This window comes from Neisseria sp. P0006.S009 (assembly GCF_051962915.1).
Taxonomy (GTDB): domain Bacteria; phylum Pseudomonadota; class Gammaproteobacteria; order Burkholderiales; family Neisseriaceae; genus Neisseria; species Neisseria subflava_E.
Genome location: NZ_JBQCUV010000001.1, coordinates 469,640 through 700,325, shown reverse-complemented (window position 1 = coordinate 700,325; position 230,686 = coordinate 469,640). Strand labels below are relative to the sequence as shown.

Annotated in this window: 204 protein-coding genes, 8 tRNA genes and 3 pseudogenes; 123 read left to right on the top strand and 92 right to left on the bottom strand. The window is 49.2% G+C overall.

Annotated features, from left to right (window positions below; translation table 11 throughout):
• Positions 1 to 159: 159 nt before the first annotated feature.
• The 7 genes from ACTHTK_RS03310 (at position 160) to ACTHTK_RS03280 (ending at position 6,816) form a co-directional block, all read left to right on the top strand.
• Positions 160 to 1,680, top strand: a complete 1,521-nt coding sequence (locus ACTHTK_RS03310; protein ID WP_440378344.1) for a DUF4178 domain-containing protein — start codon at positions 160 to 162, stop codon at positions 1,678 to 1,680.
• Position 1,681: 1 nt separating this feature from the next.
• Complete coding sequence (locus ACTHTK_RS03305) at positions 1,682 to 1,828, top strand: hypothetical protein (protein ID WP_162837292.1); 147 nt, start codon at positions 1,682 to 1,684, stop codon at positions 1,826 to 1,828.
• Positions 1,825 to 2,208: an adenosylmethionine decarboxylase gene (speD, locus tag ACTHTK_RS03300; protein WP_107723595.1), complete on the top strand. Its 384-nt coding sequence runs from the start codon at positions 1,825 to 1,827 to the stop codon at positions 2,206 to 2,208. The genes ACTHTK_RS03305 and speD overlap by 4 nt, the downstream gene beginning before the upstream one ends.
• A gap of 78 nt (positions 2,209 to 2,286) precedes the next feature.
• A complete protein-coding gene (locus ACTHTK_RS03295) occupies positions 2,287 to 2,814 on the top strand; it encodes a hypothetical protein (protein ID WP_440378343.1) in 528 nt (175 codons plus the stop codon).
• Between the two features lie 170 nt (positions 2,815 to 2,984).
• Positions 2,985 to 4,700: a DUF4178 domain-containing protein gene (locus tag ACTHTK_RS03290; RefSeq protein ID WP_107723593.1), complete on the top strand. Its 1,716-nt coding sequence runs from the start codon at positions 2,985 to 2,987 to the stop codon at positions 4,698 to 4,700.
• 68 nt (positions 4,701 to 4,768) lie between these two features.
• Positions 4,769 to 6,379, top strand: coding sequence for an NAD(P)-binding protein (locus tag ACTHTK_RS03285; RefSeq protein WP_107723592.1), 1,611 nt, complete (start codon positions 4,769 to 4,771; stop codon positions 6,377 to 6,379).
• A 68-nt stretch (positions 6,380 to 6,447) separates the two neighbouring features.
• Positions 6,448 to 6,816, top strand: coding sequence for a hypothetical protein (locus ACTHTK_RS03280; RefSeq protein ID WP_107723591.1), 369 nt, complete (start codon positions 6,448 to 6,450; stop codon positions 6,814 to 6,816).
• Positions 6,817 to 6,920: 104 nt separating this feature from the next.
• Here ACTHTK_RS03280 and ACTHTK_RS03275 read toward each other — a convergent pair whose 3' ends face one another.
• Positions 6,921 to 7,559: a bifunctional 4-hydroxy-2-oxoglutarate aldolase/2-dehydro-3-deoxy-phosphogluconate aldolase gene (locus ACTHTK_RS03275; protein WP_003745733.1), complete on the bottom strand. Its 639-nt coding sequence runs from the start codon at positions 7,557 to 7,559 to the stop codon at positions 6,921 to 6,923.
• Positions 7,560 to 7,649: 90 nt separating this feature from the next.
• Positions 7,650 to 9,485, bottom strand: a complete 1,836-nt coding sequence (gene edd, locus ACTHTK_RS03270) for a phosphogluconate dehydratase (RefSeq protein ID WP_107723590.1) — start codon at positions 9,483 to 9,485, stop codon at positions 7,650 to 7,652.
• 481 nt (positions 9,486 to 9,966) lie between these two features.
• Between edd and zwf the strand changes: the two genes are divergently transcribed.
• From zwf to pgi, 5 genes are all read left to right on the top strand, one after another.
• Complete coding sequence (gene zwf / locus ACTHTK_RS03265; protein ID WP_107723589.1) at positions 9,967 to 11,412, top strand: glucose-6-phosphate dehydrogenase; 1,446 nt, start codon at positions 9,967 to 9,969, stop codon at positions 11,410 to 11,412.
• Between the two features lie 63 nt (positions 11,413 to 11,475).
• On the top strand, positions 11,476 to 12,171 hold the full coding sequence (pgl, locus tag ACTHTK_RS03260) for a 6-phosphogluconolactonase (RefSeq protein WP_107723588.1): 696 nt from the start codon (positions 11,476 to 11,478) through the stop codon (positions 12,169 to 12,171).
• Complete coding sequence (locus tag ACTHTK_RS03255; protein ID WP_039861966.1) at positions 12,152 to 13,132, top strand: glucokinase; 981 nt, start codon at positions 12,152 to 12,154, stop codon at positions 13,130 to 13,132. The genes pgl and ACTHTK_RS03255 overlap by 20 nt, the downstream gene beginning before the upstream one ends.
• A 76-nt stretch (positions 13,133 to 13,208) precedes the next feature.
• Positions 13,209 to 14,057, top strand: coding sequence for a DNA-binding transcriptional regulator HexR (gene hexR / locus ACTHTK_RS03250; protein ID WP_004519348.1), 849 nt, complete (start codon positions 13,209 to 13,211; stop codon positions 14,055 to 14,057).
• A gap of 143 nt (positions 14,058 to 14,200) precedes the next feature.
• Complete coding sequence (gene pgi / locus ACTHTK_RS03245; RefSeq protein WP_107723587.1) at positions 14,201 to 15,844, top strand: glucose-6-phosphate isomerase; 1,644 nt, start codon at positions 14,201 to 14,203, stop codon at positions 15,842 to 15,844.
• Positions 15,845 to 15,895: 51 nt separating this feature from the next.
• Here pgi and ACTHTK_RS03240 read toward each other — a convergent pair whose 3' ends face one another.
• The 9 genes and pseudogenes from ACTHTK_RS03240 to ACTHTK_RS03200 all read right to left on the bottom strand — a co-directional run bounded on the left by ACTHTK_RS03240 (position 15,896) and on the right by ACTHTK_RS03200 (position 25,197).
• Entirely contained in the window at positions 15,896 to 16,993 is a 1,098-nt protein-coding gene (locus tag ACTHTK_RS03240; protein WP_440378342.1) for an NnrS family protein, read from the bottom strand.
• Positions 16,994 to 17,277: 284 nt separating this feature from the next.
• Positions 17,278 to 17,892, bottom strand: a complete 615-nt coding sequence (locus ACTHTK_RS03235) for a CadD family cadmium resistance transporter (protein WP_004519352.1) — start codon at positions 17,890 to 17,892, stop codon at positions 17,278 to 17,280.
• Between the two features lie 309 nt (positions 17,893 to 18,201).
• Entirely contained in the window at positions 18,202 to 18,894 is a 693-nt protein-coding gene (locus ACTHTK_RS03230) for an ATP-binding cassette domain-containing protein (RefSeq protein WP_440378383.1), read from the bottom strand.
• A complete protein-coding gene (locus tag ACTHTK_RS03225) occupies positions 18,894 to 19,691 on the bottom strand; it encodes an ABC transporter permease (RefSeq protein ID WP_440378382.1) in 798 nt (265 codons plus the stop codon). Before ACTHTK_RS03225 ends, ACTHTK_RS03230 begins: the two co-directional genes overlap by 1 nt.
• A gap of 96 nt (positions 19,692 to 19,787) precedes the next feature.
• Positions 19,788 to 19,865 (bottom strand): annotated as a pseudogene (locus ACTHTK_RS03220) (CRISPR-associated endonuclease Cas1); the annotation flags it as partial.
• 44 nt (positions 19,866 to 19,909) lie between these two features.
• On the bottom strand, positions 19,910 to 21,856 hold the full coding sequence (locus ACTHTK_RS03215) for a DUF2075 domain-containing protein (RefSeq protein WP_440378341.1): 1,947 nt from the start codon (positions 21,854 to 21,856) through the stop codon (positions 19,910 to 19,912).
• A gap of 60 nt (positions 21,857 to 21,916) precedes the next feature.
• A pseudogene (locus ACTHTK_RS03210) lies at positions 21,917 to 22,094 on the bottom strand (CRISPR-associated protein Cas4); the annotation flags it as partial.
• A gap of 148 nt (positions 22,095 to 22,242) precedes the next feature.
• Entirely contained in the window at positions 22,243 to 23,220 is a 978-nt protein-coding gene (locus ACTHTK_RS03205) for an ABC transporter substrate-binding protein (protein WP_049335420.1), read from the bottom strand.
• Positions 23,221 to 23,277: 57 nt separating this feature from the next.
• Positions 23,278 to 25,197 (bottom strand): TonB-dependent receptor, encoded by a 1,920-nt coding sequence (locus tag ACTHTK_RS03200; RefSeq protein WP_440378340.1) that lies wholly within the window; start codon positions 25,195 to 25,197, stop codon positions 23,278 to 23,280.
• Between the two features lie 308 nt (positions 25,198 to 25,505).
• On the opposite strand from ACTHTK_RS03200, the gene fumC reads away from it, so the two are divergent.
• Positions 25,506 to 26,894, top strand: coding sequence for a class II fumarate hydratase (gene fumC / locus ACTHTK_RS03195; RefSeq protein WP_440378339.1), 1,389 nt, complete (start codon positions 25,506 to 25,508; stop codon positions 26,892 to 26,894).
• A gap of 50 nt (positions 26,895 to 26,944) precedes the next feature.
• Here the strand turns inward: fumC and ACTHTK_RS03190 are convergent, their stop codons facing one another.
• Positions 26,945 to 27,469 (bottom strand): hypothetical protein, encoded by a 525-nt coding sequence (locus tag ACTHTK_RS03190; protein WP_440378338.1) that lies wholly within the window; start codon positions 27,467 to 27,469, stop codon positions 26,945 to 26,947.
• A 169-nt stretch (positions 27,470 to 27,638) separates the two neighbouring features.
• Entirely contained in the window at positions 27,639 to 29,018 is a 1,380-nt protein-coding gene (argH, locus tag ACTHTK_RS03185; RefSeq protein WP_440378337.1) for an argininosuccinate lyase, read from the bottom strand.
• 93 nt (positions 29,019 to 29,111) lie between these two features.
• On the opposite strand from argH, the gene ACTHTK_RS03180 reads away from it, so the two are divergent.
• The gene (locus ACTHTK_RS03180; protein ID WP_107723579.1) at positions 29,112 to 30,149 is read left to right on the top strand and encodes a sensor histidine kinase; all 1,038 of its coding nucleotides are present in this window, start codon (positions 29,112 to 29,114) and stop codon (positions 30,147 to 30,149) included.
• Positions 30,150 to 30,349: 200 nt separating this feature from the next.
• Positions 30,350 to 32,935 (top strand): bifunctional aconitate hydratase 2/2-methylisocitrate dehydratase, encoded by a 2,586-nt coding sequence (acnB, locus tag ACTHTK_RS03175; protein ID WP_107723578.1) that lies wholly within the window; start codon positions 30,350 to 30,352, stop codon positions 32,933 to 32,935.
• 182 nt (positions 32,936 to 33,117) lie between these two features.
• Here the strand turns inward: acnB and ACTHTK_RS03170 are convergent, their stop codons facing one another.
• Positions 33,118 to 34,512: a DEAD/DEAH box helicase gene (locus tag ACTHTK_RS03170; RefSeq protein ID WP_107723577.1), complete on the bottom strand. Its 1,395-nt coding sequence runs from the start codon at positions 34,510 to 34,512 to the stop codon at positions 33,118 to 33,120.
• Between the two features lie 427 nt (positions 34,513 to 34,939).
• Here ACTHTK_RS03170 and ACTHTK_RS03165 point away from each other — a divergent pair, with 427 nt between their 5' ends.
• Complete coding sequence (locus ACTHTK_RS03165; protein WP_107723576.1) at positions 34,940 to 35,290, top strand: hypothetical protein; 351 nt, start codon at positions 34,940 to 34,942, stop codon at positions 35,288 to 35,290.
• A gap of 189 nt (positions 35,291 to 35,479) precedes the next feature.
• On the opposite strand, the gene clpX is transcribed toward ACTHTK_RS03165, so the two are convergent.
• The gene (gene clpX, locus ACTHTK_RS03160; RefSeq protein ID WP_107723575.1) at positions 35,480 to 36,745 is read right to left on the bottom strand and encodes an ATP-dependent Clp protease ATP-binding subunit ClpX; all 1,266 of its coding nucleotides are present in this window, start codon (positions 36,743 to 36,745) and stop codon (positions 35,480 to 35,482) included.
• 313 nt (positions 36,746 to 37,058) lie between these two features.
• Between clpX and ACTHTK_RS03155 the strand changes: the two genes are divergently transcribed.
• Positions 37,059 to 37,967, top strand: a complete 909-nt coding sequence (locus ACTHTK_RS03155) for a serine hydrolase (protein ID WP_371459479.1) — start codon at positions 37,059 to 37,061, stop codon at positions 37,965 to 37,967.
• A 108-nt stretch (positions 37,968 to 38,075) separates the two neighbouring features.
• The gene (locus ACTHTK_RS03150) at positions 38,076 to 38,849 is read left to right on the top strand and encodes a M48 family metallopeptidase (RefSeq protein ID WP_107723574.1); all 774 of its coding nucleotides are present in this window, start codon (positions 38,076 to 38,078) and stop codon (positions 38,847 to 38,849) included.
• Between the two features lie 63 nt (positions 38,850 to 38,912).
• Here the strand turns inward: ACTHTK_RS03150 and ACTHTK_RS03145 are convergent, their stop codons facing one another.
• Positions 38,913 to 39,407, bottom strand: a complete 495-nt coding sequence (locus ACTHTK_RS03145) for a DMP19 family protein (protein ID WP_199903864.1) — start codon at positions 39,405 to 39,407, stop codon at positions 38,913 to 38,915.
• Positions 39,408 to 39,519: 112 nt separating this feature from the next.
• Between ACTHTK_RS03145 and ACTHTK_RS03140 the strand changes: the two genes are divergently transcribed.
• Together ACTHTK_RS03140 and ACTHTK_RS03135 are read left to right on the top strand one after the other, a co-directional pair.
• Complete coding sequence (locus ACTHTK_RS03140; protein WP_003745781.1) at positions 39,520 to 39,717, top strand: zinc-finger domain-containing protein; 198 nt, start codon at positions 39,520 to 39,522, stop codon at positions 39,715 to 39,717.
• A 3-nt stretch (positions 39,718 to 39,720) separates the two neighbouring features.
• A complete protein-coding gene (locus ACTHTK_RS03135) occupies positions 39,721 to 40,077 on the top strand; it encodes a hypothetical protein (protein WP_107723572.1) in 357 nt (118 codons plus the stop codon).
• A gap of 6 nt (positions 40,078 to 40,083) precedes the next feature.
• Here ACTHTK_RS03135 and mutY read toward each other — a convergent pair whose 3' ends face one another.
• Positions 40,084 to 41,118, bottom strand: coding sequence for an A/G-specific adenine glycosylase (mutY, locus tag ACTHTK_RS03130; RefSeq protein ID WP_107723571.1), 1,035 nt, complete (start codon positions 41,116 to 41,118; stop codon positions 40,084 to 40,086).
• A gap of 162 nt (positions 41,119 to 41,280) precedes the next feature.
• Here mutY and ACTHTK_RS03125 point away from each other — a divergent pair, with 162 nt between their 5' ends.
• On the top strand, positions 41,281 to 42,321 hold the full coding sequence (locus ACTHTK_RS03125; RefSeq protein ID WP_107723570.1) for a zinc-dependent alcohol dehydrogenase family protein: 1,041 nt from the start codon (positions 41,281 to 41,283) through the stop codon (positions 42,319 to 42,321).
• A 69-nt stretch (positions 42,322 to 42,390) separates the two neighbouring features.
• On the opposite strand, the gene trmA is transcribed toward ACTHTK_RS03125, so the two are convergent.
• The 7 genes from trmA to ACTHTK_RS03090 form a co-directional block, all read right to left on the bottom strand.
• Positions 42,391 to 43,473: a tRNA (uridine(54)-C5)-methyltransferase TrmA gene (trmA, locus tag ACTHTK_RS03120; RefSeq protein ID WP_440378336.1), complete on the bottom strand. Its 1,083-nt coding sequence runs from the start codon at positions 43,471 to 43,473 to the stop codon at positions 42,391 to 42,393.
• 117 nt (positions 43,474 to 43,590) lie between these two features.
• Complete coding sequence (pta, locus tag ACTHTK_RS03115) at positions 43,591 to 45,093, bottom strand: phosphate acetyltransferase (RefSeq protein WP_440378335.1); 1,503 nt, start codon at positions 45,091 to 45,093, stop codon at positions 43,591 to 43,593.
• Between the two features lie 161 nt (positions 45,094 to 45,254).
• The gene (prfA, locus tag ACTHTK_RS03110) at positions 45,255 to 46,331 is read right to left on the bottom strand and encodes a peptide chain release factor 1 (RefSeq protein ID WP_295848489.1); all 1,077 of its coding nucleotides are present in this window, start codon (positions 46,329 to 46,331) and stop codon (positions 45,255 to 45,257) included.
• 155 nt (positions 46,332 to 46,486) lie between these two features.
• A complete protein-coding gene (locus ACTHTK_RS03105) occupies positions 46,487 to 47,755 on the bottom strand; it encodes an NRAMP family divalent metal transporter (protein ID WP_440378334.1) in 1,269 nt (422 codons plus the stop codon).
• Between the two features lie 288 nt (positions 47,756 to 48,043).
• A complete protein-coding gene (locus ACTHTK_RS03100; protein WP_440378333.1) occupies positions 48,044 to 48,811 on the bottom strand; it encodes a TatD family hydrolase in 768 nt (255 codons plus the stop codon).
• 13 nt (positions 48,812 to 48,824) lie between these two features.
• On the bottom strand, positions 48,825 to 49,808 hold the full coding sequence (locus ACTHTK_RS03095) for an asparaginase (protein ID WP_440378332.1): 984 nt from the start codon (positions 49,806 to 49,808) through the stop codon (positions 48,825 to 48,827).
• 66 nt (positions 49,809 to 49,874) lie between these two features.
• Positions 49,875 to 50,537, bottom strand: a complete 663-nt coding sequence (locus ACTHTK_RS03090; RefSeq protein WP_107723564.1) for a DedA family protein — start codon at positions 50,535 to 50,537, stop codon at positions 49,875 to 49,877.
• Positions 50,538 to 50,786: 249 nt separating this feature from the next.
• On the opposite strand from ACTHTK_RS03090, the gene ubiD reads away from it, so the two are divergent.
• Positions 50,787 to 52,265 carry a 4-hydroxy-3-polyprenylbenzoate decarboxylase gene (ubiD, locus tag ACTHTK_RS03085; protein ID WP_107723563.1) on the top strand — a complete coding sequence of 493 codons (1,479 nt, stop codon included), beginning with the start codon at positions 50,787 to 50,789 and terminating at the stop codon, positions 52,263 to 52,265.
• 267 nt (positions 52,266 to 52,532) lie between these two features.
• Here ubiD and ACTHTK_RS03080 read toward each other — a convergent pair whose 3' ends face one another.
• The 4 genes from ACTHTK_RS03080 to nirK form a co-directional block, all read right to left on the bottom strand.
• On the bottom strand, positions 52,533 to 54,626 hold the full coding sequence (locus ACTHTK_RS03080; RefSeq protein WP_440378381.1) for an AsmA family protein: 2,094 nt from the start codon (positions 54,624 to 54,626) through the stop codon (positions 52,533 to 52,535).
• A gap of 178 nt (positions 54,627 to 54,804) precedes the next feature.
• A complete protein-coding gene (gene rpsO, locus ACTHTK_RS03075; RefSeq protein WP_036491726.1) occupies positions 54,805 to 55,074 on the bottom strand; it encodes a 30S ribosomal protein S15 in 270 nt (89 codons plus the stop codon).
• Between the two features lie 209 nt (positions 55,075 to 55,283).
• The gene (locus tag ACTHTK_RS03070) at positions 55,284 to 56,039 is read right to left on the bottom strand and encodes a formylglycine-generating enzyme family protein (RefSeq protein WP_003745813.1); all 756 of its coding nucleotides are present in this window, start codon (positions 56,037 to 56,039) and stop codon (positions 55,284 to 55,286) included.
• A 173-nt stretch (positions 56,040 to 56,212) separates the two neighbouring features.
• Entirely contained in the window at positions 56,213 to 57,382 is a 1,170-nt protein-coding gene (nirK, locus tag ACTHTK_RS03065; RefSeq protein ID WP_004519389.1) for a copper-containing nitrite reductase, read from the bottom strand.
• A 399-nt stretch (positions 57,383 to 57,781) separates the two neighbouring features.
• Between nirK and ACTHTK_RS03060 the strand changes: the two genes are divergently transcribed.
• The 3 genes from ACTHTK_RS03060 (at position 57,782) to ACTHTK_RS03050 (ending at position 61,997) form a co-directional block, all read left to right on the top strand.
• Entirely contained in the window at positions 57,782 to 60,037 is a 2,256-nt protein-coding gene (locus ACTHTK_RS03060; protein WP_070504431.1) for a nitric-oxide reductase large subunit, read from the top strand.
• Between the two features lie 95 nt (positions 60,038 to 60,132).
• Positions 60,133 to 61,032 (top strand): 50S ribosomal protein L3 N(5)-glutamine methyltransferase, encoded by a 900-nt coding sequence (gene prmB / locus ACTHTK_RS03055; protein ID WP_308881473.1) that lies wholly within the window; start codon positions 60,133 to 60,135, stop codon positions 61,030 to 61,032.
• 275 nt (positions 61,033 to 61,307) lie between these two features.
• Positions 61,308 to 61,997, top strand: coding sequence for a toxin-antitoxin system YwqK family antitoxin (locus ACTHTK_RS03050; RefSeq protein WP_308881590.1), 690 nt, complete (start codon positions 61,308 to 61,310; stop codon positions 61,995 to 61,997).
• 45 nt (positions 61,998 to 62,042) lie between these two features.
• Here the strand turns inward: ACTHTK_RS03050 and ACTHTK_RS03045 are convergent, their stop codons facing one another.
• A complete protein-coding gene (locus ACTHTK_RS03045) occupies positions 62,043 to 62,603 on the bottom strand; it encodes an adenine phosphoribosyltransferase (RefSeq protein WP_003682296.1) in 561 nt (186 codons plus the stop codon).
• A gap of 168 nt (positions 62,604 to 62,771) precedes the next feature.
• Between ACTHTK_RS03045 and gmk the strand changes: the two genes are divergently transcribed.
• From gmk to ACTHTK_RS03030, 3 genes are all read left to right on the top strand, one after another.
• On the top strand, positions 62,772 to 63,389 hold the full coding sequence (gmk, locus tag ACTHTK_RS03040; protein WP_070584275.1) for a guanylate kinase: 618 nt from the start codon (positions 62,772 to 62,774) through the stop codon (positions 63,387 to 63,389).
• 52 nt (positions 63,390 to 63,441) lie between these two features.
• Entirely contained in the window at positions 63,442 to 63,648 is a 207-nt protein-coding gene (gene rpoZ / locus ACTHTK_RS03035) for a DNA-directed RNA polymerase subunit omega (protein ID WP_003682294.1), read from the top strand.
• A 105-nt stretch (positions 63,649 to 63,753) separates the two neighbouring features.
• Entirely contained in the window at positions 63,754 to 65,910 is a 2,157-nt protein-coding gene (locus ACTHTK_RS03030) for a RelA/SpoT family protein (RefSeq protein WP_049335451.1), read from the top strand.
• A gap of 117 nt (positions 65,911 to 66,027) precedes the next feature.
• Here the strand turns inward: ACTHTK_RS03030 and ACTHTK_RS03025 are convergent, their stop codons facing one another.
• From ACTHTK_RS03025 to ACTHTK_RS03015, 3 genes are all read right to left on the bottom strand, one after another.
• Positions 66,028 to 66,189 (bottom strand): hypothetical protein, encoded by a 162-nt coding sequence (locus ACTHTK_RS03025; protein ID WP_039861975.1) that lies wholly within the window; start codon positions 66,187 to 66,189, stop codon positions 66,028 to 66,030.
• Positions 66,190 to 66,264: 75 nt separating this feature from the next.
• Positions 66,265 to 66,726 carry a recombination regulator RecX gene (recX, locus tag ACTHTK_RS03020; protein ID WP_070765110.1) on the bottom strand — a complete coding sequence of 154 codons (462 nt, stop codon included), beginning with the start codon at positions 66,724 to 66,726 and terminating at the stop codon, positions 66,265 to 66,267.
• A gap of 97 nt (positions 66,727 to 66,823) precedes the next feature.
• Positions 66,824 to 67,537 carry a phosphoglycolate phosphatase gene (locus ACTHTK_RS03015; RefSeq protein WP_063067945.1) on the bottom strand — a complete coding sequence of 238 codons (714 nt, stop codon included), beginning with the start codon at positions 67,535 to 67,537 and terminating at the stop codon, positions 66,824 to 66,826.
• Positions 67,538 to 67,958: 421 nt separating this feature from the next.
• Here ACTHTK_RS03015 and ACTHTK_RS03010 point away from each other — a divergent pair, with 421 nt between their 5' ends.
• The 4 genes from ACTHTK_RS03010 (at position 67,959) to ACTHTK_RS02995 (ending at position 71,622) form a co-directional block, all read left to right on the top strand.
• On the top strand, positions 67,959 to 69,224 hold the full coding sequence (locus ACTHTK_RS03010) for a Glu/Leu/Phe/Val family dehydrogenase (RefSeq protein ID WP_049331560.1): 1,266 nt from the start codon (positions 67,959 to 67,961) through the stop codon (positions 69,222 to 69,224).
• Positions 69,225 to 69,384: 160 nt separating this feature from the next.
• Positions 69,385 to 70,200: an FKBP-type peptidyl-prolyl cis-trans isomerase gene (locus ACTHTK_RS03005; protein WP_049331558.1), complete on the top strand. Its 816-nt coding sequence runs from the start codon at positions 69,385 to 69,387 to the stop codon at positions 70,198 to 70,200.
• A gap of 96 nt (positions 70,201 to 70,296) precedes the next feature.
• Entirely contained in the window at positions 70,297 to 70,923 is a 627-nt protein-coding gene (gene purN / locus ACTHTK_RS03000) for a phosphoribosylglycinamide formyltransferase (protein WP_049331556.1), read from the top strand.
• Positions 70,924 to 70,953: 30 nt separating this feature from the next.
• Positions 70,954 to 71,622, top strand: coding sequence for a membrane protein (locus tag ACTHTK_RS02995; protein ID WP_049331554.1), 669 nt, complete (start codon positions 70,954 to 70,956; stop codon positions 71,620 to 71,622).
• A gap of 57 nt (positions 71,623 to 71,679) precedes the next feature.
• Here ACTHTK_RS02995 and rng read toward each other — a convergent pair whose 3' ends face one another.
• Positions 71,680 to 73,173 carry a ribonuclease G gene (gene rng, locus ACTHTK_RS02990; protein WP_049331553.1) on the bottom strand — a complete coding sequence of 498 codons (1,494 nt, stop codon included), beginning with the start codon at positions 73,171 to 73,173 and terminating at the stop codon, positions 71,680 to 71,682.
• 237 nt (positions 73,174 to 73,410) lie between these two features.
• Between rng and grxC the strand changes: the two genes are divergently transcribed.
• The 4 genes from grxC (at position 73,411) to recG (ending at position 79,719) form a co-directional block, all read left to right on the top strand.
• Positions 73,411 to 73,668 (top strand): glutaredoxin 3, encoded by a 258-nt coding sequence (gene grxC / locus ACTHTK_RS02985; RefSeq protein WP_003684090.1) that lies wholly within the window; start codon positions 73,411 to 73,413, stop codon positions 73,666 to 73,668.
• A gap of 21 nt (positions 73,669 to 73,689) precedes the next feature.
• Positions 73,690 to 74,124, top strand: a complete 435-nt coding sequence (gene secB, locus ACTHTK_RS02980) for a protein-export chaperone SecB (RefSeq protein WP_003745844.1) — start codon at positions 73,690 to 73,692, stop codon at positions 74,122 to 74,124.
• A 262-nt stretch (positions 74,125 to 74,386) separates the two neighbouring features.
• A complete protein-coding gene (locus ACTHTK_RS02975; RefSeq protein ID WP_440378380.1) occupies positions 74,387 to 77,431 on the top strand; it encodes a TonB-dependent siderophore receptor in 3,045 nt (1,014 codons plus the stop codon).
• A gap of 248 nt (positions 77,432 to 77,679) precedes the next feature.
• Positions 77,680 to 79,719, top strand: coding sequence for an ATP-dependent DNA helicase RecG (recG, locus tag ACTHTK_RS02970; protein WP_440378331.1), 2,040 nt, complete (start codon positions 77,680 to 77,682; stop codon positions 79,717 to 79,719).
• Positions 79,720 to 79,785: 66 nt separating this feature from the next.
• On the opposite strand, the gene gdhA is transcribed toward recG, so the two are convergent.
• Positions 79,786 to 81,120: an NADP-specific glutamate dehydrogenase gene (gene gdhA / locus ACTHTK_RS02965; RefSeq protein WP_003745850.1), complete on the bottom strand. Its 1,335-nt coding sequence runs from the start codon at positions 81,118 to 81,120 to the stop codon at positions 79,786 to 79,788.
• Between the two features lie 414 nt (positions 81,121 to 81,534).
• Here gdhA and ACTHTK_RS02960 point away from each other — a divergent pair, with 414 nt between their 5' ends.
• Positions 81,535 to 82,329, top strand: a complete 795-nt coding sequence (locus ACTHTK_RS02960; RefSeq protein ID WP_049331396.1) for a thymidylate synthase — start codon at positions 81,535 to 81,537, stop codon at positions 82,327 to 82,329.
• A gap of 59 nt (positions 82,330 to 82,388) precedes the next feature.
• Here ACTHTK_RS02960 and ACTHTK_RS02955 read toward each other — a convergent pair whose 3' ends face one another.
• Entirely contained in the window at positions 82,389 to 83,825 is a 1,437-nt protein-coding gene (locus tag ACTHTK_RS02955) for a transferrin-binding protein-like solute binding protein (RefSeq protein WP_440378330.1), read from the bottom strand.
• Positions 83,826 to 84,187: 362 nt separating this feature from the next.
• Here ACTHTK_RS02955 and smc point away from each other — a divergent pair, with 362 nt between their 5' ends.
• Positions 84,188 to 87,673, top strand: coding sequence for a chromosome segregation protein SMC (gene smc / locus ACTHTK_RS02950; RefSeq protein WP_440378329.1), 3,486 nt, complete (start codon positions 84,188 to 84,190; stop codon positions 87,671 to 87,673).
• A 93-nt stretch (positions 87,674 to 87,766) separates the two neighbouring features.
• Here the strand turns inward: smc and ACTHTK_RS02945 are convergent, their stop codons facing one another.
• The 3 genes from ACTHTK_RS02945 to pmbA all read right to left on the bottom strand — a co-directional run bounded on the left by ACTHTK_RS02945 (position 87,767) and on the right by pmbA (position 91,019).
• Positions 87,767 to 88,276: a cold-shock protein gene (locus ACTHTK_RS02945; RefSeq protein WP_440378328.1), complete on the bottom strand. Its 510-nt coding sequence runs from the start codon at positions 88,274 to 88,276 to the stop codon at positions 87,767 to 87,769.
• A gap of 154 nt (positions 88,277 to 88,430) precedes the next feature.
• Positions 88,431 to 89,600 (bottom strand): glycosyltransferase, encoded by a 1,170-nt coding sequence (locus tag ACTHTK_RS02940; RefSeq protein ID WP_371459385.1) that lies wholly within the window; start codon positions 89,598 to 89,600, stop codon positions 88,431 to 88,433.
• Positions 89,601 to 89,687: 87 nt separating this feature from the next.
• Complete coding sequence (gene pmbA, locus ACTHTK_RS02935) at positions 89,688 to 91,019, bottom strand: metalloprotease PmbA (protein WP_440378327.1); 1,332 nt, start codon at positions 91,017 to 91,019, stop codon at positions 89,688 to 89,690.
• Positions 91,020 to 91,143: 124 nt separating this feature from the next.
• Here pmbA and yjgA point away from each other — a divergent pair, with 124 nt between their 5' ends.
• From yjgA to ACTHTK_RS02915, 4 genes are all read left to right on the top strand, one after another.
• Positions 91,144 to 91,677: a ribosome biogenesis factor YjgA gene (gene yjgA / locus ACTHTK_RS02930; protein ID WP_107723543.1), complete on the top strand. Its 534-nt coding sequence runs from the start codon at positions 91,144 to 91,146 to the stop codon at positions 91,675 to 91,677.
• Between the two features lie 72 nt (positions 91,678 to 91,749).
• Positions 91,750 to 92,460 carry a hypothetical protein gene (locus ACTHTK_RS02925; protein WP_371459383.1) on the top strand — a complete coding sequence of 237 codons (711 nt, stop codon included), beginning with the start codon at positions 91,750 to 91,752 and terminating at the stop codon, positions 92,458 to 92,460.
• A gap of 103 nt (positions 92,461 to 92,563) precedes the next feature.
• Positions 92,564 to 94,264, top strand: coding sequence for a single-stranded-DNA-specific exonuclease RecJ (gene recJ, locus ACTHTK_RS02920; RefSeq protein WP_371459382.1), 1,701 nt, complete (start codon positions 92,564 to 92,566; stop codon positions 94,262 to 94,264).
• Positions 94,265 to 94,282: 18 nt separating this feature from the next.
• Positions 94,283 to 95,218 (top strand): DMT family transporter, encoded by a 936-nt coding sequence (locus ACTHTK_RS02915; RefSeq protein ID WP_107723540.1) that lies wholly within the window; start codon positions 94,283 to 94,285, stop codon positions 95,216 to 95,218.
• Between the two features lie 95 nt (positions 95,219 to 95,313).
• Here ACTHTK_RS02915 and ACTHTK_RS02910 read toward each other — a convergent pair whose 3' ends face one another.
• Positions 95,314 to 96,792 (bottom strand): aldehyde dehydrogenase family protein, encoded by a 1,479-nt coding sequence (locus ACTHTK_RS02910; protein WP_070584307.1) that lies wholly within the window; start codon positions 96,790 to 96,792, stop codon positions 95,314 to 95,316.
• A gap of 340 nt (positions 96,793 to 97,132) precedes the next feature.
• Here ACTHTK_RS02910 and adhP point away from each other — a divergent pair, with 340 nt between their 5' ends.
• On the top strand, positions 97,133 to 98,176 hold the full coding sequence (gene adhP / locus ACTHTK_RS02905; RefSeq protein WP_003681279.1) for an alcohol dehydrogenase AdhP: 1,044 nt from the start codon (positions 97,133 to 97,135) through the stop codon (positions 98,174 to 98,176).
• A gap of 69 nt (positions 98,177 to 98,245) precedes the next feature.
• Here the strand turns inward: adhP and ACTHTK_RS02900 are convergent, their stop codons facing one another.
• Positions 98,246 to 99,169 (bottom strand): pseudouridine synthase, encoded by a 924-nt coding sequence (locus ACTHTK_RS02900; protein ID WP_107723538.1) that lies wholly within the window; start codon positions 99,167 to 99,169, stop codon positions 98,246 to 98,248.
• 239 nt (positions 99,170 to 99,408) lie between these two features.
• Between ACTHTK_RS02900 and ACTHTK_RS02895 the strand changes: the two genes are divergently transcribed.
• The 23 genes from ACTHTK_RS02895 to ACTHTK_RS02785 all read left to right on the top strand — a co-directional run bounded on the left by ACTHTK_RS02895 (position 99,409) and on the right by ACTHTK_RS02785 (position 121,839).
• Positions 99,409 to 100,062, top strand: a complete 654-nt coding sequence (locus tag ACTHTK_RS02895; RefSeq protein WP_107723537.1) for a hypothetical protein — start codon at positions 99,409 to 99,411, stop codon at positions 100,060 to 100,062.
• Positions 100,059 to 101,339, top strand: a complete 1,281-nt coding sequence (locus ACTHTK_RS02890) for a lipase (protein ID WP_107723536.1) — start codon at positions 100,059 to 100,061, stop codon at positions 101,337 to 101,339. Before ACTHTK_RS02895 ends, ACTHTK_RS02890 begins: the two co-directional genes overlap by 4 nt.
• A 142-nt stretch (positions 101,340 to 101,481) precedes the next feature.
• Positions 101,482 to 102,777, top strand: a complete 1,296-nt coding sequence (hisS, locus tag ACTHTK_RS02885; RefSeq protein ID WP_107723535.1) for a histidine--tRNA ligase — start codon at positions 101,482 to 101,484, stop codon at positions 102,775 to 102,777.
• Entirely contained in the window at positions 102,778 to 103,407 is a 630-nt protein-coding gene (locus ACTHTK_RS02880) for a YfgM family protein (RefSeq protein WP_004519433.1), read from the top strand.
• A gap of 141 nt (positions 103,408 to 103,548) precedes the next feature.
• Positions 103,549 to 105,006 (top strand): ribosome biogenesis GTPase Der, encoded by a 1,458-nt coding sequence (der, locus tag ACTHTK_RS02875; RefSeq protein WP_070765104.1) that lies wholly within the window; start codon positions 103,549 to 103,551, stop codon positions 105,004 to 105,006.
• A gap of 296 nt (positions 105,007 to 105,302) precedes the next feature.
• A complete protein-coding gene (gene hfq / locus ACTHTK_RS02870; RefSeq protein ID WP_036493792.1) occupies positions 105,303 to 105,599 on the top strand; it encodes an RNA chaperone Hfq in 297 nt (98 codons plus the stop codon).
• A 78-nt stretch (positions 105,600 to 105,677) separates the two neighbouring features.
• Complete coding sequence (locus tag ACTHTK_RS02865; protein WP_107723534.1) at positions 105,678 to 106,247, top strand: tRNA (mnm(5)s(2)U34)-methyltransferase; 570 nt, start codon at positions 105,678 to 105,680, stop codon at positions 106,245 to 106,247.
• Between the two features lie 55 nt (positions 106,248 to 106,302).
• Positions 106,303 to 106,677: a SirB2 family protein gene (locus tag ACTHTK_RS02860; protein WP_003681989.1), complete on the top strand. Its 375-nt coding sequence runs from the start codon at positions 106,303 to 106,305 to the stop codon at positions 106,675 to 106,677.
• Positions 106,678 to 106,692: 15 nt separating this feature from the next.
• Positions 106,693 to 107,181, top strand: coding sequence for a 2-amino-4-hydroxy-6-hydroxymethyldihydropteridine diphosphokinase (gene folK / locus ACTHTK_RS02855; protein WP_107723533.1), 489 nt, complete (start codon positions 106,693 to 106,695; stop codon positions 107,179 to 107,181).
• A 97-nt stretch (positions 107,182 to 107,278) separates the two neighbouring features.
• Positions 107,279 to 107,914, top strand: a complete 636-nt coding sequence (locus tag ACTHTK_RS02850; RefSeq protein WP_107723532.1) for a deoxynucleoside kinase — start codon at positions 107,279 to 107,281, stop codon at positions 107,912 to 107,914.
• Positions 107,915 to 107,950: 36 nt separating this feature from the next.
• Positions 107,951 to 108,394 carry a peroxiredoxin gene (locus ACTHTK_RS02845; RefSeq protein WP_004519440.1) on the top strand — a complete coding sequence of 148 codons (444 nt, stop codon included), beginning with the start codon at positions 107,951 to 107,953 and terminating at the stop codon, positions 108,392 to 108,394.
• A gap of 76 nt (positions 108,395 to 108,470) precedes the next feature.
• Entirely contained in the window at positions 108,471 to 109,349 is an 879-nt protein-coding gene (xerD, locus tag ACTHTK_RS02840; protein WP_293203099.1) for a site-specific tyrosine recombinase XerD, read from the top strand.
• 227 nt (positions 109,350 to 109,576) lie between these two features.
• Positions 109,577 to 109,777 (top strand): (2Fe-2S)-binding protein, encoded by a 201-nt coding sequence (locus ACTHTK_RS02835; RefSeq protein WP_003681978.1) that lies wholly within the window; start codon positions 109,577 to 109,579, stop codon positions 109,775 to 109,777.
• 149 nt (positions 109,778 to 109,926) lie between these two features.
• Positions 109,927 to 110,160 (top strand): glutaredoxin family protein, encoded by a 234-nt coding sequence (locus tag ACTHTK_RS02830; protein ID WP_107723673.1) that lies wholly within the window; start codon positions 109,927 to 109,929, stop codon positions 110,158 to 110,160.
• A gap of 70 nt (positions 110,161 to 110,230) precedes the next feature.
• Entirely contained in the window at positions 110,231 to 110,836 is a 606-nt protein-coding gene (gene scpB / locus ACTHTK_RS02825; protein ID WP_107723530.1) for an SMC-Scp complex subunit ScpB, read from the top strand.
• A gap of 250 nt (positions 110,837 to 111,086) precedes the next feature.
• Positions 111,087 to 113,102 carry a BCCT family transporter gene (locus ACTHTK_RS02820; RefSeq protein WP_107723529.1) on the top strand — a complete coding sequence of 672 codons (2,016 nt, stop codon included), beginning with the start codon at positions 111,087 to 111,089 and terminating at the stop codon, positions 113,100 to 113,102.
• A gap of 199 nt (positions 113,103 to 113,301) precedes the next feature.
• Positions 113,302 to 114,963, top strand: a complete 1,662-nt coding sequence (gene recN / locus ACTHTK_RS02815) for a DNA repair protein RecN (RefSeq protein ID WP_107723528.1) — start codon at positions 113,302 to 113,304, stop codon at positions 114,961 to 114,963.
• Positions 114,964 to 115,078: 115 nt separating this feature from the next.
• Positions 115,079 to 116,035 carry a glutathione synthase gene (gshB, locus tag ACTHTK_RS02810; protein ID WP_107723527.1) on the top strand — a complete coding sequence of 319 codons (957 nt, stop codon included), beginning with the start codon at positions 115,079 to 115,081 and terminating at the stop codon, positions 116,033 to 116,035.
• A gap of 68 nt (positions 116,036 to 116,103) precedes the next feature.
• A complete protein-coding gene (locus tag ACTHTK_RS02805) occupies positions 116,104 to 116,487 on the top strand; it encodes a diacylglycerol kinase (protein ID WP_107723526.1) in 384 nt (127 codons plus the stop codon).
• Between the two features lie 131 nt (positions 116,488 to 116,618).
• The gene (locus ACTHTK_RS02800) at positions 116,619 to 117,101 is read left to right on the top strand and encodes a copper chaperone PCu(A)C (protein ID WP_049348010.1); all 483 of its coding nucleotides are present in this window, start codon (positions 116,619 to 116,621) and stop codon (positions 117,099 to 117,101) included.
• 126 nt (positions 117,102 to 117,227) lie between these two features.
• Positions 117,228 to 118,331 carry a tRNA 2-thiouridine(34) synthase MnmA gene (mnmA, locus tag ACTHTK_RS02795; protein WP_107723525.1) on the top strand — a complete coding sequence of 368 codons (1,104 nt, stop codon included), beginning with the start codon at positions 117,228 to 117,230 and terminating at the stop codon, positions 118,329 to 118,331.
• Positions 118,332 to 118,424: 93 nt separating this feature from the next.
• Positions 118,425 to 120,080 carry an AMP-binding protein gene (locus ACTHTK_RS02790; protein ID WP_107723524.1) on the top strand — a complete coding sequence of 552 codons (1,656 nt, stop codon included), beginning with the start codon at positions 118,425 to 118,427 and terminating at the stop codon, positions 120,078 to 120,080.
• A gap of 124 nt (positions 120,081 to 120,204) precedes the next feature.
• Positions 120,205 to 121,839 carry a CTP synthase gene (locus ACTHTK_RS02785; protein ID WP_107723523.1) on the top strand — a complete coding sequence of 545 codons (1,635 nt, stop codon included), beginning with the start codon at positions 120,205 to 120,207 and terminating at the stop codon, positions 121,837 to 121,839.
• A gap of 63 nt (positions 121,840 to 121,902) precedes the next feature.
• Here ACTHTK_RS02785 and ACTHTK_RS02780 read toward each other — a convergent pair whose 3' ends face one another.
• Entirely contained in the window at positions 121,903 to 122,649 is a 747-nt protein-coding gene (locus tag ACTHTK_RS02780) for a carbonic anhydrase (RefSeq protein WP_070607861.1), read from the bottom strand.
• A 388-nt stretch (positions 122,650 to 123,037) separates the two neighbouring features.
• Here ACTHTK_RS02780 and ACTHTK_RS02775 point away from each other — a divergent pair, with 388 nt between their 5' ends.
• Positions 123,038 to 124,153, top strand: coding sequence for a porin (locus ACTHTK_RS02775; protein ID WP_107723521.1), 1,116 nt, complete (start codon positions 123,038 to 123,040; stop codon positions 124,151 to 124,153).
• A gap of 63 nt (positions 124,154 to 124,216) precedes the next feature.
• Here the strand turns inward: ACTHTK_RS02775 and ACTHTK_RS02770 are convergent, their stop codons facing one another.
• Complete coding sequence (locus tag ACTHTK_RS02770) at positions 124,217 to 124,828, bottom strand: CNP1-like family protein (RefSeq protein ID WP_063067910.1); 612 nt, start codon at positions 124,826 to 124,828, stop codon at positions 124,217 to 124,219.
• A gap of 109 nt (positions 124,829 to 124,937) precedes the next feature.
• Here ACTHTK_RS02770 and ACTHTK_RS02765 point away from each other — a divergent pair, with 109 nt between their 5' ends.
• From ACTHTK_RS02765 to pyrC, 3 genes are all read left to right on the top strand, one after another.
• A complete protein-coding gene (locus ACTHTK_RS02765; RefSeq protein ID WP_003681929.1) occupies positions 124,938 to 125,162 on the top strand; it encodes a sulfurtransferase TusA family protein in 225 nt (74 codons plus the stop codon).
• A gap of 12 nt (positions 125,163 to 125,174) precedes the next feature.
• Positions 125,175 to 125,768 carry an NMCC_0638 family (lipo)protein gene (locus tag ACTHTK_RS02760; protein WP_107723520.1) on the top strand — a complete coding sequence of 198 codons (594 nt, stop codon included), beginning with the start codon at positions 125,175 to 125,177 and terminating at the stop codon, positions 125,766 to 125,768.
• A 97-nt stretch (positions 125,769 to 125,865) separates the two neighbouring features.
• A complete protein-coding gene (gene pyrC, locus ACTHTK_RS02755; protein WP_107723519.1) occupies positions 125,866 to 126,900 on the top strand; it encodes a dihydroorotase in 1,035 nt (344 codons plus the stop codon).
• Between the two features lie 131 nt (positions 126,901 to 127,031).
• Here pyrC and ACTHTK_RS02750 read toward each other — a convergent pair whose 3' ends face one another.
• Positions 127,032 to 127,595, bottom strand: a complete 564-nt coding sequence (locus tag ACTHTK_RS02750) for an RBBP9/YdeN family alpha/beta hydrolase (RefSeq protein ID WP_003681918.1) — start codon at positions 127,593 to 127,595, stop codon at positions 127,032 to 127,034.
• Between the two features lie 232 nt (positions 127,596 to 127,827).
• Positions 127,828 to 128,760 carry a sulfate adenylyltransferase subunit CysD gene (cysD, locus tag ACTHTK_RS02745; RefSeq protein WP_107723672.1) on the bottom strand — a complete coding sequence of 311 codons (933 nt, stop codon included), beginning with the start codon at positions 128,758 to 128,760 and terminating at the stop codon, positions 127,828 to 127,830.
• A 198-nt stretch (positions 128,761 to 128,958) separates the two neighbouring features.
• Between cysD and trhA the strand changes: the two genes are divergently transcribed.
• Entirely contained in the window at positions 128,959 to 129,585 is a 627-nt protein-coding gene (gene trhA, locus ACTHTK_RS02740; protein ID WP_107723518.1) for a PAQR family membrane homeostasis protein TrhA, read from the top strand.
• 59 nt (positions 129,586 to 129,644) lie between these two features.
• Here the strand turns inward: trhA and ACTHTK_RS02735 are convergent, their stop codons facing one another.
• Positions 129,645 to 131,075, bottom strand: a complete 1,431-nt coding sequence (locus ACTHTK_RS02735) for an alanine/glycine:cation symporter family protein (protein WP_107723517.1) — start codon at positions 131,073 to 131,075, stop codon at positions 129,645 to 129,647.
• A 364-nt stretch (positions 131,076 to 131,439) separates the two neighbouring features.
• Between ACTHTK_RS02735 and ACTHTK_RS02730 the strand changes: the two genes are divergently transcribed.
• Positions 131,440 to 132,168, top strand: coding sequence for a YebC/PmpR family DNA-binding transcriptional regulator (locus tag ACTHTK_RS02730; RefSeq protein WP_049329917.1), 729 nt, complete (start codon positions 131,440 to 131,442; stop codon positions 132,166 to 132,168).
• 60 nt (positions 132,169 to 132,228) lie between these two features.
• Here ACTHTK_RS02730 and ACTHTK_RS02725 read toward each other — a convergent pair whose 3' ends face one another.
• From ACTHTK_RS02725 to tgt, 4 genes are all read right to left on the bottom strand, one after another.
• Positions 132,229 to 132,720, bottom strand: a complete 492-nt coding sequence (locus ACTHTK_RS02725; protein WP_039864291.1) for a disulfide bond formation protein B — start codon at positions 132,718 to 132,720, stop codon at positions 132,229 to 132,231.
• 205 nt (positions 132,721 to 132,925) lie between these two features.
• Positions 132,926 to 133,324, bottom strand: a complete 399-nt coding sequence (locus ACTHTK_RS02720; RefSeq protein ID WP_070843112.1) for a c-type cytochrome — start codon at positions 133,322 to 133,324, stop codon at positions 132,926 to 132,928.
• Between the two features lie 120 nt (positions 133,325 to 133,444).
• Positions 133,445 to 134,455 (bottom strand): ferrochelatase, encoded by a 1,011-nt coding sequence (hemH, locus tag ACTHTK_RS02715; RefSeq protein WP_107723516.1) that lies wholly within the window; start codon positions 134,453 to 134,455, stop codon positions 133,445 to 133,447.
• Positions 134,456 to 134,540: 85 nt separating this feature from the next.
• Positions 134,541 to 135,656, bottom strand: a complete 1,116-nt coding sequence (tgt, locus tag ACTHTK_RS02710; RefSeq protein WP_107723515.1) for a tRNA guanosine(34) transglycosylase Tgt — start codon at positions 135,654 to 135,656, stop codon at positions 134,541 to 134,543.
• A 237-nt stretch (positions 135,657 to 135,893) separates the two neighbouring features.
• Here tgt and ACTHTK_RS02705 point away from each other — a divergent pair.
• The 12 genes from ACTHTK_RS02705 to accD all read left to right on the top strand — a co-directional run bounded on the left by ACTHTK_RS02705 (position 135,894) and on the right by accD (position 146,057).
• Positions 135,894 to 135,970 (top strand) — tRNA-Val (locus ACTHTK_RS02705).
• Positions 135,971 to 136,022: 52 nt separating this feature from the next.
• Positions 136,023 to 137,936, top strand: a complete 1,914-nt coding sequence (gene thrS / locus ACTHTK_RS02700; RefSeq protein ID WP_440378326.1) for a threonine--tRNA ligase — start codon at positions 136,023 to 136,025, stop codon at positions 137,934 to 137,936.
• 17 nt (positions 137,937 to 137,953) lie between these two features.
• The gene (gene infC, locus ACTHTK_RS02695) at positions 137,954 to 138,475 is read left to right on the top strand and encodes a translation initiation factor IF-3 (protein ID WP_079453755.1); all 522 of its coding nucleotides are present in this window, start codon (positions 137,954 to 137,956) and stop codon (positions 138,473 to 138,475) included.
• Between the two features lie 143 nt (positions 138,476 to 138,618).
• Entirely contained in the window at positions 138,619 to 138,816 is a 198-nt protein-coding gene (gene rpmI / locus ACTHTK_RS02690; RefSeq protein ID WP_003675505.1) for a 50S ribosomal protein L35, read from the top strand.
• A gap of 12 nt (positions 138,817 to 138,828) precedes the next feature.
• On the top strand, positions 138,829 to 139,188 hold the full coding sequence (gene rplT / locus ACTHTK_RS02685; RefSeq protein WP_003675502.1) for a 50S ribosomal protein L20: 360 nt from the start codon (positions 138,829 to 138,831) through the stop codon (positions 139,186 to 139,188).
• Between the two features lie 248 nt (positions 139,189 to 139,436).
• Positions 139,437 to 140,429, top strand: coding sequence for a phenylalanine--tRNA ligase subunit alpha (pheS, locus tag ACTHTK_RS02680; RefSeq protein ID WP_440378325.1), 993 nt, complete (start codon positions 139,437 to 139,439; stop codon positions 140,427 to 140,429).
• Between the two features lie 54 nt (positions 140,430 to 140,483).
• Complete coding sequence (locus tag ACTHTK_RS02675) at positions 140,484 to 140,798, top strand: hypothetical protein (RefSeq protein ID WP_440378324.1); 315 nt, start codon at positions 140,484 to 140,486, stop codon at positions 140,796 to 140,798.
• Positions 140,799 to 140,925: 127 nt separating this feature from the next.
• Positions 140,926 to 143,289 carry a phenylalanine--tRNA ligase subunit beta gene (gene pheT, locus ACTHTK_RS02670; RefSeq protein WP_440378323.1) on the top strand — a complete coding sequence of 788 codons (2,364 nt, stop codon included), beginning with the start codon at positions 140,926 to 140,928 and terminating at the stop codon, positions 143,287 to 143,289.
• A gap of 114 nt (positions 143,290 to 143,403) precedes the next feature.
• Positions 143,404 to 143,706 (top strand): integration host factor subunit alpha, encoded by a 303-nt coding sequence (locus ACTHTK_RS02665; RefSeq protein WP_003680933.1) that lies wholly within the window; start codon positions 143,404 to 143,406, stop codon positions 143,704 to 143,706.
• Positions 143,690 to 144,037 carry a hypothetical protein gene (locus ACTHTK_RS02660; protein WP_296115825.1) on the top strand — a complete coding sequence of 116 codons (348 nt, stop codon included), beginning with the start codon at positions 143,690 to 143,692 and terminating at the stop codon, positions 144,035 to 144,037. The genes ACTHTK_RS02665 and ACTHTK_RS02660 overlap by 17 nt, the downstream gene beginning before the upstream one ends.
• Before the next feature lie 292 nt (positions 144,038 to 144,329).
• On the top strand, positions 144,330 to 145,115 hold the full coding sequence (gene trpA / locus ACTHTK_RS02655; protein WP_440378322.1) for a tryptophan synthase subunit alpha: 786 nt from the start codon (positions 144,330 to 144,332) through the stop codon (positions 145,113 to 145,115).
• A gap of 75 nt (positions 145,116 to 145,190) precedes the next feature.
• On the top strand, positions 145,191 to 146,057 hold the full coding sequence (accD, locus tag ACTHTK_RS02650) for an acetyl-CoA carboxylase, carboxyltransferase subunit beta (RefSeq protein WP_440378321.1): 867 nt from the start codon (positions 145,191 to 145,193) through the stop codon (positions 146,055 to 146,057).
• A 63-nt stretch (positions 146,058 to 146,120) separates the two neighbouring features.
• On the opposite strand, the gene ACTHTK_RS02645 is transcribed toward accD, so the two are convergent.
• From ACTHTK_RS02645 to ACTHTK_RS02620, 6 genes are all read right to left on the bottom strand, one after another.
• Positions 146,121 to 146,567, bottom strand: a complete 447-nt coding sequence (locus ACTHTK_RS02645) for a GatB/YqeY domain-containing protein (protein ID WP_063067897.1) — start codon at positions 146,565 to 146,567, stop codon at positions 146,121 to 146,123.
• A gap of 98 nt (positions 146,568 to 146,665) precedes the next feature.
• Complete coding sequence (rpsU, locus tag ACTHTK_RS02640; protein ID WP_003680926.1) at positions 146,666 to 146,878, bottom strand: 30S ribosomal protein S21; 213 nt, start codon at positions 146,876 to 146,878, stop codon at positions 146,666 to 146,668.
• Between the two features lie 277 nt (positions 146,879 to 147,155).
• Positions 147,156 to 149,003, bottom strand: a complete 1,848-nt coding sequence (locus tag ACTHTK_RS02635) for a transglycosylase SLT domain-containing protein (RefSeq protein WP_440378320.1) — start codon at positions 149,001 to 149,003, stop codon at positions 147,156 to 147,158.
• A 178-nt stretch (positions 149,004 to 149,181) separates the two neighbouring features.
• On the bottom strand, positions 149,182 to 149,649 hold the full coding sequence (locus tag ACTHTK_RS02630) for an FxsA family protein (RefSeq protein ID WP_199903851.1): 468 nt from the start codon (positions 149,647 to 149,649) through the stop codon (positions 149,182 to 149,184).
• 167 nt (positions 149,650 to 149,816) lie between these two features.
• A complete protein-coding gene (locus ACTHTK_RS02625) occupies positions 149,817 to 151,334 on the bottom strand; it encodes a polyamine aminopropyltransferase (RefSeq protein ID WP_308881585.1) in 1,518 nt (505 codons plus the stop codon).
• A 124-nt stretch (positions 151,335 to 151,458) separates the two neighbouring features.
• Complete coding sequence (locus tag ACTHTK_RS02620) at positions 151,459 to 152,529, bottom strand: porin (protein ID WP_070826500.1); 1,071 nt, start codon at positions 152,527 to 152,529, stop codon at positions 151,459 to 151,461.
• A 327-nt stretch (positions 152,530 to 152,856) separates the two neighbouring features.
• Here ACTHTK_RS02620 and ACTHTK_RS02615 point away from each other — a divergent pair, with 327 nt between their 5' ends.
• The 5 genes from ACTHTK_RS02615 (at position 152,857) to ACTHTK_RS02595 (ending at position 160,111) form a co-directional block, all read left to right on the top strand.
• Positions 152,857 to 154,476 (top strand): ABC transporter substrate-binding protein, encoded by a 1,620-nt coding sequence (locus tag ACTHTK_RS02615; RefSeq protein WP_107723502.1) that lies wholly within the window; start codon positions 152,857 to 152,859, stop codon positions 154,474 to 154,476.
• A gap of 75 nt (positions 154,477 to 154,551) precedes the next feature.
• Positions 154,552 to 156,348, top strand: coding sequence for an aminopeptidase P family protein (locus ACTHTK_RS02610; RefSeq protein WP_440378319.1), 1,797 nt, complete (start codon positions 154,552 to 154,554; stop codon positions 156,346 to 156,348).
• Between the two features lie 232 nt (positions 156,349 to 156,580).
• Positions 156,581 to 157,501: an oligopeptide ABC transporter permease OppB gene (oppB, locus tag ACTHTK_RS02605; RefSeq protein ID WP_314588557.1), complete on the top strand. Its 921-nt coding sequence runs from the start codon at positions 156,581 to 156,583 to the stop codon at positions 157,499 to 157,501.
• Positions 157,502 to 157,573: 72 nt separating this feature from the next.
• Positions 157,574 to 158,482 (top strand): oligopeptide ABC transporter permease OppC, encoded by a 909-nt coding sequence (oppC, locus tag ACTHTK_RS02600; protein ID WP_003683112.1) that lies wholly within the window; start codon positions 157,574 to 157,576, stop codon positions 158,480 to 158,482.
• 24 nt (positions 158,483 to 158,506) lie between these two features.
• On the top strand, positions 158,507 to 160,111 hold the full coding sequence (locus ACTHTK_RS02595) for an ABC transporter ATP-binding protein (protein ID WP_107723500.1): 1,605 nt from the start codon (positions 158,507 to 158,509) through the stop codon (positions 160,109 to 160,111).
• Positions 160,112 to 160,195: 84 nt separating this feature from the next.
• On the opposite strand, the gene ACTHTK_RS02590 is transcribed toward ACTHTK_RS02595, so the two are convergent.
• The 3 genes from ACTHTK_RS02590 to yaaA all read right to left on the bottom strand — a co-directional run bounded on the left by ACTHTK_RS02590 (position 160,196) and on the right by yaaA (position 163,077).
• The gene (locus tag ACTHTK_RS02590) at positions 160,196 to 161,473 is read right to left on the bottom strand and encodes an O-acetylhomoserine aminocarboxypropyltransferase/cysteine synthase family protein (RefSeq protein WP_107723499.1); all 1,278 of its coding nucleotides are present in this window, start codon (positions 161,471 to 161,473) and stop codon (positions 160,196 to 160,198) included.
• Between the two features lie 654 nt (positions 161,474 to 162,127).
• Positions 162,128 to 162,218 (bottom strand) — tRNA-Ser (locus ACTHTK_RS02585).
• Between the two features lie 79 nt (positions 162,219 to 162,297).
• The gene (yaaA, locus tag ACTHTK_RS02580; RefSeq protein WP_063068245.1) at positions 162,298 to 163,077 is read right to left on the bottom strand and encodes a peroxide stress protein YaaA; all 780 of its coding nucleotides are present in this window, start codon (positions 163,075 to 163,077) and stop codon (positions 162,298 to 162,300) included.
• A 170-nt stretch (positions 163,078 to 163,247) separates the two neighbouring features.
• Here yaaA and ACTHTK_RS02575 point away from each other — a divergent pair, with 170 nt between their 5' ends.
• Together ACTHTK_RS02575 and ACTHTK_RS02570 are read left to right on the top strand one after the other, a co-directional pair.
• Complete coding sequence (locus tag ACTHTK_RS02575; protein WP_003746001.1) at positions 163,248 to 163,637, top strand: RidA family protein; 390 nt, start codon at positions 163,248 to 163,250, stop codon at positions 163,635 to 163,637.
• A 70-nt stretch (positions 163,638 to 163,707) separates the two neighbouring features.
• Entirely contained in the window at positions 163,708 to 164,538 is an 831-nt protein-coding gene (locus ACTHTK_RS02570; protein ID WP_049331278.1) for a symmetrical bis(5'-nucleosyl)-tetraphosphatase, read from the top strand.
• Between the two features lie 54 nt (positions 164,539 to 164,592).
• On the opposite strand, the gene ACTHTK_RS02565 is transcribed toward ACTHTK_RS02570, so the two are convergent.
• Together ACTHTK_RS02565 and ACTHTK_RS02560 are read right to left on the bottom strand one after the other, a co-directional pair.
• Positions 164,593 to 165,966: an FAD-binding oxidoreductase gene (locus ACTHTK_RS02565; RefSeq protein WP_107723498.1), complete on the bottom strand. Its 1,374-nt coding sequence runs from the start codon at positions 165,964 to 165,966 to the stop codon at positions 164,593 to 164,595.
• Positions 165,967 to 166,062: 96 nt separating this feature from the next.
• On the bottom strand, positions 166,063 to 166,308 hold the full coding sequence (locus ACTHTK_RS02560) for a hypothetical protein (RefSeq protein ID WP_107723497.1): 246 nt from the start codon (positions 166,306 to 166,308) through the stop codon (positions 166,063 to 166,065).
• 509 nt (positions 166,309 to 166,817) lie between these two features.
• On the opposite strand from ACTHTK_RS02560, the gene ACTHTK_RS02555 reads away from it, so the two are divergent.
• From ACTHTK_RS02555 to ACTHTK_RS02540, 4 genes are all read left to right on the top strand, one after another.
• Positions 166,818 to 167,300: an FKBP-type peptidyl-prolyl cis-trans isomerase gene (locus tag ACTHTK_RS02555; protein ID WP_003683125.1), complete on the top strand. Its 483-nt coding sequence runs from the start codon at positions 166,818 to 166,820 to the stop codon at positions 167,298 to 167,300.
• A gap of 217 nt (positions 167,301 to 167,517) precedes the next feature.
• Complete coding sequence (gene glgB / locus ACTHTK_RS02550; RefSeq protein WP_107723496.1) at positions 167,518 to 171,804, top strand: 1,4-alpha-glucan branching protein GlgB; 4,287 nt, start codon at positions 167,518 to 167,520, stop codon at positions 171,802 to 171,804.
• 145 nt (positions 171,805 to 171,949) lie between these two features.
• Positions 171,950 to 173,935 carry a glycogen debranching protein GlgX gene (gene glgX / locus ACTHTK_RS02545; RefSeq protein ID WP_107723495.1) on the top strand — a complete coding sequence of 662 codons (1,986 nt, stop codon included), beginning with the start codon at positions 171,950 to 171,952 and terminating at the stop codon, positions 173,933 to 173,935.
• A 314-nt stretch (positions 173,936 to 174,249) separates the two neighbouring features.
• Positions 174,250 to 176,730 (top strand): glycogen/starch/alpha-glucan phosphorylase, encoded by a 2,481-nt coding sequence (locus tag ACTHTK_RS02540; RefSeq protein WP_107723494.1) that lies wholly within the window; start codon positions 174,250 to 174,252, stop codon positions 176,728 to 176,730.
• 153 nt (positions 176,731 to 176,883) lie between these two features.
• Here the strand turns inward: ACTHTK_RS02540 and ribBA are convergent, their stop codons facing one another.
• On the bottom strand, positions 176,884 to 178,224 hold the full coding sequence (gene ribBA / locus ACTHTK_RS02535; protein WP_107723493.1) for a bifunctional 3,4-dihydroxy-2-butanone-4-phosphate synthase/GTP cyclohydrolase II: 1,341 nt from the start codon (positions 178,222 to 178,224) through the stop codon (positions 176,884 to 176,886).
• Positions 178,225 to 178,413: 189 nt separating this feature from the next.
• Between ribBA and ACTHTK_RS02530 the strand changes: the two genes are divergently transcribed.
• Entirely contained in the window at positions 178,414 to 179,025 is a 612-nt protein-coding gene (locus ACTHTK_RS02530; RefSeq protein ID WP_107723492.1) for a DUF4230 domain-containing protein, read from the top strand.
• Between the two features lies 1 nt (position 179,026).
• Complete coding sequence (locus tag ACTHTK_RS02525) at positions 179,027 to 179,485, top strand: hypothetical protein (RefSeq protein WP_070607785.1); 459 nt, start codon at positions 179,027 to 179,029, stop codon at positions 179,483 to 179,485.
• 166 nt (positions 179,486 to 179,651) lie between these two features.
• Here ACTHTK_RS02525 and ACTHTK_RS02520 read toward each other — a convergent pair whose 3' ends face one another.
• Both ACTHTK_RS02520 and tsaE read right to left on the bottom strand, forming a co-directional pair.
• On the bottom strand, positions 179,652 to 180,899 hold the full coding sequence (locus tag ACTHTK_RS02520) for an N-acetylmuramoyl-L-alanine amidase (RefSeq protein WP_440378318.1): 1,248 nt from the start codon (positions 180,897 to 180,899) through the stop codon (positions 179,652 to 179,654).
• Positions 180,887 to 181,357, bottom strand: coding sequence for a tRNA (adenosine(37)-N6)-threonylcarbamoyltransferase complex ATPase subunit type 1 TsaE (tsaE, locus tag ACTHTK_RS02515; RefSeq protein ID WP_107723490.1), 471 nt, complete (start codon positions 181,355 to 181,357; stop codon positions 180,887 to 180,889). Before tsaE ends, ACTHTK_RS02520 begins: the two co-directional genes overlap by 13 nt.
• Positions 181,358 to 181,528: 171 nt before the next feature.
• Here tsaE and pheA point away from each other — a divergent pair, with 171 nt between their 5' ends.
• The 3 genes from pheA (at position 181,529) to prfH (ending at position 184,789) form a co-directional block, all read left to right on the top strand.
• Positions 181,529 to 182,617, top strand: a complete 1,089-nt coding sequence (pheA, locus tag ACTHTK_RS02510; RefSeq protein ID WP_107723489.1) for a prephenate dehydratase — start codon at positions 181,529 to 181,531, stop codon at positions 182,615 to 182,617.
• A gap of 397 nt (positions 182,618 to 183,014) precedes the next feature.
• Positions 183,015 to 184,148 (top strand): RNA ligase RtcB family protein, encoded by a 1,134-nt coding sequence (locus ACTHTK_RS02505; RefSeq protein ID WP_440378317.1) that lies wholly within the window; start codon positions 183,015 to 183,017, stop codon positions 184,146 to 184,148.
• 2 nt (positions 184,149 to 184,150) lie between these two features.
• On the top strand, positions 184,151 to 184,789 hold the full coding sequence (gene prfH / locus ACTHTK_RS02500) for a peptide chain release factor H (RefSeq protein ID WP_440378316.1): 639 nt from the start codon (positions 184,151 to 184,153) through the stop codon (positions 184,787 to 184,789).
• An 84-nt stretch (positions 184,790 to 184,873) separates the two neighbouring features.
• Here the strand turns inward: prfH and ACTHTK_RS02495 are convergent, their stop codons facing one another.
• From ACTHTK_RS02495 to ACTHTK_RS02470, 6 genes are all read right to left on the bottom strand, one after another.
• Positions 184,874 to 186,103 carry an HlyD family type I secretion periplasmic adaptor subunit gene (locus tag ACTHTK_RS02495; RefSeq protein WP_107723486.1) on the bottom strand — a complete coding sequence of 410 codons (1,230 nt, stop codon included), beginning with the start codon at positions 186,101 to 186,103 and terminating at the stop codon, positions 184,874 to 184,876.
• Positions 186,104 to 186,192: 89 nt separating this feature from the next.
• Entirely contained in the window at positions 186,193 to 188,400 is a 2,208-nt protein-coding gene (locus ACTHTK_RS02490) for a type I secretion system permease/ATPase (RefSeq protein WP_107723485.1), read from the bottom strand.
• Positions 188,401 to 188,442: 42 nt separating this feature from the next.
• The gene (locus ACTHTK_RS02485; protein WP_049333291.1) at positions 188,443 to 189,672 is read right to left on the bottom strand and encodes a TolC family protein; all 1,230 of its coding nucleotides are present in this window, start codon (positions 189,670 to 189,672) and stop codon (positions 188,443 to 188,445) included.
• Between the two features lie 303 nt (positions 189,673 to 189,975).
• The gene (locus ACTHTK_RS02480; protein WP_440378315.1) at positions 189,976 to 191,235 is read right to left on the bottom strand and encodes an RsmB/NOP family class I SAM-dependent RNA methyltransferase; all 1,260 of its coding nucleotides are present in this window, start codon (positions 191,233 to 191,235) and stop codon (positions 189,976 to 189,978) included.
• A 35-nt stretch (positions 191,236 to 191,270) separates the two neighbouring features.
• Positions 191,271 to 192,140, bottom strand: coding sequence for a DUF1853 family protein (locus ACTHTK_RS02475; RefSeq protein WP_440378314.1), 870 nt, complete (start codon positions 192,138 to 192,140; stop codon positions 191,271 to 191,273).
• A 39-nt stretch (positions 192,141 to 192,179) separates the two neighbouring features.
• Entirely contained in the window at positions 192,180 to 192,995 is an 816-nt protein-coding gene (locus ACTHTK_RS02470; protein ID WP_440378313.1) for an RNA methyltransferase, read from the bottom strand.
• A 175-nt stretch (positions 192,996 to 193,170) separates the two neighbouring features.
• Here ACTHTK_RS02470 and ACTHTK_RS02465 point away from each other — a divergent pair, with 175 nt between their 5' ends.
• From ACTHTK_RS02465 to ACTHTK_RS02440, 6 genes are all read left to right on the top strand, one after another.
• Positions 193,171 to 193,956, top strand: coding sequence for an inositol monophosphatase family protein (locus ACTHTK_RS02465; protein ID WP_107867667.1), 786 nt, complete (start codon positions 193,171 to 193,173; stop codon positions 193,954 to 193,956).
• A 264-nt stretch (positions 193,957 to 194,220) separates the two neighbouring features.
• The gene (gene proB / locus ACTHTK_RS02460) at positions 194,221 to 195,024 is read left to right on the top strand and encodes a glutamate 5-kinase (RefSeq protein WP_440378312.1); all 804 of its coding nucleotides are present in this window, start codon (positions 194,221 to 194,223) and stop codon (positions 195,022 to 195,024) included.
• Between the two features lie 9 nt (positions 195,025 to 195,033).
• Positions 195,034 to 196,284 (top strand): glutamate-5-semialdehyde dehydrogenase, encoded by a 1,251-nt coding sequence (locus tag ACTHTK_RS02455; protein WP_440378311.1) that lies wholly within the window; start codon positions 195,034 to 195,036, stop codon positions 196,282 to 196,284.
• 86 nt (positions 196,285 to 196,370) lie between these two features.
• On the top strand, positions 196,371 to 196,682 hold the full coding sequence (gene grxD / locus ACTHTK_RS02450; protein WP_003681608.1) for a Grx4 family monothiol glutaredoxin: 312 nt from the start codon (positions 196,371 to 196,373) through the stop codon (positions 196,680 to 196,682).
• A gap of 146 nt (positions 196,683 to 196,828) precedes the next feature.
• Positions 196,829 to 197,455 carry a uracil phosphoribosyltransferase gene (gene upp, locus ACTHTK_RS02445; RefSeq protein WP_004519527.1) on the top strand — a complete coding sequence of 209 codons (627 nt, stop codon included), beginning with the start codon at positions 196,829 to 196,831 and terminating at the stop codon, positions 197,453 to 197,455.
• Between the two features lie 97 nt (positions 197,456 to 197,552).
• Complete coding sequence (locus tag ACTHTK_RS02440) at positions 197,553 to 197,870, top strand: DUF2322 family protein (RefSeq protein ID WP_440378310.1); 318 nt, start codon at positions 197,553 to 197,555, stop codon at positions 197,868 to 197,870.
• A gap of 62 nt (positions 197,871 to 197,932) precedes the next feature.
• Here the strand turns inward: ACTHTK_RS02440 and trxA are convergent, their stop codons facing one another.
• From trxA to ACTHTK_RS02395, 9 genes are all read right to left on the bottom strand, one after another.
• Entirely contained in the window at positions 197,933 to 198,265 is a 333-nt protein-coding gene (gene trxA / locus ACTHTK_RS02435) for a thioredoxin TrxA (protein WP_440378309.1), read from the bottom strand.
• Between the two features lie 126 nt (positions 198,266 to 198,391).
• Positions 198,392 to 199,957, bottom strand: coding sequence for an ABC transporter ATP-binding protein (locus ACTHTK_RS02430; protein ID WP_440378308.1), 1,566 nt, complete (start codon positions 199,955 to 199,957; stop codon positions 198,392 to 198,394).
• A gap of 81 nt (positions 199,958 to 200,038) precedes the next feature.
• Positions 200,039 to 201,592 (bottom strand): fatty acid--CoA ligase, encoded by a 1,554-nt coding sequence (locus ACTHTK_RS02425; RefSeq protein ID WP_199903850.1) that lies wholly within the window; start codon positions 201,590 to 201,592, stop codon positions 200,039 to 200,041.
• Between the two features lie 319 nt (positions 201,593 to 201,911).
• Positions 201,912 to 202,697 (bottom strand): TatD family hydrolase, encoded by a 786-nt coding sequence (locus ACTHTK_RS02420; protein ID WP_128580906.1) that lies wholly within the window; start codon positions 202,695 to 202,697, stop codon positions 201,912 to 201,914.
• Positions 202,698 to 202,701: 4 nt separating this feature from the next.
• Positions 202,702 to 203,055: a PilZ domain-containing protein gene (locus ACTHTK_RS02415; RefSeq protein WP_003682949.1), complete on the bottom strand. Its 354-nt coding sequence runs from the start codon at positions 203,053 to 203,055 to the stop codon at positions 202,702 to 202,704.
• Between the two features lie 10 nt (positions 203,056 to 203,065).
• Positions 203,066 to 204,046, bottom strand: a complete 981-nt coding sequence (locus ACTHTK_RS02410) for a DNA polymerase III subunit delta' (RefSeq protein WP_440378307.1) — start codon at positions 204,044 to 204,046, stop codon at positions 203,066 to 203,068.
• Between the two features lie 322 nt (positions 204,047 to 204,368).
• Positions 204,369 to 205,685 (bottom strand): MFS transporter, encoded by a 1,317-nt coding sequence (locus tag ACTHTK_RS02405; protein WP_263341452.1) that lies wholly within the window; start codon positions 205,683 to 205,685, stop codon positions 204,369 to 204,371.
• Positions 205,682 to 205,870 carry a cbb3-type cytochrome oxidase assembly protein CcoS gene (ccoS, locus tag ACTHTK_RS02400; protein WP_049333240.1) on the bottom strand — a complete coding sequence of 63 codons (189 nt, stop codon included), beginning with the start codon at positions 205,868 to 205,870 and terminating at the stop codon, positions 205,682 to 205,684. Before ccoS ends, ACTHTK_RS02405 begins: the two co-directional genes overlap by 4 nt.
• Complete coding sequence (locus tag ACTHTK_RS02395; protein WP_003681461.1) at positions 205,870 to 206,175, bottom strand: HLGFF motif protein; 306 nt, start codon at positions 206,173 to 206,175, stop codon at positions 205,870 to 205,872. Before ACTHTK_RS02395 ends, ccoS begins: the two co-directional genes overlap by 1 nt.
• A gap of 235 nt (positions 206,176 to 206,410) precedes the next feature.
• Between ACTHTK_RS02395 and ACTHTK_RS02390 the strand changes: the two genes are divergently transcribed.
• Positions 206,411 to 207,607, top strand: coding sequence for an acetate kinase (locus tag ACTHTK_RS02390; protein ID WP_107723474.1), 1,197 nt, complete (start codon positions 206,411 to 206,413; stop codon positions 207,605 to 207,607).
• A gap of 179 nt (positions 207,608 to 207,786) precedes the next feature.
• On the opposite strand, the gene ACTHTK_RS02385 is transcribed toward ACTHTK_RS02390, so the two are convergent.
• The 3 genes from ACTHTK_RS02385 to ACTHTK_RS02375 all read right to left on the bottom strand — a co-directional run bounded on the left by ACTHTK_RS02385 (position 207,787) and on the right by ACTHTK_RS02375 (position 212,803).
• The gene (locus ACTHTK_RS02385) at positions 207,787 to 209,052 is read right to left on the bottom strand and encodes a histidine-type phosphatase (RefSeq protein ID WP_036490205.1); all 1,266 of its coding nucleotides are present in this window, start codon (positions 209,050 to 209,052) and stop codon (positions 207,787 to 207,789) included.
• Between the two features lie 141 nt (positions 209,053 to 209,193).
• Positions 209,194 to 211,956, bottom strand: a complete 2,763-nt coding sequence (locus tag ACTHTK_RS02380) for a TonB-dependent receptor domain-containing protein (protein ID WP_107723473.1) — start codon at positions 211,954 to 211,956, stop codon at positions 209,194 to 209,196.
• Between the two features lie 385 nt (positions 211,957 to 212,341).
• The gene (locus ACTHTK_RS02375) at positions 212,342 to 212,803 is read right to left on the bottom strand and encodes a c-type cytochrome (protein ID WP_107723472.1); all 462 of its coding nucleotides are present in this window, start codon (positions 212,801 to 212,803) and stop codon (positions 212,342 to 212,344) included.
• 132 nt (positions 212,804 to 212,935) lie between these two features.
• Between ACTHTK_RS02375 and ACTHTK_RS02370 the strand changes: the two genes are divergently transcribed.
• The 6 genes from ACTHTK_RS02370 (at position 212,936) to ACTHTK_RS02345 (ending at position 218,287) form a co-directional block, all read left to right on the top strand.
• The gene (locus tag ACTHTK_RS02370; RefSeq protein ID WP_107723471.1) at positions 212,936 to 213,760 is read left to right on the top strand and encodes an SDR family oxidoreductase; all 825 of its coding nucleotides are present in this window, start codon (positions 212,936 to 212,938) and stop codon (positions 213,758 to 213,760) included.
• A 113-nt stretch (positions 213,761 to 213,873) separates the two neighbouring features.
• Entirely contained in the window at positions 213,874 to 214,347 is a 474-nt protein-coding gene (locus ACTHTK_RS02365) for a Fur family transcriptional regulator (protein WP_003746077.1), read from the top strand.
• Positions 214,335 to 215,264: a CobW family GTP-binding protein gene (locus tag ACTHTK_RS02360; protein ID WP_107723470.1), complete on the top strand. Its 930-nt coding sequence runs from the start codon at positions 214,335 to 214,337 to the stop codon at positions 215,262 to 215,264. The genes ACTHTK_RS02365 and ACTHTK_RS02360 overlap by 13 nt, the downstream gene beginning before the upstream one ends.
• A 99-nt stretch (positions 215,265 to 215,363) precedes the next feature.
• Positions 215,364 to 216,419 (top strand): ABC transporter permease subunit, encoded by a 1,056-nt coding sequence (locus tag ACTHTK_RS02355; protein WP_003746080.1) that lies wholly within the window; start codon positions 215,364 to 215,366, stop codon positions 216,417 to 216,419.
• A 36-nt stretch (positions 216,420 to 216,455) separates the two neighbouring features.
• Positions 216,456 to 217,496: an ABC transporter permease gene (locus ACTHTK_RS02350; RefSeq protein ID WP_107723469.1), complete on the top strand. Its 1,041-nt coding sequence runs from the start codon at positions 216,456 to 216,458 to the stop codon at positions 217,494 to 217,496.
• Between the two features lie 110 nt (positions 217,497 to 217,606).
• The gene (locus ACTHTK_RS02345) at positions 217,607 to 218,287 is read left to right on the top strand and encodes a sulfite exporter TauE/SafE family protein (protein ID WP_003680951.1); all 681 of its coding nucleotides are present in this window, start codon (positions 217,607 to 217,609) and stop codon (positions 218,285 to 218,287) included.
• Positions 218,288 to 218,372: 85 nt separating this feature from the next.
• Here ACTHTK_RS02345 and ACTHTK_RS02340 read toward each other — a convergent pair whose 3' ends face one another.
• The 3 genes from ACTHTK_RS02340 to xseA form a co-directional block, all read right to left on the bottom strand.
• On the bottom strand, positions 218,373 to 219,182 hold the full coding sequence (locus ACTHTK_RS02340) for a sulfite exporter TauE/SafE family protein (protein ID WP_107723468.1): 810 nt from the start codon (positions 219,180 to 219,182) through the stop codon (positions 218,373 to 218,375).
• Position 219,183: 1 nt separating this feature from the next.
• Entirely contained in the window at positions 219,184 to 219,963 is a 780-nt protein-coding gene (gene pssA, locus ACTHTK_RS02335; protein ID WP_107723467.1) for a CDP-diacylglycerol--serine O-phosphatidyltransferase, read from the bottom strand.
• A 123-nt stretch (positions 219,964 to 220,086) separates the two neighbouring features.
• Positions 220,087 to 221,436: an exodeoxyribonuclease VII large subunit gene (gene xseA / locus ACTHTK_RS02330; RefSeq protein WP_440378306.1), complete on the bottom strand. Its 1,350-nt coding sequence runs from the start codon at positions 221,434 to 221,436 to the stop codon at positions 220,087 to 220,089.
• A 181-nt stretch (positions 221,437 to 221,617) separates the two neighbouring features.
• Here xseA and lpxK point away from each other — a divergent pair, with 181 nt between their 5' ends.
• The 6 genes from lpxK (at position 221,618) to adk (ending at position 225,626) form a co-directional block, all read left to right on the top strand.
• Positions 221,618 to 222,631: a tetraacyldisaccharide 4'-kinase gene (gene lpxK / locus ACTHTK_RS02325; RefSeq protein ID WP_107723465.1), complete on the top strand. Its 1,014-nt coding sequence runs from the start codon at positions 221,618 to 221,620 to the stop codon at positions 222,629 to 222,631.
• Between the two features lie 126 nt (positions 222,632 to 222,757).
• A complete protein-coding gene (locus tag ACTHTK_RS02320; protein ID WP_107723464.1) occupies positions 222,758 to 223,324 on the top strand; it encodes a DUF2059 domain-containing protein in 567 nt (188 codons plus the stop codon).
• A 105-nt stretch (positions 223,325 to 223,429) separates the two neighbouring features.
• Positions 223,430 to 223,612 carry a Trm112 family protein gene (locus tag ACTHTK_RS02315; RefSeq protein WP_440378305.1) on the top strand — a complete coding sequence of 61 codons (183 nt, stop codon included), beginning with the start codon at positions 223,430 to 223,432 and terminating at the stop codon, positions 223,610 to 223,612.
• The gene (gene kdsB, locus ACTHTK_RS02310; protein ID WP_440378304.1) at positions 223,609 to 224,367 is read left to right on the top strand and encodes a 3-deoxy-manno-octulosonate cytidylyltransferase; all 759 of its coding nucleotides are present in this window, start codon (positions 223,609 to 223,611) and stop codon (positions 224,365 to 224,367) included. Before ACTHTK_RS02315 ends, kdsB begins: the two co-directional genes overlap by 4 nt.
• Positions 224,368 to 224,388: 21 nt before the next feature.
• Positions 224,389 to 224,907, top strand: a complete 519-nt coding sequence (locus tag ACTHTK_RS02305) for a 3-deoxy-manno-octulosonate cytidylyltransferase (protein WP_296186879.1) — start codon at positions 224,389 to 224,391, stop codon at positions 224,905 to 224,907.
• Positions 224,908 to 224,978: 71 nt separating this feature from the next.
• Positions 224,979 to 225,626 carry an adenylate kinase gene (adk, locus tag ACTHTK_RS02300; RefSeq protein WP_003746105.1) on the top strand — a complete coding sequence of 216 codons (648 nt, stop codon included), beginning with the start codon at positions 224,979 to 224,981 and terminating at the stop codon, positions 225,624 to 225,626.
• Positions 225,627 to 225,700: 74 nt separating this feature from the next.
• Here adk and ACTHTK_RS02295 read toward each other — a convergent pair whose 3' ends face one another.
• Positions 225,701 to 226,063, bottom strand: coding sequence for a hypothetical protein (locus tag ACTHTK_RS02295; protein ID WP_063076449.1), 363 nt, complete (start codon positions 226,061 to 226,063; stop codon positions 225,701 to 225,703).
• A gap of 110 nt (positions 226,064 to 226,173) precedes the next feature.
• On the opposite strand from ACTHTK_RS02295, the gene ACTHTK_RS02290 reads away from it, so the two are divergent.
• The 4 genes from ACTHTK_RS02290 (at position 226,174) to rfaD (ending at position 229,439) form a co-directional block, all read left to right on the top strand.
• A complete protein-coding gene (locus ACTHTK_RS02290; RefSeq protein ID WP_070644922.1) occupies positions 226,174 to 226,434 on the top strand; it encodes a helix-turn-helix domain-containing protein in 261 nt (86 codons plus the stop codon).
• 101 nt (positions 226,435 to 226,535) lie between these two features.
• Positions 226,536 to 227,276, top strand: a complete 741-nt coding sequence (pyrF, locus tag ACTHTK_RS02285) for an orotidine-5'-phosphate decarboxylase (RefSeq protein WP_107867646.1) — start codon at positions 226,536 to 226,538, stop codon at positions 227,274 to 227,276.
• A gap of 55 nt (positions 227,277 to 227,331) precedes the next feature.
• Positions 227,332 to 228,294 carry a D-glycero-beta-D-manno-heptose-7-phosphate kinase gene (rfaE1, locus tag ACTHTK_RS02280; RefSeq protein ID WP_107723460.1) on the top strand — a complete coding sequence of 321 codons (963 nt, stop codon included), beginning with the start codon at positions 227,332 to 227,334 and terminating at the stop codon, positions 228,292 to 228,294.
• Positions 228,295 to 228,434: 140 nt separating this feature from the next.
• Positions 228,435 to 229,439, top strand: a complete 1,005-nt coding sequence (gene rfaD, locus ACTHTK_RS02275; RefSeq protein ID WP_150540510.1) for an ADP-glyceromanno-heptose 6-epimerase — start codon at positions 228,435 to 228,437, stop codon at positions 229,437 to 229,439.
• Positions 229,440 to 229,665: 226 nt separating this feature from the next.
• Here rfaD and ACTHTK_RS02270 read toward each other — a convergent pair.
• The 7 genes and pseudogenes from ACTHTK_RS02270 to ACTHTK_RS02240 all read right to left on the bottom strand — a co-directional run.
• Positions 229,666 to 229,959, bottom strand: a pseudogene (locus ACTHTK_RS02270) (transposase); the annotation flags it as partial.
• A 149-nt stretch (positions 229,960 to 230,108) separates the two neighbouring features.
• Positions 230,109 to 230,198, bottom strand: a tRNA-Leu gene (locus ACTHTK_RS02265).
• Between the two features lie 21 nt (positions 230,199 to 230,219).
• A tRNA-Cys gene (locus ACTHTK_RS02260) sits at positions 230,220 to 230,297 on the bottom strand.
• Between the two features lie 10 nt (positions 230,298 to 230,307).
• Positions 230,308 to 230,381, bottom strand: a tRNA-Cys gene (locus tag ACTHTK_RS02255).
• A 31-nt stretch (positions 230,382 to 230,412) separates the two neighbouring features.
• Positions 230,413 to 230,488: transfer RNA gene (locus ACTHTK_RS02250), tRNA-Gly, on the bottom strand.
• Between the two features lie 21 nt (positions 230,489 to 230,509).
• Positions 230,510 to 230,585 (bottom strand) — tRNA-Gly (locus tag ACTHTK_RS02245).
• Positions 230,586 to 230,609: 24 nt separating this feature from the next.
• Positions 230,610 to 230,685 (bottom strand) — tRNA-Gly (locus ACTHTK_RS02240).
• Position 230,686 lies beyond the last annotated feature (1 nt).

Here is a 230,686-nt window from a genome sequence, read left to right as displayed (position 1 = left end):
GCTACTTCTGTGAAAAGGTTTCAGACGGCCTTTTGAATCATTTGATTGAGTCTGTTCGGCGATTTGGTTTGTTTCTAATCTGAAATCATTGATAAAACCAGTTGATATAAACATTAAGGCCGTCTGAAACATCCCAACCCATTCTGAAAAAGCAAACCCATGTCTCAAACTCCTTTCTTCAAAACCGACTGCCCAAGCTGCGGCGCACCTGTCGAAGCGCATTCTGCTTCTTCCGTGACGCTGGTGTGCGGTTATTGCAACAGCATGCTGGTGCGGCAAGATAACGGTGTTGTCGACTCCGGCCGCGATTCCGCATTGCTGGAAGATTTTAGTCCGCTGCAAATCGGAACCAGCGGCACATTTGTCGCTCAACGCTTTACCTTGGTCGGACGGCTTCAGGTGCAATACGACGATGGCGCGTGGAATGAATGGTATGCGCTGTTTGACGACGGCAGGGCCGGTTGGCTTTCTGAGGCGGGTGATTTGTATGTGATGACCATGCCGGTCGAAATCGATAATCTGCCGAAATTTGAAGACACGCGAGCCGGATTTAGCGAGCTGACTTTTCAAGATAAGCACTATATTGCCTCCGATGTCCGCAAAATCAGCTTGAAACGCGCGGCCGCGCAGGGCGAATTGCCGTTTGTTTTGAAAGAGGATACAGAAAATCGGGTTTCTGACTGGCGTTGTGAAAACCTTTTCATCACGCTTGATTACAGCAGCAAAACACCCGAAGCCTTCTTCGGGCGGATGGTAAACCTAGATGATTTGAAGCTGGAAAACACGCGCCACGAAGACGAAATTAAAGAAAGCGCAGGCCGTCTGAAAGGCAGTATTACTTCAGAAAACTGTCCTAACTGCGGCTCGTCCATTCATTGGGTGAACGGCCTGACCTCTCATCTGAACTGTCAAAGCTGCGGCAGCGAATTGGCAGTCGGCAAGGATAAGGCGGAGCTTATTACCGCCAATGATCTGCGTTTGTCACAAAATACGATGTTTACTTTGTCTGTCGGCTCGACAGGCCGTCTGAAAAATAAAGAGTTTCATGTTATCGGCGCAATTAGATATTTAGAAACAGATGCGCAGGAAACATTTGATAACTTGTTCAAAGGTGCCAAGCATACATTGGCACCAGAAGGGCAGTGGACAGAGTATCTGCTTTACAACCCTACACAGGGTTTCTTATGGCTGGTTGAAGCTGATGAAGGTTGGAATATTTCTGAAACCTTGAATGATTGGCCGCGCCTCGACCGCAACCGCCAACCGCAAGGCTATGGCAAACTTTATGACTATGGCGGACGGGTCAGGATTGCCAGCGGCGCGTTTTATTGGCGTGTTCGAAGCGGTGATTTGAACTATTACAGCGATTACCGAGACGGGCAAAGCCGTAAGATTGGCTCCGAACTAAACAGTCACGAAATGGCATGGACTAGAAGTGCCCCAATTGCTTATCGGGAAATTGCAGACGCGTTTAATCTGACCAGCCAAGCTCCGCATTACACTGCAAACATGGCGGCAGACGGTATTGATAAATCATTAAGAATTATAATGACTGCTATCTTGGTTGTTGTTAATCTCCCTGCACTTCTGGCCAGCGACAGCTCTGCTGCACTTACCGTCATCTTTATAGGATGCTGGTTGTTGTGGACCATGGGCAAAAAAGACGAGGACGAGGATTAACATGTCGAGAATCACTTACATCATTTTCAGCACCATCATCATCGTCATCTCCATGATCATCAGCTACGGCTCTTCCGACTCCGACGGCTCGCGTATGCACTCCGGCGGCTATTACGGCGGCAGCGGTTATTCCGGAGGCCATAAATGACCCACATGCCCGGTAATCATGGCCTATTGGACTTATATAGCTGCGATGAAGCCATCTTAAAAGATGAAGGCCGTCTGAAAACCGCTTTGATGGCTGCTGCACAGGCCGCAGAAGCCACCATATTGACCGAACACTTCCACACCTTCGGCGGCGCAGGCGGCGTAACCGGCGTTTTACTACTTGCCGAGTCTCATATCAGTATCCACACTTGGCCGGAACACCATTTCGCCGCCATTGACGCATTTATTTGCGGCGGTATGAAATTGGAAAAAGTGAAGGAAATCTTGTGCAGGGAGTTGGCGGCTGAAAGAGCTGTTTGGACGGTTGTGCAACGTGGCGAAGGTATACTGGACGATATACAACCATCGGTTGAACAATAAAATCTGTCAGGCCGTCTGAAAAAAATGGCTGATAGCAAATTAGATAACAAATTTTGTATAGAAAGGTTTTAAAACAAAATGCTTAAAATAAGAGATTTGAATAGCAATAGAAGCTTACCGTTGGTTATTTCTTTGCTTACAGGTTTGTTTTTGCTAGGAGTGGGAAGTGCCGAAGCAAAAAAATTAACACATGATCGTACCGAGTATTGCCGTAATCAAGTTTATGTCAGTAATAACCAAGGCGCATCCCTGCAAGCCCAACCGGACGATAAAGCATCTTCAATCGCTCAATTGCACCATATGCAATACCTTTGTGTTATCGGTAATGACAGCAAAAATACCGAAGAAGGATACTCTTGGATAAAAGTAAAAAAAGTACCTTTGGCAATCAAAGAAAACCAAATCAGTTGTCATGATATGGGCCTACCTGACAACTGCACCAAACCTACCGATTTTCCGACTGAATGGAAAATCAAACCACCCAAAGGCAAAAAATGTCGTCTTTCTACTCATGTTGATGATGAAGGCCAGTTGCTTATTGGCGCAAAAGGCGTTTGCCCGACCGGATGGGTAAAAGAGAGAGATGTACAATTTTTTGCCGATTAGTAAACTTGGCTTTAGTTAAAGAAAAAAACAAAGGTCATCATATGGCAGAACAATCAAGAAAAAAGATTTAACGTATTCTTTATTAAAAGACAGGCCGTCTGAAAGCATATTCGATCCGTTTTCAGACGGCCTTAAACCTTGTTCTGCTTAAACTGAAATATTGACGTTATATGGAAAAAACGCCTTTTTTTAAAACCGATTGCCCAAGCTGTGGTGCGCCTGTTGAGGCGTATTCCGCTACTGCCGTGACGTTGGTGTGTGGCCATTGCCACAGTATGCTGGTAGTTAGAAAAGGAAAGAAAAAAAGCGGGAGCATTGTCTCATATTCGGAGCGGGATTCTGCGCTCTTGGAGGATTTCAGTCCATTGCAAATCGGCACGAGGGGTGTTTTTGCGCATCGGAATTTTACGCTGATCGGAAGATTGCAGGTGCATTACGATGTCGGCGTATGGAACGAATGGTATGCTTTGTTCGATGATGATCTGACCGGTTGGCTGTCTGAAGTTGGTGATTTATATGCTATGACCTGTGAGGCTTCAGGCAAGGCAAAAGGGTTGCCGACAACTTTTGAGTCAGTTCGCCTTGGGCAGAGCTCTTTCGAGTTGGACGGTAAAACTTTTGTCGTTTCAGACGCACGCACCATCCATTACCGCAACACTGATGCACAAGGAGAGTTACCGTTTAACCTGACCGCAAAAAAGGCGACAGGTAAGGTTTGTGATTTTCGTTGTGGCAAGCTGTTTCTGACCATAGATTTTACAGTATCGCCACTCACCATTTATCTTGGCCGCGTTGTCAGTTTGAATAGCCTGAAGCTGGAAAACTTACGCAGCGATGATGAGATCCAGGCAAGTGCAGGTCGTCTGAAAGGAGAAATTCACGCCGAAGCCTGCCCTAATTGTGGCGCATCGGTTCATTGGCCAAGTGGCGTAACTTCTTTTCTTCTTTGTTCCTCTTGCGGCAGCAGTCTGAATACGACGAAAGATACTGTCGAATTGATGAAGGAAAATACAGCACGGCAGGCACAGCAAAACCTGTTTACGCTGAATATTGGCACAGTAGGCCGTCTGAACGATACGGAATATCGGGTGATTGGCGCCGTACAATATGCCGAAATCCCTTTCGGCAGTATTACCCGTAACTATGTTGTCAAGGAAGAGCGGTTTGGGAAGTGGACGGAATACCTGCTTTACAATGCGCAGCAGGGCTTTGCTTGGTTGGTAGAATCGGGAAATAGCTGGCGGTTTTCGGAAACTTTGCAAGCATGGCCGGAGTTTGATGTCAACGGCAACCCTATCGATGAGAAGGTGGTTGATCGTTACGGCGGGCGGGTTGAAACAGCAGCGGGAGCGTTTTATTGGTGTGTCAAAAGCGGGGATTTGATTGACTATACCGAATACCGTTCAGCAACAGATTATTCTGACAATTCCAGATTGTGTGCCGAACAGGGCAAGGATGAAACGGTTTGGAGCAGAAGCAAACCTATTCCTTACAGCCAAATGAGAAAGGCATTCGACCTGCCGCGTGATTCGGTAGGTGCGTTTGGCTTATGGCTGACAAACGAAGAGAGGCGTCCTGAAGATCGTGATGACAGAATCCGTGCTTTTGCTACGTTGATTCTCATCGTTATCAATCTTCCGGCGTGGTTGTCTCCAGATTTGTTGAGCTTTGAAGGCATTGGGGTTAGTTTGTTTGCATTGGTGTGGATATGGATAGCGGAGAGATTTAAAGATGACGACGATTACGAAGAAGAGAGGGGGGTTATGGTTTTCGGTTTCTTCTTTATGATTTTTATTGCTACCTTATTCAACTATGTTAGCGTAGATGAAGGTGATTCGTCTTATTCGGGCAGCGGCTACAGTGGTTATTCTGGTGGACATAAATAGTACGAGGTGCACTCAAACTAAAGCAACCGCTATCTCATTTTTTTTTTCAGACGACCTTTTTATAAAACATGCTAACCCGCCGTCAATTTCTCAGTTATACTGCCGCGCTTGGCGCTGCCTCTGCTTTCTCTTGGCAGACTTATAAGTACCTCAACCACAAACCGCCGGTTTCTATTAACCGTGTCGGCTTGCCGTTGGGGCATTTGTTGCGCGACGGGGAATTGTTGCAAGCACCGGCTCGTCGTTATGAATGCAATACGCTGATACTCGGCGGCGGTGCGGCGGGTTTGGGGGCGTTGTGGTATTTGGCGAAGCATAATCACTGCGATGTATTGTTGGCAGAAGGGTTTGAACGCAATGGCAACAATGCCGCCTATACGTCTTCAGACGGCCTGAAAGCGCCGAGCGGTGCGCATTATTTGGCTTTGCCGTCGAAAGAAAGCGTGTATGTGCGCGAGATGTTGGCGGATTTTGGTATCTTGCAATCGGACGGCAGCTTTAGGGAAACCGATTTGGTTTATGCGCCCGAATCGCGCCTCTTATATCAGGATAAATGGGTGGAACATTTATTGCCGAAAGAAGATGCGGATTCCAAAAAGTTTTTTGATTTGATAGGCCGTCTGAAACAGGCTTACGGCAATGACGGTAAGAAAATTTTTGCCATTCCGATTGCGCTGTCATCGGCAGATGAGACATGGCGCAAACTCGATAATCTGACGTTCAAACAATGGCTTGAGCAAGAAGGTTACCACTCGCCCGAGCTTTTATGGTATCTCGATTATTGTTGCCGCGACGATTACGGACAAGGCATCGGGCAAGTGTCTGCCTTTGCCGGACTGCATTATTTTGCCGCCCGCAACAATGCAGAAACCGTCCTCACTTGGCCTGAAGGTTTGGCACATCTTTCTGAAAACTTGCGCCGTCATGCCGATTTGCAGGAAGGCTGGCAATGGCCGTCTGAAAACCGTATCCGTTTGGAGAAACCTGCTTCGGTTAATGCTTCAGCCGTCAAAATCAAACCGCTTTCAGACGGCCAGATTGAAGTGTGGCTGCGTGATAATGCAAAAGGGGAAACCGTTGCCGTCACCGCGCAACACGTTATCTCCGCCATGCCGCTGATGGTTGCCGCCCGCGTTATTGAATCTCCTGAACAATTTGGTCTGGACATCCCAGAATACGCGCCATGGCTGGTTTCCAATTTTGAACTGCACAGTTTCCCGAAAGAAAAAAACAACAGCGAACTTGCGTGGGACAATGTGGTTTACGGCAGCCAAGGGCTGGGCTATGTTGTTGCGACCAATCAGCTTATCCGGGTTGCCCGTCCTGAACGCACGATTTTTACCGCCTACGCCGCACTCAACCACGATACGCCACAAGCCGTCCGCCGCCAGCTGCTTGAAGCAAGCGACGAAGAGCTGCTCCAGCTTGCCGCCCAAGATCTGCTTACCGCTTACGGTGAAGGCTTTTGGCGGCACGTTTCCCATGTTGACATTACTGTTCGCGGGCATGGCATGAGCGTGCCGAAACCCGGCTATTTAAGCGATGAGGCTTTATTAAAAATCAGAAACCAAAATGCCGGATTGTTATTTGCACACAGTGATTTAAGCAGCTATTCGGTATTTGAAGAGGCTTTGTATTGGGGTGTGGAAGCGGCACGGAAAGTGTTGGGAAAAGGATAATTAGAATGAGGCGGATATTCGGCTAAATTTCTGTTTACATTCAAATTTCAATTTTAAAAGAAAACTATATGAAATATTTGAGCTTTTCTCTGATTGTTGCCTTAGGATTAGGGAGCGCGGCATTTGCCTCTGCTGAAAAAATGCTGCCTCTGAACGAAACAGGCTGCATTGACCAACCCTTACAGGTTAAACGTGGCCAAGTGTATGGTTTTAATAGTTCGGCAGATGCCGGTTTAGTGCTTTCATTCGCGCCTGTCAGTCCCGGTGTCGTTGTGAAAGACCCGAAAGGTAAACGGATTGCTTTGGAAGTAGGGGCTGATGGTGATGCGCCTGAAAACCGCTTCAGCTTTGCCGAAATCGATCAAAAAGGACGTTACACCATCCGCTTCCCGAGAGCAGGTAAGATTGAATCTTTGTGTGTTAATGCCGCCAGTTAGGATAAATATTAAGCCGAATAATGCTTGATTCGTATGCTTGCAGTAAAAAAAGGCCGTCTGAAATCATATTCAGACGGCCTTTTCTTTTTTAACCTATAACCTGATTAGGCTTTTGGTTTCAAAGCGGCAGCTTCGCGAGCCAGACGGGTGATGGTATCCCAGTCTTTGTTTTTGATGGCTTCTTTTGGAGTCAGCCATGAGCCGCCGACGCACAAGACATTAGGCAGCGCCAAGTACTCGGGAGCGGTTGCCAGGCTGATGCCGCCGGTCGGGCAGAAGCGCACGTCGGCATAAGGGCCGTAGAGTGCCTTGAGCATGGCTTTGCCGCCAACGACTTCAGCAGGGAAGAGTTTGAGGGTGTCGATGCCGTGTTCCAAAGCCAGTTGGACTTCACCCGGAGTGGCAACGCCGGGAATCAGGGGAATGCCGCTGTTGTGGCTGGCTTTGGCGAGGGATTCGTGCAAACCCGGGCTGATGGCGAAAACCGCACCTGCGTCTTCGACGGCTTTGAGCTGTTCGGGATTGGTTACCGTACCCGCGCCGACGATGGCATTGGGCACTTCTTTGGCAATCAGGCGGATGGCGTCGAGGCCGACAGGGGTGCGCAGGGTGATTTCGAGGGTGGGAATGCCGCCTTCGACAAGGGCATGGGATAAATCGACGGCAGTGCTCAAGTCGTCAATCGCCATTACCGGTACAACTGCGCCGGCAGTCAGAATTTCACGAGGGGTCAGTTTAGACATTTTAGGTCTCCGTTGGGGACTGTATCGTAATAGGGTCGATAACATGGTTTCAGACGGCCTGTTTGTTTTAAGAGGCCGTCTGAAAAGGGTTTAGGCAAATTCGCCGCCGAAGCTCATGGCACCGGTTTCTGCGCTGCTGGTCATGCTGCGGAAGTTGGCGAAGAGTTCGCGGCCGCAACCTTGTTGGTTCGCGCTCAAATCGATACGTTCGACTTCGCGAGAGCTCCATTCGGCTTCGTTGATCAGGACGTTGAGTTCGCCGGTAACGGAGTCGAAGCGGATCAGGTCGCCGGTACGGATTTTGGCGATATTGCCGCCCATCAAGGCTTCAGGCGTCATGTGGATGGACGCAGGCACTTTGCCGGATGCACCGGACATACGGCCGTCAGTCAGCAGCGCCACTTTGAAGCCGCGGTCTTGCAGGATGCCCAAAGGCGGGGTCAGTTTGTGCAACTCGGGCATACCGTTGGCGCGCGGGCCTTGGTAGCGGACGACACAGACGAAATCGCGTTCCAACTCGCCGCGTTCAAATGCGGCCAATACTTCGCGCTGGTCGTTGAACACGATGGCGGGTGCTTCGATGATGCGGCAGCCTTCGCGCACGGCAGATACTTTAATTACGCCGCGACCGATGTTGCCTTTCATTAGGCGCAGACCGCCGTCTGGGGAGAACGGGTTGTCGGCTTTGCGCAGGATATCTTCATTGCCGCTGGTTTCAGGGGCTTCACGCCATTCGAGTTTGCCGTCGATGAGGAAAGGTTCTTTAGTGTAGTGGCGCATACCGTGTCCGACGACGGTATCGACATCGTCATGCAACAGGCCTGCGTCCAGCAATTCGCGGATAACGAAAGGCAGGCCGCCGGCTGCGGTAAAGTGGTTCACGTCGGCTTTGCCGTTGGGGTATACGCGGATGAGCAGCGGGATGATGGAAGAAATTTCATCAAAGTCGTCCCAATTCAAAATCACGCCTGCGGCGCGCGCCATGGCGACGAGGTGCATGGTGTGGTTGGTCGAGCCGCCGGTCGCCATCAGACCAATCAGGGCATTGATGAAGGATTTTTCGGTCAACATTTCGCCCAATGGTTTGATGGTGCCGTTTTTAATGCCGCGTGCAAGGTGTCCGGCTGCGTAGCGGGTCAGAGCTTCGCGCAAATCGGTATAAGGATGAACGAAAGCGGCGGCGGGCAGGTGTACGCCCATCATTTCCATCATCATTTGGTTGGAGTTTGCCGTGCCGTAGAAAGTGCAGGTACCGGGGCTGTGGTAGGAACCCATTTCGCTTTCGAGCAAGGCATCGCGGCCGACTTTACCTTCGGCGAAAAGCTGGCGGGTACGGGCTTTTTCTTTATTACCGATACCGCTGGACATCGGGCCTGCCGGAACGAAGATGCCCGGAATATGGCCGAAAGACAAAGCGCCGATCATCAGGCCGGGAACGATTTTGTCGCATACGCCCATAAACAGGCCGCCGTCAAACATTTGATGCGACAGACCGATGGCGGTACTCATGGCAATCACGTCGCGGGAAAACAGCGACAATTCCATGCCGGCGTAGCCTTGCGTGATGCCGTCGCACATGGCGGGCGTGCCGCCGGCGACTTGGGCGGTCGCGCCGTTTTTTTGTGCTTCGTCTTTGATTTGGTCAGGGAAGTCTTTAAACGGCTGGTGTGCGGAAACCATGTCGTTGTAGGCAGTGATGATGCCTAAGTTGGGGACGGTTTCCTGAAGCATTTCGATTTTGATGCTCTTAGGCATGGAGGCATAGCCGTGCGCCAAATTGCTGCAGCCGAGTTGGTTGCGCTCTAAGCGTCCCATCTGTTTGGCGCTGCGGATTTTCGCCAGATACTTTTCACGCGTCGGGCGGCTGCGCTCGATGATGCGCTCGGTAATTTCGGCGAGTTTCGGGTGAATAGGAGTGGGGTTCATGTGCGGTCTCCTGGCTAAACGATATGATAGGGATTTTGTTTGCGCGTTTCTGATTTTTGTATTGGGTATGTTTCAGACGGCCTTGAGCTGTGGGAATGAATAATATGGGCCGTCTGAATATTTGAAGATTTCTCTTCGAAGCGTCTGCGTATTATAGTACAAAATCTGTAATTTTGTTACAAAATAATTTACTAAGTGGAAGAAATTTGATTTAAATCGAGGTATGGTCAATTCGTAAAACGATGGGCTGTAAAAGTCATCAAACTTTTATGTTAAATCAAACAATTTGTAAAAATGAGAATAGACAAAATGTGTAGCCATGTGTAGTATTACTACTCATTAGCCCGCTTGTTTGAAATTTTGGTGCAGGCGATTGGTTTTTTACTGCTTATTGCTTAAAGGCTTTTGATTTTAATCGATTTTTATAGATGACGACAGTCCAAAAGTTTTGAAGCAAGCTTCCTCAACGAGAGATGAAACAATGAGTACACAGACAAATTTTGATTTGGTGTTGTTTGGCGCGACCGGCGATTTGGCAATGCGTAAACTTTTGCCTTGCCTGTATCAGGCGCATGTAGCCGGTTTGCTTCATCCCGAAGGTCGTATTTTGGGCGTAAGCCGCAGCGAATTGGATACCGCCGGCTTTTTGGCCAAAGTGGAAACGAATTCTAAAATCCATGTCAAACAAAACTTCTCAGAAGAAGCGTGGGCATCGTTTATCCAACGTCTTGAGTATTTGAAAGTCGATGTGACAAAGAAAGAGGACTTCATTGCTTTGGGCGACTTGGTAAAAGCGCGCAAGAATACTGAAAATGTCGTGATCTACCTCTCAACTGCACCGAAATTTTTTGCGCAAGCCTGTGAAAACCTTGCTGAAATCGGTTTGAATGCCGATAACGTGCGCGTGGTTTTGGAAAAACCGTTGGGTACGGACTTGGCTTCTTCCCAACAAATCAATACCGATGTGGCCCGTTATTTCAAAGAAGAGCAAATCTACCGTATTGACCATTATTTAGGTAAAGAAAGCCTGCAAAACCTGCTGGCCTTGCGTTTTGCCAATGTGATGTTCGAGCCTTTGTGGAACAACAAATATATTGAAAGTGTACAGCTGACCATCGCCGAGCAGTTGGGCGTGGAAGAACGCGGCGAGTTTTACGACATTACCGGCGCATTGCGCGATATGGTGCAAAACCACTTGATGCAAATGCTTTGTATGACTGCGATGGAAGCGCCGGCAAGCTTGGATGCCGATGCCGTACGCGACGAGAAAGTGAAAGTCATCAAATCGCTGAAACCCCTGACCATCGAATCCGTCAACGAAAATGTTATTCGCGGCCAATATGTTGCAGCAAAAGGCATGAACGGCTATCTAGAAGAAGTCGATGTACCGAAAGACAGTTTCACTGAAACCTATGTCGCCATCAAAGCCGAAATCGAAAACGAACGTTGGAAAGGCGTACCTTTCTACCTGCGTACCGGCAAACGCATGGCAGGCAAAGTGGCGGAAATCGTGTTGAACTTCCGTCCGCTGCAAAACCATATTTTCGACAACAGCCAAGCCGCGCCGAATCGTTTGGTTATTGAACTACAACCGACCGAATCCGTCCGCCTTTACACTCAAGTAAAAACCCCGGGTGCAGGCAACAAAGTCGAAGTGACACCGATTGGCGTGGACTTGGGCACAGCAGTAGAGGGCCGCCGCGCTGAGGCTTATGAGCGCCTGCTGCTGGATGTGATTAACGGCAAACTCGCTTTGTTCAACCGCCGCGACGAACTCGAAGCCGCTTGGGAATATGTGATGCCTATCCTGGAAAACTGGGCGAACAATACAACGCCTCCGCATGCTTACGAAGCCCATTCTTGGGGTCCTGAAGCTGCGCGCGCGCTGTTGGCGCGTGACGGCAACAAGTGGCACGAAGAGCAATAATATTTCTTTCAGACGGCCTTGTTTTCCAACAAAAGGCCGTCTGAAACCATGAAAGGACGAAACATGTTTGTTTGGCACGAACAAGAAAACGCTGCAACTGCCGCGCAGGCTCTCGCTGATGCCGTTGCCGCTGCATTACAAACCGCGTTGAATGAGAAAGGCCATGCGGTTTTGGCTGTTTCCGGCGGTCGTTCGCCGATTGCGTTTTTCGAGGCTTTGTCGCAAAAAGATTTAAATTGGCAAAATGTCGGCATTACTTTGGTGGACGAGCGTATTGTCCCGACCACGCATGCCGACAGCAATACAGGCTTGGTACGTGAATATCTGCTCAAAAATAACGCGGCCGTTGCCACATGGATTCCTGTTGTTGAAGACGGAAAGTCTGAAACTGAATTACAACCTGAAGTTGTCGTTGCTTATGCATTGAAACATTACAAGCAACCTGACGTGCTGGTGTTGGGCATGGGAGGAGACGGGCATACAGCGTCGTTGTTCCCTCAAGCGCCTCAATTACAGGCCGCAATCAATGAAGCTGATGACCCGACATTGATTCATACTACGCCGGTTACCGCGCCGCATGAGCGTGTGAGCATGACTTTGGGTGCGATTGCCAAAACGCCGAATGTATTTTTGGCCATTCAAGGCGCAGAGAAAAAAGCGGTATTCGACAAAGCTGCTGCAAGGGCCGATACCGAATATCCGACCAGTCTGATTCTCAATCACCAAGGAATTAACTGCCATGTCTACTATGCACACTGAAGCTTATCCTCGTTTGGTTGCCGATATCGGCGGTACGAATGCCCGTTTTGCACTTGAAACTGCACCACAGGTCATTGAAAAGGCTGAAGTCTTACCTTGCCAGGATTACGACACCATTGTCGATGCCGCTAAAACTTATTTGGAACGCGCAGGCAGTCCGAAAGTCTTGCACGCCGCCTTTGCGATTGCCAATCCGATTTTGGGCGACTGGGTGCAGATGACCAACCACCACTGGGCATTCTCCATCGAAACCACTCGCCAGGCTTTGGGTTTTGAAACGTTGATTCTGTTGAACGACTTTACCGCCCAGGCTTTGGCGGTAACAAAAACCGATAAGAAAGACTTGATACAAATCGGCGGTCAAAAACCCATCGAATTTGCGCCTAAAGCCGTTATCGGTCCGGGTACCGGTTTGGGTGTCAGCGGTTTGGTGCACAGCGCTGCCGGCTGGGTGGCGTTGGCAGGCGAGGGCGGCCATACCAGCTTCCCGCCGTTTGACGATATGGAAGTATTGATTTGGCAATACGCTAAAAACAAATACGGCCATGTTTCTGCCGAGCGTTTCTTGAGCGGCGCAGGTTTGAGCCTGATTTACGAAGCATTGGCCAAACGCGACAACATCAAACAATGCCGTCTGAAGCCTTCTGAAATCACCGATAAGACATTGAGCGGAACATCGCCGATTTGCCGTCAGACTTTGGATATTTTCTGCGCCATGCTGGGTACGGTTGCTTCCAATTTGGCTTTGTCATTGGGTGCGCGCGGCGGCGTGTATTTGTGCGGCGGGATTATCCCGCGCGTGTTGGATTACTTTAAAACATCCCCGTTCCGCAGCCGCTTTGAAAATAAAGGCCGCTTTGAGGCTTATCTTGCCGCTATTCCCGTGTATGTCGTATTGAGCGAGTTTCCGGGCATCGTCGGCGCGGCGGTCGCATTAGACAATCATTTAAATAACGTTTAAACACACAAACGGCGGTGCAGGGCAGGGGGTGAAAAAAACCTTGTCCTGAACGTCAAAGAATCAAAGGGTAGAGTATATGTTAAGCAAAATCAGCGAATCATTGTCCAACCTCTCCGGCGCAGAACGCAAAGTTGCCGAATCTGCGCTGGCCGAGCCGAAATGGTTCGTTCATGCCGCTGTGGCGGAAATTGCCGAGCGTGCATCCGTCAGTCAGCCGACTGTAATCCGTTTCTGCCGCAGCTTGGGTTACAAAGGCTTGCCTGAGTTTAAACTCGCTTTGTCTGCCAGCATCGGCCACGAAGGCATGCCTTACGTTCATGAAGAATTAAACGCCGATGACAACATGGGCAGCGTGGTCGAAAAAGTGTTGGGCAATGCCGCAGCCTCCCTCTTGGGCGAGCGCCGCTTCCTGAAAGAATCCGAGCTTGAAAACGCGATTGCCATTCTGATGCACGCGCGACGCGTTGAGTTTTATGGTGTCGGCAACTCCGGCATCGTTGCCCAAGATGCGCAACACAAATTCTTCCGCTTCGGTATGTCCACCGTTGCCTATGTTGATACGCATACCCAGCTGATGGCGGCTTCCGTATTGACCGAGCAGGATGTGTTGGTGGCGATTTCCAATACCGGCTCATCTATCGAATTGTTAGACGCGGCCAGTATCGCCAAAGAAAACGGCGCAGCCGTTATCGCGCTCACCCGTAATGATTCGCCGTTGGCTCAAATGGCCGACTGCGTATTGAGCATTGCCACTCAGGAAAATGCCGAGCTTTATACGCCTATGGTGTCCCGTCTTCTGCAGCTAGCCGTTATTGACATTCTTGCCATCGGCTTGGCCTTGCGTTTGGGCGACACTGCCAGCACGCAACTGCAAAAAAGTAAAAAAAGCATACATAACAAGCACATCGAATACGATAAAGATTGATTCTTCACTGACATTTTCAGACGGCCTCGTCCCATATCAAGGCCGTCTGAAACCTCAAAAAACGGAAACCACCCCGTTCCCGTTTCAGACGACCTCACGGCCGTTTTCTCAACAAAACTGTCCACTATCCAGGAGAGCATCCGATGAAACACCTTCACGATTTACCAGCTTGGTCAAAATTATGGATACATTTTGACGAAACCAAAGAACAACACATGCGCGAAATGTTCGAGCAAGATCCCGAACGTGCCGAGCGCTACTGGCTGCAGGTTGGCGGCCTGACTTTGGATTATTCTAAAAACCGTATCAACGACGAAACCATGGCACTGTTGTTCGAGCTGGCGCGTGAAGCAGGCGTACCGGAGCGGATGCAGCAAATGTTCCACGGCGAAAAAATCAATACGACAGAAAACCGTGCCGTACTCCACGTTGCCCTGCGCAACCGTACCAACGCCCCTATCGTCGTGGATGGCGAAGATGTCATGCCTAAGGTCAACCATGTCCTGCAACGCATGGGCGAGTTCGCGCATGAAGTCCGCAGCGGCAGCTGGTTGGGCTATACCAATCAAGTCATTACCGACGTCGTCAACATCGGTATCGGCGGCTCTGACCTCGGCCCTCTGATGATGTGTACCGCGCTCAAGCCTTTCGGCCATCCGCGTTTGAACATGCACTTCGTCTCCAATGTGGACGGCTCCCAACTGCGCGACGTATTGTCCAAAGTCCACCCCGAGACCACCCTCTTCATCATCGCCTCCAAAACCTTTACCACCCAAGAAACCCTGACCAACGCCCTGACCGCGCGTAAATGGTTCTTGGATCATGCAGGCGATGAAAGCGCCGTGGCCAAACACTTCGTTGCCGTCTCCACCAACCAAAAAGCCGTTGCCGAATTCGGTATCGATACCGCCAATATGTTTGAATTTTGGGACTGGGTAGGCGGACGATACAGCCTGTGGTCGGCCATCGGCCTGCCGATTATGCTGTATCTCGGTGAAGAAAACTTCATCGAAATGCTCAACGGCGCACACCTGATGGACCAACACTTCATCAACACGCCGCTGGAGCGCAACCTGCCGGTTATCCTTGCCCTTATCGGCATTTGGTACATCAACTACTACGGCGGCGGCAGCCACGTTATCGCGCCTTACGACCAACATCTCCACCGCCTGCCTAAATTTATCCAGCAGCTCGATATGGAGAGCAACGGCAAACAAGTGACCCTTGACGGCAAAGCTGTCGGTTACGAAACTTCGCCGATTATTTGGGGCGAAACCGGTATCAACGGCCAGCACGCCTTCTTCCAACTGCTGCACCAAGGTACGCACATCACGCCGATTGATCTCATCGCCTCGCTTGAAAAACGCAGCAATTTGCAAGGCCATCACGAAATCCTGTTGGCGAACGTTTTTGCCCAAGCCGAAGCCTTTATGCGCGGTAAAACCCCAGACGAAGTCCGTGCCGAACTCAAAGCCCAAGGCATGGAAGCAGAGCGCATCGAAGAGCTGGTTCCGCACAAAACCTTCTCAGGCAACCGCCCGACCAACCTCATTCTCATGGACAAAATCAACCCGCGCAATATGGGCAGTCTGATTGCCATGTATGAACACAAAACCTTCGTCCAAGGCATTATTTGGGGCATCAACAGCTTTGACCAATGGGGCGTAGAACTCGGCAAACAGTTGGCCAAAACCATTCTTGCTGAATTGACCGGCGAGACCGAAGTGCAAAAACACGACAGCTCGACTACACGCCTGATTAATCTTTATTTGAATGCCAACAAATAAAGCATTTATTTAAAGCTAAGGCCGTCTGAAATTTTCAGACGGCCTTTTGTTTTATTCCGGATCATCCGTAAACGCATTTTCCCGAAATATCGGTACAAACGTGAAAAGATACAGTACGAACACGGCGATAGTCAGAATCGCAGGAACGGTGATGAAAAATATCGGGTTCACGTTCATTAAGAAAGCGCGTGAGACGGCAGCCATAAAGAGTAGGGGAACGGCAATGCGGCAGAGCTTGGGGTAGTCGAGTTTGGTAAAGCCGCTGTGCCACAGACCGGCGGTCAGCCACACCATCATCACGCCACCTATCATGCCGCCGAGGGTAATCAGGTGCAGGGGCGCGGAGGCAGGCAGGTTTTGCAGTTTCGCTGTGCCTGTCCACAAATAGCCTGCAGCGGCAAAGAGTTGGAGCAGGTAATAAGTGCAGACGTAGTGTTTGCGCAGGAGTTCGTGATGGTGGAGCTCACGCAGCTTGGCAAGCAGGATAAAGCCGACGGCAAGCGCGGTAAAACCGGCGGTTTGCGCGGGCAGCCAAAGTTCGGCGGCGGCGTGCAGCAGCAGGAAGGTGATGGCGATGTTTTTATAGACGATGTTGGGGATGAATACGGGGTCTTTCAGACGGCATTCTTTCAGGGCTTCCGCGCCCAAAAGAATGCTGACGCGGACGGATACAAACATGACAGCTGCCATGTTCAGATGTACTTGCGCGCGCAGTAAGTTCAAATCGCCAGTTGCGGCGTAGGCCGTCTGAAAAATAGTAAACGCGGCAAGCAGCATTAAGAGGGCGAAGTTATCAGTGTTACGGTCGAGCCAAATCAGCCAGGCGCAAAACAGCAGCAATACCAGCCAATAGGCGGCAACGAAAAACGAGGCAGTTTGCGGCGAAAAGGGCAGTATGGCAGATGCGGCGAGCAGTAATGCCGCCATCAAAGTAGAGACAGGTTTCAGACGACCTTTATAACCCGTCCATTCGAGCATGGCTGCAGTCAGGAAGCCGCCGTATGCCGCAGGCAGCATGAGTTCTAAGAAGATTTGGCGGTGCAAAATGACGGCACCGGGGCTGATGAAAAATACCAACGCGCCGAGTATAGCAAGCACCGCCGCACCGACGAAAAACGGCCGCATGGGGTGGGTGAAAAATTTATTCATGGCTTGGCTTGATTCTGGATAGAAGATGCTTTCGGATATGGATTTATTGGGTGGACAGGGCTGTATCTTTTGTTGAAGAGGCAAGCCTGCGGCTTGCTTGCCCTCTCCCACGGGGAGAGGGGATTAGGCTGTCGAGTCCGATCATTCTCAGGTTTACCTTCCATCTGATTCCCAATCCTGCGCCCGCTGATTTTCAGAAACCTGATTCCCTCTCCCCGTGGGAGAGGGTTAGGGAGAGGGCAACGAACCGCAAGGTTTGTCAGATACTCAAATGCCCGTATCATTCATATTATTGATATTATTGTTTGAATTGTATTATTTTCAATAATAATAAATAATCCTAAACCAATATAAATAACAGCCATTATCCAACGACTAAACTTCTCTACAATTTCACCAATACCTGAAATATTAGCCAATCTTTGTGCTGTATATACTAAAACAAAAATCAATATTAAAAATACAAGAAGAGTAACTAATAAGTCGACAAGATCTAAAGTCACAAAGTAAGGAACAAAAAGTCCAATATTATCTGCACCACAACTAGCAACTGTAACCAAAGCAACAATACCGACTAATTTTGACAACCCTTTTTCATCCAATTCTTTTTTAGCTCTTTTTTCGCCCTCACAATCGTCGTAAATAGCAACTTTAATACCTAAGTAAATCGGTATTAAACCTAATAAACCCAACACCCATTTTTCCGGAACATAATGCAAAACAAAAGCTAGAAATAAACTAACTAATATTAAAATTACAGAACCTAAATATTGTCCGATATAAATATCTCGATATTCTTTTCTAGTATTTGCTCTAGCAAAAAATATTAATAGTATTACCAACAAATCTACTGCTGTAGCAATATATAAAACAGCAGCAGTAATCACAGTCGAAAACATAAAGCACCTCATAATGAATCCCCTGCCCCCTTGGCACCACGGCTTTTTCAAAAACCGAATCGCGTTCGGATAACAGATTCGTATCTTTCGCTAAAGAGGCAAGCCTGCGGCTTGCTTACCCTCTCCCTAGCCATCTCCCACGGGGAGAGGGAATTGGGCTGTCGAGCCTGAACATTTTCAGGTTTACCTGACATCTGATTCCCAATTCTACGGCTCTCTGATTTTGAGAAACCTGATCCCCTTTCCCCGTGGGAGAGGGTTAGGGAGAGGGCAACGAACCGCAAGGTTTGTCAGAAATTTAAATTCCTATCACTCATAATAATGAATCCCCTGAAACTCTCTTGCCACCACGGCTTCTTCAAAAGCCGAATCGCGTTCGGACAGCGGCGTAGGCAGGGTAATCACGTTTTGCACGTTCATGCCCTTAGTGGAAAGCAGCATGATTTCATGGCTCAGGCGTGCGGCTTCGAAGCGGTCGTGCGTTACCAGCATACACGCCATGCCCTGCCGCTCGATTTTTTCCACCAGTATGGCGACCAAAATATCGCGCAAATCGCGGTCCAAACCGACGAACGGCTCGTCCAGCAAGGCAAGGTCGCAGCCGCACAGCAGCAGGCGCAAAAATGCTACCCGTTTCGCCATGCCGCCGGACAATTCGGTCGGATATTTGTTCAAATCGCCCGCAGTCAGCCCGACTTTCGCCGCCAGCGCGATGATTTCGCCTTCATCGGGTTTGTCCATAAAAATAGCGATATTCTGCATCGCGGTCAAGTTTCCCGGCAGGCGGTTTTCCTGAAACAGAAAACCCGTTTTGCGGAAAGTATTGCGTATCGTGCCCGATTTCGGCGTTTCCAAGCCCGCAATCAAACGCAAAACCGTCGTCTTGCCACAGCCGCTCGGCCCGAACAAAGCTTTCACTTCGCCATGTTGCAGGTTCAAACTGAAATCGCGCACGATGGGGTCGCGGAGAATTTCAAAACGCACGTTTTCAAGACAGAGCATCATCTCCTCCACGGCATAAACAAAATTTCCAAAGGTTTGGTAATCAGGTATTCAATCAGTGACACAAACACGATAACCAACACCACATAAGCCATCACCGTCGAAGTCTCCAGCATCGCCCTCGCGTCTGCAATCCGCGCGCCTACGCCTTCGCTCGCGCCCAAGAGTTCCGCCATAATCACCACCTTCACCCCCATCGCCACCGCCACGCCGATGCTGGAAATCACATAACCCGTCAGATGCGGGATATACAGATAACGGATTTTTTTCAGACGGCCTAATTTATAAGCGTCAAACAATTCCTCATGCTGCTTGTTCACGCTCGCCATCCCGACCGCCGCACTCGCAAACGTCAGCGGCGCAACCAACACAATGATGGTAAACAGCACGCTCGGATTGCCGAACCCGAACCAAAACAGAGCCATCACCACCCAAATAATCGGCGGCATCGCCAACAAAGTCGTAATCACAGGTTTAAGCAATGCCATCGCCGTCTTAAAACTGCCCGCCACCAGTCCCGCCGCCAATCCCGCTACCAGCGCAACCGAAATCCCCACCACCGACCGCCACAGCGAAATCCCGATTTCGTTTTCCTGAAAATGTTTCAATAAAGCCAAAGATTTTTGAAACACCTCCACCGGCGCAGGCAGCATAAACTCGCCGAACACGGCACTGCCCCACGCCCACAACGCCACCACTACCATCGCCACGCCTAGACCGGCAAAGCCGCTCCAAAGGTAGTCGATGATGTAAAACAGCGCAGGCTGCGGTTTGCGGATTTTGTCGGTTTTAATCATGGTTTGAGTGTTGGTTGATGGGGATGGTTTGGGGATGATAGGCTGTCTGAAAAGTTGGGTGGACAATCGGATAAACACCATAAGTTCTTTTCAGACGACTTTCTTACGCTCCTGCTCCTTATGCAGATAACTGCCTTTGGTGGTGATATAGAACATGTTTTGCAGTTTGCGTATGGTGAAATTCTTTAGGTTTTAATTTAAACACACTGTATTTACAGTTAAACCAATTCATCTATACCGATAGATTTTAAGTATTGATATGTCCCATCATAAAACTTTTTTTGACGAGTGTTATCACTTTCACTACCTTCCGGAATCCAGATTACCATGCCCTGCCTTGCTCTTGTTAATAAAACTCGATAAGCATTTTGGGTAAACTGTTTATCCTCTTCTTTATTGATATTTTGCCATTTGTACCCTTTAAAGGATTGGTAGCACCACTGGTTATCCTGATAATAGAAATTTTCTCCCCAAGCTAGACATACCCAATCAAGCTCAAGTCCTTGAACATCAAACTCTGTTGCCACATCTTCTAAAAAATAAGAGGAACGCACATCATCTTTGGGATTTAAAAACCAATTGGCCACGTCGATTTCATTTTTGACATGCACTCCTAATGCTTTCAGACGACGCGCCCCAGATGAAGCCACCAAGCCATAACGCTCACTTCCTTTGGCTTGTGCCTTTACCCATGCTTTAGCCTTTTGCAAATTTCTTGTAAGTACAATAGGATAATTGCTTTTAATTTCTTTCCAAAGTGACTTGGCTTGCTCATCTATGTCTAATAACGCGTGTACCCATGTCGAAACTTTTTCTGACCGAAACGAACGCACTGAAGTAGCCAGATGTAAATGGTTTTGCTTAACGCCTGTCGTAGATAACCAGTTTTTTATTGCAGTATCTTGTAAATAATTGTCTTGATTGACAATTAAATTAGAATAATGCACCTGCCAATCTATGTAAGAAGATTTCAAAGCTTGCATCCAGGCAACAAGACCTGCTTCCCCTGTGTTGATTTCTTGACCTCCCCCAATCAAGCAAACTATCACACACCAATCTTGATGGCGATTCATTACCTCAATCAAAAATTCTGGTTCAGACTTATTAAAATCTGGCCGTCCGCGTTTTTGACGCATAAATTTACAAGTTTGATGTTGATTCCACGCTCGTTGTGCTTCATCAAATACCACAACTTTTTCAGTTGGTGCCTGTGAATTTTCCAAATATTCATCTCTAAAATGATGAATATTTTGAATGAATGCTTTGGTTGCCTTTAATGCATTTTCTTTTTTGATTTTATTTTTAATGACACTATCTCTTGCCAAAGCCTCTTGCAAAACTTGTACCAACGGGCCATTTCCTGATAAGAAAACAGCGTGCTCATCTTCTGCTACTTTTAAACGCTGATTAGCAATATTGAGCCCAGCCAATGTCTTCCCTGCACCTGGAACACCAGTAACAAAACAAATAGCTTTTTTATTCCCTTGTTTGGCTTGCTCAATAATGTTACTAATGCAATTAGCCGTAGCTGACAAATTTTTTGCACCAGCATCTGAACGCGTGATTTCTGCAACATCATGATTTTGATAAAGTGCTTGTGCCGCTTCAATAATGGTAGGCGTTGGTTTGTATGGAGATTGCTCCCAAGCTAAAACATCCATTAGACTAGTTGAATTATAAGGCTTGAAAAACTCACGCAAATTCTGTGCATTCAATAAAATTGCCTGATTTAGATTTTGAGCTTCCTGAAAATTATTTTTGAATTTTTTTGATGCTTTTTCTGCGATTAATACAGGTATTAAATTTGCATGATGGCTACCTTCATGGAAATTTCGTAAATCAAGCGCATAGTCAATCACTTGGTCAATGGCATGCCTATCATATTGTTCGCTGCCAATTTTAAACTCTAGCAAAAAAATCTTATCTCCAAGAATTACAATATTATCAACGCGCTTCCCCATTCTTGGAATTAAAAATTCAAAATAAATATAACCATTTAATCCTGATAATTGGGACTTTAAAATGGTAATTTGCTGTTTCCATGCATTTTTTTGCAAAATTTCTAGTTTATTATTTTGATGTTTTTCACTTAATTCACCTAAAATTCTTTGGTTATCTTCCTGGATAAAATCAGCAATACTTTTACCGTAATAAGCTCTTAACATAATTTATCTACCTAATATTAATTGTATTTCTTATAAAAATAGTTCTTCAATATAATGCTTCTACCTATCCCGTTTTCCCAATAACTCCGGCTGGTAAATTTCCACCAGCGAGCAGGCTTTGCAGCGTTTGCCGTAGTTGGACGGCGGGGTTTGGCTGCTATTTTAGAAGTTCGCGCACGGCAGCGATGGTGGCGTGTGTTTGGGTGTGTAGGTCATCTGAAAAGAGTAGATCGGATCTTGTATCCGACAGCCCCGTTTAGCCGAAATGTCGGATTCAAGAATCCGACCTACGCTGCTGATAATGTCCTTATAGGCATAGGCCGTCTGAAAATAACAAGGCAGATTTCATGGCTACTCCATTATTTTCAGACGGCCTCCCTCCTCGTTTAAGCCAAGAAGAACCCATTATCAGGCAGCTTGCCGCCCAAGAGTTTCGGGTTGAACTGCATCAGGATTTCATAAAACTTCAGAATCTCGTTCTTGACTTCGCTGCCTTTGGTTACCGTCAGCCGCGCGCCGTCCAAGCCCATGACTAGGGCGGGTTCGGGGGCGGGGAGGTAGTTTTTACCAATTTTTGCTGCGCTTTGGCGGTTGGCAAGTATCCAGTTGAGCGCGTTTTTCAAATCCTGATGGAAGATGTCGAACTGCGCTTTGTGCGCGTGGAAATATTCTTCGTTGGCGATGATGCCCGCCATCGGAATCAGCGGTTTGGTGTCAAACGCCTGCCCCCATGCTTTCACCAAATCAAAGCCGCGCACGACATTTACGCCCATGGTTTTGCCTTTAAGTAGGCTGGCGGTTGCCATCGGTTCGGGCAGGATGGCGGCGTGGTAGTCCTTGCTTAAAAACAGCCCCACCGCTTCGGGTGGCGTGGCGGTGTAGGTGATGCCGACTTTGTGTGCGTCGATTTTCAGTTTTTTCAACAAGGCTTGCAGCACGATGTCGGGCATGTCGTTTTTAAACGGCACAAGGATTTTTTTGCCGACCAAATCCTGCGGCGAGGCAATCGCGCTGCCTTTGCACATCAGCTGCGTGATGCCGTTGGTCAAAATATTGACCATGCCGACTTTCTGCCCTTGGTTGCGCAGGTTTACGCCGACATTGCTCGGACTCATCATTACTTTAAATTGTCCGCTCGCTACGCCTGCGCGCAGTTGGTCGGGCGAACGCCAGATTTTCAGCGATACATCCGCCTGCTTCGCCAGCTTGCCTTGCAACGCCGCTACGGCAATGGTAACGCTGGGCATTGCCGGTGCGCCGTACACGGTAAATTGCTCTTTACCGGCTGCCAACAATGAAGGCGAAACGCCTGCGGCTGCCAGCGCGGCAGTCATTTTTAAGAAATCGCGTCTTTTCATATCCATTTTTTATCTCCTAATTCTTGATAAGCCAATGCAGGCATTCTTTCAGACGGCCTGATTTTAAAACGCCGCATGCAAACTCAACCAATATGTCCTGCCCGGTGCATACACCACACTGGGCGACAGGGCGAGAACGTGGTCGCCGCTGATGTGTTCGGCGTATTTTTTGTTGAACACGTTGTTCACGCCCAAGCGCAAGCCGTATTTGTCTTTAATGTTTACGCCTGCGTAAAGGTCGGCAACGGTAAAGCCTTTGGCGGCTTCGCGTTTGTCTATGCCCAAACCGCTTGCGGCATCAAAATCGCCGCGCGTTTGTTTGGCGACAAAGCGTGTTGCTGCGCCGATGTTGTAGCTGCCGTGGGCAAAGTAGTTTTTGTAGTCGGCTTGGACGGCGGCTTCAAACGGACGGATTTGATAGAGCGGTCTGCCGTCGGTTTCGTTGTGTCCGTAGTTGTAGGCGGCTTTGATGCCTGCCGCCCAATGCGGATTGAAGTTGTAACGCGCGTAGGCCTGCGCGGTAAACAATCGTGCGTCCACATTGCGTGTGATGATGCCGCCGCCTTTGGAAGCAGTGCCGCTTTGTCCGCGTGCGCGGTCGAAAATAATCAGGTCTTTGACTTTATCCGCCACAAGCGTGCCACCCACGTTCCAGCCCGCGCCTGCCAGCGAGTTCATATAGCCGTTGTAGTAGTCGTTGCGGCTGTCGGCGGTGAGCTTGATGCGGTTGTGTTTTTCGGTTTTCAGCAGGGGATTGCCTGCGATGGCGGCGGCTGGATTTTGGTTCATCAGCGAGCCGTTCATGCGGTTTTGCACGATGGCGGCAAGCGAGTTGAAGCGTTCGGTGTTGTCGCCGATGCGTTCTAAGTGAGCAAGGGAAACGCCGTATTTTTGCGTTTCAGACGGCGTGAAATCGTATTTGAGTTCGCCTGAGAAGGCATGACGGCGCACTTTGCCGTTGAAGTCGTAGCCGTAATGGGTTTTCCAGATTTGTTGTGATGAGGCGAAGGCAAGGTTGCGGTTCATCGGATGGGCGGGCTGCGCCGTATTTTTGCGAACGTCCGCTTCGTTGATTTCGTAGCTCAAACCCAAGCCCAGTTTGTGTTGGTCGTCAAATTTGTAGGACAGGGTATCGGCGATGCGCCAGCGATCGAGGTGTACATCGGCGAAACGGTAGCCGTTGAGGAAATCGCGCATGGCGGTGTGGGCGTTGCGTTCGCCGTTTTGGCTGTCGTTGCGGTAGCTGACGGCGGCGGTGTTGTGGAACTTGCCGAAGTCCGCATCGTGTTTGAGCGAGAAGTCGTACACTTTGCGGTCAAGCTCTACGAATACTTGCTGCGGCGTGTTGTTTGGGCGCAGGGAGTAATTGTCGGCATGGCGTTTGAGTTTGATGATGCCTGCTTCTGCGCTGACCGTATTGCTTAAATCGGCATTGCCCCAACGCGCGTTGAGTTTAGCGATGTGGCGTTCGGTGTCCAATGCGTCGTTGACGAACTGCGGTTGGCGGTCGTTGTTGATGTCGTCGTGTAGGTAGGTGAGGCGGTATTCCTGGTTTTCAGACGGCACGAAACCGAGTACCAATGCTTGATTGAAACGGCTGTATTTCCAGTCGGTCTGATTGCCGTCGCCGTCTTTATAGCCGTTGGCCTTGGTGTGATTGAGGTTGGCCACGCCGTACACCTTTGCACCACGTGCTTGCGCGGTAACGGAATTGTAAAAACTTTTGCCGTAGAAGCCACTGTTTGCTTTCAGCGGACGGAAGGCTTGGTCTATGTTTTCAGTAACAAAGTAATGATCGCTGCGGTCGGTGCGGTCGAATTGGTTTTCGGGGAAATAGCCTTGTGCGGCGGTTGGTGCAATCGGTTTGGGAGGGGAGAAGGTTTTGACAGGCTGGATTTCATCAGGGTCTGCCAAGGTTTCGGCAAAGCCGTTTGCGGCGGCAAAACTGCTCATTAACAAGCAAATCAAATGTTTTCGTTTCATCTTCATCTCCTGATAATCATTTTTATTCATTATGCTCTTGGAGAGAAGCAAAGTAAAGAAACGATAGGGTATTTATTGTCGATAAACACCTAGCGCAAAATACAAATCGGCAAGGAGGAAAATTTTTAGAAGAGGGGAGCGGCGGCGCAGGTTGTATTTGCCCCGAAATCGGGTTTTATCTTCTATTAGTATTTCAGGTTAATAAAGCAAAAGGCCGTCTGAAAACCTCTCTCTTTTCAGACGGCCTTTTGCTGGGTATAATAAATTTACGAATCATTATTATTTCTGTTTAAATGTAGGAGAAACGCATGAGTACCCGTACCGAACACGACACCATGGGCAATGTCGAAGTCCCGTCCGAAGCTTATTGGGGCGCGCAGACCCAGCGTAGCCGTAACAATTTCAAAATCGGCGGTGAAACCCTGCCGCAGCCGTTGATTTATGCTTTGGCGCTGGTAAAAAAAGCCGCAGCCGCCACCAATGTTTCCCTCGGCAGGATTAAGCCCGAACAGGCGGATTTGATTACGCAGGCGGCGGACGATGTGTTGAACGGCAAGCTCGACGGGCAGTTCCCATTGGTAGTGTGGCAGACCGGCTCCGGCACGCAATCCAATATGAACATGAACGAAGTGCTGGCGAACCGCGCCAACGAAATCGCTGGTACGGGTTTGGCGGCGTATCAGCCCGTCCATCCCAACGACCATGTGAACCACGCGCAATCGACCAACGACGCGTTCCCGACTGCCATCCACGTTGCTGCCGCGATTGAAATCAACCGCCACCTTATTCCGGCGGTAAAAGCCTTGCGCGACACGTTGGACAAAAAAGCCCAAGCTTTTGCCCCTATCGTCAAAATCGGCCGTACCCATTTGCAAGACGCAACGCCGCTAACTTTGGGACAAGAATTTTCCGGCTACGTTTCCCAGCTCGATCACGGTTTAGGCCGTCTGAACGATGCACTTAAAGATTTGTATGAACTCGCCTTGGGCGGTACGGCGGTCGGTACGGGCTTAAACAGCCATCCCGAATACGCCGAAAAAGCCGCCGCCAAACTCGCCGAATTGTCCGGCCTGCCGTTTGTCAGCGCGCCGAACAAATTTGAAGCCTTGGGCGGACGCGATGCTGCCGTTGCCGCTTCGGGCGCATTGAAAACGCTTGCGGCAAGCCTGAACAAAATCGCCAACGACATCCGCTGGCTGGCAAGCGGCCCGCGTTGCGGTTTGGGCGAAATAAAAATCCCTGAAAACGAGCCGGGTTCGTCCATCATGCCGGGCAAAGTCAACCCAACCCAATGCGAAGCGATGACCATGGTGTGCTGCCAAGTGTTCGGCAACGACGTCACCATCGGCATGGCAGGCGCATCGGGCAATTTCGAGCTGAACGTCTATATGCCCGTTATCGCTTACAATCTCTTGCAATCCATCCGCCTGTTGGGCGATGCGTGCAACAGCTTCAACGAGAACTGCGCCGTCGGCATTGAACCCGTACCGGAAAAAATCGATTATTTCTTGCACCATTCTCTGATGTTGGTTACTGCGTTAAACCGCAAAATCGGCTACGAAAACGCCGCCAAAGTCGCCAAAACCGCCTATAAAAACGACAAATCGTTGCGCGAAACCGCCATCGAATTGGGCTTGTTGACGGGAGAAGAGTTTGATGAATTGGTCGTTCCTGCCGATATGGTTCATCCGCGTTAAGCTTTAATAATGAAACATGCCGTCTGAAAATGTTTTCAGACGGCATGTTTTTATGCTGCGCTTGTCTTTTCTTCGAATAGGGCAAAAATCATTGGCGTCAGATTGATGCCCATTAGAAACATTATTGAGCTCAGAAATGTACGCCAGGCGTAATGCCATGCCTCCGTTCTGTCTGCTTGGGGTAGGAGCGATGCAGTATAGCGGTTGTGTAGGGTTTTTGCGGTGTCATTGTTTTCCAAATAGTCCAACGAAAGTACCAATAATTTGCCCGTGTCTTTGTGTTGCAAGAATTTTGCATGTTCAACCCAGATGCCCGGCTTGGCATGTTCGCATAAAGATTCAATGCCGACGCAAGAGGCCAAGCTATTTTGGTTGTTTTGCAAAATCGACAGCTCGTTTTTTTCAGCCTGCATGGTGGCGGCGGAGGTTTGATGAAGGTATGCGCTCATGCCGTTGCTCTCTATTGCTTGAAAATCATGGAGCTGGCTGAATCCGCCATTTTCCCAGGCAACGAATACGGCATAGCATCCGCAGCATAGGCAGATCATGATCAATTTTAAGACAATGTTTTTCATCCTTGCTCCTTTTGTATGAAGATGGCGGCAAAGTCAGGAGGCGTGTTTTCTCGTTTGAAGGTAAGTTTAGGTTTTATCTGTTTTTATTGTGAAGTTGAGTGTAACACGGGCAATCAAAAGGCCGTCTGAAAATTTTCAGACGGCCTTTTACTTATGTGTTTAGATGGGTTTAAGCCAATAATTCACGCCAGCGTTTGACTTGGAAACGGACTTGTTCAGGCGCGGTGCCGCCCAAGTGGTTGCGTGCGTTTAAGCTGCCTTCGGGTGTCAGTACGCTGTACACGTCGTCGGCAATCAAACCGCTGAAACCTTGCAAGATTTCAAGTGGCAATTCGCTCAAATCAACGCCTGCTTCATCGGCATGGCGCACGGCTTGGGCAACGACTTCGTGGCTGTCGCGGAAAGGCATGCCTTTTTTCACCAAGTAATCCGCCAAGTCGGTAGCCGTTGCAAAACCCTGCATTACGGCGGCGCGCATATTGTCGGGTTTGACGGTCACGCCGCGCATCATGTCGGCGTAAATGCGCAGGGTGTCGATAAGCGTGTCGGCAGTGTCAAACAAAGGCTCTTTGTCTTCCTGATTGTCTTTGTTGTATGCCAAAGGTTGTGATTTCATTAGGGTAACCAGGCCGATCAGGTGGCCAATCACGCGACCGGATTTACCGCGCACAAGTTCGGGTACGTCGGGGTTTTTCTTTTGCGGCATGATGGACGAGCCGGTGCAGAAACGGTCGGCAATATCGATAAAGCCGAAACGCGGGCTCATCCACAAAATCAATTCTTCGGAAAGACGACTCAGGTGAACCATAATCAGAGAAGCAGCAGCTGTGAACTCAATGGCAAAATCGCGGTCAGATACGGCATCAAGCGAGTTCTGGCAGATTTGCTCAAAGCCCAACAGCTCGGCGGTAATTTCGCGTTGAATCGGGTAGGTGGTACCGGCCAGTGCGGCGGCACCGAGCGGCATACGGTTGACGCGTTTGCGGCAGTCGGCCATGCGCTCGAAATCGCGGCCGAGCATTTCAACGTAGGCGAGCATGTGATGCCCGAAGCTGACCGGCTGGGCAACTTGCAGGTGGGTAAAGCCGGGCATGACGGTTTCGGCGTTTTGTTCTGCCAAATCGACCAAGGCCGTCTGAAGGTTTTGAATCAGGCTTTGAATAACGGTAATTTGATCACGCAGCCACAGGCGGATGTCGGTAGCGACTTGATCGTTGCGGCTGCGGCCGGTGTGCAGGCGTTTGCCGGCATCGCCGATTTTGTCGGTAAGGCGGCGTTCGATGTTCATGTGGACATCTTCCAAATCCAGCGACCAGGGAATCGTTCCTTCTTTGATTTCTGCTATAATCTCGGCCATGCCCTGACGGATGGCGGAGAGGTCGTCTTCGCTCAAAACGCCCGACTGTGTCAGCATTTGCGCGTGTGCCAGCGAGCCTTGGATGTCCCATTCTGCCAGTCGTTTGTCAAAATCAATCGAGCCGGTATATTTTTTGACCAGCTCGGAAACAGGTTCGTTAAAACGGCCTGACCAGGTTTTGTCCTTGCTCATATCAGCATCCTTAAAATATAAATAAAAAAACAGGGTCTACGTCTTCAATATAGCAGACCCGTCTATACATTATGAAAGAAAACGGTTGAAATCATGTCTATTATACGTCAAATAAACCAGAATTTCGCAGTGCCGGATTTGCGCAATTCCGCAACTCTGGTGCGCCTGCTCATTGTTTTGTTAATCAGTTTGTTTATCTTTCCGTTGATGACGGTATCGGGCGTGCCTTATCCGGAACAGATTTTCCAACATTTTTCATGGGCTTGCCCCGTCATCCTCTTAATTTTACTCAAGGTCTATTTCTTACAGGCATTTGCGCCGTCCCTGCTTCGCTCGCAGTACAGCGTTGTGGTTTCCTACGTCTCCAACCTGCTGATTTTCTTGTTTGTCGATCTAGTGATTTTGAAGACGGAAATTTGGCCGCTGATTCAACACTTCTTCTTGCTGACCTTTTTTTGTTTCAGTTTCATGTACATCGAAGCATCCCGTCGCAACAGCCTTGCACCTTCCATTTCCGAAGCTAGACTGAGCGCATTGACGGCGCGTATCCGTCCGCATTTCTTGTTTAACAGCCTGAATGCCGCCATCAGCTTAATCCGTCTGCGTCCGTATGATGCGGAAACTTTGCTGGAGAATCTGGCCAACCTGTTCCGCGCACAACTGCGCGACGGTAGTCAAAACAGCACCTTGGGGCAGGAAATCGAGTGGGCGCAGGAATATATTGCCATCGAGCAAATCCGCATGGGACATATGCGCGTACAGGTTATGTGGCAGCACCATGCGCCCGATGATGCAGAAACGCCGCATCTGCTGTTGCAACCGCTTTTGGAAAATGCCGTATTTCATGGTGTCGAATCTATCCACCGTCCAGGGATAATTACGGTATTAACAAAATTGGAAAAATCATCTATTTTTATCAGTATCGAAAATCCGTGCGGAACGGAACCTAATGAAAATACCAAGCCGCATAAAGGTAATTCTATGGCTCTGCGCAATCTGAAAGAGCGCCTGACTCTGATGTATGACACCGACGCGAAAATCAGATATATCCAATCAGACGGCCTGTTCCGCGTTGAAATCATATTGCCGTACCGTAAAAAATCAGCCGAAGTTTCCCGTCTGTTTGGCTAAAAAGCCTAGAAGAGGGCGGCTTTAGATAGGTTGAACTATTAACACATTAAACAAAATAGTTTAAATTTATTACATTCAGCAACATAACTGTTCCCATTTTTTGAAAACTGGTCTATGATGCTTAAAAGGATTGTTTACAATCCTTAATTGCAAATCATTTGCAACTGCCCAGAAGAAAAAACAGAAAAAGGAACAAAGAGATGTTAGAAGCCTATCGTAAAGCCGCCGCCGAGCGCGCCGCCCTTGGTATTCCCCCCCTTCCTCTGACTGCTCAGCAGACTGCTGATTTGGTTGAGCTGCTGAAAAATCCACCTGCCGGTGAAGGTGAGTTCTTGGTTGAGCTGTTGGCTCACCGCGTACCGCCCGGTGTGGACGATGCCGCCAAAGTTAAAGCCTCATTTTTGGCTGCCGTTGCCGAAGGCAGCGCATCCAGTCCGCTGATTTCCCCTGAGTATGCTACCGAGCTGTTGGGTACCATGCTTGGCGGTTACAACATTCATGCACTCATCGAACTCTTGGACAATGACAAACTTGCACCTATCGCTGCAAATGGTCTGAAACATACTCTGTTGATGTTTGACTCTTTCCACGATGTTCAAGAAAAAGCCGAAAAAGGCAATAAATACGCGCAAGAAGTATTGCAATCTTGGGCAGATGCCGAATGGTTCACTTCCCGCGCCAAAGTTCCAGAAAAAATCACTGTTACCGTCTTCAAAGTCGACGGCGAAACCAATACAGACGACCTCTCTCCAGCGCCTGACGCATGGAGCCGTCCTGATATCCCTCTGCACGCGCTGGCTATGTTGAAAAACCCGCGCGACGGCATCAACCCTGACAAACCGGGCGAAGTCGGTCCGATTAAATTGTTGGAAGAACTCAAAGCCAAAGGTCATCCTGTTGCTTACGTTGGCGACGTGGTCGGTACCGGTTCTTCACGTAAATCTGCTACCAACTCCGTGATTTGGCATACAGGCGAAGATATTCCGTTCGTACCGAACAAACGTTTCGGCGGCGTATGCCTGGGTGGCAAAATTGCTCCTATTTTCTTCAATACTCAAGAAGACTCCGGCGCATTGCCGATTGAAGTTGATGTGTCTGCTCTGAAAATGGGCGATGTCGTCGATATCCTGCCTTATGAAGGCAAAATCGTGAAAAACGGCGAAACCGTTGCCGATTTTGAATTGAAATCACAAGTATTGCTGGACGAAGTCCAAGCAGGTGGCCGTATCAACCTGATTATCGGTCGCGGTCTGACTGCCAAAGCGCGCGAAGCACTGAAATTGCCTGCTTCTACCGAGTTCCGTCTGCCTCAAGCGCCAGCTGAAAGCAAAGCCGGTTTCACATTGGCTCAAAAAATGGTTGGTCGCGCCTGCGGTTTGCCGGAAGGCAAAGGCGTGCGTCCGGGTACTTACTGCGAACCACGCATGACTACTGTCGGCTCGCAAGATACTACTGGTCCGATGACTCGTGACGAATTGAAAGACCTGGCTTGCTTGGGCTTCTCAGCAGATATGGTGATGCAGTCTTTCTGTCACACCGCGGCTTATCCAAAGCCTGTCGATGTGAGAACTCATAAAGAATTGCCTGCTTTTATCTCTACCCGTGGCGGTGTATCCCTGCGTCCGGGTGATGGCGTGATTCACTCATGGCTCAACCGTCTGCTGTTGCCTGATACAGTTGGTACCGGCGGCGACAGCCACACCCGTTTCCCTATCGGTATTTCTTTCCCTGCCGGCTCCGGCTTGGTTGCTTTCGCAGCAGCTACTGGTGTGATGCCGCTCGATATGCCTGAGTCCGTATTGGTACGCTTCAGCGGCAAACTGCAACCGGGTGTAACCCTGCGTGACTTGGTGAACGCCATTCCGTTGTACGCGATTAAACAAGGTTTGCTGACTGTTGCTAAAGCTGGTAAGAAAAACATCTTCTCCGGCCGCATCCTCGAAATCGAAGGCCTGCCTGATTTGAAAGTGGAACAAGCTTTTGAATTGACTGACGCATCTGCCGAACGCTCCGCCGCAGGCTGTACTGTGAAGCTCAACAAAGAGCCGATTATCGAGTACATGAAATCCAACATTGTGTTGATGAAAAACATGATTGCCAACGGCTATCAAGATTCGCGCACTTTGGAACGCCGTATCAAAGCCATGGAAGCATGGTTGGCAAATCCTGAATTGCTCGAAGCGGATAAAGATGCCGAATACGCTGCCGTGATTGAAATCAACATGGACGACATTAAAGAGCCGATTATTGCTTGCCCGAACGACCCAGACGACGTGTGCTTCATGTCTGAACGCTCCGGCACCAAAATTGACGAAGTGTTCATCGGTTCTTGTATGACCAACATCGGCCACTTCCGCGCAGCCTCCAAACTCTTGGAAGGTAAAACCGACATCCCGGTACGTCTGTGGATGGCACCTCCAACCAAAATGGATGCGAAAGAGTTGTCTGACGAAGGTCACTACGGCGTACTCGGCCGTGCAGGTGCGCGTATGGAAATGCCGGGTTGCTCATTGTGTATGGGTAACCAAGCACAAGTACACGAAGGCGCGACTGTAATGTCCACTTCTACCCGTAACTTCCCGAACCGCTTGGGTAAAAACACCTTTGTTTACCTCGGCTCAGCTGAGTTGGCGGCGATCTGCTCTAAACTGGGTAAAATCCCGACTGTTGAAGAATACCAAGCCAATATCGGTATCATCAACGAGCAGGGCGACCAAATCTACCGTTACATGAATTTCAACGAAATCGACAGCTACAATGAAGTAGCCGAAACCGTGAATGTTTAATGTAACAAGGTAAACCGATTTTCAGACGACCTTAAATAATAAAGGCCGTCTGAAACGGAAAAATAAAGGGCGTGTTCATCACGTCCTTTTTATTTTTAGTTTAATAAAAGGCCGTCTGAAAGATAAGTTTCAGACGGCCTTTGCTTAGGATAAATAATCAGAAACCGATTAATCAGCGTTGTTTACTTTACGCCAAAACCAGGTTGGAGCAGGGCGCAAGGCTGACGCTCGTGACGGCTGCGGCGTGTTCTGCCGGCAATTTTGCCGCAGACAATACCCGGATCGTTTTTCTCTTCTGCTTTTTTCGAGCTTTTGTCTGATTTATTCGCGTATTCGTTGCGTTTGTTTCTATCATCGCGGCGAGAGCGGCTGTCGTTGTGTTGAACCGGTTGCGCTTTGGCTTCATCTTGATTGTCGTTGCCCCACCAATGCGGCTCAAAGCCTTCGATGCGTTCCACATTCAAATCGCTGCCGATCAGCTCTTTAATGGATTCAAACATTTTCTGTTCGGTTTTATCCATCAAGGAAATGGCAACGCCGTCGGCACCGGCCCGGCCGGTACGTCCGATGCGGTGAACGTAGTCTTCAGGTTGGGTTGGCAGCTCGTAGTTGATGACGAAAGGCAACTCGGCAATATCCAAGCCGCGCGCTGCAACGTCGGTGGCAACCAAAACGCGTAATGTGCCTTCTTTAAAGGCATTGAGGGTTTCCAGTCGGCTTTGTTGGGATTTGTCGCCGTGGATGGATTGGGCGGCAATGTTGCGGCGGACGAGGTCGCGGGTAACTTGATCGACGCTTTGTTTGGTTTTGCAGAATACAATGACTTGATTCATATGCAAATCAACAATCAGACGTTCGAGCAGGTTGCGCTTTTTGAGTGCATCAACGGCAATGATGTGTTGCTCGACATTGGCGTTGGTGGTGTTTTGCGCGGCCACCTCGACCATTTCAGGCGTGTGCATAAAATCTTGTGCAAGCTTGCGGATAGGCGGTGAGAAAGTGGCGGAAAAAAGCAGGGTTTGTCGCTGTTTGGGCAACATCTGCATGATTTTGCGGATATCGTCGATGAAACCCATATCAAGCATACGGTCGGCTTCATCGAGTACAACGATTTCAACTTTGTTTAAATTGATGTTTTTTTGTTTAACGTGGTCGAGCAGTCGGCCAACCGTAGCGACAACGATTTCGCAACCGGCGCGCAAGTCGGCAGTTTGTTTGTCCATGTTGACGCCGCCGAAGAGGACGGTATGGCGCAAAGGAAGATTTTTAATATAGGCCTGTACGTTTTGGTCAATTTGATCAGCCAGTTCGCGGGTCGGGGTCAATACCAACATGCGGACGGGGTGCATGGCAGGGGAGGTGCTGGATGTGGCGTAGCGTTTCAGGCGTTCGAGGCTGGGCAGCATAAAGGCGGCGGTTTTACCTGTGCCGGTTTGTGCTGCGGCCAAAAGGTCGTGTCCTGCCAAGGCTTTAGGAATCGCTGCGGCTTGGATAGGCGTCGGGTTTTCATAACCCTGATCGGTCAGGGCAGAGACTAATTCGCTGCCTAAACCGAGTGAAGAGAAAGGATTCATGATGGTGGCTTTCTGTTCAGACGGCCTTTTGAATGGTGAGGCCGTCTGAAAAATCTGATTCTGAAATGGATAAACCGCAGTATGATTTTGATTCTGCGGTTTGAAAAAAGGGGTACGGAACTATCCGGTAAGTAGTCCATTATGCCATAAAAAGAGGGACTCCCCAAATGATGGTTGCAGCTAAAATCGTCTAAGTTTTGATATTTTTACAGTTCAAAAACAGAAAAAGTTACTGGCCTGCAAGGTTTTGAGTTTATTGGGAATTAAGCATTTGTCTTAACATCAATAGGATTAATTTATCAAAAACTTACAGGATGAAATGAAACTAAATTGGAATTGGGTACTCAATATTGAGGTGCAGGGCTGTTTGACAGCCTGTATCTCCCGTTTAACGGTAAACCATAAAATTAAAATTTAGGAATATACAATTATGAAAACTTTATTGATCGCTCTTGCAACCGGTAGCCTGATGTTGGCAGCTTGTTCTTCTTCCAAACCCGCTGAAGAAGCGGCAGCACCACGCGTCACTGTTGAAGAAGCAATGACCCAATGCCAACAGGCATCTGGTGAAAATGCTGACCGTGCTGTGTTTGATGCCTGCATGAAAGACAAAGGCTATCAACGTACGGCTGAGTCAGCTGCTTCCGAGCCCGCTGCCTCTGAACCGGTAGCAGCGCCTGAGGATGTTGCTCCTGAAGCTGCCGCATCCGAGCCTGCTGCTAAAGCTGCTCCTGCTAAAGCCGCTCCTGCAAAAAAAGCTGCTAAAAAAGCAAAAAAATAAGCTTCATAAAATTCAAGGAAGTCACTCTCATCAATACTCCGGATGAAGACAGACTTAGAGCAACTTGAAAACAAAGGCCGTCTGAATATGTTTCAGACGGCCTTTGTTTCGTATATAGAATTGTTCGGCAATATAGTTTAATTCAAAAAAAGACGTGTACGGTTACACGTCTTTTTCAAAGAATCAGTTTTACTGTTTGTATTCGCTGCCGTCTTTGCGGAAAAGTTTTGGCTGCTCGCCTTTTTCTACCACCTCTTTATTGATGACGACTTTGGCGACGTCTTTCAAATCTGGCAGGGCATACATGGTGTCCAAGAGGCAGCGTTCGACGATAGAGCGCAGGCCGCGCGCACCGGTTTTGCGTTCCATTGCCAGTTTGGCGATGCTGCGCAAAGCGTCTTCTTCAAACTCAAGGCTGACATCTTCCATTTCAAACAAGGTTTGATATTGTTTGACCAAGGCGTTTTTCGGTTCGGTCAAAATGTTGACCAAAGCGTCTTCGTCCAATTCCTCCAATGTGGCAATCACGGGCAGACGGCCGATCAACTCAGGAATCAAACCGAATTTAATCAAGTCTTCAGGCTCGACGGTTTCAAACAGGGCTGAAATATCGGCGTTTTCATCTTTGCTGTGTACCGCTGCACCAAAGCCGATACCTCCTTTTTCAGTACGTTGGCGGATGACTTTTTCCAAGCCGGCAAATGCGCCGCCGCAGATAAAGAGGATGTTGGTGGTATCAACATTGATGAATTCTTGGTTCGGATGTTTGCGTCCGCCTTGAGGAGGAACGCTGGCTACAGTGCCTTCAATCAGTTTCAGCAAGGCTTGTTGCACACCTTCGCCGGATACGTCACGCGTGATGGACGGGTTGTCGCTTTTGCGTGAGATTTTATCGATTTCATCGATATAGACGATGCCGCGCTGGGCTTTTTCAACGTCAAAATCACATTTGCCCAAAAGTTTGGTGATGATTTGTTCGACGTCTTCACCGACATAACCGGCTTCGGTCAAAGTTGTGGCATCTGCCATGACAAAAGGGACATCCAGTTTGCGCGCCAAAGATTGCGCCAACAGGGTTTTACCTGAGCCGGTCGGACCGATAAGCAGGATGTTGGATTTGGACAATTCGACTTTGCCCTCTGCTTTCGGGTGGTGCAGGCGTTTGTAGTGGTTGTAAACCGATACTGCCAACGCTTTTTTTGCGTGTTCCTGACCGATAACGTGGTCGTTGAGGTTGGCAACGATTTCGGCCGGGGTAGGCAGTTTTTTCTCGGCGTTTTCTTCTTTCGCTTTGACAAGCTCGTTTTCAATTTCGCCGGATTCGTTGTCTTGCAGCATTATGCCGCAAGTTTCTACACATTCGTTGCAGATGAAGGCGTGTTCGCCTTCGATCAGGTTTTTAACGTCGTTTTCAGACTTCCCGCAGAATGAACAGGTGCGTTTTTCTTCAGACATAATAATTTCTTCGTATGGTTGTATGGAGGCTGTGTTGTAAAGGGGGAACAGATATTTCGGGCGTATTGCCGGATTGAGGGAATGCCTCTGACAAAGGAGCCTAAGTATAATGACTATCTTGTGTTTTTTCAAATCAGAGCAGGCATTGCGCCGTATCGTCTAAGAAACAGATGAGGGCGTGGGATTTGAATATCTTGCTAACAAACGCAAAGTTTTCTCAACTCGCTTTACAATTGTCGAAAAATTTAACAGAATGTTGAATTAAATGTATTTTTTTGAATTGGCAGATATGAAAATCTATAAAACTTTAGGAATGGTATGGACAGGTGTGGCATTGGCCTTTGCTTCTGCGCCTGCCGTTGCCAATGATATGGATGTATTGGGACAATTTTTGGAGCAAAATTTCCCAGTGCAAAATGACCCGCTGGAAGCTTTTGCATTGAGTCATGCCGACCAAGTCGAAGCTCAAGCCGCTTTGGCAGGTCCTCTGCTGTCTTCGCAATCTGCTTTGATTTTCAATAATAAAACCGGTGAAGTGCTGTATCAGAAAAACCCTGATCGTGTCATGCCGATTGCCTCTATTTCCAAATTGATGAGCGCGATGGTGGTTTTGGATGCGCATCTGGATATGAACGAGCCGATTACGATTACCGAGGCTGAAATCGACCGTTTGAAAGGTACGGGCAGCCGTTTGAGCATCGGCACGACGCTGACACGCGGCGAACTGTTGCACCTGAGCCTGATGAGCAGTGAAAACCGTGCTACTCATGCATTGGGCCGTACGTATCCGGGCGGTATGAGCGCATTTGTTGCGGCTATGAATGCCAAAGCGCAAAGCCTGGGTATGACCAGCAGTCGTTTCTATGAGCCTACCGGTTTGAATTTCCAAAACGTTTCCACTGCACGCGATTTGAACCGCATGGTTGCGGCAGCCAGTAAGTATCCGCTGATTCGCAAAAATTCGACTTCAAATTACGGCTCGGTTTGGACGGCAAATGGTCGTCAAAACTACAAAAACTCCAATGCCTTGGTGCGTGAGGGCAGCTGGAATATCGAATTGCAGAAAACCGGCTATATTCGTGAAGCAGGACGTTCTATGGTGGTTAAGGCCAATGTACAGAATCAGCCGATTACCATTGTATTGCTCAACTCTCCGTCTTCCACAACCCGCGTGAACGATGCGCGTAAGATTGAGTCTTGGATGCTGCAGCGCCGTTCTTAAATATTACGCTTAAAGGCCGTCTGAAACCGTTCAGACGGCCTTTTGTGTAAAGGATATTAAATTTGGGTACAATGTCGTTACATTAATTTTAAAACACAGAGAGAAAACATGTTGAAAAAATGGAATAAAAAATATTGGGCCGGCATGGGTGTGATTTTGGCGTTGACCGGCTGTACTTCTGTAGCGGATATGGTTGGCTACGATACTGCGACTTTGAATGAAGATGCTGCCAAAAGTTACTCACAAGTCATTCAAAACGCGCGTGGTCAAAAAGCTTTGGATGTTTCATCTCCAACTGCTCAACGCGTTCAACGCGTGTTTGCACGTCTGCGTCCTCATGCTGAGCGCGCCAACAAAACCGGCGTGCCTTTCAACTGGCAGATGAACGTTATCCGCAGTGATGAAATGAACGCATGGGCAATGCCGGGCGGTAAAATGGCCGTGTACACCGGTATAGTAGAGAAATTGAAGCTGACTGATGATGAAATTGCCGCCGTTGTCGGCCATGAAATGACCCATGCTTTGTTGGAACACAGTAAAAAAGCTTTGGGCGGACAAGTATTGACCGGCTTGGGCGGTTCGATTTTGGCCAGCTCAACCGGTGTGGATGGTGATTTGGTCGGTTTGGGTGCAGATTTGTTGGCGACCAAACCGTTCTCACGTTATCAGGAAAGCGAAGCGGATGCCGGCGGTGTGCGTTTGATGGCTGAAGCAGGCTACAATCCTGAGGCTGCGGTAAGTGTGTGGGAAAAAATGAACAAAGTACAGGGCGGCAGCTCATTGGCTATTTTGTCGACCCATCCGACCAATCAGGCGCGTATCAATGCGATCCGCAAAATGTTGCCTGAAGTGATGCCGATTTATCAGAAAAACAAACGTTAATTTGACGTATTGATGATTTTGCCGGTTTGAACAGATGATTCAAACCGGCAAAGTTTTATGGTTTCAGTCTGACAGTTTGGCAAATTTATCCCAATTTGCCTGAACGTACGCTGCCGCAGTTTCCAAGTCTTCATCGGCAACGTCATAATAATCGCCGTCAAGCTCTTCAAAATCGGGAAAAGCTTTGCGGATTTCGTCGAAATCCCTTTGCTCGTCTGCCATTTTTTCAATGGATTCGCCGTGTTTTTCGTACAGAGCCTTGGCTTTGTCTAAGATTTTTGGTATCGGCTTGATGCGCCAGCGGCGCAGGCTGTCAGCAACCGGATTGCCGAAGATGTATTCTCCGTATCCTGAAGCGATAAGCTGTACAAAGCCGCCTTCTTGAACCTGGCTGTCGAGGTAACAAAGTGCGATTAATGTATGCTGTTCGTCGTTGAGGCTGGACATGTCTTCATCGCCTGTCTGTTCAGTGTGATCCAAATAGGCTGCACTGAGTGTATAAAGAAATGAAGCGGAATCGGAAGTATCGAAATCTTGAAGGCGGAGCAGGGTAGTCATCATCATCAAAGGCCGTCTGAAAAAAGTGATTATATAATGTTTTCAGTCGAACCTAGCGGCCGTTTTGCTTTACAATATCGGAAGATAAGAAAACATAGTGAGGAACCAAACCATGAGTACACAATCTGAAAAAAACGTTGTAGTCATCAAGCCGCAGGATTTGCCGCTGCATTGCTCCGGCCCTAATCATGAAACATGGAACGGCCATCCGCGTGTGTTCTTGCCGATTCAGTCCAACAGTGAGATTGAATGCCCGTATTGCGGCACTTATTACCGGCTTGATGGCGAGATTCCGCATCACCATTACTAATCTATGCCTATGTTGAATAAAATTATCTGCGCTTTGTGCGTGAGTTTGTGCGTTTCGTGCGGCTCGTATAAAGCCGTGCGTCCAGACGCGCCGTTACCGGTCATTGCACAGGCGCAGACGTATTCTGTCCGTTATCAATCCGTACAAGGTCGGACGATTACTGCAATTTATATCAACAGCCACAGCCCGATGATGGTTGAGTTGCGTGAAGGCAATACGGTTGAGAAACTGGCGCAAGTCCGCTTGCAGAGTCAGGGTGTCGAGTACGCCAATCCAAGCTCGCGTTGGCAAATTGGCGATGGTTTTGCCGTATTGATTCGCGGTGGGAAAGAAGTTGTATTTAAAGAGATTGTGGAATAGGGCGGTTTAGCCTTTCGCCAAATATTTGATTAAAGGTTTGGGTAAACCATAATCCGCCAACTGTTCCGCTGATATCCAAAGGCCGTCTGAAAGATGTTCAGACGGCCTTTGTTGCGTCTGAAAAGGGGTAATCATCAATAAGCGGTGGGTCAGGCGGTGGGTAAATGTGGTTTGTTCTTCAAGGCCGTCTGAAACAATACCGAAGCGTTCGGCGTAAGCATACAAATCGTCTAATTTTTCAAAACAGGGGACGCAATACAGACCGCCCCAAATGCCTTTGGCAGGGCGTTTTTCAAGCAATAATGCGCCGTCAGTGTGGTGAATAATCAGCCAATAAAGCGGTAGGGTTTGCACTTCGGGGGCAGTTTTTTTGCGGGGCAGCTCGTCAATGCGGTTTTGTTTTTTTGCTTCGCAGATGTCTGCCATCGGGCATTGATGGCACAAAGGTTTTGTTCGTTTGCAGACGGTTGCGCCCAAGTCCATCAAGCCTTGCGTGTAGGCAGGCATATCAGTGTTTTCAGACGGCAGTAGGCTTTCGGCAAGCGTCCAAAGCGAGTTTTCAAATTTCTTATCTTGCGGATTGCCGTCTTGGGCAAAGACACGGCAGAGAACGCGTTTGACGTTGCCGTCCAAGATGGTTTCTCGTCGGTTAAAAGCAAAGGCAGAAATAGCGGCGGCGGTACTTCTGCCTACGCCGCAGAGCGTTTCTAAGTCTTTGCGTTCGGATGGAAAGATACCGCCGAATTGTCTGACGACTTGTTGCGCTGCTTTGTGCAGATTGCGTGCGCGGCTGTAATAGCCCAAGCCTGCCCACAAGGATAAAACCTCGTCTTGCTGCGCAGCGGCAAGCGATTGCACGGTTGGGAATTTGGCTAAGAAACGCGGATAGTAGTCCAATACGGTAGCAACCTGCGTTTGTTGGAGCATGATTTCTGAAAGCCAGACGGAATAGGGGTCTTTGATCTGCCAAGGCAAGTCGTGACGGCCATGCTGCCGTTGCCAATCGATGAGTCGTTGTGCAAAGGATGTGTGTGTGTTCATTAATATTTACTTTTTAATTATTTATTTTTAAAACAGCATGTTACACTATAACATGCAAAATAATAATCAGGATTGACTTATCTGGTAGAGGGGTATATAAATATAGTTAACGTGGATTTACGCTGTATTGTTAAAGTTTATTAACTGCTCAAGGAGATTCACATGAAAGCAATGGTTTATCATGGCGCAAACGACATCCGTTTCGAAGAAAAACCCCGCCCTCAAATTATCGATCCGACCGATGCAGTCGTCAAAATCGTTAAAACCACAATTTGCGGTACTGACTTGGGTATTTGGAAAGGTAAAAACCCTGAAGTTGCCGACGGTCGTATTCTCGGTCATGAGGGTATCGGTATTGTAGAAGAAGTCGGCGATGCTGTAAAAAACATCAAAGTCGATGATAAAGTCATTATTTCATGTGTTAGCAAATGCTGTACTTGCGACAACTGTAAAATCCAACTTTATTCACACTGCCGCAACGGCGGTTGGATCTTGGGCTATATGATTGACGGTACTCAGGCCGAATACGTCCGTACGCCTTATGCAGACAACAGCTTGGTTCCGCTGCCTGACAACGTCAACGAAGAAGTTGCCCTGCTGTTGAGCGATGCTTTGCCGACCGCCCACGAAATCGGCGTGCAATATGGCGATGTGAAACCTGGCGATACCGTATTCATCGCCGGTGCCGGCCCTGTCGGTATGTCTGCATTGCTGACTGCGCAACTGTATAGCCCTGCTGCCATCATCGTTTGCGATATGGACGAAAACCGCTTGAAACTGGCGAAAGAATTGGGCGCGACCCATACCATCAACCCTGCTTCCGGCGATGTAAGCAAACAAGTTGCCGCTATCGTCGGCGAAGACGGCGTAGATTGCGCCATCGAAGCGGTCGGTATCCCTGCAACTTGGAATATGTGCCAAGACATCGTGAAACCCGGCGGCCATATTGCTGTGGTCGGTGTGCATGGTCAATCCGTTGATTTCAAACTGGAAAAACTTTGGATTAAAAACCTTGCCATCACAACAGGCCTGGTTAACGCGAATACCACCGAAATGCTGATGAAAGCCATTTCCAGCAGCTCAGTGGATTACACCAAAATGATGACCCACCATTTCAAATTCAGCGAATTGGAAAAAGCTTACGATGTATTCAAACACGCTGCTGAAAACCAAGCCATGAAAGTGGTTTTGGAAGCGGATTGATTTGAAAATCGCTTAATATGCCGTTAATTAAAGGCCGTCTGAACATTCAGACGGCCTTTTTGTATGATTTTATTTCTTCTTCAACCAAACGCCGCTTTCGATATGGTGGGTAAATGGGAATTGGTCGAATAGGGCGGCGCGTTCGATGGTATGGGTTTGACAGAGCGTGTCTAGGTTGGCGCGAAGGGTCTCAGGATTGCAGGAAATATAGAGGACGTTGTCGAATCGGGCAACCAATTTGAGCGTTTCATCATCAATACCGGCGCGTGGAGGATCGACAAAAATAGTTGAAAAATCATAGTTTTTCAAGTCAATGCCTTGTTCTTGCAGGCGGCGGAATTCACGGTTTTGCGTGTAGGCCTCGGTAAACTCTTCCGCAGACAGGCGGGCGATTTTAAGATTGGTAATTTGGTTGGCTTCAATATTCCATTGGGCGGCGTTGACGGAAGTTTTGGAAACTTCGGTCGCCAGCACCTGATTGAAATGTTGCGAAAGCGGCAGGGTGAAATTGCCGTTGCCGCAGTACAGCTCAAGCAGGTCTTTGCCTAAGTTTTGCGCAGCATCACACGCCCAAGTCAGCATTTTTTGGCACACTTGGGCATTGGGTTGGGTAAAGCCGCCCTCGATTTGACGATAGCGGAAGGTCTTGCCGTTGACTTCCAACGCTTCAGTCACAAAATCTTGGCTCAATACGATTTTTTGTCCGCGGCTGCGGCCGATGATGTGGATGCCTAAATTGTGCGCCAGCTCTTGCGCGGCTTGTTGCCATGCGTCGTTCAGCTTCTTGTGGTAAATCATGGTAACCAGTATTTCGCCGCTTAAAGTGGACAAAAATTCGACGGCGTACCAGCGGTTTTTCAGCTCGGGATGATTGGACGCGGCTTCAATCAATTTCGGCATCAAGGTATTGATGGATTTGGACGCGGCAGGAAATTGGTCGCAACGGATCAGGCTTGCCCCGCTTGCCTTTTGCCCGCGCTCAAACATGGCGTAAAACATTTCGCCGCCTTCATGCCAGATGCGGAACTCGGCACGCATCCTGTAATGCTGTTCCGGAGATTCAAAGATCTCGATTTCAGGGAAATCCAGTCCTTGGAAAAGTTGCTGAAGATATTGCTTTTTGTCGGCTAGTTGTTGCTGGTAGGCAGTCATTGGGGCAGTCTTTCAGAAAATAATGGCGAATTATAATATAGTTGGCGCAAAGATACGAAAGGCCGTCTGAAACATCGGTTTCAGACGGCCTTTGATTTCAAAGCATCAGCTTGTCAATCAGCCTTGCATTTGTTTGGCTTGAACGGCAGTCAGGGCGATGGTGAAGACGATGTCTTCAATCAATGCACCGCGGGACAAGTCGTTAACCGGTTTGCGCAAACCTTGCAATAACGGGCCTACGCTCAGGACGTTGGCGCTGCGTTGTACGGCTTTGTAAGTACAGTTGCCGGTATTGAGGTCTGGGAAAATCAGGACAGTTGCTTGACCAGCGACAGCGCTGCCCGGAGCTTTGGATTTGCCGATAGATGGAACGGTAGCCGCATCGTATTGCAACGGACCTTCGATGGCCAAATCAGGGCGTTTTTCATTAGCCAGTTTGGTTGCTTCGATTACTGCATCGACATCAGGGCCGCTGCCTGAGTTGATGGTAGAGTAGGAAATCATGGCCACTTTGGGATCGATACCGAAAGCTTTGGCGCTGTCGGCAGATTGAATGGCGATGTCGGCCAGTTGTTCAGGCGTTGGGTTCGGGTTAACCGCACAGTCGCCGAATGCCAAAACTTGGTTAGGCAGCAACATGAAGAATACGCTGGATACGAGGCTTGCACCCGGAGCGGTTTTAATCAGTTGCAGGGCAGGACGGATGGTGTTGGCAGTAGTGTGGACTGCGCCGGAAACCAAACCGTCTACGTCGTTTTGAGCCATCATCATGGTACCCAGTACGACGGTGTCTTGCAGCTGTTTACGTGCATCTTCAGGAGTCAGGCCTTTGGATTTGCGTAATTCGCACATCGGCTCGACGTATTGCTCAACCAAAGAAGCAGGATCGATGATCTCCAAAGAATCGGGCAGGGAAATGCCGCGTTCTTTCGCTACGGCTTCAACTTCTTCGCGGGTAGCCAATAGTACGCAACGGGCGATGCCTTTTTCGTGACAGATAGCGGCAGCGGCGACGGTGCGTGGTTCTGCGCCTTCAGGCAGGACGATGCGCATATCGGCTTTGCGTGCGAAATCGATCAGGTTGTAACGGAATTGGGCTGGAGACAGGCGTTTGGCTTCGCGTTTGGCCAAAGCGGATACGTCTTGTAGTTTGTCGCTGGAGCCGAAGAAAGTCAGGCCGGTTTGCTCGGCAACTTGTGCGCCTAAAGCAGCGGCTGCGCCGTCAATGATAAAGCCTTCCAATAAGCCTGGGGAGTTGGTGTAGAGCTGTTTGGTGAGGTTTAATTGTTGGGCGATGGCGGCCGCGTCAGTATTGTCGGATTTCAGCGCCAATACAACGCCTGCGTCCAAAGACAACGCCAATTCGACGTTTTTGCCTGCCAAGAACAATTTGTCTGCATCAGGAGTGATGCCTTCGATAACGAGGTTATCTGCATTCAATGCTGCAACTTTACCGACAAGCGCGTCAAACCAGTCGTCGCTCTTGCCTTGAGCCAACAGGGCTTCTGTAGTGGAGTCAACGGTCTGGAAAACTTGTGCATTCAATGCCGCTGCAAATGCTTTTGCCGCTGCATCGGCGCTCAGGCCGGTAGATACCGGTGCGATCAGGATTTTTGCCATTTTGTGTCCTCTCTTTCGTTAATTGTAGAAGGGTGTTGCTGGGGCGCAGCTGGTGCTGCATTTTAACACTTCAGGATTGAAGTTTCTTTAATATATTCACGGTCATATTGACATATGTCATCAGGCCGTCTGAAAAGTATAAACGCAATGGGCTAAATTCATCAATCCCCCATTGCCGCCAAAAGCTCGGCTTGATGCTCGGCAATCAGGGCATTGGTGATTTCTTCCAAATCGCCGTCCATCACAAAATCCAGTTTGTGCAGGGTAAGGTTGATGCGGTGGTCGGTCACGCGGCCTTGTGGGTAGTTGTAGGTACGGATGCGCTCGCTGCGGTCGCCGCTGCCGATCAGGGATTTGCGTTCGGCGGCTTCTTTGGCTTGTGCTTCGCGTTTTTGCGCATCGTTTAAGCGGGCGGCGAGGACTTTCATCGCCTGCGCTTTGTTGGCGTGTTGGCTGCGGCCGTCTTGGCATTCGACCACCATGCCTGTCGGCAAGTGGGTAATGCGGACGGCGGAGTCGGTTTTGTTGATGTGCTGACCGCCCGCACCGGATGCGCGGAAGGTATCGATGCGCAGGTCGGCGGGGTTCAACTCGATGTCTTCGAGTTCGTCCGCTTCGGGCATGACGGCAACGGTGCAGGCAGAGGTATGGATACGGCCTTGGCTTTCGGTGGCAGGGACGCGCTGCACGCGGTGGCCGCCGGATTCAAATTTCAGACGGCTGTACGCGCCTAAGCCGATAATGCGGGCGATGACTTCTTTATAGCCGCCCAATTCGCTTTCGTTGGCGGAAACGATTTCGACCTGCCAGCGGTTGCGCTCGGCGTAGCGGCTGTACATACGCAGCAAATCGCCTGCAAACAGCGCGGCTTCGTCGCCGCCGGTACCGGCGCGTACTTCGATAAAGATATTTTTATCGTCGTCGGCATCTTTGGGCAGCAAGAGTTTTTGCAATTCGGTATCGAGTTCGTCGATTTTGGTTTTCGCCGCTTCGATTTCTTCGGCGGCAAAGTCTTTCATTTCGGGGTCGGACAGCATTTCTTCGGCATCAGCCAAGTCGCTTTGCGCCAGCTGATAGTTTTGGAAGACTTCGACGACGGGGGTCAGTTCGGCGTGTTCGCGTGTGAGTTTGCGGTAGTTGTCCATGTCGGACGTGGCTTCAGGCTGACCGAGCAGGTGCGTGACTTCTTCCAGTCGGTCGCTGAGTTGTTGTAGTTTTTCTAGGATAGACGGCTTCATAAATTTTCCAAAATACGGATGCCGTCGAGTGGTCTGCAACGGCGAAATAAGGAGTCATTATAATGGGTTTGAATGAAAATTCAAAAAGATATGATGGATTGGAAAGGCCGTCTGAAACCTGTTTTTAAGTTTCAGACGGCCTTTTTTATATGGGCTTATTTAGGCGCAGCCAAAATGCCTGTTTGGTTCAGCAGGAACAAAACGGTAAAGCCGGTCAAATAAATCAAACCGATAATGGCGAGGAAGTTCATGCCCATGGTCAGTTTGTGGCGTTTGTCACCTTTTACGAGGCGGTAGTTCAACCAAGCGAACACTGGGGCGGCAACGAAGGCGGTAATCATAGCGAACTTGAGCAGTTCCGCCATCGCGCTGTTGAACCAGAAAATTACAGCCAAGCCTGAGCCTGCAACCCAGACGTTCCAAGCAAACAATTCGGCATTGCCGGTTTTGTCTTTGCCGCGCAGCAGGCGTACCGGTTCGGCAATCGCGCGGGCGTAGCCGTCCACTACGGTAATGGTGGTGCCGTACATGCAGGCGAAAGCAATAAATGCCACTAATGGACGAGACCAGTCGCCGATGGTCACAGCGTACATATTAATCAGCTGGCCGACATATTTGCCGCCCGCCATTTGCACTTCCTCGCCGTTGCCGTATTGTACATATGCACCCAAGGCGAGGAAAACGACCGCCAAAATCGCGCTGGTAATGTAGCCGACGTTGAAGTCAAAAATGCCGTCGCGGTAGCTGGAAGGGTTGATGCGTTGTTTTTCGGTAACCCACAAAGAGTTGATGGCGGAAATTTCAATCGGTGCAGGCATCCAGCCCATCAGCGCGATGAGGAAGCCCAAGCCGGTCAGCGTCCATGGGGTAGGCTCGATAAAGTCAGGCTTCATCTGCATACCGCGGGACATGGCCACGGCTGCTGCGGCGACGGTGGCGATGGTCAGGCTGACGATGATGATTTTGGAAACGTTGTCCAATGCTTTATAGCGGCCGCTTGCCAAAATCAGCAGGCAGGAAGCCATAATCATGGCGGACACTATGCCGGTATCGAGAGTCAGTGATGGAATGGCCATTTTGACGATGGCGGCGGTAACGATGGCGACCGCGCCGGCATTAATCGTTGCCGATGCAATACATAAAATCAAAAATACCCACAAATAAACGCGACTTTTTTCGGCATAGCCCTCAATCAGGCTTTTGCCCGTGTCCAGCGTGTAATGTGCGCTGAAGCGGAAAAACGGGTATTTGAACAGGTTGGTCAGAATGATAATCAGCGCAAGCTGCCAGCCGTAAAGTGCGCCTGCCTGCGTGGAGGCAATCAGGTGCGAGCCGCCGACTGCCGCCGAAGCCATCATGATACCCGGGCCGAGAGCATTGATTTTGCTCTTCCAGGTGGAAGCGTGTGTATGTTGTTCAGCCATAATTAGTTTCCGCCTTTTTCAGACGGCCTTATTATCAAAAAAAAGCATATTTTAACGTAAATAAAAAGTTTGCCCAATAATATGCGTAATACTTTTTATCAATCAAAGGGAAAATACGGTGTTAAAAAGCCGAGATGACGGAGTGAACGATAATTTTGTGCCAAAAACATTTTTTCAGACGGCCTTGTATCGCTTTTTATTCATGAATATGGGGTAGGGAGGGCAGGGTGTGTCGGTTTGGAAACGAAATGGCCAGGCGAGGCTTTTTGATGCCTTGAGGTCGGCATATTAAGGGGAAGTATGGAGCAGGGAATCCACGTTTTGCTCGGTTATTTCAGCCAGTTGTGTCAGCGGTATGCCGCGCAATTCGGCGGCAATTTCGGCGATACGGCGGATGTTGGCTGGTGTATTGGTTTCGTGGCCGAGCATAAAAGGGCTGTCGGTTTCGAGAACAAAATCCGTGTCGTTTAAAGCTTGTAAGGCGGCACGGACTTTTTTTGCATTGGGATTGAGCAGCAGCGAGCCTATGCCGATTTTGAAGCCGAGTTTTACCAAAATCCGCGCTTCTTCTACGCTGCCGGAGAAGGCGTGAACGATACCGCCTTGTGTGAAACCGGCGGTTTTGACGGCGGCGGCAATGGCGGCAGAGGCTTTCAGATTATGGATGATGACGCGGCGGTTGAGGTTTTGGGCAAGGATGAGTTGGCGGATAAAGACGTCGGTTTGCGTGTCGCGTTGCGCTTTGGTTTGCTCTTTGCCATAAAAATCCAAGCCGATTTCGCCAACCCATGCTTGCGGATGCCGGATTAATTCGGACTCTAATTCTTGGAATGCCGCCTCGTTGAGGCCGTCTGAAAACCACGGATGAATGCCCAAAGCGATATGGATGTTTTCAGACGGCCTTTCCAACTGCGCAACTGCCTGCCAATCATTGGGAGATGTAGCCGGTACGATAAAACGCACCACGCCGGCGGCTTGCGCTTCGGTAAGCACGGCAGGCAGCGTATCGGCAAGTTTGGGATCGGCAAGATGGCAGTGGGTGTCGGTGAAAGTCATATTTAATGGTGGTTTACAGCAGATTTAATTGTCGCAATTCTTGTTGCACCTTATCTGCATTCCAGTCATGAGATACGGCGAGGGTCATCAGCGCAGTGGTGGTTTCGAGATTGCATTTGCCGCCGTTGATAATACCTGCCTGACGCAAAGCATCGCCTTGGGCATAGACGGCAGCGGCGCAACCTTGCGGCACTTGGCTGATGTTGAGCAGCAACTTGCCTTGTTGCGTAAAGGCTTGAACGGCTCGGACAAACGCATCGTTGTTCGGCGCATTGCCGTGGCCATAGCTTTGCAGAATCAGGGCTTGGGCGGAAAGGTGGGGCAGGCTGTCTGAAAGTTCTTGCGCAGCATAACCGGGAATCAGCGTGCGGACAGAAACTTTGGCTTCAGGATTTGGAAGACGCGGTTTGAGGCCGTCTGAATGTTGGGTCGGGGCGGTACGGATATTGTGCCAACCTTTGTTTTCCTCCCATTCGGCGAGCGCACCAAAATGCAGGTTGTCAAAACCTGCGGCGGTCTCGGTGCTGACCTTGCTGCTGCCGACGGCGGGGAAGAGTTTGCCGTCAAAGGCAATGACCACTTGTTTGAGTTTGAGCGAGAAAGCGGAAACGGCGGTAGCAAGGTTGCGCGGCGCATCGCTGTTGGCGGCATCGTAAGGCCATTGCGAGCCTGTCAGGATAACGGGTTTGTCCAAACCTTGCAGCGAAAGGGCGAAGAGGTTGGCGGTGTATGCCATGGTATCCGTGCCGTGCAGCACCAAAATGCCGTCATAGTCAGGCAGTTTGGCGATAATAAGCTCCAGCCAGTCGCGTTGGTTTTGCAGCGTTACCGCGGAAGAATCGATGAGCGGCTGGCAAACGTGCCATTCGAAATCAAGGCCGTCTGAAAAGGGGGCAAGGGCTTTATCGACGAGGGCAGTGTCGGGACGCAGGCCTGCGCTGCTTTGGGTCATGCCGATGGTGCCGCCGGTGTAGAGGACGAAGATTTTTTGTTTCATGGTGTTTCTGATGAATGATTGAGGCCGTCTGAAAGCGGGGAAGTGTTTCAGACGGCCTGGAATGGTTTATTGATTGGCTTGTTTTTTGGCTTTTGCAGCGCGTTTTTCGTGCAGTTTTTCACGGAAGAAGGTATGGCGGCGGTGTTTTCTCCACCAAATCCAGCCGACAATGACTGCGCCGATGCCCAGTACGATAAAGATACCGGATTGCAGGCTGTGCATTTTTTTCATCAGCCAGTCGGTATTGCGTGCGCCGTATTCGCCCAAATAAATCCAAACCGGAACGGAAATCAGCGCGGCCAGACCGTCCATCAGGATAAAGCGCAGGTAGGAAACTTTGCGGCTGATGCCTGCGGTCACGAAAACGGCGGTACGCAGGCCAGGCAGGAAACGGGCGACGAATAAAACCCAGTTGCCGTATTTGTCGAATTTTTCCTGTACTTGGGCATAGCGTTTGGGCGTCATCACACGGGCAATCGGTTTGAATTTAAGGATTTTTTGTCCCCAAATCCGGCCGGCCGCAAACATAAAGCCGTCACCTACCAATACGCCGAGCATGCCGACGGCAAACATAATATGCGAGTTGGTATAACCCAGGCCGGAAATCACGCCGCCTGTAACCAGTGTCAAATCTTCAGGAATCGGCACGCCGAAGCCGCAAATAACCAAAACGAAAAACACGGCCGCATAGCCGTATTCAACGAAAAAAGATTCTAAAAATGCAAACATGGCCGCTGTCCCACGATAGATATTGATTGATGACTGGATTAAGTCGGAATTTTACCAAAGATAAGGCCGTCTGAAAGCAATCACAAGCAGATATTGTTTAAATTTGACGGTAGTTTGCAAAAAATCTCAAAATTCGGACGTAGAAAGTTGGGATTTGAACAGATTTGGCAGGTACAATAGCCGCTGGTTTATCTTTCAAACCCGAAATGGCAGTTTGTTTTCAGACGGCCTGTTCAGGAAAATGAAATCATGAAATACAGAGATTTGCGAGAATTTATCGCCGGATTGGAAGCTGATGGCAAACTCAAGCGCATTCAGCATCCGGTGTTGCCGCATTTGGAAATGACCGAAATCGCCGACCGCGTGCTGCGTGCCGAAGGGCCGGCGTTGCTGTTTGAAAACCCGATCAAACCCGACGGTACGCGCTACGACTATCCCGTGTTGGCAAACCTGTTCGGCACGCCCGAACGCGTGGCGATGGGCATGGGGGCGGACAGCGTATCCAAGCTGCGCGAAATCGGGCAGACGCTGGCGTATCTGAAAGAACCCGAACCGCCCAAAGGCATCAAAGACGCGTTTTCCAAACTGCCGCTATTGAAAGACATTTGGAGCATGGCGCCGAACGTGGTGAAAAACGCGCCGTGTCAGGAAATTGTATGGGAAGGTGAAGACGTTGATTTGTATAAACTGCCGATTCAGCATTGCTGGCCAGAAGATGTTGCGCCGCTGGTAACATGGGGTTTGACCGTCACGCGCGGTCCACACAAAAAACGCCAAAATCTCGGCATTTACCGCCAACAATTAATCGGCAAAAACAAGCTGATTATGCGCTGGCTGTCGCATCGTGGCGGCGCGTTGGATTATCAGGAGTTCCGCAAACTCAATCCCGATACGCCGTATTCCGTCGCCGTCGTGCTTGGCTGCGACCCCGCCACCATTTTGGGCGCGGTAACGCCCGTTCCCGATACCTTGAGCGAATACCAGTTTGCCGGACTGCTGCGCGGCTCGCGGACGGAACTGGTGAAATGTATCGGCAACGATTTACAAGTGCCTGCCCGTGCCGAAATCGTACTGGAAGGCGTCATCCATCCGAACGAAACCGCGTTGGAAGGCCCATACGGCGACCACACGGGCTATTACAACGAGCAGGATCATTTCCCCGTGTTCACGGTCGAGCGCATCACCATGCGTGAAAACCCGATTTACCATTCCACCTACACAGGTAAACCGCCCGATGAGCCCGCCGTTTTGGGCGTGGCGTTGAACGAAGTGTTCGTACCGCTCTTGCAAAAGCAGTTCCCCGAAATCACTGACTTCTACCTGCCGCCCGAAGGCTGCTCCTACCGCATGGCGGTGGTCAGCATGAAAAAACAGTACGCCGGACACGCCAAGCGCGTGATGATGGGCTGCTGGTCGTTCCTGCGCCAGTTTATGTACACCAAATTCATCATCGTGGTTGATGACGATGTGAACGTGCGCGACTGGAAAGAAGTTATCTGGGCGGTAACCACGCGCATGGATCCCGTACGCGACACTGTTTTGGTAGAAAACACGCCCATCGATTATCTCGACTTCGCCAGCCCCGTCAGCGGACTCGGCGGCAAAATGGGTTTGGATGCGACCAACAAATGGCCGGGTGAAACCGACCGCGAATGGGGTCGTGTGATCAAAAAAGACCCTGCCGTTACAGCCAAAATCGATCAGATTTGGGAGAGTTTGGGTTTGTAGATGTCGGATTTATTGGAATTTCTACTTCAAATATTGATGGAAATGATTGGGTCTATGTTTGAGGGTACGGTAGAAATATTGAGGCTCGATTGGAGAGAAAGAAAACTCTCAAAAAAAGGCTTGATAATGTTGGCTATATGGTTTGCCATCATTGTTGCACTGATTGTGTATATGGTTATTCCCCAATAAACATCTTATTCTGACAATGTATCTGTTAAAAGGCCGTCTGAAACTTTTTGGGTTTCAGACGGCCTTTGATTTGAACACTTAGCGTGGTTTGAGCCACTTCCATTGTTCTTGTATGGTTTCTTGCAGGGCTTTTTGTTTTTCTGCAGACGTGTTCATGCCATTGGTCAAGCGGCTGTAATCAAGGGTAATAGAAGGGTTTTGTACGGTTCCGCCGATTTTTAGGGGAATCGGTTTGTTTTTAGGTTGCAGTACATTGCTGATAAGCAGGTTTTCGGACAGCTTTTGGGTATTCAAATCGGTATAGCCACTGCTGACAACGTGCAGGCTGTCGGAAAACAGTTCGGTGTTGATATGATGGCTGATGCCTTTTTCAATTTCGCTATTGAGGATGAAATGATGGAAAGGGGTTTTGAGGTTGCTGTTGTCGATTTTTTCCGAAGAGATGCCGTTTTTCAGAATGCTGTCCATATCGATGCCGTGCCATGCGCCGTTGGTAATATCGAGGAGCAGGCTGCCGTTTAGGGCTTGTATCATTTGGGCGCGGTCGTTGCCGGTGGTTTTAATGTCGATAACGGCGTCGCCGCTGCCGCTGAAGCTGTGGAAACCGAACAGGTCTTGCAGCAGCGGCTGAATTTGTATGCCTTTTGCGTTTTGCTGAAGGTGGTAGGAGGCAGGTTGGGTCGCCGCAATACTTAGGCCACCCTCGGTTTTACCGCCATAAAGCCCGGCTTTGAAACGGTGCAGGGCGATATGTTCTTTATCGGCGGTGAGCAGGGATTCGATGTTTTCTAATTGCAGGCCGGCAGTTTGAATGCTGCCGATTTGGAGGTTGGCCTCAATGTCGGGCAACCAGGATTTGGTCAGCAGGGAAGGAAGATTCAGTGATGGCTGGGTTTTCAGATCTTCCAAGTAAGGGGTCAGATTGAGTTTTTGTAAGGCAATACCGGCGTCAAGGTGCGGACGCGGTTGGGCATCGCGTTGGTATTTAAAGGCCAAGGCGAGGGCTTGTCTGTCAAATGCACCTTTCAGACGGCCTTCCCATGTATTGAGGCTGAAATTAGCCTGCCCTTCGAGTGTGCTGATGAATCGGGGACGGGGAAGGCGGTTGATGGTGTCTTGCAGGGTGCTGAGGTGCAGTTTGGGCGCATCGATGCCTTTGTCTTTTTGCCAAACCAACGGGCTGGAAAAGGTAAAGTTGGTTTGGAGGCGGTCGTTTTTATGGCTGCCTTTGAGTTCAAAATTGGCGGCGGTCAAAACGGTTGGATAGAGGTTGGTTTTGTCCAGTTTGAATGAACCGTCCCATTGGTTGTTTTCACTGCCGGCGGTCAATGCGCCGTTGAGTGTGTTGAGGTGTAAATAGCCGTTTTTAAACTGCAAGAGGGGAGAACGTGCATTGATATGCAAGTTTTGGTAGCCGCTTTCGGCTTGCAGATTGAAGTCGCGCAAAAGGGCGGTTTGGTTTTGCCAATTAAGGCTGCCTGCGATTTGGGCATCCAGTTTGTTTTTGAGTAATACGGTTTGCAGGTTTAATTTGAGGGCGGGAACGCTCCAGCCGGTATCATCTTGTACAAGATGGCCGATGCCTTGCCAATTGATGGGGTTGCCGATGTTTTGCAGTGTGCCGCTGATATCGAATGGACGGCCGTCTGAATCGGCTCTGCGCAGGGAAAATTGCAGATCGTTTAAGGCAATATCTTGCTCTTTATTGTGATAGCGGATGCTGCCGTTATTGATGATGACGCGGTTGAGCTGGAAGCTTTCTTTTGATGCATGGTTTTGTTGCAGGCAGGCAGGCAGGTGGTTTTTGGGACCCAGCGTCAGAGAAGGATTGGAAAGAATCCATTTTTCAAGAATGGGGGCGTCTGACCATAGGCTGCTCCAGCCAAAGCCCATTTTAGACTCGGCAATATTCAGCGTCGGCGTATCAGGTTCGGAAGAGGAAAGGCTGAGGTCTTTTAAAATAAGTGTAGGGCGCGGCAGCCATTTTCTGCTGATATTGGCATTGTATTTGACTTGGCAGCCATGGGCGGAAAAGTTTTTTTGTATGAATGCGTCGATGTTTTCTGTGTTGAATATGCGGAACATTAAGGCACTCAATACCGCCGCGAGGCATAAAAGCGCGGTAATGCTGAAAACCAGGGTTTTCAGCCAAAATTTTCCTGAGTGCAACATGGAATGAACAGACAATTCAGATTCTCGCTTTAATGGGAGCTTTAAGGAGTGATTGGGAGTTTAAGCCTTGCTGCTTAAGTGTGTGGAAGTATAACACAGAGCGTGGGCCTGTGTTTCAGACGGCATGGGTATATGAATAAAAACACCGCCCAAAGGCGGTGTTGATTTTAAGCATAAATTATTTACGCAGACCCAGGCGGGTAATCAGTGAACGGTAAGTATCAGGCTGAGTACGACGCAGGTAAGACAGCAGGCGACGACGTTGGCTAACCATTTTCAACAGGCCGCGACGGCTGTGGTGGTCTTTAGGGTTGGCTTTGAAGTGAGGAGTCAGGTCGTTGATGCGGAAAGTCAACAGAGCGACTTGTACTTCAGAAGAACCAGTATCGCCTTCTTTGCGTTGGAAATCTTTAACAATTTGTGCTTTTTGTTCTACGGTCAATGCCATGATGGATAACTCCGAAAATAAAAGAACCTTTTCAGGTTCGGACAAGTTTGTCAAGCCGAACGACCTAAGCAAACTCCTAAGTGCCTTTTTATAAAGACGGGCGGATTATGCCACAATTTGTCTTTGTGCGCCATATCTTTTCAGACGGCCAAAAAAAGCGGCGATACCTTTCAGTACCGCCAAAGCTGCTTTGGTGATAAAACTAAACTTTATTTGCTTGCGCAGCGGAAGCCTAAGTTATTTAAAACATATTTGGATTGCAGGCTGGTACGGATGCCGTAGCGCAAGAAAGCAGCATAGTTGGATGGGTCGCTTGAGCCTACGGATGCGCCGCTACAGAACATTTGGGTGTTGGACGAGCCGGCTGAGAGTTGGCTGCTGTTGAAGTCTTCAGTCCATTCCCAAATCAGGCCGTGCATATCGTATACGCCCCAGTAGTTGGGTTTGTTTTTACCGATGTCGTGCAGGCCGTTGCGGCCGCCGTCTGCATACCAATCTAAGATGGTGCGGTTGTAGCCGGGTTCGGCAGAGCCGTCTTTTTGAGTGGCAGAGGCCAAGCCTGCAAATTCCCACTCGTCAATAGTCGGCAGGCGTTTGCCTTTGGAAACGCAGTAGGCATTGGCGGCAAACCATGAAACATTGGTTACCGGATGTTTGAGTTCGCTGGCTTTAGGCGCATAACTGTTGCTGCCGTTTTTTACCCAATGTTTCAGGTAAGCTTTTTCAGCTTGTTTGGAGCTGATTTTGTCTTTTTGCCATTGTGGATGTGTTTTCAAAAATTCGGCAAATTCGGCATTGGTTACAGGATATTTGTCAAGTTGGAAGGGTTTGACTTTAATAAGGGAAGTCTCTTTTTTGAGATAGAGAGGGCGATAGCTGCCTCCTTCGATTTTTACCATTTCGGCTGCAAATGTATTGCCGCAGATTAAGGCACTGCCTAAGAGGAGGAGTCGTATGAGTTTCATGGTACGCCCTTATTATCGTTTGAAAACAGAAAATTTATTTTTAAGATAGCCTAATCATAACAAGGCCGTCTGAAAAATTAATCTGTCTGATTGAATAGGAAGATTAATTGTGATGGAAGCCACTGCGACTCTAAGAGAAGAGTAGCAGTGGCTTGGCGTATTAAACCGAGGGATTATTTAGCGGCTTCAGAAGCAGCAGGTGCGGCAGACGCAGCGGCTGGGGCAGAAGCGGCAGCACCGGCAGGTTGGTAAACGGTGTCGCTCAGTTTTTTGGTCATGATTTCAGGGTTTTCGTTACCCTCAACTTTCAATTGACCCAAAGCACCTTTGTTGAACGCACGGAAGATAGAGTGGTCAACTATAGTGTAGCTGCCTGGAATATCGACTTTGAATTCGATCATGGCGGCGCCACCGGCAGGAATCACAGTGCTTTGTACGTTTTCGTTAATCAGTTTACCACCTTCAACATATACTTTGTCGAAGATTTCGCCGATAACGTGGAAAGAAGATACCAAGTTAGGACCACCGTTACCAACGTACATACGAACAGTTTCACCAGCTTTGGCTTTCAGGGCGTTGTCACCGGCGATAGAGCCTACGTGACCGTTGAATACAACGTATTCAGGTTGTTCGGCAATTGCTTTGTCCATATCGAAAGGTTGCAGGCCTTGAGCGCCTTTTTTACCTTTAGTATAGAAGTCGCCTTGTACGATGTAGAACTCTTTATCTACTTTAGGCAGGCCTTCTTTAGGTTCAACCAAGATCAAACCGTACATACCGTTGGCGATGTGCATACCTACAGGAGCAACGGCACAGTGGTAAATGTACAAACCGGCTTGCAGAGCTTTAAAGCTGAAAGTAGAAGTGTGGCCTGGGGCAGTGAAAGAAGCTTCTGCACCACCGCCTTGACCGGTAGCAGCGTGGAAGTCAACGTTGTGAGGAACAGTAGAAGAAGGATTGTTAGAGAATTCTACTTCTACGGTATCGCCTTCGCGTACACGAATCATTTGGCCCGGAACGTCGCCGTTGAATGTCCAGTAGTGGTATTCAACACCGTCTTCCATAGTCATGGTTTTTTCGACGGTTTCCATTTTAACGCGTACTTTAGCCGGATGATCGCGATCGATTGCAGGTGGAACTTCCGGAGCGTGAGTCATGATGGCATCGACTACAGGCAATTCTGAAGAAGGAGTCTCGGCAGCAGCTTGTGAGTCAGAAGCAGCAGCAGGAGCTTCGGCAGAAGCGGTGGCAGCCGGAGTTTCAGCTGGTTTAGCAGCTTGTTCGCCGCATGCGGCCAGTGCAAATACAGAAGCGATAAGTGCAGCTAAGGTTTGGCGTTTCATGTTTAAAGTTTCCTTATTGTAAGAAAAGTTAAGTATCCTGATAGGATGGTTTGAAATTTTGTATGATTATGTAGGCGCTTGTTTGGGTGTATTTTGACATAAATCAAATTGTTCAATGAATATGAATCTTTTAATCCTTAAATACTCCTTTAGTAGTATAAAAAACTAAACCGAAAAGTTTATTTTTGTGTGAAAATGTTAGTGTGGGCTTAACACAAAATATAACAAAGGAGGAGTTATACAAGATAATAGGAATCAATATCATGTAAGTTAATGGTTTTAAAGGAATATTATTGACAAAATATTTCTTTACTTTTAAAACCGTGATACAATCTTTAACATTCATATTTGATGAATTAATACCCAACCACTTTTTACCAAAATCAAGGAGTACTCAAAATGGGACAGTACAAGAAGCTTTGGTACTTGCTGTTTGCCGTACTGGCAGTATGCTTTACCATTCTTGGTTATATGGGTAGCGAGGTCTATAAAAAGGCTCCGCCATACCCTGAACAAGTCGTTTCTGCATCCGGCAAAGTCCTGATGACCAAAGACGATATTTTGGCAGGTCAATCTGCATGGCAAACTACCGGCGGTATGGAAGTTGGCTCTGTATTGGGTCACGGTGCATACCAAGCTCCGGACTGGACTGCCGACTGGCTGCACCGCGAGCTGGTTGCATGGTTGGATCTGACTGCGCAAGAAACTTACGGCAAAAAATTTGACGAAGTTTCTCCTGAGGAACAAGCTGTTCTGAAAACCCGTTTGGCTGACGAATACCGCAACCAAAGCCGTATTAAGGAAGACGGTTCTGTCGTTATCAGCGATACCCGCGTGAAAGCGATCGAAAGCATTCTGCCTTACTACCACGGTGTGTACAGCGACGATCCTAAGTTCCAAACCACTCGCGAACACTTTGCAATGAAAAACAACACATTGCCAAGCCAAGAAGCGCGTGAAAAACTGTTCAACTTCTTCTTCTGGACTTCTTGGTCTGCTTCGACCAACCGTCCTGACGAGAACTTCACTTACACCAACAACTGGCCGCACGAGCCTTTGATCAACAACGTACCGACTACTGAAAACTACATGTGGTCCTTCACCAGCGTGGTATTGTTGCTGATGGGTATCGGCTTGCTGATGTGGGGTTACTCTTTCTTGACCAAACACGAAGAGGTTGAAGTACCTACTGAGGATCCTATTTCCAAAGTACAACTGACTCCTTCTCAAAAAGCGTTGGGCAAATATGTATTCCTGACTGTTGCGCTGTTTGTCGTACAAGTACTGTTGGGTGGTTTGACTGCTCACTATACTGTCGAAGGTCAAGGCTTCTACGGTATCGATACCGCACTGGGCTTTGAAATGGCCGACTGGTTCCCATATGCGTTGACCCGTACTTGGCACATCCAATCCGCTATTTTCTGGATTGCAACCGGCTTCCTGACAGCAGGTCTGTTCTTGGCTCCGATTGTGAACGGCGGTAAAGATCCTAAATTCCAACGTGCCGGTGTGAACTTCCTGTACATCGCCCTGTTCATCGTAGTCGGCGGTTCTTACGCAGGTAACTTCTTTGCTTTGACTCACATCATTCCGCCTGAGCTGAACTTCTGGTTCGGTCACCAAGGTTACGAATACTTGGATTTGGGTCGCTTCTGGCAACTTCTGCTGATGGTCGGCTTGCTGTTGTGGCTGTTCCTGATGCTGCGTTGCACCATTTCTGCCTTTAAAGAAAAAGGTACAGACAAAAACCTGTTGGCTATCTTCGTAGCTTCTATGGTTGGTGTGGGTGTGTTCTATGCTCCTGGTCTGTTCTACGGTGAAAAATCTCCAATCGCTGTGATGGAATACTGGCGTTGGTGGGTGGTTCACTTGTGGGTAGAAGGTTTCTTCGAAGTGTTCGCTACTGCCGCTTTCGCATTCATCTTCTATAACATGGGCTTTGTCCGCCGTAGTACTGCCACTGCTTCTACTTTGGCTGCTGCTGCCATCTTCATGTTGGGTGGTATTCCAGGTACATTGCACCACTTGTACTTCTCCGGCTCTACCTCTGCCTCTATGGCAATCGGTGCATGTTTCTCCGCTTTGGAAGTTGTACCTTTGATTCTGCTGGGCCGTGAAGCTTACGAACACTGGTCTTACCAACACCTGTCCGACTGGGCGAAACGTCTGCGTTGGCCTTTGATGTGCTTCGTAGCAGTTGCCTTCTGGAACATGATCGGTGCCGGCGTATTCGGCTTCCTGATTAACCCGCCGATTTCCCTGTTCTACATCCAAGGTCTGAACACTACTGCAGTTCACGCTCACGCGGCTCTGTTCGGTGTGTACGGTTTCTTGGCTCTGGGCTTCGTATTGCTGGTTGCACGTTACCTGAAACCTAATGCTCAATTTGACGACAAACTGATGACTTGGGCATTCTGGCTGTTGAACGGCGGCCTGGTGGGTATGATTGCTATCAGCCTGTTGCCGGTCGGCGTGATTCAAGCTTACGCTTCTATCACTCATGGTCTGTGGTATGCACGTAGCGAAGAATTCCTGCAAATGGAAATTCTGGATACCCTGCGTTGGGTTCGTACCGCTGCTGACTTGATCTTTATCGGTGGTGCTGTCTGCGTTGCTATCCAAGCTACTAAAATCGTATTCAGCCGCGATAAATAATCTTAAGCTGAATTAAATCGAAGGCCGTCTGAAAAGTTTTCAGACGGCCTTTCTGTTATAATTTCAATATTCTTAAATCGACAAGACAAAACATTATGTTCAACCAAGCTGCTCAAGAGCTGACCACTGTTCGCGATTTGCTGCGTTTCGCCGTCAGCCGTTTTAATGATGCCGGACTGTTTTTCGGACACGGAAGCGATAATGCCCATGATGAGGCAGCCTATCTGATTTTGCACACTTTGAACCTGCCTTTGGATACGTTGGAGCCTTATTTGGATGCCAAATTGTTGCAAAGTGAGAAGGAGGAAGTGTTGTCCATTATCGAACGCCGTGCGGTTGAGCATATTCCTGCCGCGTATCTGACACATCAAGCATGGCAGGGCGAGTTTGATTTTTATGTCGATGAGCGCGTTATTGTGCCTCGTTCTTTTATTTACGAATTGCTTGGTGACGGTATCCGTCCTTGGATTGAACATGATGAGTTGGTGCATCGAGCTTTGGATTTGTGTACCGGTAGCGGCTGTTTGGCCATTCAAATGGCGCACCACTATCCCGATGCACAAATCGATGCCGTTGATTTAAGCTTGGATGCGCTGGAAGTGGCCGCGATCAATATTGAAGATTATGGCTTGGAAGACCGCATCAGCTTGGTGCATACCGATTTGTTTGAAGGTTTGGATGAAACCTACGACTTAATTGTTTCCAATCCGCCTTATGTTGATGCAGAATCTGTGGAAGCGTTGCCTGATGAATACCTACATGAGCCGGAATTGGCTTTGGGTAGCGGAGAAGATGGTTTGGATGCTACACGCCAAATCATTTTGCAAGCGGCGAAATATTTGAATCCAAAAGGTGTATTGTTGGTTGAAATCGGTCATAACCGTGAAGTATTGGAAGCGGTTTATCCCGAATTGCCGTTTACTTGGTTGGAAACCAGCGGTGGCGATGGGTTTGTATTCCTGTTGACCCGAGAGCAATTATTGGGTGAAGAGTAGTTTATTTTGATATAAATAAAACAAAGGCCGTCTGAAAAAAAGTTTCAGACGGCCTTTGTTTTATAAAATTTTTAATATTTTAAGAAAATACAAATGTCTATGGTATGCCGAATATGAAATCCAAGCAGGCTTTGAAACTATGGCTTATAATATTCGTCATAGTTTCTAATGTCAGTGGATTTTTATTACTGATTTTTTGTAGAACATATACTGCCAAACTCCATATTATGAATAATTATTTAAAATCAGGCCTGTTGGTTGCTGCCTTGTTCAGTATGCCCATTGCCGCCTTTGCCCAGCAACATACCGTTTATTTCAATCAAAACGGTAAACTGACGGCAACCATGCCTTCGGTTGCTTATGTCCGCCAATACAAAATTGAGGCAGGCAAGGCGCAGGTACAGGATTTTTACTATCCATCGATGAAAAAATATTCTGATCCTTATGAAGTACCTGCCGGTCAGATTAAGGTTTTTGTGCCGGCGTTGGATAATGGCACATTAACCCTGTGGCATTTCAACGGTCAGAAAAAGATGGTTGGCAGCTATCGCAACGGCAAACCGCATGGCGAATGGGTCAACTGGTATCCAAACGGCAAAAAATCTGCGGTAATGCCTTATCAAAATGGCCTGAGTGAGGGCGTGGGTTCCCGCTATTACCGAAATGGCGTGAAAGAAAGCGAAATTCAGTTTAAGCACGATAAAGCCAATGGCCATTGGAAACAATGGTATTCAGACGGCAGCCCGAAAACCGAAATGATGATGAGCAATGACAAACCGACGGAGATCATCAGTTGGGATGAAAATGGTCGCATCGTGTCTGAATTGAGTATTCGCAACGGTAAACGCAGCGGCATCATTTTGGATTGGTATGATGATGGTGCGAAGAAATCTGAGCTGGTTTATAAAGACGACCAGTTGGTGAAAAAAACTTTTTGGGATACGGACGGATACGTTCTCGAATAATTTTGATTATAAAAAACCGCAAGCTGATTAGCTTGCGGTTTTTTATTACATACAGCCTTTGTTTTGGCATAGGGTAAATAATGGTGCGCCACTTTCACGGATTTTTTTGCCACCGTCCAAGTCGGTAAATTCTAAAATGGCAGCTGCTTCGATTACTTCGCCGCCCAGTTTGCGGATAAGCTCGACACCTGCCAGCATTGTGCCGCCGGTTGCTACCAAATCATCTACCAACAAAACGCGTGCGCCCGGCTTGATGGCGTCAGTATGGATTTCTACCGTTGCTTCGCCATATTCCAAAGCGTAACTCTGAGAAACCGTATCAAACGGCAGTTTGCCTTTTTTGCGGATGGGGACAAAGCCGACGTTCAGTTGATAGGCCAAAGCTGCACCAATGATGAAGCCGCGCGCATCCAAGCCCGCAACAACATCAACTTTTTGCCCCATATAGCGGTAAACCAGTAAATCGACCAGCAGGCGGAAATATTCTGCGCTTTGCAAAACGGGAGTAATGTCATGAAACAAAATCCCTTTTTGAGGCCAGTTTTCAATTTTACGGATTTTGTCCGCCAAAGCCTCTACGCCCATTACTTCAGGATGAATCAACATCTCGACATTCCGAAATCAAAAAGTTTTTAACACGATATTGTAGCGGTCATATGCGGACTTGCCAAATTAATCGATACAATAGCCAAATTTTGCAACATGCCGTCTGAAATTCCGAGAAACATTGTGTTGTGTTATAATTTACAGATACATACCATCGGCTGAACCACCATGCAAAATCATAAAAAAGGCAATATTTACATCATTTCTGCCGCTTCCGGCACAGGTAAAACGACCTTGGTGTCACGCCTGTTGAAAAATCATGACGACATCCGTGTTTCCATTTCTCATACCACGCGCCAGCCACGTGAGGGTGAAACACATGGCGTGCATTACCACTTTGTTCTCAAAGAAGAATTTGAATCACTGATTGATCAAAGAGCCTTTTTGGAACACGCCAATGTGTTCGGTAATTATTACGGCACCAGCATTGCCGGCGTGAATTCGCTGAGTGAAGAGGGCTATGACGTGATTTTGGAAATTGATGTGCAAGGTGCGGCGCAAGTGCGTAAATCGTTGCCTGAAGCCAGCAGCATTTTCATCCTGCCGCCTTCCTTTGAAGTTTTGGCGCAACGTTTGATCGGCCGTGGTACAGACAGCGAAGAAGTTATTCAAACACGCCTGTCTAAAGCCCGTCATGAGATTGAACAATCCGTTTTGTTCGATTACGTCGTCGTGAATGACGATTTGGATCGTGCCGAAGCCGATTTGTTCCACATTATTAAAGCAGGCCGTCTGAAAAAATCCGCCCAGCAGGGATTTATCTCAAACCTGTTGGAAAATTCGTAAAAAACAGCGAAAATAACCGTTTATTTGAAACATAGAAAGAAAGCAAGCAAACATGGCACGTATTACTACTGAAGACTGCACAGGTAAAATCCCTAACCACTTCGACCTTACCCTAGTTGCCGCCCGTCGCGCACGCCAGCTCGAAAACGGCAACACGCCTTTGGTTGACGACATTCGCAACAACAAACCAACCGTAACCGCCCTGCGCGAAATCGCAGCCGGACAAATCGGAACCGAGTTGCTGACCCGCAACAAATAAACCAACCGGCAAACCGATAAAACCGCCGCGCGGACTGTATCGGTGCGATATCACAACCGATACAGTCTGACGGCTTAAAAAATAGCCATAAAAGGCCGTCTGAAAATGCCAGCCCCACTGCCTACCGCCCCCTATGACCCGCTGACAGCAGAAGCGCGCGAGCTTCTGTTTCGCACCGCATCCTATCTCAATACCAATGAGCAGGCCGAGCTTGAAAGAGCCGTTGCCTACGCTTTCCACGCCCATGACGGACAAACCCGTAAAAGCGGCGAACCTTACATCACCCATCCCCTTGCCGTTGCCACGCAGCTTGCGATTTGGCACATGGATGTTCAAGGCCTCTGCGCGGGCGTTATGCATGATGTATTGGAAGATACGGGCGTAACCAAAGTCGAAATGGCGGCAGAATTCGGCGATACCATTGCCGAAATGGTAGACGGCCTCTCCAAACTGGAAAAACTCAAATTTGAAGATCATGCCGAGCATCAGGCGGAAAGTTTCCGCAAACTTATCCTCGCCATGACTAAAGACGTGCGTGTCATCGTCGTCAAACTTGCCGACCGATTACACAATATGCGCACCCTTGGCTCTATGCGTCCAGAAAAACGCCGCCGCATCGCCAAAGAAACCCTCGAAATCTATGCTCAAATCGCCAACCGCATTGGTCTGAACAATGCGTATCAAGAGCTTCAAGACTTATCGTTCCAAAACCTCCACCCAAGACGCTACGAAACCCTGAAAAAAGCCATGGACAACAGCCGCAAAAATCGCCGCGATGTTGTCGGCAAAGTGTTGCGTGCATTCGGTCAGCGTTTGGTCGGTGTCAATATTGAAGCCAAAATCAAAGGCCGCGAGAAAAACTTATACAGCATCCATCAAAAAATGCTGGCTAAAAAGCTGCGTTTTGCCGAAGTAATGGATATCTACGGCTTTCGGGTCATTGTAAACAATATTCCTGCCTGTTATGCCGCGTTGGGTGCATTGCATAATTTATACCACCCCAAGCCCGGCCGTTTCAAAGACTATATTGCCATCCCGAAAAGCAACGGTTATCAAAGTTTGCACACGACTTTGGTCGGCCCTTACGGTTTGCCGATCGAAGTGCAAATCCGTACGCGTGAAATGGATGCAGTGGCTGAGGGCGGTATTGCCGGTCATTGGATTTATAAATCCGGTGAAAACACTCCGGACCAAGCCGTCCTCCATATGAACCGATGGATGAAAAATATTCTTGACCTGCAAGCCAGCAGCTCAAATGCCATCGAGTTTCTGGAGCATGTCAAAGTCGATTTGTTCCCTAACGAAGTCTATATCGTTACCCCGAAAGGCGATATCCTTACCTTGCCTAAGGGTGCGACGCCGATTGACTTTGCCTATGCCGTTCACACCAATATCGGTCATAAAACCGTTGCCGCGCGTATCAATAACGTCATGATGCCGTTGCGCACCAAGCTGAAAACCGGCGATACGGTAGAAATCATTACTTCCGAGCATGCCAAGCCTAATGTGGCATGGTTGAACTTTACCGTTTCCAGCCGTGCGCGCAGCGCCATCCGCCAATACATTAAAAATCTGAATCGTCACGATGCCGTTGTTTTGGGTGAGAACCTGCTGCAAAAAGCTTTATCCAGCCTGTTGCCTAAAGATATCCTGCTTTCAGACGACCTCAAAGAAAAATACCTTGCCGATTTGAATACCAAACAAACCTCGTTTGAAGAGGTCCTCTACAATGTCGGTATGGGGCATACTTTGCCGGTACACGTTGCCATGCACATTGCCGAGTTGGCAGGCCAACATTTTGGCAGTGCGGTCAAACTCAGCCCGATCAAAGTCAACGATCAAGAAACCGGCCGGATTCATTTTGCCGAATGTTGCCATCCGATTCCAGGCGATGCGATCCGCGCCTTATTGGTTAAAGACAAGGGTATGATTATCCACCGTGATACCTGCCAAACTTTGGTTAAAGCCGATCCGGAAGAGCAACTTGATGCGGGCTGGGACAGTTTGCGCAATCAAACGTACCGCACCATCCTCAACGTCAAATCCGAAGATGCGCATGGTTTGTTGGCTTCAATGGCGCAAGCGATTTCCAATTCCGGTGCGGATATCGAATCTGTTGATACGCCGACCAAAGCGCAAGCAGGAACGGAAGGTTTTGTAGAATTTAAATTCACGATTAAAGTCAAAGATTTGGATCAGGTTAATCAGATTATTCATGCAATGCATGCCAATCCGAATATCCGCAAAGTAATCCGAGGATAATCTGTGATCAGCATGATAAGAAAAGGCCGTCTGAAAGTGTGTTCAGACGGCCTTTTGAGTATGTACAAACAAACTCTGTTAGTTTGTTTTGAAGAAAAATAATGCTTCAGGTTGGATTTAACTTAACCAAAAACGGAAAACCAAGAAGAAAACCAAGGCCAAAACGCCGGCCCAAACCAGCAACATGAATCCGGCTACTGCCTGACCCAAGCGGTAAACAGGATTTTTGCGTTCGTCTTCGAGTAGGGGATTAGGTGTATCGTGCGGTTTGTCGGACATAATGAAGCTCTGATTGAATTATTGAATAAAAGTGTAAGGGTACGCCGATAGAAGCAAAGATTCAAGTGGGAATGATTATTGATAGAAGTCTTCGTCTTCATTCCACGCGGTTTTTAAGGCCGTCTGAATGGTGTCGGCACCAAAGCCGCGATAGGCAAGGAAACGCGCTTGTTTTTGTTTTTCTTTCAAATCTTGGGCTTCTTGCTTGAATTTTTTACGCAAGACGGAAATGGCGGTTTGCAGCTCGTCCTCCCTATCGGGTAGGAACTCCCGACAGTTGTCTGCATCGATGCCTTGTTGCGCCAAAGCTTGCTTGAGGCGGAGCGTGCCGTAACGGTTGCTCTTGCTGTGAATATAGGCTTCTGCGTAACGTTGGTCGGATTGCCAATTCCGTTCGGCAAATTCATCCAAAACCTTTTCCAATTCTTCTTCGCTTTCAGCGTGGGGAGCCAGTTTGCGTTTCAAGCCGACACGGCTGACTTCCTGACGGGAAAGAATATCCAAGGCACGGGCGCGTAAGGTTTTAGGGGGTCTCATGGGATATGGTGGGAGTGAAGTGACTACATTGAATTACATTTTCAGACGGCCTAATTGGGGAAAATAGCCGAAAAGGCCGTCTGAAAATAAAGCCGAATTATTCTTCGTCTTTGTTTTTTTGTGGTTGTAGATTTTCGTAGATTTCAGGCAGGGCGCGAATCAACAAATCAGGTTTGGTCGCTTTGTCTTGAGAGAGCAAGGTCATGTCGCCGTAGCCGAATGTTACGCCGACGCTGAAGCAACCGGCCGCTTTAGCAGCAATAATGTCATTTTTAGAATCGCCTACCATCAGCATATTGGCAACGTCGATGCCCAGAACTTCGGCTGCATGTTGAAGCGGCAATGGGCTGGGTTTTTTCTCAGTCAGGCTGTCGCCGCCGAGAACCAGGCTGAAGTAGCCGTCGAGATTAAGCTGTTTCAGCAGCTCGGCTGCCAGAATTTCATTTTTGTTGGTAATGACAACCAATGGAATACCCAAGGACTTGAGCAGGCCGAGACCGGCTTCGGTTTCAGGGTAGGGGCGGGTAAAGTCGCTCAAGTGCTCACGATAATATTTCATAAAGAACACAAAGCCTTTTTCCCAGATTTCAGGATCGGCTTCTTTTTCACGATCATTGGTAATGACGCGATGAACCAACTTGCTGATGCCGTCGCCGACATAACTTTCAACCGTTTGGGTGGGCAAAACAGGTAAACCCAAGTGCGCACACATGGCTTGGGCTGCTGCGGCTAAATCGGGAACGGAATCACATAAGGTACCGTCCAAATCAAAGGCAACGGCTTGAACGTGTTCTAAAGCAGCAGTGGTCATTGAGTAGCTTTCTGTCATATTATTTAAGCGTTTATTTTAACATTGTTTGCCTGATTTGCCGATGTTTTGCTGATTCTTTAAAGGGATATTTGTTTAAATTGTTAACAATTTTTGCTGGTGTAAGGCTGTTAGCCTATTTGGAATATGGAAGGGATTTTGTCAACAAAAAGGGTGGTTTGGTAGGCATTAAAAAACAAAGGGTTTGTGTGTTTTTTTGAATGGTTTGATGAGCATTTATACTAGGCCGTCTGAAAATTTTTTGGTCGGCATGCCGATATTTTCAGACGGCCTCAAACTAAATTTATATATAAATGAATGGATTTGCTTTTTATCGACTACATGCTATTACATTTTTTCCTGTTTTTGTATATAGTAACAAGTATGGCTCTCGTCTAATCATGTGTATGAAAAGGAAAAATACATGTCCGCATCTGCTGTTAAAGAAACACTGAATCCGTTTGAAATTGCACAAAAACAAGTAAAAATTGCCTGCGATCGCCTGAATGCCGACCCGGCAGTATTTGAAATCTTGAAAAAGCCGCAACGTGTTTTGGAAGTGAACTTCCCTGTCAAACTCGACAACGGTACAGTAGAAAACTTCACCGGCTATCGTTCCCAACACAATAACGCCGTCGGCCCTTACAAAGGCGGCGTGCGTTTCCATCCTAATGTAAATCTGGACGAAGTCAAAGCCCTGTCTATTTGGATGACTATCAAATGCTGCGTGGCCGGTATTCCTTACGGCGGCGGTAAAGGCGGTATTACTTTGGATCCGCGTAACTATTCCGAAGCGGAATTGGAACGCATTGCTCGCGCTTATTCCGAAGCCATTTCTCCGCTGATCGGCGAGAAAATCGATATTCCTGCCCCTGATGTGAACACCAACGGCAAAATCATGTCTTGGATGGTTGATGCCTATGAAAATGTGGTGAAACATTCTGCACCAGGCGTGTTCACCGGCAAACCGGTTGAGTTTGGCGGCTCCTTGGCGCGTACCGAAGCCACCGGTTACGGCGTAAACTTCGCCGCCGTCCAAGCTTTGGAAAAACTGGGCAAAGACGTGAAGGGTGCCACTTACGCCATTCAAGGTTTCGGTAACGTGGGCTACCACACCGGTTACTATGCACACAAAGCTGGTGCGAAAATCGTTGCCGTATCTACTGTTGACGTTGCCATCTACAACGAAAACGGCTTGGATATGGAAGCAATCATCAAAGAATTCCAAACCAAAGGTTTCATCACCAACGAAGCCGGCTACGGCAAAGAAATCAGCAATGCCGAACTTTTGGCTCTGGAAGTGGACGTACTCGCCCCTTGCGCGCTGGAAAACCAACTGACTTCTGAAAATGCCGGTAAAGTCCGCGCGAAAATCGTGGTTGAAGGTGCAAACGGTCCGACTACTCCTGAAGCAGACGTTATCCTGCGTCAAAACGGCGTATTGGTTGTTCCTGATATTTTGGCAAACTGCGGCGGCGTGGTCGTTTCCTATTTTGAATGGGTACAAAACCTGCAAGGCTACTACTGGGAGTTTGATGAAGTTCAAGAGAAAGAAACCGTTGTCCTGCGCCGTGCGTTCCGCGATATTTGGAACTTGGCTCAAGAATACGATGTTGACCTGCGTACCGCTTCTTACATGATGAGTATCCGTCGTGTTGAAAAAGCAATGAAACTGCGCGGCTGGTATTAATCGTTTGACTGATAGCTAAAAGTAGGCCGTCTGAAACCTGTTTTCAGACGGCCTTAATGTTTTTGATAAGAGCCTTTACAAATTTTAATCCACCTTGATTCCATTTCAATCAAACTCAGCTATAATCCCCTTTTTTGACCTTTCCGGAAAAGACATAATCATGAACAAAACTTTCAAATTCAGCGCATTGGCTTTGTCTGCTTTGTTGGCACTGACTGCTTGCTATCAAAAAAATACTGCCGCTAAAGATGCCCCTGCTGCTTCCTCAGCTTCAAATGCGACTGCAGATGCTTCTGCTATCGGTTCTACTGCCCAACAAGCCAGCTACGCAATGGGTGTGGACATCGGCCGTTCATTGAAACAAATGAAAGACCAAGGTACGGAAATCGATTTGAAAGTCTTCACCGAAGCCATGGAAGCCATGTTTGAAGGTAAAGAAGTCAAAATGACTGAAGCCCAAGCTCAGGAAGTGATGATGAAATTCTTGCAAGAGCAACAAGAAAAAGCTACTGCCAAACGTGCTGAAGATGCCAAAGTAAACTTGGAAAAAGGCGAGGCGTTCTTGAAAGAAAACGCGACTAAAGAAGGTGTGAAAACCAGTGCTTCCGGTCTACAATACAAAATCACCAAAGAAGGCGAAGGTAAAAAACCAACTAAAGACGATATGGTTACCGTTGAATACGAAGGCCGTCTGATTGATGGTACCGTATTTGACAGCAGCAAAGCCAACGGCGGTCCAGTAAGCTTCCCTGTAAGCCAAGTGATTCCAGGTTGGACTGAAGGTATCCAACTCTTGAAAGAAGGCGGCGAAGCAACATTCTATATCCCTGCCAAATTGGCTTACCGCGAAGTGGGTGCCGGCGATAAAATCGGCCCGAACGAAACTTTGGTATTCGACGTAAAACTGGTTAAAGTAGGTGCACCTGATGCCGCTGCACAACAACCAGTACAAGTTGACGTACAAAAAGTTCAATAATCCAAATCAAGGCTTACGCCCTTAAACAACGGATAAAAGGCCGTCTGAAAAATTCCGTTTCAGACGGCCTTTGTTCCAAATAAACAAGGAATTGTGATGAAAAATATCGTCATCCTTATTTCCGGACGCGGCAGCAATATGCAGGCAATTGTGAATGCCAATATTCCCGATGCCAACATTGCAGCCGTATTGAGCAACAGCGAGACCGCAGCCGGATTGGCATGGGCGGCAGAGCGCGGTATTGCCACCGACAGTTTGAACCATAAAAACTTCGACTCGCGCCTGGCATTCGATCAGGCCATGATGGAGAAAATCGATGCCTATCAGCCCGATTTGGTCGTATTGGCGGGCTTCATGCGCATTTTGACTCCGGAGTTCTGCGCACATTATGAAAACCGCCTGATCAACATTCATCCGTCCATTCTGCCTTCTTTCACAGGTCTGCACACCCACGAACGCGCATTGGAAGCAGGTTGCCGAGTAGCTGGCTGCACCATCCATTTTGTGACCCCCGAGCTGGATTGCGGCCCGATTATTTCACAAGGCATTGTGCCTATTTTGGACGGTGATACCGCTGACGATGTTGCCGTACGCGTGCTGACGGTTGAACACCAGCTTTTCCCACAAGCCGTTGCTGATTTCGTTGCAGGCCGTCTGAAAATCGAAGGCAACCGCGTTTTGAATGCACAACGCAATGCCGCCGGACAAAGCCTGTTGGCTTAATTAAAACACCATACACACAAGGAAAACATCATGAATCCGATTAAAACAACCCTGCTGACACTTTCCCTGCTCACTGCCTCCATCGGCGCACAAGCCGCTGAATTGCCACAATCTGCCGTTTTGCAATACTCAGGCAGCTACGGTATTCCTGCGACCATGACCTTCACACGCAGCGGCAGCCAATACAAAATCGTCTCTACCATCAAAGTACCGCTTTACAATATCCGCTTTGAATCCGGCGGCAGCATCAACGGCACGACCTTGCATCCGTCTTACTACAAAGATGTACGCGGCGGCAAAGTGTATGCCGAGGCCAAATTCTCCGGCGGCAACATCACTTACGGCAAAGCAGGCGATTTGAAAACCGAAAAATCCGGCCCAGCCATGGACTTGTTCACTTTGGCATGGCAACTGGCCGCCAATGATGTGCGGCTGCCGTCAGGTTTGAAAATTACCAACGGTAAAAAACTGTACACCGTCGGCAGCATGAACAAAATCGGCAGCGAAAGCTATAAACTGAGCGGCGGTACAACGCCTGTGAGCAAATATCGCGTCCGCCGTGGCGACGATACCGTGACTTACTCGTTTGCTTCCGATATCGACAATATCCCTGCGCAAATCAGTTATACCGATGACGGCAAAACCTACAACTTGAAACTGACTTCCGTCAAAATCAACGGTAAAGTAGTGAAACCGTAATCTTTATTCGCTCAAACAAGAAGGCCGTCTGAAAAGTTTTCAGACGGCCTTTTATCTTTACAGCAACACAATATCGTATTGTTCCTGCGTGTAGGCGGTTTCGACTGCCAGCGAAATCGGTTTGCCGATAAAGTCTATCAACATCGCCAGCGATTGCGATTCTTCGTCTAGGAACAAGTCGATGACATTCGGAGCAGCCAAAATGCGGAAGGCTTGGACATCATAGCGGCGCGCTTCGCGGACGATTTCGCGTTGGATTTCGTAGCACACGGTTTGCGGCGTTTTCAGACGGCCCCGGCCTTGGCAGGAAGGGCAGGGTTCGCAGAGGATTTGGCTTAAGTTTTCGCGCGAACGTTTGCGGGTCAGTTCGACAAGGCCCAGACTGGTAAAGCCGTTGAGGGTGACGCGGGTGCGGTCGAAACTGAGGGCTTTGGCAAGCTCTTGCAGGACGGCTTCGCGGTGGATTTCCTGCGCCATATCGATGAAGTCGATGATGATGATGCCGCCGAGATTACGCAGGCGAAGTTCGCGGGCGATGGTGTGGCAGGCTTCGAGGTTGGTGCGGAAGATGGTTTCATCAAAATTGCGCGCTCCGACAAAGCCGCCGGTGTTGACATCGATGGTGGTCATGGCTTCGGTGGACTCGATGATGAGGTAGCTGCCGAAGTTGAGATTGACGCGCGGTTGCAGGGCGCGGGCGATTTCCTGCTCGATGTTGTGGGTTTCAAATAGGGGGCGTTCGCCTTTGAACAGCTCGATTCTGCCCAATGCGCCTTGAACGTATTGCTCGGCAAACTGGGTCATGCGGCGGTAGTTTTCAGTGGAGTCAACCAGGATTTTGTGCGTATCGAGGCTGAACATATCGCGCAAAACGCGCAGGCTCAAAGGCAAATCTTGATAGAGCAAGGTTTCGGGCGGCTGGATTTTTGCCTGTTTTTGAATGTGTTCCCACACTTTGGTCAGATAGTTAATGTCCGATTGCAGTTGGTCATCGGAGGCGTTTTCAGCGTTGGTACGGATGATGTAGCCGTGGCAGGCATTTTCGGGCAGCAGGTTGTTGAGGCGCTCCCTCAAACTGCTGCGTTCGGCATCATCATCGATACGTTGGGAAATGCCGATGTGGTCTTCTTGCGGAAGATGGACGAGGAAACGGCCGGCCAATGAGATTTGGGTGGACAGGCGCGCGCCTTTGGTGTTGATGGGGTCTTTAATGACCTGAACCAAGACAGACTGGCCTTCAAAGAGCATGTGTTCGATGCGTTGGGTTTCGTCCGGATTGCGGCGTTGTTCGAGGACGTCGACGATATGCAGAAACGCGGCGCGCTCCAAGCCGATATCGATGAACGCGCTTTGCATGCCGGGAAGGACGCGTTTGACGACGCCTAAATAAATATTGCCGACCAAGCTATGGCCGCTGTTGCGCTCGATGTGCAGCTCGCAGATATTGTTCTCTTCCAAAACAGCCACACGCGTTTCTTGCGGCGTGATGTTGACGAGGACGGTTTCGGACGGACGCACGGCGTCCTTGGGGATGGGAATTCCTGAAAGCATGGGGATACCTGATTTTGAATAGAAAAACTTTTGCGATGTGTTCTTCTCCAAAAAACAAATGGCAAAAGTCATTCTGCGAAAGCGCTTATCATACTTTAATTATGGTTTTTCCGCATCTGCACAAATGTTTATGGCCAAGAGGCCGTCTGAATGTTTTTTACAACCGTACGGCGGGAATACTTGTAAAATAGCACCTATGCCCATATAGTCATGAACATTGGTATTTTGGAAGAAATCATGCAAACCGTTACTGTTTATACCGGTCCATATTGCCCGTACTGCACCATGGCGAAAAGGCTGTTGCAGGCGGTGGGTGTGAAAGAAATCAACGAAATCCGCATCGACGGCAATCCGGAAGTTTTTGCCGAAATGCAGCAGCTTTCCGGCCAGCGCAGCGTGCCGCAGATTTTTATCGGCGACACCCATGTCGGTGGCTTTACCGATTTGTACCGCTTGCAGCAGGAAGGCAAGTTGGACGAATTACTGAATCCTTAACCCTTAACTTAGGAAAATAAAATGAGCGAAGAATTGCAACCCGTATTCAGCGTTGAGCGTCTGTATGTAAAAGACTTGTCTTTGGAAGTGCCTCACGCACCACAAATCTTCTTGGAACAAGGCGAGCCTGAAGTCGATATGCGCGTTTCTACCGGCAACACCAAACTGGAAGACGGTTTCTACAGCGTTGACGTTACCGTTACCGTGACTGCCAAACTGAACGAAGAGCGCACCATGTTCTTGAACGAAGTTACCCAAAGCGGCATCTTCCGTTTGGAAAACATTCCTGAAGAAGACGTACAACTGCTGCTGGGCGTTGCTTGTCCGAACATCCTGTTCCCTTACGCACGCGAAGCCATTTCCAACAGCGTAACCCGCGCAGGCTTCCCGCCTGTACTGCTTGCCCCGATCAACTTCGAAGCCATCTACCAACAACAACAGGAAGCTAACGCTTAATCGCGTTATACCTAAATTGAGGCTGTCTGAAACATTGCGTTCAGACGGCCTTTTTTTATCTAAAAATCAGTATATAAGAAAAAATCTATAACAAAAAGTTCATATATTAATGCATCAGGTATATAATGATTCCGCCTATCATTACTATTATATTTTAATTTTATAGATTAAATATCATTTAAAATTAATAAATTATAATTTTTATCAAGTAGGTAAGTAGATTCTATTAATTAAGGAAATAGTTGTGAAACCTGATTTTCAAATGAAAACAATTTGTTTGTTATTAGTACTGCCTTGCCAAACTGTTTTTGCAGATACAGGACATCAAGAAGTTGAACATGTAGATATGGATACGGTCAAGGTCAGTGGCAAACGGCAGGCACAAAGGAATACCGAGCGCAGTCAGTCTTATACAATCGGAACGATGGCAACGGCGACTGGATTGCGTATTTCAGGCAAGGATACGCCGCAGTCGGTGAGCGTAATGACGCGTTGGCAGCTAGATGATAAAGCAATATATTCTTTAGAAGATGCAATGAAAAACACTACGGGAATCAACGTGGTTCGCGATTCGGGCCTACAAACTCGTTTTTTGTCTCGCGGTTTCTATGTTGATCAGATTGGTGAAGACGGTATTACCACTAATGTGTCTGGACGTTCGGGCTATACGGCAAAAATCGATGTCTCACCCAGTACAGACCTTGCTGTTTATGATCACATTGAGGTTGTCAGAGGTGCAACCGGTCTTACTCAGTCTAATTCTGAACCAGGTGGAACCATTAATTTAATCCGTAAGCGGCCAACAGCTCTGTTTAAGCATACAGGTGAAATCAGTACTGACCATAGGGGCAGCAAGCGTTTGGCTTTGGATGTATCTGGAAGCTTGAATAATGAACATACGGTACGCGGTAGGCTGGTTGGTGTTCATGAGGACCACCGTTCTTTTAAAGAGGGTGTATGGAACAAGAAAGACATGGTTTATGGCGTGATCGATACGGATTTGAGTGATAACAGTATGCTGACTTTGGGGGGTACTTATCAGAAAAATAAAGACATTCCCGATTTTGCCGGCGTAATTTTACCTTGTGAGGATCAAAAAACTGCGGCCTTTAGCTCCAGTCCAGCCTGTAACAATCCTTTGAAATTGCCACGTAAAACTTATTTGGGTGAAACCTCATGGTCACGCCTGAATGCTGATAAATACAATATTTTTTCCGGTTTCAAACATGTCTTTGACAATGGATGGCAACTCAATGCCGAAATTTCTTATACGCGTAATGATTCAGATGCCAAAGTCGGACAATTTTTTCTGAAAAACGAACACGCGGCAGGTATTTCAGCATCTGAGGCTACGGGTTTCCTAACTGAAAAGGGGGAGGTTATTCCTTTTGAGCCTAAAGACAAGGCGTTGGCAAAATTAAAAGAATATCGTGATGGCGTCACTAAAACATATGAAGAGAAAAAAGCAGATTACGTTGCCCATCATTTCGATGCATCTGCTTTTGAACAATATCGCTCCCAAAGGGCGGCAGCACGTCGGGCAGGTTTTGATCAATGTATGCAGGACATTGGTTTGGATTTCCTGTGCAACGACTGGCAGGATCCGGGTGTAGAAGTAGATAAAAAAGAGTTTGTTGATAAGGAGCTTGCAAAGCAAGGCATTATTAACAATGCAGAAGGCCTGTTTCCCAACCGTCTATACGACTCAGCATACAATCTTCGCCACACATATAACCGCCGTTACAACTTCATGCCGTTGCACTATACCAAACACGATGTGCAATGGGGCTTTAAGCTGGATCTGACAGGTAACTACCGCCTGCTTGGGCGTGAACATGATTTCTTTGTCGGTTATACGTATAACAATGAAAAAATCCGTTCTGCCTATACGGAAATATATCAAAACCGTTATTTTGTCCGTCCTCAAGGTTATGCGGGTGCAGGCAGTTGCGGCATTCATCCCGATGGTCCGGAGCGTAATCCTTTAGAAAAAGGCATTGTCGAACCAGATTGGCATATTTATAACGAAAAAGGTAATAACAAGATCTATGTGCCGGAATGCAGTGGCGCGCATGTTACCAAATATACTCCCCGTTTGGATGCGGAGGGCAAGCCTGTCTGGACAGTCAACGACAATGGTGAGCGCGTAATGGTGCAAGATCCTGTTTACGAATTGGATGCAAATGGAAACAAAATACAGGAGCGGGATGAAGAGGGAAATTTGAAATGGGCAAACCAATATCTGAAAACGCCGCTGTGGAAAACTGTTCAGGTTGCAGATGATCATGTTCCGGCGTTATACAATTATTCGAAATACCTTAACACGAATAAAACACATTCTTTGACTTTCAGTACCCGCTTTAATGCAACCAACCGCCTACATCTCTTGGGCGGTATACACTATACGCGTTATGAAACCACACAAGCCAAAGAAATGCCTGTACGCTACGGCCAGCCTGCTACGGCATTCCAAACTGAGAGCAGTAACAAAATCGACAAAGAACACTACACCTCAAAAATGCAAAGTCATAGGTTCACGCCATATGCAGGCATTACCTACGACCTGACACCGCAACAAAGCTTGTATGCCAGCTATACTAAGATTTTTAAACAACAGGATAATGTTGATGTAACCAGCAAATCCGTTCTTCCACCACTCATCGGGACTAACTATGAAATAGGTTGGAAAGGGTCGTTCTTGCAAGGCCGTCTGAATGCTTCGCTTGCCTTATTTGTTTTACAGCAGAAAAACCGAACCGTTGTCGATTTCGGATTTGTTCCCGATACTAGTCGTAACGGAGGTTCATTCCAAACCATCGCTAAACCTGTGGGTAAAGTTAAGAGTAGCGGTGCAGAACTTGAATTGGCTGGCGAATTGTCGGAAAATTGGCGTATTTTTGTTGGCTACACATATAACAAAAGCAAGTATAAAAATGCTGCAGAAGTCAATGCGGAGCGGTTGGAGAAAAACACGACTGCCGATCCGTATAACTTCAGTAACTTCACGCCGGTACATATGTTCCGCCTCGGTACAAGCTACCGCTTGCCTCAAACTAAGTTGACCTTGGGTGGCGGAATATCCGCGCAAAGTCGCACAAGTAGCCTTTACAATATCCGCCAAGGAGGCTACGGACTTATAGACGGCTTTGTTCAATATGACTTTCACAAACACGGTAGAATCAGCCTGATAGGAACTAACCTGACTGACAGGACGTATTTTGAAAACAACTACAACCGTACGCGAGGTCAAAACAATTTCTATGGCGAACCGCGGACAGTCAAATTGAAATTGGATTGGCATTTTTAGGAGAATGGATAATGATTGGGTATGTAAACATTATTGGCTAAATTCCTGATAAAAGTATGGGTTGAATATCCTTCTTTTTTGAAAGCTGTTTCCTAACAATGGCTGAAGTTGATTCGATAGCCGGCGTATTTTCAAATATTCATTTGTTTCAAGTATTCAGCTTTGAAGGCCGTCTGAAACATTGCGTTCAGACGGTCTTTTTGTTTTCGGATAAAATATAGCAAACTTTAAATCAGCTGCCTTTTAAGATGACGCCCGAAACCCAAAAACAGCTCAAAATTACCGATGTTTCCGCCAAGAAGCTTGAAAAACTCAACCTCCATACCGCATGGGATTTGGTGTTGCACCTGCCGTTGCGTTATGAGGACGAGACGCACATCATGCCGATTAAGGATGCGCCGATCGGCGTGCCGTGTCAGGTCGAGGGTGAGGTCATCCATCAGGAAGTAACTTTTAAGCCACGCAAACAGCTGATTGTTCAAATTGCCGACGGTTCCGGCAGCGTCCTTTTTCTGCGCTTCATCCACTTTTACGCCAGCAACCAGAAACAGATGGCGGTCGGTAAGCGCATCCGCGCTGTGGGCGAAATCAAACACGGGTTTCACGGCGACGAGATGATTCATCCCAAAATCCGCGATGCCGAGGGCAGTGGTTTGGCGGAAAGCCTTACGCCGATTTATCCGACCGTAAACGGTTTGAACCAGCCTACTTTGCGCCGTATTATTCAGACGGCCTTGGACGTTACGCCGTTGCACGACACCTTGCCTGATGCTTTATTAGGCCGTCTGAAACTGCCGCACCTTGCCGAAAGCCTGCGCCTTTTGCATTCGCCGCCGCCAAGCTTCACTATTCATCAACTTTCAGACGGCACGCTGCCTGCATGGCAACGGCTTAAATTTGACGAACTTTTGGCGCAACAACTTTCCATGCGCTTGGCGCGGCAGAAGCGCGTTAGCGGCTCGGCCACAGCATTGGGCGGCGACGGTACATTGACTCAAGCTCTGCGCCACGCCTTGCCGTTTGCCCTGACCGATGCACAAGAAAAAGTTGTTTCCGAAATCTGCCGTGATATGGCGCAAACCCATCCCATGCACCGTCTGCTGCAAGGCGATGTCGGCAGCGGCAAAACCATTGTTGCCGCCTTGTCTGCTTTGACGGCTATTGAATCCGGCGCACAGGTGGCTGTAATGGCGCCGACCGAAATCCTTGCCGAACAGCACTTCATCAAGTTCAAACAATGGCTTGAGCCTTTAGGCCTTGAAGTCGTCTGGCTTTCAGGCAGCCAGCGTAAAAAAGCCAAAGACGAAGCCAAAGCCAAACTGGCTGACGGTGCTGTCAAAATTGCCGTCGGCACGCACGCCCTGTTTTCAGACGACGTCGAGTTCCAAAATCTGGGCTTGGTGATTGTGGACGAACAACACCGCTTCGGCGTCGCCCAACGCCTTGCCCTCAAAAACAAAGGACGAGACGTCCACCAGCTGATGATGTCCGCCACGCCCATCCCACGCACGCTCGCCATGAGTTTCTTCGCCGATTTGGACGTGTCCGTCATCGACCAGTTGCCGCCCGGGCGCACCCCGATTAAAACCCGCCTCGTCAACAATGTCCGCCGCGCCGAAGTCGAAGGCTTCGTCCTCAACATCTGCCGCAAAGGGCAGCAGGCATACTGGGTCTGCCCGCTGATTGAAGAAAGCGAAACCCTGCAACTGCAAACCGCCACCGAAACCCTAGAGCAGCTTCAGGCGGCATTGCCCGAACTCAACATCGGCTTGGTGCACGGGCGCATGAAGGCCGCTGAAAAAGCCGAAGTCATGGCTCAGTTTGCCGCAGGCCGTCTGAACGTCTTGGTCGCCACCACCGTCATCGAAGTCGGCGTAGATGTGCCCAATGCCGCCCTGATGGTGATCGAACACGCAGAGCGCATGGGCTTGGCGCAGCTTCATCAATTACGCGGACGGGTAGGGCGCGGCGCGGCAGAAAGCGTGTGCGTCCTCCTGTTTGCAGAACCCTTGAGCGAACTTGCCAAGGCGCGGCTGAAAGTCATCTACGAACACACCGACGGCTTCGAAATCGCCCGCCAAGACCTCAACATCCGCGGCCCCGGCGAATTTCTCGGCGCGCGCCAAAGCGGCGTCCCCATGCTGCGCTTCGCCAACCTTGAAGAAGACCTGCATCTCTTGGAACAGGCGCGCGAAATCGCCACTTTGCTGATTGAACAAAACCCTGAAATCGTCGAAGCGCATTTGGCAAGATGGCTTTCCAGCAGGGAAGGTTATTTGGGCGTATAAAATTTGCAGGAAAAGAAAAAGGCCGTCTGAAAACAGACGGCCTTATGATTTGCGTTGATGTAGCCTTTAGAAACCTTGCGCCAACATGGCATCGGCAACTTTGACGAAACCGGCAATGTTCGCACCATTGACGTAGTTCACTTTGTCGCCGACTTTGCCGTATTTCAGGCAGGATTCGTGGATGTTGTGCATGATGTCGAACAGGCGTTGGTCGACTTCTTCACGTGTCCAAGACAGGCGGATGGCGTTTTGACTCATTTCCAAACCTGAAGTCGCTACGCCGCCGGCGTTGGAGGCTTTGCCCGGAGCGTAGAGGATGCCGGCTTTGATAAATTGTTCGACTGCGCCCAAAGTTGACGGCATGTTCGCACCTTCGGCAACCACATAGCAACCGTTTGCCAGCAGGATTTTGGCAGCGTCTGCGTCCAATTCGTTTTGGGTGGCGCAAGGCAGGGCGACTTCGGCTGCGATGTTCCACGGTTTTTGGTTTTCAAAGTATTGCAGGCCTTGTTCTTTGGCGTAAGTGGCCACGCGTTCGCGGCGTACTTCTTTCAGCTCGATCAAAGCGGCCAGTTGCGCTTCGGTCATACCGCTGTCAGGGAAGAGGACAAAGCCGTTGGAGTCGGAAACGGTCAATACTTTTGCACCCAGTTGGATGGCTTTTTCGGCAGCGTATTGCGCCACGTTGCCGGAGCCGGAAATCAACACGCGTTTGCCTTCGATGCTGTCGTTGCGGGTTTCCAACATAGCTTGGGCAAAATACACGCAACCGTAGCCGGTGGCTTCAGGGCGAATCAGGCTGCCGCCCCATTCGAGGCCTTTGCCGGTCAGGACGGAAGCAAATTCGTTGCGGATTTTTTTGTATTGGCCGAACAGATAGCCAATTTCGCGGCCGCCTACGCCGATGTCGCCGGCAGGAACGTCGGTATCGGCACCGATGTGGCGGTAGAGTTCGGTCATAAAGGCTTGGCAGAAACGCATTACTTCGGCATCTGATTTGCCTTTAGGATCAAAGTCGGAACCGCCCTTGCCGCCGCCCATAGGCAGGGTGGTCAACGCATTTTTGAACACTTGTTCAAAGGCGAGGAATTTCAACACGCCCAAATCGACGGTCGGGTGGAAACGTAAACCGCCTTTGTAAGGGCCGATGGCGGAACTCATTTGAATGCGGTAGCCGCGGTTGACTTGAACTTGGCCTTTGTCGTCCATCCAAGTGACGCGGAACATAATCACGCGCTCCGGTTCAACAATACGCTCAAGCAGGCTTTGTTGGGTGTATTTCGGGTTTTTCGCCAAAAACGGGTCGAGGCTCATGAACACTTCTTCAACAGCTTGGTGGAAGGGTTCTTGGTTGGGGTTGCGTTGTTTAAGATTGGTAAACAGGGTGTTCAGGTCAGTCATTTTTCAACTCCTATTGAGTGAGATGTTTCAATATTTATGTTTTGAAATATAGCTGTAAAAATTTTACTTGCCAAGGAAAATTTTGCCTAGATTGTTGACATTATTTTTTTACCAATTTGTAAAAATGGAATTATATTTCAAATTTAATTAAAAATATTTAAATATATTTTCTTAAATATATTTTATTAAAAATAAAATGCTTAGTAATTAAACTAGAAAATGTTGAAAATTTTTTTGTAAAAATTTAATTAAGCTCAAAAATTTGTGTAAATTAGCGCTAAATTGTCAACATTGTTAATGAGTGTACTACGCGAATATGGGGAAGATTGCCCCATTGAAGACAGAGAGGCAGGCCGTCTGAAAATTCGGTACAATACGCATCAAACTCCCACAATACATACATTAAGGAAACCCATGAAAGCCTATCACGACCTTATGCGCCATGTTCTCGACAATGGTATCGACAAATCCGACCGTACCGGCACCGGCACGCGTTCTGTATTCGGCTACCAAATGCGTTTTGATTTGAGTGAAGGCTTTCCGCTATTGACCACCAAAAAACTGCATCTGCGCTCGATTATTCATGAGCTGCTTTGGTTTCTTAAAGGCGATACCAACATCAAATACCTGAAAGACAACAACGTTTCCATTTGGGACGAATGGGCGGACGAAAACGGCGATTTAGGCCCGGTTTACGGCTACCAATGGCGCAGCTGGCCCGCGCCCGACGGCCGCCATATCGACCAAATTGCCAATGTGGTGGAACAAATCAAAAAAAATCCCGACTCGCGCCGTCTGATTGTATCGGCATGGAATCCGGCTTTGGTCGATGAAATGGCTTTGCCGCCTTGCCACGCTCTGTTTCAGTTTTACGTTGCCAACGGCAAACTGTCTTGCCAGCTTTACCAACGCAGCGCCGATATTTTCCTTGGCGTACCGTTCAACATCGCCAGCTACGCATTGTTGACCATGATGATGGCCCAAGTATGCGGACTGGAAGCAGGTGAGTTTATCCATACGTTTGGCGATGCGCATTTGTATAGCAACCATATCGAGCAGGCCCAACTGCAATTAAGCCGCGATTTCCGAAAACTGCCGACCATGAAAATCAACCCTGAAGTCAAAGACTTGTTTGAATTTAAATTTGAAGACTTTGAATTGGAAGGCTACGATCCGCATCCGCATATCAAAGCAGCCGTATCGGTGTAATCTAAGTTGAAAATAAAAAGGCCGTCTGAAACTTCAGACGGCCTTTTGTTTAGGCAGGGTTATTGACGTTTCGCGCCATAGCCACCGATTAAGTGTTCGGTTGCATCTTTGTTTTTCAAGCCGTAAGTGCCGCCAATTTCTGCAGCATTGGGGCCGTAGAATTTGCCGTTCAGGTTGCCGCTTAACTTGTCATCGGCCGTGCTGACTTTACCGGAGAAGAGGTTGCCGTCTTTCCAGCTTGCCGTACCTTTGAAATCATAGTTGTTATCTGCTTTGGATACGCGCTTACCATTTTCTAAAGTATGGAAGTGTGAGTTTGACGTTTCAAAACGGACGCCTTTGAGGCCGAAATCAACGATAGCCATGACATTGGAAGTCAACTGACGATTGTTCTTGTCGGTAACCACATAGGCAGTGGAAATACCTTTGTAGGTGGCTGTTCCTTTAGCAGGCAGGGTTGTGAAGACAGTTTCATCGCCCAGGCTTTGGTAGCCTTGGTATACATGTCCTTTAGGGTCGGTGTAATACGCGAAGGTTTGATATGTCCAGCCGGCCGCAGAAGGATCATGCAACACAATTTTGGTGCCGTCATCAAAGTTGATAACATAAACGCCATCGAATTGTTTATCGAAGACTAAGCCATTTTTATCAGTGCGGAAGTAGGCTAACTTATCGCTGTCAATTTTATTAAAGGTTGCCAGACCAGTACGATGTTGCAGATTTTTTTGGTATAAAGCGTCTAAGTCTCTAATTTTAGCTTTAATTTCCTTTATTTTGTCATGATCAACTTGGCCAGACTCTGAGTTTTGTTCTTTTTTTAGATTTTCTTTTTCAGCTTCTAACTTCTTATAAAGTTCAACAATACGTTCATCCAAAGTTGATTTGCCGTATGCGAATTCGGTATTTTTCTCTTTGCCCGTTTGTTCGCTGACATCAGTTTGAGTATTGCCTTTTGAATATACTTTGGCAATAACAGAAGCGTAGCTTGTCCATGTAGTTTGGGTTGCGTTGCCATCAGTGGTCTTGTTAAATAACACAACGCCGTCCATTTTGACTTCATCATTGCTGTTAAAGTCAATAGAACTGATCAGGCCATTTTGGTTACGGTCTTGATTGTCTGTTTGGAACATTTTGCCTGCGGCATCTTTGCGGATTTGTACGTTAGGGTTGGATTGCTGTGCACCTTTGGAGGAGATGAAATGTGTGTGCAAAGGCTGGGTAACGTTGGCCGGATCGATTGGATCTTCATCGGTCAGTTTGGCGAGGTTGTCGGCACTGTTGGTAAGCGTAGTAGACGGCGCTTTCGGAGTGTTGACATTGCTGTTGTTGGCAGGATTGCCATTATTGCCAGCAGAGTTGCCGGTATTATTGGTAGGAGTCGCGCCGGTGCTTAAAGCAGATGAACCGCCGCCTCCGCCACCACCGCATGCGGACAAGATGGCTGTGCTGATGGCTGTAAAAACGATGGTTTTAAGTTTGGTTTGGATGTTTGACATGAGATTCCCTGTATGGTTATTCGCTTGATTAAAAGGTCGGAGAGATCGTTTATCTGATTTTTAAACCTTTAATATCTGATAATAACCATAAATCATAAAAAAATAAACAGTTTGTTTGCATTTCTGTACAAAAATTAATCAAAGGGAAGATGGTTGGGTGGATATTTTCTTAGTTAATTGTTTTATATGAATTTATTTTGAATATTTTAGTGAGTTCTATAGCTAGTCTGTTTCTTTTTAACAAACTTTTCAGACGGCCTTTTGAAGATAAAAAAGCAGTCGGACTTTATGGATGCTTTTCTCTCAACGGATAAGCGTATTTCCGTTAAAATACGCCTTCTTTTCCGATTCGAAACATTGCCATGCGCCTTACCCACATCAAACTCTCCGGCTTCAAATCTTTTACCGACCCGACTGCGATTCATGTGCCGGGGCAGCTTGTTGCGGTCATCGGGCCGAACGGCTGCGGCAAGTCGAATGTGATTGACGCGGTGCGCTGGGTGTTGGGAGAGGCTTCGGCGAAGCAGCTTCGCGGCGAGAGTATGCAGGACGTGATTTTTAACGGTGCGGCAACGCGCCGTCCTGCGCCGAGAGCTTCGGTGGAGCTGGTGTTTGACAACAGCGACCACAGTTTGCAGGGGGCGTGGGGGCAGTATGCAGAGGTGAGCATCAAGCGGCAGCTGACGCGTCAGGGCGAATCGACTTATTTCATCAACAATCAGACCGTGCGCCGCCGCGACATTACCGATTTGTTTCTGGGTACGGGCGTGGGCGCGCGCGGTTATGCGGTTATTGAGCAGGGGATGATTTCGCGCATCATCGAAGCGCGGCCGGAGGAGTTGCGCGCCTATATCGAGGAGGCGGCGGGCGTGTCCAAATATAAGGAACGCCGCAAGGAGACGGAAGGTCGTCTGAAAGACACGCGCGAGCATTTGCAGCGTTTGGGCGATTTGCAGAACGAGTTGGCGCGTCAGGTGGAAAAGCTGGAAAAACAAGCGGAAACCGCCGAACGCTACAAATCCCTGACCGCGCAGTTAAACCAACAACAGGATTTGCTTGATTACGCGCAATGGCAGCAATCGCTTGCCGCCGCCGACAAGGCGACCGCGCAGCATCAGTCTTTGCAGGCGCAGCAGGACGAAACCGCCGCGCAGGTTCAGGCGTTAAACGACGAAGTACACGCCTTGCAGACCGCCGAGCAGTCGCAGCAGCAGGCGGTACACGAATTGAGCAACAAACGCGGCGTGTTGCGCGAGCAGATTGCCCGTTTGGAAGAACAAATCCGCCATCAGCAAAACCTGCACCAACGCATCGAACGCGACAAGCAGGCGGCGCAGGCGCAGTTGCAGCGCATCCATCAAGAGCAGCAGCAAATCTGCGTCAAGCTGGAAGAAAACGAGTTATACGTCGAAGAAAAGCAAACCGAATTGGCGGAATGGGCGATGCAGGTTGCTGAACACGAAGAGCGTCTGCCCGAATTGGAAGAAGCCCAAGCCACGCTTAACGCCGCCTTCCAAACCCAGCAGGACGAGGCAAACCGCATCCGCCGCGAACTGGCGTTGAAGCAGCAGCAGCTTGCCCATGCCGAACAAACCGTTGCCAAGCACGAAGAGCGCAAAGGCCGTCTGAAGCAGGAAAACCAAGCCCTGAACCTGCCCGACGAAGCCGAAACCACAGCCGCGCAGGAAGCCGCCGCCTTGTTGCAAAGCCAGCAAGAGCATTACGAAGAGCAAATCATCGCCGCCGAAGAAGCCTTACACGCCGCCCGCGAAGCGTTTCAGACGGCCTCAAACCGCTTCCAAAGCCTGAAGCAGCAACACATCACCTTGCAGGCGCAGCAACAGGCGTTGTCGCAAATCCTGTCGCAACAGCAGGAAGCCGCTGACTTCTGGCAGGCAACCGACCACGCCGCAGCACCACAACTGTGGCAACACATCACCGCGCCCGCCGAGTGGCAGCATGCCCTGTCCGTCATTCTTGCCGAACGCCTGCACGCCCGTAGCGTACCGTCTGGCTTCGTTCCGCCCGCGCCGTTGCCGCAGGGGCAGGCGGCATGGCTTTCAGACGGCCTCTCAGGCGGCATCAAAAAATCCCTGCCCGTACAGGCATTGTTGAACCAAATCCAAGCGCAGCCGCCGTTTCAGACGGCATTGCACCACTGGCTCGACGGCGTATTGTGCGCGCCCGATTTGAGCTACGCCCTCGCACATCAAAGCGATTTGGGCGCGCATCAAATCTGGCTCACGCCCGAAGGCCATCAGGTCGATAAAGTCAGCGTCCTGCTCTATGCCAAACCCGCGCAGGAAAGTCTGATTGCCCAAAAAGCCCGTCTCGACGGCATCGCGTCCGAACTGGAAAACCTCGCCCCCGAACTCTCCACCGCCGAAGCCGCGTTCAAACAGGCGGAAGCCGCCGTGCGCTCGTCCGAAGTGCAGCATAAAAACCTGATGCAGCAGCAACAGCAGCACACGCGCCAATACAGCCAGGCGCAGCAACGCGCCGCCGAACTCTTGGCGCGCACCAACCAAGGGCAAATCCGCCGCGAACACATCGAGCGCGAACTGGCGCAGTTGGTAGAAGAGCAGACTGTGTTGCAACACACGTCCGACGGGCTTTCAGACGACATCGTTACTTTGCAGGAAGCCGCCGCCGAACTCGAACACCAACAGCAAACCACCGCGCACAGCCGCCAAGAGCAGCAAGGCCGTCTGAAACAGGCGCAGCTTGCCCTGCTGGAAGCCAACCGCCAATACGGGCTTGCCGAAGTCGCCGTCCACAAGCTCAACCAGCAAAAACAAAACTACCAGCAGCAAATCGCCCGGCTCGAACAGCAAACCCTGGACTGGCAGGAACGCCAGCAAGAGCTTGCCCTCGCCTATGAAACCGAGTTCCAAAACGACGAGCAGCACATCAAACTCGACGAGCTGACCGAAGCCGTACAGACTTTGGACGAAGAATATATTGTCGTACAAGAAAAACTCGCGCAGATTCAGGAGCAGGGCAGGGAGCAATACGCTAAAGTGCAAACCCTGCAAACCCAGTTGCCACAGCTTCAGGCAGCCACCCAAACCGCCCTGTTGCAACAGCAGGAAGCCCTGATTAACGCCAAACGCTACCATCAAAACCTGACCGAACGCGCCACCGATTTGGACGCGCTCGAAGCATTGGCGAAAGAATCGCCGAAAGTATTGAACACCAGCATCGGCAGCCTCTCGCAACAAATCGAAGCCCTCGGCGCAGTCAACCTCGCTGCCCTGCAAGAACTCGAAGAAGCGCGCGAACGCGACGGCTACTACCGCAGCCAAAGCGAAGACGTGCAGGCAGCCATCGCACTTTTGGAAGAAGCCATCGCCCAAATCGACGACAAAACCAAAGCGCGTTTCAAAGAAACCTTCGACGCCGTCAACGGCAAAGTCCAAACCTTCTTCCCAACTCTGTTCGGTGGCGGCGAAGCCACCCTCAAAATGATAGGCGACGACCTCCTGACCGCCGGCGTGTCCATCATGGCGCGCCCGCCCGGCAAGAAAAACAGCACTATCTACCTCCTCTCCGGCGGCGAAAAAGCCCTCACCGCCATGAGCCTCGTGTTCGCCTTGTTCAGCCTCAACCCCGCCCCCTTCTGCCTTCTGGACGAAGTCGATGCCCCGCTGGACGACGCCAACACCTCGCGTTTCTGCAACCTAGTCAAAGAAATGTCGGCGCAAACCCAGTTCCTCTACATCTCCCACAACCGCCTGACCATGGAAATGGCGGAGCAGCTCGTCGGCGTCACCATGCAGGAAAAAGGCGTATCGCGCGTCGTTGCTGTGGACATCAAACAGGCGTTGGAAATGGCTGAGCCGAATTGAGGTAAGAACAAAGGCCGTCTGAAAGAATGAGGAAGAAATCTATAATTTCATCTTCCCATTTTTTCAGACGGCCTTTTTGTATTGGATAAAGCGTTATTCTTTCGACGTATTATCTTTGGCGCGTTGAGGCTGTCCCGAGCGTTGGTTGTTGCCGTTGACGGCATCGCGCCATGCTTTGCGTTCGGCTTCGATTTTGGCGGCTACTTCGTGAACCATGGTTTCTTGTTTTTTGACGGCCGGCTCTTCCAGAGTGTTGTCGGAAAAGTGGAGGCCGTACCACAAGGTGGCGAAAATGCTGCAGACGAAGATAACGGCAATCAGGCCGACGATGGCTTGTTTGCCGGCGAGGGGTTTTTCGGGGGGAGGGACGAGGACATCGAAGCAGTCGGCGCAATCGAGGGCGAAGCAGACGTTTTCGGCTTCTTTGCGGCCGCGTCGGCCTTCTGTGATGTTGAAGGAGATGTGTTGCCCTTCGGCCGGAAGGCGGGTAAGGGTGGTGAAGGCGGCAAGGGCAAGAAAGATTTCTTGGCCTGTGTCTTCTATGGTAGCGGCTCCGAAGCCGCGCTTGTTGTTCCAGCGAGTAATCGTTCCGTAATAGCGCATAATGTATGTAGGGATATTATTATAGGTAACAGTTTTTTCTTTGACTGATTTTAAATCAAAAAGTTTAGTTATTGTCTTAATTTTACACTAGATTTGTCTTGTTGGAAGTGGGCAGGCCGTCTGAAGGATTTCAGACGGCCTGTATGGTTTATGCCTACTTATTAAGCACTTTTTGGAAGGTGTCGATCAGGTGTTGCGCAATGGCACGGCTGCCGAATTGTTGCAGGCAATCTTGGCGCAAGCGGACGGGATCGTATTGTGCATGGTTTTCGTAGAGGGTGAGCAATGCTTTGGTCAGTTCCGGTATGTTTTCGATTGGCACCAGCAGGCCGTTGTCGGATGTGACGATGGATTCGGGGCCGCCGCAACGTGTGGCGATAACGGGCAAACCTTGTGCCAGTGCTTCGATATAGACGACGCCGAAGGTCTCGGTACGGCTGGCGAGGACGAATGCGTTGCTGTGGCGCATGAGATCTAAGGTTTGGTCGGTGGTTAATGCGCCGGTAAAGGTAACGGCGTGATTGATGCCCAAGTCGCTTGCCAGTTGTTTCAGACGGCCTTCTTCTGCGCCACCGCCGCCGATTTTGAGTTTGAGCTGCGGATAGGTTTTGAGTGCTTCGGCAAAAGCAGGCAGGAGCAGGTCGTGGCCTTTGAGGTGGCGCAGATGGGAGACGCTGCAGAAGGTGAAGTCTTGATTGTTTTTTTCGGGGAACTCGAAATCCTGTTCAAAATTGCCGCCCAGCATATTGGGCAGGTATTGCCAGTCTGTACCGGCGTAGGTTTTTTCGAGAATGCGGCAGAAATCACGGCTGACTGCGAACCGGGCGGCGCTGTGGCGCACGGCTTCGTGCATGGACGGCCATTGGTTTTTGCGGACAAGGCCGCGTGAAATGGCGCTACTGTGTTCGGTAATCACATAGGGAATGCCGTATTTTTTGAAGATGGCGCAGGCCAAAATGCCGGCATAGTTGACGCAATGGGCGTGAATTACGTCGGGTTTACCGTTGTCGGCGATATAGGCTTCAAAAGCTTTCATGCCTGCATTAACCCAGCGGATGCGGTCGATATCGACAACCGGGCAGCGCGGGAAGAAATACATGCTGTCGTAGGCGTAAGTGTTGAGTCCGCCTTGCTGATGGCGACGCAGGCCGTAGAAGCGCGAGAAGATGGTTTTCGGCTGGCTTCTCAAGTAGCGGAACATGGGTACGACCATGCCGATTTTCATGCCTTCGCGTTGCAGGGCTTGGGCTTGGAGGCGGAAAAAGATTCCGTCCACGTCGGTTTCGGAAGAAGGATACCAAGAGGGGATAACGACAATATGCATGATGTGTTTTTTATAGAAGTAGATAACGGCGAGGCCGTCTGAAAAGAAAAGATATCTTTCAGACGGCCTTTTGTCTATTTAGTTCAATCAGTTGCCGGCAACCGTCATTTTGGAAACCAAGATGGAGCCGATTTGGTTGGACGAACGGCGTAATGCGTCGTCTGCCACGCCGGTGATGTCGCGGTACATATCCTGCAACCGTCCGGCAATGGTGATTTCCTGAACCGGATAGGCAATGACGCCGTTTTCCACCCAAAAACCGGCCGCGCCGCGCGAGTAGTCACCGGTAATGCCGTTGACGCCTTGTCCCATCAATTCGGTAACCAGCAAACCTGTTCCCATTTCTTTCAACAGGTCAGCCTGCGTGGCATGTGTGTGGTTCAAATACAGATTGTGCGCGCCGCCGGCGTTGCCCGTTGTCTGCATGCCGAGTTTTTTCGCGCTGTAACTGCTGAGGAAATAGCCTTCGACTATGCCGTCTTTCACCACGAAACGCGGCTGCGTGGCCACGCCCTCGGCATCAAAATAAGTGCTGCGGAACGAGCGCAGGATATGCGGTTCTTCACGCAGACTCAGAAATTCGGGCAGCACTTGTTTGCCGATGCTGTCAATCAGGAAGCTGCTTTGACGGTAGAGCGCGCCGCCGCTGAGTGCGCCGATAAGGTGGCCGATTAAACCGACGGCGACAGTGGTGTCAAACAGTACGGGATAGCTGCCGGTCGGAACGCTGCGGCTGTTCAGACGGCGTAAAGTCCGTTCGGCTGCGGTTTCGCCGATGAGTTCGGGCGCGTCCATGTCTTCGTGACGGCAGGAAGAATCATACCAATAGTCGCGCTGCATGCCGTGTTCGTCGCTGGCGACCACGCTGCAAGAAATGCTGTGGTGCGTGCTTTGCTGGTGTGCGGCAAAGCCGTGGGTGTTGCCGTAGACGTATTGGTAATGGCCGGTATGAACCGATGCGCCTTCGGAATTTTCAATGCGTTTGTCCGTTGACAGCGCGGCCTGTTCGCATTGCTTGGCCAAATCAATGGCGGATTCGGTACTCAAATCCCATTCGTGGTAGCGGTCGAGGTCGCCGATATAGGTTGCCATCAAGGCAGCATCGGCAAGGCCGGCGCAATCGTCTTCGGCGGTATAGCGTGCAATATCGATGGCAGCTTTGACCGTATCTTGTAGGGCGCGTTCGGAGAAGTCGGCCGTACTGGCGCGGCCTTTGCGTTGGCCGACATAGACCGTAATGTCTAGAGATTTATCTTGTTGGAACTCGATTTGTTCGATTTCGCCCAAGCGCACGCTGACGCTTTGGCCGAGCGACTCGCTGAAATCGGCTTCGGCCGAGGTGGCGCCGGATTGTTTGGCCAAATCCAGCGTGTGTCCGCACAAGCGCAACAGCTCGTCCGGTGTGTGGTTAAACAGCATAAAAAGGTTTCCTGACAGGGTTTTGCGGCATTTTAACCGTTTCAGACGGCCTCTGCAAAAATCGCACGGAAAGGCCGTCTGAAAACTGATAAAATAGGCAAATTCAGAAAATCAGGGAAACACAATGTTTGAACAAGAAGACGAATGGGTCAGCAAAACCCAAATGAAAAAGCAGATGAACGATTTGCAGGCTTTGGGTATGGAATTGACCAAGCTTTCCAGCGATACGCTGAAAAAAATCGGCTTGGACGAAGAGCTGTTCGAGGCCATCGTTACCTATAAAAAAATCACGTCCAACAGCGCACTCAAACGCCAAGCCCAATTTATCGGCCGCCTGATGCGCGATACCGACCCTGCGCCCATCGAAGCCTATTTGGCCAAACTGCGCGGCGACAATACGGCACACAATGCCTTTTTGCAACGCGTCGAGCAGGTGCGTACTCGACTGTTGGCAGACGATGGCGCGATTACCCAATTTATGGCCGATTTTCCGCAAGCCGATGCCGGCAAATTGCGTACCTTGATCCGCAACACCAAAAAAGAGCAGGAACAAAACAAACCGCCGAAAAACTTCCGCGCGCTGTTCCAAGAAATTAAAGCAGTGATGGAGGCCGGTCAATCCGATGCTTCAGAAGAAGGGCAGGATTGGGAAGAATAAACCCTTAAGGCCGTCTGAAAACGGATTGCGGTTTTCAGACGGCCTGTATCGTAATGCCGAAGGAGGATGACCATGAAATTTCGCCGCTTTGTACCTGCCTTGTTAATTAGTGCACTAACCCTGAATGGTTGTACTGTCTTTCTTTGGGGAGAGAACAACCCGTTCCATAAAACCACAACCGAAAAAACCGTTGCCAAAGACAATATTCAAGCATTTGGCGTGGTTGCCAAAGACAATACGCAATTGGAAACAGGCAGCTTGGTCATGATGGGCAAAAAATATTGGTTTGTTGTTAATCCTAGAGATTCGGCCAAGTTGAAGGTGGTCTTGGATGTTAAATTGGACAAACAGTTTCAAATGGTTCAGCAAAACCCAAGATATGCGTATAAGGCTTTGCCGGTCGAATTGAAATCCCCTGAATCGCAAACTTTCCGCTCAAAATTCTGTCTGCGTTACGATACTCAAAAAGCTGCCGAGATTGCCAAGTTGAAACAGCTGGCGTTCAAGCCGGTCGAACTCGATGACAAAACTGTCTACACGCGGTGTATTTCTACCGAAGGTCATTATTACGCAACGCCGAAAAATGTTGCCGAAGACCGCCGTTTTGACACTGCCGTTCCTGTCAGAATTTATTATACGGAAACCAAAAAAAGCACCGACGTTCAGAAGTTGACGGAGAATATTCTGCAAACACCATTCACATTGGCTTTGGATGCAGTCGGCGCAGTGATAGCAGTCCCCTATGTCGTAGTCAGTGAAATTATCGATGCTTCACGCAAATAATATCCCAGGCCGTCTGAAAACGGATTGCAGGTTTCAGACGGCCTGGCCCTTAAAATAAACGCTTCAAAAATATTAATTTTCTCTCTATTTAATCCCACACACTATGTCCGTCAAAATCCAAACACGTTCCATTAATCCGACTGTTTTTAACGACTTGCTCACTGCCGGTACCGATCCTTTGATTGCGCGGCTGTGTGCTGCGCGTGATGTGCAAAGTCCGGCCGAGTTGGACGACAAGCTTGCTGCGCTTTTGCCGTATCAAACGCTGACAAACTGCGAAGCCGCCGCCGGACGTTTGGCGGATGCGATTGAGCGTCAGGAAAAAATCCTGATTGTCGCCGACTACGATGCCGACGGTGCGACGGCGTGTTCCGTCGGTATGAGCGGTTTGGCGGCGATGGGGGCGAAAGTGGATTTTCTCGTGCCCAACCGCTTCGAACACGGCTACGGCTTGACGCCCGAGCTTGCCGAAATCGCCGCCGCGCAAGGCGTGGATTTGCTGATTACGGTCGATAACGGCATCGCCAGCATTGCAGGCGTGGCGCGTGCGCAGGAATTGGGTTTGGATGTGATTGTGACCGACCACCATCTGCCTGCCGAGACCGTGCCCGACTGCATCATCGTCAATCCGAACCAAAAAGGCTGCGGTTTCCAAAGCAAAAGCTTGGCAGGCGTGGGCGTGATTTTTTATGTATTGATGGCTTTGCGTGCCGAACTGCGCCGCCGCAATTATTTTTCAGACGGCCTAAAAGAGCCGAATCTGGGCAACCTTTTGGATTTGGTCGCACTCGGCACTGTCGCCGATGTCGTCACTCTGGACCACAACAACCGTATCCTCGTGTCTCAAGGTTTGAAACGGATGCGTTTGGGCAAAATGCGCCCGGGTATCCGCGCCTTGTTTGAAGTGGCGCGACGGGATTGGCGCAAGGCTCAGCCGTTTGATATGGGCTTTGCGTTGGGGCCGCGCATCAATGCGGCCGGACGGCTGGACGATATGTCGGTCGGTATTGCCTGTCTGTTGGCGCGAGATGATGCCGAGGCGCAGGAACTGGCGGCGCAGTTAAACAACCTCAATATCGAGCGCCGCGAAATCGAGCAATCCATGCTACAAGACGCGCTGAATGATTTTCCTGAAACCCTGCCTTCAGGGCAGACGACTTTGGTGGCGTATCGCGACGACTTCCATCAAGGCGTGGTCGGCATCGTTGCCAGCCGCCTCAAAGACCGTTTTTATCGTCCGACCATCGTGTTTGCGCCTGCCGACAACGGCGAAGTGCGCGGTTCGGGACGCTCCATTCCCAATCTGCACCTGCGCGATGCTTTGGACTTGGTGTCCAAACGCCATCCCGATTTGATTTTGAAATTCGGCGGACACGCGATGGCGGCGGGTTTGAGCATACTTGAACACAATATTCCCGCGTTTCAGACGGCATTTGAAGAAGCCGTGCGTGAGATGGTGTGCGAAGACGATTTGTCGCAAACCTTCATCACCGACGGCAGCCTGCCTGCACGCGACATTACGCTGGAACAGGCGCAAAACCTTGCTAAACACGTTTGGGGGCAGGGCTTCGCGCCACCGAGTTTTACCGACGAATTTCACGTCATCCGCCAGCAACCTTTGGGCGCAGAAGGCAAACATAAAAAAGTCTGGCTACAAAAAGACGGCTACGAATTTGAAGCCATGTTTTGGCGTTGCAGCGAAGACATTCCCGAATACATCCGCACGGTGTACCGCCCCGTAGCCAACGAATGGCGGAACAATCTCGAATTGCAGCTTTATATCGACTACTGGGAAGCCGCGTAAGTAAAGGCCGTCTGAAAAATGAAGAAACAAAAACCTTGGCTCGGCTTTTCATTGGCGCTGCTTGCCACCATGACTTGGGGTTCGCTGCCGGTTATCGCACAACAGGCCTTAAAAGCCGTCGATGCGCCCACGCTGGTGTGGATACGCTTTTTAGTGGCGTCGCTGGTGTTGTTTGCGTTGTTGGGGCTGACCGACAAGCTGCCGAGGCCGTCTGAATTTTCCAAGCAAACCTTATTTTTATTGTTGCTGGGCATTATCGGCATTTCCGCCAACTTCGTTCTCGTTGCCATGGGTTTGCACTATATTTCTCCGACAACCACGCAGGTGTTGTGGCAGCTTTCTCCCTTTACCATGATTTTGGTCGGCGTTGGCGTGTTTAAAGAAGCCTTTACGCACTGGCAAAAAATTGGCTTGATGCTTTTGCTGACGGGTTTGGTCATGTTTTTCAACGACAAATTCGGCGAACTTTTCAGCTTGGGTAGCTACGCGGTCGGCGTGATGATGGCGGCTTCGGGCAGCATGATTTGGGTGTGTTACGGTGTGGCGCAAAAACTTTTGTCCAAACATTTCAATTCGCAACAAATCCTGCTCATGATTTATTTTTGCAGCAGCTTTGTTTTCCTGCCATTTGCCGAACCGTCTCAAATCGCCCATATCGGCAATCCGTTTTTATGGGGCTGCTTTATCTATTGCTGCCTGAACACGCTGATCGGCTACGGTTCATTCGGCGAAGCTCTCAACCATTGGGACGCTTCAAAAGTCAGTATCGTCACCACGTTGATTCCCGTATTCACCATGATATTTTCCACCATCGGCCATCATCTCGCCCCCGATTATTTTGCCGCTTCGGATATGAATATCGTCAGCTATGTGGGTGCCATGGTGGTTGTGGCCGGGGCATTGCTGGCTGTGGCCGGAGAGAAAGTGATGGAGCTTTTTTTGAGAAAGATATAAAGCATTTATTGCGAAACAGAATAAAGCAAGGCCGTCTGAAACAGGTTTCAGACGGCCTTTATATTTTCTAAATCAGATTAATGTGAATCGCCGAATCAATAGAAGCCTTCGCGTTCTTCACGGGTGCTGATGTAGATGTTTTTCACTTGGGTGTAGGCGGCGAGCATCATTTTGTGGGTTTCTCGGCCGATACCTGAAGTTTTGTAGCCGCCAAACGGCGCGCCGGCAGGCAGGCGGTTGTAGCAGTTTACCCAAACGCGGCCGGTTTCCAATGCGTTGGAAACGCGCAGGCAGCGGTTGATGTCGGTACTCCAAACTGCGCCGCCCAAGCCGTATTCGCTGTCGTTGGCCATTTTGATGACTTCTTCTTCGGTTTTGAATTTAATCACGGTGGCAACCGGGCCGAAGATTTCTTCTTGGGAAACACGGGCTTCGTTGCTGGCCTCAATCAAAGTCGGTTCGACAAATTCGCCTTTGCCCAATTCGCCTTCGATTTTTTTACCGCCGGTAATGATGCGGCAGCCTTCTTGTTCGCCGATTTTGACGTATTTCAAAATGGTCTCGAGTTGACCGGCATTGACTTGAGAACCCATTTGGGTGTCGTCTTCCCAAGGCAGGCCGACTTTGATTTTTTTGAATTCTTCAGCCAAAGCATTGACGAATTTGTCGTAAATGCCTTCTTGTACAAAAATGCGCGAACCGGCGCAGCACACTTGGCCTTGGTTGAACAAAATACCTTTTTGCGCGCCTTCGAGGGCTTTGTCGAAAGGCATATCGTCGAAGAAGATGTTGGCAGATTTGCCGCCCAATTCCAAAGTGGACGGAATCAGTAATTCAGCAGCAGCGATGCCGACGCGGCGGCCGACTTCGGTTGAGCCGGTAAAGGCCAGTTTGTTGAAGCCTTTGTGGTGCAGCATGTATTCGCCGGATTTGGAACCGCGGCCGGTAATCACGTTCAACACGCCTTTAGGCAGCAAGTGGTTGATTTTTTGAGCGAGGGACAACAGGCTCAATGAAGTGCTGGAAGAAGGGTGGATGACGATGGTACAACCTGCGGCCAATGCCGGAGCGATTTTCCATGCGGCCATCAAGAATGGGAAGTTCCAAGGAATGATTTGGCCGACAACGCCGATCGGTTCGCGCAAAACGATGGACAGGTCTTCGGCGTCAAGCTGGGTCGCAGTGCCTTCTTCGCCGCGGATCACGCTGGCGAAATAGCGGAAATGGTCGGAAGCCAAAGGCACGTCGGCGGCACGGGTTTCGCGGATCGGTTTGCCGTTGTCCAAGGTTTCTTGCAGGGCAAACAATTCGGCGTTTTCATCAATCACATCGGCGATTTTGTTCAAAATGGCCGCGCGTTCGGCAGTCGTGGTTTTGCGCCATGTTTTGAATGCTTCTTGTGCAGCGGCTACGGCAGCATCGACATCAGCATCGGTTGCGTCTGTGAACTTGGCCAACTCATCGCCATTGGCAGGGTTGTAAGAGGATAAAAGTTTGCCTTCGCTACCTTTCGTCCATTCGCCGTTGATTAAAAGACCATATTCTTTATCAAACACATTTAAATCTTTTGCCATAATGCTGTCTCCTTAATGAATGGGAATAGGTGGTTCAACACCATGAAAGCAGCTTATGCTTTTTTCTTTTTAAGTTCAAGTACTAAAAATGAGAATGTTCTTAAAATTTACATTTGCAATGTTGTTTCATGTAGCAGGCCGTCTGAAAAATTAAGGATTTGATTGAAATGAAAGTGCATTTGTTAATATATTTAAAGATTCAGGCGGCCTGAATAGGATTTGTTATGGTATAACATCATAACTCGTTGTTTTGAAAAAGATTATGGGTTGACGGCTTAGGGTATGGGGAGTATTCTCATTCATAGCTAAACAGTTTTTCAACACCCTAGGAGACTCTCTCATGAAAATGCATGCTGTGGTAGTAAATAAAGATGTAGCAGGTGATGTAGAAGTTGTTGAACGCGAACTGCGTCCGCTGGAATACGGTGAGGCGTTGGTGGAAGTCGAGTATTGCGGCGTGTGCCACACCGACTTGCACGTTGCGGCAGGCGATTACGGCGACAAACCGGGTCGCGTATTGGGACACGAAGGCATCGGTTTGGTTAAAGAAGTTGCCGACGGTGTGAAAAATCTGAAAGTCGGCGACCGTGTCAGCATCGCATGGCTGTTCCAAAGCTGCGGTTCTTGCGAATACTGTAATACCGGCCGCGAAACCTTGTGCCGCTCTGTATTGAACGCAGGCTATACTGCCGACGGCGGCATGGCGACCCACTGTATCGTGAGTGCCGATTATGCGGTCAAAGTTCCTGAAGGCTTGGATCCTGCGCAAGCTTCCAGTATCACTTGTGCCGGCGTAACTACTTATAAAGCCATTAAAGTTTCCGGCGTCCGTCCGGGCCAATGGATTGCGATTTACGGCGCAGGCGGTTTGGGCAACTTGGCGGTTCAATACGCGAAAAAAGTGTTTGGCGCGCACGTTGTTGCCATTGATGTTAATGACGACAAACTGGCTTTTGCCAAAGAAACCGGTGCGGATTTGGTGATCAATGCTGCCAAAGAAGATGCGGCTCAAGTCATCCAAGAGAAAACCGGTGGCGCACACGCAGCCGTTGTAACAGCCGTATCCGCTGCTGCCTTCAATTCAGGTGTTAACTGCGTCCGCGCAGGCGGTCGTGTCGTTGCAGTTGGCTTGCCACCTGAGTCTATGGATTTGTCTATCCCTCGCTTGGTATTGGACGGCATCGAAGTGGTCGGCTCTTTGGTCGGTACCCGCAAAGATTTGGAGGAAGCATTCCAATTCGGCGCAGAAGGTTTGGTTGTGCCTAAAGTCGAGTTGCGTGCTTTGGATGAAGCGCCTGCCATCTTCCAAGAAATGCGCGAAGGTAAAATTACCGGCCGTATGGTGATTGATATGAATAAAGAGTGCAGCTGCATTCATCACTAATCAAATGATTCTGTGACAAAAAGGCCGTCTGAAAAATTTCAGACGGCCTTTTTTATTGGATTGGATAACTTAAAGCGTAAAGCCGCTTTCAAATACGCGGATTTCTCTGCTGACAGGATCAGTAAACTCTATTCTTTTGGCCAAAAGTTTTAAAGGTTTGTCGTAGTCTTCCTCGCCGGCCGCCAATGGGGTAGGGTAAAGCGCATCGTTCATCAACGGCATGTTCAAACTCATCATATGCACGCGGAGCTGGTGTTTCTTTCCTGTATGCGGCGTGAGGCGGTAGAGGCTGAATGCGCCGCGGTTTTCGATAAGCTCGATGGTTGTGTGGGCGTTGGGTTCGCCTTCCGTTTCCCGCGTGAGAAAGAATTTTTCGCCGCGTTCCATTCGTGACGAAATATGCAGCGGATAGTCCAAATCCGTCCTCGTCGGCGCCACCGCTTCATAGGTTTTTCGGACGGTTTTTTCTTGGAACATGGTCTGATAATCGCGACGCGTGGCAGGGTTGAGCGAAAGCAGCATAACGCCTGCTGTATCTTTATCCAAGCGATGAATCGGCGTAATGTCTTCAACATTCAAATGCTGCAATTCAGGCCGCAAACGCAGGCGTGTGAGCAGGGTTTCCCGCAAAAACCTGCCGCTGGGGATGACGGGCAGAAAATGCGGTTTGTCCACCACAATCAAATGCTCATCAATATGTAAAATCTTTTCTTCAAACGGAATACGCGGCTCGCTCTCACGGCTGGTTTCACGGTAATAAAACATCGTCTTGCCGGGTTCGAACAAAGTATTCTCATCAAACGGTACGCCATCCGCGCCCACCACAAAACCACTGTTCAGCCGCCGCCGCCAGTTTTCTTCGCCGACAAAGGGAAAATGAGCGCATAAAAAATGCAGCAGCGGCAAGCCGTAAAACTGCTTTTCATGCGGCAAAACCAAGTAGCTGGGTTTGACACCGTCTAAAAGGGGTAGGGGATTGGTACGTTTTTTCATGCGGCGGATTGTACTCGGTTTTTAGGATTTTTTCAGATGGTGTTTCGGATTGAGAAAGTGCGGCAGATCGTCATTTATGTCTAATGTTTATATGGTCTATCGAACATAAGTGCTTGTACAATGTGGAAACTACCGTTTGTATGCCAGTAAATCCGCTTATACATCACTTCTGCTATAATTAAGGCCGTCTGAAACCTGTTTTTCAGACGACCTTTTGCCAGTCCAAGAAGGGGAAACCGATGAAACCGATGAACGCATTAATGACCGCTGCCGTATTTTCAGTCCTTAGCCTGAATGCCTGCGGCAGCTCGGAGAAAAGCATGAGTATTCAGGAACAAACCGAAGCAAGATTCCAGCTAAATCCCCATCCTAAACAGGCATACCGCCTTAAAATCAAAATTAACGATGCACCCGGACCGTTGAAGTTGATGGGGAGTATGAGTGTAGGTTATGGAGCAAGAAATTGCTCGTATATTATTAATCGCATTGAAGGAGTGGCTGCCAATCCGGAAAAAGATTTGGAAATTGAAGTTCGCCAGCTAGCGGAGTTTGAATACGAAGCCATTGTCTATACTGATGCAATGCAGGATGAAAATTACTTTAATGAAGGTGTCTGCCATTGGCAGATAGAGGGATTCGGCTTGGGTTTTAAAGCAACAGGAGAGCCATCAGAGACTAGATTTAGTTTTGGAAATATTTTCAATGATTTGATAGAGAAAAAAACATTAACCAAATATTATTGGAAATGGTCATATCCTTATTTTACACGGGAAGATGGTTCCATTTCTCCGGATTTTGTCAATTTCGGTATTACCTCTCCTGAACTGTATAGTGCCGAAGAACATAAAGAAATGTTTACCATAACTGTAACCCTTGAGGAAATTCAATCATGAGTAATATTACTAGACAGCAGCAGGCCGATCTTGCCGCAGATGCCTATAATACTCGTCCCGTTACAAAACCTAATGACAAACCTATTCTTATTGGAGGAAACTATTATAAAGTTCTAGCCGTCCGCAACAACCCTGTAACAGGTTATCAAGGAACAGTGTACCAAGATGTCCGAACCAATGAAATTGTCGTTGCCCACCGAGGAACGGCCAGCGTTACGGATGGTATCATCGACCTTGCGATGGTAACCAGTTGGGCAAATCTTCAGACTGCCGATGCGGAAAAGCTGACCCGTGAGGCGATAAAGTTAGCTAATGACATACATCGAAACGATCCTCGAATTCCCATCCCAAAAATCACCCACGTCGGACATTCCCTCGGCGGCGCACATGTCGAAATCCAAGCCCACCGTTTCGGGCATGAAGGCGCAACCTTCAACGGCTACGGCGCGGTCGGAATGCACGGCGTTCCCAAAGGCGGCAGCACGGTAACCAACTATGTAAAAGCTGCGGATACGGTTTCCGCCGCCTCCGCCCATTACGGCAAGGTCATCGTATTGGCTGGACAAGACGACATCGCGCTGTTGCAAAAATTCGGTTACAACAATCAAAGCAATACCAGAGCCTATAAAGCCGTCAGCGTAGCGGCCCGTTCTATTAAAGTTCATTCTTCCGACAACTTCGTGGGCAAAAACTCCATCCTCTCCGAACGCAATTTTAACCAGGCACTTCAACTCGCTGAATCGAATAAAAACATGATTCAGGATTATCGAGGCGATGTAGCGGTAAGTAAAGCAGCCATTTCGCTTGCCGCTTTCGGCGCTGCACCGCTGGCAGAAAAAGTCCGTATCCTCAGTAACCATCCGCATAGGCAAAAAGATGAACAAGCGGAAAAAATCCAAGAAATCATCAACAGTGTACCGCCGCCGAAATCCCTGTTCGACAACAGGATGTTTATGATGCAGAACGACGGCACACGTCCCGATGCAGGGAAGGAGGCCTATGCCGACGCAGGCAAACCCGACATCAGCAAACCCTTAGTCAAAAACGCTTCTGCCAACGAATTCCGCGAATACGGTTTTGCAGCCTTGCTGTCAGATGACGATAACAAAAGGTATGCCGCTTTGGATAGCATGCTGGATTCTAATGTCGGACGCGGTTTGCGGCAAAACGTAGACAAGGTTTATGCTACGCAGGAACGCGAGCAGGAAATGGCGCGCTTGGCGGAAGAGCAGGCGCGGCAGGTTGATGCGCCTGTGATGCGGATGGGCCGCGGTTAGTAGGTGGGATAAATAAAAGCGTTAATCGATCAAAGGCTGTCTGAAACTTTCAGACGGCCTTTTGATTTGTTCCCAAACTCACAAACCCTTAAAAATCAGCTATAATGCCCAACTATTTGATTTTCGCTCATCCCATATTGAAATGGCACAAAAAATTCAATCTGTAAAAGGTATGAACGACCTTTTACCTGTCGAACAAAAAGATTTCAAACTGACGGCTGCGTTTTGGCAGGCGTTTGAAGATGCGGTCGGCCGTTGGACACGCGCTTACGGCTATCAGCAAATCCGTACGCCGATTGTCGAGCAAACCGGTTTGTTTGTCCGCTCCATTGGCGAGGAAACCGATGTGGTCGGCAAGGAAATGTACACCTTCTCCGATTCAAACGATTCTTTGAGTTTGAGCCTGCGTCCTGAAGGTACGGCTTCTTGTTTGCGTGCGGTGGTCGAACACAACCTTCTGTACAACAGCCCGCAAAAGCTGTGGTATATGGGGCCAATGTTCCGCCGCGAGCGTCCGCAAAAAGGCCGTTATCGTCAGTTCCATCAGGTTGGTATCGAGGCTTTGGGTTTTGAAGGGCCGGATATTGATGCGGAAATCATCGCGATGTCTGCCGACTTGTGGGAAAAATTGGGTATTCGCGAATACCTGACTTTGGAAATCAACAGCTTGGGCAACCGTGAGGAACGCGCGGCACACCGTGCGGCATTAGTTGAATATCTGACCCGTTATGAAGATAAATTGGACGAAGACAGCAAACGCCGTCTGAAAACCAATCCTTTGCGCGTTTTGGATACGAAAAACCCTGATTTGCAGGAAATCTGCAACGCGGCGCCGCGTCTGGCGGATTATTTGGGCGAGGCTTCGCAAAACCACTATGCACGCTTCAAGGCGATGTTGGACGGTTTGGGTATTCAGTATATTGAAAATCCGCGCTTGGTCCGCGGTTTGGATTACTACAATCAGACGGTTTTTGAGTGGACGACCGACAAACTCGGCGCGCAGGCGACTGTGTGCGGCGGCGGCCGTTACGATGGTTTGATTGAAGAGCTTGGCGGCAAACCTGCGCCGTCTATCGGCTTTGCGATGGGTATTGAGCGCCTGCTGCTTTTGGTGAGCGAATACGGCTCATTGGAAGTGAACGCTGCGCCTGATGTCTATGCAATGCACCAAGGCGAAGGTGCGGACTTGCAGGTGATGAAATACGCACAAGCCTTACGCGCTCAAGGCTTCAATGTGATGCAGCATTCCGGCTATCAGAGCCTGAAAGCGCAAATGAAAAAAGCAGACAACAGTGGCGCACGCTTTGCTCTGATTGTGGCTCAGGATGAGCTGGCAAACGGTACGGTTACCCTGAAAGATATGCAGGGCAAACACGAACAACAAACCGTTGCCGCCGCTGATTTGACAGACACTTTACAACAATGGAAGAACGCATAAATGGCAGCCCATTTGGAAGAACAACAAGAGTTAGACAACTTTAAATATTTTTGGAAACGCACTGGCCGTTGGATCTTTGCCTTGCTGATTGTGGCGGCTTTGGGGTATTTGGGTTACACCATTTACCAAGGCCAAAAAGCTTCAAAAGATCAGGAAGCCGCCGCAGTATTGGCGCAAATGGTGGAAAAGGCGCAGCAAAAAACCGACCCTAAAGCCATCAACGCCGATTTGGCCGAATTGCAAAAAAACTATCCTGATTCTATTTCGACAGCCCAAGCTACGTTGATGGTGGCGGCAACCGAGTTTGATGCCGGCCGTTATGATGTGGCGGAAGGTCATTTGAATTGGGTACTGAAAAACCAAAACGCACCGCTGGTTCAAGCTTTGGCAGCTCAGCGTTTGGGCGTTGTCCTGTTGCAGCAGAAAAAGTACGATGCCGCCATCAATGCCCTGAATACTCAGGTTGAGGCTGATTTCGAGCCTTTGATGCTGGAAACTAAAGGCGATGTTTACGTTGCCCAAAATAAAACCAAAGAAGCCGTACAAAGTTACGAAGCTGCTTTGAGCAAAATGCCGCAAACCGCAGTAGGCCGCGAATTGCTGCAAATGAAAATCGACAGCTTGAAATAAGTTTGTTTGAAATCAAGGCCGTCTGAAGTTGCAATGACTTTTCAGACGGCCTACACTTATCCTTATCAACCGTGTTTTTAAAACACCTGCTTGTGTTCCGCTCCCGTTTTTAGGCGGCACTTGACACAGAAAGACTCAATCATGAAACCAACCATCGCGCTTGTCGGCCGCCCCAATGTCGGCAAATCTACTTTATTCAACCGTTTGACGCGTACCAAAGATGCGCTCGTGCATGACCTGCCCGGCCTGACGCGTGACCGACATTATGGTCATGGCAAAGTCGGCAGCAAACCTTATTTGGTCATCGATACCGGCGGTTTTGAGCCGGTTGTGGACAGCGGCATTTTGCACGAAATGGCAAAACAAACCTTGCAGGCTGTCGATGAAGCCGATGCAGTGGTGTTTTTGGTGGACGGCCGCACCGGTTTGACGCCGCAAGATAAAATTATTGCCGACCGTTTGCGCCAAAGCCCGCGTCCTATTTATTTGGCCGTGAATAAAGGCGAGGGCGGCAATAGGGCTGTACTTGCAGCCGAGTTCTACGAACTTGCTTTGGGCGACCCTTATGTTATTTCAGGTGCGCACGGCGATGGCGTGTATTATCTGATTGAAGATATTTTGGAAACCTTCCCTGAGCCTGAAAAGGAAGAGGAAGAAGCGAAACATCCTGTTTTTGCTGTAATCGGCCGTCCAAATGTCGGTAAATCGACCTTGGTAAATGCTATTCTCGGCGAGGAACGCGTGATTGCTTTCGATATGGCAGGTACGACGCGCGACAGTATTCATATCGATTTTGAACGTGAAGGCAAGCCGTTTACCATCATCGATACCGCAGGTGTGCGCCGTCGCGGCAAAGTGGATGAAGCAGTGGAAAAGTTCTCCGTTATCAAAGCCATGCAGGCGGTTGAAGCGGCAAACGTTGCTGTTTTGGTATTGGACGCGCAACAAGATATTGCCGATCAAGATGCGACGATTGCAGGTTTTGCTTTGGAAGCAGGCCGTGCTTTGGTGGTGGCGGTCAATAAATGGGACGGCATCAGCGAAGAGCGTCGCGAGCAAGTGAAACGCGATATCAACCGCAAACTGTATTTCCTTGATTTTGCTAAGTTTCACTTTATTTCTGCATTGAAAGAGCGCGGTATAGACGGTTTGTTTGAAAGCATTCAGGCTGCCTACAACGCGGCAATGATTAAGATGCCGACACCGAAAATCACGCGCGTATTGCAAAGCGCGATCGAGCGTCAACAGCCTCCGCGTGCTGGTTTGGTGCGTCCGAAAATGCGTTATGCCCACCAGGGCGGCATGAATCCGCCGGTAATTGTGGTACACGGCAATTCGCTGCACGCCATTTCTGACAGCTACACGCGCTATTTGACCCAAACGTTCCGCAAAGCCTTCAATCTGCAAGGTACGCCGCTCAGAATTCAATACAATGTTTCGGAAAACCCGTATGAAAATGCGGAAGACAAACCGAAGAAAAAACCGCTGCGCCGTGTCAGCCTGAGCAACCGTATTGAGAAACGCGAAGGCCGCAAGGAAGAGAAAAACCGCTTCAAGAAGAAAACCAAAGTCAGCGTGAAAAAACAATTCAGCAAATAAGCACAAAGGCCGTCTGAACAATTTCAGACGGCCTTTTTATAATAAAAAACAGCTCATTAGAGCTTCATGGCATATTTTCGATAAGATTTGCTGAATTTAAAAAACATCAAATTTGAATTTGGAATTGTTGTGAATATGGAAATGAAACAGTCGGTTTGATGGGAAGTTCCCTTATTGCTGGATTCCTAAACGGTGTGATAGAAAAAAATAGTTGGTAATTTATCCTATTCGGGGCTACAATCCCATCAAACGCTGATTTTGGCGTCTTTACAATCATAATAATGGAGCTCAAGAATATGACAGCTAAAGGACAAATGTTACAAGATCCTTTTTTGAATGCGTTGCGTAAAGAGCACGTTCCGGTTTCGATCTACTTGGTAAACGGCATCAAGCTGCAAGGTCAAGTGGAATCGTTCGACCAGTACGTTGTTCTGCTGCGTAATACTTCCGTCACTCAAATGGTTTACAAACACGCTATCTCAACAATCGTTCCTGCACGCGCAGTCAGCCTGCAACACGAAAACAAACAACCTCAAGCCGCTGCCGCAGCTGCTCCGGTTCAAGTTGAGACTGTGCAACAACCTGCCGAATAAATGATGTAACGCATTCCTGTTTTTCAATACCTTACCGCTTTTGCGGTAGGGTATTTTTATTTTCAGACGACCTTTATCATGATGCTTGAAAACATTCTTCCCTTTGCCCACTCCCTGTTAAGACAAGCCTTAAAAGCAGGCAGCCGCGCTTTGGATGCAACGGCCGGAAACGGGCATGATACTTTGCTGTTGGCGCAATTGGTTGGCGAAACGGGTAGGGTGTGGGCGTTTGATGTGCAATCTAAAGCACTGGCGCAGACTCAAGGCCGTCTGAAAGAAAACGGCGTAGATGGTCGGGTAGCCCTGATACATGACGGCCATGAAAACCTTTTATCTTATCTCGACGAGCCTTTAGATGCCGCGGTATTTAATTTCGGTTGGCTGCCGGGTGGCGATAAAAATTGTACAACTGAAGCGGTAAGCAGTATCCGTGCGTTGACGGATACTTTGGGTTTGCTGAAAGAGGGCGGGCTTGCCGTAGCGGTATTGTATCCGGGACATGAAGCCGGCCGAATAGAGGCTGAGGCGATTGTGCAATGGGCGGAAACTTTGCCGCAGGAAGCATTTGCCGTGTTGCGCTATGGCTTTGTCAACCGCCGCAATGCGCCTCCCTATCTGCTGGCGATTGAAAAGTTGCGTCAGAAATAGATGTTTGCGGTAAAATAGCTGCTTTGTTTTTCAACCCTTAACATAAGAAACTGCCATGCAATATCTGTTTGTAAAATACAGCCATCAGATTTTCGTTGCCATTACCATCCTGTTGTTCAACATCCGTTTTTTCCTGCTCTGGCGTCATCCTGAGAAGCCGTTGGCTGGCATTTGGAAAGCCATGCCGCATTTGAACGACACTATGTTGCTGTTTACCGGTTTGTGGCTGATGAAGATTACCCATTTTTCGCCGTTCAATGCACCGTGGCTCGGCATGAAAATCTTGCTGTTGCTGGTTTATATTGTGTTGGGCATGATTATGATGCGTTCGCGTCCGCGTTCGCCGAAATTCTATATCGTCTACGTTTTGGCCATGTCGTGTGTTGCCACGATTGTTTTCCTTGCCAAAACCAAAACGCTGCCGTTTTAAAAGAGGCCGTCTGAAATGTATCCGCATTTTGCCGTTATCGCTTTGGGCAGCAATCTCGCCAATCCTACCGAACAGGTTCGCGCTGCTTTGGCCGAATTGGCCGCGCATCCGCATATCCGGCTCGAAAAAACATCTTCCCTATATCTGACTGCGCCGGTCGGCTATGACGATCAGCCCGATTTTGTGAACGCCGTTTGTACCGTGAAAACTTCATTGGACGGCGTAGCGTTGTTGGCAGAGTTAAACCGCATCGAGGCCGAATTTGGGCGCGAACGTACCTTCCGTAATGCGCCGCGCACTTTGGATTTGGACATTATCGATTTTGATGGTATTCGCAGCGATGACCCTCATTTAACCTTGCCGCATCCGCGCGCGCATGAGCGCAGTTTCGTTATGTTGCCGTTGGTTGAAATCCTTCCGGATTTCGAGTTGGGCGAGCATGGCTGTGCGGCTGAGTTGGCTCAGGCTTTGGGCGGGCAGGGTATTCGCCTGTTGAAAGAATAAGGGCTGTCTGAAAAACGGACTAAAACAAGAAAGGGCGTGTTGGACACGCCTTTTTTGCTATAAAATATTGTTGGGAAACACATTACAAAGAGTTACTATGAATCCTCGTTATATTGTTGTCGAAGGCGCCATCGGTAGTGGCAAGACTGCTTTGAGCCGCCGCTTGGCAGAGCATTTCAGTGCGTTGCTGTTGTCGGAGAATCCGGATCACAATCCGTTTCTCATGAAATTTTACAGCAATGTTTCCAATAATGGCTTGGCTGCCGAACTTTTCTTCCTGACGCGCCGCGCTGAAAGCGTGAATATTATTGAAGACCAATGCGCACAAGGCGGAATGGTTGTGGCTGACTTTTTATTGGAAAAAGACCGTATTTTTACGCCCATCGTTTTGAATGATGACGAGCAACAGCTTTTTGCCGATATGAAGCAACGTATTTTGCCGCAATACGCGGAACCCGATGTGGTGATTTATCTGCAAACCGCCGTCGAAAACAACCGCAAACGCCTGCAAAAACGTCACGAAGGCATTATCAGCTTGTTTCCTGAAGGCTATTTGGGACGGGTGCATGACGAATACAGTCATTTCTTCCATTTGTATCAAAGCGCGCCTTTGCTGACCGTCAATGCTGATGAGTTGGATTTGGCCGGCAATGACGACCACTTCCAGCTTTTGTTGCGCGCATTGGAAGATTTTCAAGGTACGCGCAGTTATTTGAATTTAAGCGAAAAATAAACGAAGGCTAGGTTTAGGCCGTCTGAAAGGAATAATATGTCAAAATATCAATTCACACTCCCATCTTCTTCCGGCAGCGATTTTAACTCCGCCGAACATTTGCCGTTGGTTGTCTATTTTTATCCTAAAGACAGTACTCCCGGCTGTACCACCGAAGGCTTGGATTTCAATGCCCGATTGGAGCAATTCAAAGCATTGGGCTATACCGTTGTCGGCATTTCGCGCGACGGTGTCAAATCGCATCAGAATTTCTGCACTAAACAAGGCTTCCAGTTTGAATTGTTGAGCGACAAAGAAGAAACTGTTTGCAAACTGTTTGACGTGATCAAGCTGAAAAAGCTTTACGGCAAAGAATCCCTCGGCATTGAGCGCAGCACGTTTGTGTTGGACGAAAACGGCGAAATTGCCCATGAGTGGCGCAAAGTCAAAGTGGCCGGACACGCGCAGGAAGTTTTGGATACAATCTCTCAAGCCTCTTAAATAGGGCTTTGAAAACCTAAGGCCGTCTGAACGGATGTAAAGTTATGCCGTTCAGACGGCCTTTCAATACAGTTTGATGAGTATGGACGATTTAATAGACAAGCTGCTTGAATCCCTTTGGCTGCAAGACCGGCTCAGCCACAATACGCTGCAAAGTTACCGCCGTGATTTGGTTAAAATCGCAGCGCGTTTGGCCGAGTGCGGGCAGGATTGGTTGAGTGCTGATGAATTTGCCCTGTCTGATGCCGTGTATGCGGAGGGGGAAAAAAGCACGTCCCAAGCGCGGGCATTGTCGGCTTGCAAGCGTATGTACGGCTGGTTGGAGGAAACGGGACAAAGAGCAGACAATCCCACCCGTTTTCTCAAGGCGCCGAAATCGGAACGCAAACTGCCCACGCTGATTACCGAAGCCCAAATCGACGCGCTGCTGGCTGCGCCGGATGTGGAAACGCCGCACGGGCTGCGCGACAAAGCCTTGCTTGAAGTCATGTATGCAACAGGTTTGCGCGTGACCGAAGCCGTCAAATTGACGCTCAGCGATATCGATTTACATCGCGGCAGTATCCGTACCATAGGCAAGGGCGACAAATTGCGTCTGGTTCCGTTGGGACAGGAAGCGGCATATTGGGTGGAACGCTATTGCAACGAATCGCGCCCGTTGTTGCTAAAAAACAAAATCTGCGACGAAGTGTTTGTCAGCCAGAAACGCAGCGGCATCAGCCGTCAGCTTGCATGGATGATAGTCAAAGAATATGCCGAAGCGGCCGGTATTGCTTCGCTCAGTCCGCACGGTTTGCGCCATGCTTTTGCCACGCATTTGGTCAATCACGGCGTCGATTTGCGTTCGGTCCAGATGATGTTGGGACATTCCGATATCAACACCACGCAGATTTATACCCATGTTGCCAATATTCGTTTGAAAAACATGGTCGATGAACACCATTCCCGTTCATGAATAGAGGCGGCATTTCGAAGATGCCGCCTTTTGTTATCGTGGCCGTCTGAACGGTTATAAAGTTTACTATTTATAAAATAACAATCAAAATACAAATTTACATAGAAAAATTTCAAAACAAAAGGACGGTGCCAATATTGCAATGCAAACCGTTTTTATTTATATTTACGTTCAAGAATAAATCCTACTCTCAATTACAGAGGGTAACAAAATTATTGGAGCACATCATGTTTGTCTGCATCTGCAACGCCATTACTGACCACGACATCAAAGAGACTATTGCCGCCGGTGCAACCACTATGAGCGATTTGCAGGCTCAATTGGGCGTGGCGACTTGTTGCGGTTGCTGCGGCGAATTGGCTGCATCGTTTTTGACTGCAAGCAGTGCCCAAAATACCGTGACTGCCGGTATTAACGTTCAGTCTTAATTTTAGAATACACACAAAGGCCGTCTGAAGGCGTGACAGAAATCCTTGATTTCGTTTCGCGCCTGTTCAGACGGCCTTTGTCATGCCTGTATGGTTTGGCGGTATTTTGCTATACAATGGCCGCTTTTGTCCCTCCGAGAGTAACCGCCATGAAACTGACCTTGATGTTTCGGGAATATTGCAGCCTGTGCCACAAAATGCGCGAACAATTAAAGCCTTATCAGGAGCAGTTTGGATTTGAGCTGGATATTGTTGATGTCGATGCCGATCCGGTTTTAGAAGAAAAGTACAATGAGCTGGTACCTGTCTTGCTGGATGGCGATACCGAAATTTGCCATTGGTTTTTGGACGAAGAAAAACTGAAAGTGCATTTGAGCGCGTAACAAACCGTTGACCATATTGTCTTTCAGGACGGCCTTTTGCTGTTTATGCCGTCTGAACATTGATTTTATTATGACTGAAAAACTTTCTCCCGATGCGCTGATTGAAGCGGCGCTGTTGACGCAAGTCGAACCCTTAAACGAAAAAGCCATGCGCGAATTGTGCGTGCCGCCGTTGTCGCAAGACAAGTTGATTGATGTGTTGGCGCAACTGAAGGCCCGTTGGCAGGGCAGGGCTTTGCAACTGGTGCATACCCATGAGGGCTGGCGCTTCCAAATCGCCCAAGCCGCGTTTGAACGACTGGGCAGCCTGCAAGAGCAGCGCGCGCCGCGTTATTCCCGCGCCGTGATGGAAACGCTGGCGATTATTGCCTATCAGCAACCGGTCACGCGTGGCGATATCGAAGGCATACGCGGCGTGGCGGTGTCGCAAAATGTGATGCAAACCTTGCAGGATAGAGGATGGATTGAAGTCATCGGCCACCGTGATTCTGTCGGCCGTCCGGCATTGTGGGCAACAACGGCAACATTCTTAAGCGATTTGCGTTTGGAAAGTTTGGAAGAATTGCCGCCGCTGACTGAATTGGGCGAGCTGGTGTTGCCTGATTTGATGGAAACGCCGCCGACAGGCGATGAGGAGGCTGAAGAAGTTGAATCAGGAAGCAGGCTGATTAACTGATTTGAATGTAAAGGCCGTCTGAAATAATTATGTTTCAGACGGCCTTTATTGTTGTATAACATCATGATTTTAAATATAATTTTCATCTATTTTAATAACTTATTGATTTTATGATATAATTTAAAAATTATTAGAATAAATATCTCTCATTCTGTAATAGTTTGAGAAGGCATACGGAAACGTTTCCCTCTTTATCAATCGGCAGCCCGTTTGTTCTTCAAATATGCGCTGTATCAACTACGGAACCGATATGAAATTCAAACAATTCATTCAAAACAAATCTTCTTTCAACCCAAGCGTGGTCGGTATTACGCTTTTCTTCGTCCTTTTGCTTTTGTCAGCTGCTTTGGTTTGGCCTCAAAATACTGAGGCTTTGTTAAATGCCATGAAGCAGTTTATTTTTCAAAATGTCAGTTGGTTTTACATTCTGACTTTCTCTGTATTCCTTATTTTCTTATTGGCGCTTCCCATCAGCAGCTTCGGCAGTATCAGGCTGGGTACAAACGAGGACGAACCTGAGTTTTCGTTTTTATCATGGCTGGCCATGCTGTTTGCGGCCGGTATGGGCGTGGGCTTAATGTTTTTCGGGGTGGCCGAGCCTTTATCGCATTTCTCTTCCCCGATTGCCAAAGGCAATGCGCAAGAGGCGATTCTGCATACGGTGTTCCACTGGGGGATTCATGCCTGGGCAATCTACGGAATCATTGCGCTTGCCTTGGCGTATTTCGGTTTCCGCTATAAATTGCCGCTGGCGTTGCGCTCCTGCTTTTATCCGATTTTAAAAGACAAAATCAACGGCAAAATGGGCGATGCCATCGATGTGATGGCTTTGATTGCGACTTTGTTCGGTATTATCACAACCTTGGGATTTGGCGCGGCACAAATGGGTTCCGGTTTGTTGAAGATGGGCTGGGTGCAGGACAACAGCTATGTCTTGCAGGTCGGCATTATCGTTGTTGTGATGGCGATTGCCATATTTTCCGCAACTTCGGGCGTGGGCAAAGGCGTCAAAATTTTGAGTGAAACCAACTTGGTATTGGCACTGTCATTGCTGTTGTTTGTCTTGTTGAGTATGCCGACGACGTATTTGATTTTCGCATTCAGCGACAATTTGGGCACTTATCTGAGTAACTTCGTTTCGTTCAGCTTTAAGTCATATACCTACGAGCCTGAGCATACAAAATGGTTTACCGGCTGGACGGTGTTGTATTGGGCTTGGTGGTGTTCATGGTCGCCTTTTGTCGGTTTGTTCATTGCCCGAATCTCACGAGGCAGGACCATCCGCGAATTTATTTTTGGCGTATTGGCAGTGCCTAGCCTGATGAGTATTTTGTGGTTTACCGTATTTGGCAATTCGGCCCTGTGGCTGGACACGCATGTGGCAAACGGCGCCTTGTCTGCCTTGACCAACGAGCCTGAAAAACTGTTGTTTGCCTTTTTGAATTATTTGCCATGGCCGGTCGTCAGCAGCTTGGTGGCATTGCTGGTGATTGCGCTGTTTTTTATCACTTCTGCCGACTCGGGCATTTATGTGCTGAACAATATTGCTTCGCGCGATAAAGGGCTGGCTTCGCCTAAGTGGCAATCGGTTATGTGGGGTGTGTTGATTTCGGCTGTGGCTATTGTGTTGTTGGGTGCCGGCGGTTTGCCTATTTTGCAAACTATGACCCTGATTGCGTCTCTGCCGTTTGCGGTGTTGATGATTTTTATGATGGTTTCTTTGTGGAAAGCCCTGAACAACGATGCCAACTATTTTGCAACCGCCGTCAATCCGAGCAGTATTTTCTGGTCGGGCGATCATTGGAGGGAACGCCTTGGCCAAATGATGAATCAGACGCAGGAAGTCGATATCATCAAATTTATGAAAAATACGGCGCTTCCGGCAATGCAGGAATTGAAAAACGAATTGACCGAAAAATACAATATGGACGTAGAAATCCGTTGCCTGTTGCAACAGGATGAGCCGTCGGTGGAGCTGGTGGTGCATAAAGGGACGGTAAGGGATTTTGTCTATGGGATTAAATCCGTAAAGCGGGAAATTACCGACCAGTTGATTCGTGAAGACAGCCTGCCTCATTTCAAATATGCGGCAACGTTCATACCGTTGACGTATTTTTCGGATGGGCGCGATGGATACGATGTGCAATATATGACGCAAAAAGAATTGATTGCCGATATGCTCAAGCAGTATGAGCGTTATCTGAATCTGCTTGCAGGAGTAGGGCAGGAATTGATGGGGCATGAACAAGTAGAGCTGGCAGAGTAAAATAAATTTAGGCCGTCTGAACATGTAGCAATATTCAGACGGCCTTTTTATTGCCTGATTAAAAAATAATTTGTTTAAAATAAATATCTTAGATAAATTATAAGAAAAATCTGATTCAAACTATAAAAAATCTTAGTTATAATCAGTTTATCTAAAGCTATTCCGCATGGGTGCGGGTGATTTACTAAGGAATACTGCAATGCTGTTGGCACTTTCTTTGCGTGATTTTGTCATTGTTGAAAACCTGAATCTTGATTTTCAAAACGGCTTTACCGTATTGACGGGCGAGACCGGCGCAGGCAAATCGATTACTCTGGATGCGATTGGCCTGTTATTGGGCGATAAAGCCGATTACAGCCAAGTGCGCAGCGGCGCCAAAGAAGCGCAGTTGTCGGCTTTGTTCGATATCAGTAGTTTGCCTGAACTGAAAGCGCAGCTGCAGGAGCAAGGCTTTTTGGAAGAAGATGCGGAAGAGCTCAGCATCCGCCGTATTATCGATGCCAAGGGTAAAAGCCGCAGTTATATCAATAATCAGGCAGCAACATTGGCGCAGCTGAAAGCCATCGGCGAGCAGTTAATCGATATTCACGGCCAAAATGCCCATCATTCGTTGAATCAAGAATCCGCGCAACGCGAGTTGTTGGACGCATTTGCCAGCAGCAAAGAGCAGGCGGAAACAGTCAAACAGCTTTATCAAAATTGGGTCAATGCAAAAAAGGCACTGCAAGAAGCGCAAGAGCAGGCAGAAACCATGGCCATCGAGCGCGAGCGTTTGGAATGGCAGTTTAATGAATTAAACCAATTGGAGCTCAAACCCAACGAATGGGAAACCTTAAGCCAAAGCCACGACAGCCTGGCGCATTCGGCCGAGTTGCTGCAAACCGCTGAGCAGGTGGGCGAAAGCATAGACGGCGACAACGGCATCCAACGTCAAATCTACCAATGCCAAAAACTGCTGGGCAATCTGCAAAACATTGAGCCGCGCTTTGCCGAAAGCCTGAATATGTTGGCAAGTATTGAGGCCGAGTTGGGTGAAATCAGTGCCAATATGCGTGATGTGGCCGGTCGCAGCGACATCGATCCTAATGAATTGGCCGCACAAGAAAGCCGTATGGGCGAATTGATGAGCATGGCGCGGAAATACCGCATTGAGCCGGAAGAGTTGCCGAAAAAGCTGGCAGAAATCGACGAACGACTGCAAAACCTGCACGCTGCTGCCGATTTGGAAGCCTTGGAAAATACAGTCGCACGCAATCTTGCCGAATACCATGAAGCCGCGCATATCCTCTCTGCCATGCGCCATCAGGCAGCCGGCCGTTTGGGCGAAGAAACAACCGAGCATATGCAACATTTAGCCATGAAGGGCGCACGTTTTGACATCGTCTTGTTGCCGTCTTCGCCGACCGCACATGGGCTGGAGCAGGTGCAATTCCAGGTAGCGGCGAATAAAGGCAATCCGTCCCGTCCTTTGAACAAAGTCGCTTCCGGTGGCGAATTGGCGCGTATCAGCTTGGCTTTGCAAGTGGTTGCCAGCCAATACACGCAAGTGCCGACATTGATTTTTGACGAAGTGGATACCGGTATTGGTGGCGGCGTTGCTGAAATGGTCGGTAAAGCTTTGCGTGCCTTAGGTAAAAAACATCAAGTCTTGGCGGTAACCCATCTTCCTCAAGTCGCCTCTTGCGGTGAAAACCATTGGCAGGTGCGCAAGCATAGCGAAGGCGAACAAACTGTCAGCGAAATCAGCGTCTTGAACCATCATCAGCGCATTGAGGAAATCGCGCGTATGCTGGGTGGCGAAATCATTACCGATACCACACGCAGCCATGCCGCCGAACTCTTGCATTTAGCAGCTGCCTAAAAGCCTCAAGGCCGTCTGAAAATAGGATTCAGACGGCCTTTACTATATTTTGCCACCTTTTCAGGCAGGCAGAATACAAGGTATGATTATATCGTCTGTTTACAAGGAAATTTTGATGAAAGTCCTGTTTATCGCCGATCCGATGGCAAGTTTTAAAACCTATAAAGACACTACTTACGCCATGATGCGTGAAATGGCAAAGCGCGGTTGGCAGCTTTTTCATACCTTGAGTGGAGAATTGTCCGTCCGTGAAGGCTGGGTAGTGGCTCAGGCAGCGGCATTTGAGTTTGTCGGTGCGAAGAACGATGACGATCATGAATGGTTTAAAGCAGAGGTAAAAGTTCAGACGGCCTTGAAAGACTTCGATGCGGTCATTATGCGCACTGATCCGCCGTTTGATATGCAATATCTGTACGCGACCCAGTTTTTGACGTTGGCAGAGCAGCAGGGGGCAAAAGTATTTAACAGCGGGCAGGCAATGCGCGATTTCAATGAAAAATTGGCGATTTTGAACTTCAGCCAGTTTACCGCGCCGACTTTGGTTACCACACGTTCCGCCGATGTCCGTGCCTTTTTGAAAGAACACGGCGACATCATCATCAAACCGTTGGACGGCATGGGCGGTATGGGCATTTTCCGCCTAACCGAATCCGACCCCAATATCGGCAGTATTTTGGAAACCCTGATGCAGCTTGATTCACGCACCATCATGGCGCAACGTTATATTCCTGAAATCGTACATGGCGACAAGCGCATTCTGATTATCGGTGGGGAAGTTGTTCCGTATGCTTTGGCGCGTATTCCGCAAAACGGCGAAACGCGCGGCAACTTGGCTGCCGGCGGCCGCGGCGTGGCACAGGAATTGAGCGAGCGCGACCGTGAGATTGCAGAAACCCTTGCGCCTGAATTGAAGCGTCGCGGTATTTTGCTTGCCGGTTTGGATGTCATCGGCAGCAACCTGACCGAAGTCAATGTAACCAGCCCGACCGGCTTCCAAGAAATCATGAAGCAAAAAGATTTCGACGTTGCCGCCATGTTTGCAGATGCCGTAGCATCTTGGGCAAAACAATAAACCCAAAGGCCGTCTGAAAATTGACCCGACCGTTTCTTTTCAGACGGCCTTTTTATGTTGAGAATATGATGGAACCATCTTCCTACGCATCTGAAAAAAAAGGTAAAAACGGCATTAAGCGCATCATCAATGCGTTTGGTTATTCCAAAGACGGACTGGCTGCCGCGTATCGTTATGAAAGCGCATTTCGCCAAGTTTTTTGGCTGAACCTGATTTTAATTTTTTTGGCTTTGTTCCTTGGTTTCGGCCCGGTCACCAAAATGGTGCTTGTTGTCGCATCGTTTATTTCATTGATTACCGAATTGTTTAATACCGCCGTCGAAGCAGCCGTTGACCATACTTCTACTGAAAAACACGAGCTGGCCAAGCGTGCCAAAGATGCCGGCTCGGCCGCGCAATTGATGGCTTTGTTCATGTTATTTATTGTTTGGATTATTGCATTAACTGCTTAAAAATGTGGTAATATGGTAATTCGTTAGGATTAGATAGTATTAATTAATCTATATCAAAGTTTTCAGACGGCCTTTGGTTGTAAGATGAAGACTGTATATCCCAGCCATTTGGCAAACACAAGGAGCAAAACATGAAAAAATTAATGGCAACCCTGATTCTGGCAGGCTTGGCAACTTCCGTATCTGCAGCCGGTATCCATATTGAAGACGGTTGGGCCCGTGCTACTGTCGAAGGTATGAAAATGGGTGGCGCATTCATGAAAATCCAAAACGATGAAGCCAAACAAGACTTCTTGGTAGGCGGCAGCAGCCCTGTTGCAGAACGCGTTGAAGTACACACCCATATTAACGACAACGGTGTTATGCGTATGCGCGAAGTTAAAGGCGGCGTGCCTTTGGCTGCAAAAGGCGTAACCGAGCTGAAACCAGGCAGCTACCACGTTATGTTCATGGGTCTGAAAAAACAATTGAAAGAAGGCGAAAAAGTGCCTGTAACCCTGAAATTCAAAAACGCCAAACCTCAAACTGTCGAGCTGGAAGTAAAAACCGCACCACAATCCGGTATGGATCACGGTCACGACCACGGTGCTCACGGTGGCGCGCATCAGCACTAATTGCTTGAATTTGCATATAAAGGCCGTCTGAAAGTCATTGGGCTTTCAGACGGCCTTTTCTGTCGTCAAATCAAAATGTGCTAAAATCACGCTTTAAAAAATGCATTTGAAACCCACATTCCGCTCATGAATACTACCAACACACCAGCAAACATCATCGTCGGCCTTTCCGGCGGCGTCGATTCATCCGTTACCGCGGCCCTGCTCAAACAGCAAGGCCATCAAATCAGCGGCGTGTTCATGCAGAACTGGGAAGATGACGACAACGACGAATATTGCAGCATCAAACAAGATTCCTTTGATGCCATTGCCGTTGCCGATATCATCGGCATCGACATCGACATCGTCAATTTTGCCGCGCAATATAAAGACAACGTATTTGCCTATTTTCTCAAAGAATACAGCGCAGGCCGCACGCCAAACCCGGATGTCTTGTGCAATGCCGAAATTAAATTCAAATGCTTTTTGGACTATGCCATAGAGCAGGGCGCCGATACCATTGCCACCGGACACTATGCCCGAAAAGAAGTTCGCAACGGCGTGCATTACCTGCTCAAAGGCTTGGATCAAAACAAAGACCAAAGCTATTTCCTATACCGCCTCAAGCCTTTCCAACTCGAGCGCGCGATTTTTCCATTAGGCGAGTTGGAGAAGCCTGAAGTCCGCCGTCTTGCCGAAGAATTCAAATTACCGACCGCAACCAAAAAAGACAGTACCGGCATTTGCTTTATCGGCGAACGCCCGTTCCGCGAATTTCTGCAAAAATACCTGCCGACCAATAATGGCAAAATGGTTACCCCTGAAGGCAAAGTAGTCGGCGAACACGTCGGCTTGATGTTTTACACGTTGGGCCAACGCAAAGGCTTGGGTATCGGCGGCGCAGGCGAACCATGGTTTGTTGCGGCCAAGGATTTGACCAAAAACGAACTGATTGTCGTCCAAGGCCATGACCATCCTTTGCTTTATACGCAAAGCCTGATTATGAACGATTTGAGTTTCACATTGCCCGAACGCCCGAAAGAAGGCCGCTATACCTGCAAAACGCGCTACCGTATGGCTGACGCGCCTTGTACGTTGCGTTATTTAGATGATGAAACCATCGAGCTTGTCTTTGACGAGCCGCAGTGGGCAGTAACCCCAGGCCAATCTGCGGTACTGTACGACGGCGATGTGTGCTTGGGCGGCGGTATCATCATGTCCACCGACAAGCCTGTCATTATTACTGCTTAATAAAAGGGCCGTCTGAAAACGAAGCGGCAGATTGAATAAAGCCTTTCAGACGGCCTTGATTTCAAAAAACGACTAAAACAAAGACTGATCAATATGGAAAAACTCTGGCTCAAAAGCTACGAACAAGGCGTAAACCCTGAAATCGATATTTCTCAATACAGCTCCATCAGCGACGTATTCCGTCAAAGTGTTGAGAAATTCTCGGATAAACCTGCTTTTCAAAACATGGGCAAAACGCTGACTTATGCCGAAGTGGGCAAGTTGGCGACTGATTTTGCGTCTTACCTGCAAAACGTATTGAAACTGCCGCGCGGTGAGCGTGTGGCAATTATGATGCCGAACGTTTTGCAATATCCGATTGCACTTTTCGGTATTTTGCAGGCAGGTTTGGTGGCAGTGAATACGAATCCGCTTTATACGCCGCGCGAGTTGGAGCATCAGTTGAAAGACAGCGGCGCGACAACGATTGTCGTGTTGGAGAACTTTGCCAATACGCTGGAGCTGGTGTTGCCGCGTACGCAAATCAAACATGTGATTGTCGCGTCGGTCGGCGAGATGTTCGGCATGATTAAAGGCGCGTTGATGAACTTTGTCATCCGCAAAGTAAAAAAAATGGTGCCGGAATACCGCATTCCCAATACCGTGACTTTTCAGACGGCCTTGAAGCAAGGTGCGGCAAATGCGTTCAAACCAGTCGAGTTGACGCGCGACGATACTGCCTTGCTGCAATATACAGGCGGTACAACCGGTTTGGCGAAAGGCGCCGTCCTCAGTCACGGCAATATCTGCGCCAATATGTTGCAGGCAAAAGAATGGATTAAAAACAGCCTGCACGAAGGCAAAGAAACGGTTATTGCCGCGTTGCCGCTTTATCATATCTTTGCCTTGACGGTAAACCTGATGATCTTTGCGAATACCGGTTCTAAAATCATCCTGATTACCAATCCGCGCGATATGAAGGGGTTTATCGGTGAATTGAAAAAAGAACCGATTAGCGTGTTCATCGGTGTGAATACCCTGTTTAATGCGATGGTTAACCGTCCGGATTTCGCCGAAGTCGATTTTTCCCGTTTGAAGCTGACTTTGGGCGGCGGTATGGCAACGCAAAAAGCCGTAGCGGAAAAATGGAAAAAAATCACCGGTACGCCGATTGTGGAAGCTTACGGTTTGACCGAAGCCAGCCCAGGCGTATGTTGCAATCCTTTGAATATCGAGGCTTACAGCGGCGGTATCGGTTTGCCGGTTCCTTCGACTGAAGTCGAATTACGTGATGCGGACGGCAAAGAAGTGCCTATCGGACAGCCGGGCGAATTGTGGGTACGCGGTCCGCAAGTGATGAAAGGCTATTGGAACCGTCCTGAAGAAACCGCCAAAGCAATCGATGCACGCGGCTTTTTAGAGACCGGTGACATTGCCGTGATGGATGAAAAAGGCTGGCTGAAGCTGGTGGACCGCAAAAAAGATTTGATTGTGGTATCCGGTTTCAATGTATATCCGAACGAAATCGAAGAAGTGGTGGCCAGCAACGACAAAGTCTTGGAAGTTGCCTGTATCGGCGTGGCAAGCGAGAAAACCGGCGAAGCGATTAAGGTCTTCGTCGTACGCAAAGATCCGTCTTTGACCAAGGAAGAACTGATCGATTTCTGCCGTAAAGAGCTGACTGCTTATAAAGTGCCGAAAGACATCGAATTCCGCGACGAGTTGCCAAAATCCAACGTTGGCAAAATCCTGCGCCGCGAGTTGCGCTGATATATAGAATTAGTATGATAAGGCCGTCTGAAAACGCTGTTTTCAGACGGCCTGAAGCTTTTGCCGTTTGCCAGAATATGCTGCTTCAAGTTAAAATCACACATTCCAACATGGGTATCACATCATGACTAAATTCATTTTCGTAACCGGCGGCGTTGTATCTTCTTTGGGTAAAGGTATCGCCGCCGCTTCTATTGCTACTATTCTCGAGTCGCGTGGCTTGAACGTGACCATGCTTAAGCTTGACCCGTATATCAACGTTGACCCGGGTACCATGAGCCCGTTTCAACACGGCGAAGTATTCGTAACCGATGACGGCGCGGAAACCGACCTCGACCTCGGTCACTATGAGCGTTTCATCAACGCCACCATGACCCGCCGCAACAGCTTCAGTACCGGCCAAGTCTATGAAAACGTGATTGCCAAAGAGCGTCGCGGCGACTATTTGGGCGGTACCGTACAAGTGATTCCGCACATTACCGATGAAATTAAACGCCGTATCCATGAAGGCGCGGCCGGTTATGATGTGGCGATTGTCGAAATCGGTGGTACAGTCGGCGATATCGAATCGTTGCCTTTTTTGGAAGCCATCCGCCAAATGCGCAGCCAGCTCGGCCGCAACAATACATTGTTTGCCCACCTGAGCTATGTTCCTTACATTGCCGCCGCCGGCGAAATCAAAACCAAACCAACCCAGCATACCGTTAAAGAAATGTTGAGCATCGGTTTGCAACCTGACATCCTGATCTGCCGTATGGACAGAGAAATGCCTGCGGACGAGCGCCGTAAGATTGCTTTGTTCTGTAACGTTGAAGAACGTGCCATCGTGGGCAGCTACGATGTGGACAGCATCTACGAATGCCCTGAAATGCTGCACAACCAAGGCATCGACAGCATTATTACCGAGCAGTTGCAGCTGAATGTCAAACAAGCCGATTTGACCGAATGGAAGAAAATCGTTCATGCGATTCAAAATCCGAAACATACCGTCAAAATTGCGATGGTCGGTAAATACGTTGATTTGACCGAGTCCTACAAATCATTGATCGAAGCCCTGAAACACGCTGGTATTCACACTGAAACCGACGTACAAATTACCTTTGTCGACAGCGAAAGCATCGAGAAGGGCAATGGCGACGTTTCCATGCTCAAAGACATGGACGCGATTTTGGTGCCGGGTGGCTTCGGTTCACGCGGCGTAGAAGGCAAAATTGCCGCCGTACGCTATGCGCGTGAAAACAACGTACCATACTTGGGCATCTGCTTGGGCATGCAAATTGCCCTGATCGAATACGCCCGCGATGTTGCAGGCTTGAAAGGTGCGAACTCTACCGAGTTTGACTTGAAATGCGCCGCGCCTGTCGTTGCCCTGATTGACGAATGGCAAACTGCCGATGGCAGCGTAGAAACCCGTGACGAATCTGCCGATTTGGGCGGCACCATGCGTCTGGGTGCACAAGAAGTTGACCTCAAACCGGGCAGCCTTGCCGCAAAAATCTACGGCAGCGAACATATCCGCGAACGCCATCGCCACCGCTACGAAGTTAACAACAACTATGTTCCTCAGTTGGAAAAAGCCGGTTTGGTCATCGGCGGCGTATCCTCAGGCCGCGAGCGTTTGGTTGAAACCATCGAATTGCCAAATCATCCTTGGTTCTTCGCGTGTCAGTTCCATCCGGAATTTACTTCCAATCCGCGCAAAGGCCATCCTTTGTTCAGTGCGTTTGTGAAAGCCGCGTTGGGTAACAAAAAAGCCTGATTGATGTGATTGAAAAAGCACCCGTTATCCGGGTGTTTTTTTGTTTTCAGACGGCCTTAGAAGTTATTTGTCTTCATTGACTTCGCGGTCGTTCAAAGGTTGTACGGGACGGTTGTTTTCGCCGCCGATAATGTCGCGCATGGCTTTAAACTGCGCCGCATCTGCCTGAACCGGAGTTTTTAAGACAACCCAAGTCACGTTTTCGCTGCAAGGCGGCGTTGTCAGGGAGCCTTTCAGTTGGAAGGACTTGCTATCTTTAGGCAGCAGGGCTTGGATATTCAAGTTTTTCAACGTTACGGATTCGCCTGCTTTCAGTTTTTTAGCAGTGAGTGCAGACAAGGCAGGGTTGTTTTTGCCCGGTTTAAATACAGAGCCGATGACCGCCAAAGTACCGTCTTCGGCTTGATGGACGAAATGCGCTTCCATCGGGAAATGTTTGCCTTTGAAAGTATGTTCGCTCGGCGTATGGAAGTGGAATTGTTTGAAGGTATAGGTTTTACCGTTAATCACGATGGTTTGAGCCTTGCCTTGCGGCGTAGCTTGAAGGGTATGGCCGTTATTTTCTACTTTGTAGTCGGCGACGTTGTAACGGTATGCCGGTTGTTTGCCTTTTACTGTTTTTGTCGTGGAGAAGTCCACTGGAGATTGCTGTTTGCCTGTTTTGCAGACAGCAAAGTCTTCACTCAAATCGCCCCAGTGTGCAGCATCGTTTTCACCTGTGTAAGACCAATGTGCATGATGGGTTTCGGCGGATACCGTTGCAGTAGAGACAGCCATTAGCAAAGATAAAAAGAGATGTTTGTTCAACATAAGGGCTCCTGTTTATTTATATTAGGTAAAAGAAAAAATTTATACCAAATAAATTATTGATATAAAAAAACTTCTTCATAAGAAGAAAGTTAATGATAGTGGCAATTTGGGAATGTTGAGTTGATATATGGCAAACATTTATCAAGCAATCATTTTTGATTAAATGATTGCAATAAGAGGGATGATTGTCCTTGCAGTAACTTTGAATGGGAGAGGCCGTCTGAAATTTCTTTCAGACGGCCTGTTTTATTTGAAAATGTTGTAAAAAGTCTAAACTCTAATGAATAAAAGTGCTTATCAAGATGAAAGTAGTTGTTTGTAGCGTTGGAAAACATTAATATTGCTAAACGTGTTTTCACGAGATTTTAACTTTGTTTTGGAGAGAATAATGAAAAAATCGATTATCGCTTTGGTTATTGCCGGTTTGCCGCTGGCTGCATCTGCAGAAGTGATTCTGTATGGTCAAATCAAAAGCAGCGTGACCGTCGGTCAGGTCAAAATCAAAGGTGACGCAGGTTCTGAAACCAGCTCTACCGCAACCAGCATCAATGACAATACCTCCCGTATCGGTTTCAAAGGCAGCGAGAACTTGGGCGGCGATTTGAAAGCCATCTGGCAAGTTGAACAAAAAACGGCCATTACCGGCGGTTCCCAAGGTTTTGCCACTCGTGATTCCTTCATCGGCCTGCAAGGTAACTTCGGTAAGATTCGCGCCGGTAAACTCAGCAATATGCTGAACGAAATGGACACCATCGATCCATGGATGTACAAAACCAATGCCGCAGGCTTGGGCATCTTTACCCGTACCGGCAACCGCAACGCCGCTGTACGCTACGACAGCCCGGATTTCGGCGGATTCAAATTCAACGTGTCTTACGCACCGCGCGACAACCGCAATCCTTCAGACAAATACACGCACACCAAACCGGCCAAAGACCAATACACCGGCGGCGTGAGCTTCTCTAAAAACGGCTTTACTGCCAATGCGGCTTACGGCCACTACAACGGCGCGTACACCGACAATTCAGGCAAAGTCAAAGCGGCACAAATTGCCAAAGTTGAAACTTATTACGACAAAGACAATCTCTTTGTCGGCGGCGGCGTACACTATGCCAAAGGTCATGAGACAGGCAACGAATATTTAGGTTATTTCACCGATGGTTTTAATCAGTACAAGGGTAGTGACATTACTGTCGATTCAGGCAAATCTGAAGCCGTGAAAGTGGTTGATGCAGCGGTAACTGTCGGCTACAAATTCGGCAACGTGACCCCACGCATTACTTACGCACACGGCTGGCCTGCCCAGGGCGTGAACAGCGGCGAGAAATTGGTGGATAAATTCGACCAAGTCGTTGTCGGCGGCCAATACACCTTCAGCAAACGCACCGGCATCAATGCCCAACTGGCGTATCTGAAAGTCGGCAACAAAACCCGTCTGACTGCAGCCAACAAAGGCGGCGTTGAACAAAAAGCCGCTTCTGTGGGCCTGTATCACAAATTCTAAGCCGTCTTGAAAGACAAGGCCGTCTGAAAAATTTCAGACGGCCTTTTTCTTGATTAAAGCAGTTTATTTGTCGTGGTTGGTCAGTGTTGTGCCGTGACGGCCACCACGTTCTTTCAAACGTTGTACCAAGCCTTCAACCGTTGTCGGCATACCGTCGATACAGAATGCCTGATACAGGGCGGTGTGCAGGGCATCGTTGCGGCTGAACGCATTGCCGATCAGCTTCCAATCGCCTTTACGCGGCTCGATCCAGCGGTGGTTTACTGTGTCGCCGTAAGCGAATACTTTGTAAGATGAACGCTTGTCGTTGCTGTAAGTAAAGGACGTGCGGGCGCAATAGAGGCCTTCGACGGAGAGGTTGTCGTAGCCTTTGTCGGAGCGCACGTTCAAGACGTAGCGGATGCTGTTGTCAGGCGCAGGCATGATTTGCAGGCTGCTGAGCAGGATTTTGGGCTGCTTGCCGTAGGTTTCGTTGACATAGAGGTCGAACCAATCGCCCGATTGGGTATCGGGCAAGGGCGGCAACTCGGCTTTGTGTTCTTTAAATTCGCGTGCGGCAACTTCTTCAGGGCTTTCCTGATAACGCGTGTTGGTCAGCGTATCCTTTTGGCTGAAACCCAAAGCAAATGCTTGAGTTGCGGCAAGGCTGAGAGCGAGAAGGGCAAAACGGCGCATAGACAGCTCCAAAGTGAAAAACGGCTTTATTTTATGGGCTTGCAGGGTGGGGTGCAAGTAAGTGCGGTATAATTGACGTTAATTCTAATTAATATGACGAGTTTTCATCATGAATACACAAACTCTGGATGTCATCGGTTTGAAATGCCCTCTGCCGATTTTGCGTGCCAAAAAAGCTTTGGCGCAAATGCAGGAAGGCGAAGTGCTGACCGTATTGGCTACTGATGGCGGCGCGCCCGGCGATTTTGAAGCGTTTTGCCGTCAGACCGGACATGTCTTGTTGGAATCGAGCGAGGCCGACGGCGTGTTCAAGCTGGTGTTGAAACATAAATAAAGGCCGTCTGAAATGTCTAAAGCCGTCGCATTGTCTCTCGCTGTATTGGCTGTCTGCCTCAGTGCATGCGGCAATGAAGGCGTTTCGCCGCAGAACGCTGCCGATTATGCCCAAAATGTAACCGACTTGTTCCGCCAAAGCTGCGTGGCCGCAGACGGCGATGCCGCCCTTGTCGGCGAGTTTGCCAATGCCAACAAACTGGTTTTATTGTCGAAAAAAGATATTGCCGATTTGCCTGCCGGAATGATGGATTTGGAGGCATTAAGCATTTGGAAGAAAACGGAAAACGGCGCAGATTATTATTTGAACCTGACTGAAGACAGTTGCAGCGTGCGCACGGCTAAAGCCGATGACCATCTGATTTTTAAACAATTTTTGGCTTTGGCAGAAAATCCGCCACAAGGTTTGAACGCTGAGTTGCGTGCCGATAATTTGGCGGAAACCCCATTGCCTATGCGTCAGATTTCCTACGCATGGCGCGCGTCCGGTAGTCCGAAAGAAACCTTGCTGACCGTTAAAATAACGTCATCCGAGCATTTTCCAGTACAGGCTGTTTTTTATTTGACCCATCATTCTTACGACAATAAGGCCGCCGTTTTACCTTAGATCAGTTGACGATTGAAACATCAAATCGATAGAAACCGTTACCGCCGAATAAAGGCCGTCTGAAACATTATCAAACCAAACCACTCGAAAGTAAGCTATGCAAACCCTGACCATCATCCGTCCCGACGATATGCACTTACACCTGCGCGACGGCGACGCACTCAAAGCCGTTGCCCCGTACACCGCCCGACAAATGGGCCGCGCGGTTATCATGCCCAACCTGAAGCCGCCCGTCATCAGCGTTGCCGATGCCCAAGCATACAAAGAGCGCATTATGGCCGCCCTGCCTGAAGGCAGCACCTTCCAGCCGTTGATGACGCTTTATTTGACCGACAACGCCACGCCCGAACTCGTGCGTGAAGCCAAAGCTGCCGGTATTGTGGCTTTTAAACTCTATCCTGCAGGCGCGACCACCAATTCCGATTCCGGCGTGACCGACTTGTTTAAGCTGATTCCCGTGTTGGAAGAAATGGCGAAACAGGGCATTTTGTTCTTGGTTCACGGCGAAGTCACTGATCCTGAAATTGATATTTTCGACCGCGAGGCTGCCTTTATCGAGCGCGTGATGAAGCCAGTTTTAACACAAGTGCCCAACCTCAAAGTCGTGTTTGAACACATCACTACTGCCGAGGCTGCCCGACTGGTATTGGAAGCCGGCGATAATGTGGCTGCGTCTGTGACGCCGCAACACTTGCTGCTCAACCGCAACGACCTTTTGGTCGGAGGCGTGCGCCCTCATCATTTCTGCTTGCCGGTTCTCAAACGCGAAACCCACCGTCAGGCTTTGGTTGCCGCTGTTACCGGCGATAAGGCGCACAAATTCTTCCTCGGCACGGACTCTGCGCCACATGCCAAAACTGCCAAAGAAAATGCTTGCGGTTGCGCCGGTATGTTCAGCGCGATGACTGCCATTGAGCTTTATGCCGAAGTGTTTGAGAAAGCAGGCGCGTTGGATAAACTGGAAGCCTTTGCTTCTAAAAACGGCCCGCGTTTCTACGGTCTGCCTGAAAATTCCGATACCATCACATTGGTCAAACAAACGCAAACCGTTCCTGCCAGCGTACCTTACGGCGATGGTGAGCTTGTACCGATGAGGGCCGGCGGCGAGATTGAATGGACGGTGCAATATTAAATTTGCCGTCAATGAGGCATAAAAAGAAACAACCTGCTTGAAAGGGCAGGTTGTTTTTTATTGTCGTTCAGACGGCCTGTTATGGGGAGGGAAGACAAACAAGGCCGTCTGAAAACTGGATTAGTGTGTGTTTATTCGGTCAACATGGGTTTCAGTGCTTCCCAAGCCTGTGGCAGTTGGGTAAAGCCGTCCGAAGCCATCAAATGGCCGCCTTCGGGAATATGGGTAACAGGACTTTTGAGTTTGGCCGCCATGTCCAAAGTCAATTCGGGCGGAACATGGGTGTCGTTGTCGGAAACCAGACAGTGTTTGGGCATGTCGATTTTGCGCAGGATGTCGAAATCGGGGGACGCTGCTTTAATGTAGGCATCGAGTGCAGGCAGGGGCGGCAGCGTATCGGCAAAACCGGCAGCAAGCAGCAGGCCGCCGATTTTTTGCGGTTGTTGGCGGCTGAGGAAGTGAAGGAGGGTAATGCAGCCGAGACTGTGGCCGACTAGGAAGGTATGGGCATCGGGCTTGCCGATGTGCTGGTCAAGGGTAAACTGCCACGCGGTCGTGCTTGGTTTGTCGGGATTGGGCATGGCGAGGGAGATTGCTTGTGCGCCGGTGCTTTTGACTTGGGCGCAAAGCCAGTCAAACCAGTTGCCGTGCGGATTGCCTTCAAAGCCATGTACGATATAAACGCGTCGATTCATGTTTTTCCTCCTTCAGACGGCCTGAGACTTTTGTCTAAATCTCTGCCTGTAAGCGTTCATTATACCATGTTTGTTTATGTTTTATTGTTTGTCGCTTGGTAAGGATGGTCGATTAAGCTTTTGTTGTTAAATGATATTTGCAAGAATAATAAAGCAAACAACACGGCAGGGGCTGATGGCGTTGCCGTGTTGTTCGGGTTTGAAATATATAGGGGCCGTCTGAAAAAACGGTTTAGAAATAGCCTTGTTTTTTGCGCTCTTCCATTGCCGCTTCCGATACGCGGTCGTCCATGCGCGTGGCGCTGCGTTCGGAAATGGTCGCGGCGGCGGTTTCGGCAATGATGTCTTCGGGTGTGGCGGCGGTGCTGGCAACCGGGCAGGTGCAGGAAATATCGCCGACGGTGCGGAAACGGACATCGCGGATTTGGGCAACTTCTCCTTCGCGTTTTGGGGTCAACGGGGTAACGGGAACGAGCAGGCCGTTGCGTTCGACAACTTCGCGTTTGTGGGTGTAATAAATCGGCGGCAATGCGAGTTTTTCGCGTGCGATGTATTGCCAGATATCCAATTCCGTCCAGTTGGAAATCGGGAACACGCGCATGTTTTCGCCTTGGAACAGGCGCGTATTGTAGAGCGACCATAATTCAGGACGTTGGTTTTTGGGATCCCATTGGCCGAACTCGTCGCGGAAAGAGAAGATGCGTTCTTTGGCGCGCGCTTTTTCTTCATCGCGGCGTGCGCCGCCCATCAGCGCATCAAAGCCTTGTTCTTCAATGGTTTCAACTAGCGTAACGGCTTGGGCGGCGTTGCGCGAATCGGTTTCGCGACGCAAGACGACGCTGCCTTTGCGGATAGACTCTTCTACGCTGCCGACCACAAGTTGTACGCCGGTGCGTGCGACCGTGTCGTCGCGGAACCGGATGACTTCGGGGTAATTATGGCCGGTATCGACGTGCAGGAGTTTGAACGGCAGCTTCAGCGGGCGGCCTTCGATTTGGAAGGCTTTGACGGCAAGCGCCAGCAATACGACGGAGTCTTTACCGCCGGAAAACAGCAAGGCCGGATTTTGGGCATTGGCAATGACTTCGCGGATGATGTAGATAGACTCGGCTTCGAGCCAGTCGAGGTGGTGGTTTTGGATGGACATTTTTTCTCTCTTTGCAATCTTGGCGATAGTCGATACTTTAGTGAGGCCGTCTGAAAAAGGGAAAGAATGGTTTGTTTGTTGCAAAGATGTTTTTGTTATATTGCGAGGCCGTGTTTTTCAGACGGCCTTTGCGCTTTAACTTATTTTTAAACCGATTTCTCTGACGAAGCCTCTGTCTTCGCGTACACTTTGGTTTTTTAGAAATGAGAATGGTTCATGTATCACGGCGAGAGATTTAATGCGTACAGCCATTTGGCCGGTTTCTTATTGGCAGTGGCGGCCTTGGTGCTGATGCTGGTGAAAGCGGTGGAATCGGCGGACGGCTATCGGATTGCCGGTGCACTGACTTACGGAATCTGCCTGCTGCTTCTGTATTTGGGTTCAACCTTATACCACAGTATTCCGCAGCCGAAAGCCAAGGCGATTTTGCAAAAGGTCGATCATTGTATGATTTATCTTTTGATTGCAGGCAGCTATACGCCGTTTACGCTGATTACCCTTCACGGCGGCTGGGGCTGGTCGCTTTTCGGCGTGTCGTGGGGACTGGCTTTGCTGGGCATTGTTCAAGAGCTGACGGTTGGGCGCAAAAGCGAGAAACGGCTGCTGTCGATGGTGATTTATGTGTTGATGGGCTGGCTGATTGTGGTGGCGGTATGGCCGCTGATACAGTCGCTTTCGACCGGTGGATTATTTTGGCTGGTGTTGGGCGGCGTATTGTATAGCGCGGGGATTTATTGGTTTATCAACGATACGAAAATCCGCCACGGCCACGGTATCTGGCACTTATTTGTCTTGGCAGGCAGTTTGACGCAATTTATCAGCATTTATTTTTATGTGTTGTAGTTTCAGACGGCCTGAAATAAAAAAACCTCTCAGTTTGACTGAGAGGTTTTTGTTTGTCGTTAACCTGGGTTTTTGTCGTGGAATTCGTGGAATTCGTAGTTGTAGGTCAACTCTTTGCCGGCTTTGGTTTGCGCCAGATAATCGTCGTAAACCGCACGGATTTCCTTACGTAGCAGGAAGAGGGCGATTAAGTTCGGCAAGACCATAAAGCCGTTGAACATATCGGACATACTCCAAACCAAATCCACTTTGCCCAAGGTACCCAGTACGATGGCCACCAAAACCAGTGCACGGTAGATGCCCAAGTGTTTGCCGCGGAACAGGAAGCGGATATTGGATTCGCCGAAGTAGTACCAGCCGATGATGGTGGTAAAGGCGAAGAAGGTCAGACAGACGGCGAGCAGTTGCGAACCGAAACCCGGAAAGGCTTTGTTAAAAGCCAGTTGGGTAACCGCAGCACCGGTTTCGCCGGACAGGTTGGCATCGGTCAGCAGGATAATCAGCGCGGTTGCTGTGCAGACCATCAGCGTATCGATAAAGATACCGATAAATGCGGCCATACCTTGTTGCACAGGGTGTTTGACGTTGGCAGTCGCATGAGCGTGCGGGGTCGAACCCATACCGGCTTCATTGGAAAACAGGCCACGTGCCACGCCAAAACGGACGGCCTCGCGCATACCGATACCGGCCGCACCGCCCAATACCGCTTCAGGATTGAAGGCGGCAACAAAGATACTGTGGAACATCGGGATGATGTGGTCGGAGAATTTGAACAAAATAATCACGGCACACAAGATGTAAATTACCGCCATAAACGGCACGACAAATTGCGCGATACCGGCAATGCGGTTGATACCGCCGATGATGATCAGGCCGGCGAATACTGCCAAAGCAATGCCGACAGCCATCGGAGGAATATCGAAAGCCAAATTCATGGCCGAGGCGATGGAATTGGATTGGGTTGCGTTGCCGATGAAGCCCAGCGCAATAATCAAGGCGATGGAGAAAAAGCCGGACAGGAAACGCGCCGCGCCCCGGCCGATTTTCGGGGTCAGACCGTGCGTGATGTAAAACGCAGGGCCGCCGATGTATTTGCCGTGGCTGACCACGCGGTATTTTTGCGCCAAAACGGCTTCTGCAAAAATGGTAGACATGCCCAAAATGGCAGACAACCACATCCAAAAAATGGCACCCGGGCCGCCGGCAGTAATCGCAGTGGCGACACCGGCAACGTTACCGGTACCGATTTGCGCGGAAATCGCTACGGCAAGCGCTTGAAATTGAGACAGGGATTTGCCTTCGTGGTCTTTGTCTTTTTTGCTGAACAAGCCGCCGAAAACGGATTTGAAACCTGTTCCTAATTTGGTCACTTGCGGCGCGCCCAAGTACAGGGTAAAAAACAGGCCAATACCGATTAAGGCATAAATCAGCAGGTAGTCCCAAAGAACCAGATTGACTGCACCCACCAGAGCAGACAATATTTCTTCCATAATAAAACCTTTAATAAAAACAATAAAAATAAAATGATACGGGTAACTACTCCCACTCATTTTTCGCGTTTGGCAATATCGGCGAGCAGGCCGTTTTGCCATTCGATACCGGTTAAGTTGTTAACAATTTTGACCGATTTTGTCATCATACCGTAAACCTTCGTGAATTAAAACGAAAAACTGACAAAGGTTTGCCGCAAATGTGCTTCTTTATTTAAAAAAGTTTCTTTGTTTTCAGACGGCCTGTTTTTGCAAATATTCGGGCCGTCTGAATATTTTGGCTAAAGGCAACTTATGATAAAATGCACGCCTTACAAATGAAGCAAATTCCGCCTCAGCGCGTGAAAAAACGAAAGGAATCAACATGGCAGGCCATAGTAAGTGGGCAAATATCCAACACAAAAAAGCCCGACAAGATGCCAAACGCGGCAAAATCTTCACCCGTCTGATTAAAGAAATTACCGTTGCTGCCCGCATGGGCGGCGGCGATCCCGGCGCGAACCCGCGCCTGCGCCTGGCTTTGGAAAAAGCCGCTGAAAACAATATGCCTAAAGACAACGTGCAACGTGCCATCGACAAAGGTACGGGCAATCTGGAAGGCGTGGAATACATCGAGTTGCGTTACGAAGGCTACGGCATCGGCGGCGCGGCTTTGATGGTGGACTGTCTGACCGACAACAAAACCCGTACCGTTGCCGATGTGCGCCATGCGTTCACTAAAAACGGCGGTAACTTGGGTACCGACGGCTGCGTAGCGTTCAACTTCGTTCATCAAGGCTATTTGGTGTTTGAACCGGGCGTTGACGAAGATGCGCTGATGGAAGCAGCTTTGGAAGCCGGTGCGGAAGATGTCATCACCAACGACGACGGTTCCATCGAAGTGATTACCGCGCCGAACGACTGGGCCGGTGTGAAATCGGCTTTGGAAGCCGCAGGCTACAAATCTGTTGACGGCGACGTTACCATGCGCGCCCAAAACGAAACTGAATTGAGCGGCGAAGATGCGGTTAAGATGCAAAAACTGATTGACGCATTGGAAGATTTGGACGACGTACAAGACGTTTACACTTCTGCCGTGTTGAATCTGGACTAAACAGTTTAAAGAACAAAAGGCCGTCTGAAATTTCAGACGGCCTTTTTATATCGAAACCAATCAGATTTTTCTGGTTTTCAACCAAGCCCAAAGCAGCAGCAATACCACGAAGCTGAAATACAAAATACTCCACACCGGTAGGGCGACGCCGAATAGATAGTCCGGCTCGGCGCAGTTGCCAAAGCCGCGGACGATAGGTTCAAACCAATCGAACAAAGGCCAGTCGCGCAGGCGGAAGGTCCAAGGTGCGCCGCAAGAAGGGGCGGTGCCGGGCGGCAGGCTTTGCAGCCAAATTTGATAGGCGGCGACACCGGCGCCGTAAACGGCCGGAGCGGCAATCAACAATGCCGAGAGCGAGCGGGCAAATTTGGAAGATTGAGAACTGAATGCCGTAACAATGGCCAACAGCCCGACTGCCAATACGCACAAGCGTTGCAGGATGCACAATACGCACGGGTTCATGCCCAAAACGTATTGGGAAATAAAGGAGCCGCAGGCGGCAAATATGGAGAGGACGACTAAAAATAAAACAGTCTTGCGGAAAAAGTTCATGACATAAAACCTTTCAGACGGCCTGGACGCAAAACAGCCGATAAATAATGTTTACTTTAACACAAAACGCATATGCTTTTTTTGGTTTGATGGTTTTTTGCGTATGTTTGTTGATGATGCGTAACCATAAATATGGAAACAAGAATATGTTCCATATCGAAAAGGCCGTCTGAAATATTCAGACGGCCTTTAGGGGAGAGACGTTTTATTTTTTCCCGTGAGATTTTTTGACATCTGCTTCAGTAATCGTACCGCCGCCATTATTGAAGGCGTTCATGATGTAAGTGGCAACGGCGGCAACATCGGCATCGTTGATGGCGGTAGAAGGCATAAAGCCGTTGTAGGATTTGCCGTTTACTTTAATCGAGCCGTTGATGCCTTTGGTCATACTTTGCAACAGCACTTGCGGTTTTTTATTGATATAGTCGGACTGGAATAAAGGTGGGAACATGGCGCCACGGCCTTCGCCCTTTTTGCCGTGGCAGGCGGCGCAGTTGGTTTCGTAAATCTTTTGTCCTTTGCTCATCAGCGTGGCATCAGCGGCAAAAGCGGTTGGGATGCTGAGTGCGGTCAGGAGGAGCAGGATAGGGCGGAGTGCAGTCATGATGTGTTCCTTTTTGAGTAGTGTTTTTGATGGCTACACGCTTGGTTTGCGTTTGAATAACTTGATGATAACGCTAAAGGCCGTCTGAAAGTGGATTTTTCAGACGGCCTTTGGTTTAGGTCAAATCCAGCCTTGCAGATTGGCCCGGCTTAATTGGGCAAGTGCGGCAATCCAGTCGGCGGAATCGTTGAGGCAGGGGATGTAACGGTATTCTTTGCCGCCGGCGGCGTGGAATTGTTCGCGTCCCATAATGGCGATTTCTTCCATGGTTTCGAGGCAGTCGGCCATGAAACCGGGGCAGAAGACGTCGAGTTTGGTCGTGCCTTGCTTGGGAAGTTGGTCAAACAGGGCTTGCGTGCTGGGCTTGACCCATTGGGATTTACCAAACTGGCTTTGGAAAGAAACGATGTATTCTTGTTCGGACAAGCCCAATGCCTGCGCCAGCAGTTTGGCAGTATGGTGGCACTCGTCAGGATAGGGGTCGCCGTCATCGTGATGTTTTTGCGGAATACCGTGGAAACTCAACATCAGTTTTTCGCCGCGTCCGTTTTGGGTCCAATAGGCTTCAATATGCTGCTTCATGGCTTGAATATAGGCGGCATCGTCGTAATAACGGGAGACAGTGCGGACGCTCATTTGGTTGCGTTGCAGCAATAACTCTTGGAACACTTTATCCAAAGCCGCGCCGGTAGAAGAGCCGGCATATTGCGGATAGAGCGGAATGACCAGCAATTTGCCCACGCCTTGGGCTTTGAGTTCCGCCAAAACGTCGGCAACGCTTGGATTGCCGTAAGTCATGGCATGACGGACGATGACATCGGGCAAATGTTTGGCTAGGGCTTCTGCTTGGCGGTGTGTGTAAACCTCAAGCGGCGAACCTTCTTTAAACCAAACTTTTTCATAGGCGTGCGCGCTTTTTTTCGGGCGAAAAGTCAATACCAAGCCGCGCAATATCGGTTGCCATAAGAGCTTGGGCAGTTCGACAACGCGTTGATCAGACAGAAATTCTTTCAAGTAAGGCTTGACTGCGGCAGCCGTCGGCGCGTCAGGCGTGCCGAGGTTGAGCAGCAGGACGGCGGTACGGTTTTGTGCGGTGTAGGCTAAGGGCGGTTCGGTATGGAAACGGGACATGATTGTGCTTTATTAATTAAGAATATTGAGGCCGTCTGAAAAGCAGTTTGAATCCAAACCTGATTTCAGACGGCCTTTTAAAGGATTAATCCACACCGCGGGCGCGGTTTTCATGGAATTGCGCCTGCCAATCGGCAAATTTGCCTTGCTCGATGGCTTCGCGCATTTCTGCCATGATGACTTGGTAGAAGTGCAGATTGTGAATGGTGTTGAGCTGTGCGCCCAGGATTTCGCCGACACGGTGCAGATGGTGCAGGTAGGAGCGGCTGAAATTCTGACAGGCGTAGCAGGTGCAGCTTTCATCAATCGGACGCTTGTCGAGTTTGTGTTTGGCGTTTTTGATCTTCAAATCGCCAAAACGGGTAAACAGCCAGCCGTTACGTGCATTGCGGGTAGGCATAACGCAGTCGAACATATCCACGCCGTGTGCCACGCCGTACACTAAGTCTTCAGGCGTGCCGACGCCCATCAAATAATGAGGTTTGTGTTCCGGCAGGATAGGGCCGACGGCGCGCAACATACGGTACATTTCGGGCTTAGGTTCGCCAACGGACAAGCCGCCGATGGCCAAGCCGGGGAAGTCGAGCTCTTCCAAGCCTTTCAGCGATTCTTCGCGCAAATCTTCATACATCGCGCCTTGGACAATACCAAACAGCGCATTCGGGTTTTTCAGGTCTTCAAAAGCCTTTTTGCTTCGTTCCGCCCAGCGCAGGCTCATTTGCAGCGATTTTTGCGCTTGGCTGTGCGTTGCTTCGCCAGGGGTGCATTCGTCCAACTGCATCACGATGTCGGAATTCAACACGGTTTGGATTTTCATCGACACTTCGGGCGAGAGGAACAGTTTGTCGCCGTTGATCGGGCTTTGGAATGTACAGCCTTCTTCGGTCAGCTTGCGCATATCGGACAACGAAAATACTTGGAAACCACCCGAGTCGGTCAAAATCGGTTTATTCCAACCGATAAATTCGTGCAGGCCGCCGAATTGTTCGATGACTTCCAAACCTGGGCGCAGCCACAGATGGTAAGTGTTGCCTAAAATGATTTGTGCTTTGATGTCATGCAGGTTTTGCGGGTTCATCGCTTTGACTGAACCGTAAGTACCGACAGGCATAAATACCGGCGTTTCGATTTTGCCGTGGTTCAGTTCCAAAGTGCCACGTCGGGCATGACCGTCTTTTTTGTGTAAGGTAAATTTGAGCATAGTAATAATAGATTGGACGTTCGCGTGTGTGCGAAATGAAAGGGCAGATTATAAAGGATTTTTCGTTGGTTGACGGCCGGATTTTATCTTTGTCAAAACAATGCTTCAGACGGCCTGAATGACGGAGGAAATAAAAAATGAGGTATAAATCAAACAAAAATATTCAGGCCGTCTGAAAAGTATTTACAGATGCTTGCAAAAGGGAACACGCTTCGTTACAATAAGCGACTTAGATGAAGGCACATAGCTCAGTTGGTTAGAGCACCACCTTGACATGGTGGGGGTCGTTGGTTCGAGTCCAATTGTGCCTACCAAATTTCCATAACGGCTTTATGCCGTTATTTTTTAATGTTTTGGAGCTTTCTGATGTTGAACATTACCTTGCCGGACGGTTCGGTCCGCCAATATGAATCACCCGTTACCGTGGCGCAAATTGCAGCGTCTATCGGTGCAGGTCTGGCAAAGGCAACGGTAGCGGGCAAGGTTAACGGTAAATTGGTGGATGCTTGCGATCCGATTACCGAAGATGCCCACGTTCAAATCATTACGCCTAAAGACAAAGAAGGCGTGGAAATTATCCGCCACTCCTGCGCGCACTTGGTCGGTCATGCGGTCAAGCAGCTCTACCCAGATGCAAAAATGGTTATCGGCCCGGTGATTGAAGACGGATTCTATTACGATATTGCAACTGAAAAACCATTTACGCCTGATGATGTGGCCGCTATCGAAGCGCGCATGAAAGAGTTGATTGCACAAGACTATGACGTCATTAAAGTGATGACGCCTCGTGCAGAAACCGTCAAAATTTTCCAAGATCGCGGCGAAGAATACAAATTGCGTCTGATTGAAGACATGCCTGAAGTGGAAGCAATGGGCATGTATCATCATCAAGAATACGTCGATATGTGCCGCGGTCCTCACGTTCCCAATACCCGTTTCTTGAAAAACTTCAAGCTGACCAAACTGGCAGGCGCATACTGGCGCGGCGACAGCAACAATGAAATGCTGCAACGTATTTACGGTACAGCCTGGGCAAGTAAAGACGAATTAAAAGCCTATATCCAACGCATCGAGGAAGCGGAAAAACGCGACCACCGTAAGCTGGGTAAACAATTGGATTTGTTCCACTTGCAAGATGAAGCACCGGGTATGGTGTTCTGGCATCCTAAAGGCTGGGCTTTGTGGCAAGTGATTGAGCAGCATATGCGCAAAGAGCTGAATGCTGCTGGTTATAAAGAGGTGAAAACGCCTCAGATTATGGATAAAACCTTCTGGGAAAAATCCGGCCACTGGGAAAACTATAAAGACAATATGTTTGTGACCAGTTCAGAAAAACGCGAATACGCGGTTAAACCGATGAACTGTCCGGGTCATGTGCAAATTTTTAATAACGGCTTGCGCTCATATCGCGATTTACCGATGCGTTTGGCTGAGTTCGGTTCTTGCCACCGCAATGAACCAAGCGGTGCGTTACATGGTCTGATGCGTGTTCGCGGTTTTGTGCAAGATGATGCGCATATCTTCTGTACCGAAGATCAAATCGTTGATGAAGCACGCGCATTTAATGAATTGCTGGTTCGCATTTACAAACAATTCGGCTTCCATGATGTTGCTGTGAAGTTGTCCCTCCGCCCTGATCAACGTGCAGGTTCTGACGAAGTTTGGGATAAAGCCGAACAAGGTCTGCGTGATGCGTTGACCGCTTGCGGCGTAGAGTGGGAAGAATTGCCTGGTGAAGGCGCATTCTATGGTCCTAAGATTGAGTACCATGTCAAAGATGCCTTGGGTCGTTCTTGGCAGTGCGGTACCCTGCAGTTGGACTTCGTATTGCCGGAGCGTTTGAATGCAGAATATGTAACCGAAAACAACGACCGTGCGCGTCCTGTAATGTTGCACCGTGCTATTTTGGGTTCGTTGGAGCGCTTCATCGGTATTCTGATTGAAAACCATGCAGGCTCATTCCCATTGTGGCTTGCACCGGTTCAAATGGTGATTATGAATATCACTGAAAACCAAGCAGATTATTGTCGTGAAGTGGCTGCCAAGTTGCAGGCGGCAGGCTTCCGTGTCGAATTGGATTTGCGTAACGAAAAAATCGGTTACAAAATCCGCGACAACAGCCAATACCGTTTCCCTTATCAAATCGTTGTCGGCGATAAAGAGAAACAAGAAAACAAAGTTGCGGTACGCCGCAAAGCAGAAGACTTGGGTTCTTTGAATGTCGATGATTTCATTGCACAATTGCAGCAAGAAATCACCGACGCCCTCGTCAATCATTAATTTTTATAGGAGTATTCATCATCGCTCAAGAACGCGAAGCACGAATCAATGGTGAAATTACCGCCAAAGAAGTGCGATTAATCAGTGAGTCAGGCGATCAGCTTGGTGTCGTTTCAGTTCGTGAAGCTCTGGCTATGGCCGAAGAGCAAGATGTCGATTTGGTAGAAATTTCCCCGACTGCCAAACCGCCTGTATGCAAACTGATGGATTACGGTAAATACAAATACCAACAAGCCAAGAAGCGCGACGAAGCCAAGAAAAACCAAAAGCAGGTACAAATTAAGGAAATTAAATTCCGTCCGGGTACAGATGAAGGCGACTATCAAATCAAGATGCGCAACATCAACCGCTTCCTTGCCGATGGTGACAAAGTCAAAGTAACATTGCGTTTCCGCGGTCGTGAAATGGCCCACCAACAACTGGGTGCCCAACTGCTTGAGCGCGTAAAAGAAGATTTGGCAGAAGTAGCGCAAATCGAGTCCTTCCCTAAAATGGAAGGCCGCCAAATGGTGATGATGATTGCGCCTAAGAAAAAATAAAGCTATAATCCAAGGCTTATTTCGATTGCCGCTCGAAATAAGGTTTAATTAGCGGCAAAAACCGTGGTATTTTGGGTTTCAAGTGTTTGAAATTTATTTCAAAACCCCCTTATACCTTATCTAATAACGAATGGAGTTTTCCAATGCCTAAAATGAAAACCAAGTCTAGCGCGAAAAAACGCTTTAAAGTACTGGGTAACGGTGGTGTAAAACGCGGTCATGCGTTCAAAAGTCACATCCTGACCAAAAAAACCACTAAAACTAAACGTCAATTGCGCGGCACCGCTATGGTGGATTCACGCGATTTGGCTTCTGTTGCTAAAATGTTGCCCTACGCTTAAGGAGTTTAGAATATGCCACGCGTAAAACGCGGTGTTACCGCTCGTGCTCGTCACCAAAAAGTCTTCGCGTTAGCCAAAGGCTACCGCGGTCGTCGTAAAAACGTTTACCGTGTTGCCAAACAAGCGGTAATGAAGGCCGGTCAATACGCATACCGTGACCGTCGCCAACGTAAACGTCAATTCCGTCAATTGTGGATCGTTCGTATCAACGCAGGTGCCCGTGAAAATGGTCTGTCTTACAGCAAATTCATGAACGGCCTGAAACGCGCTGCTATCGAAATCGACCGCAAAGTATTGGCTGATTTGGCTGTATTCGACAAAGCTGCATTTGCACAATTGGTTGAAAAAGCTAAAGCTGCTTTGGCTGCTTAATTCGATAAGATTATTTAAAAAGGAAGCTTATGCTTCCTTTTTTCTTTTCCAAAAGAAACTCTATGTAGTTGATTTTCTTTCTTTAAACTCTATTTTTTTATACTGATTTGCGATAAAATAGGCCTCTCTTATCAAACGGATTGGCCGCACTAATACAAAAGGCCGTCTGAACAGGTTTGAAATCAAACCCAACAGACGGCTTTGTTGTTTCAGACGGCCTGCCATCAACAAACAGACGATAAACCACTATGGAAAATGTAAACCGTATCGTTGCAGAAGGTATTGCCGCTATTGAAGCCGCGCAAGACTTCAATGCCTTAGAACAAATTAAAGCACGCTATCTTGGTAAAACCGGCGAATTGACCGGTCTTTTGAAAACTTTGGGTCAAATGTCTCCTGAAGAGCGTAAAACCATAGGCGCGCACATCAACGAATGCAAAAATAAGTTTCAGACGGCCTTTAATGCCAAACGCGATGCCCTGAATGAAGCCAAGCTGCAAGCCCAATTGGCTGCAGAAGCCTTGGATATTACTTTGCCGGGCCGTACACAAGAGTATGGCGGCTTGCATCCGGTTACTTTGACTTTGCAACGAGTGGTTGAGCTGTTTCACGGTATGGGTTTTGAAGTGGCGGACGGCCCTGAAATCGAAGACGATTTCCATAATTTCCAAGCCTTGAATATTCCTGCAAATCACCCAGCGCGTGCGATGCAAGATACTTTCTATGTTGAAAATGGCGACGTTTTGCGCACACACACTTCGCCTATTCAAATCCGCTATATGCTCGACAAAAAAGAGCCACCTATCCGCATTATTGCTCCCGGCCGCGTTTACCGCGTGGACAGTGATGCCACTCACTCGCCTATGTTCCATCAGGCCGAAGGTTTGTGGGTAGAAGAGGGCGTAACTTTTGCCGACTTAAAAGCAGTGTTCACTGACTTTATCCGTCGCTTCTTTGAACGCGATAACTTGCAAGTGCGTTTCCGTCCGTCTTTCTTCCCGTTCACAGAGCCTTCTGCCGAAATCGACATTATGGGTGAGAACGGCAAATGGTTGGAAGTCGGCGGCTGTGGCATGGTACATCCTAACGTGTTGAAAAACGTCAATATCGACCCTGAAAAATATACCGGTTTCGCTTTCGGTATCGGTCTCGACCGCTTTGCCATGTTGCGCTACAACGTGAACGATTTGCGCCTGTTCTTCGATAATGATTTGAACTTTTTGAAGCAGTTTGCAAAATGATCGTGCAGGTTGTCTAAAAATGAAAAAGCAGTCTGCACCGCAGAAAGCTAAATCATGAAACGCTATATTGCCCCATTCGTCTGCTATACGCTTGCTTTTGTATTGTGGCTTCTGTCCATCTATTGCGAAAATCGTGCTTTAGCGTTAGCCGATTTGAAAACTATGACCGGCGACGATATGGAAGGTGCAATAAGGTGGTCAAATTATGGATCTGCCGCGTTTGTTGTATCCTGTTTTGTCACCGTGATCGGCAGTTGGTTGATGCCGTGGTTCAAAAGGTGGGAGCGTGTGGCGTTTACAGTCAGTGTCGCCTTAGGCTATGCCTTGCTAGCGTGGTTTGTAACAATATTTATTGTTTTGATTACTTAAGGTTTGAAAAGGCTACCTGAAAGCAACGCCCCCAACAAAGTTAAAAAGCAGCCTGTGCCCCTAAATAAACAGGTCGTCTGAAAACAAAATCTGATAAAAAAGTTAATTAGTTGATTGAGAACATAACATGCAATTCTCCTACTCATGGCTGAGAACCCAAGCCAATCCTGATCTTTCTGCCGATAAACTGGAACATCTTTTGACCATGGCCGGTTTGGAAGTGGAAGAAATCGATACTGCCGCCCCTGCTTTTAGTGGCGTGGTTGTTGCCGAAGTAAAATCCGTTGAAAAACACCCTGATGCAGACCGTTTGAACGTTACCCAAGTTGATGCCGGTACGGGCGAGTTGGTTCAGATTGTTTGTGGTGCGCCGAATGTCAAACCGGGCATTAAAGTGCCGTGTTCCTTGCCGGGTGCTGTTTTGCCGGGCAATTTCAAAATTAAGCCGACTAAAATGCGCGGTGTGCCATCAAACGGTATGCTGTGTTCGACCAATGAACTGGGTTTGCCTGATGATGGTGTAGATGGTCTGCACATTTTGCCTGAAGATGCGCCTGTCGGTGCCAACATCCGCGAATACTTGGATTTGGACGATACGCTGTTTACGTTAAAAATTACGCCTAACCGCGCTGATTGTTTGAGCGTTAAGGGTATTGCGCGTGAGGTTTCTGCATTGACTCAATGTGCGTTTACGCCTGTTGAAATTCAGACGGCCTCTATTGGCAGCGAGAAAAAACAGGCTGTCCGTATTGATGCACCGGCCGACTGTGGCCGTTTTATCAGCCGCGTTATTGAAAATGTCAATGCGAAAGTGGCTACTCCCGATTGGATGAAACAACGTTTGGAACGCAGCGGTATCCGCAGCATTTCCGCATTGGTGGACATTGGTAACTATGTGATGCTGGAAATCGGTCAGCCTATGCATGTTTTCGATGCTGACAAGCTGTCAGGCAGTCTGATTGTCCGCCGTGCTCAAAATGGCGAGACTTTGGCGTGTCTGAATGAGAAGACGGTTACTTTGGCTGACAATACACTGGTGGTTGCTGATGAAAAAGGTGCGTTGAGCTTGGCCGGCTTGATGGGCGGCGAGGCAAGCGCGGTTTCTGATGAGACACAAAATATTGTGTTGGAAGCTGCTTGGTTTGCTCCGGAGATTATTGCAGGTAAATCCCGTCAATACGGTTTTGGTTCGGATTCTTCTTTCCGTTTTGAGCGTGGTGTGGATTACCGCTTGCAAGCTGATGCCATTGAGCGTGCTACCGAATTGGTGTTGCAGATTTGCGGTGGCGCGGCCGGTGAAATGGTTGAGGCGCAAGGCGAATTGCCTGAGGCAAGACAAGTTGAATTGCGTTTAGGCGGTCTGAAAACGGTATTGGGCGTTGAAATCCCTGCCGAGCAAGTTGAAATTATTTTGCAACACTTGGGTTTGCAGCCTGAGAAAACCGAAGAAGGCTTCCGTGTCACTTCTCCTAGCTTCCGTTTCGATATCGAGATCGAAGCCGATTTGATTGAAGAAATCGGCCGCGTTTACGGTTATGAAAATATTCCTGACGACTATACTTCAGGCCGTCTGAAAATGTTGGCATTGCCTGAAACCAAACGCCCGCGTTTTGCGGTTTATAACGAAATGGCGGCTCGCGGTTACCGTGAAGTGGTCAGCTATGCGTTTGTGGATGAGCAATGGGAGCAAGACTTTGCTGCCAATACTAATCCTATCCGCCTGCAAAATCCGTTGGCGGCGCAGTATGCCGTCATGCGTTCTACGCTTATCGGCGGTTTGGTGGAAGTTTTGCAAAACAATTTGAACCGTAAGCAAAACCGAGTACGCGTGTTTGAAATTGCCCGTGTGTTCAGCAAAGATTCGGCTGATCAATTTGTTCAAAACGAACGTATCGGCGGTTTGTGGTATGGCTCCGTGCTGCCTGAGCAATGGGGCGAGAAAACACGCAACGTGGATTTCTACGATATGAAAGCCGATGTTGAGAGCCTTTTGAAAAACAAGGAAGTATCCTTTGTTAAGACCGAACATCCGGCATTGCATCCAGGACGTGCCGCCAATATCGTTTCAGACGGCAAAGTAGTTGGTTTTGTTGGCGAGTTGCATCCGAAATGGCTGCAAAAATATGATTTGCCACAAGCGCCGCTGGTGTTTGAAATCGATATGGATGCGGTATTGGGCCGTGAGAAAACCCGTTATCAGTCTGTATCCAAATTCCAACCTGCGCGCCGAGATTTGGCATTTGTAATGCCTGAAGCTGTAACGCATGATGATTTGTTAAATGCCCTGAAAGCGGCGGCAAACAAGCTGGTTCAAGAAATCAGCGTGTTTGACGTTTACCGCGGTACGGGCGTGCCTGAAGGCATGAAGAGCGTTGCCGTCAAAATCATTTTACAAGATATGGAAAACACGCTGACAGATGAAGTCATCGAGCCTTTGGTTGCGAAAATGATTAAAGCGGCAGCCGAAAAAGACGCACAGCTTCGCGCTTAAAATAAGATAAAAGTTGTCGCCAAAAATCACCAATAATATTTGATTTTTTGGTGAGGACTTGATTTTTAAAAGAATTTTGGTAATAATTGCACCAGTTTGAATGAAGGTAAACACATGACACTAACTAAAGCAGAATTGGCTGATATTTTGGTCGACAAAGTCAGCAACGTCACCAAGAATGATGCCAAAGAAATCGTCGAGCTCTTTTTTGAAGAAATCCGCAGCACTTTGGCGCGTGGTGAAGAAATTAAAATTTCCGGTTTCGGTAATTTCCAATTACGCGACAAACCTCAACGCCCTGGCCGTAACCCTAAAACAGGCGAAGAAGTGCCGATTACCGCACGCCGTGTGGTAACTTTCCATGCCAGCCAAAAACTCAAAGGCATGGTGGAGCATTACTATGACAAACAACAATAATCCGGTTATTCCTGCCAAGCGTTATTTTACGTTGGATGAGATGTGCCAATTGGTGCAAATCAGTCCGGCTCAGTTTGCCCAATGGCAACATGAAAATAATGTTGTGATTGGATACGGTGGTGATAGATATACACGCTCAGATGTAGTTAAGTTGTTGAAACTAAAAGATACGTTTGAACCGTATATCGATACGTTTAGCCGTGGCGCTTTGGATGCAAACGGCAATCCTGCCGCCAATGCAGAAGAAGTCCGTCATGGTCTGACGCAGATTTTGTCTGATTTGGAGCGTCATCTTGGTTCTGAACAACAAAACCACCATGTCGAGCCGTAATCGATAAGGAAATTCTGATTAAAAGTGCGAAGGCATACAAAGATTTGCATGATTGATTATTGTAAAGGCTGTTTGAATTGTTTTCAGACGGCCTTTATTGTTTTATATTGCTTTCAAAATATCAGAATCTTGATTGCAAATGATTCTATGAAATAGCCGTAAATGTTATACTTAGCCTCTTGTTTGCCGATTTGGAAAAGCGGCGGCAGACTAAGTTTTTTACAATAAATGTAACGGCAGAATAGATTAGGCTGTCGGGCAACATTCAAACCGATGAAATGGATAGCAGAAAATGAGCAGAATCCAACAAACTTTCTCAGCGCTCAATGGCGCAAAAGCACTGATTCCTTATATTACAGTGGGTGATCCCAGCCTTGAGACAACCTTGGCATTGATGCATAGCCTGGTGGCTAATGGTGCTGATATTTTGGAACTGGGTGTGCCGTTTTCTGACCCGATGGCAGATGGTCCGACCATTCAGCGTGCGGCCGAAAGGGCGTTGGCAAATCATGTTTCTTTGTACGACGTATTGGAAACAGTACGTTTGTTCCGCCAAACCAATGATAAAACGCCGATTGTGTTAATGGGTTATTTGAACCCAGTACATAAAATGGGTTATCAAGCGTTTGCACAAGCGGCTGCCGACGCTGGCGTGGATGGCGTATTGACTGTGGATTCTCCGGTAGAAACCATTACCCCGCTGCATGACTCGTTGAAAGCGCAAGGTATTGATTGTATTTTCCTTATTGCGCCAACAACAACTGAGGAGCGTATTCAAACGATTGCCAAAGTAGCCGGCGGTTTTGTGTATTATGTATCGCTCAAAGGTGTGACCGGTGCGGCAAGTTTGGATACTGAAGAAGTTTCGCGTAAAATAGAGCTTTTGCGCAAATACATCGATATTCCGATTGGTGTCGGCTTCGGCATCAATAATGCGGAGAGTGCGCGTAAAATTGGTGCGGTAGCGGATGCCGTTATTGTCGGCAGCCGTATCGTCAAAGAGATTGAAAGCCACGCAGGTAGCGAGGCCGAAGCGGTAGGCGTGTTAGTTAAAGAGTTGAAAGACGCGATTCGCTAATATTTTTTATTCCATTATTTCAGACGGCCTTACGTTCAACAGGCCGTCTGAATTCTGAATTCCAAGGAGTCATTCATGAGCTGGCTAGATAAAATTCTTCCTCCGAAAATTAAAAACCGAAGCAGTTCGTCCAGCGTCCCTGAAGGCCTGTGGCACAAATGTCCGTCTTGTTCGGCAACGGTTTATTCAACCGAGTTGAAGCAAAACAGCGAAGTCTGCCCGAAATGTAATCACCACAATCCGCTTTCTGCGCGCGAACGTTTGAATCTACTTTTGGATGAAGAAGGCCGTGAAGAGATTGCAGCCAATATTAAACCGACCGACCCGCTGAAATTCAAAGACAGCAAAAAATATCCTGACCGCCTCGCGGCTGCGCGTAAAGCAACCGGTGAAGACGATGCATTGGTTGTTATGAAAGGCACCATGAACGGCCTGCCTGTCGTTGTGGCTGTATTTGAATTCCGTTTTATCGGCGGCTCTATGGGCTCGGTCGTGGGTGAGCGTTTCGTTCAGGGTGTACGTCGTGCCGTTGCAGATAATTGTTCGTTTATTTGCGTGGCGGCTTCCGGTGGTGCGCGTATGCAGGAAGGGATTAACTCTTTGATGCAGATGACGAAGACCAGCGCGGCTTTGCATTTGCTGACTGAAAAACGTCTGCCGTTTATTTCTGTATTGACCGACCCGACCATGGGCGGGGTATCTGCCAGCTTTGCCTTCTTGGGCGATGTGGTTTTGGCAGAACCGAATGCGCTGATTGGTTTTGCCGGTCCGCGCGTTATCGAGCAGACTGTACGTGAAACCTTGCCGGAAGGTTTCCAACGTGCAGAATTCTTGTTGGAGAAGGGGGCAATCGACCAAATCGTCGATCGCCGTTCCATGAAAAAACGTATCAGCGATTTGATTACCTTGTTGCGTCATGAGAGCAAAGTAACTGCTGCTTGATTGGCACAATAAGAAAGGCCGTCTGAAAATAATATTTCAGACGGCCTTTTTGATTATTGATGATTAAGCAGTCAATGCGGCTTTCAAAACCTTATTGACTTCACCCATGTCAGCTTTGCCGGCCAGACGGGTTTTCAATACACCCATGACTTTACCCATATCTGCCATGCCTGATGCACCGGTTTCTGCAATGGCTGCATCAACGACAGTCTTGATTTCTTCTGCGGACATCATTTGCGGCAGGTAGCGGTTGAGGATTTCGATTTCCGCGTTTTCTTTGTCAGCCAAATCTTGACGACCGGCTTCGGTATAGATTTTGGCGCTGTCTTTGCGCTGTTTCACCATTTTGGTCAGGATAGAGATGACTTTGGCGTCATCGGCTTCGGTGCGCTCATCTACTTCAAATTGTTTGATGGCGGCATTAATCAGGCGGATGGTGCTTAAAGACACTTGGTCTTTGGCACGCATGGCGGTTTTCATGTCTTCGGTTAATTGTGTTTTTAGGCTCATAATGTTCTCACTTTATATAAAAAGATGCCGTCTGAAAAACAAAACACACCGCAAAGCTGCCCTTGCGGTGTGTCGTTTATCACAGGGCAGGCCTGTAATTAGTACATTTTAGGAGGCAGTTGTTGGCTGCGCAGGCGTTTTTGCAGACGTTTGGCTGCAGCAGCTTTTTTGCGTTTGCGTTCGGTAGTTGGTTTTTCGTACGCTTCACGGGCGCGCAGTTCGGTCAACAGACCGGTTTTTTCTACGGCACGTTTGAAACGACGCATGGCAACTTCAAATGGTTCATTCTCTTTAACACGAATAGCAGGCATTTTATTTCCTTTAAATTTTGTTCAATCAAACCGTTTTAAGAAATAGAGGACGGTTTGTCATAATGGGGGAGTTGTTGTATCGCTGGTTTGCCTAGGGCAGGGCGGGATACGCGCCGTGATGTAAACATCACCTCCTAACAAGTCGGCTTTTGCCGTGCAAGTGACCTTTTCGGTCAGAAACAATCGGGCGATTATCTTATAAACCCGATAGTCTGTCAAGGTTGCAGGCCGTCTGAACGTTTGATTCTGTCTCACTTTTCAGACGGCCTATCTGGTATTAATAACGACCGGGAACCGTACCCATACGTTGTTTCAACGAAGTTTGCGGTTCGTTGAACAATGACGCGTAGTAAGTCGCGTTGGTCATGACTTTTTTCACGTAATCACGGGTTTCGGTGAATGGGATGGTCTCGGCGTAGATGGCGCCTTCCAAAGGAGAAGAAGCCTGCCAGTTGCGGGCGCGGCCTGGGCCGGCGTTGTAGCCTGCGGTGGCCATCACTTCGTTATTTTGCAGGCGGCGTTTGGCATCTGCCATGTACCAAGTACCCATGCGGATGTTGCCGTCCATGGTGTAGAGTTCGCTGCTGCTCATGCCGATTTTGCCGGCGATTTCGCGGGCGGTCGCAGGCATGACCTGCATCAGGCCTTGTGCGCCGACGCTGGATTGTGCGCCCATGACAAAGCGGCTTTCTTGGCGAATCAAACCGTAAACCCATGCCGGGTCAATACCAGCCTGTGCGGCATAGCGGACGGTTAGGTCTTTAAACGGAGAGAGGTAGCGCAGTTTGTAGTTGAGTTTGTGGTCGGTACGGTCTGCACTGTTGATTGCCATGTCGTAGAACTGGTTGTCAAAAGCAACTTGTGCGGCAGTCAGCAGGTTGTCTTCGTTGAAGTCGCGGGTGGCAAAACGCCATTCCGCCTGTGCCTGACGGCGCATTTTGGAATCGCCGTTGCTTTGGCTGTTTTTAAACAGAACCAATGCGCGTTTGATGGCACCGTCTTCGCTCATGCGGCGGACGTCTCTGGCATCGGCATCGGAAACGTTGTTGCGCGTATTGATGCGGCGGCCCAGTTCTTCACCTGCCATTACGGCGTAGAAATTGCGTCCGGAAGCGGCGGCTTTTTCGTACATTTCTTTGGCTTGGCCGCTTTTGCCTTGTGCGGAAAAGCTGCGGCCCAGCCAATATTGCCATGTCGGGTCTTTTTGCAGTTTTTCAGGCATATGCTGAATTACGCTTGCCAATTCGTCCCAACGCTGCAGACGCAAAGCGGCGCGTGCGTACCATTCCAATTGTTCGTCGGTCAGTTGTTTGCGGTCGGAAACGCGGCCGTAGTAGCTCAAAGCGGTCGGCATATTTTGGCTTTGTGCATGGTAGTGGCCCAATACGCCCCATGCGAAGCTGCGTTGTTCGCGGCTGAGGCCTGATTCCATGTCGGACAGGGTAGCGGCGGCAGAAGCGGATTTGCGTGCATCTTTGCCGATTACGCTCAACAGGCTGTATTCGGTTGCGCCTTGCGCGCCACCTTCAAAGGGGCTGCCCAATGCGGCGGCGAGGTTGCGTGCATCTGTGGTTTGGCTGTTGCTCAATAAGCCGCGTACGCGACGCCATGCATCGTTGGCGTTCAGACGGCCTGAAGCTGCCGCGCTTTCAACCAAGCGGGTACAGCCAGCAGGCAGTTTGCCGGTAACGCGAACCAGCTCGGCGGCTTTGCTGTAATTGCCGCTGCTCAAATCGGCATAACATTGCACTTCTTGTGCGACGCCGGCGGCGTTCAATTTGCTGAATTCTTGACGGAACAAATCCCATTGGCCGCGCGCGCCCAAGGTTTTCAGCCATTCGTTGCGGACATTTTCAGCCATTGCGCTGTCGCTGGCTTGGGATAAAAATTGTTGTACCCAAGCATCGTCGCCGCGTTTGGCGGCATCGATGGCGCTTTGGTATTGGCTGTAATCGGACAGGACTTTGGATTCGCTGTCGGCGCGGCGTGAAGGAATAGAAGTAGATTTAGGCTGAACGACGGTTTCGGTTTTCGAAGCAGTCGGTGTGTTTTGGGTAGCGCACGCCGATAAAACAGCGGCGGTAATCAAGCTGAGGGAGAGAGGGAAAAGACGTTGAACGTTCATTGGGTACCGTGTCGTTTTTAGAATCAAAATAACTGCTTATTTTAAATGATTTATGCGGAATAACCGAATTACAAACCGATATTTACATTTTCAAAGCCTGGAGATGACTAAGGCCGTCTGAAATATGAAACACTTTTGAGGTATTTTTATTTCAGACGGCCTTTTATGAAGGAAGTCGTCAATCGGGTTTGTGTTCGATATAGTCTTGCGGCTTGTCGGCTTTGCTGGTGCGCGTAACCGTATATTCGCCTTCGATAATGTCTTCATCCTCTTTGGCGGAGCTGTAAGTCTGACGGCTTTGGAAAGACTGCGTAGAAGAAGCGGTCGCGTTGCCTCTAAACGGAATCAGCAAGAGCAGGGCGACGGCGGTTGAAATAAAGCCGGGACTGAGCAGGAAAACCGCGGCAGCAGTATAGCGAATCGGCCACAGCATCTGATAGAGGGAAATGTTTTGGCCGCTGCGGACGGCTGCACCTGCGAGTAAAAGGCCTGAGATGCCGGTATGGCGCAGCATAAAGATACCGCTGATAAAGCTGAGAGCCATCACAAACAGCGTCCAGCCGCCACCTATCCAGTCGGCAACCCAGACGATGGACATGATTTCCAAAAAGATTAAAACCAAAAAACCGATTCCAAAATACTGCATAAGTGTTTGTTCCTTCATTCAACGGATAGTGTCGATTGTGTTCTATCTAGATAAAGATAAACCTTATTTTTTCAAGCAAATGCTGTGTGAAAAAGGGTAAACGGGCGATGAGGCTGTCTGAACGGAGATTAAAAGAAGACAGATGTTTCAGACGACTTTTAGATATTCTATCGCATCACATTGTTCCAATCGCTTTCAAAATAACTGACGAGGATTTGGTTGTTCAAATAATTTGCTTCCACCTTGCGCCTTGCCATATCAGGCGGAAAGCGAAACATTTCGGCAACGGTCTGGGCATTGAGATAGCGGGTGGGTACGTCGAATTTTTGCGGAATGGGGAAATTTTGGTCAAACCCTGCCAACACAAATCCCCATTCGCCAAAGGAAGGGACGTAGACATGATAGGGTGCGGTATTCAACTTGGCCGCTTCGAGGGTGGCAACGACCGACCAGTAGGCGTTAGGGGCGAAATAAGGCGAAGTCGATTGCACAACAATCTTGCCCTGCGGCTCAAGATGGCGGGCAACGAGGCGGTACATAGGGACGGAGTAGAGTTTGCCCAGCGAGAAATTGGACGGGTCGGGCAGGTCGATGATGATAACGTCGAATTTTTCAGACGACCCTTCCAGCCATTTGGCGGCATCGTCGTTGACGACGTGCATTTTGGGATGGGACAGCGAGCCTTGGTTGAGGGCGCTTAAGGTGGCGGAAGTTCTAAAAGTGGCGGTCATGTCGGGGTCGAGGTCAACCAAAGTAACATTTTTGACCTGCGGATATTTTAAGACTTCGCGTGCCGCCAATCCGTCGCCGCCACCGAGAATCAGGACGCGCTCGGCGTTGGGAACCATCTGCATGGCAGGCAGGACAAGTGCTTCATGGTAACGGGCTTCGTCGCGTGAGGAGAATTGCAGGTTGCCGTTGATATAGAGGCGGGTGTCGTTTTTCCAGCGGGTAACGACCAGCCGCTGGTAGGGTGAGTGGCTTTGATAGACGACGGGGTCGCCAAAATAGCTTTGTTCAGCTTTGAAGGAAATACGGTCGGCGTAGACGAAGATGATGGCGAGGATGGATAAGACAATCAGCGCACGCAGGCGGATGGCGCGGTAACGGGGCAGTTCGGCTTTGAAGACGCGCGCGGTCAGATAGGCGACGGCGGCGTTGAAGATGCCAAACAACAAGGCGGAACGCGCCATGCCGAGTTTGGGGGCGAGCAGGAGCGGAAATAATAAGGAGACGGCAAGTGCGCCCAAGTAGTCGAAGGTCAATACTTTGGAAACGAGTTCTTTAAATTCCGCACCTTTTTGGTTTAACACGCGCATAACCAAAGGGATTTCCATGCCGACAACCATGCCGACAATCAGTACAAAAGCGTAGAGCAGGGTGCGGAACGGGGCGGCGGATAAACCGAAGGCCACAAATAATGCCAGCGCGGAAATGCCGCCGATGATGCCGACCAGAAGTTCGATTTCGATGAAGCGGTGCAACACGTCTTTATCTTTGATGTATTGGGTCAGGTGGGCACCGATACCCATTGAAAACAGATAAAGCCCGATGACGGAGGAAAACTGCAAAATACTGTCGCCCAAAAGATAGCTTGCGAGAGCGGCGATGATGAGCTCGTAAGCGAGGCCGCAGCTGGCGACGATAAAAACGGAGATGATGAGGGTGCGGTGGGCGTTCATGATGACGTTTTTGTTGCTTGAGTGTGGGCAATGTAATGATTTTTAAGGTGGGCTGCAAGTTTAATTATAGGATGTAGAAAAGGCCGTCTGAACAAATTGTTTCAGACGGCCTTTAATCTGTCAGGCATTAATAGCGGTGTTTGAATACCATGCCCACTGCGTAAGAAGATTTTTTCGGCAAATCTTCTTCGTATTTCGGATTGACGTTTTCTTTCAACCAGCCGGCACCGAGTGTGGCGGTTGTCCGTTTGGAGAAGCTGTAATCGGTGCTGACGGCGACGTGTTTGTAGTCTTCGCCGACAGAGCTTTTACCGTAGGCAAAGCCGATTTGAGGTTTGAAATTTCCTACTTTGTATGAGCCGGACACCATAAATTCTTTGGTGTTGTTGATTTCTTTGTCGTAAGAACCGGCTACGTTGCCTGCCGCATCTTTCCATACGCCCCAGCAGCTGAAGCCGTCGCAAGTATTTTTGGCGTATTGGAATGCGGCATCGACGGAGATTTTGTCTTTGCTGTATCCGGCCATGAATGCATGGGCTTGGAAGTCTTTGGTTTCGGTTGGAGAGTCGTTGGGTGCGTATTCGGCAGCGTAGTGCGCGTTAAAGCCGTTGTTGGGGTGGTAGTAGTCCACGCCCCAGCCGAAGACCCAGTCGCCGTCACGTTTTTTGTCCGGATTCCAGTCATTGTTGTTGCGCGCGGCATTGGAACCGGGGGAAACGTTGAATTTGAATTGGAAACCGTTTTTCCAAGGCGACTCATAAGCCATGGAAACACGGCGTTGGCCGAAGCGAGAAATTTTGCCGAACTCTAAAATCGGGCTGTTGGTGTCGAACGGGTTCAGATAAATGCTGTTCATGGGCGTACTGATGTAACCCATTTTGACGGTGCCAAGGTTTTTGTAGCTGTTGAGAGCGACGTATGAGTCGGCAGTACCCCAACCGCCCCAGCGGTCGGAATCGAAGTAAATAAAGGAGCCAAGTTGCCATTTCAGCCATAAGTCGTTGTTGAGTCGTACTTCATCGGAGAGATAAAGACTGGAACTTTTATCGGAAATGGTTGTATTGGTGACGCCGGTTTTATTGTTGTGTTCGACCTCGGTCATGATGTAGATGGTGCCGCTCATTTTAGGTTCGGCATGGGCGGCACTTAGGGAAGAGCCGATGAGGGCAGTGGCAATAAAGTAAGATAACTTCTTCATTTGATTCTCCTTTTTATGTCTTTTTCTTGCTTATGGCGAAAGAGTTCGGATAATCTTATTTGACAAAACATAAAAAATCAATACATTTGTAACTTATCGTAGGATAAATTGAAAAATAGTTTTCAGTTACGTATTTTTGTGTTAATTTGCCGACAATCTTAGACGGCTATTATTATTTCGATGGAATATATGGTTTAAAACACTATTTTCATGGTTTGAAATAGATGATTTAACTATGCTGGAAAACTTCTAAATAAATGTAGTTGAGTGTAGTTTGAATAATCAGGCCGTCTGAAAAAGAAGAATACCCAAAAGAAGGAATGAAATATGGCCGGAAAAACCTATCCGCTGTTGGCTGCATCATTGGCTGCCGTATTCGCATTGTCAGCGTGCAGCCGCGATGTTAAGCCTGCTCCTGAGTTTAAGCGTACCGATTATGAGCGCGTGGTAGTCAGCAACGGCGTCGAGCCGGGCACGCTGGATCCTCAGATGAGCGGCGATATGGCGGCCGGTGCGATTATCCGTCAGTTGATGGATGGTTTAGTCGGTACGGATGCCGAAGGCAAAACCATTCCTGCTTTGGCGGAAAAATGGGAGAGCGAGGGCGAGCGTATTTGGACCTTCCATCTGCGTGATGCCAAATGGAGTAATGGCGATCCGATTACTGCCGAAGATTTCGTGTATAGCTTCCGCCGTCTTGCCGATCCGGCTACCGGCGCACCTTTCGGCAGCTATTTGGTCGATGCCCAAGTGGAAAATGCGGAAGATATATTAAACGGCAAAGCCAAGCCTGAGACATTGGGTGTCAAGGCATTGGACGCGAAGACCCTGCAATTTACGCTGATTGCGCCCGTGCCTTATTTCCCCGATATGCTGATTCAGCAATTCACTTTCCCAGTTCATCGTGCCACTGTCGAAAAATACGGCAACAAGTGGACGCAGCCCGGTCATTATGTTTCCAGTGGCGCTTATCTGTTAAAGGATTGGAAAGTCAACAGCCACATCAATATGGAACGCAACCCCAATTATTACGATAAAGACAAAGTAGCCATTCCGAAGGCGATTTTCTTGTCAGGCAGCGGCGAGTACAACCGTTATCGCGCCAATGAAATTGATGTGACTTACGGTATTCCCAGCGATCAGGTCAAAGTGGCGGATATTGAGTTTCCCGGCCAAGTAAGACGTACAACTTCTTTGTGTAGCTGGTATTTGGAGCCGAACCACGAAGCAGCGCCGTTTAATGATCCGCGCGTCCGTAAGGCGCTCAATATGTTGACGCGCCGCGACATCGTCGTCAAAGTGGGCGGCCGTGGCGATACGCCTGCGTTCCAATTGACGCCGCCGCAAATGCAGGGCGTGATTCCTGTTTATCCGGAGTGGAAAGAGTGGACGCCTGAAAAACGCATCGAAACCGCACGCAAACTGTTGAACGAAGCAGGCTACAACGATGACCATCCGCTTGAGTTCGATATCTTGTACAGCACCAGCGAAGCGTCTAAAAAACAAATTACTGCCGTGCAGTCGGTGTGGAAAGCCGCCATTCCGTTTATCCGTCCGACTTTGTCCAACGAGGAATGGAAAACTTATTTGGATACGCGCGCGCAAGGCAATTTCAAGGTTTCGTTCAGCGGCTGGTGTTCTGATTTTAACGATCCGGCGGGCATGCTCAATATCTTGAAATCCAACAACTCAAACAATGCATTCCGCTACAAAAGCGCGGCGTTTGATACATTTATGAACAATACGCTGAAAGATGGTGTCAGCAAGGAAGCGCGCAGCCAGCTCTATGCCGATGCGGAGAAGCAGCTTCAAGAAGACGCTGCACTGATTCCGCTGTATCATCAGGTTGAAGTGCGTATGGTCAAACCCGATATTATCGGCTATTCCGACAAAGACCCTTTGCGGAACTATACGGTCAAGAGCTGGTCGTTCGCACCGAAAAAATAGATTGATTATAGACAGCATAAGTTTTCAGACGGCCTTGATGACAGGGGCCGTCTGAAACAATAGGAGACATAACACATGAAATCTGTACAACAACGTTTGTCCGCTTTACGCGAAGCCATGAAAAAACATGGCGTGGACGCGTTTGTCATTCCTTCCGCCGATCCGCACCTTTCCGAATACCTGCCCGAGCATTGGCAGGCACGTCGTGATTTTTCCGGCTTTACCGGTTCGGCCGGCACTTTGGTGGTAACCGCCGATAAAGCAGGCGTGTGGACGGACAGCCGCTATTGGGAACAGGCCGGCCAACAGCTTGCGCCAAACGGCATCGAGCTGCAAAAAATGGGCGTTGATGCGCCTTATACCGAGTGGCTGGCACAAAATCTGCCCGAGGGCGCAGTGGTCGGCGCGCCTGCCGATATGTTCGCACTCAGCGGCGAGCGCGGTTTGAAGCAGGCACTTGCCGCCAAAAACATCCGCCTCGAATATCCTGAAACCTTGTTGGACGAAGTGTGGGACGACCGTCCTGCATTGCCGACTCAGGAAATCTACGTTCACCATCCCGATTACGTTTCCGAAACCGCGGCCGAAAAACTGGCCCGTATCCGTGCGGCCATGAAAGAGCAGGGCGCAGATGCGCATTTGGTTTCCTCTTTGGACGACATCGCTTGGATTACCAATCTGCGCGGCGACGATGTGCCGTTCAATCCTGTTTTCTTGTCCCATTTGTTTATCAGCCAAGACAAAGCCGTATTGTTTACCGATGCAGGCCGTCTGAAAGCCGAATCTGCCGAAGCTTTGAAAGCGGCAGGTTTTGAAGTATTGCCTTATGCTCAAGTGGCGGACTATTTGGCTGGCGTTAAGGGTGCATTGTTGATTGATCCGAATAAAACCGCCGTCGGTACTTTGCGCCGCCTGCCTGAAGACGTTCGTTTGATTGAAGCCATCCACCCAAGCACATTCTTCAAATCAGTCAAATCCGATGCCGACATCGCCCATATCCGCAATACCATGGCGGAAGACGGCGCGGCATTGTGCGGCTTCTTTGCCGAGTTTGAACAAATCTTGGCAGACGGCGGCGAATTGAGCGAGCTGGACATCGACGGCATGCTCTACAAACACCGCAGCCAACGTCCCGGCTTTATTTCACCAAGTTTCGACACCATCGCCGGCTACAATGCCAATGCCGCCTTGCCGCATTACAGCGCGACACCGGAAAACAACAGCAAAATCAAAGGTGACGGTATGCTGCTGATTGACTCCGGCGGCCAATACTGGGGCGGTACGACCGACATCACGCGCGTGGTGCCTGTCGGCAATCCGAGTGCGGCCATGAAACGCGACTACACTTTGGTGTTGAAAGCGCATATTTCTCTGGCGGAAACCATTTTCCCTGAAAACATCAAAGGCCCGATGATTGATGCCATCTGTCGCAAATCGCTCTGGCAGGCACAATGCGATTACGGTCACGGTACAGGTCATGGCGTGGGCTATTTCCTCAATGTGCATGAAGGCCCGCAAAGCATTGCCGTTGCCGCCGTACCGCAACCACATCACGCAATGAAGTCAGGCATGCTGACGTCCAACGAGCCGGGTCTTTACCGTCCGGGCAAATGGGGTATCCGTATTGAAAGCCTGGTCATCAACCGTCCGGTTGAAAACCCTGAGGAAACCGAGTTCGGCAAATTCCTGTATTTCGAGACCGTTACCCTCTGTCCGATCGATACGCGCCTCATCGATACCAAGCTGATGACCGGCAGCGAAATCGAATGGCTGAACCAATATCACGCCGAAGTGCGCCGCCGTCTCGAGCCTTTGACAGAAGGCGCGGCCAAAGCATGGCTGATCGAACGCACCGAACCTTTGGCGCGTTAACGTGAAAGGCCGTCTGAAACGGCGGATACCAAGTTTCAGACGGCCTTATAACAACAATTATCTAAAAACTAAAAAACCTTACCCGACTCCGAATAAAAACAATAACCCGGTCGGAATAGAGAGAGAAACCGGCGCGGCGACGTTACAGATGCCTGCTGCCATTCATTCGATTTCCGCTTCAGGTCAGCTTTGTTTTCACGAGTCCGGTATGTTCAGACAGGACAGCCTGATTATGTTGAAATTCATCATCAAACGGATATGTGCTTCCATCCCGACCATGCTGGTGTTGATTACCGTATCGTTTTTCCTGATGCGGCTCGCACCGGGCAGCCCGTTCACAGGCGAGCGCAACCTGCCGCCTGCGGTCATGGCCAACATCGAAGCCAAATACCACCTCAATGATCCGATGTACCTCCAATATTTCCACTACCTCAAACAATTGGCACATGGGGATTTGGGGCCGTCGTTCAAATATAAAGATTTCAGCGTTAATGAGTTGCTTGCCCAATCCCTGCCGGTATCGGCGGAACTCGGCTTCTACGCCTTTTTAATCGCCGCTATCTTCGGCATGTTTATCGGCATCATCGCCGCCTTAAAACAAAACAGCTGGCTGGATTATGCGCTGATGAGCGGTGCGATGACCGGTATCGTCGTTCCCAGCTTTGTGATGGCGCCGGTATTGGTGCTGGTGTTTGCCGTCAGACTGCAATGGCTGCCTGCCGGCGGCTGGAACGATGGCGCACTGATGAACTTGATTTTACCTGTCGTTACTTTGTCCATCGGTTATGTATCCAGTATCGCGCGGATTACGCGCGGCGCGATGATTGAAGTATTGAACAGCCCCTTTATCCGCACGGCACGCGCCAAAGGCCTGCCCATGAGCCGCATCATCCTGCGCCATGCGCTGCGTCCCGCCATGCTGCCGATTGTTTCTTTCTTAGGCCCGGCATTCGTCGGCATCATTACCGGCTCCATTGTGATTGAAAACGTGTTCGGTATTCCCGGCGTCGGACAATTGTTTGTCAACGGCGCGCTCAACCGCGACTACGGCATGATTTTGGGTTTGACGATTTTGGTCGGCATCATGACCATTTTGTTCAACGCCATCCTCGATATTCTGTATGCCATTATTGACCCGAAAATCCGTTATTAATCCCATTTGCGCAAAGGCCGTCTGAAACGTTCAGACGGCCTGAAGAAAGAATAAAAAGCGAGAGAGAACATTATGTTATTTAAAAAGAAGCAGACTCAGGCCCTCGCAGAGGCAGCAGAATACGCCCAAGTGCACGGCAAAAGCCTGTGGAGCGATGCATGGCGGCGTTTTAAACAGAACAAAGCGGCAGTGTACAGCATTATCATCCTGTTGCTGATCAGCATTTTTGTGATTGTGGCGCCATGGATTGTCCGCTACACCTACGACTTCACCGACTGGGACAATATGCAGATTCCGCCGTCCTTTTCTACCCATCACTATCTGGGTACGGATTTGCTCGGCCGCGATTTGCTGTCGCGTGCGGCAACCGGCGGACGTATTTCCTTGCTGGTCGGTGTGGCCGGCGCATTGGTGGCCGTTGTCATCGGTACGCTTTATGGCGCGATTGCAGGCTTTATCGGCGGTAAGCTCGATTCGCTGATGATGCGCTTTTTGGAAATTTTGAACGCGTTTCCGTTTATGTTTTTCGTGATTCTGCTGACTACGTTCTTCGGCCGCAATCTGCTTTTGATTTTTGCCGCTGTGGGTTTGGTGTCTTGGTTGGACGTGGCGCGTATCGTGCGCGGCCAAACTTTGAGCTTGAAGCATAAAGAGTTTGTCGAAGCGGCGCGTGTGAGCGGCGTGGCAAAACGTAAAATCGTGACGCGCCACATTATTCCGAATGTTTTGGGCGTGGTGATGGTGTATGCCTCTTTGTTGGTGCCGGGCATGATTATGTTTGAATCCTTCTTGAGCTTCTTGGGCTTAGGCGTGCAAGAGCCAATGACCAGTTGGGGTTCGATGTTGCAAGAAGGCGCAATTTCTATGGAAGCCGCACCATGGCAGCTGCTCGTGCCGAGTTTCTTCTTGGTAACCACTTTGTTCTGTTTCAACTTTATCGGCGACGGCCTGCGCGATGCGCTTGACCCGAAAGACCGCTAAACCGCAACCAAAAGGATAATCAAAATGACAAAACAGTTACTGGTTGTAGAAAATCTGGACATCGATTTCGAACTGCATGAGAAAACTGTTCATGCCGTGCGTAATGTCAGCTTTAAAGTGGCAGAGGGCGAAACATTGGCTTTGGTCGGCGAGTCCGGTTCGGGCAAGTCTGTAACATCTATGTCCGTTATGCGCCTGCTGCCTGAGAAATTTGCCCGTTATGGCAAAGATTCGCGCATTACTTTTGACGGCATTTCCATTTTGGATGCAGATGAGAAAACCCTGCGTGATTTGCGCGGCAACCGCATCAGCGTGATTTTCCAAGAGCCGATGACTTCGCTCAATCCGTTTATGCGTATCGGTGCGCAGCTGATTGAAGCGGCGCGTGTGCACAATAAAAAGCTCGGCAAAAAAGAAGCAGGACAAAAAGCATTGGCATTGCTGGAACGTGTGGGCATCAAAGAAGCCGAGCGCCGCATGAAACAATATCCTCACGAGTTTTCCGGCGGTCAGTTGCAACGCATTATGATTGCCATGGCGCTTATTAATGAACCTGACCTGCTGATTGCCGACGAACCGACCACAGCTTTGGATGTGACCATTCAAGCCGAGATTCTTGATTTGCTCCACGATTTGCAACAGCAAATGGGCATGGCGATTATCTTCATTACCCACGATTTGGGTTTGGCGGAACACTATTCCAAAACCGTCTGCGTCATGCGTAATGGCGAAATTGTCGAGCGCGGCAAAATCAAAGAAGTATTTGCCCATCCGAAGCACGAATATACCGCCGAACTCATCAATGCCATTCCCAAAGGCATGAAAGAGCCGGAAGAAACCAGCGCCGGTGTGTTAATCGATGCCGACAATGTCAATGTTTCTTTCGTATTGAAGCAAAACTTTTTCGGCAAACCGCTCAAAACTTTTGACGCCGTCAAAGGCATCAGCCTCAAAATTAAAGAAGGCGAAACATTGGGCGTCGTCGGCGAGTCCGGTTCCGGCAAATCCACGCTGGGTAAAGCCGTCATGCAGATGCTGCCTTATACCGGCCATATCTCCTTTGAAGGCAAAGACCTGAAAAACTATACCGCCGAAGAAGCACGCCGTCTGAAATCGCAACGGCAAATTGTGTTCCAAGATCCGTTCGGTTCGCTTTCCCCACGCCTGACCGTTGGCGAAATTATTGGCGAAGGTTTGACGGTTCATCATCCTGAAATGACCAAAAAAGAACGTATCCAGCGTGTTTTGGAAGTCATGAAGGAAGTGTCCCTGCCGCTTGACGCGCTCAACCGTTATCCGCATGAATTCTCCGGCGGCCAGCGTCAACGTATCGCTATTGCACGCGCCGTTATCCTGCGCCCGAAATTCATTCTTTTGGACGAGCCGACCTCTGCGCTTGACCGCTCCGTACAATCCAAAGTGGTCGAGCTTTTGCGCGATTTGCAGAAGAAATACGGCCTGACTTATATGTTCATCAGTCATGATTTGTCTGTTGTGCGTGCCGTCAGCGACAATGTGATTGTGATGAAGCAGGGGGAAATGGTTGAGTACGGCAGCGCGGATCAGATTTTCCACCATCCGCAAAACGATTACACCAAACGTTTGATTAACGCCGCATTTGATTTGTAGAAAAGGAAAAGGCCGTCTGAAAAGAAGTTTTCAGACGGCCTTTTTAAGCGGAGGCTTTTTTCATCTAATTAGCGCTGCTATTGCCTATGCCTGTGCGGCATCCAATGCCTGTGCCAAGTCGGCAAGCAAATCGTCGATATGCTCGATACCCACGCTCAGGCGTACCATGTCGGGGCTGACGCCTGCTGCGGCGAGTTCTGCATCGTCAAGCTGGCGGTGGGTCGTTGTGGCAGGATGGGTAGCCAGCGATTTGGCATCGCCGATATTTACCAAGCGCAGGAAGAGTTGCAGTGCGTCGATAAATTTTGCACCGGCTTCGCGTCCGCCTTTAATGCCGAAACTCAGCAAACCGGAGGCTTTGCCGCCGTAGTCGCGGTCAATCAGAGCTTTATACGGACTGTCGGGCAGGGCAGGATAGTTCACCCATTCGACCTGCGGATGTTTCTTTAAGAATTCGGCTACTTTTAGGGCGTTTTCGCAATGACGTTCCATACGCAGGGCTAGGGTTTCTAAACCTTGCAGCAGTAAAAATGCGCTGTGCGGAGACAGGGCGGCACCGGTATTGCGCAGCGGGACGACGCGGGCACGGGCGATGTAGGCGGCCGCACCAAAATGTTCGCAGTAGTTTACGCCGTGGTAAGACGGATCAGGCCGATTGAAGGTTTTTTCAAAACGCGGATTGCCTGCCCATTGGAATTTACCGCCATCAATAATGGCACCGCCAATCGTTGTGCCGTGGCCGCCGATGTATTTGGTCAGGGATTGGATAACGATGTCGGCGCCGTGTTCGATCGGGCGGAATAATGTGGGCGTAGCGACGGTATTATCTACCATTAAAGGCAGACCTTGAGCGTGTGCGGCTTGGGCGAATGCTGGAATATCGACAACATTGATGGCGGGATTGCCGATAGATTCGCAATACACCAGTTTGGTGCGGCTGTCGGTATTGGCGGCGATTTCTTCTGGCTTGGCCGGATCAATAAAGCGTACTTCTATGCCTTGGCGCGGCAGGCTGTGGGCAAAGAAATTGTATGTGCCGCCGTAGAGGGTTTTGGTTGCAATGATGTTGTCGCCTGCTTCAACCAGGGTTTGAACGGCATAGGTAATTGCAGCCATACCGCTGGCGACAGCCAATGCGGCGATACCGCCTTCCAAACGGGCAACGCGCTCTTCCAAAACGGCAGTGGTCGGATTCATCATACGGGTGTAGATATTGCCCGCTACATCAAGGTTGAACAAGTCTGCGCCGTGTTGCGTGTTGTCGAAAGTGTAGGAAGTGGTTTGGTAAATGGGGACAGCAGCGGATTTGGTAGTCGGTTCGGATTGATAGCCTGCATGCAGGGCAATGGTTTCCCGTTTCATTTAAATATCCTTGTAGCGATTAAATAATGATAAATAGAGGCCAGCAGATTAGGATTTGAAGGGCAAACTTTACATAACGGAAAAGTTCGGTATGTAGCAGCATACAGCCTTTCCTATAAGAAAGATTACCCTGAGCGACACGCAACTGACCCAAGAAGAACGATATCACATTCGAGACCTGTCCTACCACCATACCATCATCGAATGACACTCCATCACGACACCGTTTGCCGCAACCTCCTCCAATATAAAAGCAACGGCGGTACTCTGTGGCAACAGCTCGGAATATGCAGCAAATCCTACTGCAAATGATAAGGAAGCACACGGACCTGAGGAAAAATGTACAATCGCGTCGGCATAGGAAAAGCCCAGCATGGTTGAGCAAAAATTCCGCATTGGTAATGGGTCGGCTGATACCATTGATGGCAAAGATTAGAAAAGCGAAGACCTTTGCAAAAATCCCCCCCAAAATTCCTAAATGTCTAGGTAGGACTTTAGGGATTTGGGGGAGTTTTAAAGGGATTAGGCCGTCTGAAACTGTGTTATAGAAAGTTTCAGACGGCCTTTACGGGATTCTTTGGATTTGAAAATAAAAAAAGACTTGAATCATCAAGTCTCGCATTTCATTTTTACTAGATAAAAAAATATCAAGAATGGCGGAAGCGGTGAGATTCGAACTCACGGAGGGCTATCAACCCTCGACGGTTTTCAAGACCGTTGCATTAAACCGCTCTGCCACGCTTCCATTCTTGAAGCCGTAATATTAATGGAACTTACGGCCTTTGCCAAGAGGTATTTTAGAAAAAATATCTAGGATTCTGTTTTTATTTGGATTGTTCTTCACGCATGAATACCCATTCGGCTTCGTTTGAAGCTGCCTCATTGAATGAATAGCCCTCGTAGTCGAAATTTTTGAGCATTTCAGGCTCGGTAATGCCGTGTTCTGCCGCGTAGCGTACCATCAAACCGCGCGCACGTTTGGCGTAGAAGCTGATGATTTTGTATTTGCCGTTTTTCTCATCTTTAAAAATCGGTGTAATCAGGCGTGCGTTGAGTTTTTGGGTGTTGACGGATTTGAAATATTCTTGTGAGGCGAGGTTGATTAAAACGTCGCTGTCTGCCTGCTTCAGCGTTTGGTTGAGCAGGTCGGTAATTTTATCGCCCCAAAATTCGTAGAGGTTTTTGCCGTGCGAGTTGGCAAAGGCTGTGCCCATTTCCAAGCGGTAGGGCTGCATCAAGTCGAGCGGGCGCAGTACGCCATATAGGCCGGAAAGTAGGCGGACGTGTTGTTGCAGGTAGTCGATTTGTTCCGGTTTGAATGTATCGGCGGCGATACCTTCATAGACGTCACCGTTGAACATAAATACGGCTTGTTTGGCGTTTTCAGGCGTAAACGGCGTGTGCCATACGGCATTGCGTTCGGCATTGAGCAGGGCGATTTTGTCGGAAACATGCATCAGCTCGGCGATTTGTTGAGGGGCAAGCTGGCGCAACTCCTGCATCAGGATTTCTGCTTCGGGCAGAAGGTCGGGCTGGGTAAAGCTGCTGACGGGGGAAGGGTCTTTTTCGTTGAGGTTTTTGGCTGGGGATAAGACAAAAAACATGATAATTTCGGCTTTGAAATGAATAATGTGTGGGATTGTAGGTTTAAAATTGAGGAAGAACAAGACGGGCTAAACGCATTAATTGAATGCTTTTATTGAAACGTATTTCTGTTGAAAGTAAAATTCGAAGCTTCCACCTGATTCTGACATTTCTACTTGAGGAGAATATCATGTCTAAAACCATTATCCATACCGACAAAGCCCCTGCCGCGATTGGCGCATACAGCCAAGCAGTCCGCGCAGGCGATACAGTTTATATGAGCGGTCAGATTCCTTTGGATCCGGCTACGATGACCGTGGTCGGCAATGGCGACTTCCGCGCCGAAGCAGTGCAAGTATTTAAAAACCTGCAAGCCGTAGCCGAAGCAGCCGGCGGTTCTTTAAACGATATCGTCAAACTCAATGCTTATTTGACTGATTTGGCCAACTTTGCCGTGTTCAATGAAGTGATGGCTGAATTTATCGAACAACCTTTCCCTGCACGTGCGGCAGTTGGCGTGGCCAGCCTGCCTAAAGGCGTTCAGGTTGAAGCAGAAGCAGTATTGGTTTTAAATGCATAAATGATGTTTTCAGACGGCCTGGGCTGGGCTTGAGGCCGTCTGAAAAGAATAACAACGGAAAACAATAATAATGGCACATTACGCAATCGGAGACATTCAAGGCTGTTTTGACGAGCTGACTTTGTTGCTTGCCAAAATCGGCTTTAATCATGGTACGGACACCCTTTGGCTGGTCGGCGATATTGTCAATCGCGGTCCGAAGTCATTGGAAACCCTGAAATTTGCCAAAGAGCATGACAGCAGCGTGCAAATGGTTTTGGGTAATCATGATTTACATCTTTTGGCAGTCGGTTGCGGTGAAGGAACGCTCAAGCGTAGTGATACGGTTGAGCCGATTTTGACCCATCCCGATAGTCATGCCATGCTTGACTGGCTGCGTCATCAACCGCTTTTGGTACGCGGCGACAGGCATGTGATGGTGCATGCCGGTATTTTGCCGCAATGGTCTGTTAATAAAGCCGAAAGCCTTGCCCGTGAAGCTGAGGATGAATTGCAAGGTAAAAAGTACAGGAAATTTTTTGGCAAAATGTACGGCAACAAGCCGACCGAGTGGACGGACGATTTGACAGGCTATGAGCGCCTACGCATGATTATCAACGTCTTTACCCGTATGCGTGCGCTGACGTACAAAGGCGAATTGGATTACGAATATAAATCCACTTTGAAAAAAATGCCGCTTTACCTGCGCCCTTGGTTTAAAGCACCCGATAGGCAGAATTTGGATTATATTACCGTGTTCGGACATTGGTCGTCATTGGGTTACGTTAATACCGATCAGGTTATTGCTTTGGATACCGGCGCGTTGTGGGGCGGAGAGCTGACAGCGGTCAATTTGGATACCAACGAAGTGATACAGGTACCATCCTTGGGCGGATTGGATTGGAAAACGGCATTGAAATAGTTTGGATAAAATAAAAAGGCCGTCTGAAATGTTTCAGACGGCCTTTTGTATTGGTTAATCCAAAGAAGGCAGGAGTTTGTCCGGATTCATAATGCCATAAGGGTCAAGCTGATTTTTGATGGCATGCATCAGAACGAGTTCTGCCTGCGTACGCACACGGGGCAGCCAATGTTTTTTGATTATGCCTACGCCGTGTTCTGCGGCAATCGTACCGTGGCAGGTAAGGATGTTTTCATAAACAATGGTATTGACGGCGTCTTCGTATTGGTAGGCTTCATTGCTCAATACATTGGGCAGGAATGTATTGTAATGCAGGCTGCCGTCGCCTAAATGTCCGAAGCAAACAATTTGTATGCCGGGAAAGCGGGTTTCCAAGGCAGGGGCGCATTGGCGGACAAAGGCGGCCACTTGGGCGATAGGGACGGCGATGTCGTGTTTGATGCTGGTGCCGAGTTTGCGTTGGGAAGCAGAAATATTTTCACGCAAGGTCCATAAGTCGGAGCGCTCTTGCTCGGATTGCGCCAAGATACTGTTTTCCCATCCGTTTTGATAGAGAAATTCGGCAAGCTTTTCATCCAGTCCGGCATCGGGAACGGAATCTGCAAGTTCAATCAAAATATGCCATTCCGCATCGGCGGGCTTTTTGAGTTGGCTGAATTCCGAAGATAAATCGAGGGCAAAGCGACTGATCAGCTCGAAGCTGGTCAAGCGCTCGGCAAAATGACCTTGCACCGCAGTCAAAAGCGAGACGGCGGATTCAATATCGTCTAAACCTACCCATGCGGTCGCTTTGGTTTTGGGCTGGGCAAAGAGTTTGAGTGTGGCTGCGGTAATGATGCCCAATGTTCCTTCGCTGCCGATAAAAAGATGGCGCAAGTCGTAGCCGGTCGTGTTTTTGTGCAGGGGCTGAAGGTGGGAAACCAGTTCGCCGTTTGGTAAAACGACTTCCAAACCCAATACCAAATCACGCATGCTGCCGTAACGCAAGACATTCAAACCGCCGGCATTACAGGCGATATTGCCGCCGATTTGGCAAGAGCCTTCGCTAGCAAGGCTGAGCGGAAACAGTCGTCCGGCTTCGGCTGCCGCCTTTTGAGCATTCTGCAAAATCATGCCTGCTTCAACCGTCATGCTGTTGTCGGCAAGGTTGATATCGCGGATGCGGTTGAGCTTGGAGAGATTGAGCAGTACGCCTTCGGTGGTTACTGTTGCACCGCATAATCCGGTATTGCCGCCTTGCGGGGTGACGCGGATGCGGTTTTCAAAACAGAAACGCATGATTTTCTGCACGCTTTCGACAGAGTTCGGCTGTAAGACAATATCCGGCGAAGAAACAAAGCGGCGGCGTTGGTCGTTTAACAAGGCCGGAGTGGCTTCGATGATTTCAGAAGCGGAAAGAAACTCAGTAAAACGGTCGTGAAGGTGCATGGCAGTCAGGCGGAAAAGTCGGGAAGGGGAGTGTGAGGAATGTAAAAAAGCAGGATACGCAATGGTATCCTGCTTTTCTTAATATTCAAAAGAATATTATTTAGCAGCTTCAGAAGCAGCGGCTTCGGTAGCAGATGCAGCAGCTTCAGTAGCAGAAGCAGCGGCTTCAGTAGCTTCGGAAGCAGCAGAAGCGGCAGCTTCAGTAGCAGATGCAGCAGCTTCAGTAGCAGATGCAGCGGCTTCGGAAGCAGCAGAAGCGGCAGTTTCAGCAGCTTTATCAGCACCGCCACAAGCGGCCAAAGCTAAAGACAACAAAGCAGCAGCGAACAGAGATTTTTTCATTTTTAAGAACCTTTTTTAAATCGATTTAAACTAAAAATAGCCGTCAGACGGCCTATACAGTAGAAATTCATTGCTGAATTTTTCAATATTATGCCCCACGAGATAGGTCAATGCAACGTTGCGTAACCGTTTGCCGGCTAAAATCAATACGAAAATAGTGAAAATAATGTAAATCATATTGGCGCGCGAAAAATCATCTAAAAATATTCATTATTAATGAAGATTTTAAAAATACATTATATTCAATTAGTTGTGTATTTTTATTTGTTATAGGTTTTAAGGGTTTGGAATGTTTTTGCGTTTAGGGAAATTTTTGTAATTTAGCAACTTTGTGTTGTGAAAAAGCAACTTTTATGGATTGGGATCATTCAATTTTGTTTTTTATATGGACTTTTTCGGTTTTGTTGTGTTTGCTAAAAGTATTTGTTTAAGGTAAACCGATTGTTTAGTTACAGCTGTGATAGAATAGCCTGAACTTGACTTTATAAATATTGATTAAGGACGACATGATGTCTATTGTTAAAAATTCCGTAGTTTCCCTGCATTATGAAATGTACGATGCAAACAACCAGTTGTTGGACAAAACCGAAGAGCCGATTGCTTACTTGCATGGCGGTTATGACGGTATTTTCCCTTTGGTGGAAGAAGCGTTGCACGGCAAAAATGTAGGCGATACCGTCGAAGTGGCTTTGTCGCCCGATGATGCTTTCGGCGAGCAAGATCCTGAGTTGGTGCGCATTGAAGATGTAAGCGTATTTCCTGTTGAAGTTGAAGTCGGCATGATGTTTGAAGCCGATGATCCGGAAACAGGCGATGTATTGATTTATCGTGTAACCGATGTTGCCGACGGTAAAGCCGTAGTAGACGGCAACCATCCTTTGGCCGGTATGAAAGTATTGTTCAAAGCGACCGTTGAAGGTGTACGCGATGCGACTGAGGAAGAAATTGCCCACGGTCACGTACATGGCCCGCATGGTCATCATCACCACTAATCAGGCTTGAAACATGATAAAGGCCGTCTGAACAGGAGTGAAACCTTCTTTTTCAGACGGCCTTTAAGTTTTTACAAGACAGATAAATAGGAAATTTTGGCTCAGGTCAAATCAAGCGGGGAAATATGGATTTTGTTAGAGACTACAATGAATTACATGTAACGGTGCGACAAAATCTGTATTAAGATTCAGATATTGGTAAAACAGGCAGAATGCAATGAGTGAAACATTGGAGCAGCAGGCTGTAGAGGCCGGTATTGATTTAGGCTACCACGACATCAACGGTACATATCATGCGACCAAACCTGAAGTTTTGGAATCGATCGTTGCTATTTTGGACAAAAGCAAACCGGATTCAGACGGCCTTTATCTGAATACGATGGTCGCGCATGAAAACGGTGAAGAATCTTTACAGATGCCGTCTAAATTTCATGGTGCGGAAGCGGTCGTATTGATTAATGAGGCGGATGAGTGCCAGACCTTGACTTTGTATCCGGGCGACAACGATACGCTTTGGATTAAGCTGCCCCAACTGACTTGCGGTTATTACACTTTATCGGCCGAGACCGACGGTAAATGTTGCCTTGTACGTCTGATTGTTGCGCCTGAATCGGTTTATCAACCCAAACTGCTTGCCAATGGCGGACGGATGAATGGTTTGACCATGCATTTGTACAGCCTGCGTTCCGAGCGCAACTGGGGCATAGGCGACTTTACCGATTTGCTGAACCTGATGAAATATGCTGCAGAGAAAAAGCTGGATTTTGTCGGTATCAACCCTTTGCATGCCTTGTTTACCAGCAAGCCTGCCTTTGCCAGCCCGTATAGCCCTTCTTCGCGCGAATGGCTCAATCCGATTTACTTGGATATCGAGAAAGTCGGGGCGTTTACTTATAACGAACAACTGAAAAACTGGTTGGCACAACCAAAAATCCGTCAGCGTATCGCCGCTTTGCGTGTTACGGAAACGGTGACTTATACGGCGGTTTGGGCATGTAAGCGTGATGCGCTGCAGATGGCGTTTAACGCGTTTGAACAAGATACTTGCGAGGCTGCGGTAAATGAACGTGCTGCATTTGAAGCATTTGTATTAGAAAAAGGCAAGGCTTTGCAGGGCTTCGGTTTGTTTGAGGCTTTGGACCAGTATTACAGCCGTCCCGGACAAGTGGGTTGGCAGTCATGGCCGTCTGAATTTCATCAACCTGATGGCGAAGCAGTAGAAAAATTTGCGCTTAGTCATGAGCGTGAAATCCGTTTTTATATGTGGCTGCAATGGCTTTGTGCGAAGCAGTTGCAAGAAGTCAACCAAGCCGCTGCCGAATACGGTGTCAAACTCGGTATTTACGGCGATTTGGCGGTCGGCGTGGCGCGAGGCAGCGCGGATACTTGGTTAAACCGTCAAGATTATTGTATGGACGTATCGGTCGGTGCGCCGCCCGATCCTTTGGGGCCGACAGGGCAGAATTGGAATTTGCCGCCGCTTAATCCGTCGATGTTGAAACATACGGGCTATGAAAAGTTTGCCCATCTGTTGCGCGAAAACATGCGCCTGTATGGCGTGTTGCGGATTGACCATGTGATGGCATTGTGTCGTTTGTGGTGGGTTTTAAACGATAAAACAGCAGATTTCGGCGCATATGTGCATTACGATGCCGAAGTGACTTTCGCCATTTTGGCATTGGAAAGCCAGCGCAACCGTTGCGTCATCATCGGCGAGGATTTGGGAACGGTACCCGATCAAGCGCGTTATCTGCTCAATCGCTATCAAGTGTTCTCCTACAAAGTGATGTATTTCAGCAAGGGCTGGAACGGTTTCCAATTACCTGAAGAATACCCCGAGCAGGCGATTACGGTCATCAGTACCCACGATGTTGCGCCTTTGGCAGGTTATTGGATAGGCAAAGATTTGGATACGATGTTCAAGCTCGGTACTTTGCCTGATGTAGCCGCTTTTCAGACGGCCTTGGACGAGCGCGAACACGATAAAGCCGATTTGCTGGATAAATTGAAAGAAACCGGCTGTCTGGGTGCAGACGTACAAATGCCGGCAAAAGCCGATGAAATCTTGCTGGGGGCTTTGCATAAATACGGCGCATTGAGCCGCAGCAAACTTTACGCCGTACAACTGGAAAACCTGCTGGGCGTCATCGACAATCTGAATGTCCCGGGTGTAACCGAAGGCTATCCGAACTGGGCGCAAAAAATGCCGGTTTCTTTGGAAGATTTCCTACAACACCGCCTCATGGGCGGCCAACTTGCCATTATTGACGAGGTACGCATGAAAACAAACAGCCAAATCAAGGCTTATCATGAACTTGACCAAATCGAGCGCGATACGGTCGAAAGCCTGTTTCTTGCCACCCACAGCGATTTGTTCGCTTATCTGGGACGACACCGCCTTGCAGAGGGCGATGAAGTAGTACGCGTTTTGATTCCCGGCGCAGTAAGCGTGGATATCGTGAACCGCCGCAGCGGCGAACTCATCGTGCCGTCTGAAAAAATTGATGAACGCGGTTTCTTTGTGGCCGTTTTGCCTGATGATGCGCCCGATTACGCTTTGAGTATCCGTTATACCGAAGATTCCGAGCCAGTGATTGAAGAAGACCCTTATCATTTCAGCTCTGCGTTGCAAGACATGGATTCCTGGCTGTTGGCCGAAGGCAAACACCTGCGTCCTTATGAGACTTTAGGCGCACATTTTGCCGAGTTGGACGGCGTGAAGGGCGTACGCTTTGCCGTATGGGCGCCCAATGCGCAACGCGTTTCCGTCATCGGCGAATTTAATAACTGGGATGGCCGCCGCCATGTGATGCGTTTCCATCGCGACAACGGCATTTGGGACATCTTTATTCCTGCAGTCAAACTCAATGCCCTCTACAAATTTGAAATCCGCGATGCCAACGGTAATGTACGTGAAAAAGCCGACCCGTATGCTTTCGGTGCGGAACTGCGTCCAACCACGGCATCTATCGTGCGCGGCTTGCCTGACGAAGTGGAAGAACCTGCTTTCCGCGCCTGTGCCAACGCCATTGATGCGCCTATCAGCATTTATGAAGTGCATTTGGGCTCGTGGAAACGCAATCCGGAAAACAATTTTTGGCTGACTTATGAAGAGTTGGCCAAAGAGCTGGTGGCATACGTCAAAGACATGGGCTTTACCCATATCGAGTTTTTGCCTGTTTCCGAATATCCGTTTGACGGCTCATGGGGCTATCAGGCAACCGGTTTGTATGCGCCGACCAGCCGTTTCGGTTCGCCGGAAGAATTGCGTGCATTGATTAAAGCCGCGCACGACGCAGGCATCAGCGTTATCCTCGACTGGGTGGTCGGCCATTTCCCGACCGACGATCACGGCTTGGCCAAATTTGACGGCACCGCGCTGTACGAACACGCCGACCCGCGCGAAGGCTACCACCAAGACTGGAACACCTTGATTTACAACTTCGGCAGAAACGAAGTGAAAAACTTCCTGCAAGGCAATGCTTTGTATTGGATAGAACGTTTCGGCTTTGACGGTATCCGCGTTGATGCGGTTGCTTCGATGATTTACCGCAACTATTCGCGCAAAGACGGCGAGTGGATTCCGAACCAATACGGCGGCCATGAAAACCTCGAAGCCATCGCTTTCCTGCGTGATACCAACACCATGTTGAAAGAGGAGGTTCCAGCTGCGACTGAAATTGCCGAAGAATCTACTTCATTCGCTAACGTCACCCGTCAAGAAGGTTTGAACTTCAGCTTCAAATGGAATATGGGCTGGATGAACGATACGTTGCGTTACATGATGGAAGACCCCATCAACCGCAAATATCACCACAACAAAATGACTTTCGGCATGATGTACCAGTACAGCGAAAACTTTGTCCTGCCGCTTTCACACGATGAAGTCGTGCACGGCAAACGTTCGCTGCTCGGACGTATGCCCGGCGACTGCTGGCAACAATTTGCCAACCTGCGCGCCTACTACGGCTTTATGTACGGCTTCCCCGGCAAAAAACTCTTGTTTATGGGCAACGAGTTTGCACAAGGCCGCGAGTGGAACTACAACGAAGGACTGGATTGGTTCTTGCTGGAGCAAGATGGCGGCTGGCACAAAGGCGTACAAGACTTCGTACGCGAATTGAACCATGTCTATAAAGACAACGCGCCGCTTTACCAATTAGACCAATGGTCTGAAGGCTTTGAGTGGCTGGTTGCAGATGACGGCGACAATTCCGTATTCGTCTTCGAGCGCCGCGACCGTGAAGGCAACCGCGTTATTGTGATCAGCAACTTCACGCCTGTGGTACGCGAAGGCTACCGTTTCGGCGTGAATTCTGCCGGCGAATACCGCGAAATCCTCAATTCAGACGACCTGCATTACAAAGGCAGCGGCGTTTCTACCGGCGCAACGGTGGAGACAGAAGAAGTTTGGTCGCATGGCAAACCAAATTCCTTGTCTGTTACCGTACCGCCTTTGGCAACCGTTTACCTGTATCAGGCGGCACTCAAAGACGAAGCGTAAATCAACTTTGAGGGTGGGTATCATGCCTGCCTAATCAGCTGAAAATTAAAAGATAGTGATATCAATATGACTCAAGGCCGTCTGAAAGATTTTCAGACGGCCTTATATTGGACACGAAACCAAATACATACCAAGGAATCATTCTATGACTGCCAAATCATGGCATATCGAGGAAGGCAAGCCTTATCCCATGGGCGCGACCCTGACAAGCAAGGGCGCGAATTTCACCTTGTTTTCCATCAATGCCGAAAAGGTCGAATTGTGTCTGTTTGATAAGGATAAAGAAACCCGTTTGGAGATGCCTTCGCGGCGCGGTTCGGTATTTTACGGATTTGTGCCGGACGTTAAGGCAGGGCAGCGATACGGTTTTCGCGTGTATGGACGTGAAAACGCAGAATACGGCTCATGTTTTAATCCCAACAAATTGCTGATTGACCCGTATTCCAAAAAAATTGACGGCAAACCAAGCTACCGTACCGCCGAAGAAATGGCATGGTTCAGACCGGAAGATGAACGCGACAATGCCGCCGTTGCGCCGAAAAGCGTCGTGATCGGACGCAGTCGATTCAATTGGGCCAAAGATTGCCGTCCGGAAATACCGTGGGGCAAAACCGTTATTTATGAAGCCCATGTCAAAGGGTTTACCAAGCAATTCCCCGATTTGAAATATGCAGGCACTTATAAGGCCTTGTGCGATAAACGGGTTTTGGCCTATTTGCAAGAGTTGGGGGTAACAACGGTCGAGCTGCTGCCGATTCATTATCATCTGGACGAATACCATCTTCAGCAGATGGGCTTGAGCAATTATTGGGGCTACAACACTTATTCTCATTTTGCCGTCGAGCCGTCTTATGCCGACAATCCCGAGCGTGCGGCGGCGGAGTTTAAACAAGCGGTCAAAGCCCTGCATCAGGCAGGTTTGGAAGTGATTTTGGATGTCGTGTACAACCACACGGCAGAACAGGACGACAAAGGCCCGATGCTGTGTCAGCGCGGTATCGACAACACCTTATGGTATTGGCACACCCCTTACGGCAATTATGAAAACTGGTCGGGTTGCGGCAATACGCTCAATATTGTCCGGCGCGACGTTACCCGTTGGGCGGCAGACAGCCTGCGCTATTGGGCTGAAGAGTTTCATGTTGACGGCTTCCGTTTCGATTTGGGAACCGTATTGGGACGCGAACCCGATTTCCAATCGTACGGCCGTTTTTTTCAAGTCCTGTATCAAGACCCGGTTTTGGCCGGTTTGAAACTGATTGTCGAAGCATGGGACATCGGCGAGGGCGGTTATCACTTGGGCAATTTCCCTCAACCTTTTGCCGAATGGAACGGTCGTTTCCGCGATGATATGCGCGCGTTTTGGTCATGGGAAAGCGGCAATTTGGGTGCATTTGCCGAACGTTTGGCCGGGTCGTCCGATATTTTCAACCACAGTGGCCGCCATCCGTCCGCCAGCATCAACTTCATCACTGCACACGACGGCTTCACCCTGCGCGATTTGGTCAGCTATAACGAAAAACACAACGAAGCCAACGGCGAAAACAACCGCGACGGGCATAATGAAAACATCAGCTACAACCACGGCGTAGAAGGCGAAACCGATGATGAAGAAGTTTTGCTCAACCGCGAATACACTTCCAAAGCGCTGCTTGCCTCCTTGTTTTTATCCAACGGTACGCCCATGCTTTTGGCGGGCGATGAGTTTGGCAACAGTCAGCAAGGCAACAACAACAGCTACTGCCAAGATAATCCGATTACATGGTTGGATTGGCAAAATGAGTCTCATATGTTGCAGAATTACACTCAAGAGCTGATACGCGTACGAAGTCAAATCAAGCTGCTGACAGATGATTGCTGGTGGCAAAAAGAACGTGTGCAATGGCTCAATGCCGATAGCAGCCCGATGACCGAATATTGTTGGCACAACAGGGGCAGCAAGGCGATTCAGGTTGTTTTGGATGATGAATGGCTGCTGTTGGTCAATGCCAAACGTAGTCGTCAGTTATTTAACCTGCCTCAAGGCAATTGGGAAATTTCTTGCGTACCATCTGAGAAATTTAATTACGAAGAATCAGGAAAATGTGTTGTTGAGCATATGGGGATTTGGATTTTACATAAAACAAATTAAATGAGAATTAAACTATTGGTTGATTAATTCTTTGATATTTTGTCAGTATTTTATGATTTGCAGCTTGGTGGTATAAATTGAAAATGCCAATAAGATGATGAATGGTTTAATTGTTAATTGAATGTTTTATAAAGAAAAATATATCCTTTTTTTGAATCTTTCCGCTATAATCTCCTTAGTTTGTAACAAATCTACGCACCATTCCTTTCAGACGGCCTGTTGCCGTTGTCAGACCGTCTGAAAACCGAGTTTCGTTGTTTTTAATAAAACCATCAGGCGCGTTGTCCAGTGCCTCACGCTAGAGAAAGGCTTCCATGGCTAAGAAAAAACTCCCCATCTCCGGTTACGATTATGTAATGCCTAAACCGGACGCCGAAACCATCCGCAAGTCCATCGTTTACAAGCTGATTTTCATCTTGGGCGTAGATCCGAAGGAGGCAACTTCACACCAATGGCTCAACGCCGCCATGCTTGCCGCGCGTGACCTGATTGCGGAAGATTTCCTCAAAACACGCCGCGCCCACATTGATAACAGTAAACGCATGGTTTATTACCTGTCTATGGAATTCCTGCTCGGCCGTTCGTTTGTCAACGCGCTGATTAACGAAGGCGTTTACGCCGAATTTGAAGAAGCCTTCAAGCAACTGGGCAAAGAATTTGCCGATGTCTGCGAACAAGAAGAAGATCCGGGTTTGGGTAACGGCGGTTTGGGCCGTCTGGCCGCCTGCTTCCTCGACTCTTTGGCAACCCTGCGCATTCCGGCCATGGGCTACGGCATCCGTTACCAATACGGTATGTTCAAACAAGAAATCGTGGATGGCCAACAAGTTGAAAAACCCGATTTGTGGCTCGACCAAGATTTGGCATGGCAGTTTGCCCGTCCGAACAAACAATATTCCGTCCGTTTCGGCGGTCAAGTATTGAACTTGGGCGACAAAAAAGAATGGCAGCCGAGCGAAGAAATTTCCGCTTGGGCATACGACGAAATTATTCCGGGCTATGGCGGCGAATGTGCCAACCCATTGCGTTTGTGGACTGCACACGCAGGCAACCTGTTTGACCTTGCCGACTTCAACCGAGGCGACTATGCCTCTGCTGTTCGCGCACAAAACAGCGACGAAAACATCTCACGCGTTCTGTATCCGAACGACTCTACCGATTCCGGCCGCGAATTGCGCCTGAAGCAAGAATACTTCTTGGTTTCCGCTTCCGTTCAAGACATCGTTGCCCGTCACAAATGCCGTTTCCCAAGCATCCGCACTTTGGCAGACGAAGTCGCCATCCACTTGAACGATACCCATCCGGTGCTCGCCATTCCAGAATTGATGCGCATCCTGATTGACGAAGAGGGCATCGCATGGACTGAAGCATGGAATATGTGCTGTAAGATTTTCTCTTACACCAACCACACATTGATGAGCGAAGCCTTGGAAACTTGGCAGGTTGACCTGATGGGCCGTCTGCTGCCGCGCCACTTGGACATCATCTTTGAAATCAACGCCTACTTCCTCAATGCCTTACGCGCCATTGGCAACTTCGACGACGACTTTGTCCGCCGCGTATCCATCATTGATGAAACCCACGGCCGTCGCGTCCGCATGGCATGGCTGGCGGTTATCGGTTCGCACAAAGTCAACGGCGTGGCAAAAATCCACTCCGATTTGATGACCACATCCATCTTCGCCGACTTTGCCAAAGTGTTCCCAGAACGCTTTACCAACGTAACCAACGGCGTAACCCCGCGCCGCTGGATCAACATCGCCAACCCGGGCCTGACCAAATTCTTGGACAAACATCTGGGCGACGAAGACTGGCGTCTGCATTTGGACAACTTGACCAAGCTCAACGACAAAGTGGACGATGCCTCCGTACAGGCAGAATTCGGCGAAGTGAAAAAAGCCGCCAAAGAGCGCCTTGCTAAATACATTGAAACCGAGCTGGGCATCAAAGTTAATACCGATGCACTTTTCGATATCCAAATCAAACGTATCCACGAGTACAAACGTCAAGCATTGAACGTGATGCACATCGTCGACCGCTACAACAAAATCCTGGAAAACCCAGATTTCGATTGGCAGCCGCGCGTGTTCATCTTTGCCGGTAAAGCCGCATCCGCTTATTACATGGCGAAGAAAATCATCCGACTGATTAATGACGTCGCCAAAGTTATCAACAACGACACCCGTATCCGCGACTTGATTAAAGTTGTGTTCATCCCGAACTACAGCGTCAGCCTCGCCCAAATCATCATCCCAGCCGCTGATTTGCACGAACAAATCTCACTGGCGGGTACAGAAGCATCCGGTACCAGCAACATGAAATTCGCCCTTAACGGCGCGCTCTGCATGGGTACACTGGACGGCGCGAACGTTGAGATTTTGGAAAAAGTCGGCGCGGACAACTGCTATATCTTTGGTAACACCGTCGAGCAAGTCGAAGAAATCCGCCGCAATGGTTACGACCCGTTGAGCTATATCGAGCGAGACAGCGATCTACGCCGCGTCGTCAACCAAATCAGCCAAGGCACTTTCTCTCCGGAAGAGCCAAACCGCTACAACGACGTGTTGCAACCATACGGCGACTTCTATCAACTGATGGCCGATTTCCGCAGCTACATCGACACGCAATACAAAGCGGACGAACACTACCGCAACGTATCCGCATGGCGCAAATCAGCCTTGATCAACATCGCCAACATGGGCTTCTTCTCATCCGACCGCTCCATCGCCGACTACTGCCGCGATATTTGGTACATCAAACCATTGAGCGAAAAAGAACTGCCCAGCAAAAATTAAGCGTTGAGCAGATAGCGAAAGCCGATACATCGGAAAGGTGTATCGGCTTTTTTATATTCGCAGTTTTTGAGTTGGATAACAAACTTAAAAGGCCGTCTGAAAACTTTCAGACGGCCTTTTGTTTCATTTGCTTTGAGAGTTAATCAAGCAAGATTATTTTTCAGCTTCTTCAAAGCCGACGACTTCGAGGCCGAAGCCGGTGAGGCCGGTGAAGGATGACGGCTGGCCGAGGACGCGCAGTTTTTTGACGTTGAGGCCGGCGAGGATTTGTGCGCCTATGCCGTAGCTTTTGCTGTCCCATTTGTAGGCTTGGTTGGCGCCTTTGGGTAGGGTGCGGTCGAGCAGGGTGGCGCCGTCTTCAGTGCGGTGCAGGAGGATGACTACGCCACTTTCGGCTTGTTGGATGCGCTCAAGGGCTTTGGGCAGCGACCATGAGTGGCGCGGGTTGGTTTGGATGAAGTCCATGACGCTGAAGGGTTCGTGGACGCGGACGAGGGTTTCTTCTTCGGCGGAAGGTGTGCCTTTGACGAGGGCGAGGTGGGTTTCGCCGGAGAGTTTGTCGACGTAAACGTGTTGTTGGAACTCGCCCCATGGGGTTTGTACGGGTGAGTTGCCCATGTCTTCAAGCAGGCTTTCGGTACGGCTGCGGTATTCGATGAGGTCGGTAATGGTGCCGATTTTGAGATTGTGTTCTTCGGCGAACTTCATCAGTTCGGGCATACGCGCCATGGTGCCGTCGTCGTTGATGATTTCGCAGATGACGGCGGCGGGAATCAGGCCGTTCATTTGTGCCAGATCGACGCCGGCTTCTGTGTGTCCGGCGCGGACGAGTACGCCGCCTTTTTGGGCGCGGAGAGGGAAGATGTGGCCGGGTTGGACGATGTCTTCGGGTTTGGCGGATGGGGAAACGGCGGTTTGAATGGTCAGGGCGCGGTCGGCGGCGGAAATGCCGGTGGTGATGCCGTGGGCGGCTTCGATGGAGACGGTGAAGTTGGTGCCGTATTGTGCGCCATTTTTTTGGGTCATCATAGGCAGGCCGAGTTTTTCGACCATTTCGCCGTCCATCGGCAGGCAGACCAGGCCACGTGCGTTTTTGATCATGAAGTTGATGGCTTCGGGGGTAACGAATTGGGCGGCCATCAGCAAGTCGCCTTCGTTTTCGCGGTCTTCGGCATCGGTGATGATGACCATTTTGCCGGCTTTGATGTCTGCTAGGATTTCGGGAATGGTGGAGATGTGGGACATGGTATTTCTTTCTTGGCTGATGGTGGGGGCGTGGCGGTCTTGGTGGTCTTGATCCAGCCACATGTCAGGCATATTGGCTGCCTGCTCGATTTTTCGGGCTTTTTTCTCGCCGAAAGATTTGTTTTTCAGCAGGGCGGACAGCTCGCCTTGGTTGATGGAGATGGCTTGGGCAAACTTGGTCTGCTGGCCGTTGTGGTGTTGTGTTATCCATTGCCGCAGGTTGTGGCGGCGCAGGTCGGTGGTATTCATGATGAGATGAAATTGAATTGTGTGTAATGGATTGTAGTCTTGTCTTTACCAAAAGGCAAACTTTGTTTGTTGAGATTTTTTATTACTTTTTGGTAATGAAATTTATTGTTTCAGACGGCCTGGGTATGGCTTGAAATTGACGGTTTTGGGAGAATATGGGGAATGTTTTGATGATTATTTTAATGGGGAATGTTTGAAATGAAAATGTTTGGGCGCGGATTGGTCGTGCTGGTGTTGTGTGCGTTGACGGCTGCAGGCGGCTGGTTTTATGCCCTGCATGGTCAGAACGAAGAACATCAGGTTTTGTCCCGTGAGGGGGTTTTGATGCAGATTAAGCAGATGAACCGCTTGGAAAGTACGGCATTTTATATCGATACGATTATCCGTACGGAGAAAAAAGGGGATTGGCGCAGGCTGTGGCAGGATTCGCAAAGCGGTATTTTTATTGTGCGCGGCAAGGTGTTGGCCGGTTTGGATTTGGACAAGTTAGGCGCGGACAATGTCAATATTGTGGACGACAAGGTATTAATCAGTCTGCCGGCGGTGGAAATCTTGAGCGTGGATTTGGAAAATATCGAAGTGTACGATATTCAGACCGGCTCGTTTAATTTGCTGCCTATGGATAAGTCTGTATTCAAGACGGTGCAGGAAGAGGCGAAACGGCAGGTATTGCAAAGCGCATGTAGGGCTGAGATTTTGGAACATGCCAACCGTCAGGCGCAAATGCAGTTGGAAAACCTGTTTGCATTGACGCAGACGAAGGTATCCGTCTATCCGGCTGCGGTAGGGAAGTGCGGTTAATATGCGTTATCTTGACCGATTGATTGAACATTGTATACAAGCAAAAAAGCTTGTACCTGACCGTACCTTTGAATTTACAACGTTGGAACAATTGCCCAGTCATGGATGCTTTATTTATGTTATCCAACAGATTGAAGGCGACATTAATACAACTTTTCAGCAATTTCAAAATTTTCGCTTACTTAAAACACATGCCTGCGCAAAATTAAATCGCCCAAGTCAGGTTCTATACGTAGGGTCTTCACGTCACAGTATTCGGAATAGATTGGCACAGCATTTGGGCTTCGGGCATAAAAGTACCTATGCATTGCATTTAAATCAATGGTATCAAGGCCAATATAAAATAACGATTCATCAATATGCCGATACACTTCCCGCTGATGTGCTGCAATTGATTGAAGACGATCTTGCTGATCAATTACAGCCGGCATTTGGTAAATCAGGTACCAACAATAAATAGCACGCATATGAGTGTAGAACATGTAATAGCAAAGATTGACAGGGTTTGGCTCAATTGTTATTTTGCCGCCATTCTCCCATTTTGCTGTATTGTTCATGCCAATAGATTGCTTGAAAAGATAAGGCCGTCTGAAAAATTTTCAGACGGCCTTTGTTTCATTAAGCCATTATCCGCGTCGTAAAACGGCGGTATTGATGTATTTTTGAATACCGGTGGCAATGGCTTGGGCGCATTGTTGGCGGAAGGATTCGCTGCCGAGCAGCCGCTCTTCGGTAGGGTTGGAGAGGAAGGCGGTTTCCACCAAAATGGACGGAACATCCGGCGCGCGGAGGACGGCGAAGTTGGCCTCGTCAACGCGGCCTTTGTGCAGTTGGTTGAGTTTGCCCAATTCGGTCAAGACGGAATGACCGAGCTTGCGGCTGTCGCGCAGGGTTGCGGTTTGGGTCATGTCCAAAATCGTGTTGTCGACGTTGCGGTTGCCGCTGGATTGTACACCGCCGATGGCGTCGGCGTTGTTTTGGGTTTGGGCAAGGAATTTTGCCGCCGAGCTGGTCGCGCCTTTGGTATTGAGCATATATACGCCGGTACCGCGTGCGGACGGGCTGGTAAAGGCATCGGCGTGGATGGATACGAATACGTCGGCATTGCGTGCACGACCTTTGGCAACGCGTACGCCCAATGGGATAAAGATGTCTTCGTTGCGCGTCATGAATACGTTGTAACCCAAGGCTTCGAGGCGTTTTTTGGTTTCGCGTGCGATGGAGAGTACGACGTTTTTCTCTTTGAGGCCGCTCGGTCCGATGGCACCGGGGTCTTCGCCGCCGTGGCCGGGGTCGAGCATGATCACGGGACGGCGGTTGCCGCCGCTGCCGCGGTTGCTTTTAGGGGCTGGGGTGTCGTATGCGGTGTTGGTATTGGGACGTTGTTTAGGGACGCTGCCGTTGAGCAAGGCCATCATCGGGTCGTTGGCATCTGCGCCGTGCGGATAGAGGTCGATAACCAGGCGGTTTCTGAAGTTGCCGACGGGGGTGAGTGCAAAGACTTGCGGATGGGTGCTTTGTTTGAGGTCGATGACGATACGCACGGTGCTGGGCGTATTTTGACCGGCGCGGATGCTGCGGATGAAAGGGTCGTCAGACAGCACTTTGCTGGAAATGCCTTGCAGGACGCTGTTGATTTCCGCACCTTGGATATCTACGACCAACCGTCTGGGGTTGTCCAACATAAAATGTTGGTATTTCATCGGGTGGTTGCTCTCAAGGGTAACGCGTGTGTAGGCGTTCGCCGGCCAGATGCGGACGGCAAGGAATTGCGCAGGAGAGGCCGGTTTGGCCAATGCAGCCCCCACGGGTGTGAGGGTGAGAAATAGTCCTGTGCCTTGACGGAGAATGTGTCTTCTAGTTAATTTGACCATGATTCTAAACTTTTTCGGCCTTGGTTTGTGTGGGCGGAAAAGGTGCAGGTTCTGCCCTTATCGGTGTACGTCAATGTAATGGTAATGTCTGCCGGAGGCGTGAATTCCCCGCCTTGCTGCGGCCATTCGATGAGGCAGACGCTGTCGGGCGCAAACAATTCGTCCAAACCGGCATCCTCCCATTCCTCGGGCATAGTAAAGCGGTAGAGGTCGAAATGGTGGAGGGTGAATGTATCCAGCGGATAAGATTCGACAATGGTGTAAGTCGGGCTTTTGACTGCGCCCGTATGCCCCAGTCCGCGCAAAATCCCGCGTGTCAGCGTGGTTTTGCCTGCACCCAGTCCGCCTTCAAGATAGATGGTCAGCGGAGCGGAAAGCTGCTTGCTCCATTCTTCACCCAGTTTCAGGGTTGCTTCTTCATCGGGCAGGAAACGGGTGTGCAGTCCGTTTGAGTGCATGGAATAGGCCTTGTCGTTCAAAAGGCTTAATTATGATGGAATTGGCGGCGTTTGCAAACCTGATAGACGATAAAGTTAGATAAAGATAGTGTTGAGGCCGTCTGAAAACGGAATTCAGACGGCCTTTAATGTTAAAATGAAAATATCCCTCACAAAATTGCGAGACAGCTTATGCCTTTATCCATAGACGAACAATTATTGCCGCACCGCAATGCCATCGACAGCATCGATGCGGAAATCCTCCGTTTGCTCAATGAGCGCGCCGGTCATGCGCATGCTATCGGCGAATTGAAAGGGACAGGCGCGGTGTACCGTCCTGAACGGGAAGTGACCGTTTTGCGCCGGATTCAGGATTTGAACCGCGGCCCTTTGCCTGATGAATCAGTTACTCGGCTGTTTCGCGAGATTATGAGCGAATGTTTGGCGGTGGAGCGTCCGCTGACGATTGCCTATTTGGGCCCGAAGGGGACATTTACCCAGCAAGCTGCCATCAAACATTTCGGCCACGCCGCACACACCATGGCGTGTACCACCATCGACAACTGCTTCAAACAAGTTGAAACGCGCCAAGCCGATTATTTGGTGGCGCCGGTAGAAAATTCGACCGAAGGCTCAGTGGGGCGCACTTTGGACTTGCTGGCCGTAACCGCTTTGAAAGCCTGCGGCGAAGTGGTTGTCCGCATTCATCACAACCTGTTGCGTAAAGACAGCCACGAAATCGGCGGCATTACCAAAGTTTTCGCCCATGCCCAAGCCTTGGCGCAATGCAACGACTGGCTCGGCCGCAACCTGCCCAATGCCGAACGTATCGCCGTAGCCAGCAATGCAGAAGCAGCGCGTTTGGTTGCCGAATCAGATAGCCCGAATGTGGCCGCCATTGCCGGACGTATTGCCGCGGAAATTTATCAGTTGAGCTTTGCCGCCGAGTGTATCGAAGACGAACCGAACAACACCACGCGCTTCTTGGTGATGGGCCATCAAGAAACCGGCCGCAGCGGCAACGATAAAACCTCTTTGGTCGTATCCGCGCCCAACCGTGCCGGTGCCGTTACTGCTTTGTTGCAACCTTTCACCGAGTTGGGCATTTCCATGACCAAATTTGAAAGCCGCCCAAGCAAATCGGTTTTGTGGGAATACCTGTTCTTCATCGATATCGAAGGCCACCAAAGCGATGAAAATGTCCAAAAAGCCTTGCAGCTTTTGGGCGAACGCGCTTCCTTCGTGAAAGTTGTCGGCTCTTATCCGACCGTTGTTTTGTAAGGATTATTGGGTATAAAAGGCCGTCTGAAAAGTTTTCAGACGGCCTAAATCATGTTCTCAATAGTTGCCATTTATGCAACATTATTGGCAGATTGATGTCAGTAAGTTTGCATGATTGGAAATGAACCTTCTATAATCCGAACGTTTTTAATATTTTCATGCAAAGAAAGGAGCAAGCCATGACACGCAATACTTCAATCCGCTCAATCACATTCTTTGCAGCCCAAGCGTCGGTCTGACTTTCGGATAACGCTTTTCGCATTCCATGTCGCCCGCTTCGGGCTGCTTTCCCTACGATTATCGGCTAGAAACCAGGCCGTCTGAACATTTCGCAGACGGTGGATACCTATTGTCATCAGTTGTCGGTTTCTATCCGTTTTAAAGAAAGCATAAACACATGGGCAATTATCCCCATCATATTCAAATTATTGCCGATTCAAATACATGGATTGAAGGCAACGCTGTCGCACAGCTCGAAACCACCGCCCGATTACCGCATATGCTACGCGTTGCCGGAATGCCGGATTTACATGCAGGGCGCGGTTATCCGGTTGGTGCAGCATTTTTCAGCGACCGTCATTTTTATCCTGCCCTGATTGGGAACGACATCGGTTGCGGCATGGCGTTTTGGCAGACCAATTTACGCGCAGCCAAACTCAAACCGGCCAAGCTCGCTAAACAGCTCGGCAACATCGATACGCCACTAGACAAAGACGAACAGGTCGATTTGTTAGACGACGTTGTCGATATGCGCCAATTTTCAGACGGCCTTGCCGTCGGTACGATTGGCGGCGGCAACCATTTTGCCGAGTTGCAAACCGTTGACACCGTTTATCGCACCGATTTGCTTCCGCCCGATTTTGATGAAAACCATTTGCAACTGTTGGTGCATAGCGGTTCGCGCGGATTGGGCCAGCAGATTTTGCAACGCCATATTGCCGCCTTCGGACATCAAGGTTTGGCGGAAGAGGGCAAAGCGGCGGCGACCTATCTTGCCGAACACCAAACAGCCCTTGAATTTGCCAGCCTTAACCGCCGTTTGATTGCGGCCAGAATGCTCGATCGTTGGCGCGCAGAAGGAACATGCCTGCTTGATGTCCACCATAATTTTTTGGAGCAAACCGAGATTGACGGCATAACCGGTTGGCTGCACCGAAAAGGCGCAACGCCCACTGATAAAGGCTTGGTCATGATACCCGGCTCGCGCGGCGATTACAGCTATCTGGTTCAACCTGCCGAAGATTGCCAAATTTCGTTGAATACCTTGGCTCATGGCGCAGGTCGGAAGTGGCAGCGCGGCGAATGCAAAGGCAGGCTGTCGCACAAATATACTGCCGACAGCCTGCGCCAGACCGAATTTGGCAGCGTGGTTGTCTGTCAGGACAAAGCTTTGATTTTTGAAGAAGCGCCGCAGGCTTATAAAAGCATCGACAGCGTTATTGCTGCCATGAAAAACGTAGGTTTGATTGAATTGGTCGCGCGGTTTAAACCTGTTTTGACTTATAAAACCGGCGGCGAGTGTGGAGCGTAAAGATGAAACAGAATACACCAGCGGTTTATCTGCAAATTTCCACCGCGCAAGGGCCGGCAGAGTGCCGTATATTTGCCCGTTTCGTCTTGGGCGAATTGCTTATTGAAGCCCAAGCAAAAGGCATTGATGCCGAACTTGTTACCGAAACCGCCGATAAGCACGGCATTTTGTCGGCGACGCTCAAGTTGGAAGGGCAGAAAGCCGAAAGTTTGGCGCAAACTTGGCAGGGGACGCTCCAATGGGTATGCCCCAGCCCCGTCCGCCCGAAACATCCGCGCAAAAATTGGTATATAGGCGTTTTCCGCTTGCCCGATATGCCGCAGATGTATGAAATGCCGTCTGAAAACGGAATCGAGTTTCAAACCTGCCGTTCGGGCGGTAAAGGCGGGCAACACGTCAATAAAACCGAGAGTGCCGTCCACGCCACCCATAAAGAAAGCGGCATTTCCGTGCGGGTCGAGAGCGAACGCAGCCAGCATGCCAATAAAAAATTGGCGGTAATGTTATTGGCGCAAAAGCTGGCGAAACATCATGCCGGACAGGCTGGAAATTTTGCGCAGGAGCAGCACGCGCAACTCTATCAAGTTGAGCGCGGCAATCCGAAAAGAACGTTTGTCGGTACTGCTTTTAAGGAGAAATAATTTATCTGCTGAATAAGGAGGTATTTAAAACATAAACCAAAGGCCGTCTGAAAATTTTCAGACGGCCTTTTATCGGTTTATCGATTAGCGTTCGCTTAACGCTTGTTTCATACGCGTAATCGGCTTGATCAGGTATTGGAAGATGGTTTTCTCGCCGGTTTTGATGTCCACCGTTGCAACCATGCCCGGAATAATCGGCATAGGTTTGCCGTTTTTGTCTTTCAGGGAGTTGTTTTCGGTTTGGACGAGAACGCGGTAATAGACTTGGTTCGGATCAAGTTTCAGGTCGTTGGCACGGTTTTGCATGGAGTTGCTGACGGTATCGGCGCCAACAAGAGTAACTTTGCCTTCCAAGCCACCGTAGATGGAGTAGTCGTATGCGCTGACTTTAACCAATGCAGGTTGGCCTGCGCGGATAAAGGCAATGTCTTGCGGGCGGATATAGGCTTCGACCAGCAGTTTGTCGTCAACCGGGACAATTTGCATGATGTCTTCGCCTGCGTTCACAACGCCGCCGATGGTGGTGACTTTTATGCCTTTGACGATACCGCGCATAGGTGCGCGGATTTGCGAGCGTTCAACCGGGTCGGCGCGCATGGCAACGTTTTCTTTGGATTGCGCCAGCTCGGATTCGGCTTGCAAAAGTTCGTTGTTGGCATCGGCTTTGTAGCGGTTGCGGCGCTCGGAAATTTGAGTGGCCAAGTCGGCAGACTCACGGCGCATTCTTAAGAGTTCGACTTCGGAAACCACACCTTCGGCAACCATGGGGGCGGTAATAGCGATTTCGCGGTCAAGCGCAGCCTTGCTTTGGGAAAGGCCGCTGACGGCGTCGGTCATGGCTTGACGGCGTGCTTTGTAGGCGGCGATTTCGCGACGGCGAAGCTCGGGACCCACGCTGTCAGGGAAGGAGAGCTTGGTGCCGTAGGCTTCGGCTTTAAGGCGGGCAACAGTGGCTTCGAGGTTTTCGACTTTGGCTTCGCTTTCACGCAAAACGGCGGAGCTGCGCGTGTCGTCGAGTTTCATCAGAATCTGATCTTTCTCGACCATATCGCCTTCTTTAACCATGATTTCGGTTACGATGCCGGGGTCGAGGCTTTGAATCACTTGCTCACGGCTACTGGGAATGATATTGCCGTTGCCGCGGGTCACTTCTTCGACCGGGCTGTTGTAAGCCCAAATAACGAAGACAACCAGGAAAATGAAGAAAAGGATGATGACCCAAAATTGACCGCTGTGTTTTTCTTTTTGAAGGGCGGCGTTGAGGTCGTTGATGAGGTGTAGGTCTTTGGATTTGACGTTGTTTTCGCGGCTCATAATCGTGTGTCTTTATTGTGTTTGGTGGATTTTAACCATTAGGGCAGGCCGTCTGAAAGGGTAAGTAGGTTTTCAGACGGCCTTTTGCTTTATTGTGCTGCCGATTGAGGGGCGGCGGCTTGTTGTTGCTGTTTGGCGTTGACAGCTTGTTGCTGTTGTTTGACGTTAGCTGCTTTGGCCTGTTCGTTTTGCATGAGTTTTTGCAATACCAGGTCACGCGGGCCGTCCATTACGACTTTACCATTGTCCATGACAATGATGCGGTTGACGATTTGCAGCACTTGCGGACGGTGGGTTACCAAAAGCATGGTGCGGTTGCGACCCCATTGGGCGATGGCATTGAGCGCCATGCGTTCAGTAGCTTGGTCCAGGCTGGTGGTTGGCTCGTCCAGCAGGACGACTTTCGGATTGCGCAAGGTCATGCGCGCCAGGGCGATGATTTGTTTTTGACCGCCGGACAAGCCCAAGCCGTCTTCACCCAAAGGCATATCCAAACCGCGCGGATGGTTGCGGATGATTTTGTCAAGGCCGAAGCGGTTGAGCGCAATCAGCAGGTCTTGGTCGGTAGAATAACTGCCGGTACGTGCCAAGTCCATGTTTTCGCGTAATGTGCCGAGGAACAGGCGTGGCGATTGGCTCAAAAGTAGGACTTGGTCGCGCAGGAAGTTGGGGTCAAGCTGGCGCATATCGACGCCGTCAAGGGTAACGTTGCCTTTTTCGGTATCGTACAGGCCGCTGGCCAGTTTGAGCATGGTGCTTTTACCGCTGCCGATACGGCCCAAAATGCCGACTTTTTCCCCCGGTTTGATGGTCAGGTGCAAATCTTCGACGGCGCTGTTGTTGTCAGCTTGATATTTGAACGATACGTTTTCAAAGGTAATATTGCCTTGAACGTTGTCCAAAGTAATGTATTTGCGTTCCGGATTGCGCTCGATAGGTCGGGTAACGATGTCGTTTACGCCTTTGAGGGCAAGTTTGGCCTGCTGGAAGCGGGTAGCCAAACCGGCGATTTGTGCCAACGGCGCCAAAGCGCGGCCGGACAGAATCACGGAGGCAATCAATGCACCCATGGTGATGCGTTCCGCATGGTTGTCGGCGTGAATCAAATAGGTACCGACGACGACCAAGAAGACGGTATTGAGCTGCTGCATGGCAACGGCGAAGTTGACCATGAAGTTGCTGGTGTCCTTGACTTTGATGGAAGAAGCAGAAGTTTTGGCGGTGTATTCATCCCAACGTTGTTGCGCCCAAGATGTGGCGTTGTTGGTTTTCAGGGTTTCGATGCCTTCGATGGCTTCAACGGCAAGGCCGGAGCGTTGCGAACCTTCTTTCATCGATTCATTGATGTGGCGAGAGAGCGGGCGTTGTACGACAAAACCGACAATCACGACAATCGGAATGATGGTCAGGGGAACGAGTGCCAGTTTGCCGCCAACCATGGAAATTACGAAGATAAACAGCAACAGGAAAGGCAAGTCGACAATGGTCAACAAGCTGGCACTGGTCATGAACTCGCGCACGGCTTCAAATTCGCGCAAATTACTGGCGTATGAACCGGAAGAAGCAGGACGGTCTGCCAGACGCAATGCCATCACTCGGCGGAACAGGGCGGAGCTGATGATCAGGTCGGCTTTTTTACCGGCAATATCGGTCAAATGACCGCGAATCATCTTGGCGGCAAACTCAAACAAAATCGCCAAGACCACGCCGATGCTCAATACCCACAAGGTTTCATAGGCTTGGTTGGGAATAACGCGGTCGTACACGTTCATCACATACAGGGAGCTGACGAGCGCAAGGAAGTTGATGATGATGGTGGCCAAGATGACTTGGTAGTAGTAGCTGCGGAAACGCCAAATGACTTTCCAAAACCATGCTTTGGGCAAATGGTATTCAGGCAGCTCCGAGCGCATATCGGTAGCCATTTTGGGTTTGATAAACCAGCAGTAGCCCAAATACAGGCCGGAGAGCTGCTCGTGGCTGAGTTCCTGTTCCAAACCGTCGACTTGGCGGATATGGTATTTGCGCTCTTGGCCGGAGCCTTCGATTTGGGTGATAACTGCCGCCTCTTCGTTGTGCAGGATAATCATGACCGGCACGGCGAGCGAGGGGATGTCTTCCAGATTGCGTTTGGATAAGGTGTTTTCAAAGCCGTGGCTGCGCAGGACTTCGACCAGTGAGTGATAGTTGACCTTGAGCTTTTTGTCGCGTACGACTTCGGCGGACAAAGCGGCTTCGGATACGGGCGCACCCAAAAGGCGGGTCACTAAAACGATGTGTTCAATGATGGCTTTCATATTTTTCGCGTAATGTTTTTGGTTTAACCGGCGGATATGGCTTTATTTTTGTGCCAAACCGACCCAAGCGGAGATTTTGGCCTGGGTATTTAAATAGTCGAGCGCCGCATCGCGGAAATCGTTGCGGGCGGCAACATAATCCTGCTCGATGGAGGATAACTCGCTGTATGCGCTCAAAACGTCGGTCAGCGTACGTCGGGCGATTTTAAACTGCAATTCGTACACTTTGATGACTTCTTTTTGGGCGGCGATGTGTTGCGCCGTCAGCGCGGTACGCTGTTCGCTTTCCTGCATATCGATGGCCGATGTTTGAACGCGTTCGTTCATGTCGCGCAGGATTTGTTCGGACTTGGCTTCTGCGGCAATCAATGATTTGGCATTGCGCTCTACATTGTGTCGTGCGGCAATATCCAACACATTCCATGCAACGTTTAAATAAAGCTGTCTGGTGTTGCGTGTCGCACTGCCTTCCAAATTGAGGGCAGGCAGGCGTTCGGCTTTGGAGGTGTCCAAATCGGCACGGACGCTGTCGCGCTCGGCTAATTGCGCCTGATAGGACGGATTGTTGTTGCGGTTGGGGTTGTTGAAGCGTTCGCTGATGGATTTTGCCGTGTCGTTTTTAAACGGATCTTCCAAATCGTTGGCAGTCAGCTGGCGCGAGGTATAGCGGGACAGGCGGCTCAGGGCCAAATCCATGGTGCGGCGTTGTTGGGCAATGATGTTGGCCACTTGCAGTTGGCGAGCGCGCGCTTCAATCAGCTCGGAACGGCGGCCGGCATCATATTTGACGATGGTGTCCAAGTCTTTTAAGAGGTTGTTGTGGCGCGCCAAAGTCTGTTCGTTGAGGATCAGGGTTTCTTTTGCACGCAATGCGCTCAGGTAGAGGCGGCCGATATCGCTGCCCAGCTGCTCTTGGCTTTCGGTGTATTTGTGTTGATAGTATTCTTCGCGGCTGCGGTCGCGGCGGACGGCGGCTTCAATCGCACCCCATGAGTAGATGTTCACGCTGCCGCGCACGCCGATACCGTCATCCATGTCGTTGCTGTTGTATTTATTGTGTTGCGCCAGCACTTTCGTGCCGGTCAGGGTAACGACAGGATAATGGCGCGCACGTGTGGCTTTGGTCGTGCTTTGCGCTGCTTCTTGAGTGGCTTTGGCTTCACGCACAATCGGGTCGCTGATTAAAGCGTCCCTGAGGATGTCTTGCAGGCTGTATGCAGAGGCCGTCTGAAACGGTAACAGACAGCAGGCGACGGCAACGGCCGATGACAATAAACGGGGCTTTGTGGGGGAAGAATAAATATGCGACATGATTTTTAACCAAATAATTTATATATTATCGTTGTCTGTATCGGGTATCGCCTGAGGCATGACCGGGCGAATTTTGAACGAGAACACATACATTTACAAAGCATAAAGCATTTTTTCCAGCTTTTCACAATATTCTGATGAAAGGTCGAGATACAGGCCTTAAAGTATATTATTGCAAAGCGCGACTATCGTATCTAATGATTTTAATGTAAAAAATCTATCAAAAAGGCCGTCTGAAAGGATTTCAGACGGCCTTTTTCAACCTTAATCCTTACGCTGCAATACAGCGGCAAAGAAGCCGTCGGTTTGGTGTTCTCCGGAGTTGAGGCGCAGGTATTTTCCGGTATCCAAATCAACCTTCAGGCTTTGCAGAAGTTCGGCGCAGTTGACGAGTTCAAACTCGGGATGCTCGGACAGGAAACGTTCGACTTGCAGCTCGTTTTCTTCCGGCAACACGCTGCAGGTGGCGTACACCAAGCGGCTTTGCGGTTTTACCAGTTTGGAGGCGGCATCGAGGATGCTGTGTTGCTGTTCCAAAAGGTTGGCCACGGTCTCGGCAGATTGGCGGTATTTGAGGTCGGGATTGCGGCGTAAAGTACCCAAACCGGAGCAGGGCGCGTCCACCAACACACGGTCGGCTTTGCCTGCCAGTCGGGCGATACGGGTATCGTGTTCGCTGCTGATGCGTTCGGGGTGGATATTGGTCAGTCCGGCACGGGTCATGCGCGGTTTGAGGTTGGCAAGGCGTTTTTCGGCGATATCGAAGGCGTAGATTCTACCTTTATTGGCCATTTGCGCGCCGATAGCCAAGGTTTTACCGCCGGCACCGGCACAGAAATCAACAATGATTTCGCCGCGTTTTGCACCCACCAATAAGGCAAGCAGCTGGCTGCCTTCGTCTTGGACTTCCAGCGTGCCGTCTAAAAACAGTTCGTGTTTGTTAAGCGCGATTTTGTTTTTCAGGCGGATGCCCCAAGGCGAATAAGGCGTTGCCTCTGCATCGGCACTTTCGGCTTGCAACAATGGCAGCACTTTATCGCGTTTTCCTTTCAAGGTATTGACGCGGATGTCGAGCGGGGCAGGTTGGTTGATGCTGCGGCCGAAGGCGAGGATTTCTTCTTCGCTCCAATGCTGTTGCAGTTGTTCCACCAGCCATTGCGGCAATTCTGCGGCGGTATTCAGGTCGTCTGAAAACTCGGTTTTACGGGCTTTCAAATTGCCGAGGAACGCTGTTTCTTCTTCATCAAGAAGGTCTTTGATTTGGCTGATGTTGGTACTTCTGCCGAGAACCAGCGCGGCGAGAGCGGCCTTGCGCGGCTGCGCGTGAGGACGACGCAGGGCGGTACTGATTTTTTGATAGTGGCGCAGCGCGGCAAAGGCAGTTTCAGCGATTTCGTGGCGGTCTTGGCGGCCGAGTTTTTTGTGTTCGCGGAAATAGGCGGAGAGGACAGCATCGGAAGGCTGTTTGAAAGTCAGCATTTCAGCCAAAACTTTGGCGGTATGGTCGAGTTGTGCGGCGTTCATAATGTAATGGGTTCTCTTAAAGCTGGTAAATGGTTTCAGACGGCCTTCATGATGCGTTCGATTTCATGCCAAAAGCCGTCCGGCCGTAATTCCAAAACGGCAATCAAGCCTTGGTCGATACGGCGGATTTCAGTTTCGTTTAATGTTTCGGTTTCGGCAACACGCGCAGGTGCAAGATAGGCCATGCGGTCGAGCAGATGGTAGCGGACTTCTTGGCGTTCAACCCCGTATTCCGCCCAATCTTGAATATAGATGCCGCGCCAGCCGTATGGATTAAGCGGCGGCTCAAAAGCATGGAAACCTTGTGGAAAAAAGCCGATGCCACGCACGATGGAAGCAGGGAGCGGATTTTCCGGCAGGCCTTGTGTGGCTAAGGTCGCTTTGCCTTGCGGCGTATGCAGCAGCTGGGATTGCTGCACCAGTTTGGCGGCTTTGTCCGTCAGCGTATCTTTAGGATTGAGGCCGCGCAGGTTCTGCACTTGGTCTCCGCCGTAGTATTTACACGCCAGCTCGATATGGTAGGGCTGTTGGTTGAGGGAAACGACAAAATCAGCGGCGCCTAAAGTTTGGCCGTCTGAAAAAACGGGCAGATTGTATGCGTGCAGTTTGGCGTGCGGCGCGTTGGTAAACCAGAAAGCCAGCAGCTCTTCGGCATAAATGCCGAGACGGTGGCCGAACGGGGCGCGTTGGGCAAGGTAATCCGTCAGCGGAGCGGGATCGGCGTCCAATGCCAACAGGTAGCGGAAACCGTGTTCCCCCAATAGTTCGCGCACGCTCAATTCGCAACCGCTTTGCCACAAAGGCGGCGCAGTCAGCAGCGAGGCGAGGTCGCGGACAGGTTGGCTGGTGAGTTTCCACCATAATGCGTCTAGGGCGTAATTCATGCTTATCCGAATATCAGTCATGCCGTCTGAAAAGCTGGAAACGTTTTCAGACGGCCTTAATTAGTCTTTTTTATGGATACGGTGGCTGACGGTATTGAAAAAACCGCGCAGGATGTCGATGTCTTCGGTTTGCGTGTTGGCGCGTCCGAACAGGCTCTGCATACGGCGCATCAGGCGCTCGCCGTTGCGGCGGTTGAAAAAGCCGATGTCGTTCATCACGCTTTCCATGTGGGCGACCATGCCTTTGATTTGCTCGTGGGTCGCGGCGTGGTCTTCCTGTTGCAGATGGGTCATGGGCGAATCAGTTTGGCTGAAGATTTCGTAGCACACGACCTGCACGGCTTGGGCAAGGTTGAGCGAGAAATAGTCGGGATTGCCGTTGATGGTCATCAGTCGGTTGCAGGCTTGGACTTCTTCGATGCTCAAGCCGAAAGTTTCGTTGCCGAAAACCAGCGCCACTTTCTCGCTGCGGTTGGCGGCCTGTAGTAATTCAGGCACCAAATCGCGCGGCGTTTGCAGCGGCGCGGTGATTTCGCGGCGGCGGCTGGTCAGGGCGCAGGCAATGGTGGTGTCGGCAAGGGCTTCGTCCAAAGAGGCGGCAATGGTGGCATTTTCCAAAACGTCTACCGCTCCGGAAGCGAGGATGAAGCTTTCTTCCGGTAATTTAAACGATTGCGGATGCTCCGGGTCGAACACGGGCGGATTTTCCGTCATCGGCGTTGCCATCAGATTGGGGGCGACGATGGTCAATTTGTGCAGGCCCATTGTTTTCATGGCGCGGGCGGCGGAGCCGATATTGGCAGGATGGCTGGTACGCGTGAGGATGATGCGGATGTTGTCCAGATAAGCGGGCAGGGCGGGTTTTTCGGAAGTCATGTTTTGTTTTCTGTTTGTACGGGAATCAGGTATAATGCGCCATCTTTTTGTTTTCAGACGGCCTTTTTCCATGCCGTCTGAAATGTTCTTTAACAGCATCGGAAACGATTAACAGCCTCTTGTGTGCCATGTTCGGCGCATTAGGGCGTATTTTACCTGAATTAGGAAGAAAACCATGAATCCGTTTTTAAATACCGCTTTCAAAGCCGCCCGTAAAGCAGGGCAAATGATGATTCGCGCCGCCGGCAATCTGGATGCCGTCAAAGTAGACAGCAAAGCATTCAACGACTTCGTTTCCGATGTTGACCGCAGCTCCGAGATGATTTTGGTGGAAGCGCTTAAAGAAGCCTATCCGCATCACAAAATCACTTGCGAAGAAGGCGGCTCCCACGGTAAAGCCACCGCCGAGTACGAATGGATTATCGACCCGCTCGACGGCACAACCAATTTCCTCCACGGCCATCCCCAATACGCCATCTCTATGGCACTCCTGCACAAAGGCGTGTTGCAAGAAGCTTTGGTGTACGCACCTGAGCGCAACGACGTATACATGGCTTCCCGCGGCAAAGGCGCGTTGCTCAACGACCGCCGCATCCGCGTTTCCAACCGCATCGAATTGAACCGCTGCCTGATCGGTACCGGCTTCCCTGTTGTCGATCAAAGCATGATGGACAAGTATCTGGCAATTTTAAAAGATTTCTTGTCAAAAACCGCCGGCGGCCGTCGTGAAGGCGCGGCTTCTTTGGATTTGTGTGCCGTTGCGGCCGGCCGTTTGGACGGTTTCTTCGAGTTCAACCTCAAACCTTGGGATATTGCCGCCGGTGCATTGATTGTCCAAGAAGCAGGCGGCATCGTTACCGATATGTCCGGCAATGAAGGCTGGCTGGAAAGCGGCGACATCGTTGCGGCCAACCCTAAAGTATTGGCGCAAATGCTGAAAATTATTTCTGATCACCAATAAGCGTTTATAGGGAACGGTCTGTATTTATCTTTGCAGGCTAGAGTTTCAACAATCGGTAAAAGGCCGTCTGAAACCTGAAATAGGGTTTCAGACGGCCTTTTGTTTTGTTGTTAACGGATTCGGATAAAAGCTGAAAATATGGCTTTTAAAGGCAGCGTTTTTTAATTTTGTCTGTATTTTCTATTGCTACGCAGTTATGATGTGGATACGTTTGGCTGAAATAATGCCGCATGCAATCATAAAAATAGAAAGCAGAGGAGAATAATGAAACGAGATTTTGAAGCAGTAAAACGCATTGTCATTAAGATTGGAACCAGTTCTTTGGTGTTGCCAAACGGCAAAATCAATTTGGCAAAAATCGACCAACTGGCCTTTGTCATTTCCAGCTTGGTCAGTAAGGGCAAAGAAATTGTGCTGGTGTCTTCCGGCGCGATGGGCTTCGGGCTGAATGTCCTCAATATGGAAAAACGTCCGGTGGAAATGGCGCAGCAGCAGGCTGTTTCCAGCGTCGGCCAAGTGGCCATGATGAGCCTTTACTCGCAGATTTTTTCCCATTATCGGATGACGGTATCGCAAATCCTGCTGACGCGTGATGTGGTCGAATATCCGGAAAGTTTGGCAAATGTTACCAATGCTTTTGAATCCCTACTTTCCATCGGCGTCATCCCTATTGTCAATGAGAACGATGCGGTCAGCGTGGACGAGATGGACCATGCGACCAAGTTTGGCGATAACGACCGTTTGTCGGCAGTTGTGGCGAAAATCGTTAAAGCCGATTTGCTGATTATGTTGTCCGATATCGACGGTTTGTTTGATAAAAATCCGAGTGTTCACGCCGATGCCAAGCTGCGCAGCCATGTGGCCGATATTACCGAGGAAATTATTGCTTCTGCCGGCGGATCGGGCAGTAAATTTGGTACGGGCGGCATGCTCAGTAAGATTAAGAGCGCGCAGATGATGTTTGAACATCACGGCCAGATGGTGTTGATGAACAGCGCCAATCCGCGCGATATTCTTCAGGTTTTAGATGGCGCGCCTATCGGAACTTGGTTTGCACAAGAGAAATAGGGAGGTTTGATGAGCTATATCGAACAGTTGGGCAAGAATGCTCAAAAAGCCAGTAAAACGTTAATCAGCCTGGGCAGCGTGGAAAAAAACAATCTGCTGCGTCAGGTTGCGGCAGCATTGGTTGAACAGGCTGAGATGATTTTGGCGGAAAATGCCCGCGATTTGGCCGCTGCAAAAGAAAACGGCATTTCGGACATTATGCTCGACAGGTTGCGCTTGAATCACGAACGCATCAAGGGCATTGCGGAAGGCGTTGAGCAGGTTGCCGATTTGCAGGACCCGATTGGGCAGGTTGTCCGCGGTTATACCAATCTGGACGGCTTGAAGATTGTTCAAAAACGCGTGCCTTTGGGCGTGGTTGCCATGATTTTTGAAAGTCGCCCGAATGTTTCGGTCGATGCGTTTTCTCTGGCCTTTAAAACCGGCAATGCCATTATTTTGCGCGGCGGTCGCGATGCCATCCATTCCAACACCGCATTGATTGCCGTCATCAGGCAGACTTTGGTAAAAGCGGGAATGGATGCCGATGTGGTGCAGCTGGTTGAAGATACCAGTCATGCCGCTGCCGAGGAATTGATGCAGGCAGTCGATTATATTGATGTGCTGATTCCGCGCGGCGGTGCGCGCTTGATTCAGACGGTGAAAGAGAAATCGAAAGTTCCCGTCATTGAAACCGGAGTCGGTAATTGCCATATTTATGTGGACGACAGTGCCGATTTGGAGATGGCAGTCGATATCGTCGTGAACGCCAAAACGCAGCGTCCGAGCGTGTGCAATGCAGCTGAATCTTTGGTTGTTCATGAAAAGATAGCGGAGGCGTTTTTGCCCAAACTGGAAGAAGCCGTTGCCAAAGTACATCCGGTCGAATTTAGAGCCGATCAGGAAGTATTGCGTATGTTTAAAAATGCTGTTTTGGCAACCGAAGAAGATTACAGTACCGAGTTTCTTGACTATATTATGTCGGTCAAAATAGTGAAAACAGTGGAAGAAGCCGTCGATTGGATTAACGGCCACACGACGCATCACTCGGAAGCGATTGTGACCCAAAGCATTGCCCATGCCGAGTTTTTCCAAGAAAGTATTGATGCGGCGGCGGTTTATGTCAATGCGTCCACTCGGTTTACCGACGGCTTTGTTTTCGGATTGGGCGCGGAAATCGGGATTTCCACCCAAAAAATGCACGCCCGCGGCCCGATGGGTTTGGAAGCGCTGACTTCGACCAAGTTCTACATCAACGGCAACGGTCAGATCCGACGTTGAGAAACGCCCCCCAATTCCATCAATTTGCGTATAATGGCGGGAAATTTGATTTTCCCCGAACAACCGATTTAGTAAAAGGAATACACATGTCCTCTATCCACGATCAAATCAAAGAAGTCGTAACCACCCACCGCGTCGTATTGTTCATGAAAGGCACGAAGCAGTTCCCACAATGCGGCTTCTCTTCCCGTGCCGTACAAATCCTGAATGCGGCAGGTTGTACCGACTATGTAACCGTCAACGTATTGGAAAATGATGCCGTACGCCAAGGCATTAAAGAATACAGCGACTGGCCGACTATTCCTCAACTGTACGTTAACGGCGAATTTGTCGGCGGCTCCGACATTTTGATGGAAATGTACGAAGCCGGCGAACTGCAAGAATTGCTGAAAGCTTAATCATCTACAATATTCCGTAATGTAAAATTGTTGACAAAGGCCGTCTGAAACCCTGATTCAGACGGCCTTTCGCATGAATACGCACTTTGCGCGCCATGCGAAAAAAAGTATAATCCCCCTCCATCAACGCAATTCGGAAAATCAACATGAACGTTACCGTTATCAACCACCCTTTAGTCCGCCACAAACTCACGCTGATGCGTGAAGCGGATTGCAGCACTTACAAATTCCGCACGCTTACCACCGAGTTGGCACGTCTGATGGCATATGAGGCCAGCCGTGATTTTGAAATTGAAAAATACATTATTGACGGCTGGTGCGGCTCTATTGAAGGCGACCGCATCAAAGGCAAAACGCTGACCGTCGTCCCGATTTTGCGTGCCGGTTTGGGTATGCTCGACGGCGTACTCGACCTGATTCCGACTGCCAAAATCAGCGTTGTCGGCTTGCAGCGCGATGAAGAAACTTTGAAACCGGTTTCTTATTTTGAAAAATTTGTTGACAGCATGGACGAACGTCCCGCGCTGATTATCGACCCAATGTTGGCGACCGGTGGCTCTATGGTTGCCACTATCGACCTTTTGAAAGCTAAAGGTTGCCGTAACATCAAAGCATTGGTATTGGTTGCCGCTCCGGAAGGCGTGAAAGCCGTCAATGACGCGCATCCTGATGTAACCATCTACACTGCCGCGCTCGACAGCCACTTGAACGAACACGGCTACATCATCCCCGGTTTGGGCGATGCCGGCGATAAGATTTTCGGTACACGTTAATTGAAATGTTTAAGGCCGTCTGAAAAGTGTCAAACCTAAACTTTCAGACGGCCTTGTTATATGGTTTGCTTTAAAACCCACATCAGAAAGGACAATCATGAGCTTCCAAGACAATCTGGCTGCCATGCCTGCCATCGACCATTTGAGCGGCTTGGATATTCTGGATAAAGAGGGCAATGTGGTTCATCACATTCCCAATGCGCCCGGCAAACAAGGCTCGCTCAAGCTTTACCATGCTTTGGCGCAAGAGTTTGACGGCAAGCTGGACGCAGCGGCGGCAGAACACGGCCTGGCATGGTTTGCCGAACATGTTGCCGATGCCGAAGCCAATCCGGGCAAACATCCGAATATTGATTTACTGTTTAAAGTGAAGGCTGACAATATCAGCCTGACTTTGAAACCATTGGCTGCTTAATGAATACAAAAAAAGGCCGTCTGAAAACAATTTTCAGACGGCCTTTTTATATGCTTAAAACCTTAAGCGATAGAAGCTTCAACGAATGCAGTCAGTTGGCCTTTAGCCAATGCGCCGACTTTAGTTGCAACGTTTTTGCCGTTTTTGAACACCATCAGGGTAGGGATGCTGCGAACGCCGAATTTGGCAGGAGTGACTTCATTTTCGTCGATATTGATTTTAACGACTTTCAGACGGCCTTGGAATTCGGAGGCAATGTCGTCCAAGATTGGGGCGATCATTCTGCAAGGGCCGCACCATGGTGCCCAGAAGTCCAGCAATACAGGTACGTCGGATTTCAAAACGTCTTGTTCGAAGCTGGCATCGCTGGCGTGGATAATCAATTCGCTGCTCATGTTTGTTTCCTTTTAAATCGGGATTAATGAATACGTTGTTCAGAATAGTGGCAGACAGGGAAAATTTCAAGTACCGCCGCCCGATAATAGTTTTTTTGAAATGCGTCTATCGTAATCCTTAAAGATTCAGACGGTCTCTTGAACCATGTGGCCGGAGTGGGCAATCAAATGGCGTGTGTAGTCGCTGCTTGGATTGGCAAACACGTTTTCGCATTCTCCTTCTTCAACGATTTTGCCGTCTTTCAACACCATCACACGGTGGGAAATGGCGCGGATGACGGCGAGGTCGTGGCTGATGATGATGAAGGCGAGGCCGTATTCTTTTTGCAGGCCGCTGAGCAATTCAAGGATTTGTTGTTGCCATTGGACATCAAGCGCGCTGGTTGGTTCGTCCAAAACGAGGATTTTCGGGCGGACAATGATGGCGCGGGCGATGGCGAGGCGTTGGCGCTGGCCGCCGGAGAATGCGTGCGGATAGCGTTCGAGTGCATCTTCGGGCAGGCCGACTTGTTTGAGGACTTCTTGAACGCGGCGGCGCATTTCTTCGCGCGGCATTTCAGGTTCGTGTACGCGCAAGGCTTCGGAAACGGTATCAAAGACGTTCATGCGCGGATTGAATGCGCCGAACGGGTCTTGGAACACCATTTGGATTTCGCGGCGCAGTTCATGTCGCCATGGCTCGCCGTTGATGTTCAGGCTGCCTTCGGAATCGATAAGGTGCATAACGGCTTTGGCCAGCGTGGTTTTGCCGCAGCCACTTTCGCCGATAATGCCCAATGTTTCCCCCGATTTGAGATCGAAAGAAACGGGGTTGAGAATGGTTTTGTCGCGTTTTTTAAACCAGCCGTCTGATTCTTTGACGGAAAAAGCGATTTGTTCGGCCTTAAGGACGGTGGCAGGATTTTCAGGCAATGGGGCCACTCGGCGCGTTGTGCCGGCGTTGAGCAACATTTTGGTATATTCGTGCTGAGGATTGGCGAAGACTTCGGCTGCTTTGCCGGTTTCGAGAATGCGGCCGTCACGCATAACGGCGACATCGTCGGCAAAACGGCGCACAAGGTTTAAGTCGTGCGTAATGTAGAGCATGGTCATGCCGTGTTCTTCCTGCAGGCGTGAGAGCAGGTCGAGAATTTGGGCTTGGACGGCAACGTCCAAAGCGGTGGTCGGTTCGTCGGCAATCAGGAGCTTGGGCTGGGCTGATACGGCCATGGCAATCATAGCGCGTTGGCGTTGGCCGCCGGAAAGTTGGAAAGGATAGGCCTGGGCTTTTTGCTCGGGCTGGTGAATGCCGGTTTCATCCAGGAGTTCGATAGCGCGCGCCCATGCCTGTTTTTTATCCAAACCCAAATGCAGGGACAGGACTTCGGCGATTTGTTCGCCGACACGCATAACGGGGTTGAGGGCGGTCATAGGTTCTTGAAACACCATGCCGATTTCGCAGCCGCGCAGTTTTTGCAGAGCGCGTTCGGGCTGGGTCAGCAGATCGGTTCCGCAATATTTCAGACTGCCTTCAAAGGTAACCATCGGATTCAGGCGCATAATGCCTTGCGACAATACGGTTTTGCCGCTGCCGCTCTCGCCGACCAATGCCAGTTTGCGGCCGGGTTGCAAGGTCAGGTTGATATCGTGCAGGACTTGCTTGCTCGGAAAGGAGCCGTTTAGGTTTTCGATTTCGAGTATAGGTGTCGTCATGGTCGTGGCCGTCTGAAAAGTTTGTTGATGACAGGTTTTCAGACGGCCTGCATGAATCAAGGGGCCGTCTGAAACAGCGGTTTAGTCTTGAAACTGTTCTTTGAGTTTGCGTTTTAACACTTTGCCGGTGGCATTGCGCGGCAGCTCGTCTTGGAAGATGATTTGTTTGGGGATTTTAAAGTTTGCCAACAGGCCGCGCAGGTGGCTGCGGATTTCGGCTTCTTCCAGTTTCATGCCTTCTTTGAGTTGGATAAAGGCAATGATTTCTTCATCGGCGTATTGGTCTTTCACGCCGATTACGGCGGCGGCTTCCACGGCTTCGAGTTTGTAGATGGCTTCTTCGATTTCGCGCGGATAGACGTTTTGGCCTTTGGAGATAATCAGGTCTTTTTTGCGGTCAACGATGAAGATAAAGCCGTCTTCGTCTATGGTGACGAAGTCGCCGGTTTTCAGCCAACCGTTGACAATGGTTTCATCTGTGGCATCAGGCATATTGAGGTAGCCTTGCATGACCGAGCCGCCTTTGATGATGAGTTCGCCCACTTCGCCACGCGGCACTTCGATCAATTCGTCATCGACGGCTTTCACGGTCAAACCGGGCAGGGCGACGCCGACGCTGGCGGTTTTTTGGCGCTCAGGCGTATTGACGGCAACTACGGGCGAGCATTCGCTCAAGCCGTAGCCTTCCAGCAATTTGGCACGCGGGAATTTGGCTTTGAAGTCGTCAATGGTTTGTCCGGCCAAAGGCGCCCCGCCGCTGATAAACAGACGGACGCGGTTGAACCATCTGAAATACCAAGGAATTTTGGCTTTGCTCATGGCAGTGTAAATAGCCGGTACGCCGAGGAAAATGGTAGCGCGTTTGAGTAAAACCTGTTTCAACACGTTGGAGAACGGGAAGACGGATTTGACCAAAATAATCGAGCAAGCTTGAGATATCGGCAGCAAAACCATGGCGGTCAGCGTAAAGCTGTGGAACATGGGCAAGAAGACGACGAAGCGGTCTTTGCTTGAAATTTGGAAAATTTGTTCGATGCCCGAAAGGTTGGAAAACAGGTTGCTGTAACTGATTAATGCGCCTTTTGGGTGGCCAGTTGTGCCGGATGTATAGATAATGTGCGCCAAATCGTTGACGGACGGCTGACGGCTCAGATTCGGCTTGCCGGGGAATGTACGCGCGGCATCGAAATAGCTGTCATCGCCACTGGCGGCGTTGGTTTCACCAATCCAGATGATTTTATTGACTTTGGTTTTGGTTTTGATGTTTTTGAGTTCTTTGGCCAACGGCGCGGAGGCGAACATAAAGCGTGCGCCGCAGTCATTGAGGATATAGGAAAATTCTTCGCTTTTCAAAAAGACGTTGAGTGGGACGGCTACCGCGCCGATGGAAGTAATGGCGAAATAGGCGGCAATAAATTCGGGAGAGTTGGAAACGACAAGGGCGACCCTGTCGCCATATTGTACGCCTTGGTGTTGCAGATAGGCGGCGACGGTTTCTACTTCGCGTTTGAGGGAGGAATAGCTGATTTTTTCTTTGTCGTTGAAAATGACCGTGCCTTTACCGTTTTTTTGGCAGGCTGCAGTCAGCATAGCGTAAAAATTAGGGTGGGTGTGCATTTCGGAGTTTGTGTCCATATTGTGTCGATTGATGTACGGTTTCGATGAACCGTTTATTTCGAAGGATAGGTTTTACATCCTATCGGTAAAATAAGCAAGAGGCCGTCTGAAAATACTTTCAGACGGCCTTGAGCTTTGCTGGGCTTAGGAAAGCAATATTTTGAATTTAAACTTATTTATTGTGTTGATGAGAATATTCGCATTCTTCAAAAGTCTGCCGTTCGGAAGATAGCGCAAGCCAATTGCGTTTCTGTCTCAAGCCATTTTGAGTTTACTGCCGTGTTTGAGGCAGAACCCGGATAACGGGTAGGCAGAGCAGATGATAGAAGCTCTAGGCTTAACCGTTGTTCAGACGGCCATCGGGTACTTTCTTAAACAGGCGATAGAAATTGTCGCTGGTGTTTTGTGCCAATGTTTCCAAGCTCTCGCCGCGCAGATTGGCTAAGAACTCAGCCGTATAGCGGACGTAGGACGGCTCGTTTTGTTTGCCGCGCTTGGGAACCGGCGCGAGGAAGGGCGCATCGGTTTCTACCAAGATTCTGTCGGCAGGGACGTATTTGGCGGCTTCCTGTATCAGCGGTGCATTTTTAAACGTTACAATGCCGGAGAAGGAGATATACATGCCCAAATCCAAAGCGGCTTTGGCAAAAGCGACGTCTTCAGAGAAGCAGTGAATCACGCCGGAATTAGTGTGGCACTCTTTCAAAATCCGCAATGTGTCTTCGGCCGCATCGCGCGTGTGGACGATAACGGGTAGGCCGCTTTCGTTGGCGGCTTGGATATGGTCGGCAAAGCGTTGATGCTGCCATGACAAATCGCCTTTGCACCAGTAATAGTCCAAACCGGTTTCGCCGATACCGACGATTTTGGGATGTTTGGCCGCTTCTACCATTTCGGCAATGGTAAATTCTTCTGCTTCTTGGCTGTCGGGATGTATGCCGATGGTGCAGTAAATGTGGTCGTTTGCCTGAGCAATGTCGAAGACTTCGGCAAAACTTTGTTTGCTGACGCTGATGGCAAGCGCCTGTTTGACGCTTTGCGCTTCCATATTGGCAAAGACTTCGGGTAGGCGGTCTTTTAAGCCGTCAAAGTTGAGATGGCAATGTGAATCGATTAAATACATGGTATTACAGGGTAAAAGTAGTGCGGTCGCTGCGCAGGCGCGGGCCAAGCTCGGCTTCGATCAGGTTTTTTGCCTGCAGACAGCTTTCGTGTTCGGAGAATGCAAGGCCTACGCCTTTTGGGCGATGGGCCGAGGTGCGCGCCGGATTGATCCAAACGACTTTGGTTGGCAGGAAGCGTTTGGGGTAGTCGGCGATTTCTACGGCCAAGAGGATGTCTTCGCCTAGGGAAAATACGTCATCGGTCGGTACAAACAGGCCGCCGTGTTCTAAAAACGGCATATAGCAGTTGTACAGTAGATTGGGGTCTTTGAGTTGCAAAGCCAACATCTTCGCCGGAATGTCTTTTTTATTCATCATTTATTACCTGTTAGGGTTTGTTTTGCCAAAAATCTAAATATTCGATAAGCAGATACTCAAGCTGCATTTTAACACTCAAGGTATGGTATCCGTAAGGGTTGAGCGCGTTCAGACGGCCCAATAGGGCAAACAGCTTGCGTGAATCGGTTTTAGAGGCCGTCTGAAGCAGGGCTTGGGCATGGTGCGGATAATAAAGCGGCGCCATGCTTTGTTGTGCCAAGCCGACATCCATCAGCCACTTTTGCAGCCAGTCGATGAAAACGGCCAGCGGTTGTTTTTGTTTGTCGAACGCGGCGGCGTAGTCGAGTATGGCCAACAGGCGCGGGGCAGCCAGCAGCGTCAGCAATTCTTCGCGCAATGCGTCCAATTCGGGAGTCGGTGTGAATAAAGGCGCGCCGCTGTGGAATGCCAACAAGGCTTCGGCATTTTCCACGCCCTGTTGGCGCAGGTATGCCGCAGCCTGCTCATGGGTAGGCGAGGGTAGCACCATCTGGCGGCAACGGCTTTTGATGGTAGGCAGGAGTTTGTCGCGCGCATGGGTAACGAGCAGGAAAACGACGTGTTGCGGCGGCTCTTCCAGAGCTTTCAACAAACCGTTTGCCGCCTGTGTGTTCATGCTTTCAGCCGGATGCACCAATACCACGCGCAGTCCGCCGCGGACAGCGGTCAGGTAAATGTTTTCCACAATATCGCGCACGGCATCGATTTTGATTTGCAGGAGTTTGCGTCCTGTTGCCTCGCCTTCGGGAATTTCCGGCGTGAGTTCGTAAAAGTCGGGATGCGTGTTTTGGCTGAACAAATGGCACGAAGCACACTCGCCGCAGGGTTCATGGCCGGACTTGGGCGATTCGCACAGCAATGCCTGCGCGACAAAGCGGGCAAATTCGGTTTTGCCGGTATTTTCTTTGCCAGTAAACAGCCAGGCGTTGGGACGGTTTTGCCAATGGGCGGCGAGCTGTTGCCATTGGGTTTCATGCCATGGGTAAATCATATCGTTTGGGAACTATTAGGTAGGTAGTTATTATACTCTCAGGCCGTCTGAAAAAGGTTTCAGACGGCCTTTAATAAACTGCCTAAAAATTAACCAAATATCGTTTTTCTTTTAAATATCAATGATTAAGCTTACTTATTCACAGCCTTTGCACACGCTTGTTTGGGAAAAATGTGCATTTTGTTTGGCGGTAAAGTTGTGCTTAAAATTTAGGCAGTCCTGTTTTTTAATGTTAAATCAGACAGTAATCTGATTTATGCACAGGCTGTCCACGCGATTGAACAGTGAAAATGTGCATGGTGGGGATACATTTCAGACAGCCTTATTTGCTGATTTTCAATAAAGCGGTCAAATCACCGATAAATTTTGGTTCCCGTTTGATGAGGTAAACAATCAACGGAAAATTACCCACGGCAACAATCAAATACAGCAGCGTGATGCTGTTGAATAACATCAGCAAAACCGCGCTCAAAATGGCAGCCGACACCATAAACACGCCGTTGATGATGTTGTTGGCAGCAACAGCATGGGCGCGGAAGGTTTCGCTGCTGGCAGTTTGCAGCCAAGTGTAGAGCGGTACGGAGAAGAAACCGCCGAAAAAGCCGATGGCCGACATCACGAGCATAATCGGATACGCCTTTGCTTGCGATAAAAACCAAATAATGCCGTTTAATTCGGTAAAGCGTTGGCCTTGGGTCAGCCACACCAGCAATAATCCACAGACCGTCAGCCCCAGAGTGCCGATGGTAACCAAGCCCAAAATCAGGCGCTCATGGCTGAGTTTGGCGCATAACACCGAGCCGATGGCGATACCGATGGAGAACAGCGCCAACATCAAGTTGAACACATTATCGTTGCCGCCCAAATGGATTTGCGTGAACGTCGGTAGTTGGGTGGTATAAACCGAGCCGATAAACCAAAACCATGAAATACCGATGATGGACGTGAATACGGGACGATTGGCCGCCGCTTCACGAATCAGTGAATTCGTGCCTTTGATGATGTTCCATTCGATTTTTGTGTCCGGCATTTTAGCGGGTACAGACGGCATAAACAGGCTGGTCATCGTGCCGCCGATAGCGACCAATAACACCAAACCGCCAACAATATACGGCGGAACACCTGCGACTGCGGTACCCAAAATCTGGCCGAGCAAAATGGCGATAAACGTACCTGATTCAATCAGGCTGTTGCCCATAATCAGCTCTTTGTCGTTGAGGTAATCGGGCAGAATGGCGTATTTCAGCGGGCCGAACAAGGTCGATTGCGTGCCCATGCAAAACAGGCAGATTAAAAGCAAAGGCGCGGATTGGATGTAGAAGCCATACGCCGCCACTGCCATGATGATGATTTCCAACAGCTTGATCCAGCGTGCCAAAACTGCTTTATCGAATTTGTTGCTCAGCTGTCCTGACAGCGCGGAAAACAGGAAGTAGGGCAGGATAAACAGCATTGCGCCCAAGTTCAGCATTTGGCTGGGTGGCAGAAAGTCGTTTTTACCCAAACCGTAAAAACTGATCATCACGAATAATGCGGTTTTGAACATATTATCGTTCAACGCGCCCAAAAACTGCGTCCCAAAGAGCGGCGCAAAACGGCGGGTCGTGTGGAAATTCAGATTGTCTTTTTTAAGGCTCATCGTTTGGATTCTTTGTCTTCGTCTTTTTCGATCAGTTTTTCAGTGGAGTCGTCGTCCATCAAAATGCGGTGCGCAGGTCCTTCAAGGTCGTCAAATTGTCCGTTTTTACCCGACCACCAGAAAAACCAACCGATGATAAAGGCCAAAATAATGCTGATGGGGACAAGGATAAACATACTTTCCATTACATCGCTCCGGTCAAATCGGTCAGGATAAAGGTTTTACCGCTGATGGTCAGGTATTCGTTGCGCAACGCACCGATATTTTTATCGTCAAAAAACAATTCGATACGGTCTTTGACCACGCGCCAGTATTGTGGGATATCGGTTTGCTCAAAAGGCGACAATACCGCTGCTTCGGCTGCGTCTTCGCTTTGCAGCTTGATTGCGAAGCGTCCGCTTTGCGGCGGATTTTGCGATTCATCATCTGCCAACATAATAAAAAATCCGGCGTGTTCGCCGTCTTGAGTGTGGATACTGAAATAATGCATATCGGGAAATCTTCAAAACCGCCGTCATTTTTTCAGACGGCCTAAAATAAAATTCCGTCCATTTTACATCAAATATTAAGTCAAGCAGCCGATTACATTTTTTGTTAGAATACGACGTTTACTTTGTTAATCTGTTCAGACCGCTACCCACTACGTCCCACAAGGGGTGCAACCCAGCCGGAGCAGCAGTAAGGCCCCGACAAAAAATGCCGTCTGAAACCTCAAGGAGCATAAAATGACACAAAAATTAATCTTGGTTTTGAACTGCGGCAGCTCTTCTCTCAAAGGTGCCGTATTGGATAACGACAGCGGCGAAGTATTGCTGAGCTGCCTGGCAGAAAAACTCAATCTGCCTGATGCCTACATCACCTTTAAATTCAACGGCGAAAAACATAAAGTCGACCTGTCTGCCAAGCCTGACCACACCGGCGCAGTTGAAGCCCTGATGGAAGAACTCAAAGCCCACGGTCTCGACAGCCGCATCGGCGCCATCGGTCACCGCGTCGTCAGCGGCGGCGAACTGTACAGCGAATCCATCCTCGTTGACGACGAAGTTATCGCTGGCATCGAAAAATGTATCCCGCTCGCTCCCTTGCACAACCCTGCGCACCTCTTGGGTCTGCGTGCCGCACAAAGCATCTTCAAAGGTCTGCCTAACGTTGTCGTATTCGACACCGCCTTCCACCAAACCATGCCGGAACATGCCTACACCTACGCTATTCCACATGAACTGTATGAAAAATACGGCTTGCGTCGTTACGGCGCGCACGGTACCAGCTACCGCTACGTTTCCGATGAAACCGCCCGTTTCCTCGGCAAAGACAAAAAAGACCTGCGCATGGTGATTGCCCACTTGGGTAACGGCGCATCTATTACCGCCGTCGCCAACGGCGAATCACGCGATACCAGCATGGGCCTGACCCCGCTGGAAGGTTTGGTAATGGGTACCCGCAGCGGCGACATCGATCCCGCAGTGTTCAGCTTCTTGGCTGAAAATGCCAACATGACCATCGCCCAAATCACCGAAATGCTGAACAAAAAATCAGGTCTGCTCGGTATTTCAGGTTTGTCCAATGACTGCCGTACCATCGAAGAAGAAGCTGCCAACGGCCACGCAGGTGCCAAACTGGCTCTAGAAATCTTCATCTACCGCTTGGCTAAATACATTGGCAGCATGACAGTAGCGGCAGGCGGTTTGGACGCATTGGTCTTCACCGGCGGTATCGGTGAAAACTCCGACATCATCCGCGAACGCGTATTGGGTTACTTGGGCTTCCTCGGTCTGCACATTGACCAAAAAGCCAACCTGAAAGCCCGCTTCGGCAATGCCGGTGTGATTACCACTACCGACAGCAAAGCTGTTGCCGTTGTGATTCCTACCAATGAAGAATTGATGATTGCACACGATACTGCCCGTCTGAGCGGCCTGTAATCCGTCATTATTGAAAACCTGCCCGAAAGGGCAGGTTTTTTGTTGTGTATAGATGAAGAAAATTTTGAGAATATATTGAGAAAAGCCGGTAAACATTACGTTTGCCGGCTTTTCCGTTTGATCCACTCGCAGTTTCTGCGAATTCTCTTTTAAGTATTTTTCATAGGGTTGCATGAATGCTATTTCTTACCGTTCTTAATACCCTCACTCAACACCTGTTGAAAACGCTCGTAATCACAAAAGCCCTTTTCATCTTTTTCACAGCCTTTGAGCGTTAAAGCTGTTTGGTTTGGTGGTGTCGCTAAACTTAATGGCGTGGTGTTAATCAGCTGTTCGGTAGATTGATACACATAATCCAACTTAAATTTGAGCTTACCACTTGGTTTGTGCTTCCATACTTCAAATAGCAGCTTGCCACCGATTGGGATATTTTCCAATGAACCATCTAATTCATAAGGCTCAACACCTAATGCAGCCAGCAGAGCGACGATATTAGAATCGTGTCCAACCAATAAGTTAATTTTATTTTCGCTATTTAGCTGCTGCTGAATAAATGCCAATAACGGATATGATGCATTTTGTGCTAACGCTTCATTGTTTTTAAATAAAGTGCGGTAATATTCGTTTTTAATTTCGTTAATTGCGCGCCATTTTTCTTGGCTATCCACACGACCGTTTGCAATTTCAGAATCAGGCTTACCCACATAATGTGCGAGCAATAATGCACTGACAATTTTCTTCCCGGTGCTGATAGAACCAGTAATCTTGACCGACTTGCCGTCTTTGATACTGTATTCACCGACTTTTCCACCTAAATCACATTCGCCTTTTTGCAAGCAGTTTGGTGAATTTTTATAATCGATGATTTCACTCAATAGCGCATAATTTGGCGCTAATTTTTGCTGTAAAGCGGTTAAATCAACGTTATTTTTTGCAGATTCAATCAAAGCTTGGCTTGGATTGTGCGCCTGCGTGTTAAAAATTGGATCTTTTTCTGAACCAATTTCACCGTGATGTTGCAGTTGAACATTACAGCCTGCAAAAGCTCCCGCCACAATGGCCTGACCTGTTGCAATGGTGCGTTGCACTCCATTCGCATAAGCGAAAATACCTTCACCCGATGCACAACGATCTGTCGTTAATAATCCTTTATCCGCAAGCCATTGTCCTAAATATTGGCCGAAATAGGTTTCTAGCACTGTCCCTTTTGCCGTGAGATAACCAGATGGCACATCCCATTTTGCCCACGCATACGGGGAATATTTCGCCATTTCTTGCGGATCTTTTTCCACTGGTGAACGCAATCCGTGTCGGCTGAAAATCAATACTTTCTCTAATTCATAATCAGAACTTGAGGAAGTTTGACCATTTTCTGTTGCAAACGCACTACTTGCTAAAGCTGAGCCAAGCAAAAGTGCGGTGAATTTTAGGGTTATTTTTTTCATATTCGATACCTAATCATTTAATGTTGAAATTGAGCTATAAAAATTCAAGGCATATTTGGTGCCGTAAACTAACACCATAAATACTGCAACAATATTGACTACCGCTTAATCAGTGCAATATTAAGATACTGATAGATAGGTTTAGAACTTATAACTGATGGTAAACAGCAAAGTCCTGCCTCGTGCGTAGTTGTTCAAAACGGAGCGTGTCGTACCGCCATATTTGCCATTGCATAAACCGTTGGCATCGCATTCGACTTCCTCATCATCTAAACCGCCTTTTCTTTCAAATACGCTGAAATAGCGCTGGGTTGCGGCATCATTTGCGGCATCCAAAGGATCGACATAGCGTTTATTGAACGCATTTTGAATGTCGAAACGAAGGATAAGGTTTTTCTTAGGTTCATAATTGGCATAGAAATCAAAAATCATCGGCTGTCTGTTGATGCTTTCTGTTTTTTTGATCACCCTTCTGCCCATTTGGTGTGAAGAGTAGGTATTGGCACCGGTTGTCCCGTCAACAAATTCCTCCTCAGTCGTCGCCCGTGTACTTTTGCCGTAATAGCGCATAATGCCGCCGATGGTCAATTTGTTGCCTAACCATCGGGACCCTAATTCAAATCGGCCATAATCTCGGGGTAAGCGTGAAATTTTGCTTAAGCCGTAGCCCTGTTTGATTTGGTCTTCTTTAGAAGAATTGCGGGGCGATTCGCTGGCATCGCTATAGTTGGTCGGCTGGTTGGTTTTTTGATAGGCGTAAGACAGGGTTGTAAAAAAGCGGCCGAAATCATAGTTCATTTCCACTTCCAAACCATTTTTATGGACAGGTTTGGCATAGTTTCGATGCTGGATAGAGTATTGCAGGCCGGTGCTGGTTACCCAGCTGGGTGCTTTATCCAAATCCCACCATTTGCCATAAACATTGTGGATATAGTTGTTGATCCTGCTGCGATAGGCGACCAGTTTGAAACCCAATACATCGTCCGGCTTGAAAATCCCTTTTTTGAAGGTATTGAAGCCTATTTGGTAAGTATTGGCCTGTTCCGGCTTGAGGGCTGTATTGACGCCCGAGTCGCCGATTTGTGAAAAATACATTTCTTGAATATTCGGCATTCTATGCGTACGCGAATAGCTGATAAACGGCATAAAATAGTCGTTGACATTGATGTTTAATGCCACCGAATGGTTTACCGCATGCTTTTTACCGGATTTGGTATAAACCGGTTCGTAAAGGTCGCAGCTTGGCGTGCAATGCTGTTTATAAATTTCAGAATCTTCTCCAAATGCTTTTTTAAAGTCTTCTTGGGTATTGAAGTAGTCGGTATATTCGCCTTTGTAGCGGTAGTTGACCATATTGGCGCTGTAATTCAATTGATAAATGCCTTTTTTCAAGGAAGTATCAAAATAGAACGTATTGAATTTTTGCTGGCCTGAAGGTTGCAATATCGTTGATTTTTGGGGAAATATTCCTTTGTCGCCTTTGAAGCGGCCTAAAAAGCTGTACAGGCCGGCATCTTGATCAGGGCCGTCGTAAAACAGGCTCAGCTCTTCCGGAAAGCGGTTTTTACTGTATTGGTTTTTAAAGAAATTGAAACCGACGGTGGCTTTTAAATCTGTTTTGTTGGGAAGTTTGAAAGAAAAGCTGTTGTTGATATCCAAAAGATTGGCTGTGTTTTTGGTTTCCAAATAATCAAGCAGCCCCCATCCTGAAAAACGTGAGTTTTTCGGATATTTTTGTTTTCCCAAATTATGGGCGGCCAACACGTTTAAATCGACATAATCGCCAATGTTTAAGTTGTAATTGGCTTGGTAGTTGCGGTTTTCTACTTTGCGGCTGCCGATACGGTTGTTCATGGTACGAAGCTGAAGATCCAGCTTGTTGTTGTCGTTTTCGTATTCCACTTTGACCAAATGGCTGTTTGAGCGTTGTTGCAGGCTGGTCGGGTCGATTGGGGTCAGATCCCATTGCGGTGCCAAATTCTCTTTCCAGCTTCTTTCCAAGTCATCGACATAATCTCTTTGTAAAACTTCAGGATCGTTATATTTTTTGGAGAAAGGGTAGTCCCAATAGCTTTTACCGACTGCGTTACGCTTGGAAAAATCGCGAACCCAGAGATTTTGTTCGTGGTCGAATTTCAATAGGTTGCTCTCAAAATATTCTTGTTTTTTACGGTCCAAATATTCCTCGCCAAAATTGCCGATACGCTGACCGCCGCCGCCCACTTTATAGTTTTGCTCGACATTACGGTGGCTGTAACCATATAACGCACCAACGCGTGCACCGCTGTCAAGCCATTTTTGTACAGCTCCGGTTGCCATAAAGTTGCTTTTGGTGCTGTTTGTGCCGGTCAATCCTTTGGTCAAGAGGCCGAAGGTATTGTTTCCGTGTACCACATCGTCTACCCGTAAAGTACGGAAATTGGCTGTACCGGATAAGGTATTGATGCCGTTGGCACCCGAGAAACTGCCTTTGGTTACATCCACACCGGCAATAAAATTGGGATCCAGTGCCGTACCGAATTGCGAGGAGCTGCCGCTGCGTCCGGCATCGGCAGAAGTGGAATAGAAGGTTTGGGTTACGCCGTCAACCATCGTATTGACGCGTCCCAAACCGCTATCGCCACGAATATTGACCGCCAATACCCCCGATCCCTTGTCTTGTTGGGTGAAGACGCCGGGCATGCTCCGAACGATGGTATCGATGTTTTCGCTGGATTGATAAACGCGTTCACGCGAACTTTTGGCTTGGCCTTCGGTAAAAACTTTTTTCTCTTTGGCAATGTGTTTGCCTTTGACTTGAATTTCATCAAGCTCTTGAGTTGAAACCTCTTCTTCTGCGTGTGCGATACTTGTTATAGCCAGTAAAGATAATGTTAGTAGATTTAATTTGAAATTCGGATTCATGATAGTTACCTCAGAAACGAAGCTGCTACTGTATAACATATTATTAAACTTTACAAATATTTTGATAATGGTTTTTATTTGTTAAAAAATAAAGTAAAATTTTGTTTTAGAAGATAATCCAAGCGCATATGAGTGGTCTGGCTGAAAAGATAAAGCAGGTCTGAATTTGAATTGGGTTGGTCGAGAAGAAGGGAGATTTAATTGAATTTAAATAGCCGGAAGAAGAAAATTTGATTGCGATATGTGAACTGGGCCGTTGGTTTCAAATGAAACCGGTAAAAAACATGAAATGCAAAATATAAAGTTAATATAGAAAGATTTGAAGTCAGTTGAAGAAAAGGCCGTCTGAAAATGATATTTCAGACGGCCTTTATTGCTTTGAGCCTTATTCCGGACCGCGGAATGTGTCGTGGCAGGATTTGCAGGTTGCACCGGTTTCGCCGTAAGCGGCTTTGATTTCTTCGAGCTTGCCGGTTTGGGCGGCGGCGTTGAGTTTCTCAACCGCAGCGACGAATTTTTCTTCTTCGGCTTTGAATGTGGCTGTGTCTGTCCAGATGGCAGGCAGGGCGCGGCCGTTGCCTTGAGGGTCGGATTCAAACAGGGTGAACGGTTTTTTGCTGTTTTCAGCAAAAGTGGCTGCAGCTTGTTTGAATTTCTCAACGTCGTAAGGCTCTTCGTCTTTGACCATTTTGCCCATGCGGGTAAACTCAGGCATCATGGTTTTGAATGCGGCAGTGCGGTCTTCGGAAATAGGGCCTTTAGGCTGGGAAGGTGCGCCGCTGCCGCTGCAGGCGGAAAGGGTAAGCGCCACTATTGCCAAAGCAACAGGGAGAAAACGGGTTTTCATATGGAGTGTGTCCTATTGTAATGATATGATTATCGTTAAATTTAAAATCAGCTGGCCAAACTCTCAGGCCGTCTGATAAGGCGTTATCATACCTTAAACCCAAATCTGAAACGAGTACAGAAAGGAAACGATATGGCAATTTTGATTACCGGGGCATCGGCAGGATTCGGCGCGGCAATGTGCCGTACTTTTGTTGCGGCAGGCTATCATGTCATTGGTGCAGCACGGCGCGAAGACAAATTGCAGCAGTTGGCAGAGGAATTGGGCGAGCAGTTTTACCTTTTGGAAATGGATGTTTCTCGCACTGAGTCGATTCAAAACGCTTTGAACAGCCTGCCCGAGCATTTATCCGAAATCGATTGCCTGATCAACAATGCAGGTTTGGCTTTGGGTTTGGATACTGCCGATAAAGCCGATTTTGGCGATTGGGAAACCATGATTCAAACCAATATCATCGGCCTGACTTTTCTGACCCGCCAGATTTTGCCGCAAATGGTTGCGCGCAAACAGGGCTACATCATCAATTTGGGTTCTATTGCCGGCAGTTATGCTTATCCCGGCAGTAATGTCTATGGCGCGACCAAGGCTTTTGTGCGCCAATTTAGCATGAATCTGCGCGCCGAATTGGCAGACAAAAATATCCGTATTACCAATATCGAACCGGGCCTGTGCGGCGATACCGAGTTTTCCAACGTCCGTTTCAAAGGCGACGACCAGCGTGCGGCCGAGGTTTATGAGAATGTCGAGTTTATCCAGCCGCAAGATATTGCCGATACCGCTTTATGGCTCTACCAGCGTCCTGCGCGGATGAACGTCAATTCCATCGAAATCATGCCGGTTGCCCAGACCTTTGCAGGCATGAAAGTTTACCGTGACGCGCCTGCTCCGGCGAAGGAAGAAACGTTTGAAAAACAAAGCATGTCTTTGTTTGGAAAAATTAAATCTTGGTTTAAGTAATCGGCATCAGGCCGTCTGAACGTTTCAGACGGCCTCTTTGTTATCTGAAATTGAGTAAACACGCTATAATGTAATTTTTTATTAACAAGGCCGTCTGAAAGGCTGTTTCAGTTATGAACGCAATCAAACAAAAAATCTTAGAACAAGCGCAGCGCGATGGCGTGCAGGTAACCGCATTGCGTGAGCAAGTGCTTGATATTGTTTTGAAACAAAGCGGCGTGATTAAAGCCTACAACGTTCTGTCGCAGATGCAGCAGCAAAGCGAGGGTGTGGTTGCGCCGCCGACGGCCTACCGCGCCCTTGATTTTTGGGCGGAACAGGGAGTTTTGCACAAAGTGGCGGCGGTCAACGGCTATATTTTGTGCAGCCACGCGCAGCACGAGTGCAACGACCATTGCCACGACCACGAAGAAACAGAGGCGCACCACAGCGCGTTTATTTTGGTTTGCACCGAATGCGGTACGGCGGATGAGCAGACCTTGAGCCAAGAATGGGCGGCCTTGCGTGCAGGCGTGGCTGAAACCGGTTTCTCATTAAAAGAAGAACATGTTGTTTTAACAGGAATTTGTAAAAAATGTCAGAAGTAAAAAAGACCAAAGTCCACCTGATTTCAGGCTTTCTCGGAACAGGCAAAACCACCGCACTCAAAAGTCTGATGGCGCAAAAAGACCCGAATGAAAAATGGGTCATCATCGTCAACGAATTTGGCGAAATCGGCATTGACGGCGCCGTCTTGAGCGACAACGGCATTCCCGTGGTAGAAATCGCCGGCGGCTGTTTGTGCTGTACCGCCGGCGCGCAAATGGGGACGACCGTACAAAAAATGCTGCGCGATGCCCAACCCGACCGCTTGATGATTGAAGCCAGCGGCCTGGCACACGCCGCCAGCGTTATCGACGAACTGAAAGCCAAGCCGCTCGACAGCATGCTGGAAATCGGCGCCGTCTTTACCGTTGTCGATCCGCGCCAGTTTATTAATCCCGATTACGCGCAACAGGCTTTGTATAAAGACCAAATCGGCATTTGCGACGTATTGGTCGCCAGCAAAACCGACTTGTGCACGCCGGAGCAACTGGCCGAATTTCATGATAAAGCGGCCAAACTGTTCCCGCCCAAAGCCAAAGTGGTTGAAGTCCAAAATGCGCAACTCGACATCCAGTGGCTTGATATTCCCGTGGTCGAAAAATCGCGCTACCGCCTCAAAGCCCTGCCGGACAACACCATGGGCTTCCAGTCTCAAGGCTTTACTTTCCCTGCCGGGCGCGATTTCGACGGCGAAAAATTGACCGATTTCTTCAACGACCTGCCTAAATTGACAGACGGCCTCGTCCGCGCTAAAGGCGTGTTCCAAGTGCTCGGTACTTGGGTATGGCTCAACTGGGTGGACGGACAATGGGGCGCAAATCAGGTTTCATGGCGCCGCGACTCGCGCTTCGAGCTGATTGCCAAATCCTTTGACGCGGATTTGATTGAGAAAAAATTGCTGGAGGCTTTGGAGAAGTAAATCATCGTCCAAACGCTTATTAATCCGTTACGATAACGCCGTCTGAAGCAAGCGGTTTCAGACGGCCTTCAAATCAAAAAAATAGAGGAACACTTAACCATGTGGCGTTATATCTTTCATCGTTTGCTCCTTTTGATTCCCACGCTGTTGGGGATTTTGGCGATTACTTTCGCCGTGATTCAGTTTGTTCCCGGCGGCCCGGTGGAGCAGATGGTTCAGCAGCTGACGCAGGGCGCGGTTGGCGGCGAAACGGCGGGACACAGTATGCCCGGAACTTTGGCCAAAAACGGCAACCGCATCAGTGCGGAAGATTTGGCCGCGCTGAATGCTTTATACGGTTTCGACAAGCCGCCTTTGACGCGTTTTGCCGATATGGTATGGAAATTCGCCCGTTTCGATTTGGGCGAGAGCTTTTTCCATCACCAAACTGTGTTTGAATTGGTGAAAGAAAAAATGCCGGTATCGATGAGTTTGGGTTTGTGGACGTTTTTCCTGACTTATTTGATATGTATTCCGTTGGGTATTGCCAAGGCGGTCAGGGATGGCAGCCGTTTCGATACGATTACGGGTATGATCATTTTGGTCGGCTATACCGTACCGCCGTTTGTCTTGGGCTTGGTGTTGCTGGTGTTGTTTGGCGGCGGCAGCTTTTTTGCCTGGTTTCCGCAGGGTGGCTTGGTCGGCGATGATTTTGATACGCTCTCTTGGGCAGGTAAAGTCAAAGATTATTTGTGGCATATGGCTTTGCCGATTACCGCTTCGGTGGCAGGCAACTTGGCGGTGATGACCGTATTGACGAAAAACGTGTTCCTTGAAGAAATCCGCCGTCAATATGTTTATACCGCGCGAGCTAAGGGCTTGCCTGAGAAACAGATTTTGTGGAAGCATATTTTCCGCAATGCCATGATTCCTCTGATTACCGGTTTCCCGGCCGCATTTATCGGCGCATTCTTTACCGGAAGCCTGCTGATTGAAACGTTGTTCTCGCTGGATGGTTTGGGTTTGCTGTCTTATGAGGCAGTGATGAAACGCGATTATCCTGTCGTAATGGGTACGCTGTATGTGTTCACGCTGATGGGGTTGTTGGCTAAATTGGTGTCGGATATTTCTTATTCATGGGTCGATCCGCGCATTCACTTTGGCGGACAGAAATAAGGCCGTCTGAAAATATCTTCAATCCATTATTAAAGAATGTTTCGAACCATGAAAAAGAAAAAATCTACTTCAAACCCTACTTGGCAAGCCTTTAAGCAGCATAAGCGCGGTTGGTTGGCTTTGCGGATTTTGGCCGTTTTGTTTGTCGTCACTTTGCTTGCTCCTTTGTGGAGCAACGACAAACCTTTGTGGATACGCTATCAGGGCGAGTATTTCTTCCCCTTGGTAAACGAATATAACGAAACCACATTTGGCGGCGATTTCGATACGCCTGCGGATTATCTGGATCCGCTTATCCGCCACAACATTACCTCAGACGGCAATTTTGCCCTTTACCTGCCCAATCCTTACGATGCCGATACCTTGAACGATTTTGATACGGCACCCGATCCGGCCAAACCGTCCGAACGGCATATCTTGGGAACGGACGACCGCGGCCGCGACCTGTTGGCGCGCTTGGTTTACGGTTTCCGCGATTCGCTGCTGTTTGCCTTGGTGTTGACTGTGGTGACTACCGTAATCGGCGTGGTTGCAGGCGCGGTACAGGGTTATTTTGGCGGTAAAACCGACCTTCTGATGCAGCGTTTTATCGAGGTTTGGGGCGGTATGCCGGAGTTGTACCTCTTGATTATCCTGTCTTCGTTCTTTAATCCGGGGCTGTTGATTTTGCTGGTGTTGCTGTCGCTTTTCGGCTGGATGGGCTTGTCCGACTATGTCCGCGCCGAGTTTTTGAAAAACCGTCAGACCGATTATGTTTTGGCGGCGCGCGCGATGGGCGTGAGCAATCGTGAAATCATGTGGCGCCACATCCTGCCCAACAGCTTGACGCCGGTATTGGCCTTCCTGCCTTTCCGTATTTCCGGTGCGGTACTCGCCCTGACCAGTTTGGACTTCTTGGGCTTGGGCGTACCTGCCTCACAGGCAAGTTTGGGCGAGTTGTTGGCGCAAGGCAAAGACAACTTGGACGCGTGGTGGATCGGCTTGTCTGCCGTTGCTACGCTGACGGTGATGCTGCTTTTGCTGGTCATGATTGGCGAAGGTTTGCGTCAGGCATTTGACGTACGCGCACGCAGTTAATTGCTTTTCTAAAGTGTGAAGAGGATGGGCGGAAAAGCTTATCCTGTATTCTTAGGGCCGTCTGAAAAGTTTCAGACGGCCTCATCCATTCGTTTGAATCATTAAAAACCATGAATCAAGAAATCACATTTCTTACTCTTTTTCTGCTCGGCTTTTTTGGTGGAACACATTGTGTCGGCATGTGCGGCGGATTGAGCAGCGCATTCGCTTTACAGCTGCCGCCACATTTAAACCGAATCGGGCTGATTGTATTGTTGAACTTGGGGCGCATCAGCAGCTATGTCGTCATTGGTCTGTTGGTCGGCTTGGTCGGGCAGGTCGGCATTTCCTTGGACGATACGCGCGCGGTTCAAAATGGTTTGTATATTGCCGCCAATGTTTTGCTGCTGTTGCTCGGTCTGTATCTTGCCGGTATTTCAACTGCTGCAACCAAAATCGAAGGCATCGGCAAACCGATATGGAAACGCCTGAATCCTTTGCTGAACAAATTGCTGCCTATTAAATCGGTACCTGCCTGTTTCGGCGTGGGCGTGCTTTGGGGTTGGCTGCCTTGCGGTTTGGTGTACAGCGCGTCTTTGTATGCTTTGGGCAGCGGCAATGCCTTGCACGGCGGGCTGTATATGCTGGCGTTTGCATTGGGGACATTGCCGAACCTGCTTGCGATGGGTATATTTGCAGCGCAGTTGAAAACCTTTCTGCAAAAACGCATGGTTCGTTTGTGCGCCGGATTATTGGTGGCAGGATGGGCGATATGGCGCTTGGCCGTATTTGCGATGGGGCAAATCGGGTAAGGTAAAAAGGTTTTATTTAGTTTGTTTTATTGCCATTAAAAAGGCCGTCTGAAAGATTTTCAGACAGCCTTTTTCACAAGAAAGATTAGTGTATCAAATTCCAAGCCATCTTGGCGGCAATCAGCAGCAACATAATGCCGAAAGCAATTTTGAGTTTTCGGGCGGGCAGCTTGTGCGCCGTTTTTACGCCGAGCGGAGCAAAGAGGATGGTGGCAACGCTCAATATGGCCACGGCCGGAAGATAGATAAAGCCTACCGTGCCTTCAGGCAGGTTGGCAATATGCAAACCGTTGGCAAAATAGCCGATGGTGCCGGCAATCGCAATCGGCCATGCTAAACCTGAAGATGTGCCAATGGCGCGGTGCGCCGGAAAGTTGCAATACAGTAGAAATGGAACGGATAGCGAACCGCCGCCGATACCGACCCAACTCGAAGCCGCCCCAAAAAGCGTGCCGACGGCTGTCAGGCCGGGGAGGGCAGGCAGGGTGCGTGAAGGTTTGGGTTTGGAATCGCGTAGGGTTTTGAGTGCGATAAAGGCAAGAAATGCAATGAAGAAAACCTGCAAAGCCAGCGTCGGCATATATTTTGCCGACACCGCGCCGAGGAGTACGCCAAGTATCATGCCCGGCGTCATTCGGCGGACGGTCGCCCAATCGATGGCGTGTTTTTTATGCTGGGCATACATGCTGGAGAAGGTGGTAAACACCATTACGGCAAAGGAAGTGCCGATGGCAAGATGCTGGGCATAGGGGTGGCCGCCTATGCCTTGCAGCTGCAACGCCCATAAGACAACGGGGACAATCAACGTGCCGCCGCCTACGCCGAATAGTCCGGCAATAAAGCCCGCCGCGCTGCCGACGGCGAGCAGGGCAAAGATGATGTCCCAAGACCACATTTCAGACGGCCTTGTCGTGTTTGTGTGCTTTATGGCGTTTTTTAAACCAACGGATGATTGCCATCACATAACCGGACAGGCTGTAACCGAGGAAAAATAGGAAGAGGACGAGCGAAGGCTCCCAATTGATCAAAAGCAGAATCAATACGGCCAACACCATGCCCATAAACGGCACTTGGCGGCGGATATTGATTTCTTTGAAGCTCCAAAACGGAATCTGCACAATCATGGAAATGCCGGCAAACAGGGTGATACCCAATGCCCACCAATGCACGTTGGGGAAACGCTCGACGCTGTGGTTGACCCAAATCAGGCCGACAATCAACGCAGCGGCGGTCGGGCTTGGAACGCCGATAAACCAACGTTTATCGACTTTGCCGATAAGTGTGTTGAACAGTGCCAAACGCAGGGCGGCGCAGGCGCAGTAGATAAAGGCGACGGAATAGCCGATTTTGCCAAACTGCCAAAGTTGCCATTTGTAGGCAATCAGGGCAGGCGCCACGCCGAAACTGACCATATCGGCAAGGCTGTCGAGCTGTTCGCCGAACGCGCTTTGGCTGTTGGTCAGCCGCGCAACGCGTCCGTCCATGCCGTCGAGCAGCATGGAAAGGAAAACTGCAATCGCCGCCGTTTCATAACGTCCGTGCATGGACTGGGTAATGGCGAAGAAGGCGCAAAACAGTGCGGCGATGGTAAAGGAATTGGGCAGCAGGTAAATGCTGTTTTTGCGGATGGAGTTGCGTGGAGGAGTCGGATTTTCTGTATTTTGTGAGTTGTCCATAATGTTTCCGTATATGCTGCGTATGCAGATGAGGCATTATACCGCATTGGCAGGTTAAGGATTTTTAAAAGGCAGACATAGTTTCACTTCAATCGCATCAAGTTTCAGACGGCCTTTATTTTGTCAGTCAAACAACTCGCCCTGCGCCTGCTCTTTGGTCACGCGTACGTCGGTTTCGCCGTCGGCAAAAGTGATGTGCAGTTTTTGACCTTGCTTCAACGTATCGGCATTGCGGATGACTTGTCCGCGAGTGTTTTTGACGACCGAGAAGCCGCGTTCCAGGATATGCTGCGGCGAGACGGCTTCGAGCAATGCAGCTTGGGCTATCAGGCTTTGACGGCGGTAGGTAAGCAGCTGGCGGAAGGAATGCGACAGGGCCGTCTGAAAACGGTCAATATTGTTTTTGTAAACGGAAACATCAGGACGGCAATGTTTCAGAGTTTGGGTTTGGCGTTCAAAACGGGCGGTGTGGGCGCGGAGGTTTTGCGTCATCGAGTAAGACAGCATTTGCGCCAGCTTGCTGATTGAAGCGCGCTGCTCGTCAAGTTTTTGGCGCGGATGACGGATTTGCCGTGCGAGCCAGTCGAGTTTTTGGCTGGCATCGAAATAGCGTTGTTCCAAAACGGTTTTCAGACGGCCTTGCGCTTGGGCGAGGCGGTGTAACGATTCTTGGCGGTTGGGGCTGACCAATTCTGCCGCGCCGGTTGGCGTGGGTGCGCGCACGTCGGCGACGAAATCGGCGAGTGTGAAATCGGTTTCGTGTCCCACGCCGCTGACAACGGGAATTGCGCAGGCTTCGATGGCGCGCACAACCGGCTCTTCATTAAACGCCCACAAGTCTTCAATGCTGCCGCCGCCACGACAGACAATCAATACGTCACATTCGGCGCGTTGCGAAGCTGTTTTAATCGTTTGGGCAATTTGTAACTCGCTGCCTGTGCCTTGAACGGGCGTCGGATAAACAATAACGGGAATTTCGGGCGCGCGGCGGTTTAAGGTGGTCACGACATCGCGCAATGCTGCCGCTGCCAGGCTGGTGACGATGCCGATACATTGCGGGTGGGTAGGCAACGGTTTTTTGCGTTCCGCCGCAAATGCGCCTTCCGCCTGCAACTGAGCTTTCAATCGTTCATAGGCTTCGTAAAGCTGCCCCAAGCCTTTGAGCCGTACTTCGTTTACGGTAATCTGAAATTCGCCCCGCGCTTCGTAAATACTGATTTTCCCTGATACTTCGATATGGTCGCCTTCTTTCAAAGGCTTCGCCAAACGTATGGCTGCACCCTTAAACATTGCGCAACGCACCTGCGCGCGGCTGTCTTTGAGCGAGAAATAATAATGTCCGCTGGCGGCACGGGTCAGGTTGGATACTTCGCCAGTAATCCACAAGCCTGCGAGATGGTCTTCCAGCAAGGCTTTGGCGAGGGCATTGAGCTCGGATACGGAAATGGAGGAGGGCGCGAAAAGTTCGGACATTGCGAAACAGAAAAAATTTTGGAAAGCTGAATTATAAGGGTTTTAGAGCGATTCGTTGTATTCGTTTTCATGAAACTTGCGCCCTTTGTTTTAATATTATCAAAGCCGCATGTTCAGACGGCCTTGTCTAGGCAGGCTTGTGTTATATTATCGTTTGATTTTTGCTTCAAAAGCCGTGCGTATGCCCAAACTCCACCAGATTATCGAACGCCATTGGCAATCCCCCAATCCGTTTTTGACTTTGCTGTTAAAACCATTGTCCAGGCTGTTTGCCAAAATTGCGGCGAAACGGCGCGATGATTTTGTTTCAGGCCGTCTGAAAAGCGAAAAATTGCCTGTGCCAGTGGTGGTGGTCGGTAATATCCATGCAGGCGGAACAGGAAAAACGCCGATAGTCGCCGCGTTGGTGTCGGGTTTGCAGGAAAAGGGCGTTAAGGTCGGTATCATCAGCCGAGGTTACGGGCGCAAGAGCAAAGCAGTTCATGTATTGAATACAGCCAGTAGTACGGCAGATGCAGGCGACGAGCCTTTATTGCTGTTTCGCCAAACCGGTGCGCCGACGGCGGTAGGCAGCAGTCGTGCAGAAGCAGGCAGGGCATTGCTTGCAGCGCATCCGGAGCTTGAATTGATTGTGGCCGACGACGGCTTGCAACATTATGCCTTGCAACGCGATATGGAAATTGCTGTATTTCCGGCGGCGGATACTGGTCGGACGGATTTGGATTCACTGCCCAACGGCAGTTTGCGTGAACCTTTGTCTCGGTTGGCTTCCGTTGATGCGGTTGTCGTCAGCGGGGGGCAAGCAGATACGGCATTCAGGCCGTCTGAAAATATGTTTGCCAGCCATATTGAAACAGGGCAGATTTACTGTTTGAACAGGCCGTCTGAAAAATTGGATTTAGAAGGCTTGGGAAATCAAACCGTCGCCGCCGTCGCGGGTATTGCCAAGCCGGAGCGTTTTTTCGATTCGTTGCGGAATATGGGCATTACCTTGAATCAAACCGTTGCCTTGCCCGACCATGCCGACATCGCAGCGGCGGACTTGCCCAATGCGGATGTGGTCATTATTACGGAAAAGGATGCGGTCAAGTTTTCAGACGGCCTTAATCTGAATCATGTATGGGTATTGCCTGTTTGTGCGATAATCGAACCTAATTTGGCGGCGTTCGTGTTGGAGCAGCTGGAAGATTCCTAATAGGTCTCCTGAAATTAATGGATGCTTTGTTGTGATTCGCCTTTAATAATAAGGAAATTTATGAACCTGAAAAAATTGCTGCTCACTATTGTTGCCATTTCCCCTAAGCCTTAAAAAGGAGAAAAAATGAAATTGAAAACTTTATTGTTGCCTTTTGCTGCTTTGGCCTTGTGTGCCAATGCGTTTGCCGCTACACCGAGCGATGAGTCGCTGGAGCGTTTATATCAAGTACAGAAGGCAGATTTAATATTTGATCAAGTTTTTCAAGATTCTGAAAAAATGGTCATGAGTTTTCCGCAAGTAAAAGAAATGTTAGCAAATGCTCCAGAGAGTAAGCAACGTCAGCTGAAAGCAGTGATGAGCAAATATTTGCGTCAGATGTATGCTGAGATTCGAACGCCTGCAGTATATGCAGAGTTGCGCCAAATAACATTGAACGGTATGAAAACTGTTTATACACAAAAAGAAGTAGATGCTATGATTGATTTTTATAGTAGTCCCGAAGGGCAATCTATTTTAAATAAAACATCGCGTTATATGGAAGCTTCCGTAGTGCCTGTTATGACATTAATACATAAAAAAACCGAAAGATTCAGCCAAAAAAATCTTCCTAAGTTGGAGAAGGATTTTTATCAAATAATGTGTAGTGGGAAAAATCCTGCTCCTGCTTGCCCTAAGGCATCAAATAAGTAGAATGAATAAATATAAAATGGCGGCTGATGTTGTCGATACAAAAAAGGCCGTCTGAAAACGAGTGCAGCAAGTTTCGCTAAAACCATCAAACCCGAAAGTAACCCCATGGAAAAAAAATTCTTAGACATCCTTGTTTGTCCTGTGACCAAAGGCAAACTCGAATACCATCAAGACAAACAGGAATTGTGGAGCCGTCAGGCGAAGCTGGCTTATCCGATTCGTGGCGGCATCCCTTATATGTTGGAAAACGAAGCGCGCCCGTTAAGCGAAGAGGAACTGAAAGCATGACCGAATTTGTCGTATTAATTCCGGCGCGGTTGGATTCTTCACGTCTGCCGGGAAAGGCTTTAGCCGATATTCACGGTAAACCGATGGTTGTGCGTGTCGCCGAACAGGCGGCGAAAAGCAAGGCCGCGCGTGTTGTCGTTGCTACCGACCATCCCGATATTCAGACGGCCTGTCAGGCGCATGGTGTCGAAGTGGTCATGACTTCCAATCAACACGAAAGCGGTACAACGCGTCTTGCCGAAGCGGCCAATACGCTGAAACTGCCGCAGCATCTGATTGTTGTGAACGTACAAGGCGACGAGCCTTTAATCGATCCCGAACTCATCAACCGTACGGCTGAAGTTTTGGTTGAAAACAATGTGCAAATGGCGACGGCCGCCCACGAATTGCACGATTTTGACGAGTTTATGAATCCTAACGTTGTCAAAGCCATCCTCGACAAAAACCGCAACGCCATCTATTTCAGCCGCGCCCCGATTCCTTTTCCGCGCGACGCCATGCGCGCCGAAAAACGCGAATTGCCTTCCGAAACAGCTGTTTTGCGCCATATCGGCATTTATGCCTATCGTGCAGGTTTCTTGCAACGCTATTCGGAAATGGATGTTTCTCCTTTGGAAACCATCGAATCGCTGGAACAGTTGCGCGTCCTGTGGCACGGTTATCCGATTGCTGTTGAAATCACCCAAGAAGCGCCTGCTGCAGGTGTGGATACGCAGGAAGATTTGGACAGAGTGCGTGTTGCGTTTAAAGCTTAAGGCCGTCTGAAAGGAAAAGACATGAATGATTTCCGCCATTTGAGCCGTGAAGAACAAAAATTGCTTGCCGACGTGGCGAAGCTGGTAAGAGAAGACGAGCAAGAATTCAACTATGACATGCTGAAAATAGAAGCGCCGGAGCAGGCCAGCGGCGAGTTTTGGTTCCGCATGGCAGAAATGCTCAGCACTTTGCCGCCCAACCAGTCGTTGGACTTGCGTATGAACGGCGGACGCTTGACCGTTGCCGTATCGATTTTGTCGGTATTGCTGCAAGACAATCCGGATGTTCCGCAGCTTTGGGCACAAAAAATCATTGCGCTCAACTATTTGGCTCATGGTCATCAAACCCGTGCAATCGGTCTGGCGCAGCAGCCTGACAAAGCGGCCGAAGCCAATGAGGAAGAATATTTGGCGAAAGCCTTATCGCAAAACTTGCTTTCCACTTTGAAAGATGCGATAGAGCGATTCCCCGAAGACTCATGGTTTATCGAAATGCGCGACGATGCATGGAAGCATTTCGGCCCGAAAGAGGCCGTCTGAAGTTTTGAACGATAAACACAAGCCGTGTAAAATTATCTGAACATTAAATCCGTCAACCAAAAGGACTCATCATGAAAGTATTATTGTTGGGCGCACCAGGCGCCGGCAAAGGCACACAGGCTCAATTCATCACTGCTGCATTCGGCATTCCTCAAATCTCTACCGGCGACATGCTCCGCGCTGCCATCAAAGCAGGCACTCCGCTGGGTTTGGAAGCAAAAAAAATCATTGATGAAGGCGGTTTGGTACGCGACGACATCATTATCGGCATGGTTAAAGAGCGCATTGCCCAAGACGACTGCAAAAACGGTTTCCTGTTTGACGGTTTCCCACGCACATTGGCACAAGCCGAAGCCATGGTTGAAGCTGGTGTGGATTTGGATGCCGTGGTTGAAATCGATGTACCTGACAGCGTGATTGTCGACCGCATGAGCGGCCGCCGTGTGCATTTGGCTTCCGGCCGTACTTACCACGTTACCTACAATCCGCCTAAAGTCGAAGGCAAAGACGACGTAACCGGCGAAGATTTGATTCAACGCGACGACGATAAAGAAGAAACCGTGAAAAAACGCCTTGCCGTTTACCACGAGCAAACCGAAGTTTTGGTTGATTTCTACAGCAAACTGGAAGGCGAACACGCGCCGAAATACATCAAAGTTGACGGCACCCAAGCAGTAGAAGCCGTGAAAGCCGAAGTATTGAAAGGTTTGGGCAAATAAGTTTTGCCAAAGTAAAATCATGAGGCCGTCTGAAAAATACTTTCAGACGGCCTTTTCATATTATTGTATGTGGATCAACTGAATTTTTGTTCCAGTTCTTTTGCAAGAGTCCATCCTGCTGCTTCAAGTAATGCAACAGAAATAGTTGGTGCAACAACGCTGCCTAAGCCTGGAATTAATTTTGACAATTCTTTTGCTATTGTTTTTATGGGTTGTTTTAACATGGTATTTTTAATTGCAGCTATAGCCATTGCCTTGGCAGCCGCTTCGGTCATATTACCACCAAAAACAGCACAAAGGCTTGTGCACATAGTAGTCATTGTAACCATATCTGTAGCGATACCAAGTCCTGGTACGGGTATGGCGTTGCCTGCGGCAGCAGCAATTGCATGAGAATGAATAATTTTATGGCATTTTGATTCTTGGTCCGGTGTCATGGTTTTCTCACAATAGGTAAAGTATAAAATCATTAAATACTACGTTATTCGTAGTAAATAATCAAGAAAAATATACGAAATTCGTAACTTTGATTTTTAGGATAGAAGTTATGAGTTTACAAGAAATTTTTACAAGGCGATTTAAGGAAGCGAGAAAAGCAAAAAATTTGACGCAGGAGAAGCTGGGACTGGCGATAGGATTAGATGAGTTTGTGGCGAGTACGCGTATTAATCGCTATGAGAAAGGAAATCATCAGCCTGATTTAAATACTTTGCAGAAAATTGCTGAAGTATTGGAAGTTCCACCAGCCTTTTTTTTCAGTGATGATGAATTTTCTGTAAAAATTTTAGATTTATATAAGAATAATTAAGGTGTGTTGTGATGAAGCCGTCTGAAAAAATATTTTCAGACGGCCTTTGTGTACAAAAGCTGTTAAAATCGAAGCTATAACCGTTTATCCGCAGGCATCTTATGAATCCCTTGATCTCCGACTTCCAAACTCAGCAACAACGTACTCCCGTCATCGTCGCCCTTGATTTTGCCAACGAAAAAGATACGCTCGGATTTGTCCGCAATCTTGACCCGGCATTGTGTCAAATCAAAATCGGCAAAGAGCTGTTTACCGCAACCGGCCGTAATTTGGCAGAAAGCTTAATCAATCAAGGTTTCAAACTTTTCCTCGATTTGAAATACCACGATATTCCCCATACAGTCGCTCAAGCGTGCAAAGTTGCCGCCGATATGGGCGTTTGGATGGTCGATATGCACGCCTCCGGTGGCCGCCGTATGATGGAAGCCGCAGCAGAAGCCGTTGCCGGATATCAAACCAAGCCGCTTTTGATCGGCGTAACCGTGTTGACCAGCATGGAACAAAGCGACTTGGCAGAAATCGGTTTGAACATCGCCCCTGAAGAACAAGTCATCCGCTTGGCGAAACTGGCGCAAAGTTCAGGCTTGGACGGCGTGGTATGTTCCGCTCAAGAAGCCGCACCATTGCGCCGCGAATTGGGACAGGATTTTGTCTTGGTAACACCGGGCATCCGCTTGGACGTTGCCGGCAATAATGACGACCAACGCCGTATTATGACACCGGCTGAAGCCTTGGCTGCAGGTTCAACCTATTTGGTAATGGGCCGCCCGGTAACCAAAGCTGCCGATCCGGTAGCCGTATTGCGTGAAGTGAACCGCGTGGTAAACCTTGAAGCAAACTGATTTTCAGGCGACCTTACAGGTTGAGGTCGTCTGAAAAAAACATAACGGAGGCAATATGCCCACCAAGTTCCAACAAGAAACTCTCAAATCCCGTTTTGCACAAGCCAAAGTCTTGGTTGTCGGCGATGTGATGCTCGACCGCTATTGGTTTGGCGACGTGTCCCGTATTTCGCCCGAAGCGCCCGTGCCGGTGGCGAAAATCGGACGTATCGACCAACGCGCGGGTGGTGCGGCAAACGTTGCGCGCAATATCGCCTCATTGGGTGGCAAAGTAGGGCTGTTGTCCGTAACTGGCGATGATGAAGCTGCAGATGCACTGGATGCGTTGATGGTGCAAGACGGTGTTTCTTCCTATCTGATGCGCGACAAACAAATTGCGACTACTGTCAAACTGCGAGTTGTTGCTCGCAACCAGCAGCTTATCCGACTTGATTTTGAAGAGCAGCCTCATCGTGAGGTATTGGAACAAATCAAACATCAATATCGAGAAGTGTTGCCTGAATACGATGCCATTATTTTTTCAGATTACGGCAAGGGCGGTTTGTCGCATATTTCCGATATGATCGATTGGGCGAAACAGGCCGGTAAACCCGTTTTAATCGACCCGAAAGGCGATGATTACGAAAAATATGCCGGCGCTACGCTGATTACGCCTAACCGTGCAGAATTGAAAGAAGTGGTGGGCAGCTGGAAAAACGAAAACGATTTGACCGAAAAAGCCCAAAATCTGCGCCGTCATCTCGACTTGACCGCGATTTTGCTGACCCGAAGCGAAGAGGGTATGACCCTGTTCAATGAGGGCAAGCCGATTTATCAGCCTACAAGGGCTCAAGAAGTCTATGATGTATCCGGTGCGGGCGATACCGTTATTGCCGGAATGGGCTTGGGTTTGGCGGCAGGCTATACCATGCCTGAAGCGATGCACCTTGCTAATACGGCAGCGGGCGTTGTCGTGGCAAAACTTGGTACGGCGGTTTGCTCGTTTGCAGAGTTGAATAAGGCATTGGAAGAGCAATAATGATTGTTTCAGACGGCCTTAAAATTCTAAATGCCGTCTGAAAATAGAGTTGGAAAATAATCCAGACAGAAAAGTTTTTATTTTCAGACGGCATGATTACTTCAAGGCCGTCTGAAAAATCAAAATAAAGGAAACTCATTATGACCATTATCGTAACAGGCGCAGCCGGCTTTATCGGCAGCAACATCGTCAAAGCACTTAACCAGCGCGGTATTACCGACATTGTTGCCGTCGACAATCTGAGCAAAGGTGAAAAATTTAAAAACCTTGTCGAGTGTGAAATTGCCCACTATCTTGATAAACACGAATTTATCCGCCAAGTGCGCGGCCATCTTTTGCCTTACGACAATATTGAAGCGGTTTTCCATCAAGGCGCATGTTCCGACACCATGAATCATGACGGCCTTTATATGATGGACAACAACTATCAGTACACGCTCGACCTCTTAGATTGGTGTCAGGACGAACGTATTCCGTTCCTCTATGCTTCCAGTGCCGCCGTGTACGGCAAAGGTGAAATCTTCCGCGAAGAGCGCGAACTGGAAAAACCACTCAATGTGTACGGCTACTCTAAATTCTTGTTTGACCAAGTATTGCGCCGCCGTATGAAAGAAGGTTTGACCGCCCAAGTCGTCGGCTTCCGTTACTTCAATGTTTACGGGCAACAAGAGCAACACAAAGGCCGTATGGCATCCGTCGCCTTCCATCATTTCCACCAATACCGAGAACACGGCTATGTTAACCTGTTTGGCGCTAATGACGGCTACGGCAACGGCGAACAAACCCGCGATTTTGTCAGCGTAGAAGACGTCGCCAAAGTTAACCTTTACTTCTTCGATCATCCTGAGCTTTCAGGTATCTTTAACCTCGGTACAGGCCGCAGCCAACAGTTTAACGAACTTGCCGCCGCCACCGTCAACGCCTGCCGTGCAGCCGAAGGCAAGCCTGAAATGAGTTTGAAAGAGTTGGTTGAAGAAGAACTTATTCGCTATATCCCATTCCCCGATGCACTTAAAGGCAAATATCAGAGCTTCACTCAAGCGGACATCACCAAGCTGCGCGAAGCCGGGTATAAAGAAGAATTCTTGGATGTAAAACAAGGCGTCAGCCGTTACGTGAAATGGATGCTGGAGAACTTGGTTTAAGTCCTTCTGATTTGAATGATAAGGCCGTCTGAAAAAGGATTTTCAGACGGCCTTATCATTTTGTGAAATTTTAAAATGAGACCTTTGTAAAATTTCTTTTCCTCCCAATAGCCGAAATTCAAACACAAATTTTCGGCTGTTTTCGCCCCTAATTGTTCCTGATTCTACCCAAATACCCCCTTAATCCACCTTGGATACCTGATTAATCAGGCATCCGGGCCACCTTTTAGGCGGCAACAGGCACATTTAGCCTGTTAGCCGCTTTCAACAGATTCAAACACATTGCCTTCAGATGGCTTTGCGCACTCACTTTAATTAGACCGAAATAGGCTACCCGGGTGTAGCGGGACTTACGGTGCAGCGTACCGAAGCTTTGTTCGACCACATAATGGGTCTTCGATAGATGTCGGTTACGTTTGGTTTGCGCTTCCGACAGTGGATGTTTGCGGTGGACTTTACGCATAATACCATCCTGTAACCGATGCTCTTCCAGATATTGCCAGTTTTCCTCACTGTCATAGTCTGAGGCCTTTGCACGAGCTTGTCACATTTGACACAAATGGCGCAAGTTAGACACAAATAAGGCACAAACAAAAAAGACAGCCTTACAAATAAGCTGTCAATTAGAAATTCAGAATCTTAGATTCTTCAATAAATTCAGATATTTATTGGTGCCCGGAGCCGGAATCGAACCGGCACGGCCGGTTTAGGGCCGACGGATTTTAAGTCCGTTGTGTCTACCTATTTCACCACCCGGGCGTAGACAGTAAATTGAGAAATTGGAGGCGGGGGCGCGGATTTGAACCGGCCTGTATAAGGGTTGCACCCCTTATAGCATAAACACTCTGCCACCCCGCCATAAAAGGGATGGAGGCGAGAGTCGGAATCGAACCGGCGTAGACGGATTTGCAATCCGCTGCATAACCACTTTGCTATCTCGCCAAAACTACGTTTGAGTGTTGTAGTATGAAACTGGAGCGGGAAACGAGTCTCGAACTCGCGACCTCAACCTTGGCAAGGTTGCGCTCTACCAACTGAGCTATTCCCGCATATTCGGATGCATAATTTGATGGAGCGGGAAACGAGTCTCGAACTCGCGACCTCAACCTTGGCAAGGTTGCGCTCTACCAACTGAGCTATTCCCGCATTTGAGTGCATCTGAAATTAAACTGGAGCGGGAAACGAGTCTCGAACTCGCGACCTCAACCTTGGCAAGGTTGCGCTCTACCAACTGAGCTATTCCCGCA

Bases quoted from the DNA above. Each gene is read 5' to 3' on its own strand.
- ACTHTK_RS03310 (WP_440378344.1), top strand. From the start codon at position 160: ATGTCTCAAACTCCTTTCTTCAAAACCGACTGCCCAAGCTGCGGCGCA.
- ACTHTK_RS03305 (WP_162837292.1), top strand. From the start codon at position 1,682: ATGTCGAGAATCACTTACATCATTTTCAGCACCATCATCATCGTCATC.
- speD (WP_107723595.1), top strand. From the start codon at position 1,825: ATGACCCACATGCCCGGTAATCATGGCCTATTGGACTTATATAGCTGC.
- ACTHTK_RS03295 (WP_440378343.1), top strand. From the start codon at position 2,287: ATGCTTAAAATAAGAGATTTGAATAGCAATAGAAGCTTACCGTTGGTT.
- ACTHTK_RS03290 (WP_107723593.1), top strand. From the start codon at position 2,985: ATGGAAAAAACGCCTTTTTTTAAAACCGATTGCCCAAGCTGTGGTGCG.
- ACTHTK_RS03285 (WP_107723592.1), top strand. From the start codon at position 4,769: ATGCTAACCCGCCGTCAATTTCTCAGTTATACTGCCGCGCTTGGCGCT.
- ACTHTK_RS03280 (WP_107723591.1), top strand. From the start codon at position 6,448: ATGAAATATTTGAGCTTTTCTCTGATTGTTGCCTTAGGATTAGGGAGC.
- ACTHTK_RS03275 (WP_003745733.1), bottom strand. From the start codon at position 7,559: ATGTCTAAACTGACCCCTCGTGAAATTCTGACTGCCGGCGCAGTTGTA.
- edd (WP_107723590.1), bottom strand. From the start codon at position 9,485: ATGAACCCCACTCCTATTCACCCGAAACTCGCCGAAATTACCGAGCGC.
- zwf (WP_107723589.1), top strand. From the start codon at position 9,967: ATGAGTACACAGACAAATTTTGATTTGGTGTTGTTTGGCGCGACCGGC.
- pgl (WP_107723588.1), top strand. From the start codon at position 11,476: ATGTTTGTTTGGCACGAACAAGAAAACGCTGCAACTGCCGCGCAGGCT.
- ACTHTK_RS03255 (WP_039861966.1), top strand. From the start codon at position 12,152: ATGTCTACTATGCACACTGAAGCTTATCCTCGTTTGGTTGCCGATATC.
- hexR (WP_004519348.1), top strand. From the start codon at position 13,209: ATGTTAAGCAAAATCAGCGAATCATTGTCCAACCTCTCCGGCGCAGAA.
- pgi (WP_107723587.1), top strand. From the start codon at position 14,201: ATGAAACACCTTCACGATTTACCAGCTTGGTCAAAATTATGGATACAT.
- ACTHTK_RS03240 (WP_440378342.1), bottom strand. From the start codon at position 16,993: ATGAATAAATTTTTCACCCACCCCATGCGGCCGTTTTTCGTCGGTGCG.
- ACTHTK_RS03235 (WP_004519352.1), bottom strand. From the start codon at position 17,892: ATGTTTTCGACTGTGATTACTGCTGCTGTTTTATATATTGCTACAGCA.
- ACTHTK_RS03230 (WP_440378383.1), bottom strand. From the start codon at position 18,894: ATGCTCTGTCTTGAAAACGTGCGTTTTGAAATTCTCCGCGACCCCATC.
- ACTHTK_RS03225 (WP_440378382.1), bottom strand. From the start codon at position 19,691: ATGATTAAAACCGACAAAATCCGCAAACCGCAGCCTGCGCTGTTTTAC.
- ACTHTK_RS03215 (WP_440378341.1), bottom strand. From the start codon at position 21,856: ATGTTAAGAGCTTATTACGGTAAAAGTATTGCTGATTTTATCCAGGAA.
- ACTHTK_RS03205 (WP_049335420.1), bottom strand. From the start codon at position 23,220: ATGGATATGAAAAGACGCGATTTCTTAAAAATGACTGCCGCGCTGGCA.
- ACTHTK_RS03200 (WP_440378340.1), bottom strand. From the start codon at position 25,197: ATGAAACGAAAACATTTGATTTGCTTGTTAATGAGCAGTTTTGCCGCC.
- fumC (WP_440378339.1), top strand. From the start codon at position 25,506: ATGAGTACCCGTACCGAACACGACACCATGGGCAATGTCGAAGTCCCG.
- ACTHTK_RS03190 (WP_440378338.1), bottom strand. From the start codon at position 27,469: ATGAAAAACATTGTCTTAAAATTGATCATGATCTGCCTATGCTGCGGA.
- argH (WP_440378337.1), bottom strand. From the start codon at position 29,018: ATGAGCAAGGACAAAACCTGGTCAGGCCGTTTTAACGAACCTGTTTCC.
- ACTHTK_RS03180 (WP_107723579.1), top strand. From the start codon at position 29,112: ATGTCTATTATACGTCAAATAAACCAGAATTTCGCAGTGCCGGATTTG.
- acnB (WP_107723578.1), top strand. From the start codon at position 30,350: ATGTTAGAAGCCTATCGTAAAGCCGCCGCCGAGCGCGCCGCCCTTGGT.
- ACTHTK_RS03165 (WP_107723576.1), top strand. From the start codon at position 34,940: ATGAAAACTTTATTGATCGCTCTTGCAACCGGTAGCCTGATGTTGGCA.
- clpX (WP_107723575.1), bottom strand. From the start codon at position 36,745: ATGTCTGAAGAAAAACGCACCTGTTCATTCTGCGGGAAGTCTGAAAAC.
- ACTHTK_RS03155 (WP_371459479.1), top strand. From the start codon at position 37,059: ATGGTATGGACAGGTGTGGCATTGGCCTTTGCTTCTGCGCCTGCCGTT.
- ACTHTK_RS03150 (WP_107723574.1), top strand. From the start codon at position 38,076: ATGTTGAAAAAATGGAATAAAAAATATTGGGCCGGCATGGGTGTGATT.
- ACTHTK_RS03145 (WP_199903864.1), bottom strand. From the start codon at position 39,407: ATGACTACCCTGCTCCGCCTTCAAGATTTCGATACTTCCGATTCCGCT.
- ACTHTK_RS03140 (WP_003745781.1), top strand. From the start codon at position 39,520: ATGAGTACACAATCTGAAAAAAACGTTGTAGTCATCAAGCCGCAGGAT.
- ACTHTK_RS03135 (WP_107723572.1), top strand. From the start codon at position 39,721: ATGCCTATGTTGAATAAAATTATCTGCGCTTTGTGCGTGAGTTTGTGC.
- mutY (WP_107723571.1), bottom strand. From the start codon at position 41,118: ATGAACACACACACATCCTTTGCACAACGACTCATCGATTGGCAACGG.
- ACTHTK_RS03125 (WP_107723570.1), top strand. From the start codon at position 41,281: ATGAAAGCAATGGTTTATCATGGCGCAAACGACATCCGTTTCGAAGAA.
- trmA (WP_440378336.1), bottom strand. From the start codon at position 43,473: ATGACTGCCTACCAGCAACAACTAGCCGACAAAAAGCAATATCTTCAG.
- pta (WP_440378335.1), bottom strand. From the start codon at position 45,093: ATGGCAAAAATCCTGATCGCACCGGTATCTACCGGCCTGAGCGCCGAT.
- prfA (WP_295848489.1), bottom strand. From the start codon at position 46,331: ATGAAGCCGTCTATCCTAGAAAAACTACAACAACTCAGCGACCGACTG.
- ACTHTK_RS03105 (WP_440378334.1), bottom strand. From the start codon at position 47,755: ATGGCTGAACAACATACACACGCTTCCACCTGGAAGAGCAAAATCAAT.
- ACTHTK_RS03100 (WP_440378333.1), bottom strand. From the start codon at position 48,811: ATGACTTTCACCGACACCCACTGCCATCTTGCCGATCCCAAACTTGCC.
- ACTHTK_RS03095 (WP_440378332.1), bottom strand. From the start codon at position 49,808: ATGAAACAAAAAATCTTCGTCCTCTACACCGGCGGCACCATCGGCATG.
- ACTHTK_RS03090 (WP_107723564.1), bottom strand. From the start codon at position 50,537: ATGTTTGCATTTTTAGAATCTTTTTTCGTTGAATACGGCTATGCGGCC.
- ubiD (WP_107723563.1), top strand. From the start codon at position 50,787: ATGAAATACAGAGATTTGCGAGAATTTATCGCCGGATTGGAAGCTGAT.
- ACTHTK_RS03080 (WP_440378381.1), bottom strand. From the start codon at position 54,626: ATGTTGCACTCAGGAAAATTTTGGCTGAAAACCCTGGTTTTCAGCATT.
- rpsO (WP_036491726.1), bottom strand. From the start codon at position 55,074: ATGGCATTGACCGTAGAACAAAAAGCACAAATTGTTAAAGATTTCCAA.
- ACTHTK_RS03070 (WP_003745813.1), bottom strand. From the start codon at position 56,039: ATGAAACTCATACGACTCCTCCTCTTAGGCAGTGCCTTAATCTGCGGC.
- nirK (WP_004519389.1), bottom strand. From the start codon at position 57,382: ATGAAACGCCAAACCTTAGCTGCACTTATCGCTTCTGTATTTGCACTG.
- ACTHTK_RS03060 (WP_070504431.1), top strand. From the start codon at position 57,782: ATGGGACAGTACAAGAAGCTTTGGTACTTGCTGTTTGCCGTACTGGCA.
- prmB (WP_308881473.1), top strand. From the start codon at position 60,133: ATGTTCAACCAAGCTGCTCAAGAGCTGACCACTGTTCGCGATTTGCTG.
- ACTHTK_RS03050 (WP_308881590.1), top strand. From the start codon at position 61,308: ATGCCCATTGCCGCCTTTGCCCAGCAACATACCGTTTATTTCAATCAA.
- ACTHTK_RS03045 (WP_003682296.1), bottom strand. From the start codon at position 62,603: ATGTTGATTCATCCTGAAGTAATGGGCGTAGAGGCTTTGGCGGACAAA.
- gmk (WP_070584275.1), top strand. From the start codon at position 62,772: ATGCAAAATCATAAAAAAGGCAATATTTACATCATTTCTGCCGCTTCC.
- rpoZ (WP_003682294.1), top strand. From the start codon at position 63,442: ATGGCACGTATTACTACTGAAGACTGCACAGGTAAAATCCCTAACCAC.
- ACTHTK_RS03030 (WP_049335451.1), top strand. From the start codon at position 63,754: ATGCCAGCCCCACTGCCTACCGCCCCCTATGACCCGCTGACAGCAGAA.
- ACTHTK_RS03025 (WP_039861975.1), bottom strand. From the start codon at position 66,189: ATGTCCGACAAACCGCACGATACACCTAATCCCCTACTCGAAGACGAA.
- recX (WP_070765110.1), bottom strand. From the start codon at position 66,726: ATGAGACCCCCTAAAACCTTACGCGCCCGTGCCTTGGATATTCTTTCC.
- ACTHTK_RS03015 (WP_063067945.1), bottom strand. From the start codon at position 67,537: ATGACCACTGCTGCTTTAGAACACGTTCAAGCCGTTGCCTTTGATTTG.
- ACTHTK_RS03010 (WP_049331560.1), top strand. From the start codon at position 67,959: ATGTCCGCATCTGCTGTTAAAGAAACACTGAATCCGTTTGAAATTGCA.
- ACTHTK_RS03005 (WP_049331558.1), top strand. From the start codon at position 69,385: ATGAACAAAACTTTCAAATTCAGCGCATTGGCTTTGTCTGCTTTGTTG.
- purN (WP_049331556.1), top strand. From the start codon at position 70,297: ATGAAAAATATCGTCATCCTTATTTCCGGACGCGGCAGCAATATGCAG.
- ACTHTK_RS02995 (WP_049331554.1), top strand. From the start codon at position 70,954: ATGAATCCGATTAAAACAACCCTGCTGACACTTTCCCTGCTCACTGCC.
- rng (WP_049331553.1), bottom strand. From the start codon at position 73,173: ATGCTTTCAGGAATTCCCATCCCCAAGGACGCCGTGCGTCCGTCCGAA.
- grxC (WP_003684090.1), top strand. From the start codon at position 73,411: ATGCAAACCGTTACTGTTTATACCGGTCCATATTGCCCGTACTGCACC.
- secB (WP_003745844.1), top strand. From the start codon at position 73,690: ATGAGCGAAGAATTGCAACCCGTATTCAGCGTTGAGCGTCTGTATGTA.
- ACTHTK_RS02975 (WP_440378380.1), top strand. From the start codon at position 74,387: ATGAAAACAATTTGTTTGTTATTAGTACTGCCTTGCCAAACTGTTTTT.
- recG (WP_440378331.1), top strand. From the start codon at position 77,680: ATGACGCCCGAAACCCAAAAACAGCTCAAAATTACCGATGTTTCCGCC.
- gdhA (WP_003745850.1), bottom strand. From the start codon at position 81,120: ATGACTGACCTGAACACCCTGTTTACCAATCTTAAACAACGCAACCCC.
- ACTHTK_RS02960 (WP_049331396.1), top strand. From the start codon at position 81,535: ATGAAAGCCTATCACGACCTTATGCGCCATGTTCTCGACAATGGTATC.
- ACTHTK_RS02955 (WP_440378330.1), bottom strand. From the start codon at position 83,825: ATGTCAAACATCCAAACCAAACTTAAAACCATCGTTTTTACAGCCATC.
- smc (WP_440378329.1), top strand. From the start codon at position 84,188: ATGCGCCTTACCCACATCAAACTCTCCGGCTTCAAATCTTTTACCGAC.
- ACTHTK_RS02945 (WP_440378328.1), bottom strand. From the start codon at position 88,276: ATGCGCTATTACGGAACGATTACTCGCTGGAACAACAAGCGCGGCTTC.
- ACTHTK_RS02940 (WP_371459385.1), bottom strand. From the start codon at position 89,600: ATGCATATTGTCGTTATCCCCTCTTGGTATCCTTCTTCCGAAACCGAC.
- pmbA (WP_440378327.1), bottom strand. From the start codon at position 91,019: ATGCTGTTTAACCACACACCGGACGAGCTGTTGCGCTTGTGCGGACAC.
- yjgA (WP_107723543.1), top strand. From the start codon at position 91,144: ATGTTTGAACAAGAAGACGAATGGGTCAGCAAAACCCAAATGAAAAAG.
- ACTHTK_RS02925 (WP_371459383.1), top strand. From the start codon at position 91,750: ATGAAATTTCGCCGCTTTGTACCTGCCTTGTTAATTAGTGCACTAACC.
- recJ (WP_371459382.1), top strand. From the start codon at position 92,564: ATGTCCGTCAAAATCCAAACACGTTCCATTAATCCGACTGTTTTTAAC.
- ACTHTK_RS02915 (WP_107723540.1), top strand. From the start codon at position 94,283: ATGAAGAAACAAAAACCTTGGCTCGGCTTTTCATTGGCGCTGCTTGCC.
- ACTHTK_RS02910 (WP_070584307.1), bottom strand. From the start codon at position 96,792: ATGGCAAAAGATTTAAATGTGTTTGATAAAGAATATGGTCTTTTAATC.
- adhP (WP_003681279.1), top strand. From the start codon at position 97,133: ATGAAAATGCATGCTGTGGTAGTAAATAAAGATGTAGCAGGTGATGTA.
- ACTHTK_RS02900 (WP_107723538.1), bottom strand. From the start codon at position 99,169: ATGAAAAAACGTACCAATCCCCTACCCCTTTTAGACGGTGTCAAACCC.
- ACTHTK_RS02895 (WP_107723537.1), top strand. From the start codon at position 99,409: ATGAAACCGATGAACGCATTAATGACCGCTGCCGTATTTTCAGTCCTT.
- ACTHTK_RS02890 (WP_107723536.1), top strand. From the start codon at position 100,059: ATGAGTAATATTACTAGACAGCAGCAGGCCGATCTTGCCGCAGATGCC.
- hisS (WP_107723535.1), top strand. From the start codon at position 101,482: ATGGCACAAAAAATTCAATCTGTAAAAGGTATGAACGACCTTTTACCT.
- ACTHTK_RS02880 (WP_004519433.1), top strand. From the start codon at position 102,778: ATGGCAGCCCATTTGGAAGAACAACAAGAGTTAGACAACTTTAAATAT.
- der (WP_070765104.1), top strand. From the start codon at position 103,549: ATGAAACCAACCATCGCGCTTGTCGGCCGCCCCAATGTCGGCAAATCT.
- hfq (WP_036493792.1), top strand. From the start codon at position 105,303: ATGACAGCTAAAGGACAAATGTTACAAGATCCTTTTTTGAATGCGTTG.
- ACTHTK_RS02865 (WP_107723534.1), top strand. From the start codon at position 105,678: ATGATGCTTGAAAACATTCTTCCCTTTGCCCACTCCCTGTTAAGACAA.
- ACTHTK_RS02860 (WP_003681989.1), top strand. From the start codon at position 106,303: ATGCAATATCTGTTTGTAAAATACAGCCATCAGATTTTCGTTGCCATT.
- folK (WP_107723533.1), top strand. From the start codon at position 106,693: ATGTATCCGCATTTTGCCGTTATCGCTTTGGGCAGCAATCTCGCCAAT.
- ACTHTK_RS02850 (WP_107723532.1), top strand. From the start codon at position 107,279: ATGAATCCTCGTTATATTGTTGTCGAAGGCGCCATCGGTAGTGGCAAG.
- ACTHTK_RS02845 (WP_004519440.1), top strand. From the start codon at position 107,951: ATGTCAAAATATCAATTCACACTCCCATCTTCTTCCGGCAGCGATTTT.
- xerD (WP_293203099.1), top strand. From the start codon at position 108,471: ATGAGTATGGACGATTTAATAGACAAGCTGCTTGAATCCCTTTGGCTG.
- ACTHTK_RS02835 (WP_003681978.1), top strand. From the start codon at position 109,577: ATGTTTGTCTGCATCTGCAACGCCATTACTGACCACGACATCAAAGAG.
- ACTHTK_RS02830 (WP_107723673.1), top strand. From the start codon at position 109,927: ATGAAACTGACCTTGATGTTTCGGGAATATTGCAGCCTGTGCCACAAA.
- scpB (WP_107723530.1), top strand. From the start codon at position 110,231: ATGACTGAAAAACTTTCTCCCGATGCGCTGATTGAAGCGGCGCTGTTG.
- ACTHTK_RS02820 (WP_107723529.1), top strand. From the start codon at position 111,087: ATGAAATTCAAACAATTCATTCAAAACAAATCTTCTTTCAACCCAAGC.
- recN (WP_107723528.1), top strand. From the start codon at position 113,302: ATGCTGTTGGCACTTTCTTTGCGTGATTTTGTCATTGTTGAAAACCTG.
- gshB (WP_107723527.1), top strand. From the start codon at position 115,079: ATGAAAGTCCTGTTTATCGCCGATCCGATGGCAAGTTTTAAAACCTAT.
- ACTHTK_RS02805 (WP_107723526.1), top strand. From the start codon at position 116,104: ATGGAACCATCTTCCTACGCATCTGAAAAAAAAGGTAAAAACGGCATT.
- ACTHTK_RS02800 (WP_049348010.1), top strand. From the start codon at position 116,619: ATGAAAAAATTAATGGCAACCCTGATTCTGGCAGGCTTGGCAACTTCC.
- mnmA (WP_107723525.1), top strand. From the start codon at position 117,228: ATGAATACTACCAACACACCAGCAAACATCATCGTCGGCCTTTCCGGC.
- ACTHTK_RS02790 (WP_107723524.1), top strand. From the start codon at position 118,425: ATGGAAAAACTCTGGCTCAAAAGCTACGAACAAGGCGTAAACCCTGAA.
- ACTHTK_RS02785 (WP_107723523.1), top strand. From the start codon at position 120,205: ATGACTAAATTCATTTTCGTAACCGGCGGCGTTGTATCTTCTTTGGGT.
- ACTHTK_RS02780 (WP_070607861.1), bottom strand. From the start codon at position 122,649: ATGTTGAACAAACATCTCTTTTTATCTTTGCTAATGGCTGTCTCTACT.
- ACTHTK_RS02775 (WP_107723521.1), top strand. From the start codon at position 123,038: ATGAAAAAATCGATTATCGCTTTGGTTATTGCCGGTTTGCCGCTGGCT.
- ACTHTK_RS02770 (WP_063067910.1), bottom strand. From the start codon at position 124,828: ATGCGCCGTTTTGCCCTTCTCGCTCTCAGCCTTGCCGCAACTCAAGCA.
- ACTHTK_RS02765 (WP_003681929.1), top strand. From the start codon at position 124,938: ATGAATACACAAACTCTGGATGTCATCGGTTTGAAATGCCCTCTGCCG.
- ACTHTK_RS02760 (WP_107723520.1), top strand. From the start codon at position 125,175: ATGTCTAAAGCCGTCGCATTGTCTCTCGCTGTATTGGCTGTCTGCCTC.
- pyrC (WP_107723519.1), top strand. From the start codon at position 125,866: ATGCAAACCCTGACCATCATCCGTCCCGACGATATGCACTTACACCTG.
- ACTHTK_RS02750 (WP_003681918.1), bottom strand. From the start codon at position 127,595: ATGAATCGACGCGTTTATATCGTACATGGCTTTGAAGGCAATCCGCAC.
- trhA (WP_107723518.1), top strand. From the start codon at position 128,959: ATGTATCACGGCGAGAGATTTAATGCGTACAGCCATTTGGCCGGTTTC.
- ACTHTK_RS02735 (WP_107723517.1), bottom strand. From the start codon at position 131,075: ATGGAAGAAATATTGTCTGCTCTGGTGGGTGCAGTCAATCTGGTTCTT.
- ACTHTK_RS02730 (WP_049329917.1), top strand. From the start codon at position 131,440: ATGGCAGGCCATAGTAAGTGGGCAAATATCCAACACAAAAAAGCCCGA.
- ACTHTK_RS02725 (WP_039864291.1), bottom strand. From the start codon at position 132,720: ATGAACTTTTTCCGCAAGACTGTTTTATTTTTAGTCGTCCTCTCCATA.
- ACTHTK_RS02720 (WP_070843112.1), bottom strand. From the start codon at position 133,324: ATGACTGCACTCCGCCCTATCCTGCTCCTCCTGACCGCACTCAGCATC.
- hemH (WP_107723516.1), bottom strand. From the start codon at position 134,455: ATGTCCCGTTTCCATACCGAACCGCCCTTAGCCTACACCGCACAAAAC.
- tgt (WP_107723515.1), bottom strand. From the start codon at position 135,656: ATGCTCAAATTTACCTTACACAAAAAAGACGGTCATGCCCGACGTGGC.
- thrS (WP_440378326.1), top strand. From the start codon at position 136,023: ATGTTGAACATTACCTTGCCGGACGGTTCGGTCCGCCAATATGAATCA.
- rpmI (WP_003675505.1), top strand. From the start codon at position 138,619: ATGCCTAAAATGAAAACCAAGTCTAGCGCGAAAAAACGCTTTAAAGTA.
- rplT (WP_003675502.1), top strand. From the start codon at position 138,829: ATGCCACGCGTAAAACGCGGTGTTACCGCTCGTGCTCGTCACCAAAAA.
- pheS (WP_440378325.1), top strand. From the start codon at position 139,437: ATGGAAAATGTAAACCGTATCGTTGCAGAAGGTATTGCCGCTATTGAA.
- ACTHTK_RS02675 (WP_440378324.1), top strand. From the start codon at position 140,484: ATGAAACGCTATATTGCCCCATTCGTCTGCTATACGCTTGCTTTTGTA.
- pheT (WP_440378323.1), top strand. From the start codon at position 140,926: ATGCAATTCTCCTACTCATGGCTGAGAACCCAAGCCAATCCTGATCTT.
- ACTHTK_RS02665 (WP_003680933.1), top strand. From the start codon at position 143,404: ATGACACTAACTAAAGCAGAATTGGCTGATATTTTGGTCGACAAAGTC.
- ACTHTK_RS02660 (WP_296115825.1), top strand. From the start codon at position 143,690: ATGACAAACAACAATAATCCGGTTATTCCTGCCAAGCGTTATTTTACG.
- trpA (WP_440378322.1), top strand. From the start codon at position 144,330: ATGAGCAGAATCCAACAAACTTTCTCAGCGCTCAATGGCGCAAAAGCA.
- accD (WP_440378321.1), top strand. From the start codon at position 145,191: ATGAGCTGGCTAGATAAAATTCTTCCTCCGAAAATTAAAAACCGAAGC.
- ACTHTK_RS02645 (WP_063067897.1), bottom strand. From the start codon at position 146,567: ATGAGCCTAAAAACACAATTAACCGAAGACATGAAAACCGCCATGCGT.
- rpsU (WP_003680926.1), bottom strand. From the start codon at position 146,878: ATGCCTGCTATTCGTGTTAAAGAGAATGAACCATTTGAAGTTGCCATG.
- ACTHTK_RS02635 (WP_440378320.1), bottom strand. From the start codon at position 149,003: ATGAACGTTCAACGTCTTTTCCCTCTCTCCCTCAGCTTGATTACCGCC.
- ACTHTK_RS02630 (WP_199903851.1), bottom strand. From the start codon at position 149,649: ATGCAGTATTTTGGAATCGGTTTTTTGGTTTTAATCTTTTTGGAAATC.
- ACTHTK_RS02620 (WP_070826500.1), bottom strand. From the start codon at position 152,529: ATGAAGAAGTTATCTTACTTTATTGCCACTGCCCTCATCGGCTCTTCC.
- ACTHTK_RS02615 (WP_107723502.1), top strand. From the start codon at position 152,857: ATGGCCGGAAAAACCTATCCGCTGTTGGCTGCATCATTGGCTGCCGTA.
- ACTHTK_RS02610 (WP_440378319.1), top strand. From the start codon at position 154,552: ATGAAATCTGTACAACAACGTTTGTCCGCTTTACGCGAAGCCATGAAA.
- oppB (WP_314588557.1), top strand. From the start codon at position 156,581: ATGTTGAAATTCATCATCAAACGGATATGTGCTTCCATCCCGACCATG.
- oppC (WP_003683112.1), top strand. From the start codon at position 157,574: ATGTTATTTAAAAAGAAGCAGACTCAGGCCCTCGCAGAGGCAGCAGAA.
- ACTHTK_RS02595 (WP_107723500.1), top strand. From the start codon at position 158,507: ATGACAAAACAGTTACTGGTTGTAGAAAATCTGGACATCGATTTCGAA.
- ACTHTK_RS02590 (WP_107723499.1), bottom strand. From the start codon at position 161,473: ATGAAACGGGAAACCATTGCCCTGCATGCAGGCTATCAATCCGAACCG.
- yaaA (WP_063068245.1), bottom strand. From the start codon at position 163,077: ATGTTTTTTGTCTTATCCCCAGCCAAAAACCTCAACGAAAAAGACCCT.
- ACTHTK_RS02575 (WP_003746001.1), top strand. From the start codon at position 163,248: ATGTCTAAAACCATTATCCATACCGACAAAGCCCCTGCCGCGATTGGC.
- ACTHTK_RS02570 (WP_049331278.1), top strand. From the start codon at position 163,708: ATGGCACATTACGCAATCGGAGACATTCAAGGCTGTTTTGACGAGCTG.
- ACTHTK_RS02565 (WP_107723498.1), bottom strand. From the start codon at position 165,966: ATGCACCTTCACGACCGTTTTACTGAGTTTCTTTCCGCTTCTGAAATC.
- ACTHTK_RS02560 (WP_107723497.1), bottom strand. From the start codon at position 166,308: ATGAAAAAATCTCTGTTCGCTGCTGCTTTGTTGTCTTTAGCTTTGGCC.
- ACTHTK_RS02555 (WP_003683125.1), top strand. From the start codon at position 166,818: ATGTCTATTGTTAAAAATTCCGTAGTTTCCCTGCATTATGAAATGTAC.
- glgB (WP_107723496.1), top strand. From the start codon at position 167,518: ATGAGTGAAACATTGGAGCAGCAGGCTGTAGAGGCCGGTATTGATTTA.
- glgX (WP_107723495.1), top strand. From the start codon at position 171,950: ATGACTGCCAAATCATGGCATATCGAGGAAGGCAAGCCTTATCCCATG.
- ACTHTK_RS02540 (WP_107723494.1), top strand. From the start codon at position 174,250: ATGGCTAAGAAAAAACTCCCCATCTCCGGTTACGATTATGTAATGCCT.
- ribBA (WP_107723493.1), bottom strand. From the start codon at position 178,224: ATGAATACCACCGACCTGCGCCGCCACAACCTGCGGCAATGGATAACA.
- ACTHTK_RS02530 (WP_107723492.1), top strand. From the start codon at position 178,414: ATGTTTGAAATGAAAATGTTTGGGCGCGGATTGGTCGTGCTGGTGTTG.
- ACTHTK_RS02525 (WP_070607785.1), top strand. From the start codon at position 179,027: ATGCGTTATCTTGACCGATTGATTGAACATTGTATACAAGCAAAAAAG.
- ACTHTK_RS02520 (WP_440378318.1), bottom strand. From the start codon at position 180,899: ATGGTCAAATTAACTAGAAGACACATTCTCCGTCAAGGCACAGGACTA.
- tsaE (WP_107723490.1), bottom strand. From the start codon at position 181,357: ATGCACTCAAACGGACTGCACACCCGTTTCCTGCCCGATGAAGAAGCA.
- pheA (WP_107723489.1), top strand. From the start codon at position 181,529: ATGCCTTTATCCATAGACGAACAATTATTGCCGCACCGCAATGCCATC.
- ACTHTK_RS02505 (WP_440378317.1), top strand. From the start codon at position 183,015: ATGGGCAATTATCCCCATCATATTCAAATTATTGCCGATTCAAATACA.
- prfH (WP_440378316.1), top strand. From the start codon at position 184,151: ATGAAACAGAATACACCAGCGGTTTATCTGCAAATTTCCACCGCGCAA.
- ACTHTK_RS02495 (WP_107723486.1), bottom strand. From the start codon at position 186,103: ATGAGCCGCGAAAACAACGTCAAATCCAAAGACCTACACCTCATCAAC.
- ACTHTK_RS02490 (WP_107723485.1), bottom strand. From the start codon at position 188,400: ATGAAAGCCATCATTGAACACATCGTTTTAGTGACCCGCCTTTTGGGT.
- ACTHTK_RS02480 (WP_440378315.1), bottom strand. From the start codon at position 191,235: ATGAACGCCGCACAACTCGACCATACCGCCAAAGTTTTGGCTGAAATG.
- ACTHTK_RS02475 (WP_440378314.1), bottom strand. From the start codon at position 192,140: ATGACTGATATTCGGATAAGCATGAATTACGCCCTAGACGCATTATGG.
- ACTHTK_RS02470 (WP_440378313.1), bottom strand. From the start codon at position 192,995: ATGACTTCCGAAAAACCCGCCCTGCCCGCTTATCTGGACAACATCCGC.
- ACTHTK_RS02465 (WP_107867667.1), top strand. From the start codon at position 193,171: ATGAATCCGTTTTTAAATACCGCTTTCAAAGCCGCCCGTAAAGCAGGG.
- proB (WP_440378312.1), top strand. From the start codon at position 194,221: ATGAAACGAGATTTTGAAGCAGTAAAACGCATTGTCATTAAGATTGGA.
- ACTHTK_RS02455 (WP_440378311.1), top strand. From the start codon at position 195,034: ATGAGCTATATCGAACAGTTGGGCAAGAATGCTCAAAAAGCCAGTAAA.
- grxD (WP_003681608.1), top strand. From the start codon at position 196,371: ATGTCCTCTATCCACGATCAAATCAAAGAAGTCGTAACCACCCACCGC.
- upp (WP_004519527.1), top strand. From the start codon at position 196,829: ATGAACGTTACCGTTATCAACCACCCTTTAGTCCGCCACAAACTCACG.
- ACTHTK_RS02440 (WP_440378310.1), top strand. From the start codon at position 197,553: ATGAGCTTCCAAGACAATCTGGCTGCCATGCCTGCCATCGACCATTTG.
- trxA (WP_440378309.1), bottom strand. From the start codon at position 198,265: ATGAGCAGCGAATTGATTATCCACGCCAGCGATGCCAGCTTCGAACAA.
- ACTHTK_RS02430 (WP_440378308.1), bottom strand. From the start codon at position 199,957: ATGACGACACCTATACTCGAAATCGAAAACCTAAACGGCTCCTTTCCG.
- ACTHTK_RS02425 (WP_199903850.1), bottom strand. From the start codon at position 201,592: ATGGACACAAACTCCGAAATGCACACCCACCCTAATTTTTACGCTATG.
- ACTHTK_RS02420 (WP_128580906.1), bottom strand. From the start codon at position 202,697: ATGTATTTAATCGATTCACATTGCCATCTCAACTTTGACGGCTTAAAA.
- ACTHTK_RS02415 (WP_003682949.1), bottom strand. From the start codon at position 203,055: ATGATGAATAAAAAAGACATTCCGGCGAAGATGTTGGCTTTGCAACTC.
- ACTHTK_RS02410 (WP_440378307.1), bottom strand. From the start codon at position 204,046: ATGATTTACCCATGGCATGAAACCCAATGGCAACAGCTCGCCGCCCAT.
- ACTHTK_RS02405 (WP_263341452.1), bottom strand. From the start codon at position 205,685: ATGAGCCTTAAAAAAGACAATCTGAATTTCCACACGACCCGCCGTTTT.
- ccoS (WP_049333240.1), bottom strand. From the start codon at position 205,870: ATGGAAAGTATGTTTATCCTTGTCCCCATCAGCATTATTTTGGCCTTT.
- ACTHTK_RS02395 (WP_003681461.1), bottom strand. From the start codon at position 206,175: ATGCATTATTTCAGTATCCACACTCAAGACGGCGAACACGCCGGATTT.
- ACTHTK_RS02390 (WP_107723474.1), top strand. From the start codon at position 206,411: ATGACACAAAAATTAATCTTGGTTTTGAACTGCGGCAGCTCTTCTCTC.
- ACTHTK_RS02385 (WP_036490205.1), bottom strand. From the start codon at position 209,052: ATGAAAAAAATAACCCTAAAATTCACCGCACTTTTGCTTGGCTCAGCT.
- ACTHTK_RS02380 (WP_107723473.1), bottom strand. From the start codon at position 211,956: ATGAATCCGAATTTCAAATTAAATCTACTAACATTATCTTTACTGGCT.
- ACTHTK_RS02375 (WP_107723472.1), bottom strand. From the start codon at position 212,803: ATGAAAACCCGTTTTCTCCCTGTTGCTTTGGCAATAGTGGCGCTTACC.
- ACTHTK_RS02370 (WP_107723471.1), top strand. From the start codon at position 212,936: ATGGCAATTTTGATTACCGGGGCATCGGCAGGATTCGGCGCGGCAATG.
- ACTHTK_RS02365 (WP_003746077.1), top strand. From the start codon at position 213,874: ATGAACGCAATCAAACAAAAAATCTTAGAACAAGCGCAGCGCGATGGC.
- ACTHTK_RS02360 (WP_107723470.1), top strand. From the start codon at position 214,335: ATGTCAGAAGTAAAAAAGACCAAAGTCCACCTGATTTCAGGCTTTCTC.
- ACTHTK_RS02355 (WP_003746080.1), top strand. From the start codon at position 215,364: ATGTGGCGTTATATCTTTCATCGTTTGCTCCTTTTGATTCCCACGCTG.
- ACTHTK_RS02350 (WP_107723469.1), top strand. From the start codon at position 216,456: ATGTTTCGAACCATGAAAAAGAAAAAATCTACTTCAAACCCTACTTGG.
- ACTHTK_RS02345 (WP_003680951.1), top strand. From the start codon at position 217,607: ATGAATCAAGAAATCACATTTCTTACTCTTTTTCTGCTCGGCTTTTTT.
- ACTHTK_RS02340 (WP_107723468.1), bottom strand. From the start codon at position 219,182: ATGTGGTCTTGGGACATCATCTTTGCCCTGCTCGCCGTCGGCAGCGCG.
- pssA (WP_107723467.1), bottom strand. From the start codon at position 219,963: ATGGACAACTCACAAAATACAGAAAATCCGACTCCTCCACGCAACTCC.
- xseA (WP_440378306.1), bottom strand. From the start codon at position 221,436: ATGTCCGAACTTTTCGCGCCCTCCTCCATTTCCGTATCCGAGCTCAAT.
- lpxK (WP_107723465.1), top strand. From the start codon at position 221,618: ATGCCCAAACTCCACCAGATTATCGAACGCCATTGGCAATCCCCCAAT.
- ACTHTK_RS02320 (WP_107723464.1), top strand. From the start codon at position 222,758: ATGAAATTGAAAACTTTATTGTTGCCTTTTGCTGCTTTGGCCTTGTGT.
- ACTHTK_RS02315 (WP_440378305.1), top strand. From the start codon at position 223,430: ATGGAAAAAAAATTCTTAGACATCCTTGTTTGTCCTGTGACCAAAGGC.
- kdsB (WP_440378304.1), top strand. From the start codon at position 223,609: ATGACCGAATTTGTCGTATTAATTCCGGCGCGGTTGGATTCTTCACGT.
- ACTHTK_RS02305 (WP_296186879.1), top strand. From the start codon at position 224,389: ATGAATGATTTCCGCCATTTGAGCCGTGAAGAACAAAAATTGCTTGCC.
- adk (WP_003746105.1), top strand. From the start codon at position 224,979: ATGAAAGTATTATTGTTGGGCGCACCAGGCGCCGGCAAAGGCACACAG.
- ACTHTK_RS02295 (WP_063076449.1), bottom strand. From the start codon at position 226,063: ATGACACCGGACCAAGAATCAAAATGCCATAAAATTATTCATTCTCAT.
- ACTHTK_RS02290 (WP_070644922.1), top strand. From the start codon at position 226,174: ATGAGTTTACAAGAAATTTTTACAAGGCGATTTAAGGAAGCGAGAAAA.
- pyrF (WP_107867646.1), top strand. From the start codon at position 226,536: ATGAATCCCTTGATCTCCGACTTCCAAACTCAGCAACAACGTACTCCC.
- rfaE1 (WP_107723460.1), top strand. From the start codon at position 227,332: ATGCCCACCAAGTTCCAACAAGAAACTCTCAAATCCCGTTTTGCACAA.
- rfaD (WP_150540510.1), top strand. From the start codon at position 228,435: ATGACCATTATCGTAACAGGCGCAGCCGGCTTTATCGGCAGCAACATC.